The organism is Larkinella sp. VNQ87 (assembly GCF_049445795.1).
Taxonomy (GTDB): Bacteria; Bacteroidota; Bacteroidia; order Cytophagales; family Spirosomataceae; genus Larkinella.
This window is the reverse complement of the sequence record NZ_JBMSDT010000004.1, coordinates 57672-285023: the sequence shown is the minus strand read 5'-3', so window position 1 is coordinate 285023 and position 227352 is coordinate 57672. Positions and strand designations below refer to the sequence as shown.

General features: G+C 53.3%; 224 protein-coding genes, 2 tRNA genes and 1 pseudogene (2 of these 227 running past the window's edge). 124 read left to right on the top strand and 103 right to left on the bottom strand.

Annotated features, from left to right (window positions below; all coding sequences use genetic code 11):
- From ACO2Q8_RS08735 to ACO2Q8_RS08705, 7 genes are all read right to left on the bottom strand, one after another.
- A protein-coding gene (locus ACO2Q8_RS08735) for a TonB-dependent receptor (protein WP_423344411.1) crosses the window boundary here: on the bottom strand, window positions 1-295 show its 5' portion. The gene continues 2063 nt to the left of window position 1, outside the view; the window shows 295 of its 2358 coding nt (coding positions 1-295); its start codon is at window positions 293-295; its stop codon lies off the left edge, out of view.
- Between the two features lie 161 nt (window positions 296-456).
- Window positions 457-2433, bottom strand: coding sequence for an STN and carboxypeptidase regulatory-like domain-containing protein (locus ACO2Q8_RS08730; RefSeq protein WP_423344410.1), 1977 nt, complete (start codon window positions 2431-2433; stop codon window positions 457-459).
- Between the two features lie 104 nt (window positions 2434-2537).
- On the bottom strand, window positions 2538-3641 hold the full coding sequence (locus ACO2Q8_RS08725; protein WP_423344409.1) for a FecR domain-containing protein: 1104 nt from the start codon (window positions 3639-3641) through the stop codon (window positions 2538-2540).
- 79 nt (window positions 3642-3720) lie between these two features.
- The gene (locus ACO2Q8_RS08720; protein ID WP_423344408.1) at window positions 3721-4299 is read right to left on the bottom strand and encodes an RNA polymerase sigma-70 factor; all 579 of its coding nucleotides are present in this window, start codon (window positions 4297-4299) and stop codon (window positions 3721-3723) included.
- A gap of 142 nt (window positions 4300-4441) precedes the next feature.
- Window positions 4442-5089: a DUF3226 domain-containing protein gene (locus ACO2Q8_RS08715; RefSeq protein ID WP_423344407.1), complete on the bottom strand. Its 648-nt coding sequence runs from the start codon at window positions 5087-5089 to the stop codon at window positions 4442-4444.
- Window positions 5086-6189, bottom strand: coding sequence for an AAA family ATPase (locus ACO2Q8_RS08710; RefSeq protein ID WP_423344406.1), 1104 nt, complete (start codon window positions 6187-6189; stop codon window positions 5086-5088). The genes ACO2Q8_RS08715 and ACO2Q8_RS08710 overlap by 4 nt, the downstream gene beginning before the upstream one ends.
- 16 nt (window positions 6190-6205) lie before the next feature.
- A complete protein-coding gene (locus ACO2Q8_RS08705) occupies window positions 6206-7762 on the bottom strand; it encodes an acyl-CoA carboxylase subunit beta (RefSeq protein WP_423344405.1) in 1557 nt (518 codons plus the stop codon).
- A gap of 100 nt (window positions 7763-7862) precedes the next feature.
- On the opposite strand from ACO2Q8_RS08705, the gene ACO2Q8_RS08700 reads away from it, so the two are divergent.
- The 6 genes from ACO2Q8_RS08700 (at window position 7863) to ACO2Q8_RS08675 (ending at window position 14450) form a co-directional block, all read left to right on the top strand.
- On the top strand, window positions 7863-8411 hold the full coding sequence (locus ACO2Q8_RS08700) for a hypothetical protein (protein WP_423344404.1): 549 nt from the start codon (window positions 7863-7865) through the stop codon (window positions 8409-8411).
- A gap of 167 nt (window positions 8412-8578) precedes the next feature.
- The gene (locus tag ACO2Q8_RS08695) at window positions 8579-9340 is read left to right on the top strand and encodes a hypothetical protein (RefSeq protein ID WP_423344403.1); all 762 of its coding nucleotides are present in this window, start codon (window positions 8579-8581) and stop codon (window positions 9338-9340) included.
- 2 nt (window positions 9341-9342) lie between these two features.
- Window positions 9343-10068, top strand: a complete 726-nt coding sequence (locus tag ACO2Q8_RS08690; protein ID WP_423344402.1) for a hypothetical protein — start codon at window positions 9343-9345, stop codon at window positions 10066-10068.
- Window positions 10069-10223: 155 nt separating this feature from the next.
- Complete coding sequence (porQ, locus tag ACO2Q8_RS08685; RefSeq protein WP_423344401.1) at window positions 10224-11270, top strand: type IX secretion system protein PorQ; 1047 nt, start codon at window positions 10224-10226, stop codon at window positions 11268-11270.
- Window positions 11271-11404: 134 nt separating this feature from the next.
- Window positions 11405-12805 carry an ATP-dependent protease ATPase subunit HslU gene (hslU, locus tag ACO2Q8_RS08680; RefSeq protein ID WP_423344400.1) on the top strand — a complete coding sequence of 467 codons (1401 nt, stop codon included), beginning with the start codon at window positions 11405-11407 and terminating at the stop codon, window positions 12803-12805.
- Between the two features lie 82 nt (window positions 12806-12887).
- On the top strand, window positions 12888-14450 hold the full coding sequence (locus ACO2Q8_RS08675; protein ID WP_423344399.1) for a hypothetical protein: 1563 nt from the start codon (window positions 12888-12890) through the stop codon (window positions 14448-14450).
- A 3-nt stretch (window positions 14451-14453) separates the two neighbouring features.
- Here the strand turns inward: ACO2Q8_RS08675 and ACO2Q8_RS08670 are convergent, their stop codons facing one another.
- The gene (locus tag ACO2Q8_RS08670; RefSeq protein ID WP_423344398.1) at window positions 14454-16010 is read right to left on the bottom strand and encodes a DUF5723 family protein; all 1557 of its coding nucleotides are present in this window, start codon (window positions 16008-16010) and stop codon (window positions 14454-14456) included.
- A 217-nt stretch (window positions 16011-16227) separates the two neighbouring features.
- Here ACO2Q8_RS08670 and ACO2Q8_RS08665 point away from each other — a divergent pair, with 217 nt between their 5' ends.
- Window positions 16228-17712: a circularly permuted type 2 ATP-grasp protein gene (locus tag ACO2Q8_RS08665; RefSeq protein ID WP_423344397.1), complete on the top strand. Its 1485-nt coding sequence runs from the start codon at window positions 16228-16230 to the stop codon at window positions 17710-17712.
- Window positions 17713-17770: 58 nt separating this feature from the next.
- Here ACO2Q8_RS08665 and ACO2Q8_RS08660 read toward each other — a convergent pair whose 3' ends face one another.
- Together ACO2Q8_RS08660 and ACO2Q8_RS08655 are read right to left on the bottom strand one after the other, a co-directional pair.
- Window positions 17771-18100, bottom strand: coding sequence for a hypothetical protein (locus tag ACO2Q8_RS08660; protein WP_423344396.1), 330 nt, complete (start codon window positions 18098-18100; stop codon window positions 17771-17773).
- A gap of 420 nt (window positions 18101-18520) precedes the next feature.
- On the bottom strand, window positions 18521-18859 hold the full coding sequence (locus ACO2Q8_RS08655) for a winged helix-turn-helix transcriptional regulator (RefSeq protein ID WP_423344395.1): 339 nt from the start codon (window positions 18857-18859) through the stop codon (window positions 18521-18523).
- A gap of 91 nt (window positions 18860-18950) precedes the next feature.
- On the opposite strand from ACO2Q8_RS08655, the gene ACO2Q8_RS08650 reads away from it, so the two are divergent.
- Window positions 18951-19694: an SDR family NAD(P)-dependent oxidoreductase gene (locus tag ACO2Q8_RS08650; RefSeq protein WP_423344394.1), complete on the top strand. Its 744-nt coding sequence runs from the start codon at window positions 18951-18953 to the stop codon at window positions 19692-19694.
- Between the two features lie 274 nt (window positions 19695-19968).
- The gene (locus ACO2Q8_RS08645) at window positions 19969-20811 is read left to right on the top strand and encodes an SDR family oxidoreductase (protein WP_423344393.1); all 843 of its coding nucleotides are present in this window, start codon (window positions 19969-19971) and stop codon (window positions 20809-20811) included.
- Between the two features lie 103 nt (window positions 20812-20914).
- On the opposite strand, the gene ACO2Q8_RS08640 is transcribed toward ACO2Q8_RS08645, so the two are convergent.
- Both ACO2Q8_RS08640 and ACO2Q8_RS08635 read right to left on the bottom strand, forming a co-directional pair.
- Window positions 20915-20987 (bottom strand) — tRNA-Thr (locus ACO2Q8_RS08640).
- A gap of 99 nt (window positions 20988-21086) precedes the next feature.
- A complete protein-coding gene (locus ACO2Q8_RS08635) occupies window positions 21087-23303 on the bottom strand; it encodes a DUF349 domain-containing protein (protein WP_423344392.1) in 2217 nt (738 codons plus the stop codon).
- A gap of 91 nt (window positions 23304-23394) precedes the next feature.
- Here ACO2Q8_RS08635 and pdxH point away from each other — a divergent pair, with 91 nt between their 5' ends.
- A complete protein-coding gene (pdxH, locus tag ACO2Q8_RS08630; RefSeq protein WP_423344391.1) occupies window positions 23395-24036 on the top strand; it encodes a pyridoxamine 5'-phosphate oxidase in 642 nt (213 codons plus the stop codon).
- A 132-nt stretch (window positions 24037-24168) separates the two neighbouring features.
- Here pdxH and bshB1 read toward each other — a convergent pair whose 3' ends face one another.
- The 5 genes from bshB1 to ACO2Q8_RS08605 form a co-directional block, all read right to left on the bottom strand.
- A complete protein-coding gene (gene bshB1, locus ACO2Q8_RS08625; protein ID WP_423344390.1) occupies window positions 24169-24903 on the bottom strand; it encodes a bacillithiol biosynthesis deacetylase BshB1 in 735 nt (244 codons plus the stop codon).
- 73 nt (window positions 24904-24976) lie between these two features.
- Window positions 24977-26050, bottom strand: a complete 1074-nt coding sequence (locus ACO2Q8_RS08620; protein WP_423344389.1) for a peptidoglycan DD-metalloendopeptidase family protein — start codon at window positions 26048-26050, stop codon at window positions 24977-24979.
- 165 nt (window positions 26051-26215) lie between these two features.
- Complete coding sequence (trxB, locus tag ACO2Q8_RS08615; protein WP_423344388.1) at window positions 26216-27169, bottom strand: thioredoxin-disulfide reductase; 954 nt, start codon at window positions 27167-27169, stop codon at window positions 26216-26218.
- 202 nt (window positions 27170-27371) lie between these two features.
- The gene (locus ACO2Q8_RS08610) at window positions 27372-29237 is read right to left on the bottom strand and encodes an OmpA family protein (RefSeq protein WP_423344387.1); all 1866 of its coding nucleotides are present in this window, start codon (window positions 29235-29237) and stop codon (window positions 27372-27374) included.
- Between the two features lie 68 nt (window positions 29238-29305).
- A complete protein-coding gene (locus ACO2Q8_RS08605; protein WP_423344386.1) occupies window positions 29306-29938 on the bottom strand; it encodes a 7-carboxy-7-deazaguanine synthase QueE in 633 nt (210 codons plus the stop codon).
- A 131-nt stretch (window positions 29939-30069) separates the two neighbouring features.
- Here ACO2Q8_RS08605 and ACO2Q8_RS08600 point away from each other — a divergent pair, with 131 nt between their 5' ends.
- Together ACO2Q8_RS08600 and ACO2Q8_RS08595 are read left to right on the top strand one after the other, a co-directional pair.
- Window positions 30070-31380 (top strand): sulfatase-like hydrolase/transferase, encoded by a 1311-nt coding sequence (locus tag ACO2Q8_RS08600; protein ID WP_423344385.1) that lies wholly within the window; start codon window positions 30070-30072, stop codon window positions 31378-31380.
- A gap of 74 nt (window positions 31381-31454) precedes the next feature.
- On the top strand, window positions 31455-32165 hold the full coding sequence (locus tag ACO2Q8_RS08595) for a head GIN domain-containing protein (protein WP_423344384.1): 711 nt from the start codon (window positions 31455-31457) through the stop codon (window positions 32163-32165).
- Here the strand turns inward: ACO2Q8_RS08595 and ACO2Q8_RS08590 are convergent.
- From ACO2Q8_RS08590 to ligA, 8 genes are all read right to left on the bottom strand, one after another.
- Window positions 32162-33163 carry an ABC transporter ATP-binding protein gene (locus tag ACO2Q8_RS08590; protein ID WP_423344383.1) on the bottom strand — a complete coding sequence of 334 codons (1002 nt, stop codon included), beginning with the start codon at window positions 33161-33163 and terminating at the stop codon, window positions 32162-32164. The genes ACO2Q8_RS08595 and ACO2Q8_RS08590 overlap by 4 nt on opposite strands.
- 215 nt (window positions 33164-33378) lie before the next feature.
- Window positions 33379-34476 carry a hypothetical protein gene (locus ACO2Q8_RS08585; RefSeq protein ID WP_423344382.1) on the bottom strand — a complete coding sequence of 366 codons (1098 nt, stop codon included), beginning with the start codon at window positions 34474-34476 and terminating at the stop codon, window positions 33379-33381.
- A gap of 20 nt (window positions 34477-34496) precedes the next feature.
- The gene (locus ACO2Q8_RS08580) at window positions 34497-35477 is read right to left on the bottom strand and encodes an SPFH domain-containing protein (protein WP_423344381.1); all 981 of its coding nucleotides are present in this window, start codon (window positions 35475-35477) and stop codon (window positions 34497-34499) included.
- Window positions 35478-35626: 149 nt separating this feature from the next.
- Entirely contained in the window at window positions 35627-36031 is a 405-nt protein-coding gene (locus ACO2Q8_RS08575; protein ID WP_423344380.1) for a hypothetical protein, read from the bottom strand.
- A 13-nt stretch (window positions 36032-36044) separates the two neighbouring features.
- Window positions 36045-36398, bottom strand: a complete 354-nt coding sequence (locus tag ACO2Q8_RS08570; RefSeq protein WP_423344379.1) for a YciI family protein — start codon at window positions 36396-36398, stop codon at window positions 36045-36047.
- An 80-nt stretch (window positions 36399-36478) separates the two neighbouring features.
- The gene (locus ACO2Q8_RS08565; RefSeq protein ID WP_423344378.1) at window positions 36479-37048 is read right to left on the bottom strand and encodes a Crp/Fnr family transcriptional regulator; all 570 of its coding nucleotides are present in this window, start codon (window positions 37046-37048) and stop codon (window positions 36479-36481) included.
- Between the two features lie 38 nt (window positions 37049-37086).
- Window positions 37087-37581, bottom strand: a complete 495-nt coding sequence (locus tag ACO2Q8_RS08560; RefSeq protein WP_423344377.1) for a hypothetical protein — start codon at window positions 37579-37581, stop codon at window positions 37087-37089.
- A gap of 114 nt (window positions 37582-37695) precedes the next feature.
- Window positions 37696-39738: an NAD-dependent DNA ligase LigA gene (ligA, locus tag ACO2Q8_RS08555; RefSeq protein ID WP_423344376.1), complete on the bottom strand. Its 2043-nt coding sequence runs from the start codon at window positions 39736-39738 to the stop codon at window positions 37696-37698.
- Between the two features lie 165 nt (window positions 39739-39903).
- Here ligA and rpe point away from each other — a divergent pair, with 165 nt between their 5' ends.
- From rpe to ACO2Q8_RS08530, 5 genes are all read left to right on the top strand, one after another.
- Entirely contained in the window at window positions 39904-40596 is a 693-nt protein-coding gene (gene rpe / locus ACO2Q8_RS08550) for a ribulose-phosphate 3-epimerase (RefSeq protein ID WP_423344375.1), read from the top strand.
- A gap of 39 nt (window positions 40597-40635) precedes the next feature.
- Entirely contained in the window at window positions 40636-42051 is a 1416-nt protein-coding gene (locus ACO2Q8_RS08545) for an alpha-amylase family glycosyl hydrolase (RefSeq protein WP_423344374.1), read from the top strand.
- A gap of 20 nt (window positions 42052-42071) precedes the next feature.
- A complete protein-coding gene (locus ACO2Q8_RS08540; RefSeq protein ID WP_423344373.1) occupies window positions 42072-42962 on the top strand; it encodes a phosphotransferase family protein in 891 nt (296 codons plus the stop codon).
- 152 nt (window positions 42963-43114) lie between these two features.
- Window positions 43115-43324: a hypothetical protein gene (locus tag ACO2Q8_RS08535; protein WP_423344372.1), complete on the top strand. Its 210-nt coding sequence runs from the start codon at window positions 43115-43117 to the stop codon at window positions 43322-43324.
- Between the two features lie 10 nt (window positions 43325-43334).
- Complete coding sequence (locus tag ACO2Q8_RS08530; protein ID WP_423344371.1) at window positions 43335-44042, top strand: hypothetical protein; 708 nt, start codon at window positions 43335-43337, stop codon at window positions 44040-44042.
- Here ACO2Q8_RS08530 and uvsE read toward each other — a convergent pair.
- Window positions 44039-44971 carry a UV DNA damage repair endonuclease UvsE gene (gene uvsE / locus ACO2Q8_RS08525; protein ID WP_423344370.1) on the bottom strand — a complete coding sequence of 311 codons (933 nt, stop codon included), beginning with the start codon at window positions 44969-44971 and terminating at the stop codon, window positions 44039-44041. The genes ACO2Q8_RS08530 and uvsE overlap by 4 nt on opposite strands.
- A 117-nt stretch (window positions 44972-45088) precedes the next feature.
- Here uvsE and ACO2Q8_RS08520 point away from each other — a divergent pair, with 117 nt between their 5' ends.
- Window positions 45089-45592, top strand: a complete 504-nt coding sequence (locus ACO2Q8_RS08520; RefSeq protein ID WP_423344369.1) for a hypothetical protein — start codon at window positions 45089-45091, stop codon at window positions 45590-45592.
- 173 nt (window positions 45593-45765) lie between these two features.
- Window positions 45766-46665, top strand: a complete 900-nt coding sequence (locus ACO2Q8_RS08515) for a bestrophin family protein (RefSeq protein ID WP_423344368.1) — start codon at window positions 45766-45768, stop codon at window positions 46663-46665.
- Between the two features lie 43 nt (window positions 46666-46708).
- Here the strand turns inward: ACO2Q8_RS08515 and ACO2Q8_RS08510 are convergent, their stop codons facing one another.
- The 3 genes from ACO2Q8_RS08510 to ACO2Q8_RS08500 are packed head-to-tail and all read right to left on the bottom strand — an operon-like array spanning window position 46709 to window position 48628.
- The gene (locus ACO2Q8_RS08510) at window positions 46709-47521 is read right to left on the bottom strand and encodes an SDR family NAD(P)-dependent oxidoreductase (protein ID WP_423344367.1); all 813 of its coding nucleotides are present in this window, start codon (window positions 47519-47521) and stop codon (window positions 46709-46711) included.
- Window positions 47522-47538: 17 nt separating this feature from the next.
- Entirely contained in the window at window positions 47539-47961 is a 423-nt protein-coding gene (locus ACO2Q8_RS08505) for a DUF2147 domain-containing protein (RefSeq protein WP_423344366.1), read from the bottom strand.
- 49 nt (window positions 47962-48010) lie between these two features.
- Complete coding sequence (locus ACO2Q8_RS08500) at window positions 48011-48628, bottom strand: TetR/AcrR family transcriptional regulator (protein ID WP_423344365.1); 618 nt, start codon at window positions 48626-48628, stop codon at window positions 48011-48013.
- Between the two features lie 206 nt (window positions 48629-48834).
- Between ACO2Q8_RS08500 and ACO2Q8_RS08495 the strand changes: the two genes are divergently transcribed.
- The gene (locus tag ACO2Q8_RS08495) at window positions 48835-49665 is read left to right on the top strand and encodes a phosphatase PAP2 family protein (protein WP_423344364.1); all 831 of its coding nucleotides are present in this window, start codon (window positions 48835-48837) and stop codon (window positions 49663-49665) included.
- A gap of 134 nt (window positions 49666-49799) precedes the next feature.
- Here ACO2Q8_RS08495 and ACO2Q8_RS08490 read toward each other — a convergent pair whose 3' ends face one another.
- Together ACO2Q8_RS08490 and ACO2Q8_RS08485 are read right to left on the bottom strand one after the other, a co-directional pair.
- Entirely contained in the window at window positions 49800-51545 is a 1746-nt protein-coding gene (locus ACO2Q8_RS08490; protein ID WP_423344363.1) for a hypothetical protein, read from the bottom strand.
- 5 nt (window positions 51546-51550) lie between these two features.
- Complete coding sequence (locus ACO2Q8_RS08485) at window positions 51551-52537, bottom strand: alpha/beta fold hydrolase (protein WP_423344362.1); 987 nt, start codon at window positions 52535-52537, stop codon at window positions 51551-51553.
- Between the two features lie 607 nt (window positions 52538-53144).
- Between ACO2Q8_RS08485 and ACO2Q8_RS08480 the strand changes: the two genes are divergently transcribed.
- The 4 genes from ACO2Q8_RS08480 (at window position 53145) to ACO2Q8_RS08465 (ending at window position 59951) form a co-directional block, all read left to right on the top strand.
- Window positions 53145-56243: a histidine kinase gene (locus ACO2Q8_RS08480; protein WP_423344361.1), complete on the top strand. Its 3099-nt coding sequence runs from the start codon at window positions 53145-53147 to the stop codon at window positions 56241-56243.
- Window positions 56236-57057 carry a LytR/AlgR family response regulator transcription factor gene (locus tag ACO2Q8_RS08475; protein WP_423344360.1) on the top strand — a complete coding sequence of 274 codons (822 nt, stop codon included), beginning with the start codon at window positions 56236-56238 and terminating at the stop codon, window positions 57055-57057. The genes ACO2Q8_RS08480 and ACO2Q8_RS08475 overlap by 8 nt, the downstream gene beginning before the upstream one ends.
- 142 nt (window positions 57058-57199) lie before the next feature.
- Entirely contained in the window at window positions 57200-57784 is a 585-nt protein-coding gene (locus ACO2Q8_RS08470) for a hypothetical protein (protein WP_423344359.1), read from the top strand.
- Between the two features lie 211 nt (window positions 57785-57995).
- Window positions 57996-59951: a hypothetical protein gene (locus ACO2Q8_RS08465; protein WP_423344358.1), complete on the top strand. Its 1956-nt coding sequence runs from the start codon at window positions 57996-57998 to the stop codon at window positions 59949-59951.
- Here ACO2Q8_RS08465 and ACO2Q8_RS08460 read toward each other — a convergent pair.
- The 6 genes from ACO2Q8_RS08460 to ACO2Q8_RS08435 form a co-directional block, all read right to left on the bottom strand.
- The gene (locus tag ACO2Q8_RS08460) at window positions 59869-60117 is read right to left on the bottom strand and encodes a hypothetical protein (RefSeq protein WP_423344357.1); all 249 of its coding nucleotides are present in this window, start codon (window positions 60115-60117) and stop codon (window positions 59869-59871) included. The two genes, ACO2Q8_RS08465 and ACO2Q8_RS08460, sit on opposite strands and share 83 nt — an antisense overlap.
- Window positions 60118-60562: 445 nt before the next feature.
- Window positions 60563-61420 (bottom strand): hypothetical protein, encoded by an 858-nt coding sequence (locus ACO2Q8_RS08455; RefSeq protein WP_423344356.1) that lies wholly within the window; start codon window positions 61418-61420, stop codon window positions 60563-60565.
- A 24-nt stretch (window positions 61421-61444) separates the two neighbouring features.
- Window positions 61445-61681, bottom strand: a complete 237-nt coding sequence (locus tag ACO2Q8_RS08450; protein WP_423344355.1) for a type II toxin-antitoxin system HicA family toxin — start codon at window positions 61679-61681, stop codon at window positions 61445-61447.
- A 2-nt stretch (window positions 61682-61683) separates the two neighbouring features.
- A complete protein-coding gene (locus tag ACO2Q8_RS08445; protein ID WP_423344354.1) occupies window positions 61684-62088 on the bottom strand; it encodes a hypothetical protein in 405 nt (134 codons plus the stop codon).
- 202 nt (window positions 62089-62290) lie between these two features.
- Window positions 62291-63091 (bottom strand): hypothetical protein, encoded by an 801-nt coding sequence (locus ACO2Q8_RS08440; protein ID WP_423344353.1) that lies wholly within the window; start codon window positions 63089-63091, stop codon window positions 62291-62293.
- Between the two features lie 120 nt (window positions 63092-63211).
- A tRNA-Ser gene (locus tag ACO2Q8_RS08435) sits at window positions 63212-63296 on the bottom strand.
- Window positions 63297-63434: 138 nt separating this feature from the next.
- On the opposite strand from ACO2Q8_RS08435, the gene ACO2Q8_RS08430 reads away from it, so the two are divergent.
- The 7 genes from ACO2Q8_RS08430 to ACO2Q8_RS08400 all read left to right on the top strand — a co-directional run bounded on the left by ACO2Q8_RS08430 (window position 63435) and on the right by ACO2Q8_RS08400 (window position 68846).
- Complete coding sequence (locus ACO2Q8_RS08430; protein ID WP_423344352.1) at window positions 63435-63677, top strand: 4a-hydroxytetrahydrobiopterin dehydratase; 243 nt, start codon at window positions 63435-63437, stop codon at window positions 63675-63677.
- Between the two features lie 65 nt (window positions 63678-63742).
- Window positions 63743-64408 (top strand): 16S rRNA (cytidine(1402)-2'-O)-methyltransferase, encoded by a 666-nt coding sequence (rsmI, locus tag ACO2Q8_RS08425; protein WP_423344351.1) that lies wholly within the window; start codon window positions 63743-63745, stop codon window positions 64406-64408.
- Window positions 64377-65621: a DUF4105 domain-containing protein gene (locus tag ACO2Q8_RS08420; protein ID WP_423344350.1), complete on the top strand. Its 1245-nt coding sequence runs from the start codon at window positions 64377-64379 to the stop codon at window positions 65619-65621. The genes rsmI and ACO2Q8_RS08420 overlap by 32 nt, the downstream gene beginning before the upstream one ends.
- Window positions 65608-66450: an inositol monophosphatase family protein gene (locus ACO2Q8_RS08415; RefSeq protein ID WP_423344349.1), complete on the top strand. Its 843-nt coding sequence runs from the start codon at window positions 65608-65610 to the stop codon at window positions 66448-66450. Before ACO2Q8_RS08420 ends, ACO2Q8_RS08415 begins: the two co-directional genes overlap by 14 nt.
- A gap of 137 nt (window positions 66451-66587) precedes the next feature.
- The gene (locus ACO2Q8_RS08410) at window positions 66588-67124 is read left to right on the top strand and encodes a YfiT family bacillithiol transferase (RefSeq protein ID WP_423344348.1); all 537 of its coding nucleotides are present in this window, start codon (window positions 66588-66590) and stop codon (window positions 67122-67124) included.
- 99 nt (window positions 67125-67223) lie between these two features.
- Window positions 67224-67391 (top strand): FeoB-associated Cys-rich membrane protein, encoded by a 168-nt coding sequence (locus ACO2Q8_RS08405; protein ID WP_423344347.1) that lies wholly within the window; start codon window positions 67224-67226, stop codon window positions 67389-67391.
- Between the two features lie 30 nt (window positions 67392-67421).
- The gene (locus ACO2Q8_RS08400) at window positions 67422-68846 is read left to right on the top strand and encodes a DUF4403 family protein (RefSeq protein ID WP_423344346.1); all 1425 of its coding nucleotides are present in this window, start codon (window positions 67422-67424) and stop codon (window positions 68844-68846) included.
- A gap of 12 nt (window positions 68847-68858) precedes the next feature.
- Here the strand turns inward: ACO2Q8_RS08400 and ACO2Q8_RS08395 are convergent, their stop codons facing one another.
- The 4 genes from ACO2Q8_RS08395 to ACO2Q8_RS08380 all read right to left on the bottom strand — a co-directional run bounded on the left by ACO2Q8_RS08395 (window position 68859) and on the right by ACO2Q8_RS08380 (window position 73822).
- Complete coding sequence (locus ACO2Q8_RS08395; RefSeq protein WP_423344345.1) at window positions 68859-69629, bottom strand: oxygenase MpaB family protein; 771 nt, start codon at window positions 69627-69629, stop codon at window positions 68859-68861.
- 149 nt (window positions 69630-69778) lie between these two features.
- Window positions 69779-70504, bottom strand: coding sequence for an OmpA family protein (locus ACO2Q8_RS08390; protein WP_423344344.1), 726 nt, complete (start codon window positions 70502-70504; stop codon window positions 69779-69781).
- A 149-nt stretch (window positions 70505-70653) separates the two neighbouring features.
- Entirely contained in the window at window positions 70654-72441 is a 1788-nt protein-coding gene (gene lepA, locus ACO2Q8_RS08385; protein ID WP_423344343.1) for a translation elongation factor 4, read from the bottom strand.
- Window positions 72442-72595: 154 nt separating this feature from the next.
- Window positions 72596-73822 carry a DUF819 domain-containing protein gene (locus ACO2Q8_RS08380; protein ID WP_423344342.1) on the bottom strand — a complete coding sequence of 409 codons (1227 nt, stop codon included), beginning with the start codon at window positions 73820-73822 and terminating at the stop codon, window positions 72596-72598.
- Window positions 73823-74454: 632 nt separating this feature from the next.
- Here ACO2Q8_RS08380 and ACO2Q8_RS08375 point away from each other — a divergent pair.
- From ACO2Q8_RS08375 to ACO2Q8_RS08365, 3 genes are all read left to right on the top strand, one after another.
- On the top strand, window positions 74455-74943 hold the full coding sequence (locus tag ACO2Q8_RS08375) for an Lrp/AsnC ligand binding domain-containing protein (protein ID WP_423344341.1): 489 nt from the start codon (window positions 74455-74457) through the stop codon (window positions 74941-74943).
- Between the two features lie 137 nt (window positions 74944-75080).
- Complete coding sequence (gene sufB / locus ACO2Q8_RS08370) at window positions 75081-76526, top strand: Fe-S cluster assembly protein SufB (protein WP_423344340.1); 1446 nt, start codon at window positions 75081-75083, stop codon at window positions 76524-76526.
- Window positions 76527-76730: 204 nt separating this feature from the next.
- Window positions 76731-77267 carry a DUF1028 domain-containing protein gene (locus ACO2Q8_RS08365; protein WP_423344339.1) on the top strand — a complete coding sequence of 179 codons (537 nt, stop codon included), beginning with the start codon at window positions 76731-76733 and terminating at the stop codon, window positions 77265-77267.
- 247 nt (window positions 77268-77514) lie between these two features.
- Here ACO2Q8_RS08365 and ACO2Q8_RS08360 read toward each other — a convergent pair whose 3' ends face one another.
- On the bottom strand, window positions 77515-77811 hold the full coding sequence (locus ACO2Q8_RS08360) for an HPF/RaiA family ribosome-associated protein (protein ID WP_423344338.1): 297 nt from the start codon (window positions 77809-77811) through the stop codon (window positions 77515-77517).
- A 30-nt stretch (window positions 77812-77841) separates the two neighbouring features.
- The gene (locus ACO2Q8_RS08355) at window positions 77842-79008 is read right to left on the bottom strand and encodes a hypothetical protein (protein WP_423344337.1); all 1167 of its coding nucleotides are present in this window, start codon (window positions 79006-79008) and stop codon (window positions 77842-77844) included.
- Between the two features lie 287 nt (window positions 79009-79295).
- On the opposite strand from ACO2Q8_RS08355, the gene ACO2Q8_RS08350 reads away from it, so the two are divergent.
- From ACO2Q8_RS08350 to ACO2Q8_RS08340, 3 genes are all read left to right on the top strand, one after another.
- Entirely contained in the window at window positions 79296-79598 is a 303-nt protein-coding gene (locus tag ACO2Q8_RS08350; RefSeq protein WP_423344336.1) for a DUF3817 domain-containing protein, read from the top strand.
- A gap of 18 nt (window positions 79599-79616) precedes the next feature.
- The gene (locus ACO2Q8_RS08345; protein WP_423344335.1) at window positions 79617-80720 is read left to right on the top strand and encodes a lipase family protein; all 1104 of its coding nucleotides are present in this window, start codon (window positions 79617-79619) and stop codon (window positions 80718-80720) included.
- Window positions 80721-80869: 149 nt separating this feature from the next.
- On the top strand, window positions 80870-81799 hold the full coding sequence (locus tag ACO2Q8_RS08340) for a polysaccharide deacetylase family protein (protein WP_423344334.1): 930 nt from the start codon (window positions 80870-80872) through the stop codon (window positions 81797-81799).
- Window positions 81800-81857: 58 nt separating this feature from the next.
- Here the strand turns inward: ACO2Q8_RS08340 and ACO2Q8_RS08335 are convergent, their stop codons facing one another.
- A complete protein-coding gene (locus ACO2Q8_RS08335) occupies window positions 81858-82274 on the bottom strand; it encodes a GNAT family N-acetyltransferase (RefSeq protein WP_423344333.1) in 417 nt (138 codons plus the stop codon).
- 63 nt (window positions 82275-82337) lie between these two features.
- On the opposite strand from ACO2Q8_RS08335, the gene ACO2Q8_RS08330 reads away from it, so the two are divergent.
- From ACO2Q8_RS08330 to ACO2Q8_RS08310, 5 genes are all read left to right on the top strand, one after another.
- Window positions 82338-83702 (top strand): TrpB-like pyridoxal phosphate-dependent enzyme, encoded by a 1365-nt coding sequence (locus ACO2Q8_RS08330; protein WP_423344332.1) that lies wholly within the window; start codon window positions 82338-82340, stop codon window positions 83700-83702.
- A 156-nt stretch (window positions 83703-83858) separates the two neighbouring features.
- Complete coding sequence (locus ACO2Q8_RS08325; protein ID WP_423344331.1) at window positions 83859-84422, top strand: GNAT family N-acetyltransferase; 564 nt, start codon at window positions 83859-83861, stop codon at window positions 84420-84422.
- 151 nt (window positions 84423-84573) lie between these two features.
- The gene (locus ACO2Q8_RS08320) at window positions 84574-87147 is read left to right on the top strand and encodes a DUF5686 family protein (RefSeq protein ID WP_423344330.1); all 2574 of its coding nucleotides are present in this window, start codon (window positions 84574-84576) and stop codon (window positions 87145-87147) included.
- 25 nt (window positions 87148-87172) lie between these two features.
- Window positions 87173-87700: a YdeI/OmpD-associated family protein gene (locus ACO2Q8_RS08315; protein ID WP_423344329.1), complete on the top strand. Its 528-nt coding sequence runs from the start codon at window positions 87173-87175 to the stop codon at window positions 87698-87700.
- Window positions 87697-88611, top strand: coding sequence for a helix-turn-helix domain-containing protein (locus tag ACO2Q8_RS08310; protein ID WP_423344328.1), 915 nt, complete (start codon window positions 87697-87699; stop codon window positions 88609-88611). The genes ACO2Q8_RS08315 and ACO2Q8_RS08310 overlap by 4 nt, the downstream gene beginning before the upstream one ends.
- 69 nt (window positions 88612-88680) lie before the next feature.
- Here the strand turns inward: ACO2Q8_RS08310 and ACO2Q8_RS08305 are convergent, their stop codons facing one another.
- From ACO2Q8_RS08305 to ACO2Q8_RS08275, 7 genes are all read right to left on the bottom strand, one after another.
- Complete coding sequence (locus tag ACO2Q8_RS08305) at window positions 88681-89964, bottom strand: DUF6600 domain-containing protein (RefSeq protein ID WP_423344327.1); 1284 nt, start codon at window positions 89962-89964, stop codon at window positions 88681-88683.
- A gap of 167 nt (window positions 89965-90131) precedes the next feature.
- Window positions 90132-92363, bottom strand: a complete 2232-nt coding sequence (locus ACO2Q8_RS08300) for a xanthine dehydrogenase family protein molybdopterin-binding subunit (protein ID WP_423344326.1) — start codon at window positions 92361-92363, stop codon at window positions 90132-90134.
- Window positions 92360-93370 carry an FAD binding domain-containing protein gene (locus ACO2Q8_RS08295; RefSeq protein WP_423344325.1) on the bottom strand — a complete coding sequence of 337 codons (1011 nt, stop codon included), beginning with the start codon at window positions 93368-93370 and terminating at the stop codon, window positions 92360-92362. Before ACO2Q8_RS08295 ends, ACO2Q8_RS08300 begins: the two co-directional genes overlap by 4 nt.
- A gap of 4 nt (window positions 93371-93374) precedes the next feature.
- Entirely contained in the window at window positions 93375-93902 is a 528-nt protein-coding gene (locus tag ACO2Q8_RS08290) for a (2Fe-2S)-binding protein (protein WP_423344324.1), read from the bottom strand.
- A 71-nt stretch (window positions 93903-93973) separates the two neighbouring features.
- A complete protein-coding gene (locus ACO2Q8_RS08285) occupies window positions 93974-94567 on the bottom strand; it encodes a hypothetical protein (protein ID WP_423344323.1) in 594 nt (197 codons plus the stop codon).
- The gene (locus ACO2Q8_RS08280) at window positions 94564-94992 is read right to left on the bottom strand and encodes a hypothetical protein (RefSeq protein ID WP_423344322.1); all 429 of its coding nucleotides are present in this window, start codon (window positions 94990-94992) and stop codon (window positions 94564-94566) included. The genes ACO2Q8_RS08285 and ACO2Q8_RS08280 overlap by 4 nt, the downstream gene beginning before the upstream one ends.
- Window positions 94989-95621: an RNA polymerase sigma factor gene (locus tag ACO2Q8_RS08275; protein WP_423344321.1), complete on the bottom strand. Its 633-nt coding sequence runs from the start codon at window positions 95619-95621 to the stop codon at window positions 94989-94991. Before ACO2Q8_RS08275 ends, ACO2Q8_RS08280 begins: the two co-directional genes overlap by 4 nt.
- Before the next feature lie 51 nt (window positions 95622-95672).
- Here ACO2Q8_RS08275 and ACO2Q8_RS08270 point away from each other — a divergent pair, with 51 nt between their 5' ends.
- Together ACO2Q8_RS08270 and ACO2Q8_RS08265 are read left to right on the top strand one after the other, a co-directional pair.
- Window positions 95673-96014, top strand: coding sequence for a DUF6249 domain-containing protein (locus tag ACO2Q8_RS08270; protein WP_423344320.1), 342 nt, complete (start codon window positions 95673-95675; stop codon window positions 96012-96014).
- Entirely contained in the window at window positions 96011-96613 is a 603-nt protein-coding gene (locus tag ACO2Q8_RS08265; RefSeq protein WP_423344319.1) for a hypothetical protein, read from the top strand. Before ACO2Q8_RS08270 ends, ACO2Q8_RS08265 begins: the two co-directional genes overlap by 4 nt.
- Window positions 96614-96720: 107 nt before the next feature.
- Here ACO2Q8_RS08265 and corA read toward each other — a convergent pair whose 3' ends face one another.
- The gene (corA, locus tag ACO2Q8_RS08260) at window positions 96721-97671 is read right to left on the bottom strand and encodes a magnesium/cobalt transporter CorA (RefSeq protein ID WP_423344318.1); all 951 of its coding nucleotides are present in this window, start codon (window positions 97669-97671) and stop codon (window positions 96721-96723) included.
- A 161-nt stretch (window positions 97672-97832) separates the two neighbouring features.
- Between corA and ACO2Q8_RS08255 the strand changes: the two genes are divergently transcribed.
- A complete protein-coding gene (locus tag ACO2Q8_RS08255) occupies window positions 97833-97961 on the top strand; it encodes a hypothetical protein (protein WP_423344317.1) in 129 nt (42 codons plus the stop codon).
- Window positions 97962-98044: 83 nt separating this feature from the next.
- Here ACO2Q8_RS08255 and ACO2Q8_RS08250 read toward each other — a convergent pair whose 3' ends face one another.
- The 18 genes from ACO2Q8_RS08250 to ACO2Q8_RS08165 all read right to left on the bottom strand — a co-directional run bounded on the left by ACO2Q8_RS08250 (window position 98045) and on the right by ACO2Q8_RS08165 (window position 113196).
- Window positions 98045-98431 carry a hypothetical protein gene (locus ACO2Q8_RS08250; RefSeq protein ID WP_423344316.1) on the bottom strand — a complete coding sequence of 129 codons (387 nt, stop codon included), beginning with the start codon at window positions 98429-98431 and terminating at the stop codon, window positions 98045-98047.
- Between the two features lie 42 nt (window positions 98432-98473).
- Window positions 98474-99394, bottom strand: coding sequence for a helix-turn-helix domain-containing protein (locus ACO2Q8_RS08245; RefSeq protein ID WP_423344315.1), 921 nt, complete (start codon window positions 99392-99394; stop codon window positions 98474-98476).
- A gap of 11 nt (window positions 99395-99405) precedes the next feature.
- Window positions 99406-100227 (bottom strand): SDR family NAD(P)-dependent oxidoreductase, encoded by an 822-nt coding sequence (locus ACO2Q8_RS08240; RefSeq protein WP_423344314.1) that lies wholly within the window; start codon window positions 100225-100227, stop codon window positions 99406-99408.
- A 191-nt stretch (window positions 100228-100418) separates the two neighbouring features.
- Window positions 100419-100751: a potassium transporter KefB gene (locus tag ACO2Q8_RS08235; protein ID WP_423344313.1), complete on the bottom strand. Its 333-nt coding sequence runs from the start codon at window positions 100749-100751 to the stop codon at window positions 100419-100421.
- A gap of 159 nt (window positions 100752-100910) precedes the next feature.
- Entirely contained in the window at window positions 100911-101276 is a 366-nt protein-coding gene (locus tag ACO2Q8_RS08230; protein WP_423344312.1) for a DUF2200 domain-containing protein, read from the bottom strand.
- A 43-nt stretch (window positions 101277-101319) separates the two neighbouring features.
- Complete coding sequence (map, locus tag ACO2Q8_RS08225; RefSeq protein ID WP_423344311.1) at window positions 101320-102078, bottom strand: type I methionyl aminopeptidase; 759 nt, start codon at window positions 102076-102078, stop codon at window positions 101320-101322.
- 135 nt (window positions 102079-102213) lie between these two features.
- Window positions 102214-102729: a putative immunity protein gene (locus tag ACO2Q8_RS08220; protein ID WP_423344310.1), complete on the bottom strand. Its 516-nt coding sequence runs from the start codon at window positions 102727-102729 to the stop codon at window positions 102214-102216.
- Window positions 102730-102819: 90 nt separating this feature from the next.
- A complete protein-coding gene (locus ACO2Q8_RS08215) occupies window positions 102820-103140 on the bottom strand; it encodes a type II toxin-antitoxin system PemK/MazF family toxin (protein WP_423344309.1) in 321 nt (106 codons plus the stop codon).
- Entirely contained in the window at window positions 103133-103363 is a 231-nt protein-coding gene (locus ACO2Q8_RS08210; protein WP_423344308.1) for a hypothetical protein, read from the bottom strand. The genes ACO2Q8_RS08215 and ACO2Q8_RS08210 overlap by 8 nt, the downstream gene beginning before the upstream one ends.
- A gap of 333 nt (window positions 103364-103696) precedes the next feature.
- Window positions 103697-104209, bottom strand: coding sequence for a putative immunity protein (locus ACO2Q8_RS08205; protein WP_423344307.1), 513 nt, complete (start codon window positions 104207-104209; stop codon window positions 103697-103699).
- A 110-nt stretch (window positions 104210-104319) separates the two neighbouring features.
- Window positions 104320-104709 (bottom strand): VOC family protein, encoded by a 390-nt coding sequence (locus ACO2Q8_RS08200; RefSeq protein ID WP_423344306.1) that lies wholly within the window; start codon window positions 104707-104709, stop codon window positions 104320-104322.
- A gap of 16 nt (window positions 104710-104725) precedes the next feature.
- Window positions 104726-105283 (bottom strand): RNA 2'-phosphotransferase, encoded by a 558-nt coding sequence (locus ACO2Q8_RS08195; RefSeq protein WP_423344305.1) that lies wholly within the window; start codon window positions 105281-105283, stop codon window positions 104726-104728.
- A 290-nt stretch (window positions 105284-105573) separates the two neighbouring features.
- A complete protein-coding gene (locus ACO2Q8_RS08190; RefSeq protein WP_423344304.1) occupies window positions 105574-106347 on the bottom strand; it encodes a TIR domain-containing protein in 774 nt (257 codons plus the stop codon).
- 14 nt (window positions 106348-106361) lie between these two features.
- A complete protein-coding gene (locus tag ACO2Q8_RS08185; RefSeq protein ID WP_423344303.1) occupies window positions 106362-106949 on the bottom strand; it encodes a hypothetical protein in 588 nt (195 codons plus the stop codon).
- A gap of 246 nt (window positions 106950-107195) precedes the next feature.
- The gene (locus ACO2Q8_RS08180; protein ID WP_423344302.1) at window positions 107196-107969 is read right to left on the bottom strand and encodes an SDR family oxidoreductase; all 774 of its coding nucleotides are present in this window, start codon (window positions 107967-107969) and stop codon (window positions 107196-107198) included.
- A 76-nt stretch (window positions 107970-108045) separates the two neighbouring features.
- On the bottom strand, window positions 108046-108615 hold the full coding sequence (locus tag ACO2Q8_RS08175) for a Crp/Fnr family transcriptional regulator (RefSeq protein WP_423344301.1): 570 nt from the start codon (window positions 108613-108615) through the stop codon (window positions 108046-108048).
- A 143-nt stretch (window positions 108616-108758) separates the two neighbouring features.
- On the bottom strand, window positions 108759-110063 hold the full coding sequence (locus tag ACO2Q8_RS08170; protein WP_423344300.1) for an amidohydrolase family protein: 1305 nt from the start codon (window positions 110061-110063) through the stop codon (window positions 108759-108761).
- Window positions 110064-110157: 94 nt separating this feature from the next.
- A complete protein-coding gene (locus ACO2Q8_RS08165; RefSeq protein ID WP_423344299.1) occupies window positions 110158-113196 on the bottom strand; it encodes an amidohydrolase family protein in 3039 nt (1012 codons plus the stop codon).
- Window positions 113197-113367: 171 nt separating this feature from the next.
- On the opposite strand from ACO2Q8_RS08165, the gene ACO2Q8_RS08160 reads away from it, so the two are divergent.
- From ACO2Q8_RS08160 to ACO2Q8_RS08110, 11 genes are all read left to right on the top strand, one after another.
- Entirely contained in the window at window positions 113368-114126 is a 759-nt protein-coding gene (locus ACO2Q8_RS08160) for a hypothetical protein (protein ID WP_423344298.1), read from the top strand.
- 84 nt (window positions 114127-114210) lie between these two features.
- Window positions 114211-115251 (top strand): isoaspartyl peptidase/L-asparaginase family protein, encoded by a 1041-nt coding sequence (locus ACO2Q8_RS08155; protein WP_423344297.1) that lies wholly within the window; start codon window positions 114211-114213, stop codon window positions 115249-115251.
- Window positions 115252-115304: 53 nt separating this feature from the next.
- Window positions 115305-116165, top strand: coding sequence for an ATP phosphoribosyltransferase (gene hisG, locus ACO2Q8_RS08150; RefSeq protein WP_423344296.1), 861 nt, complete (start codon window positions 115305-115307; stop codon window positions 116163-116165).
- A gap of 171 nt (window positions 116166-116336) precedes the next feature.
- Window positions 116337-117620 carry a histidinol dehydrogenase gene (gene hisD / locus ACO2Q8_RS08145; RefSeq protein ID WP_423344295.1) on the top strand — a complete coding sequence of 428 codons (1284 nt, stop codon included), beginning with the start codon at window positions 116337-116339 and terminating at the stop codon, window positions 117618-117620.
- Between the two features lie 29 nt (window positions 117621-117649).
- Window positions 117650-117868 (top strand): hypothetical protein, encoded by a 219-nt coding sequence (locus ACO2Q8_RS08140; RefSeq protein ID WP_423344294.1) that lies wholly within the window; start codon window positions 117650-117652, stop codon window positions 117866-117868.
- A gap of 15 nt (window positions 117869-117883) precedes the next feature.
- Window positions 117884-118117: a hypothetical protein gene (locus ACO2Q8_RS08135; protein ID WP_423344293.1), complete on the top strand. Its 234-nt coding sequence runs from the start codon at window positions 117884-117886 to the stop codon at window positions 118115-118117.
- A gap of 47 nt (window positions 118118-118164) precedes the next feature.
- Window positions 118165-118488 carry a type II toxin-antitoxin system VapC family toxin gene (locus ACO2Q8_RS08130; RefSeq protein WP_423344292.1) on the top strand — a complete coding sequence of 108 codons (324 nt, stop codon included), beginning with the start codon at window positions 118165-118167 and terminating at the stop codon, window positions 118486-118488.
- An 11-nt stretch (window positions 118489-118499) separates the two neighbouring features.
- A complete protein-coding gene (hisC, locus tag ACO2Q8_RS08125; RefSeq protein WP_423344291.1) occupies window positions 118500-119597 on the top strand; it encodes a histidinol-phosphate transaminase in 1098 nt (365 codons plus the stop codon).
- 16 nt (window positions 119598-119613) lie between these two features.
- Entirely contained in the window at window positions 119614-120147 is a 534-nt protein-coding gene (locus tag ACO2Q8_RS08120) for a hypothetical protein (RefSeq protein WP_423344290.1), read from the top strand.
- Between the two features lie 142 nt (window positions 120148-120289).
- The gene (locus tag ACO2Q8_RS08115) at window positions 120290-123634 is read left to right on the top strand and encodes a UvrD-helicase domain-containing protein (protein WP_423344289.1); all 3345 of its coding nucleotides are present in this window, start codon (window positions 120290-120292) and stop codon (window positions 123632-123634) included.
- A 12-nt stretch (window positions 123635-123646) separates the two neighbouring features.
- On the top strand, window positions 123647-125605 hold the full coding sequence (locus ACO2Q8_RS08110; protein ID WP_423344288.1) for a glycoside hydrolase family 127 protein: 1959 nt from the start codon (window positions 123647-123649) through the stop codon (window positions 125603-125605).
- 356 nt (window positions 125606-125961) lie between these two features.
- Here the strand turns inward: ACO2Q8_RS08110 and ACO2Q8_RS08105 are convergent, their stop codons facing one another.
- The 3 genes from ACO2Q8_RS08105 to ACO2Q8_RS08095 all read right to left on the bottom strand — a co-directional run bounded on the left by ACO2Q8_RS08105 (window position 125962) and on the right by ACO2Q8_RS08095 (window position 129254).
- Window positions 125962-126636, bottom strand: coding sequence for an START domain-containing protein (locus ACO2Q8_RS08105; RefSeq protein ID WP_423344287.1), 675 nt, complete (start codon window positions 126634-126636; stop codon window positions 125962-125964).
- A 56-nt stretch (window positions 126637-126692) separates the two neighbouring features.
- Window positions 126693-127766 (bottom strand): AI-2E family transporter, encoded by a 1074-nt coding sequence (locus tag ACO2Q8_RS08100; RefSeq protein WP_423344286.1) that lies wholly within the window; start codon window positions 127764-127766, stop codon window positions 126693-126695.
- Window positions 127767-127877: 111 nt separating this feature from the next.
- Window positions 127878-129254 carry an L-serine ammonia-lyase gene (locus ACO2Q8_RS08095; protein ID WP_423344285.1) on the bottom strand — a complete coding sequence of 459 codons (1377 nt, stop codon included), beginning with the start codon at window positions 129252-129254 and terminating at the stop codon, window positions 127878-127880.
- Between the two features lie 100 nt (window positions 129255-129354).
- Here ACO2Q8_RS08095 and ACO2Q8_RS08090 point away from each other — a divergent pair, with 100 nt between their 5' ends.
- On the top strand, window positions 129355-131469 hold the full coding sequence (locus tag ACO2Q8_RS08090; protein ID WP_423344284.1) for a PQQ-binding-like beta-propeller repeat protein: 2115 nt from the start codon (window positions 129355-129357) through the stop codon (window positions 131467-131469).
- Window positions 131470-131578: 109 nt separating this feature from the next.
- Here the strand turns inward: ACO2Q8_RS08090 and ACO2Q8_RS08085 are convergent, their stop codons facing one another.
- Window positions 131579-132442, bottom strand: a complete 864-nt coding sequence (locus tag ACO2Q8_RS08085) for an AraC family transcriptional regulator (protein WP_423344283.1) — start codon at window positions 132440-132442, stop codon at window positions 131579-131581.
- 144 nt (window positions 132443-132586) lie between these two features.
- On the opposite strand from ACO2Q8_RS08085, the gene ACO2Q8_RS08080 reads away from it, so the two are divergent.
- A complete protein-coding gene (locus ACO2Q8_RS08080) occupies window positions 132587-133780 on the top strand; it encodes an MFS transporter (protein WP_423344282.1) in 1194 nt (397 codons plus the stop codon).
- A gap of 58 nt (window positions 133781-133838) precedes the next feature.
- Window positions 133839-134528: an HAD family hydrolase gene (locus ACO2Q8_RS08075; protein ID WP_423344281.1), complete on the top strand. Its 690-nt coding sequence runs from the start codon at window positions 133839-133841 to the stop codon at window positions 134526-134528.
- A 54-nt stretch (window positions 134529-134582) separates the two neighbouring features.
- On the opposite strand, the gene ACO2Q8_RS08070 is transcribed toward ACO2Q8_RS08075, so the two are convergent.
- Both ACO2Q8_RS08070 and ACO2Q8_RS08065 read right to left on the bottom strand, forming a co-directional pair.
- Window positions 134583-136031 (bottom strand): RNA polymerase sigma factor, encoded by a 1449-nt coding sequence (locus ACO2Q8_RS08070; RefSeq protein WP_423344280.1) that lies wholly within the window; start codon window positions 136029-136031, stop codon window positions 134583-134585.
- A 122-nt stretch (window positions 136032-136153) separates the two neighbouring features.
- Window positions 136154-136702 (bottom strand): MOSC domain-containing protein, encoded by a 549-nt coding sequence (locus tag ACO2Q8_RS08065; RefSeq protein ID WP_423344279.1) that lies wholly within the window; start codon window positions 136700-136702, stop codon window positions 136154-136156.
- Window positions 136703-137077: 375 nt separating this feature from the next.
- Here ACO2Q8_RS08065 and ACO2Q8_RS08060 point away from each other — a divergent pair, with 375 nt between their 5' ends.
- From ACO2Q8_RS08060 to ACO2Q8_RS08005, 12 genes are all read left to right on the top strand, one after another.
- A complete protein-coding gene (locus tag ACO2Q8_RS08060; protein WP_423344278.1) occupies window positions 137078-140287 on the top strand; it encodes a SusC/RagA family TonB-linked outer membrane protein in 3210 nt (1069 codons plus the stop codon).
- Between the two features lie 114 nt (window positions 140288-140401).
- Window positions 140402-141988 carry a SusD/RagB family nutrient-binding outer membrane lipoprotein gene (locus ACO2Q8_RS08055; protein WP_423344277.1) on the top strand — a complete coding sequence of 529 codons (1587 nt, stop codon included), beginning with the start codon at window positions 140402-140404 and terminating at the stop codon, window positions 141986-141988.
- A gap of 99 nt (window positions 141989-142087) precedes the next feature.
- The gene (locus ACO2Q8_RS08050) at window positions 142088-142702 is read left to right on the top strand and encodes a hypothetical protein (protein ID WP_423344276.1); all 615 of its coding nucleotides are present in this window, start codon (window positions 142088-142090) and stop codon (window positions 142700-142702) included.
- 175 nt (window positions 142703-142877) lie between these two features.
- The gene (locus tag ACO2Q8_RS08045) at window positions 142878-144338 is read left to right on the top strand and encodes a M20 family metallopeptidase (RefSeq protein ID WP_423344275.1); all 1461 of its coding nucleotides are present in this window, start codon (window positions 142878-142880) and stop codon (window positions 144336-144338) included.
- A 211-nt stretch (window positions 144339-144549) separates the two neighbouring features.
- Window positions 144550-145629, top strand: a complete 1080-nt coding sequence (gene fbaA / locus ACO2Q8_RS08040; RefSeq protein ID WP_423344274.1) for a class II fructose-bisphosphate aldolase — start codon at window positions 144550-144552, stop codon at window positions 145627-145629.
- 330 nt (window positions 145630-145959) lie between these two features.
- Window positions 145960-146127, top strand: coding sequence for a hypothetical protein (locus ACO2Q8_RS08035; RefSeq protein WP_423344273.1), 168 nt, complete (start codon window positions 145960-145962; stop codon window positions 146125-146127).
- 65 nt (window positions 146128-146192) lie between these two features.
- Complete coding sequence (locus ACO2Q8_RS08030) at window positions 146193-146345, top strand: class I lanthipeptide (protein ID WP_423344272.1); 153 nt, start codon at window positions 146193-146195, stop codon at window positions 146343-146345.
- A 72-nt stretch (window positions 146346-146417) separates the two neighbouring features.
- The gene (locus ACO2Q8_RS08025) at window positions 146418-146561 is read left to right on the top strand and encodes a class I lanthipeptide (protein ID WP_423344271.1); all 144 of its coding nucleotides are present in this window, start codon (window positions 146418-146420) and stop codon (window positions 146559-146561) included.
- 103 nt (window positions 146562-146664) lie between these two features.
- The gene (locus tag ACO2Q8_RS08020) at window positions 146665-147876 is read left to right on the top strand and encodes a lanthionine synthetase C family protein (RefSeq protein WP_423344270.1); all 1212 of its coding nucleotides are present in this window, start codon (window positions 146665-146667) and stop codon (window positions 147874-147876) included.
- A 229-nt stretch (window positions 147877-148105) separates the two neighbouring features.
- Window positions 148106-151294, top strand: coding sequence for a lantibiotic dehydratase (locus ACO2Q8_RS08015; protein ID WP_423344269.1), 3189 nt, complete (start codon window positions 148106-148108; stop codon window positions 151292-151294).
- A gap of 6 nt (window positions 151295-151300) precedes the next feature.
- Entirely contained in the window at window positions 151301-153535 is a 2235-nt protein-coding gene (locus ACO2Q8_RS08010) for a peptidase domain-containing ABC transporter (protein WP_423344268.1), read from the top strand.
- A gap of 11 nt (window positions 153536-153546) precedes the next feature.
- A complete protein-coding gene (locus ACO2Q8_RS08005) occupies window positions 153547-154818 on the top strand; it encodes an HlyD family secretion protein (RefSeq protein WP_423344267.1) in 1272 nt (423 codons plus the stop codon).
- A gap of 622 nt (window positions 154819-155440) precedes the next feature.
- Here the strand turns inward: ACO2Q8_RS08005 and ACO2Q8_RS08000 are convergent.
- A complete protein-coding gene (locus ACO2Q8_RS08000; RefSeq protein ID WP_423344266.1) occupies window positions 155441-156799 on the bottom strand; it encodes a M24 family metallopeptidase in 1359 nt (452 codons plus the stop codon).
- Between the two features lie 180 nt (window positions 156800-156979).
- Between ACO2Q8_RS08000 and ACO2Q8_RS07995 the strand changes: the two genes are divergently transcribed.
- From ACO2Q8_RS07995 to ACO2Q8_RS07970, 6 genes are all read left to right on the top strand, one after another.
- A complete protein-coding gene (locus ACO2Q8_RS07995) occupies window positions 156980-159682 on the top strand; it encodes a DUF5686 and carboxypeptidase regulatory-like domain-containing protein (protein ID WP_423344265.1) in 2703 nt (900 codons plus the stop codon).
- Window positions 159683-159905: 223 nt separating this feature from the next.
- Window positions 159906-160274: a hypothetical protein gene (locus tag ACO2Q8_RS07990; RefSeq protein WP_423344264.1), complete on the top strand. Its 369-nt coding sequence runs from the start codon at window positions 159906-159908 to the stop codon at window positions 160272-160274.
- A 75-nt stretch (window positions 160275-160349) separates the two neighbouring features.
- On the top strand, window positions 160350-161624 hold the full coding sequence (locus tag ACO2Q8_RS07985; RefSeq protein WP_423344263.1) for a TolC family protein: 1275 nt from the start codon (window positions 160350-160352) through the stop codon (window positions 161622-161624).
- Between the two features lie 24 nt (window positions 161625-161648).
- On the top strand, window positions 161649-162839 hold the full coding sequence (locus ACO2Q8_RS07980) for an efflux RND transporter periplasmic adaptor subunit (protein WP_423344262.1): 1191 nt from the start codon (window positions 161649-161651) through the stop codon (window positions 162837-162839).
- A 97-nt stretch (window positions 162840-162936) separates the two neighbouring features.
- Window positions 162937-166053, top strand: a complete 3117-nt coding sequence (locus ACO2Q8_RS07975; RefSeq protein ID WP_423344261.1) for an efflux RND transporter permease subunit — start codon at window positions 162937-162939, stop codon at window positions 166051-166053.
- A gap of 70 nt (window positions 166054-166123) precedes the next feature.
- Window positions 166124-166849, top strand: coding sequence for a hypothetical protein (locus ACO2Q8_RS07970; RefSeq protein ID WP_423344260.1), 726 nt, complete (start codon window positions 166124-166126; stop codon window positions 166847-166849).
- 1663 nt (window positions 166850-168512) lie between these two features.
- On the opposite strand, the gene ACO2Q8_RS07965 is transcribed toward ACO2Q8_RS07970, so the two are convergent.
- A complete protein-coding gene (locus ACO2Q8_RS07965; protein WP_423344259.1) occupies window positions 168513-169082 on the bottom strand; it encodes a hypothetical protein in 570 nt (189 codons plus the stop codon).
- A 384-nt stretch (window positions 169083-169466) separates the two neighbouring features.
- Complete coding sequence (locus ACO2Q8_RS07960) at window positions 169467-169868, bottom strand: hypothetical protein (RefSeq protein WP_423344258.1); 402 nt, start codon at window positions 169866-169868, stop codon at window positions 169467-169469.
- A 278-nt stretch (window positions 169869-170146) separates the two neighbouring features.
- Here ACO2Q8_RS07960 and ACO2Q8_RS07955 point away from each other — a divergent pair, with 278 nt between their 5' ends.
- The 18 genes from ACO2Q8_RS07955 (at window position 170147) to ACO2Q8_RS07870 (ending at window position 178825) form a co-directional block, all read left to right on the top strand.
- Window positions 170147-172261 (top strand): hypothetical protein, encoded by a 2115-nt coding sequence (locus ACO2Q8_RS07955; RefSeq protein WP_423344257.1) that lies wholly within the window; start codon window positions 170147-170149, stop codon window positions 172259-172261.
- 16 nt (window positions 172262-172277) lie between these two features.
- Complete coding sequence (locus tag ACO2Q8_RS07950; RefSeq protein ID WP_423344256.1) at window positions 172278-172544, top strand: hypothetical protein; 267 nt, start codon at window positions 172278-172280, stop codon at window positions 172542-172544.
- A 35-nt stretch (window positions 172545-172579) separates the two neighbouring features.
- Complete coding sequence (locus tag ACO2Q8_RS07945; protein ID WP_423344255.1) at window positions 172580-173545, top strand: AAA family ATPase; 966 nt, start codon at window positions 172580-172582, stop codon at window positions 173543-173545.
- Window positions 173542-173880: a hypothetical protein gene (locus ACO2Q8_RS07940; protein ID WP_423344254.1), complete on the top strand. Its 339-nt coding sequence runs from the start codon at window positions 173542-173544 to the stop codon at window positions 173878-173880. The genes ACO2Q8_RS07945 and ACO2Q8_RS07940 overlap by 4 nt, the downstream gene beginning before the upstream one ends.
- Window positions 173870-174220 carry a hypothetical protein gene (locus ACO2Q8_RS07935; RefSeq protein ID WP_423344253.1) on the top strand — a complete coding sequence of 117 codons (351 nt, stop codon included), beginning with the start codon at window positions 173870-173872 and terminating at the stop codon, window positions 174218-174220. The genes ACO2Q8_RS07940 and ACO2Q8_RS07935 overlap by 11 nt, the downstream gene beginning before the upstream one ends.
- Before the next feature lie 66 nt (window positions 174221-174286).
- Window positions 174287-174613 carry a hypothetical protein gene (locus ACO2Q8_RS07930; RefSeq protein WP_423344252.1) on the top strand — a complete coding sequence of 109 codons (327 nt, stop codon included), beginning with the start codon at window positions 174287-174289 and terminating at the stop codon, window positions 174611-174613.
- Between the two features lie 4 nt (window positions 174614-174617).
- Window positions 174618-175055, top strand: a complete 438-nt coding sequence (locus ACO2Q8_RS07925) for a hypothetical protein (protein WP_423344251.1) — start codon at window positions 174618-174620, stop codon at window positions 175053-175055.
- Window positions 175056-175254: 199 nt separating this feature from the next.
- Window positions 175255-175539 carry a hypothetical protein gene (locus ACO2Q8_RS07920; protein WP_423344250.1) on the top strand — a complete coding sequence of 95 codons (285 nt, stop codon included), beginning with the start codon at window positions 175255-175257 and terminating at the stop codon, window positions 175537-175539.
- A gap of 30 nt (window positions 175540-175569) precedes the next feature.
- Complete coding sequence (locus tag ACO2Q8_RS07915) at window positions 175570-175773, top strand: hypothetical protein (protein ID WP_423344249.1); 204 nt, start codon at window positions 175570-175572, stop codon at window positions 175771-175773.
- Entirely contained in the window at window positions 175757-176170 is a 414-nt protein-coding gene (locus ACO2Q8_RS07910; RefSeq protein WP_423344248.1) for a hypothetical protein, read from the top strand. Before ACO2Q8_RS07915 ends, ACO2Q8_RS07910 begins: the two co-directional genes overlap by 17 nt.
- Window positions 176171-176181: 11 nt before the next feature.
- The gene (locus tag ACO2Q8_RS07905) at window positions 176182-176331 is read left to right on the top strand and encodes a hypothetical protein (protein ID WP_423344247.1); all 150 of its coding nucleotides are present in this window, start codon (window positions 176182-176184) and stop codon (window positions 176329-176331) included.
- On the top strand, window positions 176321-176560 hold the full coding sequence (locus ACO2Q8_RS07900; RefSeq protein WP_423344246.1) for a hypothetical protein: 240 nt from the start codon (window positions 176321-176323) through the stop codon (window positions 176558-176560). The genes ACO2Q8_RS07905 and ACO2Q8_RS07900 overlap by 11 nt, the downstream gene beginning before the upstream one ends.
- A 21-nt stretch (window positions 176561-176581) precedes the next feature.
- The gene (locus tag ACO2Q8_RS07895; protein WP_423344245.1) at window positions 176582-176890 is read left to right on the top strand and encodes a hypothetical protein; all 309 of its coding nucleotides are present in this window, start codon (window positions 176582-176584) and stop codon (window positions 176888-176890) included.
- A 214-nt stretch (window positions 176891-177104) separates the two neighbouring features.
- Window positions 177105-177566 carry a DUF1643 domain-containing protein gene (locus ACO2Q8_RS07890; protein WP_423344244.1) on the top strand — a complete coding sequence of 154 codons (462 nt, stop codon included), beginning with the start codon at window positions 177105-177107 and terminating at the stop codon, window positions 177564-177566.
- Between the two features lie 14 nt (window positions 177567-177580).
- Complete coding sequence (locus ACO2Q8_RS07885; RefSeq protein WP_423344243.1) at window positions 177581-177949, top strand: hypothetical protein; 369 nt, start codon at window positions 177581-177583, stop codon at window positions 177947-177949.
- Between the two features lie 10 nt (window positions 177950-177959).
- A complete protein-coding gene (locus ACO2Q8_RS07880) occupies window positions 177960-178214 on the top strand; it encodes a hypothetical protein (protein ID WP_423344242.1) in 255 nt (84 codons plus the stop codon).
- Entirely contained in the window at window positions 178198-178377 is a 180-nt protein-coding gene (locus tag ACO2Q8_RS07875; protein WP_423344241.1) for a hypothetical protein, read from the top strand. Before ACO2Q8_RS07880 ends, ACO2Q8_RS07875 begins: the two co-directional genes overlap by 17 nt.
- A 148-nt stretch (window positions 178378-178525) precedes the next feature.
- Window positions 178526-178825 carry a hypothetical protein gene (locus ACO2Q8_RS07870; protein WP_423344240.1) on the top strand — a complete coding sequence of 100 codons (300 nt, stop codon included), beginning with the start codon at window positions 178526-178528 and terminating at the stop codon, window positions 178823-178825.
- A 77-nt stretch (window positions 178826-178902) separates the two neighbouring features.
- Here ACO2Q8_RS07870 and ACO2Q8_RS07865 read toward each other — a convergent pair whose 3' ends face one another.
- From ACO2Q8_RS07865 to ACO2Q8_RS07835, 7 genes are read right to left on the bottom strand one after another with little or no spacing between them, the layout of a single operon-like run.
- Window positions 178903-179097 (bottom strand): hypothetical protein, encoded by a 195-nt coding sequence (locus tag ACO2Q8_RS07865; protein ID WP_423344239.1) that lies wholly within the window; start codon window positions 179095-179097, stop codon window positions 178903-178905.
- A gap of 11 nt (window positions 179098-179108) precedes the next feature.
- On the bottom strand, window positions 179109-181568 hold the full coding sequence (locus tag ACO2Q8_RS07860) for a hypothetical protein (protein WP_423344238.1): 2460 nt from the start codon (window positions 181566-181568) through the stop codon (window positions 179109-179111).
- A 9-nt stretch (window positions 181569-181577) separates the two neighbouring features.
- Window positions 181578-181829 (bottom strand): hypothetical protein, encoded by a 252-nt coding sequence (locus ACO2Q8_RS07855; RefSeq protein ID WP_423344237.1) that lies wholly within the window; start codon window positions 181827-181829, stop codon window positions 181578-181580.
- Complete coding sequence (locus tag ACO2Q8_RS07850) at window positions 181826-182182, bottom strand: hypothetical protein (RefSeq protein WP_423344236.1); 357 nt, start codon at window positions 182180-182182, stop codon at window positions 181826-181828. The genes ACO2Q8_RS07855 and ACO2Q8_RS07850 overlap by 4 nt, the downstream gene beginning before the upstream one ends.
- The gene (locus tag ACO2Q8_RS07845; RefSeq protein ID WP_423344235.1) at window positions 182179-182628 is read right to left on the bottom strand and encodes a hypothetical protein; all 450 of its coding nucleotides are present in this window, start codon (window positions 182626-182628) and stop codon (window positions 182179-182181) included. The genes ACO2Q8_RS07850 and ACO2Q8_RS07845 overlap by 4 nt, the downstream gene beginning before the upstream one ends.
- Window positions 182625-183101 carry a hypothetical protein gene (locus tag ACO2Q8_RS07840; protein WP_423344234.1) on the bottom strand — a complete coding sequence of 159 codons (477 nt, stop codon included), beginning with the start codon at window positions 183099-183101 and terminating at the stop codon, window positions 182625-182627. The genes ACO2Q8_RS07845 and ACO2Q8_RS07840 overlap by 4 nt, the downstream gene beginning before the upstream one ends.
- A 14-nt stretch (window positions 183102-183115) precedes the next feature.
- Window positions 183116-183538 carry a phage virion morphogenesis protein gene (locus ACO2Q8_RS07835; protein ID WP_423344233.1) on the bottom strand — a complete coding sequence of 141 codons (423 nt, stop codon included), beginning with the start codon at window positions 183536-183538 and terminating at the stop codon, window positions 183116-183118.
- Between the two features lie 51 nt (window positions 183539-183589).
- Here ACO2Q8_RS07835 and ACO2Q8_RS07830 point away from each other — a divergent pair, with 51 nt between their 5' ends.
- Window positions 183590-183778, top strand: coding sequence for a hypothetical protein (locus ACO2Q8_RS07830; RefSeq protein WP_423344232.1), 189 nt, complete (start codon window positions 183590-183592; stop codon window positions 183776-183778).
- On the opposite strand, the gene ACO2Q8_RS07825 is transcribed toward ACO2Q8_RS07830, so the two are convergent.
- The 5 genes from ACO2Q8_RS07825 to ACO2Q8_RS07805 form a co-directional block, all read right to left on the bottom strand.
- Entirely contained in the window at window positions 183770-185071 is a 1302-nt protein-coding gene (locus ACO2Q8_RS07825; protein ID WP_423344231.1) for an ADP-ribosyltransferase, read from the bottom strand. The genes ACO2Q8_RS07830 and ACO2Q8_RS07825 overlap by 9 nt on opposite strands.
- Window positions 185072-185181: 110 nt before the next feature.
- The gene (locus ACO2Q8_RS07820; RefSeq protein ID WP_423344230.1) at window positions 185182-186495 is read right to left on the bottom strand and encodes a phage portal protein family protein; all 1314 of its coding nucleotides are present in this window, start codon (window positions 186493-186495) and stop codon (window positions 185182-185184) included.
- A gap of 78 nt (window positions 186496-186573) precedes the next feature.
- Complete coding sequence (locus tag ACO2Q8_RS07815) at window positions 186574-186990, bottom strand: phage protein Gp36 family protein (protein WP_423344229.1); 417 nt, start codon at window positions 186988-186990, stop codon at window positions 186574-186576.
- A gap of 2 nt (window positions 186991-186992) precedes the next feature.
- Window positions 186993-188558, bottom strand: coding sequence for a hypothetical protein (locus ACO2Q8_RS07810; protein WP_423344228.1), 1566 nt, complete (start codon window positions 188556-188558; stop codon window positions 186993-186995).
- On the bottom strand, window positions 188559-189026 hold the full coding sequence (locus ACO2Q8_RS07805; protein WP_423344227.1) for a terminase gpP N-terminus-related DNA-binding protein: 468 nt from the start codon (window positions 189024-189026) through the stop codon (window positions 188559-188561).
- A gap of 199 nt (window positions 189027-189225) precedes the next feature.
- On the opposite strand from ACO2Q8_RS07805, the gene ACO2Q8_RS07800 reads away from it, so the two are divergent.
- The 20 genes from ACO2Q8_RS07800 to ACO2Q8_RS07705 all read left to right on the top strand — a co-directional run bounded on the left by ACO2Q8_RS07800 (window position 189226) and on the right by ACO2Q8_RS07705 (window position 205719).
- Entirely contained in the window at window positions 189226-190200 is a 975-nt protein-coding gene (locus tag ACO2Q8_RS07800) for an HK97 family phage prohead protease (RefSeq protein ID WP_423344226.1), read from the top strand.
- Window positions 190201-190292: 92 nt separating this feature from the next.
- Window positions 190293-191204 (top strand): hypothetical protein, encoded by a 912-nt coding sequence (locus ACO2Q8_RS07795; RefSeq protein WP_423344225.1) that lies wholly within the window; start codon window positions 190293-190295, stop codon window positions 191202-191204.
- 55 nt (window positions 191205-191259) lie between these two features.
- Window positions 191260-192453 carry a DUF2586 family protein gene (locus ACO2Q8_RS07790; protein WP_423344224.1) on the top strand — a complete coding sequence of 398 codons (1194 nt, stop codon included), beginning with the start codon at window positions 191260-191262 and terminating at the stop codon, window positions 192451-192453.
- 1 nt (window position 192454) lies between these two features.
- On the top strand, window positions 192455-192886 hold the full coding sequence (locus ACO2Q8_RS07785; RefSeq protein WP_423344223.1) for a hypothetical protein: 432 nt from the start codon (window positions 192455-192457) through the stop codon (window positions 192884-192886).
- A gap of 2 nt (window positions 192887-192888) precedes the next feature.
- Window positions 192889-193071: a hypothetical protein gene (locus tag ACO2Q8_RS07780; protein WP_423344222.1), complete on the top strand. Its 183-nt coding sequence runs from the start codon at window positions 192889-192891 to the stop codon at window positions 193069-193071.
- Window positions 193040-193360, top strand: a complete 321-nt coding sequence (locus ACO2Q8_RS07775) for a hypothetical protein (RefSeq protein WP_423344221.1) — start codon at window positions 193040-193042, stop codon at window positions 193358-193360. The genes ACO2Q8_RS07780 and ACO2Q8_RS07775 overlap by 32 nt, the downstream gene beginning before the upstream one ends.
- Window positions 193344-193817 carry a hypothetical protein gene (locus ACO2Q8_RS07770; RefSeq protein WP_423344220.1) on the top strand — a complete coding sequence of 158 codons (474 nt, stop codon included), beginning with the start codon at window positions 193344-193346 and terminating at the stop codon, window positions 193815-193817. Before ACO2Q8_RS07775 ends, ACO2Q8_RS07770 begins: the two co-directional genes overlap by 17 nt.
- 34 nt (window positions 193818-193851) lie before the next feature.
- On the top strand, window positions 193852-194226 hold the full coding sequence (locus ACO2Q8_RS07765) for a hypothetical protein (RefSeq protein WP_423344219.1): 375 nt from the start codon (window positions 193852-193854) through the stop codon (window positions 194224-194226).
- Between the two features lie 44 nt (window positions 194227-194270).
- Window positions 194271-194405, top strand: coding sequence for a hypothetical protein (locus ACO2Q8_RS07760; protein WP_423344218.1), 135 nt, complete (start codon window positions 194271-194273; stop codon window positions 194403-194405).
- Complete coding sequence (locus ACO2Q8_RS07755) at window positions 194402-196321, top strand: tape measure protein (RefSeq protein ID WP_423344217.1); 1920 nt, start codon at window positions 194402-194404, stop codon at window positions 196319-196321. The genes ACO2Q8_RS07760 and ACO2Q8_RS07755 overlap by 4 nt, the downstream gene beginning before the upstream one ends.
- The gene (locus ACO2Q8_RS07750; protein ID WP_423344216.1) at window positions 196321-196821 is read left to right on the top strand and encodes a DUF6046 domain-containing protein; all 501 of its coding nucleotides are present in this window, start codon (window positions 196321-196323) and stop codon (window positions 196819-196821) included. Before ACO2Q8_RS07755 ends, ACO2Q8_RS07750 begins: the two co-directional genes overlap by 1 nt.
- Window positions 196822-196847: 26 nt before the next feature.
- The gene (locus ACO2Q8_RS07745) at window positions 196848-197888 is read left to right on the top strand and encodes a hypothetical protein (protein WP_423344215.1); all 1041 of its coding nucleotides are present in this window, start codon (window positions 196848-196850) and stop codon (window positions 197886-197888) included.
- 46 nt (window positions 197889-197934) lie between these two features.
- A complete protein-coding gene (locus ACO2Q8_RS07740) occupies window positions 197935-198579 on the top strand; it encodes a hypothetical protein (RefSeq protein WP_423344214.1) in 645 nt (214 codons plus the stop codon).
- Window positions 198576-198866, top strand: coding sequence for a hypothetical protein (locus tag ACO2Q8_RS07735; RefSeq protein WP_423344213.1), 291 nt, complete (start codon window positions 198576-198578; stop codon window positions 198864-198866). The genes ACO2Q8_RS07740 and ACO2Q8_RS07735 overlap by 4 nt, the downstream gene beginning before the upstream one ends.
- Window positions 198859-199143 carry a LysM peptidoglycan-binding domain-containing protein gene (locus ACO2Q8_RS07730; protein ID WP_423344212.1) on the top strand — a complete coding sequence of 95 codons (285 nt, stop codon included), beginning with the start codon at window positions 198859-198861 and terminating at the stop codon, window positions 199141-199143. The genes ACO2Q8_RS07735 and ACO2Q8_RS07730 overlap by 8 nt, the downstream gene beginning before the upstream one ends.
- 6 nt (window positions 199144-199149) lie before the next feature.
- Window positions 199150-199959 (top strand): hypothetical protein, encoded by an 810-nt coding sequence (locus ACO2Q8_RS07725; RefSeq protein WP_423344211.1) that lies wholly within the window; start codon window positions 199150-199152, stop codon window positions 199957-199959.
- Window positions 199949-201655, top strand: coding sequence for a hypothetical protein (locus ACO2Q8_RS07720; RefSeq protein WP_423344210.1), 1707 nt, complete (start codon window positions 199949-199951; stop codon window positions 201653-201655). The genes ACO2Q8_RS07725 and ACO2Q8_RS07720 overlap by 11 nt, the downstream gene beginning before the upstream one ends.
- Before the next feature lies 1 nt (window position 201656).
- Window positions 201657-204530 carry a hypothetical protein gene (locus ACO2Q8_RS07715; RefSeq protein ID WP_423344209.1) on the top strand — a complete coding sequence of 958 codons (2874 nt, stop codon included), beginning with the start codon at window positions 201657-201659 and terminating at the stop codon, window positions 204528-204530.
- Entirely contained in the window at window positions 204530-205093 is a 564-nt protein-coding gene (locus ACO2Q8_RS07710) for a hypothetical protein (protein WP_423344208.1), read from the top strand. Before ACO2Q8_RS07715 ends, ACO2Q8_RS07710 begins: the two co-directional genes overlap by 1 nt.
- A complete protein-coding gene (locus ACO2Q8_RS07705) occupies window positions 205090-205719 on the top strand; it encodes a hypothetical protein (RefSeq protein ID WP_423344207.1) in 630 nt (209 codons plus the stop codon). The genes ACO2Q8_RS07710 and ACO2Q8_RS07705 overlap by 4 nt, the downstream gene beginning before the upstream one ends.
- Window positions 205720-205757: 38 nt before the next feature.
- Here the strand turns inward: ACO2Q8_RS07705 and ACO2Q8_RS07700 are convergent, their stop codons facing one another.
- Window positions 205758-206090 (bottom strand): hypothetical protein, encoded by a 333-nt coding sequence (locus ACO2Q8_RS07700; RefSeq protein ID WP_423344206.1) that lies wholly within the window; start codon window positions 206088-206090, stop codon window positions 205758-205760.
- Window positions 206091-206361: 271 nt separating this feature from the next.
- Between ACO2Q8_RS07700 and ACO2Q8_RS07695 the strand changes: the two genes are divergently transcribed.
- The 4 genes from ACO2Q8_RS07695 (at window position 206362) to ACO2Q8_RS07680 (ending at window position 209240) form a co-directional block, all read left to right on the top strand.
- Window positions 206362-207195 carry an ATP-binding cassette domain-containing protein gene (locus ACO2Q8_RS07695; protein ID WP_423344205.1) on the top strand — a complete coding sequence of 278 codons (834 nt, stop codon included), beginning with the start codon at window positions 206362-206364 and terminating at the stop codon, window positions 207193-207195.
- Window positions 207196-207306: 111 nt separating this feature from the next.
- On the top strand, window positions 207307-208101 hold the full coding sequence (locus tag ACO2Q8_RS07690; protein ID WP_423344204.1) for a hypothetical protein: 795 nt from the start codon (window positions 207307-207309) through the stop codon (window positions 208099-208101).
- Window positions 208102-208103: 2 nt separating this feature from the next.
- Entirely contained in the window at window positions 208104-208475 is a 372-nt protein-coding gene (locus ACO2Q8_RS07685) for a GntR family transcriptional regulator (protein ID WP_423344203.1), read from the top strand.
- Window positions 208476-208559: 84 nt separating this feature from the next.
- A complete protein-coding gene (locus ACO2Q8_RS07680; protein ID WP_423344202.1) occupies window positions 208560-209240 on the top strand; it encodes a hypothetical protein in 681 nt (226 codons plus the stop codon).
- Window positions 209241-209440: 200 nt separating this feature from the next.
- Here ACO2Q8_RS07680 and ACO2Q8_RS07675 read toward each other — a convergent pair whose 3' ends face one another.
- On the bottom strand, window positions 209441-211888 hold the full coding sequence (locus tag ACO2Q8_RS07675; protein ID WP_423344201.1) for a penicillin acylase family protein: 2448 nt from the start codon (window positions 211886-211888) through the stop codon (window positions 209441-209443).
- A 149-nt stretch (window positions 211889-212037) separates the two neighbouring features.
- Between ACO2Q8_RS07675 and ACO2Q8_RS07670 the strand changes: the two genes are divergently transcribed.
- A complete protein-coding gene (locus ACO2Q8_RS07670) occupies window positions 212038-212352 on the top strand; it encodes a hypothetical protein (RefSeq protein ID WP_423344200.1) in 315 nt (104 codons plus the stop codon).
- Window positions 212353-212395: 43 nt separating this feature from the next.
- Here ACO2Q8_RS07670 and ACO2Q8_RS07665 read toward each other — a convergent pair whose 3' ends face one another.
- The gene (locus ACO2Q8_RS07665; protein ID WP_423344199.1) at window positions 212396-213187 is read right to left on the bottom strand and encodes an alpha/beta fold hydrolase; all 792 of its coding nucleotides are present in this window, start codon (window positions 213185-213187) and stop codon (window positions 212396-212398) included.
- 159 nt (window positions 213188-213346) lie between these two features.
- Here ACO2Q8_RS07665 and ACO2Q8_RS07660 point away from each other — a divergent pair, with 159 nt between their 5' ends.
- Together ACO2Q8_RS07660 and ACO2Q8_RS07655 are read left to right on the top strand one after the other, a co-directional pair.
- Complete coding sequence (locus ACO2Q8_RS07660) at window positions 213347-213604, top strand: hypothetical protein (RefSeq protein ID WP_423344198.1); 258 nt, start codon at window positions 213347-213349, stop codon at window positions 213602-213604.
- Between the two features lie 11 nt (window positions 213605-213615).
- Complete coding sequence (locus tag ACO2Q8_RS07655) at window positions 213616-213810, top strand: hypothetical protein (RefSeq protein WP_423344197.1); 195 nt, start codon at window positions 213616-213618, stop codon at window positions 213808-213810.
- A gap of 99 nt (window positions 213811-213909) precedes the next feature.
- Here ACO2Q8_RS07655 and guaA read toward each other — a convergent pair whose 3' ends face one another.
- The 4 genes from guaA to ACO2Q8_RS07635 all read right to left on the bottom strand — a co-directional run bounded on the left by guaA (window position 213910) and on the right by ACO2Q8_RS07635 (window position 219897).
- A complete protein-coding gene (guaA, locus tag ACO2Q8_RS07650; protein ID WP_423344196.1) occupies window positions 213910-215442 on the bottom strand; it encodes a glutamine-hydrolyzing GMP synthase in 1533 nt (510 codons plus the stop codon).
- Between the two features lie 115 nt (window positions 215443-215557).
- Window positions 215558-217591, bottom strand: coding sequence for a sialate O-acetylesterase (locus ACO2Q8_RS07645; RefSeq protein WP_423344195.1), 2034 nt, complete (start codon window positions 217589-217591; stop codon window positions 215558-215560).
- A 102-nt stretch (window positions 217592-217693) separates the two neighbouring features.
- On the bottom strand, window positions 217694-218923 hold the full coding sequence (locus tag ACO2Q8_RS07640; RefSeq protein ID WP_423344194.1) for an exo-beta-N-acetylmuramidase NamZ family protein: 1230 nt from the start codon (window positions 218921-218923) through the stop codon (window positions 217694-217696).
- Between the two features lie 266 nt (window positions 218924-219189).
- The gene (locus ACO2Q8_RS07635; RefSeq protein ID WP_423344193.1) at window positions 219190-219897 is read right to left on the bottom strand and encodes a GAF domain-containing protein; all 708 of its coding nucleotides are present in this window, start codon (window positions 219895-219897) and stop codon (window positions 219190-219192) included.
- A gap of 270 nt (window positions 219898-220167) precedes the next feature.
- Here ACO2Q8_RS07635 and ACO2Q8_RS07630 point away from each other — a divergent pair, with 270 nt between their 5' ends.
- Entirely contained in the window at window positions 220168-221406 is a 1239-nt protein-coding gene (locus tag ACO2Q8_RS07630) for an ABC transporter permease (RefSeq protein WP_423344192.1), read from the top strand.
- A gap of 20 nt (window positions 221407-221426) precedes the next feature.
- On the opposite strand, the gene ACO2Q8_RS07625 is transcribed toward ACO2Q8_RS07630, so the two are convergent.
- The 5 genes and pseudogenes from ACO2Q8_RS07625 to ACO2Q8_RS07605 form a co-directional block, all read right to left on the bottom strand.
- Window positions 221427-224903 (bottom strand): CotH kinase family protein, encoded by a 3477-nt coding sequence (locus ACO2Q8_RS07625; RefSeq protein ID WP_423344191.1) that lies wholly within the window; start codon window positions 224901-224903, stop codon window positions 221427-221429.
- A gap of 735 nt (window positions 224904-225638) precedes the next feature.
- Complete coding sequence (locus ACO2Q8_RS07620; RefSeq protein WP_423344190.1) at window positions 225639-226628, bottom strand: LiaI-LiaF-like domain-containing protein; 990 nt, start codon at window positions 226626-226628, stop codon at window positions 225639-225641.
- Between the two features lie 6 nt (window positions 226629-226634).
- Window positions 226635-226922 carry a LiaI-LiaF-like domain-containing protein gene (locus tag ACO2Q8_RS07615; RefSeq protein WP_423344560.1) on the bottom strand — a complete coding sequence of 96 codons (288 nt, stop codon included), beginning with the start codon at window positions 226920-226922 and terminating at the stop codon, window positions 226635-226637.
- A gap of 72 nt (window positions 226923-226994) precedes the next feature.
- Window positions 226995-227162 (bottom strand): annotated as a pseudogene (locus ACO2Q8_RS07610) (PspC domain-containing protein); the annotation flags it as partial.
- 144 nt (window positions 227163-227306) lie between these two features.
- Window positions 227307-227352: the end of an N-(5'-phosphoribosyl)anthranilate isomerase gene (locus ACO2Q8_RS07605; RefSeq protein ID WP_423344189.1), read on the bottom strand. Its footprint extends 581 nt past the window's final position; 46 of the gene's 627 nt are visible here — the last part of the coding sequence; its start codon lies beyond the right edge, outside the window; the stop codon is at window positions 227307-227309.

The window sequence follows — 227352 nt, the reverse complement described above, 5'->3', positions numbered from 1 at the left end:
CCTTACCCGCATCGACCTGGATGTTCGATAAAATTAATTCCTTGTAGCCCATGCTGGTGATTTTCAGGCTTTGGCGACCCACCGGGATCTGCGTCAATCGAAACGACCCGTCGGCTTCGGTGGTGGTCCCCTTCAACGGATTTGAATTCAGGACGACGACCGTAGCACCCGGCAGGGCGGTTTGCAGGCTTTGGTCGACAACGGTTCCGCGAATGGTCTGGGTGTACGTCTGGCCGTATACGTTTGTTAGGAACTGACAGACAATGAGAGTGAGAAATAGAGTGCGAATGAACATGAGTAGTTGTGTTGTAGTTTGCTTTAGGACAGCTACTCCACTCATTACCCCTATCTGTCTTCTGATTATTTTTTATGATAACATCTTATCTATCAACTCATTACGAATACAAAAGCCTCCTGAAACCAATCAGGAGGAGCAAACTTCCCCAAACAATCTTGCTAGGGATTGCAAATCCGGAAAGCAGCCTGAAACCCAACCCAACCGTTCGTATAGGTTTTCAGGACATTACCGCCATTGTTAAACAGCGGCACATCGAAGCGCGTCGGCGGTTTGGTGCTGACAAAATCGCTTAGGAACAAATTGGCCGTGGGCCCAATCGCCAGGGCCAGGTGCCGCGTTAGTTTTTTCTCAATCCCGATATTAAGGCGCACCAGGGTGTTGAGTTCGTCCCAGTAAAACTGGTCGTCGGCACTCAGGACATTCCCGGTCAGGTCAAAATTCAGCATCCAGCCCCGCTTCAGGTTCGCAGCCGTTCCGAACCCGTAACCCAGGCTCCAGAGCGGTTTGCCGGCTTCGCCGTAATTGGTTCCACCGGTGAAAATGTTATAGAAGCCCCGAACGCCGGTTTTAAACGTCAGGCTGGTGGTCATCAGCTCATCAGTCGAAATTTCGAGCCGCCGGTAGCCATTTTCATGCACATAACTAAAAAATCCGAAGGGCGTCGTTTCGGACGAAATGGCCACGTTGACCAGCGAAAGCTGGTGGCCCCGCACCACTTTTGTGGCATAGTTCATAAAACCGCTGATCTGCCAGCCCCGCAGTTCGCCCACCACAAGGTTGGTGAAACCCGCCAACTGGAAACCCGTTTGATTGCCGACGGTCAGGTTGCCGTACCCGGCCAGTTGAAACCCGTTCATCGAGCGAGCAGCCACGTTGGAAAAACCGGCCAATTGAAAGCCCGACACCTCGCCTACGGCAATATTACCAAAACCGGCCGCCTGAATGCTTTCGGGCATTGCGCCCAGCGTCATGTTGTAAAAACCGGCAGCCTGGATGCCGCGCACGTTGCCAATGACCGTGTTGCCAAAACCAGCCGCCTGGATGCCGGTTACGTCTTTTCGAACGCCATTAAAAAAACCGGCGACCTGAATCCCGTCCGTGTTTTCGCCTACGGCGTTGGCAAAACCGGCCACCTGAACCCCGCTGACATCCCCCCGCACCAGGTTCAGAAAACCGCCCACTTCCAGCTTCCGGACGCCTAACGAGTAACCACCCACGAGGTTCAACGAATAGTCGTTGATCACCCGCCCACTCAGCGTATGATTCGTCCCGATGAAGGGAAAGAGGGAGAATTGCAAATCCCGGTAGAGTGTATCCCCGGCCAGGTTGGCATCATGAATGGCTTGCCGGGTGGTTTTGAACCAGTCAGCAAAATCATCTTTGGTTTCGGCCAGCACCGACTTGCTGCGATCCCAGATGGTCGGGGCCGGGCTGCCCGTCCGGGGTGCCGGGGTCGAATCAATCGGAACCGCCACGGCAACCGGCTGGGGCACAATCACGGTGGGCCGGGTCGTATCGACCGAAATCCGGGCCGTCAGCGGTTGCAGCGTCGTTGGGGTCGGCAAAGGTGTCAGGCCGATATCAAGTTTGTGCGTCTGCCGGGCGTTGATCGACACGGTTTCGGAGAAATAGTATTTCCGCCGGACTTCAAGCCGCACCGACGGAATGGCCGTCGAAAGCTTGATGCGGTAATAACCGTACGGGTTCGTTACGGTCGATGCGAGGGTGGTTTTCTCGTAAATACTGACCTGACTTATTTTCTGGCCGGTTTGTCGGTCGGTGATGTACCCATCGAGGTAAAAACTCTTCGGTTCTTCGGCGGGAGGCTCGGCTTTTTGGAGAATGATGTGGTTCCCGCGTGATTTGTACGTGATGGTTCCGCGAAAGATCTGGTTCAGCAAAGCTCTGACGGTGTTGCTCGTCCGTAAGGTCAGTGTGCCGCTGGAATTAATGATGGTCGAGTTGTAGGCAAAGGAAAACTGGCCTTTGGTACCGATGATTTTCAGGGCATTGTCAAGGCGCTCATTCGTGAAGTCAACCGATACCACCCGTTCGAGCGGGGGTGTTGATTGCGCAAACGAGGAGCGCAGCAAAACACAGCCAATCAGACAAAGGTAGAATCGAGTCAGATACATAATATGGTGAACTAGTCGGGATGAAGACATCCAAGGCGGGACTTACCCCTATGCGGACCGTTAAACGAACAAAGAATTGCAATCGGGTTACGAATTTCCGGAGCTTACTGACAGGATGGTTTACCGTCGAGCACAAACCGGTTTCCGTCTTTCCGCCACTGAAGTTTCAAGCTTTCCGCCGTTACCGTCAACACCTCTTCCAGGTTTAGATTCTCCTTGAAATCGGACGTAAACGGACAGCCAGCGATTTGCTCATTGGCCAGGTAAATATCGGCGTGATACACTTCGGCCAGCTTTTTTACGACACTACTGAGGGGCTCTTTGTCAAACACCAGCAGACCGGTTTTGAACGTTAGCGCATCCGCAGACAGTTTAGGCATTGTGATGATCGTATCCTTCACGGCATTAAATGATGCCTGCTCGTTCTTTACCAGTGTGACTGCTTTTTTTCCAGATGAAAACTTCACTTTTCCACTACTGACGGCCACCCGCACATCGTTGGTATACGCCCGGATGCTAAACGACGTTCCCAGCACCTGCACGACCGTGTTCCGGACGTGAATCCGGAACGGTTTCGTCGGGTCAGGTTTTACATCAAAGAAGGCTTCCCCGCTGAGTTCGACCTCGCGGCTGTCGGCGGCAAACGCTTCCGGATACGTCAGTCGGCTGTTCTGATTCAGCAGGACTTTGGTACCATCCGGCAGAATTTTCTCCATTTTCTGGTTAGTTGTCACCGCAGCCAGTTGTTCAACGGGTTCCGGCTGGTTTGGGTTCAGGAAAAACCACAGCAGCCCCGACAGCAGCACGGCCATAGCCGCCACGGCCCAGACCGGCGACTGCCACCAATGGACAACCCGCCCGGTATGGGGCGGATCGACGGGCAACGGTTTGATCACGGGCTCCGGTGCTGGCGCCACGGGTTCCAGTTTGGGCGCGAGCACGTCCGTTTCAACCGCCGATGAACGCATTTTTGTGCGCATTTTGGCCCAGGCCGCATCAGTATCGACCGGATTCTGTTCCGGGTTGGGCTTTTGCTTTAAGGCTCCGGCGGTGTTCCAGATGCGTTCAAAACGCTCAAATTCCTGCCGTTCGGAGTTGTCCTGCGCCAGCCAGCGTCGAACCCGTTCCGACTCGGCAGCATCGGTCTCCCCGGCCAGGTACTTGCCCAGCAGGTCGTCGTCGATTCGGTTTTCGGGTTGATCAGGCATTTTCGTTATATCGACAATAGAAGTAAGACATTAGACTTGAGTGGATAATCTCTTGTCTCTGGCCTTTTGTCTCATTTCTTCATTCTAACCAAAAAAACAACCATAAAATTGGCAAATAATCGGCCAATTCGGTGCGTAAAATGCGCAGGGCCTTCCCGATCTGGTTTTCCACGGTTTTGATGGAAAGCCCGAGTTGATCGGCAATTTCCTGGTACTTCAGTTCGTCAAACCGGCTCATTGTAAAGATCAGCCGGCACTGTTCGGGCAACCGCTGGATGGCTTCCTGCACCCGGTCCGAGAGTTCGTCGGCAATCAGCGACTGCATCGGAGCCTCCGACGTCTGGTACAAATCCACCTCATAAGCCGCTTGTTCGCGGTGTTCGGCCTGCACCGACAAATGCCGGATGCGGTTCAGGCACCGGTTATGTACCGCCCGGTACAGGTACGACTTCAGCGAAACCGTGATTTCCAGGCCCTCGCGTTTTTCCCAGATCGTCATGTAAACCGCCTGGACGGTTTCTTCGGCATCGTCCCAATCGTGCAGAAACGTGCGGGCATACTGGCACAGCGGGGCGTAGTGCTGTCGAAAAACAGCTTCAAACGCCGACTCGTCGCCCAGTCGTATCGCATGAATCACTTCCTGATCGGTCAGTTGCACGTAGTTGGATTGGTTTTCCGGCAAATCTACGATACTTCTCGTAACCCTCCGCTACGTCAACTACCGGAAAGACACCTAAACGTTGAAATCCCCCCATGAATTGCGCAAAATATTTTCTGAACGGGGAAAAATGCCGGGTGAGTCAGGGGAAGAACGGGTCTAAAAAGGCTTTGAGGGGTTGCAGGACGGGGTTTGCGGGGTCGAGATTCCAGTGGTTTGGCTCCCTATAATTGCGTTTTCGCTCTTTAATTTTTTCTTTTTCCGAGTCCGATTCTCCCAGCAAGGCTTCTAAATAAGCGTAAATCTTGGTTTTTCGGGCTGGCGTTGTAAAGCTTCCGCTATCCGTCAGGGTTGTTTTGTGCGTCTTCAGACAAGATTCATAACTCTCCCAGCAATCAAAAATCACCCGGTTTACGGGATGAATTAGGGCTTCAAGCAACGTTTCCAAATCCCCATCGTGTTGGTTATTAGGAAACAGAAAGAATCGAAAGCCGTACGTCTGACTATGCACAAGCAAGTTCGCGTTGTTGGTTGCGAATTTGTCCGCATCAAAAATGACCAAAGCCGGTTTTCCTGTTATTGCCAAGGTTTGAAAAACTGGAGTTAATTTTTTTAACTTATCAGGAGTGTCGAAAGCATCTTTCCCTCCTAGTTCTAAAATATCAACCGGTTTCCCAACTTTATCATTAATTCCGCCAATCGATAATTCTATTCCGTACCAATCTAAAATTATATCCTGTAAAAACTTTTGATCGGCGACTCCTTCCACGAAAATCTGAACCGGGCTCATTGTTTTCCTCCGCGTGTGTTAAAACCGATGTTCAACGCATACTCGAACTGCTCGAAGTCATAAGTAACCGCCTTTACCTGTCCATCCTTGTCTTCCATCATCGTAATATTTCGGGCGTCTTGCTGAAACTGCTGCATATCTTCATCTTGAAGAGCTTCAATAAACGCTTGCTGGCATTCAAGGCTGTGAGTGGTAGCGAAGAGCTGGACTTGGCGGTTATGGCACATTAAAAATATTGCCTTCCAAAAAGCTTTTAATTTAGAGTAGTGGATACCAGCATCAATTTCATCAATCATAACCCTCTCACCATCTACTGAAAATATTCCAAGAAGAATACGCATAATTTTTACTACCCCGTCTCCAAAGCGTGCGATAGGGTAAATTTCCTGATCGTTTTTTAAAACTACTCCTAAAATCTCTCTATTAAATACTTTATGTGGCCGCACTTCCTCTAAGTTATTTATTATAAGCTTTAAATTATTTTCAAATTCTACTCTCTTTTTTTTTGAAGAGTTAATATTTTGAAAGTAGCTTGAAAGATGTATATCTAGATATCCAACATTAAAGCTAATATACTTACTTACAACGTAATTACTTTTTTTTCTAAATTCAATAGCTTCCTCATTATAGCGACCGAAAACGCCAGAATATTCATCCTGAAAATAGAATCTGAGCCAAAGTTCAGGGCTTTGATTTAACAAGACTTGTTGAGCTATAAAATTTTTATCTCTTTCAACGAGGTCCTTCCCTTCAATCAATTCTAGCTTGATTTTTTTAGCAAAATCTGAACTATCTTTAACCTCAATATTAAGAGGTTTTTGAAGTTCTCTAAAAATATACAACCAAATCTCTTTTAACGTACCGTATTGGCGAGTATCTTCTGGATACTTGTTTAAAAGCCCTCTTATATACAATGTGCTATATAGATTAAACAAATATTCAATACGATCTTCATCAAAAAGTAACGCTTCTAAAACCGACGTCTTCCCCACATTATTATCCCCGACAATCAAATTAAACTGCCCAAGGTTCGACATTTCAAACGAATCGAATCGCTTGAAATTCTCGATTTTAAAGTATGTCAAGTGCTGCTTTTCCATATTATAGAATACTCAATCACAACGGAATATTCCCGTGTTTTTTCTTCGGCAAGGTCGCCACTTTGTTCTCTAGCATCTGGAACGCCCGGATCAGTTTCCGGCGCGTCTGGTCGGGATAGATCACCTCGTCGATGTAGCCCCGGTGGGCGGCCCGGTACGGGTTGGCGAACTTTTCGGTGTAATCCTGCACTTTCTCCTGCAAGCGGGCCTGCGGGTCGGGCGCTTCGGCAATCTCGCGCTTGAAAATGATCTCGGCGGCCCCACTCGCACCCATGACGGCGATTTCGGCGGTTGGCCAGGCGTAGTTCAGGTCGGCCCCGATGTGCTTGGAGTTCATCACGTCATACGCACCCCCGTAGGCTTTCCGGGTGATAACCGTCACGCGCGGCACGGTCGCTTCGCAGAAAGCGTAGAGCAGCTTGGCGCCGTTTGTGATGATAGCGTTCCACTCCTGGTCGGTGCCGGGCAAAAAACCGGGGACATCTTCCAGCACCAGCAACGGAATGTTGAAGCAATCGCAAAACCGCACAAACCGGGCGGCTTTCGTACTGGAATCGATGTCAAGTACCCCGGCCAAAACCGCCGGTTGGTTGCCCACAACCCCGATGCTGCGCCCCGCAATCCGGGCAAATCCGACCACGATGTTCTCGGCAAACGCCTGATGAACCTCAAAAAAACTACCGGCATCGACCAGTTCTTCGATCACCTCCCGCATGTCGTAGGGCTGGTTCGGGTTTTCGGGGATCAGCGTATTCAGCTTCGGCCGGAGTTCGTCGGCCGGTTCGTACGGCACCCTTACCGGCTCGTCTTCGCAGTTCTGGGGGATGTAACTCAGCAGCTTTTTAATGTACTGAATACACTCCAGTTCGTTGGCGCAGGCAAAATGCGTCACGCCGGATTTGGTGCTGTGCGTACTGGCCCCTCCCAATTCCTCGGCCGTCACGGTTTCGTGCGTCACGGTTTTGACCACGTTCGGCCCCGTTACAAACATATACGAAGTGTTTTCGACCATCAGGATAAAATCCGTGATCGCCGGGGAATACACCGCACCACCCGCGCACGGCCCCATCACCGCCGAAATCTGCGGAATGACGCCGGATGCCAGCGTGTTGCGGTAAAAAATATCCGCGTAACCAGCCAGCGACAGCACACCCTCCTGAATCCGGGCCCCACCCGAATCGTTCAGGCCAATCACCGGCGCGCCGTTTTTCATCGCCAGATCCATGATCTTGCAAATCTTCTCGGCGTGCGTTTCGGACAAAGCGCCCCCGAAAACCGTAAAGTCTTGCGCAAAGACGTACACCAGCCGCCCGTTGACCGTGCCGTATCCCGTCACAACGCCATCGCCCAGGTAGTGTTCCTTGTCGAGTCCGAAATCCCGCGTGCGGTGCATGACGAACTTGCCTATTTCTTCAAACGAGCCTTCATCGACCAGCAAAGCAATACGCTCGCGGGCAGTCAGCTTTCCTTTTTTATGCTGGGCGTCGATGCGCTTCTGGCCTCCGCCCAACTCGGCTTCGGCGTTCTTTTGATCCAGGATTTCGGTTTTCGTTGACTTGATTTTGGCGTCCATGCACGGGTTCGGTTGAAATAGAATTCAACAAAAATATATTTTCCTGGGAATTCCAACGCTTTTCGGACAATTTGAATCATTGTTGCAAAACTGCGGCTTTATGAAATACCTTTCCTTTACACCTTGTTGGCAGCGATTAACCGCCCCGCTGCTGTTGCTGGCGATTTTCGGCTGCGAAACCAGCCCGGACGACGTGGGCAACCGGCAAGTCCAGGGTCTTCGGCCGGTTTATGCGTCCTACGAAGAGATCAGTACGATCAAAACGCTGGCCCCGCAACCGCTCCGGTTTCCCGGCAAAATTTACACGAAAGGTTCCTATCTGTTCATCAACGAGCAGGGAAAAGGTATTCACATTGTCGACAACCGCGATCCGGCTCACCCGCAAAAAATCTCGTTCATTTCGGTACCGGGCAATGCCGATATGGCCGTTAAGGACCAGGTATTGTATGCCGACAACTCGATGGATCTGGTAGCGCTCGACATCAGCGATCCGCAGCATGTCCGGATGCTGAAACGCGTCAAAGATGCGTATCCGTATCCCTCTTATCCACAGCCACGCGGGGTGCAGTTTGAGTGCGCCGATCCCGAGAAAGGCATCGTCGTTCGTTGGGAATCTGCTCTCCTGACTAATCCGAAATGTTATCGATAACTGGTTAAAATATAAGTTTCCCCGAATCTTGAAAAGTCAATAAGAGGCCGTTTAACCTTTTTCTTTCAATGGCTTTTGTGTGATCCCATGACAGAACGCACTCATGGAGACTCGAGTATGAAAAATTTAAACAGATTCAAAAACACGGACTGAAGTCCGTGGGTACTATGAAAAATCTTCTACTAGTCACCATACTGATCGGGCTGGCCGCGCTAGCGGGTTGTTCCGAATTAAGCAGCAGTGACAATGCAGCCGCGCCGAATCCCAACGGCGGGAGCGGAACCGGCGGGTCAATGGCCCGGTTTGCCGTGGCTGGCAATTATCTGTACGTGGTCAATCACAATAGCTTGCAGGTGTACGACGTGCAGGAAAGCGTCAATCCGACTCACCGAAAAAAGGTGTCGCTCGGTTTTGGGGTAGAAACCATCTTCCCGTACAACAACCACCTGTTCATCGGCACGCAGACAGGCATGTACATCATGAACCTCAACGACCCGGCCAGTCCCCGGCAAACCGCATTGTACCAGCACGTTTTCAGTTGCGATCCCGTGGTGGCGCAGGGCAATTACGCCTACGTGACGCTCCGCAGCGGCACGGCCTGCAACACCGGTCCCAACCGCCTGGAGGTGGTCGATATCAGCGATCTGTCGAACCCCGTCCGGGTTAATACGATTTCGATGATCAATCCGCACGGGCTGGGCATCGACGGCAACCTGCTGTTTGTCTGCGAAGGCGATGCCGGATTAAAAGTGTTTGACGCCACCGACCCGGTACAACTCCGGCTGATCAAGACCTTCGACAATGTACGCTCCTACGACGTAATTCCGAACCGTTCGGTGCTGATCGTAACCGGCAAAGATGGTATTTTCCAATACCGCTACGACGCGTCCCAACAACTGACGCTGCTCAGCAAACTGGCCATCGAATAGGGATGAAAAACCGGTTTTGGAAAAGTTTGCTGGCGGTTTTGCTGCCATTTAATGTCCTGGCGCAACTCGATTTACCCGATACCCTCACCCCGGTCATGCACCGCCCTCCGCGCTGGGTGATCAAGTTTGCACCCCTGGCGTTGGTCGACATCGACAACACCATCCAGTTCGGGGCCGAACGACTTTTCGGGACCCGCCACACGGTTCAGGGCGAATTCGGCTATGGCTGGCGGGGTATGAATATCCACGAGTACCGGCGCGACGACTTTGCGGATTTTGAAGTCTGGCGGGGCCGGGCCGAGTGGCGACGCTATTCCGGGCGGTACCGGGGCAACCGAAAACCGCATTTCGCGACGCCCCCCATCGGTCGGTATTTTGCCCTGGAAGCCTTCTTCAAGCAACTGTCGGTGACGGAAAACACCTCGATCGGCCGCGAATGTGCCGACGGCACCTGCGCCTATTTCGAGCGGGGCACGTTTCCGATGTACCGCACGGTCTGGGGACTTCACGCCAAATTCGGGCGGCAGTTTGTGCTATCCATGCCGAGCGACAACCGGTTTTTGCTCGATTTTTACGTCGGCTTCGGGTTTCGCCGTCTCACGCCCTTTCGCTTCAGCAACTCCAACGAAAATGTTTTCCAGTTTACCAACACCGGCGACTGGCGTGTCCGAAACAACGGGGTCTATCCGAGCGTCACGCTGGGAATCAAGCTGGGGTATGTGTTGTGAGTGGGGCGAAGGGCATGGGGTATTAGACGGTTTTCAGTATTCGTTATTCGTTATTCGTTATTCAGTGTTCATTATTTATTATTTATTCCTTGTTCATTCATTCGCTATTCCGTGTCCATTATTCGATATTTGGCCCGGAATAACCGACATCAGCCTTGAGAGTAAATCTAGCGGCTTTTTTCCTTCTGATTCCATTTTGGGCGGTCGGCCAGTTTCCGGGCGGGCAGAGCGGTTTTGCCTTTCTCGCGATTCCTACGAACGCCCGGGTAGCCGCGCTGGGTGGGCTGGCGGCTTCCAACACCCAACCGCAGGGGCAGTTTTTCCTGCAAAACCCGGCTTTACTGGATTCATCGGCCCGTAACCACCTCACGCTGAACTTTGTCCCGTATTTTGCCGACACCCGGTTTTACTGCCTGCAATACGGTTTGCCGGTAAAAAGCAGTGGCCCGTGGGCCGTGGGGTTGCAGTACTTAAGTTTCGGGACCTTCGAACAAACCGATTTGCAAGGCAACTCGGTCGGAACATTTACCGCCAACGACTACGCCCTGAGCCTCACCCACTCCCGCACGGAAGGCAATTTTACGCTTGGGGCTACCTTGAAAGCCGTCGGTTCGTCCATCGAAACGTATTCGGCCTTTGCGGTTTTGTTCGATCTGGGGGGCACCTGGCGGCATCCGAAAAAAGAGTTAATTTTCGGGCTCGTCGCCAAAAATGCCGGTTTTCGGCTGCAAAGTTACCTGCCTGGCGCAACGGGTAGCCTGCCCGATCTGCCGTTCGATTTGCAGGCCGGGGTCACGGTCAAACCCGAGCACCTGCCCATCCGGGCGACACTGACCGCCCACCACCTGCACCGGTTCGACATTGTCTACAACGATCCAGCGTTGAATGTCACCTACGACCTGAACGGAAATCCAGTTCCGAAGAATGTGGCCGTGCCGGAAAAAATCATGCGCCACCTGGCTGTTGGGCTAGAGTTTTTAATTCACCGAAATGTCAATTTGCTGGCGGGGTACAATCATTTACGTCGCCAGGAAGCTCGGCTGACGACCGGTACGGGAGCAGCCGGTTTCTCGTTCGGCGCGGCCATCCAGGCCAAAGGTTTTCAGCTAATTTACGCCCGGACGCTGGCCATTCCAGCCAGTGGTGGAAGCAGTCATTTGTCATTTCGTATAGATTTACACCGTATTGGGTCAAAAAAGTGATTCTTTCGGGCACAAAATACCGTTTCCTGCGTTTCTTTGTATGAGCAGAGGGCAAAGGGCCAGGGGCATAGGGTGTTTTCATTGCCCTATGCCCTTAGCCCCATGCCCTCTGCTCCCGAGCAATTATCCTGATTATGACCCAACAACACGAGCTGAAAGACCTAACCCCCCGGCAAATTGTCGCCGAATTGGATCAATACATCATCGGGCAGCACGATGCCAAACGCAACGTGGCCATCGCCCTTCGTAACCGCTGGCGACGCATGAACAGTGGCCCGGACATGCAGCGGGAAATTACCCCCAATAACATCCTGATGATCGGCGCTACGGGTGTCGGGAAAACCGAAATTGCCCGGCGGCTCGCCAAGATTGCCGATGCGCCCTTTACCAAAGTAGAAGCCTCAAAATTTACAGAAGTAGGTTACGTGGGCCGGGATGTCGAAAGCATGGTCCGGGATCTGGTCGAACAGTCGGTCAATATGGTCAAGGCCGCCAAGAAAGAGCAGGTAAAAAACCGGGCCCAACAGATTGTCGAGGATATGATTCTGGACATTCTGATTCCGCCCATCAAGCAGGCATCCGGTTTTGTTCTCGATGAAAAAAATAACTCGAACGACATGCCGGATACCGATGCCGAACTGAACGAACGGACCCGCGAGCGGTTTCGGGAAAAAATCCGGCGGGGTGAAATGGACGAGCGGAAAATTGAGATTGATGTTCAGCAGAATCAAGCACCCAACATCGGCATGATCGGCGGAACCGTCGATGAACTTTCCATGATGAATATTCAGGAGATGATTGGCGGGATGATGCCCCGGCGCGGCAAGAAACGCAAGGTGACCATTGCCGAAGCCAAGAAAATCCTGCTGGAAGAAGAAGCCGGGAAGCTCATCGACATGGACGAGGTGAAAGACGAAGCCATCCGGAAAGCCGAAAATACCGGCATCATTTTTATTGACGAGATCGACAAGATTGCGTCCAGCCGGAGCGGTGGCTCGGGTGGGCCGGATGTGAGCCGTGAAGGCGTCCAGCGCGATTTGCTGCCGATTGTCGAGGGCAGCACCGTCAACACCAAATACGGCAGCATCAATACCGACTATATCCTGTTCGTGGCCGCCGGAGCCTTCCACGTCTCCAAACCGTCGGACCTGATTCCGGAGTTGCAGGGGCGGTTTCCGATTCGGGTCGAACTCCAGAGTCTGTCGGAAGATGATTTCTTCCAGATTCTGAGCGCCCCGAAAAACGCCCTGACGAAGCAGTACGTGGCGATGCTGGAAGCCGAAAAAGTCGAGCTGACGTTTCAGGAGGAGTCGCTGCGCGAAATTGCCCGGATTGCCTTTCAGGTCAATTCAGAAGTCGAGAACATCGGCGCCCGGCGTTTGCAAACGGTCATGAGCCATTTGCTAAACGACTTCATGTTCGACATTCCGGATGTGATCGGCGCCAACGCCAAAGTGGTCATTACGAAAGAAATGGTGCAGGAACGGCTCAGCCTGCTCGTCAAAAACCGGGATCTCAGCCAGTTTATTCTCTGATGTACCCATGGACCGCTGGTCCGTGGTTTTCTTTGTTTGTTCAGAAAAATAAAACACGGACCAGCGATCCGTGGTACAGTTGATGAAAACCGACCGGTTTACGCTTGTCTCGTTGCTTTACCTGTACGTGCCGGTCGTGATTTTTCTGTGGTTCTGGATTGTCCCGTTCGTGGCAATTCCCCTTACGGTTTTGATCGCAGTCGGAATTGCTCAGGTTGTCCGACAAACTAGCCGAGCCGACTCTCCGATTTCCTTTTCCGGAAAAGAATGGCTGCTGCTGGCGCTGGGTTCGTTGTTCTGGACCTGGGTCAGTGGCATCGGAGCCTTTATACCCCAATACGGCGATTACGATAAGCATAACTTGGTTTTCTACGACCTGATCACCCGCCCGTGGCCGGTGCTGTATACCAGCGACCGTTTCGATGATCCGTTTCTGTGCTACTATTTTGCCTATTACCTCCCGACGGCCCTCGTGGTTAAAACCGCTCATTTGTCGCTTCGGTCGGCCGACTGGGTGTCGTTTTTCTGGGGATGGCTGGGCGTTGGGCTGGCCCTGGGCTGGGCGACCCGGCTGAGTCAGCTGTACCGGGTCTGGATTGCCGTTGGACTGCCGCTGCTGTCGGGCGTCGAAGTGGCGATTCGACTGTTCTGGTCGCTGTATGAAGATTTCCACTGGAACGTAACAATCTGGCTACCAGCGGTTTTTCAACACCAAATTCCGGGGTACACCCGCTACGAAACGCCCCGGTTGGCCTTCAGCAACCATAATTTCACGCAAAGTCTCGACCCGGCCCCGCTCGTGATGCAGTTGCAGGCGGTTCCGCAGCATGCCCTCGGCGGCTGGATCGCCATTGGGCTCATCGTTTGGTGGCAAAGCTGGAAGCGATCGCCCGCCGGGCTGGCTTTTATCGGTGCGGCTACCCTCTTGTGGTCACCATTTGTGAGTATCGGGCTGGGCCTTTGGGTGCTGTTTTCTCAACCGAATCTGTTTGTGGTTTCGTCCTGGCGGCAACCGGTTTGGCTGCTGAGCAGTCTGCTGCTGGCCGGATTGTTAGCCTGTTTTTACGAAGCTCATTACCCCATTCCGTACGCGGGTCTGCTAGTCGAAGCGTTTGAAAAACCGGCGGATGTGGCCCTGTACGTGCTATTCTGGGGTCTTCAACTTTGGCTGGGTTATTTCCTGTTTCGGTGGTACAACCGACAGGCCCGCCAAAATCAGGCCTGGGAAAAAATGGCCTTCCGGGCAGCTCTTTGTGTCCAGCTACTTAGTTTGGTTTACATGGGGCGTTGGAATGACTTTCAGAATCGCACGATGATTCCGGAGCAGTTTCTGTATTATCTGGCCCTGGCGAACGGTTTTGCTCACTGGCTGGGTTCGGCGAAACGCTCGCTGGCGGGCTGGGTTTTCGCGGGCTGGTTGGTAGTTGGTCTGTATGTACCACTGCGGGTGCTGGCCTACAAGCTCCGGTCGATTCCAATTCCGCAACCCATTGAACGCTCAATTGCCAACGCAACGACTAATTTTGGTGAATCGGATATGGCGCAGATGCGGCCGCATGAAGCCATCGACGCCGGAACCGACTATGCCGTTCAGTACATGGGCCGACGAGACTCGTTTTTTTACCGGCATTTGCTTCGAAAATAGAGCTTACCGTTTGCGGCCAAACCGCTTCCAGTACCCGCCTTCCTGCGGAGGGAAAAAGCAATCGTTCGGATTTTTCGGTCCCCGCCGGAACAAGGGGATTGCGGCACCGGCGTAGAAGTTGGCTCCCCGCGGATTCCCGATATTTGCCAAACCACCCAGGTGATCGGTTCCGGCAAAAACCGGCCCCAGCCGTAGCGCCAGCCCGACGGTCATCATCGTATAGTTGTCCTGCAACGCAATGGGCATCGACACCTCCGCCCAGCGACTTTCCCAGCGCGGCACCACGGCCAGCATGGAGGGCGTAATCATGCCGACGGAGTTCGGATTCACCAGGCTCTGGGTCCACAAGGCCCCCACGTAAACCTGCTCCTGGACCTTATAGTCGGCGCTGACATTCAGGGCAGTAGGCAAACCGGATCGGTAAGATGTAGTTCGTTGCGCGGGCAGCAGGTCCAGGACATCCACCACCCGGGCATTCAATTCGTCGGGGGTTTTGGCCCCCAGGAAGGTGGTGTTGGTAATAAATTTATTTTCCACTGAGACCTGGTACAGGTTGACGATTTCGGGATTGCGGAAACGAACTCCGCCAATGTCGACCAGAGAGGCCGAAATGCGATACAGGTATTTGTTGCGGGCTGGGTCCCGGCGCAATTCCCCTTTTTCACGGTAACTGTACTTGCGAAAATCCGGTCGGTATTCATACGTCATGCCCAGATCGAACCCCCATCCCCCCCCGGCCGATTGCTGTCCAAACAGCCAGCCCGGGGAAAAGCCCACCCGCTGATAAGCCAACTGGTTGGTATACCCGTAAGCCCCATCGAACTTCCGGATGCGAAGCGCCTGAAAGCCAATCTGATTGGGATCGCGCACAATTTGATGTGTGCCATCGTCGACTCGCAAATGGGCGTTATAAAAACCGATTTCCCGCTTAATGGTGATTCCAGCTTTCCAGAACCGGTCGTCGTTGTCGAGCAAAACCGCCCCGAACGTGATACCCAGTTCAGCAAAACCGTTGACGTTGGCCATCCCGTGCTGGCCTTCGTTGACGACCCGTTGTAATTCGGCAATCTGGGTGCCGTAAATCATCAACCGGGCGGTTTCTTCGGAGGTGTTGCGGTACGAAATGCCGGTTCGGGCCCGCGTGGTGAAAGCAAGGCCAAATCGATCGCTCAGGGTAATGAGGGCCGACGGCCCCCGAACTTCCCCACCGACGGTTAGGCGTTTGTCGCGGCCATTGAGTTGTTCTTCCAGGTAGCCACTGCGCCCCAGGCTGCGCCCGCGTTCACTCCGGTATTGGGCCGGAACCGTTCCAGTGATGTAGCGAAAAAAGGGAAACGGTGCCACCCACCGTACATGGTTGTTGGCTGCGTAAAAATCGGTGGTGACCAGATTGAGGTAAAACCGGTAGCGGGAGTCGGCCACCTCCGCCGGGTTGCGGTACAAAGCCTGAGTCCCGGCATAATTGCTGTTGACGATGCCGGTGAGGTACTGCCCCCAGACCGGAACTGCAACAGACAGCGATACCAGCGTTGCCACCCATCGACTATATCTTCCTCTCATTCAAGTGCTAATAGACGTGATTCAAACCATTTGGTACCCTTGTGCTTCTAAAGATACAGGTTGTAACGAAAAAATAATGCGTCTGGGGACTAACAGGTAATCAGAAAACACTAAGGTTAAATAAATAATAAACTGGGCCTCCCGGATTACAACCATATATAATTTTGCATATTATTGCAATTTTAAGGGTTTATTCGCTAAATATAACTACCCACCTATGCAATTACAATCACAATCCCAGGGAGGCCAAACGCAGTCTCAATCTCAGGGGAATTCTTTTTCATTTAGCGACTACCAGACCGACAACTTCTATGACGAGATGTTTACGGCTGATGGGCAAATCCGTTCGGGGTACGAACCGTTTAAACAGCGGGTTGAGCAGCTAAGCCGCGAGGATGTGATTGGTCGGCAGCATGCTGCGGAACGGTCGCTGATGTCGATGGGAATTACCTTTAACGTCTATTCCGAGGGCGAAGGTACCGAACGCATCATGCCCATCGACATCATTCCCCGGGTGATTCCCTCGGCCGAATGGAACCAGTTGGAACGCGGACTGATCCAGCGGATTCAGGCCATCAACCTTTTCATTCACGATGTCTACAACGAGCAACGGATTCTGAACGACAACGTGGTGCCGCGTGATCTGATCGAATCGAGCAAGTGTTTTCTGCCTGCCTGTATGGGTCTCAAACCCCCGAAAGACATCTGGTGCCACATTACCGGGACCGACCTGATCCGGGGCGAAGACGGCCAGTTTATGGTGCTGGAAGACAACCTACGGTGCCCGTCGGGTGTGTCGTACATGCTCGAAAACCGGGAGCTTTCAAAACAGACGTTCCCCGAGGTCCTGGCCCGCACAGGTGTTCGGCCGGTTTCGGATTACCCGACACGGTTGCTGCAACTGCTCCAGCACATCGCCGACCGGCCCGACCCAACGGTCGTGGTGCTGACGCCCGGGATTTACAACTCGGCCTATTTTGAACACTCGTACCTGGCCCAGCAGATGGGCGTCGAACTGGTCGATTCGCGGGATCTGGTTGTTTCGGGCGGCTACGTCAAGATGCGAACCACAAAAGGCTTTCAAACCGTCGACGTTATTTACCGCCGAATCGACGACACCTTTCTGGACCCGCACGTCTTCAACCCGGAATCGCTGATCGGTATTCCCGGTATTTTTGAAGTGTACAAAAAAGGCCGGGTGGCTCTGGCCAATGCGCCCGGGACCGGCGTGGCCGACGACAAGGTCATTTATGCCTACGTACCCCGCATCATCAAATACTACCTCGGCGAAGAAGCCATCATTCCGAACGTCCAGACCTACATCTGCCGGGAAGAAGAGGACTGCCGGTATGTGCTGGAAAACATCGAAAAGCTGGTGGTGAAAGAAGCCAACGAAGCGGGCGGCTACGGGATGCTGATCGGTCCGAAAGCCACCAAAGCCGAACACGAACAGTTCCGGAAGAAGATCAAAGCCAATCCCCGCAACTACATTGCTCAGCCGACGATCTCGCTTTCACGCGTTCCGACGATTGTGGGCGACCACACGGAAGGGCGTCACGTCGATTTTCGGCCCTACATTTTATACGGCGACGGCATCAACGTCATTCCCGGCGGTCTGACCCGGGTGGCGCTGCGGAAAGGTTCGCTGGTGGTCAACTCCTCCCAGGGCGGAGGTGGTAAGGACACCTGGGTGTTGTATTAAAATTCCGGTTGCCCCAGGCTTGAGCCGTTCCGGTTCTAAACCTGGGGCAATTAATTTACTATGCATTCAAGGATTGGGTCGGGTCAGCCTGATTCGCTAAATAACCGCACAGGGTTTCGTAAAACCAAACGTTGTAGGCTTTGGCCGTTCGGAAGTACAAATCAAAATCTCCTTTGTGGGTGAACAGGCTAAAACGGTCAAAGGGCATCTCAACCCCTTCCCGGAGCGCAAACCGTACCACATTTTCAACTACCCGCATAAACCGGGCCTTATCTTCTGTCGCAAAAGTTTCGTTCCAATAAACCATGTGGTTGCCCTGAACGACACCAAAATCCTTGAATGTCTTCCAGAATTCCTGTAATTCGAATTTGTGGCCCGTTGAGTTCATTTGCTGCACAAGCTGTTAAGGAGTCAGGGAAGTCTCTATAAAGTCGTTCTGACGGAAAACACCTCTATGAAACTACTTTTCGTACAACTGTAAACAAAATAAGTGCCAAAAAACCGGGCAAGTGATGAAGTTGTAAGTGTCCGTAGCATTTCCAAGTATACGGCTCAGTCGAAAACGTTGGGGGCCGGTTCGACTACTGGCTACAGGATGGATCTGAGAGCGTTTTTCAAGAGGGCACCTAACTTTTGCGCAAAAGTTGCGACAGCTCGTCAATCTGATTTGTAGTCTTTTCTCCAAGCGGAATGACTGTGAATCATTGACATGCTGATAAGTTAGTCTCTCCTAGAATTATCATATATATTGACACACAACGCAACACTTGTAGTTTAACTATTTCACCAAACCACCAGTTCTTAGCGGTCACCCCATGATGACCTTGCGATGGGTTGATCCCCATTTCGCTAAATCCTCAATGATGCCTTGCAAGGTCCAGCCATACTCGGTCAAACTATACTCGACGGTCACAGGCTGGGTAGCCAGGACGGTTCGTTCGATGAGCTTATTCTGTTCCAATTCCTTAAGCTCTTTGCTTAACTGCTTGTTGGAAATACCCGCCAAATCGGTCGATATGTCGGAAAACCTTCGCCTGTTATAATAACACATGGTGGATAGGATGGAAATCTTCCATTTCCCATTCAACACATCCATAGCGTCGTGGATCGCCCGGATGTCTGCTTTGTGACATACTTGTTCAGCCATTGGTTACTTGGTTACCGGAAATATACTGTTACTTCTGGTAACTAAGTTACTAAAGTAAATGTTCCTGGGACATACTTGAAAAAACAAAACAATGAATTTCGATAATAAAAATGTCGTCATAACTGGCGGAAGTCAGGGTATCGGCTTTGCGACCGCAAAAGCATTCATTCAGCATGGGGCTACTGTTTTGATTACGGGCAGAAATGCAGAAAGTCTGCGAAAAGCAGCCGATGAGATCAATAGCCCGAACTTACAAACGCTGGTCGCCGACACCTCAAACATGGCCGGAATTACGGCGTTGGAAAAAGTGGTAGCCCTAAGCGGCAAGTCCGTCGACGTACTCTACCTCAATGCCGCAATTGGGGTCTATAGCCCCATTCAATATGTGACAGAAGCGGATTTCGATGCGCAATTCAATACCAATGTCAAGGGGCACTTCTTTACGCTTCAAAAGCTCATCCCGCATTTAGCGGATGGGGCTTCGGTGATCTTCACCTCCTCTGGAGTGGTGAGTGCCGCGGGTGAAGCGAGCAGTGTGTACTCGGCCACCAAAGCGGCTTTGAATAAGATCGCCGACATTGCCGTCAATGAGTTGGCTCCACGAAAGATCCGAGTGAATATCGTTAGCCCTGGCCCGATTCAAACACCCGGTTTGCTTTCGCTAGCCACCCCCGAAACGCAAGCCTACCTGGCTTCCCGAAGCGCACTTCAACGACTAGGCAGTGCGGACGAAGTGGCCAACACCGTTTTGTTCCTGGCTTCAGAGGAGGCTGGGTATGTGAACGGGGCTACTATTGCGGTTGACGGTGGATCAATTCAGTATATGCTTAAATAATTTGGAGACTTCCAATGGCCGGACAGGTAAGGGGTCCGGCCATTGAAACTTTCAATTATTAGCCAAGCACTGGTTCACGATAAAGCAATTTTTCAAATCAGAAACCCTGAAAATGCATTCATCTCACGTAGGAGGGTTTTACAAGATATTTAAAACGCTTAATTAATATTTGGCCAACCTAATCAGTCATATATAGGTTTATAGTACAGAGCGACCTTTCTGCCGGGAAACCTTGCTGACAAATTTATTTCCATAATCACTTCGTTTTTAACTCATGCCTACTATTTTTATAACAGGTGCCTCATCGGGCTTAGGGAAAGCTACTGCCAAATTATTTGCTTCCAAAGGCTGGCACGTTATGGCTACCATGCGCCACCCCGAACAAGAAACGGAGCTGACCCAACTGCCCAATGTTCACCTGCTGCCGCTCGACGTAACGGATCCAGTATCCATTGAATCGACCGTGCAACGCGCCGTTGCTTTTTCTCCTGTGGATGTCGTTTTTAACAACGCAGGCTATGGCCTTATAGGTGCTCTGGAAGCAGTCACCGACGAGCAGATAACTCAATTGGTTAATACCAACCTGCTGGGCGTAATCCGGGTTACCAAAGCCTTTCTGCCTCACTTGCGAAAGAAAAGATCAGGCTGCATCATTAACACCACCTCCATTGGCGGGCTGATTGCTTTCCCGCTCTACTCCATTTACCACGCTACCAAGTGGGGTGTTGAAGGCTGGAGCGAGAGTATGTCATTTGAATTATCCCTGCATAACATCCAGATTAAAACGATTTCGCCAGGCGGTATAGCCACCGATTTTACCGGTCGCTCGCTGGTAGTTGTTGAACATGAGGCCTATAGTGATCTCTTGCAAAAGCTAATGAATGGTCAGGCAAATGTGCAGTTTTCGCCCCCGGAAGCTATTGCTGAAGTAGTATATCTAGCCGCCACAGATCAGAAAGACCAACTCCGCTACCCAGCCGGTCATGATGCCTTAACCAGCTACGAGTACCGGTTGGGGGTTGGCCCCGAAACCTTCCGTAAGGAGGTAGCCAGCCAGTTTGCATCGGATCAGGAAGCCAGTTTAAGCACGCTAAGTGGGAGTAAAAACGACGAGTAGAGGTAGTCGGAAATGGCGACCCGGGGCGTAGGTGATGCCAGAATTGTGTATCAAACAGAAAAGCCACTCCGTTCAAAGAGTGGCTAACCTTCTGATTTTCAAGAGCCCCCAGTCGGGATCGAACCAACGACCTACTGATTACAAGTCAGTTGCTCTACCAGCTGAGCTATGGAGGCAATCCGATTTACTATCTCGTAAATCTGGTGCAAAAATAGCGATTCTGCACTTTCGATCAAATAGTAGCCGGTTTATTTTCTACTACACCCCTATTTTTCCTACTGCGCTTCCCGAATCACTTTCAGCTGATGCTTCAAATCGTCGAGTTGTTTCTGCGCAAGCTGAATTTTCTTATCGATGTCAGCCCGCAGTTTCTCCGCCCCCTTCGACCGGGCGAAAAACTCGATGTTATTGTTATAAACCGCAATATCGTTTTCCAGCGTCGTCATTTTCCGGCGGATATCCCCCTCCTTTTTGTAGAGGTCGCGTGAACTGCCGCTTTCGCGAATCATTTCGGCCTCGTTTTCCAGCGTCAACCGCTCTTTCTCCTTGGGCGAAATCTTGCCGTTAGCGCCGACAAAAGAATTTACTGCATTGATGTACCGCTTCTGGATAGCCTGCATGTCTTTTTTAGGCACATAACCAATCTGCGACCATTCTTTTTTGAACGCGTTCAGTTCCGCCAGATCGGCATTTCCACCGGTAGCAGCGGCTTCGATCCGTTCACAAAGGGCGGTTTTCTTCGCCAGGTTTTCTTCAAACTCACGCTCCACTTCCTGATTCCGGGACCGTTTTTTGTTGAAAAAACCATCGCAGGCGGCTTTAAACCGGTCGAAGATAGAGTCTTTGAACTTTTCCGGAACCTGTCCGATAGTTTTCCACTGCCGTTGCAGTTCGATCACTTTTTGGGTGGCCTCTGCCGATTCATCACCGGACGCCAGAATCGCTTCAACGTCTTCGCATAACTGGACTTTTGCTTTCAGGTTTTGCTCCCGCTTGCCTTCCAGTTGTTTGAAGAATTCGCCTTTGTGGTGGAAGAACTGCTTGAGGGAAGCCCAGAATTTTTTACTCAATTCTTTTCCCTCTTCACGCGGCATCGGCCCCCGAATGTTGTTCCAGCGATCCTGAATCGCCATTACCTCGCGGGTTTTCTCGTTCCAGTCGTTGATGCTGTTTGAGCTGAAGGACGTGAATGGCACCAGTTCTTCGTATAGCTTCGACTTTTCTTCGTATAACTGCGCCCCTTCCCGACGAATTTCCTCGTTCTGGCCCCGACGGCGGTCATAAAGCGTATCCAGGGCCTTCTTAAACCGCTGCCAAAGCACTTCTTGCTCGGCTTTCGGGGCAGGTCCAATATGTTTGTACTCCTCGAACAGGGTGTTGGCTTCGTCAATGACGGTTTTAGTTACCGGCTTGCCTTCCTGATCCCGAACCAATGCTTCGACCTTTTCACAAAGCTCGGTTTTCAGCGTCTGGTTCTTCTTCCGATCGAGTTCTTTCAGTTCAAAATAGATGTTCCGGTTGCTGTAATACCGGTCAACCAGGGCGTGATACGTCGCCCAAAGTGTGGCATTATGGGGCGACGAGACGTTTCCGGCGGCCTTCCATTCATCCTGAATCTGCTTGAAACCGTTCCAGCTTGTCTTGGGGTCCCCGGCGTTGTTTTCATCGGCTTCGACCAATTCCCGCAACCGCCGAAGCAGATCGGTTTTTACGTTGAAGTTGGTATCCTTGGCTTTTTCAAGCTGCTGGAAATACTGATTTTTCTGGTCTTTGATCTGCTTGTACAGACTTTCGAACCGGCTAACCACCTCGTCGTATTTGTATTCAAACCCTTCGTCCGACCCGGTTTCTTGAATGTACCGCTGTAAGGCATCGGTGCGTTCAGCGGCTTTGGCCTGGTCGAACAAAGGACGTACTTCTTTCAGCATCTCGTCGGCCCGGCGGTAGTCGGCCGCCGAAACGCCTTCGGCTTTTAAAGCGGTGAAATTTTTATCGAGCAAAGCCACCATATCTGCTTTCGAAAGCTGGCTGTAATCAACGGCGGGAGCACTTTCCTCCAGGTCCTCTTCGGTCGTATCCTCATGTTCAGCCACAGCCACGGGAGCCTGGGCCGCTTCATCGGTAGCCTCCGGTTCCGCCGGTTGGGGTTCGGACACAGGTTCTTCAGCAGAGGTTTCTGCAACGACGGGTTCTGCGACTTGTGAATCAACATCAACAGTCGGTTCGGCCGGTGGCGTCGACACTTCATCCTCTGAGGCTTCCGGGGCTTCCGTTTCAGCAACATCTTCCCCAATCGTCTCGTCCGCCGGTGCTGGTGCCAATTCCGGTTCTGCCGAAACAGTCGGTTGTTCATCCGTGGCCGGTTCGGCCCGATTCGTAGGCTCCTCGTTTGCTTCTACCGCATCCGTCGGCTCAGTTTCCGTTTTTTTCCCTTGTTGAGGTTCCGGAAGCTGTCCGTTGCGTTCAGTTAATTCTTGCTCTTCGCTCGACATACGATTTTTAGGAATCGTTACATTTGCAAAAATACGAAAAAAAGCGGATTATCTTTCTTTGCCCCGCGCAACGGTTTGAAACCCTATTGCTATGTTGTCACCACTGGCTGAACTACGAAAAGAGTACACCCTTAACGGCCTGGACCCCTCGGATGTTTCTGCGGACCCATTCGCTCAATTTCAGCGGTGGTTTTCGGAAGCACTCAACGCGGGCGTGCCCGAACCGAACGCCATGCACCTGGCCACCGTCGGAGCCGACGGACGACCATCGGGGCGCATCGTTCTGTTAAAAGGTTTCGATCAACGTGGGTTTTCCTTTTTCACCAATTACCAAAGCCGCAAAGGCACGGAACTGGCGGCTCACCCCGTTGCTGCGCTGACTTTTTTTTATCCCGAGCTGGAACGGCAAATCCGGATTGAAGGCACGATTCAACAATTGCCTGCCGAAGAGTCCGACCGGTATTTTCAAAGTCGCCCCCGCGGAAGTCAGATCGGGGCCTGGGTTTCGCACCAAAGCGCGGTGGTCGAAAGCCGGAATGCGCTGGAGCAACGCCAGCAGAAACTCGAACAACGGTTTGCCGACAAGCCGGTTCCGCGCCCTCCACACTGGGGCGGATATTTGCTCCAGCCGGATTCTATTGAATTCTGGCAGGGCCGTCCCAGCCGCCTGCACGACCGGGTTTTGTACCGAAAAGAGGGAGGAGACTGGATTATTGAGCGGCTATCACCTTGATGGAATTAAGAGTTAAGAGTTAAGAGTTAAGAGTTAAGAGTTAAGAGTTAAGAGTTGGCTCCGCCACTTTACAGGAAACGGCGGAGCCAACTCTTAACCGCACGGGCGGCCCCGTCTTAACTCATCATTCCTTCACGTTAGCTCAAACAGGTTCTTCACCCCGATCGTGCGGTCGACGGTGAAGCCTTCGCCGTATTTGACGCCGATGACGTGGCCGTACTCTTCGGCGCGGGCTTTCAGGAATTCCATAAATTCCTTGCTGGCAATGTAGCTCATGGGCTCGGTGCTCTTGGGGTCGTAGAACTGGCTTTTGTAGGCCAGAATCGCTTCCTGTTTCTGCTCCCAGAAGTCGGTGATATCGACGATAAAATCCGGTTTGATGTAGCGGTCCTGAATGAAGTGGTACACCAGTTTCGGGCGCCAGGCGGGCTGGTCTTCTCCGGCGGTTTCCGAGTCGGATCTATCCAAGGTTTTGATCTGGCGCAGACCGGAATAAAAACAGGCATCCGCAATCAGCGCCGACGCCCGACCGTGGTCGGGGTGCCGGTCGTAGATGGCGTTGCCGATAACGATCTCGGGTTGGTACTGCCGAATGACTTCAATCAGCGCCAACTGGTGTTCTTCGTCGTTCCGGAAAAAACCGTCGCGGAAGCCCAGGTTGTCGCGGGCCGACAACCCCAGTACCCGGGCTGCTTCCTCCGCTTCCTGCAAACGGATTTCGGGGGTGCCGCGCGTCCCGAGTTCGCCCCGCGTCAAATCCACAATACCGACTTTTTTCCCTTGCGCAATCAGCGAGAGGATGGTGCCCGAACAGCCCAGTTCGGCATCGTCGGGGTGAACCGCGATAACCAGTACATCAAGTTTCATTCGACAGAATTAGAGGAGTCACGGGCAGTTGTAAAACCACCCCAAACAGTAAACTTCAAACCTTAAACGATCCTCAATGCACCCGCAATTTCTGCCCCGGGCGAATTCGCGAGCGGGTCGATATATGATTTTTTTTAGCGAGTGTCGAAGCCGTCAGTCCATACCGGCGGGCAATGCTGGTCAAAGTTTCGCCCGAACGGACGCGGTGTAAAACCGTCCGTTTGAACTTTGGCTTAAAGCCCGACATGCTGACGTTTTTACCCCGCAGATAATCCCAGACCGAAGCCGTTAGAATAAAGTGGTCGGAGATCAGGGAGTTGGTCGGAAAATCATAGAGATGAACCGGACTAAACGGATTGCCCTCGTAGCGGGTTTCAAAGTGCAGGTGGGAGCCAAAACTCCGGCCGGTATTCCCGCCGAGGCCAATCTGGTCGCCCGCTTTGATCAACTGCCCGGATTCAACCAACGCCTTCGACAAGTGGCCGTAAATGGTTTCAAGCCCATTATAGTGCCGCACGAGCAGGTAGCGGCCAAAACCGCCCCCGTCCCAGCCGACCACCCGGACAATGCCATCGAAGGCGGCAAAAACCGGGTCACCGGTTTCCAGATCCAGGTCCATGCCTTTGTGCCATCGGCCCCAACGCGGCCCGAAAATGGAAGTCACTTTGCCGTCCACAGTCGGAGCCGACCAAAACCGATTTTCAGCCGGATCGTACAACTTCAGGTCAATGACTTCGTCAAACTGGAGTGGATCAATGCCGTAGGGGTCAATGTTGTGCGGGTCCCAGATGGCGTAATAATCGGCTATTTTCACCCAATCGTCGCCCACCTGCACCGAATCGATGTATTCCACCACAGCGGGCTCCCCTTCGTCGATCGTCGAGGTATCTTCCGCAACAACCGGGTTGGTTTCTTTTCGGGGTTCAAATTGGTTATTGAAGCGTAAATTGGAGGTTTCCTGCTCGAACTCCTCTTCCGGTTCCTCTGCCGACTGTTGTGTAGTCGAATTGGGGGCTGCGTTCTCAGTTTTCTTGGGCTTGATACTCAGGTTCTTCTTAAATTTTCCTCGCTCCTGAGCCTCTACGGTCGTTACGCTTGCCAAACAGCAAACGCTGGCGAACAGCCACCAGACTGCCAGTTTTCTCATCCTAGGGGATCCAGTTTGCCAAAAAGAATTAAGAGTTAATAGTTAAGAGTTAAGAGTTGGCTCCGCCAGATTGCCAGGTAACGGCGGAGCCAACTCTTAATTCTTAACCGCACGGGCGGCCCCGGCTTAATTCTTAACTCCCTTTGCGGTGGTTATACATTTCGTTTACGCTTCCGCGTGCATTTCAACTTCTTTCATGGCCAGATACCGTTCGGCATCCAAAGCGGCCATACACCCCGTACCGGCGGCCGTGATAGCTTGCCGATAGATGTTATCCTGGGCATCACCACAGGCAAAAACACCGGATACACTCGTACGTGTGCTGCCTTTTTCAGTAATGATGTACCCCGTTTCATCCATCTCCAGATACGGTTTAAAAATATCGGTATTGGGTTTGTGACCAATGGCAACGAAGAAACCGGAAATGTCCAGCACCCGTTCTTCACCCGTCACCGTATTTTTGACCAGCGCCCCGGTTACCTCGTTTTCGCCAATCACCTCCTGTGTTTCGCTGTTCCACAAAATTTCAATATTCGGCAACGATTTCACCCGGTTTTGCATGAACTTCGACGCCCGCATTTCGCCCCGACGCACGATCATGTAGACTTTCCGGCAGAGATTCGCCAGGTAGCTGGCTTCTTCAGCCGCCGTGTCGCCTGCTCCCACAATAGCTACATCCTTGCCACGAAAGAAGAAACCGTCACAAACGGCACAGGCCGAAACGCCCAGGCCATTGAGCCGCATTTCCGAAGGCAAACCCAGCCACTTGGCCGAAGCGCCGGTCGAGATAATAACGACATTAGCACTGATTTCCTGTTGATCGTCAACGGTAGCTTTGTGAATCGGACCGGAAAAATCAACGGCCGTGACAATGCCGTAGCGGATATCGGTGCCAAACCGACGGGCCTGCTGCTCCAGATCCGCCATCATCTGCGGACCATTGACGCCCTCCGGATAGCCGGGGAAATTATCGACTTCGTTGGTAATCGTGAGCTGACCGCCTGGCTGCATTCCCTGGTAAAGAACGGGCTTCATCCCCGCGCGGGAAGCATAAATAGCGGCTGTATATCCGGCCGGGCCGGAACCAATAATGAGGCAATTGACGTGTTCGGTGGTCATTGGCTGACAAGAAATGGTTGTTTAAACCGGTCGGCTTTCTGAGTAGAAAGCGGTCCAGACACGGAAAAAACAAGCACAAAGGTGCAAAAAATTCCCGGCGAAACCAAGACGGTTTAAAATCAGAAATGAACAATGAATAAGGAATATGAGTTGGCCAACCCTGCTCTTTTCTCTCTGCTTTTACCAGCTTCATTATTCATTTTCAAAGAATCTTCCATTCAATCCGGCGGTTCAGCTTCCGGTTTTCCTCCGAGGTGTTGGGAGCTACGGGCCGGGTTTCGCCGTAACCGGCCGACTTGATGCGGGCCGGAGCAACCCCGGCTTTCGCCAGGTAATCGACCACGGCCTGCGCCCGCTTTTTCGACAAATCCAGGTTGTTGGCCACGCCACCCTGGTTGTCGGTATGGCCCGACACTTCAATTTTGACATCCGGATTCACTTCCAGGAATTTCACCAACCGGTCGAGTTCCGTTCGGGATTTGTCGGCCAGGTCATAGCGTCCGGTTTCGAAGAAAATGTTGTTCAGCGTTTCTTTGGCAGGCGCTCCGCCCTCGGTCGGTTTGATGGGTTCGAGCGGCACACTCATCGTCAGCCCTTCGCCCTCGTGTTTTTTGGTAAAATCAAAGGACAGACTCTTAAACAGGTAGCCAGGACCTACTACGTACAGGGCGTACTCCCCGCCCGTCGGCAAAACGGCGGTGTATTGCCCGGTTTGCGGATCCGATTGCACCCGGGTGACCAGTTTATTCGTGGCCAGATCGATCAGTTCAATGGTGGCATTGAGCGGTTTTTTCGTGCGGGCATCGGCCACCATTCCTTTCAGGTAGCTGACCGGCCGGACTTTCTGCCGCAGTGGTTCGGGCAACTCGAATACATAAAGTTTGGAGCGCTGCTTGCCGTCGCTGGCTGACTGTTCCTGTGAATAATACGCCCGGGCGCCGTTGGCCGACACAAACAAAGCCGCCTGATCGTCGGAGGTATTGATCGGGTAACCCAGGTTCTGCGGATTCGACCAGCCGGAAGATGTGCTGTCGGCTACGAACAAATCATACCCCCCCATGCCCATATGGCCTTCCGACGCAAAAAACAGGCTCAGGCCGTTGGCGTGAATAAACGGCGAAGCTTCATCGAAGGGCGTGTTGATGCTTTTCAGGTTGTAGGGCGTTTTCCACTCGCCATCGTCGCCCAATTCGCTGCACCAGATGTCGCGCCGACCCACCCCGCCGTTCCGGTCGGAGACGAAATACAACCGCCGTCCGTCGGCCGACAGGGCCGGTTGCGACTCCCACGAACGGGTGTTGATCGTCGGTCCGAGATTCTTGGGGTCCGACCAGGTATCGCCGGTTTTGTGGCTGATGTACAGATCACAACTGCCGTAGCCGGTGCGCCCCTGACAAGCCGTAAACACCAGCGTCCGGCCGTCGGCCGAGAGCGTGGGTGTCCCTTCGTTGTTTACGGTATTGATCTGGGGTGAAATCGAAACCGGTGGACTCCAGGTTTCCCCTTTCTGGGTCGATACCATCAGGTCTTCGTCACCCTCGGGCTTCAAAACCGTGTAGACCAGCGTCTGTTCGTCGGCGGTCAAGACCGGAAAATACTGGGACGGGAACGCCTGGACCGTGGCCGCCAGCGGCTGCGGTCTGACGGCCAGCGGATTCTGCACGGCCTGGGCGCCAAACCGGGCCGTTTGCAGCAACCGGTCTACCTTTTTCCATTGTAATGAATTAGGAGTAAACCGCTGCTGGTAGCGTTCGATGTACGGAATGGCCGATTGATAATTCCCTTTTTTGAGGAGGTACGCACTGACCGATTGATAGGCCAGGCTCGTCACAGGGTTGTCGGGCTGCTGCCCGATGGCCCGCTGGTAAATCTGAAATGCCTGATCGGGCTGACGCATGAATTCGTAAACCTGCCCAAGTTTCACGTAGGCTTCCGTGTAGCCCGTGTCGCGTTCAACAGCCTGATGAAACAAATCGAGCGCCTGGGGCATTTGCCGGTTCCCAAGTGCATCGACGGCTTTTTTGTACAACTCCACGGCTTTTTTGTTCTGACCAAAACCGGGGACCATCAAGAGTGAAAAACTTAGGAGGGCGAGTAGAAACAAGCGGTTTTTTCTAACCGGTTTTGGCTTCGCTCCTACGGGATATCCATGTATTTGTGTGTTTGCAACGAAACGTGCCATTGCGGATGCTGTTTTACATACTCAACGATGAAGGGCAGCATTTCTTTTGACCGACTCCATTCCGGTTGTAAAAACAATTGGCATGCCGGAGAAAGCTTTTCAACAAAGTACTCGGCGAATTCAAAATCGCTTTTGTTGTACACAATCACTTTCAGTTCGTCGGCGCGCCGGAAAATGTCCGGATGCGGTTCTTTGAACTTCTTGGGCGAGAAGCAGATCCAATCCCAGGTGCCGCTCACGGGATAAACGCCCGATGTCTCGATATTCGTCTGAAAACCGGCTCGTTGCAGGGCTACAGTCAGGTTGGTCAGGTCATGAATAAGGGGTTCCCCACCCGTAATAACCGCCATCCGTCCCGGATACTGCAAAGCCGCTTCGACGAGTTCACCGACAGTCCGTTTGGGGTGCAGATCGGCGTCCCAGGACTCCTTGACATCGCACCAGTGACAGCCCACGTCGCAGCCGCCGAGCCGGATGAAGTAAGCGGCCTTGCCGGTATGGGCTCCTTCGCCTTGCAGCGTGTAGAACGATTCCATCACGGGTAGCCGTTGCTGGGTGTCAGTTTGTTGTTCCAGAACTTGATTCATCCCGCAAAGTTACGGAATTTGCGGGCGAAGCTTCATCTCTACCCACGGGTTTCCGTAGCCGAATGCAATACCGCCCCCTGATTTTGCTGTTTATCGTTCTGGCAGGCCTCTGCCTTTCGTTAATAAACCCTGTGCCCCCCGCCCCATACGCCAAGCCCAACATTGTTTTCATCATCGCCGACGACCTCGGCTGGGGTGACTTGTCGGGGTACGGGGCTACGGACCTTCAAACGCCCCACATCGACAGCCTGCTGCGGGCTGGGATCCGGTTTACCAATTTCTACGCCAACAGCCCGGTTTGTTCGCCCAGCCGGGCCGCGCTGCTGTCGGGGCGCTGGCCCGAGCGCGTGGGTGTTCCGGGTGTCATCCGCGACGATTCGACCGACAGTTGGGGCTACCTGGCTCCCGGCTTGCTGATGCCGGACTACCTGCAAAAAGCTGGTTACCACACGGCGCTGGTGGGTAAATGGCACCTGGGACTGGAGTCGCCCAACACGCCCAACGAACGCGGTTTTCTGGAATTCGACGGTTTTCTGGGCGATATGATGGACGATTATTACACCAAACTTCGCAACAAACACAACTTTATGCGGCACAACCGGCAGGTCATCAACCCGACCGGCCATGCCACCGATGTATTCACCGATGGAGCCATTCGGTATCTAAATTCGCGTAAAGGGAAATCACGCCCTTTTTTTCTTTACCTGGCCTACAATGCTCCGCATAATCCCCTGCAACCACCCGCCGACTGGTTGGAACGGGTTCTGCAACGCGAACCGGCCATCGACCCGACGCGGGCCAAACTCGTCGCCCTGATCGAACACTTGGATGCAGGAGTCGGCCGGGTACTCGCTGCCCTGAAAGCCAATGGGCAACTAGAAAACACCCTGATCGTTTTTACGAGCGACAACGGCGGCTGGAAACCGGCGAAGGCCAACAACGGCCCCTATCGGGATTTCAAGGGTACCATGTACGAAGGCGGGATTCGCATTCCGGCGGGTGTTGCCTGGACAGGGCATATTCAGCCGGGCCGGGTGTCCGAAGAACGCCTGCTGCTGTCCGACTGGTTGCCTACGTTTCTGGAACTGACCGGCCAACGTGCCCGATCGTCCATCGATGGACTCTCCATGCTCAGCCTGTTGACCAGCGAAAAACCGGTTGATACGGTTTCGGGGGAAACCCGGCAACGACCGCTATTTTTCATTCGGCGCGAAGGAGCCGACACGCACAAGGGCCTGACCACGCAGGCGGTTCAGCAAGGTGGGTGGAAATTGCTGCAACCGAATCCGTTTTCACCGTATGAACTCTATAACCTGAACGACGATCCGAAGGAAACAACGAACCTGGCCAATCAGGAAAAGACCAAAACCGCCGAACTGACCCGGTTGTTGATGAACCATATCCGGCAAAGCGGCTCGGTGCCCTGGCAGAAAAGAAACTGAAAACCGGTGCAACCATCGACAAACCGCCCGCATCTTATACGCAGCAGATCATAACATCAACTCGACACCCCGTCATGCAAGTTAAATTAGCTTTATTCTGTGCATTCGTTGCTGCCGGTATTTTCGGTCAGACTCAGGCTCAATCTACCGTAACCGAACGACACAGCACAAAACAATTCAACATCAAATCGTTCGACCGCATCGATGTGGCCAACGCCATCGACGTAGAAGTCCGGAAAGGCCCCTTCGACGTGGTGGCGGATGTGGCGCCCGGCGAATCCGAATACCTGTCGATCAAAAGCGACAACGGCGTCCTGGTGGCCCGGTTTAACCGGCCATCGGGCTGGATGCCCGGTAAAAACCGCAAATCCCCCCGGCTGCTGATTACCATGCCGACCCTACGGGGTATTACGCTCGCCGGAGCCTCCGACGGCGATGTGAACGATGCGTTCAACAGTGAGGAACTCGACATTACGCTCTCGGGCGCGGCCGACCTCAAAATGACCGACATCACGGCAAACCGCATCCGGCTGAAAGCCTCCGGAGCGTCGGACACCCGCCTGAAAGGCCGCGTCCGGCTGCTGGATGTGGAAATTTCGGGGGCCTCGGATTTGCAGGCCTTTGACCTGACGGCCGAAGAAGCCATCATCCGGGCGTCGGGGGCCAGCGACGCGTCGGTAACTGTCACGAAGAAATTGGAAAAAAATACGCGGGGTGGAGCCGACGTCTCGCACCGGGGCAATCCACAGACGCTTATCTCAAATCAGAAAAAATCGGACGACTAAGCCGAACCGCGCATCCAGTGGACAGCGTCGGGGGTCATTTCCAACCCGACTAACTGACCAATTTTGATCTTTTCGGTGGAAGAAGCCAGAAAAATGAGGTTGACAAAACGGTTCATTTCGACTTCGACCTCGCAGAAAGCGCCTTTGAAGAAAATGTTCCGAACGGTACCGCCAAACCGCCCTCGCTCCACCAGCCGGATGTTTTCGGGCCGGACGCAGGCCAGGGCATTCGGCTGGTACGCGTGAATGATGCCCATCAACGGCAGGTGTTTGGCCCGAATCAGGTTGGCCGGGCCCGTCATCTGGGCCACGTAGGCGTTGTAGGGTCGCCGGTAGACCTCCACCGGAGCGCCCATCTGGATGAGCTGACCGTCCTGCAAAATCCCGATGCGGTTGGAAATCGACAAGGCATCCGTCGAGTCGTGGGTGACAAACAGGCAGGCGGTTTTCTCGTTCCGGACCAGATCCAGCAGCATCCCGCGAATCAACTCCCGGTTGGGCAGGTCGAGGTGGCTGAAGGGTTCGTCGAGCAGCAGGGCCGCCGGTTTTTCGGCAATGGCGCGGGCGATGGCCGCCCGCTGCTTCTCCCCGCCCGACACCTGCCGGGGAAGTCGGTGCTGAATGGCGTCCAGCCGACAGAGCTGAATCAACTGTTCGACGCGAAAATCCTGGTAGCGTTTTTCGTAAAACCGCAGGGCGTAGGCGATGTTTTCGCGGATGGAGACATTCGGCATCAGTTGGTATTCCTGATGCACCAGTTTGATGTGCGGATTGCCGGGTACCAATTGCTCGGCTGGTCCTTTAATGCGCTCGTTGTTGAGCCGAACGCTTCCCTCCGTCGGATCAAGCAACCCGGCCAGCAGGTTCAGCAGGGTACTTTTGCCGGAACCACTCGCGCCGATGAGGCCCACCACTTCACCCGGTTTGATCGCCAGCGATACGCCCCGAACGGCCGTAACGTCCCCGAATGATTTGACAAGTTGGATCGACTCAAGCAATGGAAATTGACCTTTTTCAGTGGGCGCAAGAAACTGACAGGCAATTGGTTATTAGTAAAAAACACCAAAACCGCCTTTTTCGACGGAGTAAAATTAACCATTTACACGAACAAGTCCCGGATTAGTTTTTCAGTTTTGTTAAAAATAGTTGCCCGTTCATGTCAACGATTGTAACATGAAAAACCGATCATAAAAATAAGTAAACAGCGCTTAGCTTACCGTTTTCCCAACCAGTAGAAGAACAGAACCAGCAGAATAAAGGCGAAAACGACCAGCGCAACTTTCCAGGCCGAGGTAGGCCGCTCACCCGCGACCTGCCCGGTTTCTCCGTTGACCAGAAACCGGTACGGTTTGCCGTTGTAGACGTATGAACAAATCCAGAGGGGCAGCAAAATATGCTTGAATGTCTGGTTGCTGAGCGCGGTGTCAACGCGCAGGTTGCGTTGCGTATCACCCCCCATCTGTGAGGCACAGGCATTTTCCTCCCGGTTTCGGATTTGCTCTTCCGCTTTGCGGGCACTTTCGGATAAATCAATGCTGTAAACCTCCGCTTCCCAGCCCAACAGAATGCGCGGGTCGTAGTCGACCAGTTCCTGCAAATTGTAGCGGCTGGCTTCCTGCACCTGGCTTTCCTGCTGCGAGAGTTTCCGCGACGCCATTTCGAGCATGTCGTCGTAAAACGCCTGGTGCGAACCGCTGCGGTATTCCCAACGCACCCGCTGCTGTTGCTGTGTGACCACCTTGCCATTGGCATCGCGAACCTGAACCGGTACATAGTAGTAAAAACCGGCTTCCCCCGAATACTCCGAAAAGGCCTGCGCATCGAAGGTCCAGAACGGAATGTACATGCCATGCAGGTTGTCGAGCATCGCGCCCGCTTTCAGGTCCGAGGGGGCAAACCAGCTATCGCCCACCCAGCTTTTGAACCGTTGCAGGGCCTGTTCTTTCGAGATCCGGAATGGCAACACGCCCGCCGGTTCGATGAGCCGGGTTTTCTGGGCATCCGGATTCACGTTTTTAGAGCCGCAAAACGCGCAGGTCAGCGTTGGCGCATCGAAGTTGACGGTCGTTTTGGCCCCGCAGTTCTGGCAGGTAAACAAGCGCTTTTCCTCGGTCGGTGCGTTGGGCAACTGCCGGTTTTCGACCCGGAACGTCATCGGATTTTCGTGTAAGTTGTTGCGGGTAAACTGAATTTCTTCGGTATTGCCGCAGTAATCGCAACTTAGTTTTTGCTTTTCGGCCGAAAATTTAAGCTGGGCACCGCAGGTTTTGCACGGCGCCCGGACCAGATCGGAAAGTTCGGAGGGTTGCATGGTGGGTTAAAACGGGCAACTCATAAACGGGCTAACAACTCGGCTTTTTTGGCCGCAAACTCCTCCTCGGTCAGAATTCCGGCGGTTTTTAACTCGCCCAGTTGCTTCAACAGGTTCATGACCTCGGTTTTGTCTTCTTTCGGTGCCTGGGGGGCATTGGCCGCGTTGGTGTTTTGCATGAAATTACCCAAACCGCCCATGAGCACGGCGGTTCCGGCTGCGCCCCCGTTTTCGGCGGCATCTTCGAGCGCCATCCCGGCCTGAAACTGCTGAAAACGAGCCATATCGCCTACCATATTCATCTGAGTAGTTTTGTCGAGAAAGGCTTCCACCTCGGGCGGCAGGCTGGTGTTTTCGACGTAAAACTTGGTCAGTTCGAGCCCGTAACCCGTGAAATCGTTCTGGAGCAAGGGCAGCAGTTTGTCGCCAATTTCCTTGTAATTGCGCGACAGATCGTACACCGAAATCCCGGCTTCGCCGATGGTATCGGTAAAATTGGTCACGATGGCCGACCGAAGTTGGTCTTCCACGTCGCTGATCCGGACGATGGGCGTGGTTCCGGCAAACTCCTTGATGAACTTTCCGGCGTCGATCACCCGCAGGGCAAACACCCCAAATGCCCGCACGCGGACCTGCTTCAGTTCGGGATCGCGCACGATAAACGGGTTTTGCGTGCCCCATTTCAGGTTGGTAAACTGCTTCGTCGAGACAAAGTAAATATCGACCTTGAACGGCGACTCGAAGCCCATTTTCCACGACCGCAGCGTGGTCATGATCGGCATGTTCTGCGTCGTCAGTTCGTAGCGGCCCGGCTGGTACACGTCGGCAATGCGGCCTTCATTGATAAAAACCGCCACCTGCGACTCGCGGACGGTCAGTTGCGCGCCATATTTAATGTTGTTGCCATTGTCCGGAAACTTCCAGATGACGGTATCCGTGGAGGTGTCGACCCAATCGATGACCTCGATAAACTCGTTGCGAATAAAATCAAACAGTCCCATGACGTGTGCGGTAGCTGGTTTAGTGACGCTTACACCGCTTCAAGTCTACGGAAAAAAATTGGTGATAGGAACACGGATCGGACGGATTTAACGGATTGGAACAGATTAAAAATCCGTTTTTATCCGTTAAATCCGTCCGATCCGTGTTCCTATCCGATAAAGCTGGGCTTCTTCCCGGCCTTGAGACTTACCAGCCGATCATCCTTGGCAACATACTTAGCATACACCAGCAACGCGCCGATGACCATCAGGTTCCGGAAGATATTCAGCATATCGTTTTCCGAGGTAGCCGCGCGCGGGATGTGAACCAGCAAAATCATTAACAGGACATAAACCGCCATCAAAACCGTCGCCAGTTTATCGTATTTCCCGATCAAACAACTGACAATGAAGAGGGTAATTAAGACACCTGTGAAATAATTCCAGAACAACGGGAACGGTATCCAGGCCGGAACCAGGCGCGCACCGGCCTCGGGCAAGCCAAAGTGCAGGCCCACGTAGAGCAGAAACGAAAGCGGGAAGAGCCAGCGGCCGAGATTCAGGATTTTTTCCATCGCGGTAGGCGGTTTAGTTGATTGGGAAAGGTAAAACCGGCCGGATTTCGACGCTGCCGTTGGGGTATTTCAAGATCGGACAGGTGCGGCACCACTCCTCCACTTCTTCCGGGCTCTCGGCTTTACAAATCAAATAGCCTGCAATCAGTTGACTAGCCTCGTCTTTGTATGGTCCGGTCATCGTCCCGGCGTTTCCAACAACCGTCCCCTGATACTCAATGGGTTGGGTATAAACCAGCTTGCCCTGCATGGCGATGCTGCCGATCCAGCCCTGCCAGGCAGGCATGTCCTCGGCCATGTCCTGAGCGGTGGTGATGTACGCATCCTGGCCGCTGATGTTGCGGAATAACAACAGATACTCTTTCATCGTGTAGCGATTTAGAAGGTGATTGATGAGCCAAAAGTCAGCAATCCCCAACCGCTGCGCATTGACTTTTGTCAACGTTTTCAGAGCTTGCCCTTCAACCGGCTGAAGGTTTCCTGCGAGATGCCCAGGTAGGAAGCAATGAGCTTGCTGGACAGCCGCGTCATGAGCTTCGGGCGGTATTCCATCAGCCATTTGATGCGTTCCAGGGCGTTGAGGGCGACGAAGGTGTTCAGCCGGTACACGGAGTTGGCGTAGGAAGCTTCCAGAATCTGCTTGTACACCTTGTCGAACTGCGGTACGGTTTCGACCATCTTCTGAAAACCGGCCCGGTCGATGGCCAGTAACTCGGTAGGTTCAACGGCTCGGATGTTTTCGGTCGCCGGTTTTTGGGTTCCAAAACTAATCAGTTCCGAACACCAGTTGTCTTCGGTCACGATGTCGCGGGTCGTTTCATTGCTTTCCGCGTCGTGGACATACACTTGCAGGCAGCCTTTGGCGATATAATACACATACCGGCAAACCTCACCCTGCCGAAGCAGCGGCTCATTCCGCTTGACCTTGAGGGGTTTGAATTGCGACAAAACCGCGTCGAGCTGATCAATATCCCGACCCAGCCGGTCGACCAGGTGCTGGCGAAGAACGGAAATCATGCAGGCGGTTTTCGGAGGAAGACGGTGTTGGCGTTAAGTTACGCCAATAAGGTCAGAAACACCTCATTGTCAGCCGTATTTTCGGCGGCAATGGGCGCAAACAGATACCACAACAGGGCGTCGAACAGGAAGTTGGTCAACGCGGGTGAGGCCGTTATTTTCGTGCCGGTTTTTCCGTCCTGATGCGTCAGGCCGTACGACAACAAAACCGTATCGCCTTCCAGAACCGCCCATTCCGCCATCGGATTATTCCGAACCACGAGCTTGTAAACGTGGGTGTTGTATTCGATGATCCAGGTGTTGGCATACCATTTTTCGTAAAATACGCGGGCCACCAGCGTCCGGTTTTGGTCGATCACCTCGATGTTGTTTTTCCAAAAACCGGTCCGCCGGATCATGTATTCGCGCTCGGCCAGTTTGATCATGGCCCGACTGTCGGAGGTGTTGGGCAGTTTCGCCAGGGTTCCGGCCTTGCTCCCATCGATCAGCAGTTCATACCGGCCTTCGTCCGTTTTTACCCAGTTTCGTATCATTGTCAATTTGCGTTACTCTCGCGTTTACGTTTCGAACGAAAGTTAGTGGAATCCGGATTTTTGGCAAATTTACTTGATTATCAAATTGTTAACAGAGTATTTTGATAGGAACGGTCAAAGAAGCATGGCCAGAAACTCGTCTTCCCCAATCATCGGAACGCCCATTTTCTGGGCTTTCTCGACCTTCGAGGGCCCGGGGTTTTCACCCACAATCAGGTAATTCAGTTTCTTGGAAACACCACTGAGGAGTTTTCCGCCGTGGGCTTCAATCTCATTTTCAAGCGCTTCCCGTGAGAAATTCGCAAACGTGCCGGTGTATAGGAACGTTTTCCCTTCCAGCGTATCCCCTTTTTTTTCTACGGCTACCTTATCGGTTTCCATCTGCAAACCGGCCAGCCGCAGCCGCTCGACAAAGACCCGGTTTTCGGAGTCTGCAAACCAGGCCAGCAGACTCTGCGCAATCCGTTCGCCGACTTCCGGCACACTCGTCAGCGTTTCGTGCGAAGCCGCCATCAAGGCATCCATATTGCCAAAATAGTCGGCCAGTTTTTCGGCCGTGGTGTTGCCCACATACCGGATGCCGAGCGCAAAAAGCACATTGGCAAACGGTTGCGCCTTCGACCGCTCGATGGCCGTCAGAATATTTTCCACGGATTTGGCCCGCAAACTAACCGTGCGGGTTTTGCCGGTTTCGGCATCGCTGTACGTTTTTTCAAGCCCCAACAGTTGCGATTCGTTCAATTCGTAGAGATCGGCCGGGCTGCGGACCAGCCCCCGGTCGATCAGCAGTTCAATCTTGCCTTCGCCCAGGCTTTCGATGTTCATCGCCCGCCGTTGGATGAAATGCTCGAAACGGGCCTGAAGTTGGGGGGGGCAGCCTTTTTCGTTCGGACAATAGAAATGCGCTTCGCCTTCCTTCCGAATCAGGGCAGTTTGACAGGCCGGGCATTGCGTCGGGTACACAATCGGCAGACTCGCTTCCGTCCGAAGGGTTAAATCGACACCGGTTATTTTGGGGATAATCTCGCCCCCTTTTTCGACAAAAACCGTATCGTTGATCATCACGCCCAGCCGCTGGATTTCGTTGGCATTGTGCAGCGACGCCCGTTTGACGACCGTTCCGGCCAGCAAGACCGGTTTCAGGTTGGCCACCGGCGTCACGGCTCCCGTCCGCCCGACCTGGTACGAAACGCTCAACAGCGTCGTGCTGGCCGCCATCGCCTTATATTTGAACGCAATGGCCCAGCGCGGGCTTTTGGCCGTGAAGCCCAGTTCGCGTTGCTGGTCGTAGCGATTGACCTTGATCACGATGCCGTCGGTAGCCAGTGGAAGCTCAAACCGCCGGGTTTCCCACTCGTTGATGAAGGCAAAAACGTCCTGAATCGTCGTGCATTTCCGCCAGGTCGGCGACACGTTGAAGCCCCACCCTTTCATCGCCATCAGGCTTTCTTCGTGGGTTTGAAACGCTTCGGGATCCGACAGAAACGAGTACAGGTAACAATCCAGCCGCCGTTTGGCCACCGCCCCCGAATCCTGCTGTTTGAACGTACCGGAAGCCGCATTGCGGGGGTTTGCCAGCAAGGGTTCGCCGATGTCTTCACGCTCGCGGTTGATGCGCTCAAATTCGGCCAGCGGCAAAAACCCTTCGCCCCGCACTTCGAACAAAGCTGGGACGGTCGGGTCATTAACTTTCAGCGGCAACGTCCGGATCGTGCGCACATTGGCCGTGATGTCGTCGCCCCGAACGCCGTCGCCCCGCGTCACGCCACGCGTCAGGATACCGTTTTCATAGGTCATGCTCAGGGCTACACCATCGAATTTCAGCTCACAGATGTATTCGTAGGAAGCTCCACTCAACCCTTTCTGCACCCGGTTGTCGAATTCGGTCAGTTCGGCTTCGGAATAGGTATTGCCAAGCGACAGCATCGGAAACCGGTGAACAACGGTCGCAAACTCTTTGCTGATCGTGCCGCCCACCCGGTGCGTGGGCGAGTCGGGTCGACTAAATTCGGGATGCTGTTTCTCGAGCGCCGAGAGTTCTTCCAGCAATTTGTCAAATGTAAAATCATCGACTTCGGAAACGCTGTTCTGGTAATACTGGAAATTATAATAATTGAGCCGATCGGTCAGTTCGGCAATTCGCTCCTGTGGATTCATTCGATATATTCGGTCGTAAAAGGGGTTGCTGCGGGTCTAACGCACTACAATCTTAACAAATCCGGCACGATCTCAGGTAACCGTTCCGAAATGTTCGGACAAAAGAATTAATTTTGGAGTCACCTTTGACAAATCAGACCGATAAATTCACCAGAACCTGTTTTCATGACGCCACCGCTCATCGCCCCGTCTATCCTGGCGGCTGATTTTGCCAACCTGCAACGCGATATTGAACTGCTGAACGACAGCGAAGCCGACTGGATTCATGTGGACGTCATGGACGGCGTTTTTGTACCCAACATCTCATTCGGTCTTCCAGTTTGCGAAGCTGTCAACCGGCACGCGACCAAACCGCTGGATGTACACCTGATGATTGTCCAACCCGAACGCTACATTGAGGCATTTGCCAAAGCCGGAGCCGCCCACCCCGACCGTCCGGGGGGCATCACGGTGCATCTGGAAGCTTGTCCGCACCTGCACCGAACCCTGGCCCAGATTCGCGAAACCGGTTGCCGGGCGGGTGTCGCCCTCAATCCGCACTCGCCGGTCGAGCTGCTGGCCGACGTGCTGGACAACATTGACCTAATTCTGATCATGTCCGTAAACCCCGGTTTTGGCGGACAAACGTTTATCCCGCATACCCTGCAAAAAATCCGGAAGTTGCGTAAGTTGCTGGCCGGTTCAGGACACGCGCCCCTGATCGAAGTCGACGGGGGCGTCGGAACCGATAATGCAGCGGCTTTGGTCGAAGCAGGAGCCGACGTTCTGGTGGCCGGTAGTTCGGTTTTTCGGGCAACGCATCCGAAAGAAGCGATTCATGCGTTGAAAGAGTTCAACCCATCGGCCCCACAGGCCTGACCATCTCGTTCGTCCACTTAGTGAGTACCTCTTTCTGGCATGTATACGAAGCACTTAGGTAGTTTTTTCGCAGGCGGTTTTCTTCTCTTCTCCGTACTTTGCTGTACAAAAACACCCTCCTCGGTCAATGACCCGACTGGTTTGGCGGATACCACCGTTGTTCAGCCGACCATTCCGACCGTCGACTGGGCCAAGAATGCGACTATTTACGAAATCAATGTTCGGCAGTTTTCGGCAGAAGGCACTTTCAAAGCCGTCGAGCAACAGCTTACCCGACTACGCGAACTGGGCGTCGATATTTTGTGGTTCATGCCCATTCACCCGATCAGCAAAGAAAACGTGCAGGGTTCGCTGGGTAATCCGTACGCCATTGAAGACTATAAGGCCGTCAATCCTGAATATGGTACGCTGGCCGACTTTAAGTCGCTCGTCAAGCAAGCCCATGACCTGGGAATGCACGTCATCATCGACTGGGTTCCGAATCACACGGGCCGCACGCACTCCTGGGTAAAGCTGCATCCCGACTGGTATACCAAAATAAACGGCAAGATGACCGCACCCATCAACGAGTTGGGTAAGGTGACCGACCGCCCGGATGTGGTCGAACTGAACTACGATAAGCCGGAACTCCGGGCCGCCATGATCGACGCCATGCAGTTCTGGGTGCGCGAGTGCGACATCGATGGCTACCGCTGCGAGGTGGCTGGGTATGTGCCGGATGATTTCTGGGCTGAACTACGCCCCAAACTCGACACCATCAAAACCGTCTTCATGCTGGCGGAATGGGAAGATAAACCCCAGCATTTCCGGGAGTGTTTCAACATGAATTATGGCTGGAGCATGCACCAGCTTCTGAAGCTCATCGCAAAGGGCAAACGCCCGGCCACCGCCATCGACTCCCTGCTGGCCCATAACCAGCAACGGTTTCCGCCCTGGTATTACCAGATGCATTTTGTGCAGAACCACGATGAAAACGCCTGGACCGGCACTGGCAGTGAGTTGTTCGGAAACGGCGTCGACGCCTTTACGGTGTTGCTCTCGACGTTCGATGGGATGCCGCTGGTGTACAACGGGATGGAGTCGAACCTCAGCAAACGGTTGAATTACTACGAAAAAGACCCGATTTACTGGGGGAACTACGGCAAAACCGACTTTTACAAAACCCTGCTGACGCTGAAACACCGGAACCGGGCGCTCTGGAACGGAACGGCGGGCGGGCAACTGATTAAGATTCCAACCGAAAAAGACGATAAAGTCTACGCCTTTTACCGCCAGCAGGAAAACGACCGGGTCGTGGTGATTGTCAACCTCAGCCCGACGCCCCAGACCATCCGGCTGAACGGCGACGGGTTCGAGGGCGTCTACACCGAAGTGTTCACCCGCGAACCAACCGAACTACGCAACTCGCTCACGTTTGCGCTCAAACCCTGGGAATATAAGGTGTACACCAACTAAACCCGCTCATTTTCTGGTTTATGAACTTGCTTCCGAACGAAGCGCAGGTGCTGGCCCTGCTCCTTCAGGTTTTCCCGGAACAGTCATTCAAAACCGCCCGGTTCATCGGCGAAGGGATGGATAGCCAAGCGTTTCGGGTGAACGATCACTACGTCTTCCGGTTTCCGAAACGAGCCGATGTGGCTGAAAATCTGCTGAAAGAAATTGCCTTACTGCCTCATTTGCACAACCTTCCGTTGGCGGTTCCTGCTTTTGAGTGGATCGGTGAGGACCCCGAAACCGGCTGGCCTTTCGTTGGGTATCCCTTTCTGGACGGCACCCCCTGGACTTTCGGCCGTTTTCAAATCCAGTCCGCTGATCAGCAGGAAATCGTCTTGCAGAGTTTGGGTAACTTCCTGACCAGCCTGCACACCTTCGATCTGAAAACTGCCCGGCAACTGGGAATATCCGAAGCTGATCCGTTCCAGGATTATCAGGCCGATTACCAGCTTTGGCAGGACACGGTTTATCCCTTGCTCCCGGTTGCGATTCAAAACCGCATCTCCCGGCGGTTCGAATCGTTTCTGGCCGACGCCCGTTATTTTCAGTACACGCCCAGCCTGATTCACGACGACTTCAGCTCGGACCACATTCTCTGCGATCCGGAAACCGGTTTTCCCCGGGCCGTTATTGACTTCGGGGACATTGCCCTTGGCGATCCGGACCTCGATCTCAAGTATTTATACGACGAAGCCGGCCAACCGTTCATCGAGCGGATGCTCACTGGGAGCCATTACCAAACCGCGACCGAACCCGTGGTTTTGTGGGAAAAACTGGCCTTTTTCAATTTTTGCGAAGCCATTCAGGATGCACTGGATGCGTACTCCGACCAGCCGGATAAACTGGTAGCCGCCCTCTCCCAACTCGTCTGATTTTTTAAAAACCGATTCCAGAAGTTTTTCGCCCGGGAAGAACGCTACCGGATCGATGCGCAGTCGGGTTCAGGGTTCGAAAGTCGTTCAGGTTCAGCCAACTTTTCACAAAATTCCGTATCTTGACCGGTGCATCCATCCGGATACCGATCATGAAAAGAACAGCCGGTTTCGCCCTGATTTTGCTTTCTTTCACCTTTGTCTACCTTTCGGTTCAGGTATACGCCAGCGACGAAGCCCGTCGAATGCTCGAGGCATACGGTTCGATGGCCGTGGTCGCCAAAATCGGCAGTGTTTTGCTGCTGACCTATCTGGCCTACCAATCGTTTATCCGGGGAATTTCAATGATTCGGGATGAATAGTTCAACCCCTATGAAAGCACCAGGTTATGGGATTATCGCCCTGCTTACGGTTGCGGCCAGTTTCTGCCACGGCCAATGCATTGTGTCGCAGGACCAGCAGCAACGCATTGTTACGATCTGCCAGTCGTATGTTCCGCCGAATGGCCTGTTGATCAACCGACCCGACCGCCAGCAGGCGAAAACACAGACGGTTTTTCTGGGCAGTGAATATTTGACCTACCCGGTTTGGCAGGACGGTACCCTCGAATTTGACGGCCAGACCAGATCCATTGCTTGCCGCCTGGCGTTCAACCTGATGACGAATCAGATTCTCTGCCAGTTTCCGGGGGATTCAGTGGTTCGTGAAATTTGGCCGGATGCCTTCACCATCAACGCCATGCCCTTTGTCAGCCAGATCGACAGGCAGGGGAAACGCAGCTATTTTCAGGTGGTTTATAACGGCAAGACCCGCTTACTGGCCCACTACAGTTGTCGGTTTCGGCGGGAGGAACGCGAACCGTACAGCCCCGAGCTGCTGTTCAGCGGTCGGTACGAACAAAGGCAGCGTTTTTTTATCCAACGCGACGACCGATCGCTTCAGCGGGTGACCTTGTCTCGAAAATCCCTCCTTCAGGTCCTGCCCGACCAGTCCGGAAAACTCCCCGGCTACCTGACGAAAAGCAAATTGGACCTTCAGGAATTGGTAGATGCACTGGCTTACTACGACGGTTTTCACTAATCACGTACGGTTTTTATCAGCTTCTGCACGGCAGGTGGGATCGCCGGATCCTCACCCCGCAACCGTAGAATGGCCAGCTCTTTCATTTTCGATTCGAAAACAATATCGACTTCTTTGCCATAGGTGTTGACCGAAGAATACAGCCAGTCGGCATGGGCTTCACGCCGGGCCAGCGGATCTTCGCGTTCCTGCCGGGAATCGGAATAATGAAAAACCGGGCGAATATCCCAGGTGCCATAAGCCGTCAGAAACGCTTCTTCTTCGGTTTGCTGGCCGGGATTGAGCGAGTGATGGAAGTAATCAAAGACGATGGGCGTACCGATGACTTCGTAAAGGGGCACCAGATCAGCCACGGTGTACAGGCTGGGCCGGTCGTCATTCTCGACGGTCAGCCGGGCGCGCAGGTTTTCCGACAGCAGGCCGAAATTCCGGGCAAACCGGGCCAGTGTGGCGATTTTGTCGCCGTAGGTTCCCCCAGCATGAATGTTGATCTTGTTCCAGTGCGACGGTTTCAGGCCCATCAGATCAAAAATTTCCGACTGGTATTCGAGGTCTTTGATGGTGTTAGTCAGGACCTTTCCTTCGCCCGCCAGGTGATTGAAGGGGCCCGGATGCATGGTCAGTCGGATGGGCTGCCGGCCAATGTCTTCCAGCGTCGCCCGGATTGCGGGAAAGTCGGGCAGATCGGCAATCCGGTATTCCGACGCCCACGGAAACAAATCCGACGAAATTCGAAAGAGGCCAAAACCGTGTTGCAGATTCCAGTCAATGATTTTACGCAAATCCAGCACATTTTTCATCGCCAGCTCCGATGCGTACGCCAGTCCTTTCTCGGCAAAGGTCCGTTTGACCATGCCCCGGTTCGTGGTGATCTTTTGTGCCTGGAGGCTCAGATTGATGCAGGCATAGCCCAGGTTAGTTGGCGTCATGACTGGTTAACCCGTTGTTCCCTCAAACGGTTTGATCCGGTCGCCAAATTTGCGGGATGATTTGACCGCCATTTCGTACCTTGTCGCCCGTAATTTCACCAATTACTTCCCCTCACCATGATGCGGTTTTTCGGCACCCTCCTTCTTTGTCTAACCGTCTGTTGCCACCTACGGGCACAAACTTCCTTTGGCGATGCGTGCGTGGGTAGCTGGAAAGGAGTAATGCACATTTACAACAAGGGTGTCCTGAAAGACAGTGTACCGGTGCGTCTAACGGTGACGCCTACGAACCAACCCCAAACCTGGACCTGGAAAACCGAATACCTTTCGCCCAAAACGCCGGTCGTCAAAGACTACATCCTTCGCCTGAAAGATGCGGCTAAGCAAGAATATGTAACGGATGAGGGAAACGGGATTATGCTGCTGGATTACCTCTTTGTCAACAAGTTATACAGTGTGTTTGAAACACAGGGTATCGTTCTAACCTCTACCTACGAATTGATTGGCGACACGTTAATTTTTGAAGTAACATCCGGTAAACAACAAACCGAAACCGGCCCGGCCGTAACAACGTATTCGGTTGACAACCTCCAGCGAGTCGTGTTCAAAAAAGCTAACTAGGGCTCCCTGCTGATCCGGTTTGACGAATCCTACGTTCCACGGCAGTGAAAAATACTTAAGGCAATACCAATTAGCGGGCTTTGCACTTTGTCGATATAAAACAATCTGATGCCATCCGGACTTTTAGGTATTGATTCGTCAGTTTTGAAGACCAATAGCCAATCATCAACCTCATGTTACTTTACAAACGCATTCCGCTTACCTTTCTGTTGCGGAATATTCGCCGGGAGGCCCTCCTGGTATTTCTGTTCGCCAATCTGGTCGTGTTTGCTAAAATGTTGTTTCACCTGCGCTATCTCACCATTCCGATTGCCATTCCGACCCTGTTGGGGACCTGCATTTCGTTGTTGCTGGCCTTTCGGACCAATCAGGCGTATGAGCGCTGGTGGGAAGCCCGCATCGTCTGGGGTGCCATCGTCAATGACAGCCGCAGCTTCATCCGACAGGTCCAGATGTTTTTGCCCGACGGCCCCAATCGCCAGCTTATGCTTCAGGCTTTTGTACAACGGCAGTGTGCCTGGTGTTTCGCGCTCGGCGATACCCTGCGAGGGCATCAGGTCGCCGAACGGCTGCGGCAATTTCTGCCCCCGGCTACGGTCGATGAACTCCTCACCAACGACAACATTCCGAATGCCCTGCTGGCCGACCACGGCATCGCCATTAGCCAACTTTACAAAAACGGCCAGATCTCGGATTTTCAGATGACGCACCTCAGTGCCACGCTCAACAACCTCACGGATTCGATGGGCCGCTGCGAGCGGATCAAAAACACGCCGTTTCCGCCTACCTATACCTTCAACATGCAGGTTTTTATTTACCTGTTTTCGGCCATTCTGCCCTTTTGTTTTGAGTCCGATCTGTATTACCTGGATGTACCGCTGGTGACGTTGATTTCCTGCGGATTCATGCTCATTGAAAAAAGCGCCATTCAGCTCCAGGACCCGTTTGAGAACAAACCGACCGACACACCGGTAACGACCATTGCCCGCACCATCGAAATCAACCTTAAAACAATGGCCGACTTTAAAGCAGTGCCCGAAAAAGTGCCGGCCTACGATTACTACGCAATGTAACCGATTAGAGCTTTTCGATTTTCCGGGGCAAGAACGCCATTCTTTAGCGGTGGGCCGCTGTCATGCCGCCCATCACCTGTTCCATGATCCGGATTTTGCCCCAGCGCGGCACTGTGCGCAGCGAATAGACCAGCATTTTGGTCAAAAAACCGGGCAGAACAGTTGTCTGACGCCCCAGTGCCCGTAGAATCGGCACCCCGACCTGCGACGGTTTCATGGCCATATTCATGGTCATCCCGGCGCGTTGTCCAAAACCGCTGGTCACCGGGCCAGGCGCGGCCGCCAGCACGTCCACCCCATTCGGCTTTAGTTCACGGGCGAGGGCTTCCGCCAGCGACTGTACGTAGGCTTTGGTGGCCGCATAATTGGCCGCGTAAGGCACCCCCTGAAAACCGACCATCGAACTGAGCAGGATAATCCCTCCCCGGCGGTTTTGCGCAAATCGACGGGCAAAATGATGGGTCAGGTGCAGAACGGCCCCGCAATTCACCCCGATCAGGTTTAGCTCGGTATCCAGATCCGACGTGACCAGCAGTCCAGAGGTTCCATACCCAGCGGAGGCCACCAGCAAGCCCACATCGACCTGATCGGTTGCTTCGAGCAAACGCTGCCGATCGGCCAGTTCGGCCATATCAGCCGGTACAGAGCGGACCTCAACGCCGTAATCAGCCCGCAAGCGTTGGGCAACCTGCTCAAGCCGGTCAGCCCGCCGGGCCGAAATCAGCAGATTTAAACCGGCATCGGCCAGTTGCTCGGCCAATTCCTGACCAATGCCGGAGGAGGCTCCGGTGACAACGGCCCATGAACCGTAGCGGTTTCGCAAACGGCTTTTCTCCCCTTCACGTAAAGTCATCATTTTCATGAATTTGCATTTTAATTGAATTTTGTCCAGACTTCGGTACGGCCAAAGAGCGAAACACCTACATAACCCCGGATGGAGAGATTTTTAGAATCTTTCAGGGTCAGTTTGCAGGAATAGGTTTTGCCTTCGCGCGGGTCATAGATGGTTCCATCCTCCCAACTGTTTTTTCCATTGAATACAAAATCGTTCAGAATCGTCAGCCCGATTAGCTCGCGGTTTCGTTTCGCCGGATCGGGGTTTTTCACATCCTTGTCCGGGCCGCCCGTTCCCCAGGTGATGCGTCCGAAATACGAGTTTCCCTGCCGGTAAATCCGGATCCGGCTGTCTTTCTGGGGTGCTACCCATTCCCCGATAATGGCATCCGACGGTGGCTGTGCTCCACCGCTTAAAACCGCCGTCAGCATCAGCAAAAGGACCAATACAAATCGTTTCATTGATCATTATTTTAAAATTGAACATTGTTCATAGTTATGGCAAAAAAAATTATAGTTTTTCCATTATTCTTAAAAATTCCTGGTAGGCATCCACGACCGCCGAAGTAGAGTAAGCGGGATCGACCCCTTTGATGCGCTGGCTGATTTCGAGACTACACAGGCCGTGCACCAGGCTCCAGATCATCAATGTCAGCGGCTCAAGCCGGTGTCCCGCAAAATGCCCTGCATTCATGCATTCCCGTACAGTTTGCCGTAAGCCGTTAAAAGTTGCTTCACCTTCCTTCCACTCCTCCTGATCCGTGTCCGCCAGAAACATCATCGGGGCTTTAATCGTAAACATCAGATCATACATATCCCGGTTTTCCAGGGCAAACTGGATGTAGACTCTTCCCATGGCCCGAAGCCGCTCCATTGGGTCGGAAACGTTAATCAGCACGGCAAATTTCTCGTTTAATTCCCCGAAGCCCTGCGAATGCAACGCGTGCAGAATTGCATTCTTGTCCTTAAAATATACATACACGGTTCCAACACTGTAATCGATAGAGTCGGCAATGTTCCGAATGGTGGTCTGTTCAATGCCTTTCTGTACAAAGAGCGTACGCGCTCCCTGTAAAATCAACGCCCGTAACTCTTCTTTTTCTCGTGCTTTTCGTTCGGCAATTCCCATGCTTTCAAATTATGCCACAATAATAATGAACTTTGTTCAAATAAAATACAAGCTAACAGTTTTTTTCTGGTCTTCTTCGTAGCTCCTGTGAAATCAACCGCACAGCCTTAGTCTTTAGGAAAGCTCCTCCTATACCATGTCGCCACATCTTGCCACACTATCGGCCAAAAAGCAGTATACTTGTTATCCGTTGCTTGTGCCGATCTATGAAGATTTCGTTTATTGCCCTTTTCTGGCTGCTCCCGGTTACGATCGGGTTCGGCCAATCCGACACCACCCGCCACTTCCCTTACCGGGTTCACAAAGCCTACGAACTGCCGGGCTCGGTTGCTATCCTGGGCGCTTCAACTTTCGGCTTCCGGGCCCTGGACCGCTATGCCCGTCTTGACGCCGATGAGGTGGGGAAACTCGACCCAACCCGTATCAACGCTTTCGACCGCCCGATCGCCTACCTGGACCCCGCCGGTTTTGAGCTGGCCCAAACCCGTTCCGACCGGTTTCTGAATCTGTCGATTGCTTCTCCCCTGCTTTTGTTACTGAGCAAAGACCTTCGCCGGAACGGCCTTGACCTGCTGACGCTGTACACTACGGCCCATGCCTTCAACAACTTGTTGTACTTTGGCACCACTTTCGCCGTTCGCCGGGCTCGCCCATTGGTTTACAATCCGGAAGTGCCCACCAGCGAGAAAACCGGAAACGCCCGAACGAACTCGTTTTATAGCGGGCACGTCTCCTTCAGTACCACGGCAACATTTTTTGGGGCCAAAATCCTGACCGATCACTACCGCATCCGGGGCTGGAAACGGGTGGCTATTTTCTCCGTGGCGGCCGTTCCTCCGGTCCTGGTGGGCATCAACCGGATGCAGGCAGGTAAACACTTTCGGACGGATGTGCTGACGGGATTTCTGGTTGGAGCGGCTTGTGGCATCGGAATCCCGGAGGTACACAAACGGCGGCAAAAACCGTCGTCCCTCAGTTTTCGACCCCTGATGGCTGTGAGCGGTCAGCGTGGCTTTTTAGTCACTTACACGTTCTGAAACCGGCTGGACCAACCGGCTGGGACGATTTCGGAGCCTTCTGGTATTGAAAAAAATCGCCGAACAATCACATAGGGTTTCTGAAAGAGAAAAAGGGACGGTAAAAAAACCGTCCCTAAAAACCTTACATCCTTTTACAAAACCGGGTTAAGCGCCGTTGCGAAAAGCTCTTTATCGGCCCAATGCCAGGCCAACTGGGTCCGTTGGCGGGTTTGGTTGGCTAAAGCGGTTTTACCCTGGGCCAACTGTGCTTTGTACAGCCCCGACAGCGCCCAGCCGTTGTTGGGTAATTCCTGCAAATCTTCCGCATAGATCCGCTCAGCTTCTGGCCACTGACGAGCTTTCAGCAGAACCGCCCCCAGATGATGCCGAACCGAGAAAAACCAGTCGGGCGGTTCGTTGTAATTCAATTGATCTTCGAGTGCCACGGCTTCTTTCAGCTGAGCGATGCTTCGGGATAGCTGGGATTCCTGCGCCAGGATTTCGGCATTCAATACCCGTCGGGCAATCTGAAGCAGCGAGGCCACGGAGTTCAACTCCCAGATCGTTACGGCTTCAAGCGCAGGATCTGCCGCCAGTCTTTCCAGGTATCTAAGCTCACTTTTTGCCTTTTCCAACTGGCTTTTTCCGACATAAGCCATCCCCCGGGCGTAGTGCCGCACGGCTGTCGGATAGGCCAGTCGGACGGTATCGGAGGCTGTCCAGGCCAGAATTTCGTCCCACTTCCGAAACTTCACGGCTACATAATAGGGTATCGTATAGTAGTGTTGCAGCGTACTCCAGCCGGATTCGTTCATTAGCTTCCACTTCGTATTTTCGGCCACTTTCCAGGCCGCTTTCAGCGCCCGCTCACTGTTGCCTTCCAGGGTAGCCGTTGCCGCCAGGAAATGAAAGTTATGCGGATACAGCGCCAGCGGATAAGAGCCCTGCGCGTGGCAGGCCGCCAGGTAGGCGGTGTCGACCATCACCGCCCGTTCATTGGCCAGAGAGCCTTCGTGGTAATGGCCCGTCCGAATGTAAATGTGCGACGGCATATGAACGAGGTGCCCCGCGTTGGGAGCCAGCTTTCCCAGCACTTCTGCGCTTTTCAGTGCGCGCTGCGGTGTTTTAGATGCCTCAACGACGTGAATGTAGAAATGATGCAGGCCTGGATGCGCCGGTTTCCGGGCCAGCCAGCTTTCCAGTAAACCCACAATTTCGGGCGTCCAGGCCTTTGGTTGACCATTTTTCTCCCAAAGATCCCAGGGATGCAGGTCCATCAGTGACTCGGCATACCACGCGGCAATATCCACATCATCGGGAAACCGGCTGGCCACGGTTTTCATTGCCTTCGAATAAGCGCTATCGAACGGTTTTCGATCCGCCACGGGCTGGGCCGGATACCGCTTAGCCATCGCGTTAATCAGCATCCGCTCTCTTTCCGTCGCGTTCCGGGTGTACTGCAAGGCTTTCTGAATGGCCTCGTAGGCCCGCTCGTAGTTATCCGGCTCCATCCCGGCATTGTAGTTCGGCCCCAGCACGTAGGCAAATCCCCAATAGGCCATCGCGCAGGTTGAATCCTGACGAATTGCTTCGAAAAACGAGCGGGCCGCTTCGGCATGGTTGAATCCGTAGGCCAACATCAGCCCCTGGTCGAAATACCGCTGCGTTTCCGGATTCTTGGTCGTAATGGCATAATGAATCGTGCCTAACCCTTCAAACAAAGGGGCTTTCTGCCCGGAACTATACCAGGCTTTGTCGGTCGGTTCGGCCCGGCAGATGAGGTGCGATGGCCCGTGTTGTTCGTACCCTTCCTCCGGCTTCTGCGAACCGGAGCGGTTGGACTGGCAGGCCACCAGCCAGCCGAGGGCCATAATTCCCAAAAAACCGTATGCTTTCATGCGTACTAATGTAAGCCTTGATGATGATAATTGTGTAAGGCCTGATGGTGATAGTTGTTATGAGAGGGTCTCTGGGTGCGGTTTTCCGCAGGTTTACGGCCCGGAATCGGATCGTCAAGCAAGGCCAGGAAGTCAAGCAGGTCCTTTGCAAACTGTTCGGGATCTTCCCAGTGGACAGAATGCCCGGTGCCTGTATACGTGAGCCGTTTCGAACCTGCAATCACCGCGTTCAGTTTCTGCTGATCCTGTTCCACCGCAAATTGATCTCTGTCCCCCCAGACCAGAAGCGTGGGAATACGAATATGTTTGAGAGATTCGGTATAATCCGACTTTTGTATCCCTTCCATCACCTGTCGCCAAACGTAAGCGGGCAGTTTCATACTTTCCTGAACGGCCATCGCAAAAAACGTTTTCGATACCGGCCGAACCAGTGTACTTTGTTGAAAGTCACGAACAAAGGCGCTGTCGACAGGATCTTTTAAGGTCGCCACCAGCTGGCTCAGTTCATCAATAACCGGTTTTCGGTAGTCGGCAAAACTACCGACAAGCACCAGAGCCCGGCTTTTCTTCGGATACCGGGTCGCAAAACTCTGCGCGATGGTACCCCCCAACGAATGACCGACTATCGTAGCCTCCCGGATGCCCAGTTTGTTCATAAAAGCCGCAACATCATCGGCAAAATCGTCGGGATGATAACCCGATGCAGGCCGGGACGAATTACCATGGCCGCGCTGCGACAACACATAGGCATGAACCGAGCGGGGCAGATGAGCCAACACCCCTTCGTAGGAGTGCCACGAGTCGGAATACCCGTGCAAAAACACGACCGGAATGCCCGCAGCGCTGCCTTGTTCGACGTAGTCCAGTGTCAACTCATCGGAGATTTTCAGGCGCTTTTCAACCCAGGGCAACCGTTCGCCGATGGGTTTGGAGATGGCGGCCTGAACCGCCGGAATAAACAGGCAGATGGATACAAGAAGTAACCTTTTCATAAAAAAGTGGATTGTTTAGAAAATGGTATGGATAAAAAAGTCCTCCCGGATCACAAACGGGAGTTAGTCGGAAAGGAGGAATGCTGGCCGACGGGGCTGGGTAACGACACAGCTAATTAGCCCGGCATCGGTGGTTCACCGAGGAATGATTCGAAGTAAGCATGGTTCACGTATGTTGTTGTTTCTGTAAAAAAACCGTTGTCACCCGTCAGGTACAAACGGAGTGTACTACGTTGCTCACGGCGCTTTTTGCTACCGTTCACGAAGCAAAAGTAACAGGTTGTAAAAATGTGGCAATCCTTCCATCCGGACGACGGTTTAAAAGGCCGGATACAGACGCCCAAATTCAGAAATCAGCGTTTGAATTCAGCCGACCAATTTTCTGCCACCAACGAATAATCAACTTAGGATTAACAGGTTAGTCACACCCTTAGCCGCGCTCAAACCGCTTTCCATCACGATCCGACTGGCCAGGCAATCCGCAATTTGAAGCGGTCAAAGGCGGGATTCGGACAATCAGCGCGGGGTTTCATTCATCCCTTCGGATGGCCTTGCGCCACCCACTGCTTTTTTTGTAATTTACAACCGGCTCACCTCTTCCCATTTCATGCGCTGGCTCGCTTTCATTCGCCGAATTCTCCTCACAAGCGGTTTTTTGACCGGCCTGACCCTGGCCTGCGCGCAACGGTTTGCCAACCAGTCTTACGGCATTGGCGAAGGACTCGATAACGTTCGTACCTATTTCTTACAAACCGACCTCTCCGGCCGCATCTGGGTGGCTACCGACTGGGGACTCGATTTTTTCGACCGGGAACATCAGCTAATTAATTCCCGTAAACTCCCGCGTCTGCCCCAGGGGCTGATCAACGACCTGGCCGTTGGTCCCGACGGTTCTGTTTGGGTCGCCGGCAACAAGCTGTACCGGCTTCAGGTGCTATCGAACCTCGACCTGCGGGTGGATACAACCGGGGTGGGATACGCTCCGCATTTCAACCGCATCGGCACCTCCTTCCTGACCGTCGATCACCAGAACCGGGCCTGGTTTACCGGATCAGCCGACAAACCTTTTGTCGATCAGGGGCTTTGTTACCTTGAAAATGGCCGGATTCACGACCTGACCGCCCGCCTGTTTCCCAAGCAGCCCCCTCGTATTCTGGACCTGCGCGCCGACTGGCACCATCGGCGGGTATTGATTGCCATGAAAGACGGCACCCTCTGGCAATACCGGAATGGAACCATCAGCCGGATTCCGCTCGACGAACCTGTTCTTCGCATCCTGCAACGCCCCTCCCGTCAGCTCTACGCGCTCACCCGTTCGAGCCTGTACCGGCTGACCGGCCACGGGACCGATAAAGTCTACAAAATCCCACCAGCCCTGCAACAAGCCGAAGTTTATGCCCTCAGCGACCGGGAGGAAGTGGCGTTTCTCAACCTGCAAAAACACCTTTGCTGGTTTGACGGCCAGCGCCTGACCGACTCGGGCGTAAAAACCGCCCCGGTCCGCAGCCTGCTTTTCGACCGACAGGGCGACCTCTGGGCGGGAACAATCAAAGGAATTACGCGGGTGATGCGCGCTGGCTGGCGATTTTTCGACGAAGCGGGCGGCTGGTCGGAAGAAACCGTTTCGGCTACCGAAGACCGCCGGGGTACGCTCTGGTTTGCCACCCGGGGCCAGGGGCTGACCCGGCTGGCGAGGGATCGGATCGTGCCGGACAGTGCCTATTATCGCTCCCTGCCGACGAAAGATTTCATTGCCGCCACCAACCGGGATGCGGACGGTAATCTGATCTTTTCGACCGTGGGCGGCAAGGGCCTGCTGTGGTTTGATGGAAACCAGTATCGAATGCTACCGGGAAGTGCGCAGGGGACCAATATTCGCGGTTTTTACGATGATGTAGCCCAAAACCGGTATCTCTTTGCCACCAGCAAAAAGCTGTTGATTTACGATCGCCGAACTCTGAAGCTTAAGCAAAGCCTCGCGCTGCCATCGACGGGATATTATGACATCGAAAAAGACCGCTTCGGGCAATTCTGGCTGGGTGGACAGGAAAGCGCCGTCATCTGGGATGGGCATTCCGACCGCTTCAAAACCCTACCCTACGCCGGAAATCTGTCGGCCTGGATGATTTTTGATCTGCACCGCGACCCGCGCGGCAATCTCTGGCTGGCTACCGATCAGGGGCTGTGGCTCTATGATTACAAGCGTTTTCGACGGGTCTTGCCGCAACAATTGCAGCGGGTAGTCAATTTCTGTCAGCCTCTCGAATCATCTTTTCTGATGCTAGGGGCGATTGAAGGGCTGTATGTGCTGGATGTAAGGCGGTTTTATGAGAAAGGCGAAGAATGGGTAGCCTGGTTCGACCAGAAGAACGGGTTCGGCGGACAATGTATCTCGCACGGCTGTTTTCGCGACCGCCAGCAACGGTGGTGGCTCCCAACCCACGACCGGATCATGATGATTCCTGAAGCCGATCTGAAAAAACTTCTGGTGTCCGTGCCCACCGGAATCCATTCCTTCCGGGATGCCCGGACGGGTCGGGTTTATAAGGATCATCTGGACGAACTACGCTTCAATTCGGACCAGAACCACCTGGAAATCAACTTCTGGGAGCCTAGTGGTCAGCACTTATTTGCCAACACTGTTTACCGCTACCGACTCGAACGGCTCGACGATCCGCAACCCGACGCCGACTGGTCAGACCCGGTTCAGAACAGTACGCTTTCGTTCAAAAACCTGTCGGACGGCACCTACCGGCTTACCTTGCAGATTCTGCGTGCGAACGGTCTCTGGCACGCCCGGCCTGTCGTCCAGGTGTTCCAGATTGCTCCGCCCTGGTGGGCTACGGGCTGGTTTCGGACGCTGGTTATTCTGGTCCTGGCCGGGGGAATTTTCGCGATCATTTTACGGCAGTTTCGCGCGCAGGCCCGCCGGGAACGCGAGATTCTGGAAGCCAAACAACGGGTTACCGAACTGGAACTGGAAGCGGCCTACCGCCAGAACCTGGAAGTTCGAATGAGTCAGGAACTGGCCGAAGCCAGCCGGGAACGGGCCCTGCTGGAGGTTCGGGCCATCACCAACCAGATCGACCCCCATTTCGTTTCCAATTTCCTGACAGCGGTTCAGTCGATGCTTTACAGGCAGGAGTCCGAATTGGTCGTGCGGTATCTTGCCAAATTCGGCAGCATTTTCCGGCATAAACTCCTGAGTCGCAGCCAGGTGTTCTGGTCGTTGGGCGAGGAACTGGATTTCGTCGGCAATTACCTGGAACTGGAAAAGGTACGATTCCGGCAACGCATTCAATCTACCACGGAGATTGAACCCGGCGTCCCGCTGGACACGATCATTCCGAAAATGTTGATTCAGGGGTATGTTTCCAATGCCATCAAGCACGGATTGGAGAATAAACCGGAAGGCGGGACGGTCCGGATTCGGATTGGGACCACCGAACGACACCTGCGCATTGTGGTCGAAGACGATGGGGTCGGCCTGGAAAAAGCCCGGCATTACCGCCGTCGCTCCACCGGTCGTGGATTAGCCATCAACCAGGCCCTGTTTGACCAACTGAACCAGTACAATAGCCTGAAAAGCCGTCAGTACTGTACCGATTTGAACGAAAACGGTCAAATTGGCGTACGGGTCGAGGCTTTTCTCCCTCTTTACCCCGCTCTGCCCCCGGAAGAATTAGTTACTGATGCAAATGCCTGATACCATGACCAAGAAAATGCTGAAGGCGAAAGCCGTCCTGATCGATGATGAATTTTTTGTCCGGGAAACCCTCCGCAGCATGCTCGAAACGCTGCCCTATTTGGAGGTGGTGGGCGAAGCCGACGATGTCCGAACGGGTCTGGACGTCATTGCTACCCGGGAACCTGACCTGATTTTGCTGGACATCAAGATGCCGGTGCTGAGTGGTTTCGACCTGCTGGACGAACTGACCCGCCAGCAGCAATCGTACGGGGTGATTTTTGTATCGGGCTACCCCGACGAAGCATTAATGGCGGTTCAGAAAGCTGCTCCTCACCTCCATTCCGATTTTGTGGTCAAGCCCATCGATCCGGTGGTCTTGAAAGAAAAAGTGGCGGTTTTTTACCAGAAATGGAGCATCCAGAAAGAACAGGAAGCTGAACTGATGGCCGGTCTGGAAACCGGTATGGGCCCACGGGGCGACGAGGCATCCGGTCTGCTGCTTTTTCAAAACTCCCAGGTGTTCCATTGCATCGACCGCAGCGACATCCTCTATTGCGAGTCGGCCAACCGGCAAATCAATGTCTATTGCTCCCAGTTTGATCACCTCAACATTCCCAACGTCACCCTAGACGGTCTGGAAAAAATGCTGCCCTCCCAGGAATTTATCCGCATTGGCAAGAGCCATATTCTTCATAAAGGTTCCATCCGTTTTCTCCAGAAAGGCAATCGCCCCCGCTGCATTCTGGCCCGAAATGGCCGGGTTATTGACGTGCAGCTCTACGCCAGCAATGTGGAAAAAGTGGAGCAGAGCTATTTGTCGCCCTCTGTGTAGATCAATAATAAGACTTTCTCAACGTACCCGGCACCTGAACTGGTCAACCGGACTGAAATTAACCTGTCAATACGGTTTTGTTGGCGACAACCGGTGGTCTTTCGTATCTTTTGGCCCGATTGTCAACCGTCCAAAACCGTTCATGCGGTACCTCCTGCCCGTTCTTCTCCTGCTGCTTTCCCCGGCGCTCTTTGCGCAACCGGGCGGGGCCGGGCTGGGGTCTTTCCGGCTGGGCACGACAACCCCGGATTCACTTCACACCCCGGACTTTCACGAATTGGAGACGCCCGTCGTAGCCGGAACACTGGCGTTGCCCTGTGACCAAATTCGGTTGTTCAAAGCCGACAGCCTCCGGGTGGAAGGCATCTGGCTGACCGATCTTTTCCTTGTTTTCCACGATTACCGGCTCTATCGAATAACCGCCACCTATTCCGACGCGCTCCGGACGCTCTTCGTCAGTCAGCACGGACTGGGGCAGCGCCTGCCCGAGCGTTCACTTTCCCCATGCAGCACCCGGCCCGATAACCGCCTGATTCTGACAACCAACCACTGGCAATTTGGCAAAGACCGGGCCCTAGCAGTTCAGGCCCGGGGAATCAGTGCCCGTTGTCAACCCGAAAAAACCGCCCGCCTGACGATTGTCCGGCTTCCGATTGCTGCCCTCACCTCGGAATGCGACCTGGATTTCCTCGACCCCTACCTGGACCGCGATGCGGTCAGACAATGATCGCGCTACTCCCCGCGCCGTTCACCTTTCCGATCAAAAATCGATATACGTCCGAAGAGCAGCTGGGCCGAGTGGCCTAAAAAGATCCATTTGCTACAGCCTGTTATTGCTGAAGTACCCGATCGGCCTGGATTCAGTTTTCGAGGCTTTTTTCTTCAACCCGTGACCAAATGCCTGACTTATCGTCTCAACAATCTGTCCCGTAAATCTCATGCTAGCATTTATTAACGATCATCTGTCTTTACCGCGTCCTGTCGGTCACCTTGTCACGGCCCGTATTGAGAGTCCGGTGGTCAAAACCGCCTTTGTCACCCTTCTCCTGATTCTGACATTTCCCTATTTCGATTTTGTTCACATTCCGTCGGCCGACATCGACAATTCCTGGCGCATCGCCCTGGAACTGATTCAGGAAAAGAACCTGCTCTGGGGTGAAGACATCGTTTTTACGTACGGTCCGCTGGGGCGCTGGCTACAACGTTACATCATTACGACCAGCCCGCTGGAGCTTTTCCTGGTCGATTCCTTTTTTGCCCTCAACCTGGGTTTCGTATTATACGGCTTTTTACCCAAACCACTTAAAATCTGGCACTTGCCCGTTTACTTTGCGTTCTGGGCGATCATTAACGGCATGCACGGCGAATGGATGCATTTTACCTGGTTCTACCTGGTTGTTTTCTGGGGCCTTCGGTTTTTGGCGCAACCTTCCCCCACTATTCGATTGCTTTGTTACCTAACTATTGTGTGTACCACCAATTTTTTTATGAAAGTTAATTTCGGACTGATTGCCGTTGTGTATGTTTTTTCGGTCCTGCTGGTGGCTTTTTTTATCCGACAAATGAATCTCCGTCAACTGCTGGCATCGATGGCCTTGCTGTGCCTGTTGCTGGTCACCGGCGCAAATTGGTTACAAACCGACCTGATCCAGTACGTCGTTTCCAGCTTACAGGTGATTCAGGGTTACAACGAATCACAGGCGCTGTATCCGCAGGACCAGATGAGACTGGTCCTGCTTTCCTATGGAACGTTTATACTGGTGTTGCTGGCACTGACGGTCTATTTCATCAAAGCCAGGCCCATTCAAAAACCGCTAAACCCCGATCAATGCCGGTCGCTTTTCCTCCTGGGCTGGACGACCGCCTTGTGCTTCATCCTGCTCAAATACGCTTTTACCCGCGCCGATGCCGGACACATTACCGCATTTGTCAAACAGACGTCGCTGCTCTTTCTGCTGACGGTCGTGTATGGCCGGGAAGCGTGGCTGCGGAATACTTTTCTGACCTTTCTGCTGTTGAATTGCACCGCTTACCTCGTGTTTTACAGACCGGTTTTTGGCTCCATTCCCGTCAATTACACCACAATGTTTTCTCAGAAACTGCAGTTGATTACGCATTACCTCCACGGAGCTGCCACCCAACAATACCCGGTTTTTGTGCCGACAATTCCGGCCCCGATCCGAAACCGCATCGGTCGGCAATCGGTGGATATGATCCCGAACGACATTGCCGAAGTGTACTTGAACGGACTCAACTACTCCCCCCGCCCGACCATTCAGTCGTACCAGGCTTACAATGCATATCTGGACGGGAAAAACCGGGCGCATTATCTCTCTTCCAATGCGCCCGAGTGGGTGATTTACCGCTACGAATCGATCGATGGCAAGTACCCGCTGGCCGACGAAACCCAAACCCTGCTGGCGGTTTTGCAACGCTATCAGGTGGCCTACCAGACGCCCCGGCAGCTTTACCTTCGGAAAACCGGTCGCACCCGGCCATTGAGGTTGGTACGGAAAAAAACCGTCTTCGTCCGGCTGGGCGAAACGCTACCGTTAGCAACTACCGACTCGCTGCTGCACATCGTCTACGCCAAACCGGCTTACTCCTTCTCCGGAAAATTGATAAACCTGTTATTTCAGCCTCCGCAGCTTTTCATCACGCTCCGGGCCGAAGACCATACGGGGGTGCGCTACCGGGCGGTGCCTTCGTTGCTGGAAAAAGGGTTGCTGGTCAATGGGCGGGTAGACAACCTGGCCGACGCCCGGAATTTTCTGAACACGCAGCAGGTACCTACCAAGCGTCTGACCGGGCTCAGCTTCGAGCCGTCGGACCGGTGGCCGGGCGGTTTTGAGCCCACCGTGGCGGTAACGATTCGGTCGTATCGGCTGGAGTAGGCAGGTTACTGGCGGGATCGTCGGCCAGGAATGCCCGGTTGCAGCAGCGCTGGAGACTGCCGTAAAAACCGTCTTCTGAATGCGCCAGCAACGCGTTCAGGGGCGTAGAAGCTTCTTTTTTCGGCGGAAAGCCGATCAGGCCAGAATGCACGAGGGTCGTTTTCATGGAACGTTCGATTCAGGTTGACCGCTGTCTCACGGTGTAAAAGGGTGACGTACAGCTTCGGCATCGGGGCGTTTCGGAGTTGGGTGTGACAAGTGTTGGGCGATCCGGTTTCTTCATTCTGAACGAAAACCAACCCGGCTTTCGGACGACCCAACGGGCGGGTGTCGAGAAAAAACCGGATTGTCGCGACATTCGAACAGAACCGGGACCTTCCGGCCCAAAGGTACGGCAAGGTTTGGAACCAAAATCCTAAAGTTTGTTAAGATGGGCGGTTTTCGAGGGAATGGTTTTTTTGGGGGGCTAGGGTGCTGGTGAGGATTGAAGCCAAACACAGGACGTTTCCAAGACCGATTGCAAAACCTATTTTAGGTTAATCAAATTTTCCAAGAGAGAGCCAAATCCGTTAGTAAGGCATTATCTTCGAAAAATACAACGCACTTACTTTTTAAACATTGTTTTTAAAGCTTTCTATTCTCTCTTTTAGTTGGCTGGAAAGAAGTATCACATTCAGTGATCCTGTTTTTACCATACGGTCAATTAAACTATATTGAAAAAAGTCGTAGTTTTCACTGTTTAAGTCTGCTTTGAATTTCAAAAACCTTTCATCATCCAGTTCTTCTAAAAGCTTTAGACTATCAAACATCAAAATTCCGCTTTCCAGTGCATCACTTAATTGAGTCAACAGACTCGATTTGTACTTTTCAAAATATGCACTATGAGTTTGAATTATCTCAAACAGATTTAAAAGGCTTGATATAGAATTAAAAAGCTCTTTTAAAGAACGATATAAATCATCATTTTTCCTGTGAATCGACGCTTTTGAAAGTCTATGTGAAGTAGCTTCGATCTGAACTAACACCTGTAGAGCGATCAATTCCTCTCTTCCTTCCTTTATTTTCTGGTCACTTTCCGTAATACTATTACTGAGGTCTATACTTAACCGACGAATCTCGTTTTGAAAAAGATTATTTAATTGAGTAAACCTGCGATTTATAAAAGCGTATGATATTAGGCCAGCTCCACCCACTATGAAGGCCAATAAAAATTCGTAGTGAGTAGCTTGCCGATCAAGTGCTGTAGCATAGAAATTCTCCTGAGCTACATATTTCAAAAGGTCCCCATTCAACTTTCGATTCTCACGGCTTAAGGAGTTATTCAGTTTCGTGCTCCCCTCCAACTTTTTTAAGGTCAACTCAAGCTGCTGAGCACTAATTTTTACCGAGTCAGTTTTTGCCTTGGGGAGAATTTGGGCTAAACCTAGGAAAGGAAATACAATCGAAAATATCAGTAATAATCTTTTCATAGAACGGTGGTACTAATCACGAAATCAATTATTGATGAGGCTAAAAAACTGCTCCCGGCTTATATCAAGTGCCCGTAAAGCGTTCTTTACGATAAATTCCGGAACCGGGTCGATGTGCGTTTGAAGGGTAATGGGCCGGGTCAGCCCCGGGCGGTGCCAGTATTCATGTCCCCCCCGGCTGCGCTGGCATTCACAGCCTGCTTTCTGAAGAAAATAACGGAATAGGGCCAGCGAGATGTTGCTGAGTTTTTGGGTGCTCATCCTTAAGCAGCCAATGCCCGGGAAGACCGGTTGTTCAAGATAAGATAAAGCGTCCGATCCACCTTCTGATAGGGTCGGCTCAGGATGGTTTCGGCAAAGTCCGGATACAGTTGTAGCAGTCGCTCCAGGCCAGGGGGTGTTAGACGCTGACGATCTTCATCCACCTGCCAACCATACCGGCGAAGGTCATCGGCCAAGGTTTGATTTTCAGCGGTATACGTCAAGTATTCTTCCAATGCCAACTCAAAGCTCTGCCAGGCTTCGGTCTCGGTATACCCATAACCGTATAAGTCCAGTGCCGGAGCGTAGATAGCCTGGGTGTTCTCGGTGATGTACGAATAGACGGCAATCCGAACCGAAATTCCTTCGGGCAGTTTGCCAATTTGTGAAGTGGTTTTAGAAGCCATATGAAACTTGTCCATTTAATATTAGCTATCCGAATATAAAATCTCAGTCTATCATTCAAAATTTTATAATAAGGTTAAATAAAAAATGCAGACAAAACTACCTTATGAATCCAGTACCTTTCAAACAAGCAAATCATTAGTTCCTTTACATAAAAAATCTTATACTAGACAATTATAAGCATTTAAAATAGTAAATATAAGTTTAAAGCTTGGGTTTATTTCCAATGAAAAATTCAATGGTATTTGTTGGAAAGGTTTGCCCCATTCCAACACCAATATTTGGATTTTGATCTATACTAAAATCAATATTTGCATTATGAAGAGCTCGGGCTAAAGCTACAGCGTGTGCAGGAGGATTGTTCTTATCTTTTACTGTGATTCTTATTCCGGCACTTCCGTAACCAGTAGTGTTTACAGCAAACATGTCTCTTTCATCTATTCTCCAACCAGCCGCTTTTATAGTGTTTAATATTTCATTAATATGGTTATACGTTTCATCATCTGTTGCACCTAACATATACTGAATAGGTCCTTGTGGTGAATTACGCAAAACATTTATTATCTTAGCCTTTTGTTCTTTTGTTAATACTCTCGGTTCCTGTCTTTTTTTTACTTCATCTACTTTTTGCTGTAATGCTAACTCTGCTTCAACCTGTTTTCGCTTTGCATCGGATAAATCTTTTTGGGTTTCTGCCAATGCTTTTTGAACTTCTTTAGATTCTATGCTTAGCTTCTTTTGTTCAAGTCTTGCTTCTTCAGCAATGGCCTGAGCAGTAGCTGTTCTTGTGTTTGCCTCTGCTATTTTTTGATCTGAAAGTTGTTTTTCTCGTATTGCAAGTTTGTCTTTAGCTTCATTTAAGCGAACACTTAAGCGATTAGCTATAAAACCTAGAAAAAAAGTTAAAGCTAATAGCACAACAGAAATTATATTAAGTATATTATTCCATTTATCTAGTTTTTGAACCTTAGAGGTAAGGGCTACAATTTCATCAGGGTCAAGCATTTTCTTTACAATTTCACAATTGCTATCTAATTTTTTGTTTGATAAATATACACCTTTTTAAAAGATCAAACCAAAAGACACAAAAACGCCCTGACAACTGGCGTCATCAGGGCGTTTCAGCAGAGGGAGAGGGATTCGAACCCCCGGACCTGTTACAGTCAACAGTTTTCAAGACTGCCGCGATCGACCACTCCGCCATCCCTCTATTGGTCACTAATGTGGCTGCAAAAGTAAGACGGTTTTTTAATTTTGTCAACCCTCCCGCAAAAAAACCGCTTTTTTTCTGCCAATCCCCTAACTTGCCTCCCGAAACAAACCGGGCCTTTGCCCGTTCGTACGGTATATGTGGCAGGAAGAAAATAACCAGCTTACCCGAACCTTCACGTTCCGGGATTTCAGCGAAGCCTTCGCGTTCATGACCCGCGTGGCCCTCATCGCCGAAAAAATGGACCACCACCCCGCGTGGACCAACGTCTACAACAAAGTCACCCTCCAACTCAGCACCCACGACGCGGGCGATACGGTGACGGAAAAAGACCGCAAGCTGGCGGAAGCAATCAACCAAATTATGAATGATGAATTATGAATGATGAATTATAGCGCTGCGTCAGCCTATTCATCGTTCATCATTCATAACTCATCATTCAAACCATGAAGCTCTACCTCGTCCCAACGCCCATCGGGAACTTAGATGACATTACGCTGCGGGCGGTGAATGTGCTCAAATCCGTGGACGGTATTCTGGCGGAAGATACCCGCACGTCGGGCATTCTGCTCAAACACCTCCAGATCAGCAAACCGCTCCACAGCTACCACATTTTCAATGAACACCAGACCGTGCAGCGCGTGGTGGCCCAACTGAAAGCGGGCAAAACGCTGGCGCTGGTGTCGGATGCCGGAACACCCGCCATCTCCGACCCCGGTTTCCTGCTCGTGCGCGAGTGCCTGAAAAACGACATTCCGGTGGAGTGTTTGCCGGGGGCCACGGCCTTTGTGCCCGCCCTGGTCAACTCCGGCCTGCCCGCCGACCGGTTTACGTTCGAGGGCTTTCTGCCCCATAAAAAAGGCCGCCAGACCCGACTAACCGAACTGGCCGACGAAAACCGTACGATGATTTTCTACGAATCGCCCCACCGGCTGCTGAAAACCCTGACGCAGTTTGCCGAAGTTTTCGGCCCCGACCGGCCCGCCAGCGTCTCGCGGGAACTCACCAAATTATTTGAAGAAACCGTCCGGGGTTCAATCCAGGAAATAATTGCGTATTTTGCCGAAAAAACGATCAAAGGTGAAATTGTCATTGTTGTTCAGGGCAAATAGCAAAGGACTCCTCCGAGCCCTCTTCGTTATTCAATATTCGTTATTCGTTATTCAGTTTTCCCCCGCCCAAACCCTCTCCCCCCAGGCCAAAATCAGCCTGATCACCGTCTCGCCGGGCGACGAACTCTATTCGTCTTTCGGTCACACGGCATTTTGGGTCAGCGACCCCCTGTACGGTGTCGACAAGGTGTATAACTACGGAACCTTCGACTTCCGGACGGGCAACTTCTACGTCAAGTTTCTGCGTGGCACACTGCCGTACTATGTTTCGGTGTATCCGATGCCGAACCAGCTATACGCAGCCCAACGCGAAAACCGTAGCGTCAAAGAGCAGGTGTTAAATCTGTCGGTGGCTCAGCGGCAACGGCTGTACGACCTGCTTGAAACCAACGCCCTTCCCCAAAACCGCGAATACCGCTATAAATTTTACTACGACAACTGCGCCACCCGGCCCCGCGACATGCTCGTGAAAGCCTGCGGTGACAGCCTGCGGTACGGCAATGTGGTCGACTCCACCCGTTCGTATCGCGACTGGATGAACGATTACCTGACCCGGCATCCCTGGTCGCGGATGGGCATGAACCTGGGCATTGGCTACCCGGCCGACGAAACCGCTTCGTCCTGGCAGGCCATGTACCTGCCCGAAAACCTGTTCATCGAGGCCGAACGGGCGCAGCTTCAAACGCCCGAAGGCCGCCCCACTCCGCTGGTTGCTAACACCTTGTTTCTGTTCCGGGCCGTGACGGCCGAGGAAACCAACGCCTTTCTGACGTACCTAGTGTCGCCGGATTTCCTCTTTGCGGTATTGCTGGTGGCGGTTTTCCTGATCACCCGGCGGCAACAACGGCGCGGACAGCGCGGTTTCTGGCTCGACCGTTGGCTGTTTGGCTTTTCAGGCTTCTGGGGTTGGTTTCTGGTCTTTCTCTGGTTCGGCACCGACCACGGCGTAACGGCCTGGAATCCGGCGCTGCTGTTTATGATGCCGCTGCACCTGCCGCTGATTTTCTGGATAACCCGGCAAACGAATTCACAAACCATCCGTACCTATTTCCTGTTGACGATGGTAGGCCTGATCGCCTTTTTTCTGTACGCGTTTTACCAGGACTACCTTTACGGTTTTATATTCTTTTTGTTAACCTTACTGTACCGCGCTTTTTACCAGTACCGGTTCGCAGCCAACCAAACCGCTCAGCCAACCCATGCCCGATCCTAATTTGGCCCAAATCAGCCAGCAAATCAGTGAAATCGCCCGGACCACCGGCGCCTTCATCCGCCAGGAAAGCCTGCTGTTTTCGCGCGAACGAATTGAATACAAGGATGTAAACAACCTGGTTTCGTACGTCGACAAGGAAGCCGAAAAGCAGATTGTAGATGCCTTGCAGCAACTGCTGCCCGAAGCCGGATTCATTACCGAAGAAGGAACCGTTGGTCAAACCGACAACCGTTCGGGCCTGAACTGGATCATCGATCCGCTCGATGGCACAGCCAACTTCATACACGGCCTGCCGGTTTTTTCGGTGAGCATTGGTCTGGTGGAAGGAAAAACACCGCTGGCGGGCGTGGTTTACGACATCAGCCGTGACGAGTGTTTCTCGGCCAGCGCGGGCGGTGGCGCCTGGTGTTCGCGCACCGGCGGACCGCCCGAACGCATCCGGGTATCGCCGGCCACCAGCCTCGGCGAAAGCATGGTGGCCACCGGCTTTCCGTACCGCATTCTGGACCGGCTTGATCGCTATCTGGCCATTTTTGCAACCCTGATTCAACGCACGCACGGTATTCGCCGGATGGGATCGGCTGCCATCGACCTGGCCTACGTAGCCTGCGGCCGGTTTGAAGCCTATTACGAATTCAACCTTAACTCCTGGGACATGGCCGCCGGGGTGCTGCTGGTGCAGGAAGCGGGCGGAACCGTCACGGACTTTACCGGGGGCGATGAGTTTCTGTTCCGGGGTGATATCCTGGCCGGATGCGCTATGCAGCCCGAGTTACTGGCCGTTATCGAAGAATACTGGAACAACGACGGCCCGCTGCCGGTTCGGTAGGCAACAAAATAGGTTTTTCGGGTTTCCAGTTCGCTATTCAGTGTTCTTTATTTGGTGTTCGTTATTCGATATTTGAATAGCGAATAACGAACACCGAATAACGAACACCGAATAATGACCCCTAACGCACTGTAGATATGACTGAACACGAAGATCTCCGCTACCCGATTGGCCGGTTTACCTACGGACAAACGTATACCTCCGAGCAATCGAAGGAACACATTGCTGCCATTGCCATCATGCCCCACAACCTGACGGAGTTGGTGGGCAAATGGGGCGACAGCCGACTCGACACGCCTTACCGCCCCGGTGGCTGGACCGTCCGGCAGGTGGTCCATCACGTTGTCGATAGCCACATCAATGCTTTCGTCCGGACAAAACTGGCGCTGACCGAAAACATTCCGACCATCAAACCGTACGACGAAGCCGCCTGGGCCGAACTACCCGACTATCAGCTTTCGATCGCGCCCTCACTGGTCATTCTGAGCAATCTGCACCAGCGCTGGGTAACCGTCCTGGATGCACTTACCGAAGACCAATTACAACGAACGTATTTCCACCCCGAAAGCCACAAAGAGTTCACGTTGGCCGAAGTAATCGCCAACTACGCCTGGCACGGCGAACACCACTACCAGCACGTGTATCAGCTAGCGTTACGGAACCAATGGATTTAGTTAGGAGTTAAGAGTTATGAATTAAGAGTTAAGAGTTGGCTGACGCATTCTACTACTGCGGAGCAACTCTTAACTCTTCACTCTTAATTCTTAACTCTAATGCAAGGCTTGGTGATTGGTTTGCTTTTTCTGGTGGCTTTGGGCTATTTGGGCTGGCGGGCGTGGAAAAGTTTTGCGGGGAAAAAGGCCGGGTGTGCCAAAGGATGCGGGTGCAGCACTGACCCCAAAATCACTTCTGCCAACAAATCAGGGCGGTTACCGGTTTAGTACTTCGTACAACCGTATCCTGGCCCAACCATGCAAACGAGTGACCCCGAGCCCAGTCGGCTCCCCTATTCTCTATTCATTACGACCATCCTGGCATTGTTACTGGCCGGACTGAGTTCCTGCAAAAAGGTCAAACCCGAACCACCAGCCGCCCGCAATTTCGACGACTCGCTCCGCGCCGACAGTTCCTATCTCAGTGCGCCCATCATCTTCGAACTCGATGAACTGGAAGAAAAAATCAACAAGGCCCTCGGCGTTGTGCTGGTCGATAACAAAACCCTTAAAAACGGAAAACTGCGTCCGTTAAACCTCCGAATTGAGCGAACGGGGCCGATTCGGCTGGCCTTCGACGGTAAAAAGCTAACGTTCAATGCTTCCCTTAAAATCTGGATCAACAGTCCGTTACGACTTCGTAAGAACCCCAGAGACACGACAAACCGGGTGTTCAGCGCCCTGGAAGTCCGGTTTAACAGCCCGCTCCGAGTTCGAGACGACTGGCGGGTCGAAACCCGGGTCGAACTCGAACATTACCGCTGGATTACTGAACCCGAAATTAGGGTGCTGGGTATAGACATCCCCGTTACCAAGCTCGCCGACCGGATTCTGACCAAACACGAGAACGGGATTGAGAAAGCCATCGACCGGGCGGTTTTTTCCGAACTGCGGCTCGACCTGGAAATGGCCAAAATCTGGCGCGATATTCAGAAACCGCTCCTGATTAACCGCGCCTATGAACAAGTCTGGCTGCACCCCCGACCAACGGCCGTACAGGTGGCCCCCATTCGCGGAAACCCAAGGTCTATTCTGGTACCCATGCGAATCCGGCTCAGCATCGAATCCTTGTTTGGCCCAAAACCGGACTACGTGCTGAACAATAACCTTCCGCGCCTGGAACGGGTTAGCGTCTTACCGATGCTGTCGTATCTTAATCTGCTAAGCCGAATTCCGTATACCCAAATGAGTGCGGTGTTGAATACGTACCTGACTGGAAGGAAGTTTGATGTAGTCAATAACCTCGTCGATATCAAGCAGGTGAAAGTATACGGTGGAGAACACGCGCTGATTGTACAGACCGACATCAAAGGGGCCATTGGCGGAACGCTTTATTTCCGGGGCCGCCCGGCTTTTGACACCATCCGTAATGAACTGACCATCAAGAACATCGACTACGACATTGACACCGAACAATCGCTGGCCCGGGTGGCCGACTGGCTGCTGCACGATACGCTGAAGGACACGCTGCAATCGGCCCTGAAAATACCGCTCCAGGAACACATTACCCTGTTGCCAAACAAAATAGAACGGGCCTTTGCCCGCGCGAAAGTGGGCCGGAAAGCCCGAATCGACATTCCCAAATTCCAGTTGAATCCCCGGGCCATTGCCATCCGACCCGACGGTTTGCACGTTCTGTTGCATGCCGAAGCTGCCATGATGCTGGAAGTGACAAACCTTTAAAACCCCTTCCAGTCAGCGTGTGACGGTTTTCTGATCCAACGCCCGGACTTGGTGGAGGTATTCCGGCGGCAACAAAATCCGTTGCGTCAGCGCCCGCAATTGCAGCCGTTCCAGCAGTTTATACACCCACATCATTGAGGCTAAAACCGGCCGGTCCGGCAAGGTCAGCCGCTGCCGAACAGCCTGGGGTACCAGCAGCGACTGGGCCTGAAGCAACAAACCGTAGCGCCAGTCTCCGAGCTCTTCCCGGTAACGCTGGAAGAGTTTGTCCGTAAATTCACTGTGGGCCAAATCCCGGTCCAGGTGAATCTGGCGGTCGGTTTGCCAGTCTGCGTAGGTTTGGGGCAAATCCGGGACACCCATTCCCTCGCCGACCCGCAGAAAGGTGTCGAACAATTCACCCCGTTCCGGGTCGGTCAGCGGCCGGTGCAGCAGTTGGAAGGCTCGTTCTGAGTAATCGATCAGCATGTACAATACGTCGCGATACGCCCAATCCGGAATTTGATATCCCCGGCTTTTTTCGACTCCGCCGTGAATCGCCCGCATCCGGTTGATGGCGGACGTTGCTTTCTCGTAGGGCATGAACACGATTTCCTGGGCGTATTTTACCGTTGAGAATAGTCGACCAATCGGATCGGCGGGCAGTTTTCCGGTGTAAAACAACCAGTCTACCGCGCGGTTGACGGCAAATTCGGCGGCCCCACCCGCGAAAATCAGCAGGATCACGTCGGCATCTCCCCAAATCGTTCGAACTATCGACTTTTCTTCTACAAAGTAAAACATCTCAAAATCGGGTTACCCGTTGTTTTTTCTCTCAATATAACGCATCAACCAGCTAATCCGGTACCAATTGTTGCCCTTTCTTGTTTCCATGTTGTCTGCAATCCTTCCGTATTTAACACCCTGTCAGGGTCTGCGACCGCTGAAGGGGTTTACAGTTTCAGCACGGTGAATTCGACCCGGCGGTTTTGCTTTTTATTGGCTTCGTTGTCGTTGGGCGCGGCCGGGCGGGTGTCGCCGTAGCCCCGGTATTGCAGCCGGTTTTCGGCGATTCCGCGTTGAATCATGTAGTTGGTAATGACACGTGCCCGGTTTTCGGAGAGCGCCTGATTCAGCCGCCGGTCGCCCACGTTATCGGTGTGTCCGGCGATTTCAATGACCAGTTTGGGGTAGCGGTTGAGCGTGTTCAGCAGTTTGTCGAGCTGCGAGTAGGATTCTTTGCGGAGAACGTAGCTGCTCTGGTCGAAATAGACATTGTCGAGCCGAATTTTATCGTTTACTTTCAAATCGCGGAAAATACTGTCGGGTTCTGCGCTTTTGGGAGGAGCCGTTTTTTTCGGGACCGCTTTTTCCATCAGAGCCAGGTGCTCGTAGTTGGCACAGGAATCGCAGGGTACAAGCAGCACTTCCTCCATCGCGTAGTACCCTTTGGCGGTTGTCTGAATAATGAGCGTATCGGATTTTCCCAGCATAAACGAAAACGCCCGGCCCGGCGCGCTTTTTCCGCTAAACGTCTTTCGGGACAAAATCGCTTTGACCTCAAAATTCGCCGGGATTTCGGCCCGGCTCTGTTCATCAAGGGCTTTGATGGCAAAATCTGTTACGTGCCGCTTCACCAGCCGGGGCGACTGAGCCCGGACAGCAATCGATGAAAACATGATTAGCCAAACAAGTATGGTTACATAATGCATGAGTCTGAAAGGAAAAAGTTTACGGTTTTCAGTATTCGGTTTACAGTGCGCTTCCTCGCCGAAACCGACGCCCACCCCTGTTCTATCAAACCGTATACCGAAAAACCGTAAACCAATTAGTTGATCTTCAGAACCGCCATGAAGGCTTCCTGCGGAATTTCGACGTTCCCGACCTGGCGCATCCGCTTCTTCCCTTTCTTCTGCTTTTCGAGCAGTTTGCGTTTCCGGCTGATGTCACCGCCGTAACACTTCGCTAAAACGTCTTTCCGGAGCGCCTTCACGGTTTCGCGGGCGATGATTTTTTGCCCGATGGCCGCCTGAATAGCAATTTCAAATTGTTGACGGGGCAGCAGTTCGCGTAGTTTTTCGCAGAGTTTTTTGCCCCATTCGTAGGCTTTATCGCGGTGCACAATAGCCGAAAGTGCATCGACGCCCTCGCCATTCAGCATGATATCAAGCTTGACCATCGTCGATTCGCGGTTGCCGATAAACTCGTAATCGAGCGAGGCATAGCCACGCGAAATGGTTTTGAGCTTGTCGAAAAAATCAAACACCACTTCGGCCAGTGGCATTTCAAACTGGAGTTCGACGCGGTCGGCGGTTAGATAAACCTGGTTTTTGAACAGACTCCGTTTGTCCATGCACAGCCCGATGATGGCACCCACGTACTCGGCTTTGGTGATGATCTGTGCTTTGATGAACGGTTCTTCGATCCAGTCGATGCTGCTGGGATCGGGCATATCGGCCGGGGCGCTGACCTGCAATGTTTGGCCTTTTGTGGTGATGACTTCAAACCGAACCGAAGGTACCGTGGTGATTACGGTCATGTCGAACTCGCGTTCCAACCGTTCTTGCACGATTTCCATGTGCAGCATTCCGAGGAAGCCACAGCGGAACCCGAATCCCAGAGCCGCCGAGGTTTCCGGTTCCCAGACCAGCGAAGCATCGTTCAGTTGCAGCTTTTCCATCGCTTCCCGGAGTTCTTCAAACTCGCTGGTATCGACTGGGTAAATCCCCGCAAACACCATCGGTTTTACTTCCTCGAACCCCTGAATGGCCGACGAAGCCGGGTTTGCCAGGTGCGTGATGGTGTCCCCTACTTTAACTTCCTTGGCTACTTTAATCCCGGAAATCAGGTAGCCTACGTCGCCACATTCGATGACCTCTTTCGGCTCCTGGCTCAGCCGGAGCGTTCCGATTTCGTCGGCAAAATATTCCTTGCCGGTTGCCATGAACTTCACCTTGTCGCCCTTGCGAATCCGGCCGTTTTTGACCCGGAAAATAACTTCGATCCCGCGATACGAATTGAACTGGGAGTCGAAAATCAGGGCTTGCAATTCGCCGTCCGGATCGCCGGTCGGGGGCGGAATCCGCTCGACAATCGCGTTTAGAATGTCCTCAATGCCAATGCCTTCTTTGCCGCTGGCGGGAATGATTTCGTCGCGCTCGCAGCCGATCAGGTCCACCATCTCATCCTTTACCTCCTCCGGCATTGCCCCAGGCAAGTCAATCTTGTTCAAAACCGGGATGATCACCAGGTCGTTGTTCATCGCCAGGTACAGGTTCGAAATCGTCTGCGCTTCCGTTCCCTGAGAGGCATCGACGAGCAGCAACGCACCTTCGCAGGCAGCAATAGAACGCGATACTTCGTAGGAAAAGTCGACGTGGCCCGGCGTATCGATGAGGTTAAGCGTGTAGCGTTCGCCTTTGTAGAGGTAGTTCATCTGAATGGCGTGGCTCTTGATGGTGATCCCGCGCTCGCGCTCCAGGTCCATATCATCGAGCAACTGCGCCTGCATGTCGCGCTCCCCTACGGTTTTGGTAAACTCCAGCAATCGGTCGGCCAGGGTGCTTTTGCCGTGGTCGATGTGGGCAATAATGCAAAAATTACGAATATGCTTCACGCTGTGAAAACGGTTTCTATCTCGGTGTACTGGCAAAATTACGCAAAAAAGCCCAAACCCTGTCAGCGGTCAGAGACCCTGACAGCGGTTTAACGGATAAAGTAGTAAAAACGCTTTCTGCAACCTGCATTTTCAACCGCCGACCGGCCTAAAACTACGGCGAGGCCAGTTGCATCAGAATGCCGCAGACGTAGCCCATGTAAGTGCCGACGGCATACCCCAAAATCGCCATCAGAACCCCAACGGGTGCCAACACCGGATGAAAAGCGGCCGCGATGATCGGAGCCGTAGCCGGTCCGCCAATGCAGGCCTGACTGCCAACAGCCAGAAAAAAGTACGGTGCACGGATTAACCGACTGAAACCGATCATGAGGAGCACGTGAAAGAGCATCCAGATCAGCCCCACCAGGATCAAACCGGGGTGATCGGCAATGGCTAAAATATTCATTTTTAGCCCAATGGTTGCAATCATCAGGTACAGAAAAACCGAGGCTACTTTCGACGCTCCGGCTCCCTCCAGATTCCGGGCCTTGGTAAACGACAGGCCAATACCGATGGCCGTCGCCAGTCCAACAATCCAGAAAAACGGCGCATTCAGGCTGAACTGGCTCAGCAAGGGCGAGTGAGCCTCGATGTAAGGCGCAATCTGATCGGCCAGCGCGTGAGCCACCGCCGTAGCCCCAAAACCGACCGCTAAAATCACGATTAAATCCGTTGAAGTTGGAATTCTCCGCATGGCTTCTACCCGGTGCCGGATGCGTTCTTTCACCTCCTCCACGGCGCTGGCGTCGGCCCGCAGCCAGCGGTCAATCCTGGCAGACTGACTCGCGCCGTACAGCAAAACGCCAAGCCAGAGGTTGGAAACAAACACATCGACGGTCACGATGGCCGAAAATAGATTGCTGCTCGGCTGAAACACTTCTTTGAGAGCGGTCTGGTTGGCCCCGCCCCCAATCCAGGTGCCCGCCAGCGTCGCCAGACCCCGCCAGACCGCATCTGGCCCCTCTCCGCCGACCAGTTCAGGCGCCACCAGACCGGTCAACCAGACGGCCAGCGGGCCGCCGAGCATGATGCTGATGGCCGAAGCCGCAAACATTAACACGGATTTGCGGCCCAGTCGCCGGAAGGCGTTGAAATCAACACTAAGCGTAAAAAGCACGAGCGAGGCCGGTAGCAAAATGCGGGAGACGACCGGATACAGTTCCGTATTTTCGGCATCGACCCAACCGAAGGTATTCAGTAAAGAAGGTAAAAAGTAGCAGAGCAGCGTGGCCGGAACATAGTGGTAAAACCGTTGCCAGAACGGGTGGGTGCTGTCGGCAGTGGTCAGCACCACGGCCAGAATGACAAAAAGCGCACCAAGCGTGAGGGTATCCGTCATAGACTAGGATTACGGTGATGATAGTGATTTGTATGATGAATAAATGGGCAGTGACTGGACAGCATCAAAATTACCCACACACTGCCTTACCTTATCACTTTCATCAATATAATCACTGCAATCATAGTACAAAAAATCACTGTAATCCCAGTAACAAACAACGCCGGCTTCAACCTGAGCCGGCGTGTTAAGATTACACTTCATCAACAAACTAAAAACCAATCGGAATGCAACCCCAGAAAAACGGGTTGCCGAAGCCATTCATTTTGTTGCGGCTGATTTTAAATCTAGCCAGAGCTGTAGGAGGGGGACTCGAACCACCCACGGTGCGGTTAGCTACAGTACAACTTCTGGTGGTCAACCCCAGTCGCTTTTGCAAGCGGCATTATGCTGCGTTTATCCCGTTACCACCACCCCCGAGACAGGAGGGCACGTCTGCCAATTTCGACATCCTACAGTGTGAGAGAACAATGTTCAACCGACTGAGTTGACTCGCCCGAATCGATTGAACGATGCAAAGGTAATACACATTGGCGCTTATTTACAAATTCTCTATAAAAATTTTGAAAAAATTTCAGTTTTCTCAAAATACCACTTAATTTGTTGAATAGTTTAAAAAATACCCGCGTGAAATGGAGAAAAATTTGGAGATTGATAATGTCGATCTCAAAATCCTGACCCTGTTAATGGAAGATGCCAACATGCCCTATACGGAAATTGGCAAACGTATCTTTGTTTCGGGCGGCACCGTGCACGTCCGGATGAAAAAAATGGAGCAGATGGGCATTGTTCGGGGCTCGCAACTGGTCATCGATCACACGAAACTCGGCTGGGACATCAGCGGTTTTCTGGGGATTTACCTCGACAAGAGTTCCCTCTACGAAACCGTGGCCACTGAGTTACTCAAAATCCCCGAAGTCGTCAATATCCATTATACAACCGGGATTTACAGCATTTTTGCCAAAATTGTCTGCCGGGATACCCAGCACCTGCGCGAGGTTTTGCACGACAAAATTCAGAAAGTCAGCGGTATTCAACGGACCGAAACCTTTATTTCCCTGGAAGAACGCATCTCCCGCCCGATCCCGTTTGGCGTGAACGTGCCGATGGACAAGGAATAATTCCGGATCGGGTTCCCATGCGCCGAGGCTACCAAATACGGCGAAACTTTCCGATATTTGCCTAATCGTTGCGGAACAGACCTCCCCTCCGTTTTGTTATCCTATAGACTTTTGCGTGTATTATCCCGCAACCCATCATGAGCAAAGACGTTGAAATTTTAGAGAGTATTACCAACTCCGAATACAAATACGGTTTCGAAACCCTGATCGAAGCGGATGAGGCACCGGCGGGTCTGAGCGAAGACATTGTCCGGTTTATCTCCGCCAAGAAAAACGAGCCGGACTGGATGCTGGAGTGGCGGCTGAAAGCCTACCGCTATTGGGAAACGCTGAAGGAACCGCACTGGCCGAATGTCAAATACCCCGCCATCGACTACCAGGCCATCAAATACTATTCGGCTCCGAAGCAGAAAAAAACCGTCAACAGCCTCGATGAGATCGATCCCGAACTGCGGGCGACTTTCGAGCGGCTGGGCATTTCGTTGCAGGAGCAGGAACGGCTGTCGGGCGTGGCCGTCGATGCCGTCATCGACTCGGTTTCCATTGCCACCACCTTCAAAGACAAACTCAAGGACCTCGGCATCATTTTCTGTTCGATGACCGAAGCCGTTCAGGAACACCCCGAACTGGTCAAAAAATACCTCGGCTCGGTCGTTCCGCCCCGTGATAACTACTTTGCGGCCCTCAACTCGGCGGTTTTCTCCGACGGCTCGTTCTGCTACATTCCGAAGGGCGTACGCTGTCCGATGGAGCTTTCGACCTATTTCCGGATCAACGCAGCCGGAACCGGGCAATTCGAACGCACGCTGATTGTGGCCGACGAAGGCTCGTACGTGAGCTACCTCGAAGGCTGTACGGCCCCGATGCGCGACGAAAACCAGTTGCACGCAGCCGTTGTGGAACTCGTAGCCGCCAAAGAAGCCGAAATCAAGTACTCGACGGTGCAGAACTGGTATCCGGGTGACAAAGAGGGACGGGGTGGTATTTACAACTTCGTGACCAAACGCGGTATTTGCGAAGGTGCTCACGCTAAAATCTCCTGGACGCAGGTTGAAACCGGCTCGGCCATCACCTGGAAATACCCGTCGGTCATTCTGAAAGGCGATTACTCCATCGGTGAATTTTACTCGGTGGCCGTCACGAACAACTACCAGCAGGCCGACACCGGCACGAAGATGATCCACGTCGGGAAGAACACCAAAAGCCGGATCGTGTCGAAAGGGATTTCGGCGGGCCGGAGCCAGAACTCCTACCGGGGGCTGGTGCAGGTGTTCAAGCGGGCCGAAAACGCCCGGAACTACTCGCAGTGCGATTCCCTGCTGCTCGGCGACCGCTGCGGAGCGCATACGTTCCCGTACCTCGAAGTCAACAACCAGAGCGCGACGGTCGAGCACGAAGCGACGACCTCCAAAATCGGGGAAGATCAGTTGTTCTATTGCAACCAGCGCGGCATTCCGACCGAACAGGCCGTCGCACTCATCATTAACGGCTACGCCAAAGAGGTCCTCAACCAGTTGCCGATGGAATTCGCCGTCGAGGCCCAGAAGTTGCTGGAAATCAGCCTGGAAGGTAGCGTTGGGTAATTAATACGGTTTTATGAAAAATGGGAAAGGCAGGCTTAGGCTTGCCTTTTTCAGTATACGGTTTTCGGTATAGGGTTACTCGGCGCTTTGTCTTGCGTCAGTCTCAGCCTGGGACCGTACTGTAAACTGAAAACCGTATACCGAAATCCATTTCCCCACATGCAACCTTAAAACCACGCGCAGCATCTTCAGAAAAAACGTTTGATGAAACGGCTAGCTGCTTTACTTCTTCTTTTCTCCCTTCCCTCCTACGCTACCTGGTCGATAATCCTCATTGACCCCAAAACCGGAGAAATCGGTATTGCCGGGGCGTCCTGCACACCCAATTGCTACGGCATTGGCCGGATCGTTCCGGGCAAGGGAGCGATCATTGTTCAGGCGATGAGCAACAGCGACGCCCGCAAAAAGGGTCTGGAGATGATCCGGGCCGGAGCTTCTCCCGAGCAAATCATCGCGGCCCTGCGCGATCCGCAGTTTGATCCCGAGCACCAGCAATACGCTGTCGTCACGCTGGCTCATCCCGATGCCTCTCGAACCTACACAGGCGATTCAACCCACGCTCACAAAGGCGCGTTGACCGCTTACGGGGTTTCGGTTCAGGGCAATACACTAGCCAATGAACAGGAATTGCAGGTGATCCTCGATGCGGTTTTACAGGGGCAAAAAGAGAATCTACGAATTGACGAAACCCTGATGCGGGCGCTGGTGGCCGGTTCCGAAGCCGGGGGCGACAGACGCTGAGGGGAACAACGCGCCACGAGCGCCTTTCTGCTGGTGGCCAAACCGGACGACAAGCATCCTTTCCTGAATCTACAGTTTTTTGGTCAAAAAAGAGGGGGAATGAATGCGGTTGTGCGACTGAATGGAAAGTATGAACGCTGGAAAAGCAAACGTCCACTTAATTGATCGACGGCTTGGCCTTTCAACGATGAACAAAAACCGCCGGATTAATCAACCCGGCGGTTTTGATCGAGTTGTGTCACTCGATTTAGTCAACGATTTGCCGTCGCAGTTTATCACTGGCGGCCCGTAACCCTTCCGCCCAGGAGCCACCGCTGCCTTCCGCAAACAAATCATTGCCTGGCACGCCCAGCCGCCACCGGACCACCTTGTTGGTGGTGGGGTTGCTACCCTCTTCCCGCAGGTAAAAATCAGCCGCCACTACGTCGGACCGAAAGCGTATAACTCGCCGGAGCTCTTTTTCGACCTGCGCCAACAGTTCTTCCGACTCATTAAAACCGACGGTTTGCAAATCTATTTTGATTGAATCGATCGTGTATTCCATGACACTTGGTTTTTGGTAAACAACTAAGAACTAAAACCGGAACAGAGCCGCAGCCAAGGCATCCGGCTGCTCATTGAGCCCCTCCATCTCTTCCAATACATACACATCACCGCCCTGCCGCAGCGTCAGCAAAGCCGCCGTGTCGATGAGCGACTCACTATCAGGCTCCCGGGTTTCCAGAACGGTTGTGTTAAGGGTTTCGGGATTAAACCGCCCCCAGCGTTCGGCGTCGGTCCGGAGAAAAAGAACCTCAATCCGGCCCATAACGGCGGCTTCCAGAATTTGAGGAAGATCGGAGGAGGTCAATCCACTGCCGACCGACTGCTGGTACTGACTCATGCGCCGGGAACGAGCCTGCACGAAACGGTCTTCCAGCAAGTCGTTCGCCATTTGGTGCATGTCGCCCGGCTGAACGTGGTCGAAATTGCCCGTGATCCCCTCTTCCAGCAAATGCGGGTACGAGTTGATCTGCCGGTAAATCGGCTGGTAATAAGCCACCGAAGCCAGCACCAGCGGCACATTTTTCGTTCCAATCTCGTCTTTGATGACTTCATCCACCTTCCGGAAATAATCGGCCAGCAAATGATCTTTCTCTTTGTTGTCCGAATCATCGCTGGTGTACAAGGCTGCCATACCGCCCGGTCCCCGGGTACGTCCCTGCAATTCTTCTTCAAAATCGTAATACTTCGTCACCGCTTCCAGGCCCGACGGCATGGAAATATGGGGTGCAACCGGCTGGATGGAAAACGGATTCGCTTGGTAGAGCGAAACATCTTTTTTCCCGATTTGCAGGAGATAATACTCCGGGAACGGCTGTACAAACGGCAACAGCGGATGCACGTGAAACCGCGCGTCAAGCCGGTAACTATCTTCCAGCGGCATCGGGCTGTGAAACACCGCAAAGTAGTCCGGATTACGGAATACGGCCAATCCTTCCTGCTGATGTCGCCAAAAACCGGGGTCTTCAAGCAACGCTTCCAGCGGTTCCATCAATGCGTCGATGTCCTGCTGCCTGAGTACCTTATCCTTCAATTTCTGCCGCACATTCTGAAGGTGATTCTTGAAGGCAATCTGATCTTGTCCTTCCAGGACTTGTTTTCCCCGGCGGTGTGTCGGAATAAAAAGGGACAACGAATGCTCGTGCGCCTGATCGGCCAGTTCGAGCACCGTTTCCTTTCCCGCATGAATCAAAACCATAGAATTCCAATGTTTTTCCGGTTTGTTCAGAAACCGGTACGTTCTACAATAGCAAGCAATCAACTTGTCATTCAATAACCAAAACACACCCGGGTTGTCCTGTCGCAAAGCCAATTCTAACGATATTCTAATAAAAAACCAGCTAAACAGCAAAGGCCCTTACTAGATTAAAACACTGACAATCAGATGAATAATAAAAACAATCTGATACAAGCGTATCCGTTGGACTGAAACACGCAAAATGCCCGTCCCTGACTACCTTTGTACTTCCATTCTGGTCATCGATTATGTCATTTTCTAAAACCGCCCTCGGTCGTTTTCGCTTTGTTGGTATCCTGGAAGGTATCTCCTACCTCGTGTTACTCGGGATCGCGATGCCGTTGAAATACTGGGCCGGATTGCCGCAGGCCGTTAAAGTCGTCGGCTGGGCGCATGGGGTGTTGTTTATTGCGTATCTTGTTACGCTAATTTCGGTCACCTTCGAACGTCGCTGGTCCTTCGGACGGGTGTGGGTTGCCTTCCTGGCATCGCTGGTACCTTTCGGAACGTTCTGGCTCGACGGTCGGCTGAAACAGGAAGAAACGCCTTAACCTACCCTATTACCGCGTATGAAAAACCGTTACCCACTTGCCCTGCTATTTTTGCTGGCTACCGCTTCCGTGCTTCCGGCCCAAAACCGGCTCAAGCCCGGCTTTCAGGTTCAGGAATACCTGGAAATGCTGGGTGTTGCGGCCATGCAATACGATACCATCGAACTGAAAGAACGGCCACCGCTCGGACCGGAGTATAAATTCGTGTACCGCTCGCCCGTGGGGGGGTTGTTCAATCGCTGGCAACTGTTCGTCCGTTCGGACAAGGTAGCGGTGATCGACATCCGGGGCACGACGACTGACATGCCGAGCTGGGCCGAAAACTTTTATGCCGCGATGGTTCCCGCCACCGGCTCGATCACCCTCAACGACAGCACGAATTTTGAGTATAAACTGGCCAATGACCCGAAAGCGATGGTCCACATCGGCTGGGTGATCGGGCTGGGCAGTCTGGCACCAACCATCCTGACCCAACTTCGGGCGCAGTACGCCAGCGGGGTGCGGGAGTTTCTGCTGATGGGCCACAGCCAGGGAGCCGCCATTAATTTCCTGCTGCGGTCGTACCTGCACTATTTGATGGAACGGGGCGACTTGCCCAAAGACCTCATTCTGAAGACGTATTGCAGCGCAGCCCCGAAACCGGGCAACCTGTTTTACACGTACGACTACGACTACATTACCCGCAATGGCTGGGGCCTGACGGTGGTCAATGCCGCCGACTGGGTGCCCGAAACGCCGTTTTCACTCCAGACCCTTGATGATTTCAACCCGACGAATCCATTCCGGGATGTGAAAACCGCTCTACGGAAGCAACCCCTCTTTGTTCGGCTGTACGCAGGCAATATTTACCGGAAGCTGAACAAACGATCCCAGAAATCGCAGCGGACCTTCGAGAAGTACCTCGGTGGGCTGGTATCGAAAGTGATTCGGAAATCGATGCCGCAGTTTCAGCCGCCCCGCTACGAACACAGCAGCAATTACATGCGGGCCGGGGTACCCATTGTCCTGCAACCCGACGAGACCTACCGGCGGGAATATCCGGAAGATCCGAAAAAAATCTTTCAGCACCATTTTTTTGCGCCGTATTATTCACTCGCTAAACGGATTTACGGTTCCAACTAAATCATCGAACTGATAATCAGCCGCTCCTGAGTCGGATCAAAAAATAGTAGTAAACGGTCGGCGTTGGGCTTGCCGGGAACAAAACCTTTTCCGTATCTTGCCCGAAGACAAACCACGTTTCACTATAAAGCTGTGCCGTTCGGACGAAGATGAGTTCTCCCAAAAGTACCCTATTCCCGCTTGCCCTTTCACTACTGACAGCCGCAACCGTATTCTCCTGCTCGCAAACCAAGGAAACCACCACCCAAACCGCCGACACCCAACCAGATACGGCAGCGGTGACTACAGCCCACCCCGCATCACTGACAACGACGGTTTCGGAAACCGCCCCCGATCCGGCCAGCATTCCGGCGGGTAGGATTGCCGATGCGGCCACTATCCTGAGCCGGAAGCAGGTGCCGGTTTTGTGTTACCACCAGGTGCGTGAATGGCGGGCCAAGGATACGAAAAGCGCCAAAGATTACATTTGCCCGACCTCGGTTTTTGAAGCCCACATGAAGATGCTGGCCGACAGCGGGTATCACGCCATTCTGCCCGACCAGTTGTATGCCTACTTGGCGACGGGCGCGCCCCTGCCGCCCAAACCGGTCATGATTACCTTCGACGACGGTGATCTGGACCAATACGAAACCGCTACGCCCATTCTGGAAAAGCACAAGTTCAAGGCGGCTTTTTTCATCATGACGGTTGCCATCGGACGCCGGGGTTACCAGCCGTACATGGACAAGCAGCAGATCAAGGATCTGGCCGACCGGGGCCACGCCATCGGTTGCCATACCTGGGACCACCACAACGTCAAGAAATACCAGGGACCCGATTGGGTGACGCAGATTGAAGAACCGACCAAAAAACTGGAAGCGATCACCGGAAAACCGGTTCGGCATTTCGCCTACCCGTTTGGCCTCTGGAATCACGAAGCTACCGTTGAGTTGAAAAAACGAGGGTATTTGGCGGCTTACCAGTTGGCGGAGAAAAAGCGCGACGACGAAAACCCGCTGCTTAGTGTGCGCCGGATCATCGCCAGCGGCTACTGGAGCCCCCGAACGCTGCACAACAGCATGGTTAATAGTTTTAAATGAAATTAATTCACCCCCAACCCCCTAAAGTGGCTGAAACATCCGGATTCAAAAGCCCCCTTTAGGGGGTTGGGGGTAGTTTCAGTACGTATTTCGAGTAGGGAATCTCGCCTTTGTAAAAAACCGCCCCGTCCGGCTTCATGCCGAACCGCTGGTAAAACCCGGCCGCCGACAGCCTGGCGTCGCACCAGAGCAGGTGGGCACCCAGCCGCCCGGCCTCCCGAATAACGTGCTCCAACAACCAGGTGCCAAGGCCCTGCCGCTGGCAATCGGGCCGGGTTGCAAACTTCCGGAATCGGGCCACGCCGTCCCGTTCAAACAGGGAAATGACCGCCAACAGTTCTCCATCCCGGAACGCACCGTAATGCCAGCCTTCAGCGTCTTCCGCCAGTTTCACATAGTCAAACGGTTTGTCGGGCCACAGCACCCGATGCCGAAGCTCGTAGGTTTCTTCCGGCTTAATTTGTTGAATTTCCATGACACATTACAGCGGGTAAATTGCTAAGTTAGGGCTTCCCAAGCGTTCAAAACCACGAAACCAATGCCACAGAAAAAATTTCTCCTAAACGAAACCGACATCCCCGAAAACTGGTACAACATCGTGGCCGATATGCCCAACAAACCGCTCCCTCCGCTGCACCCCGGCACGAAGGAGCCGATCGGCCCCGAAATGCTGGCTCCGCTGTTTCCGATGGAGCTGATCAAACAGGAAGTGACGAGCGATAAATGGGTAGCCATTCCCGACGAGGTACGCGAAATCTACAAAATCTGGCGTCCGACGCCGATGTACCGCGCCTACGGACTGGAAAAAATGCTGGACACACCCGCCAAGATTTATTACAAATACGAAGGGGTCAGCCCGGCGGGTTCGCATAAACCGAACACGGCGGTGCCACAGGCGTATTACAACAAACAGGCGGGCGTCAAGCGCATTACGACTGAAACCGGCGCGGGTCAGTGGGGCAGCGCCCTGAGCTTTGCCTGTCAGTTGTTCGGCATCGACTGCGAGGTGTACATGGTGCGGGCCAGCTACGACGGCAAACCGTACCGCAAACTGATGATGAACACCTGGGGAGCCAGCGTCTACCCCTCGCCTTCCGACCGCACCGAAGCCGGTAAGAAAATTCTGGCGGGCGACCCCAACTCCCCAGGCAGCCTGGGCATCGCCATCTCGGAAGCTGTCGAACTGGCGTTTCAGGACGAAAATACAAAATACGCCCTTGGCTCGGTGCTGAACCACGTGCTGATGCACCAGACCGTCATCGGCCTCGAAGCCATCAAACAACTCGAACAGGCCGGTGATTTTCCGGACATCATCGTGGCTCCCTTCGGCGGGGGTTCCAACTTTGCCGGGATCACGTTTCCCTTTTTACGGTATAACCTGGAAGAAGGCAAGAACATCCGTTGCATTGCCGCCGAACCGGCTTCCTGTCCCAAGCTGACGCGGGGCGTGTTCCGCTACGACCTGGGCGACACCGTCGGGATGACGCCCCTGCTGCCAATGTACACCCTCGGCCACAACTTCATTCCGGCACCGATTCACGCGGGCGGTTTGCGCTACCACGGCGCGGGGGCCATCGTGAGCCAGTTGCTGAAAGACAACCTCATCGAAGCCCAGGCCCTCAAGCAGTTGGAGTGTTTTGAAGCCGGGATTCAATTTGCGAAAGCCGAGGGCATCATTCCGGCCCCGGAAGCCACGCACGCCATTGCCATCGCCATCCGGGAAGCCGAGCGGGCGAAGGAAGAGGGCTCCAGTAAAACTATTCTGTTCAACCTCTGCGGTCATGGCCATTTCGATATGGGGGCCTACGAGCAGTATTTATCCGGCAAACTCGTCGAACATGAAGTCACGCAGGAAGAGATTCTGGCATCGCTGGCGGAACTGGATACGCCGTTGATTGCTTAATTTCTCATTTTCCCCTTTGTTATTTGACATTCGGTGTTCGTTATTCGCTATTAAGTTCTAAAAACCATTAAATAGCGAATAATGAATATCGTATGTCGAATAACGAACATCGAATAACGAACATCGAATAGCGAACACCGAATATCGAAATGCTCCATGCCAGCGGTTGATTTTACCCCCTTCCCCACCCTACAAACCAAACGGTTGATCTTGCGGGAAATGACGCTTTCGGATCAGGAGGCTCTGTATGTGTTGCGGTCGAATGCCGCCATCATGCGGTTTATTCCGCGACCACCAGCCCAAACGGTAACGGATGCAGCCGCCCTCATTGAAGACTTTCGGGCGGGAGTCGCTGCCAACGAACGCATCACCTGGGGAATCGCCCTGCCCCATTTGTCCCGCATCGTAGGCACCATTGGCTTCGTCAGAATGCAGCCCGAGCATGCGCGGGCCGAAGTTGGTTACCTGCTTCACCCGGATTATCGGGGACAGGGACTCGTCCAGGAAGCACTCAGGGCGGTACTGGCCTACGGTTTTGAAACCCTGAAACTGCATTCCATTGTTGCGGTGGTCGATCCGGCCAATACGCCATCCGCTCGGGTGCTGGAACGGGCTGGTTTTCGGAAGGAAGGGCACTTTAGAGAAAACATTCGCTTCGGCGCACGGTTTCTCGACTCGGTCTATTACGCTCGACTTGCCACCGATCCCGCCGTTGAATAGCCGGTTTTCTTCGCGATAACGGGATCAGTTCGGCGTTAAAAAGTAACGATTCAAACGGTCAATCACACCATTTGCACAAACTTACCGCTGAGGGCATAGGGGGAAAGCGGATCTTCGTGGTCATTACGGGGCAACTGTTACCGTAAACACCATGAAGCGCAGCTTTTTTCTAATGAACACGCAGTCAGCCGGGCAGCACCGGTTTTTTGGGCTTATCTTTGGTTTATTCTTTGCTCTCATTGTACCGCAAAGCTTGATTTTCGGACAATCGGCATCGGGTTCCCGAACGATTGTCGGCCGGATTACCGAAACACCGTCCGGAGCCGCCGTGCCGTTTGCTGCGGTAGCCGTCAAAGGCAACCCGATCGGGACGCAGGCGGATGAGAACGGCCAGTTCCGGCTTACCCTGCCCCTCCGGGCAGATTCGCTGCTCGTCTCGGCGATGGGCTACCAGACCAGTACGCTGGCCGTTCCAACGGCCCTTTTCGACCAACCGCTTCAGATTGCGCTGAAGCCGGTGGCGGCTTTGCTGAACGAGGTCGTCATTCGGGCGGGCGACAATCCGGCGCACCGCATTCTGCGCGAAATCCATGCCCACCGCCCTCAGAATGATTTCGGCCAACTGAACGGTTACGAATACGAAGCCTACAGCCGACTTTCCATCAGCATCCGCGACATGGCCGAACGCTTCCGTCGGCGAAAACCGGTACAATCCATGCTGCGGACGCTGGAGAAAAAACAGGGTGGACAGGCTCCTTCGAGCTTACCGGTTTTCCTGTCCGAAACCGTCTCGAAGTTCTACGCCCGTCGCCACCCACAACGCCAGAAAGAGCACATCCTGAAAACCAACATCAACAGCCTGGGCATCACCGACGACAGTTTTATTACGCTGTTCACCGGAGCCGGTTTTAATACGGTAAACTTTTACCAGAACACCGTCAGTCTGTTAAAAAAAGAATTTCTGTCGCCCCTGGCCGACGGCGGGCGAACGGCCTACACGTATTTTCTGGCTGATACCGCGCAGGTTGGGCTACATACCTGTTACGTGGTTGACTTCGACCCGAAAAACGAGCGCGACCTGGTGCTGAAAGGCAAAATGTGGATCGATACGGCCAGCTATGCCCTCGTCCAGATCGAAGCGAAAACCGACCCGACGGCCAACATCAACTTTATCAAGCAGATTGACATCGATCAGACCTACGAAACCGCGTCGGGCACCGCCTGGCTACCTGAGGTGACCCGGTTTACCGTTCAGGTTGACGAAGTGATTCCGAATACGTTCGGCGCGACGGTCGATTACCTCACCACCGTACGCCAGCCGCTGGTTAGCCAGCCCAAACCGGTCAGTTTCTTTAACAATCCCATTGAGATGGCCGAAAACCGGGCGGAAAGCACCCCCGATTACTGGCAGACTCAACGGCAGGATATCCCCTATGCGGAGGAACACCAGCAGAAACGAGCCCTGCTCGACACGCTGCGCAGCCTTCCGCTCATCCGGTTTGCCAGCCAGGCCGGGCAGTTTGTGCTCAACGGCGGTTATCTGCCCCTGACCAAAGGGTTGGAAGTCGGTTCGGCTTTCTCGCTTTGGGCGTACAACCCTATTGAAGGCCACCGGCTGCGGCTGGGCCTGCAAACCAACAACGACTTCAGCCGGACCTGGCAACTCGCGGCCTACGGAGCTTACGGAACCCGCGACCATCGCTGGAAAATGGGCGGAGAAATCAACTACATTCCGACACGCCATCCGCTGACACTCATCAGCCTGAAAAGCAGCTACGATCTGGAGCAACTCGGTTTCCGAACGGAAGACTTGGCCGATAATCCGTTTTTGCGCACCACCAGCCGGTTTGGCCGCTACCGGCACGCCTTTTACCAGGACGAAACGGTCTTATCCGTCCAGCGGGATTTGGGTACCGATTTCATCCAGACGGTGGGTATTCGGTACCGGCACATCGATCCGCTGTTTCCGTTTGCGTTCCGCCGACCCGATGCCGATTCCCAGCAACCCGTTGTCAACTCGGCTTTTGGGGGCACCGAAGCGTTTCTGGAGTTTCGCTACGCCCCGGGCCGGTTGCCGAGCCGCCGGATAACCAAACGCCGGATTCAGCGCCGACCGACCGAAACCGCCCCCACGATCGGCCTGCGGTACACCTACGGAGAGGCATCTTACGAAGGAGGTTCGTTCGGGGAGTATCACAAATGGCAACTTCAGCTCGACCACACGCTGCGGTGGGGTTTGTTCGGCCGGACACAGTACAGCGTTCGGGCTGGCTTTACGCCCTCGACCCTGCCCTATCCGCTGTTGCAGGTGCACGTAGGCAACCAGACGCCTTTTTACAACCGCAACGCCTACAACCTGATGAATTACACCGAGTTTGTCAGCGACCGGTATGCATCGGTTTCGCTGGAGCACAAATTTGAAGGGCTGCTAACCAACCGAATTCCGTTGATCCGGCGGCTGGGCTGGCGCAACTTCGTGACCGGCAAGATATTGTGGGGTAGCTTACGTGCATCGAACCGACACCTGATGGCCACCCACGATGCAGCAGGTCAACCCCTGACTCCGGTGTTTTCGCTCAGCCGCGAACCGTATCTGGAAGTCGGGTATGGCGTGGAGAATATGTTCAAACTGGTCCGTGTGGAAGCGATTCACCGGCTGACCTACCGGCAACACCCCAACGTGACGCCATTTGCGGTGAAGGTATCGTTTCAACTAGGTTTGTAAACCGGCCCGAAACCGGTAACTTGCCTTGGCCGGAACCGTTAGGCTGGTTCCGGCCCGCAGCCCGCATGCCATGACTGACCAGACTCCCCCGGCCGAAGCCGTCGGTTTTGATGCCGTCCTCGACCGGTTTGTCGACCGCGACAAAACCCATTACATCGCCGTGCCGGATGATGTTGCCCAACAATTTACCCGTACCAGCCCGGTTCGGATGATGTGTCTGCTAAACGGCACTATCGAGTTTCACTGCGCCCTCCGGCCCCGGGGCGACGGTACGTTTTTTATCAACATCGGCACCCCGCTCCGGCAACAGGGCAAGCTCCGGCTCGGCGACCGCGTGCGGGCCGTCATCTGGAAAGACGAGAGCGAATACGGCCGCAACATGCCGGAAGAACTGGTAGAACTGTTCGCCATCGACCCCGAGGGACACAATCGGTTTCACGCCCTCACACCCGGCAAACAACGCGGGATCATGTACTACATCAACAGCGCCAAAAATCCGCAGACCCGCGTTGACCGCGCCATCAAGATGATCGACCGGCTGAAAACGTCATGAGCGAAATCCGACTGTACGACACCCCGGCGTTCAAGGCGCGGTTTATGCCTTCCAACGAACTGGATGGGTTGCTAAAAGATGATTTTCGGCGTTTTTTCGTTCTTCGACTGGAAGATATGTACCGCCACGTGACCCGCCCGGTTCCGGCTTCCCGCTCCACAATTCACACTTGCCTGTACCTGACCGAAGGCGAAGCGAACATGACCATCGGCAGCGAACGCTTTACCATCCACGCCCATGAGTTACTGTTTGTTCCGGCCGGGCAGGTGTTTTCATTTCGGGAGAACGACGTGAACCGGGGCTACATCTGCGGTTTTCATCCTGACTTTCTGGTTGGCCGGATTGCCCGCAACGATCTGTTGAACGAGTTCACCTTCTTGCGGGTCTGGGGGAATCCGAAACTACAGCCTGAAGCCGAATCAGCCCGGTTTCTTCGTCGGTTACTGAACCGGCTCCTGACGGAGTATTCCCGGTACGGCCTACAGCATCTTGATTTGCTGCAAGCCTATTTCCTGGCGTTTCTCTGCGAGGTTGATCTGGCATACCAGCCGACGGTTACGGAAGAACCCGTGGCTGCTGTGACGATTACCAACCGGTTTCGGGAACTGCTTTTTGCCCACATTCGAACCAAACACCGCGTTACGGAATATGCGTCGTTGTTGCACATCACGCCCAATCACCTGAACAAAACCGTCAAAGCAGTTACCGGCAAATCGCCGACGCAATGGATTGACGAAACCGTACTTCTCGAAGCCAAGGTGTTGCTTTGCCAGAGTGAGCTGTCCGTCAGCGAAATTGCCGCCCAGGTTGGTCTGGAAGATCCTTCTTATTTTACGCGATTGTTCAGAAAGTACGAAGGTCAGACGCCCACCGAGTTTCGCCGAATGATTGAAAAGGCCTGGAAACAGTAGGTATAAAAAAGCCGGTGGGCTTGGGCGGAAGTTCCGCCCAAGCCCACCGGCTCCAAAAGTTCTTGTCGTTTACTGTGGACCCCGGCGCGAACCACCCCCTTCACCCCGGTTGGGAGCATTCTGAAACGGACGGGACCGCGGTTCGGCGGAGCGTTGCTGAATGCGTTCGACGCTCCGTTCGGGCCGTTGGAACGTCCGGTTGTTGCCGTCCGCTGGACCTTCCCGACGATTTTGCAACTCGGGTTGGCGGCTTTCCGACCGCCGTTCAAATGAAGGCCGGTTGGCATCCGGATTGAAGGTTCGATTTCCCCGGCTTTCAGAAGGCGTTTCAAACCGCTCAGGACGGCTGCGGTTCCAGTCATTGCGGTCCGAGCGTTCGATTCGGTTCGGCGCGTTGTTCACGTCCGGGCGGTTTTCGAAATGGTCCGGTCGGTTGTTGAGATCTGGTCGATTATTCATATCCGGACGGTTTTCAAACCGGTCCGGGCGGCTCAGGGCGTTGTCGCCCCGGCTGTTACGAAACCGGTCGTTTTCGTATCGGTTCGTTCGATTCGGGTTGCGGTCATTATCGGCCACATCGCCCCGACGGTTGCCCGTGTAATCACCCCGGTTATTGAACCGATCAGACGAATAGGAAGATCCATTTCCCCCACGAGCGCCCGTATTGCGTCGCACAACCACATCGTTGGCGCGGTAAACCGGCACGCTCCGACGGCTATACCGCTCGATTTCCTCCCGACGCGGCCCATAGCCGTAACTGCGGTTGTTGTACCGGTACACATTGTTGATGATCGTTGTATTGTGATAGACATTTACGACCCGCGTCCGGGGAATGCAGTAGTTGTAGACGCGCGGGCTTGTGAAATACACCTGCGGCACAAACGTCCAGTAGTTGAACGGCAGGTTAATATTGATGTTCACGTTGATGCCCATGCCCGGACCGAGGGGAGCCCAGCCGTAATAACCGCCCCCCGACCGCCAGGAAACCCAGGCCGGTCCCCATTCGCTGTCGGGCACCCAGATCCAGCGGCCATAATAGTCGTCGAACAGCCAGCGACCGTAGTGAAACGGTGCCCAGCCCCAGTCGTAATCCGACACCCAGGTATTGCCGTATTCGGTGATAGTCCAGTGACCGTTGGTGGCATACGGTTGAAAATCGCCGTCTACTTCCGGCATCCAGACCTGGCCGTAGGTTGGGTTACGGACCCACTGACCGTAGGGGGCCAGTTCGTCGTAGAACGATTCAATGGGTAAATCGACGCCAGGTTGGGCCACGGCTCGCTGAGGCCCAAAAAGCGTGGCAAGAACGAAGAAAAGAAGCCCAAAAGCCGGTAAGAAGTGTCGTGTTTTCATGGCCGTTGCCTGGTCAAAGTGGCGTTGCTGCTCTTTGACCAGGCAACGAACCAAAGGTTTAATCAGTGTGGAGTTTATTGTTTATAATTTATAGTTTCACCGCAAACCGCTCAATAGCTGACGATTTGCCTCAACGCCAAACCATAAACACTAAAATCATAAACTTCCTACAATAACTTATCGAGCGTGATCGGCAGGCTCCGCACCCGTTTTCCGGTGGCGTGAAAAACTGCATTGGCGACGGCTGCGGGCATGCCCACAATCCCGATTTCGCCCAAACCTTTTACGCCCAGCGGATTGACAATTGGATCGTTCTCTTCGACAAAAATCACGTCCATGTCCGGAATGTCGGCGTTCACGGCAATATGATACTCGGCCAGGTTGTGGTTCATAAACCGCCCGAACTGGTGATCCATCACACTTTCCTCTTCCAGCGCCTTGCTGATACCCCAGACCATCCCGCCGATAAGCTGGCTACGGGCGGTTTTGGGGTTCAGAATGCGCCCACCAGCCACGGCCGTCACGGCCCGCGTCACCCGCACGGTGCCGAAATCCTCATCCACCTCCACCTCCACAAAAACCGCCGAGTGTACCGCCCGGGCGTATTTCCGCTGCTCCAGCATGTTCGGCAGCGAGGTGGAAGTTTCGCTCACCGCCCGGCCACCATTTTGCCCGACAATTTCCAGCAATGATACCGCTTCGTACGGATTGTTTTTCAGCCGGATGTGGGCATCGACGAACACCACATCATCGAATCTGGCATTGGCAAATGGCGAGTTTACCATCTTCTGCGCCATTTTAAATAACTTTTTACCCAATGCTTCGCAGGCCACCTTCACCGCCGTGCCTACGGTTGCGGCCGTCCAGGAACCGCCTTCGATGGGGGCCAACGGCATGTCAGAGTCGCCCAGTCGGAAAAGAACGTCTTCGATGGGCATGCCGAGCGTATCGGCCGCTATCTGGGTCATGATGGTGTACGTACCGGTTCCGATGTCGGCCGTGGCGCTGGTGACGCGGAGTTTTCCGTTGACCGTCAGAACGGCTTCGGCCCGGGAAGGCCCCTGCGTGGCTTCCCAGATCCCGGTCGCCATGCCCCAGCCGATCAGCGTGTGGCCGTTCCGCATCGAACGGGGTGCGGGGTTGCGGTTCGCCCAGCCAAACCGCTCGGCCCCCTGCCGGAAACATTCCCGCAGTTCCTTGCTCGAATACGGCAGGTCCTGGTTCATATCCCGCTCGGTGTAGTTTTTCAGCCGCAGTTCCAGAGGGTCGATGCCCAGTTGGTGGGCCAGTTCGTCCACTTCCATTTCGAGGGCCGGGACGCCGGTGGCCCCGCCGGGTGCCCGCATATCGAGCGGGGTGAACGTATCGAGGGGCACCAGCTTGTAGGTAAACTTCACATTCGGAGCCGGATACAACATCCCCGCCCAGTTGACGACAATCTCGAAATAATCCTCAAACCGGGAGGTTTCGGCAATGGCATCGTGCCGGATGGCGTCGATGGTGCCGTCGGCCGTGGCCCCCAGCGACACCTGCTGCACCGTAGCCGGTCGGTGGCCGAACGTAAACATCTGCTGCCGCGTGAGCGACACCCGCACCGACCGTTTCAATTCGCGCGCGGCCAAAACCGCCAGAAACAACTGGTACTGCGGACGCAAGCCCGAACCAAAAGCCCCCCCCACGTAGGGCGAAATCACCCGCACATCTTTGAACGGCAGGTTAAACACCTGAGAAACGTACAACTGGCTATTGGGCGCGCCCTGGGTTTTGTCGTAGATCGTCAGTTTTCCGTTCTTTTCGTACACCACAGTAGAGGCAAACATCTCCATCGGATTGTGGTGTTCGACGGAATGCAGGTGCAGACCTGTAGTTTGAAACGGAGCGACTTCAAACGCTTTATCAAAATCTCCACGCGGTTTGGGCGGGGGTGATTTCAGCAAACTCGCTACGCCCGACTTCGGCTCCCGGGCGCGGTGCAGGTTATGTTCCAGGACGGTTTCGTGGTCTTCCTCCTCATAATCAACCCGAATCAGCGAAGAAGCATACCGGGCCAGTTCGAGCGTTTCGGCCACGACCAGGGCAATGGGCTGCCCGCTAAAGTGGATTTTTTCATCCCGCAACGGCCGGAACGGCGAACCGGGGGGCGCGTCCTGATCCTTGTAGCTGAGGTCAAAACAGGCAATGCCCGGGCGGTTTTCGTGCGTAAACACCTGCACAACACCCGGCAGGTTCAAAGCTTTCTCCGTATGAAACCGGGTAATTTTCCCTTTGGCAATCCCGCTGGAAATTACCCAGCCGTACAACAAATCCGGAGCAAAATATTCAGCGGCATATTTAGCCTTGCCCGTTACTTTGGCTCCGCCATCGACGCGGTTGACCGATTTTCCGATATAAGGTGTCATACTTCCGGTTCGAGTTTAGCGGCCCGTTGCAAGGCCCGTACAATGGCTCGGTGCGCCAGTTCGATTTTGAAGGTATTGTGCCCGTAGCCTACAGCTCCGGCCAACAGGGCTTGAGCCACCGCCCGAAAATCCGCGTCCGGAATGGTTTGCCCCACCAGCATCGCTTCTGCTTCGGGTTTCCGCCAGGGCTTATGCGCCACCCCACCGAGGGCAATCCGGGCATCGGCAATGCGGTCTTCCTGAATCTCCAGCCCCACGGCCACCGACACCAGGGCAAAGGCGTACGACTGCCGGTCGCGGATTTTGATGTAAGTGTGGTAGTCCGGAAAACCGTTGGCAGGCAGGTCGATGGCGGTCACCAGTTCGCCCGGCTGAAGGGTTGTATCACGCCAGGGTTCATCACCAGGCAGGCGGTGAAAGTCCGCGATCGGAATGGTCCGTTCGCCCAGCGGCCCCGTCACCCGAATGGTTGCATCGAGAGCCGCCAGTGCCACACATAGATCCGACGGATGGGTGGCAATGCAGCGTAATTCGGCGGGTTGCCCGCTCGTTCCCAGAATGGCATGGATGCGGTTGAACCCGTTGAGTGCCCCGCAACCCGAACCCGGTTCGCGCTTGTTGCAGGGCGTTTGGGTGTCGTAAAAATAGTAGCAACGGGTTCGCTGGAGCAGGTTGCCTCCATTGGTCGCCATGTTGCGCAGTTGCGCTGAAGCTCCCGCCAGAATGGCCTGGGACAACAGCGGATACCGGGTTTCAACCTTTTCGTGGTAGGCGGTTTCAGCATTGGTCACCAGGGCCCCCAACCGCAGGCCACCCTCGTCCGTATCCTCAATGGTATTGAGGGCCAGTCGGTTAATGTCGACCAACCGGTTGGCGCGCTCGACGTTCTCTTTCATCAAATCGAGCAGGTTGGTCCCACCCGCGATAAATTTGGCACCTTCGTGCGTCGCCAGTTCGCCCACGGCGGTGTCCACATCGCCGGGCCGGAAATACGAGAAACTGTTCATACTGTCAGGATTTGGAGGGAAGTTGCATCACTTCCTGAATGGCATCGACAATGTTTGAGTAGGCCCCGCAGCGGCAGAGGTTCCCGCTCATCAGTTCGCGAATGTCGTCGGTGGAATGGGCCTTCCCCTCGTTCATCAGCCCTACCGCCGAGCAGATTTGGCCCGGTGTGCAGTAGCCGCACTGGTAAGCATCGTGTTCGATGAAAGCGGTTTGCATTGGATGCAATCCATTTTCATCGGCTAGTCCTTCGATGGTGATGATATCGGCCCCGTCTTTCATGACCGCCAGGGTCAGACAGGAATTGATCCGCTTGCCATCGACCAGCACCGTACAGGCTCCGCACTGACCGTGGTCGCAGCCTTTTTTGGTGCCGGTCAGGTGCAGGTATTCGCGCAGGGCGTCGAGCAGGGTCGTCCAGGGAGCCAGTTCCAGATGATGAACGTAGCCATTGATCGTCAAGGTAACTCTTTGTTTCTCAGGCAAGACGGGTTTCACCTGGGTACCGGTTTTCGGAGCAAGGGTCGTTTGCATAGGGCATCGTTGATTTGCGATACTATGCAAAGCCGGATTGATGAATAAATGTTGAAAAAATGCAGCAATACTTACACTCCGGCCTTCACCCTCCGTTCGCTCAGCATCATTTTACCCGCCAGCCAGCAAAAAAGGCCGTATTCAAAAATGAGGGTAAACGGTATCACGGTCAGGTTTTTCAGGAAAAAGAAAACCGGCATTCCGGTCGCCGATGTGTGCATCAACCCGTTTTGTCTCAACAGGGCCTGAACCGCTTCGTGGTCGGCAATCAATCCGTTAAGTTTGTTGAAGCCAAAGGCAAGTAAACTGAAAGCGAGAAGGTTCCAGAGTAAAATCGGCCAATCCTGCCGCCCTATAGTCCAAATTGTCTGGCCAACTTCCCGCCAGTTGCTACTTTTATACCGAAGCAAGAGCACAAGCTTTTGAGCACCCCGGCGCAGGTTTCCATGACCAATGATCACCAACAAAGTGATGATCCGGGCCAGCTCGACAACCACCTCCAGGCCCGTGTAAACCGGCGAAGAAACCGGCCCAAAGATACGCATCTGGACCGCCCGGCCCAGTGCTGCCAAAAGCATCCAACCCGTAATCGGGCCAGCATACGCTCGCCAGAAACGAAACGTCCAGCTTACCAGGGCAAGGTGAGGGAACCGGTAGTGAGTCATGGGAACAAGGATTTCTTTTTCTTTACAAACCGGCGGTCAGCCCACTGGATGAGCCCCATCAACAGGAGTCCGAATAAAACCAGCCCTTTCACCGAATTCAGGGCCCGAAGGGTTTTGCTCAGGTCGTCAGGCCGGAAAACCGCCTGCATCGCCAGGGCCGCTAATGGCACCAACAGCAGGCACAAGGCAATCAGGCCGTAAGCCCTTCGCTCCCAGCAAATTACGTTCTGTCGTTGGATATGCCGAATTACTTTTGCCGAAAACCCGTACGGTAAGCCGCCCGGTAGTTCGTCCGACAGGGCTTCGAAAAGCTGGTGGTACAGCTTTTCGGTTTCGGCACCGGTTTGGGGCCGGGGCGGTCTTTTTCGTTGCCGAAACTGTTGTTCAAGCTGCTTTTGAATTTCGTAGTCCTGTTCCTCGTTCATGGCCGGAATTCGCTGTTCTGATACCGTAATAAAGCCTCTTTCAATAATTTCCGTGCCCGGAACAGGTAGTTTTTTACCGTCCCGTCGGGCAAGTTCGTAATCTGACCGATTTCCTCGTACGTGCGTTCGTCCAGGTGGTACAGGGTCAGGATGGTGCGGTAATGCACCGGCAATCGGGCAATCTGAGCATGCAGAAACGTTTTCCAGTCTTTCTGCACCAATTGCTCCTCGGGGTTTTCCGGCCCGCTTCCGTTCGGCCACGGGCACAGTTCCTCGTCCAGTTCGTGGCTCAGATGCCGACGGGTTTTCTTCAGGTAATTGATGGCCGTGCGGTAGGCAATCGACGCAATCCAGGTGGAGAGTCGGGAACCAAACTGGAATTCGGGCAAATGCCGATACACTTTGATGAATACCTCCTGGCACACATCCTCCACATCTTCCGGTTGATGAACGATTCGGCCCACCATGTGCCACACCAGTCGCTGGTAACGATCCACCAGCGTCTGGTAGGCGCGGATATTGCCCTGCCTGATCTGGCGAACCAAAAGCTCTTCGTCATTCATCGGTACATGAGACAGCGACAGGTTTCGAAATGTTGCAATGCATCGTCCTCCTTCCAGTTGCAACATCGGGCGGATCAGCGTTGTCTAATGGCAAAAATCGAAAAAATCGAATAGCATATGCAAGATGAATATGGCGTGCAGGGAGCCTATGTCATTCTGGCCATCTCGGCTGGGATTTACCTGATCCTGAAACCGCTCATCAGGTACCTGCTGCGTCGGCGGCTGATGGAACTGGGCCAATGGAATGAAGAAAGTCTGCGGCAACTGGACGACGACAATGACCGGCCAACGGACAATCTCAAATGGGGGCTGATCCTGTTGTTTTTCGGCCTGGGCCTAATTCTGGTGGCCTTCCTGCCCTACTCCTACGAGTCGAGCCTGCCATACGGGATTGTGGCGGTTTCTACGGCCCTCGGATTTCTACTTTACTACGCCATCGTTAGCCAGCAAAACTCATGAACACCTCCACATCAACCGAACAAACCATCTGGGGATTCTCCCTTCTGCTGGCCCCACTCTGCCTGTCGATTTCCTCTTTTTTCTGGACCGGGGGTGAATATGATCCCACCGGCAGCACGCTTCTGGTGTTAGCGACCGTCTTCTGGATTCCGGCTTTTATGGGCCTATTCCGGCTTTTTCAGGAAACCAGCCCCCGCTACGCCAGTTTGGGATTGCTCGTGATGATTTACGGCTGTATCAGCGGCAGCAATTTCGGAATGCGCGGGTTGTTTGCCACCACGTTCGGCTTATCCCACCAAACGGTGCTGACGCAATCAGCGTCCCATCCACTGGCCTTCAATCTGACCCTGTATTGGGCTGGTCCGTTGTTTCCGCTCAGCCTGATTGTTTTAGGAATCAATCTGATCCGGAATCGGCTGATACCGGTTTGGGTCGGCGTGCTGATTAGCCTTGGCGGACTGGCTTTTCCGGTTAGCCGGATTTCACGCATCGAAACCCTCGCCCACGTCGCTGATTTGCTGCTCTTGATTCCGTTTGGGTTTCTGGGCCTGAATGTTCTTTGGAATAAATCGGTAAATCGAGTTGTATCACGGAGTTGATCAGCGAAAATCAGAGTTAAGCGGAGAAACCCCTGATAAACTCTAATTTTCGCTGATCAACTCTGCGATACAACTCCTTTCTGGCTAGCTAACTTCCCAACTGTGGTTCAAAGCCAGTTTTTCCGGCGGAAAATAAACAGGGTGATCAGCGACGAAAGCACGATGGCCGCCAGCGCCAGCGGGTACCCAAACGGCCAGTTGAGTTCGGGCATGTTCGTGAAGTTCATGCCCCAGATGCTTGCCAGCAGAGTCGGCGGCAGGAAAACGAGCGACACGACCGTAAAGATTTTTACAATGCGGTTTTGCTCCAGATCGATCAAACCGAGGAAGGTATTTTGCAGAAATTCGAGTCGCTCGAAAATAAAATTCGTGTGGTCGATCAGCGAATTGATGTCCTTGATCAGCGTCCGGAGCCGCTGCTGCTCGTCGTTGGTAAACCAGCCGTCGCTGCGAATCATGGACGAAATCACCCGCTGTTTGTCGACGACGTTTTCCCGTATCGACATTGTCAGCTCCTGGTAGTCGTTGATTTTCAGCAGCATTTCCTTATCCAGCTTGGCGTCAAGATCCAGTTGGCGGTTGATGGCCTTGATTTCCTGCGACACCATTTCGATCAAATCGGCGTCGTGATCGATCCGTGATTCGAAAATAGTGATCAGAATCTGCGCCCCGTCGTTGAATACCGACCGCCGGGATTTGATCTTCTTGACGGTATCAGCAAACGACCGTAAGTCGGCGTTTCGGTACGTAAACAAGGTGTCGTCCTTGAGCATGAAACTGACCGGCACCGTCACGTACATCTGCTCTTTGTCGGGCACCAGAAAGTTGGAGTTGGCAATCAGAAAGTCGTCTTCTTCAATGTAACGGGAACTACTCTCGATCTCGGCCTGCTCCTGCTGCGTCTGGAAATTCACATCAAATTTATCTTCCACGCTCTTGGTTTCTTCCCGCGACGGATTTTGCAAATCGACCCAGAGGGTTCGCTCGGTATCCAGAAACGAATCAATGTCCCGGATTTTCCGAACGGCGGTTTCATCTTGTTGAAAAATACGAATCATGAATCAGAGGTTAGCTGACAAGTCAACGGGCAGTCCACCGCAAAGTTGGCAAAAAAAATCAGCTTGACCGCTGGTTAACAAAACTCTCTTGCCGGTCACACCTTCAACTGACCGGACGAAGTTCAGACACGGTTTTGCCCCGAATTGCTTATCTTTCGGCTATGCACGTTCAGAAAATCGACCGCGAAATTCCCCGTTACACCCTCGATTCATGCAGCAGGGACGACCAAACCCTGTTTTTTCTGCTGGAAGGCTCTGGCCAACTACCCCGCAAATGGATGCGTTGCTGATTCCCCACCGAAAGGACTATTACTTTCTGGCATACATCCGGGCGGGGCGCTCCCGGCACTGGATTGATATGACGCCGTATACCCTAAAACCGCAAGCCTTTTATTTTACGATTCCGCATCAGATCCATCTGAAGGAGGAAATTCTTCCCATTTATGGCATCTTGATTTCGTTCACGGAAGAGTTTCTCACGCTTGACGATAACCGGTTCCTGATGAAACTCCCCATTATCCAGAATCCACACAATGGCCACGAATTGCTCCTCAGTCAACAGGATGTTGCTTTTGTGGAAGACACGCTGGCGAAGATGACCGCGGAATACCGGCACCCGACCGACTGGCAAAACGAAATGGGATCGGCCCACCTGCGCGTGTTGCTGATTTACCTCAGCCGGTTGTCCAACGAGCAACTGGTGCAGACCACTTCCGCGAAATGTTCCATTGAAACCGCAACCCGTCCAGCGATGCTTCAACCGGGCGCCCGTAGGTTTGTGCCCTATAACCACACACGGTTTTCAATTGAACGATTGCCGGAATTCCAGGGGCGACAACTCGGTTTTGTTTCGGAACAGTTTGTTGAACGACTGCGGGTATTCAAAGCCCAACCGATAGGCGATTTCGCTGACCGACAGGTTGGTCGTGGTCAGAATCTGCTTGGCTTTTTCGATCAGCTTCTCGTGGATGTGCTGTTGGGTGCTCTGGCCGGTCAGGTTGCGCAGCAGATCGCTCAGGTATTTGGGCGACAGGTTCAGGCGATCCGCCAGGTGGGCAACGGTCGGCGGCCCGGATTCTGGCAATTGGTCGCTGTTGACGTACTCCGTCAGAATAGCATCGAACCGGGCCAGCAAATCGTGGTGAACCACCCGGCGGGTGATGAATTGCCGGGTATAAAACCGGTTGCAGTACTTGAGCAGCAGGTCGATCTGCGAAACGATGATCTCCTGGCTAAAGGCGTCGATGGGCAGGCGGGTTTCGCGGTCGAGTGTTTGGTAGAGATTTTCCAGGGCGGTTTCTTCCTCCTCCGACAAAATGAGCGCTTCGTTGATGGCGTAGTCGAAAAAACCGTATTCTCTGATTTTGGAGCCGAGCGGGCTATTCCGGATAAAATCCGCGTGGAAGGTCAACAGCCAGCCTGCCGAAGCCATCGTACTGCCTGCCTCCCAGGTAAACACCTGATGGGGGGCGGCAAACGACATGACGCCCTCGTCAAAATCGTAATACGTTTGTCCGTATTTGATCTTGCAATCGCAGTGTTTCTTGAGGGCAACGGCGTAAAAATCAGACGTCATTTTCACCGTTTCCTCGGTTCGGATCGGCCCGACCTCCTCAAATTTCAGCACGCTCACCAGCGGATTGACCGGTTTGGACACCCCCATCATCCGGTGCTGGTCGGTAAGGGATCTGATTCGCACCAGGCCGTCGGGATTCTTTTTCATGCGTATTCGTTTTAAATCGAACGGGTCGCCACACCTCCCTGGTCCTTTGCTTTCGGGCGCAGCCAGCCCGCCAGAATCGGCATGATGAAGGAGTTTGGAATAAAATGCCCCAGAAAAGCAGTGACCCGGTTCTGAAAACCCGAAACGGTGATTCGCTTTCCGGCGCGCAGCCCCCGCATGGCCGATTCCACGACCTGTTCGGGCGTCTCCGTCCTGTCTCCGCCCGAATACGCGCTTCTTTTTTCCCCGGTCAGGTTGGCCGCATCGAAAAAACCGGTTTCGGTCGCGCCGGGACACAGCAGCATAACGCGAATCTGAAACGGCTGGTTCTCAACCATCATGGCTTCGGTAAACGACCGCACAAACATTTTCGAAGCCGCATACACCGCCATGTACGGAATGGGCTGAAAACAGGCCATCGACGCCACATTGATGATCGTGCCGTGTTTCCGCGCCCGCATACCCGGCAAAAACCGGTACGTCAGCGCCACCAGCGCATTCATGTTCAACTGCATCATGGCCAGTTCGCTCGCCAGATCGAGTTCCAGCAAATCCCCGCCCGAACCGATGCCAGCGTTGTTGATCAGCCCGTCGACCGTCAGGTTTCGTTTTTCGGTTTCGTCAAAAAGAAGCTGGTCTGCACCCGGTTTGGTCAGATCCACGGCGACATACTGGGCCTGGATCCCAAATTGCTGCGTCAGTTCCCCGCATATGGTTCGGAGTTTGGGTTCCGAGCGGGCCACCAGCAGCAGGTTGTGTTTTTCGGCGGCCAATCGGCGGGCGAAGGCTTCACCAATGCCGCCCGACGCGCCGGTAATCAAAGTTACATTCATTTTCTGTTAGCAAATGGTCGGTCACAAAAGTCCGACCGTTCGCCGACAGAAAAGAAGCCAAATGGCGGCTTGTTGTATCCAAATGCGAAAACCGGGTTGGATAGGAACACGGATTGGACGGATGAAACGGATTAGAATTGATTTATCCGTTAACATCCGATTCATCCGTGTTCCTAACTGAACTCTCAATCTCAGTTCCAAAGCGTCCCGTCCAGCCCGAGCACAAAGCCCATCCAAAGCCCGACGATGTAGATCAGCAGGCTTGCCAGGGTGACCACCACCCGGTTCCAACCGGCCTGATACCGCATGTAATCCAGGAAATAGTACACACTGCCGCCCACGGCCCCGGCCAGCGGCACGATGAGCAACGGCCGCAGCCGCCAGTACGTCGGCCAGTTGGGGTTTTCTTTCACCCCGATCAGAAAAATACCGATCAGGACCAGGCCGATGACAGCCCCGACCAGCGCTCGTTTGCCCAGCGATCCCGGCTGGAGCGGTGATTGTAGTTGCGATTGCTTTTCCATCTTCTTGGCGTTTTACGGTTTAACAGGTTTTTCCTCCGATTGGCCCGATACCCAGAGGTACTGTTCTTTGCTAATCAAAAAAAGAACTTTGTATTTCAAAGTAAATAGCAAAAAGTGAGACTGGCAAGTCCTTTTCAAAAAAATTAAGTGGAGGGTTGGTTACGCCATGCGCAGAATCTTCTCCATTTTGCGCCCTTTCGCCAGTTCATCGACGAGTTTGTCCAGATACCGGACCTGCTGGGTCAACGAATTTTCGATGGCCTCCACCCGGTAGCCACAGATTGCCCCTGTAATCAGGTGGGCGTTCGGATTCAAAGTAGCCTGTTGGAAAAACTGCCGGAACGTGACCTTTTCCGCCAGAAGCTCGTTTAGCTTCGCTTCGTCGTAGCCCGTCAGCCATTCGATGACCTGATGCAATTCCTCTTTTGTCCGGCCCTTCTTCTCGACTTTGGTAACATAGTGCGGGTAGACCGAGGCCACGGTCAGTTTGGCCACGCGCTCATCGTGCTGGGTGGTGTTGTTCATCGCGTATCGGCTGGTATTACACGTTCAAATTGCTCCGTTTCTTCTACACGCCGTTCATCGCCGTCAGCACCAGCGGTTTTCCGTCGGTTACGACAATCGTGTGTTCGTGTTGGGCCATAAAACCGCCTTTGTTGCCCACCATCGTCCAGCCGTCTTGCAGCGTTTCGGCGTAGGTCGAGGTGGTAGCGATAAACGTTTCGATGGCCACGACCGCGTTTTTCCGGAACCGGGTCGGATTCGACCGGTCGGGGTAATTTGCGATTTCGGCGGGTTCTTCGTGCAGGCTTCTGCCGATGCCGTGTCCCGTCAGGTTTTTGATCACTTTATACCCCCGTTTTCGGGCTTCGGTTTCGATCAACTGCCCGATGTCGGCCAGGCGAACTCCGCCTTTGATGCGGGCGATGGCTTTGTGCAGAATCTGTTTGGAAGCGTCTACGAGTTTCTGGTGCCCGTTTACATCCTCTCCCAACACAAAAGAACCGCCGTTGTCCGACCAGAAACCGTTCAACTCGGCCGAAACATCGATGTTCACCAGATCGCCTTCCTGCATGGTGCGGTTGTCCGACGGAATACCGTGACAAAACTCGTGGTTGACACTAATGCAGGTCCAGCCCGGAAAATCGTAGGTTAAAAACGGGGCCGATTTGGCCCCAAAATCCGACAGGATGGCGGCTCCGTACTGGTCCAGTTGTTTGGTAGTCAGGCCCGGCCGGGCGTAGTTTCGCATTTCCTTCAACGTATACGCCACCGCTTCACTTGCTTTTTGCATCCCGATCAGTTCCGCTTCCCGTGTTATCGACATTGTCGTGTTCGTTGTTTATTTGTTTCTTTTCCTGTGTAGTCAACATAAGCTGACCGCCAACGGTTCGTTTCCTGGCATCGAAGCGGTTTTCTACTGACCGTCTACCCCGGATTCCATCGGACGATTTGCCGCCTTTCAACAACTGAACGTAAACCAGCAGATCGGATTTCTTATCCGCTGGTCGTCGAGCACAAGCTCACGAATGGCGTCAGGAAGCTTGTCGCGCTGCCACTGGCATTCGGCTCGGCCCCGCTCCTCCTGCTGCGATTCGTTCACCGACGCCCGAACCGCCCGGATGGCGTAGGCAGCGGCACCCAGTTCGTGAGCGGCTACGTGGGCGACGGCCACGGCCTGCCCGGCAGCCAGGGCGGCAAACCGGGCCGCATCGGGCAACCCTTTGCCAGCCGCATTGGCCGCAAAAGCCGCATTGTGGGCTTCTTTCATGGTGATTTCGCCCCGCACCCAGGCCCGCGTCAGTTCGATGGCCTGCCGGGGCCGGGGATCGTTCGGACTCACTTGCTCAAACAGGGGCAAAACGCGCTCGGCACAGGCAGCCGCCCACACCGCCAGCAACCGATGGTCGGCATCGGTCAAGGTGCCACCCCGCCGGATGGTGATGAATCGCGGATCGCGTTGTTTGGGTAGGATCATGGGCTGACCGAGTTCATTTATGACTGACTCCTAACGGATTGGCATACCACTTATCAAGTGCCCCTACAGTTAAAAAGTTGTTCACAACGCTCAGAGCAATTGAAACAAGATTTTAAGTTTACCGTTCAACTCGGTGAGTTCGGGAGGTGACAATCGGCCCAAAAGCCCTTTTGCTAAGGACCGGTCAAGGGTGGCAATCTTACTGAGCCGGATCAGGGACGGTTTTTTCAGGCCGTTGATTGCACTGGGCGTCAGGAAAACATCCGTCGGTTCCTGCCAGCCCAGTTGGGTTGTGATGAAGCAGACCGTCAGGTCGAGACTAGTATCGGTCAGCACCACGGCGGGCCGTAACTTACTGCCACTGAGATCGGTAAACGGAAAGGTAATGAGTACAATGTCGCCTTTAGCCATTGTACACTTGTTTCAGGTCTGCTTCGGTATACAGGTCTTCGTCCTCCGTTAAAAAGTCAAAAACCGAACCTTCCGCTGTCAGCTTCCGGATGCCTTGCAGTAACTGTTCTTCCTCATAGCGTTTCCTGACAAAATCGGCAAAGTCGGAAATCGCTTCGGCTTTATCGTCCGGAAGCTGGTTAATCGCTTCGATCGTCCGCTCGATGATGGCTTGTTTTGTCATGTTCTACCGGTTTTTTAGAAAGCTTTCAATGATGGAGCAGGGCTACCGTTGTTTCAAGAATGAGCCGCATTTTTTCTGACGGCTTTTACTTCTTCGGAAATTTCGTCCATCGTCAAAGTAGACAGCCCGTACCGTTCGGCCAACTCAATGGATTTGTTGAGATTTTGCCGGCTAATTTCCCGGCTTATCAAGTCCACAAACTCAGAGAACGAAAGTTGACCGCTCCTGATCCCAAACTTTTCGTACTCCAGATCCGATATTTCAATGCTCAGCGTTCGCATAGTTATCAATAATTAGCAGTTCGAAGGTAAAGAATTTATCGCGTCTTTCGGCTCAGTGGAAGACAAACCAGCAAAGGTGATTTCTCAATTTCTGGTCGTCGAGCACAAGGGCTCGGATGGCATCCGGAAGCTGCTCGCGCTGCCATTGGCATTCGGCCCGGCCCCGCTCCTCCTGCTGCGGTTCGTCCACCGACGCCCGAACGGCCCGGATGGCGTAGGCAGCGGCCCCCAGTTCGTGGGCGGCTACGTGGGCGACGGCCACGGCCTGCCCGGCAGCCAGGGCAGCAAACCGGGCCGCATCGGGCAACCCTTTGCCAGCCGCATTGGCCGCAAAAGCCACCTGATGACATACTTTCATCGGAATTTCGCCCCGTACCCAGGCCCGCGTCAGTTCGATGGCCTGCCGAGGCCGGGGATCGTTCGGACTCACTTGCTCAAACAGGGGCAGGACGTGCTCGGCACAGGCAGCCGCCCACACCGCCAGCAACTGATGATGGGCATCGGTTAAGGTGCCGCCCCGCCGGATGGTGATGAAGCGCAGATCGCGTTGTTTGGGTAAGATCATGGGTTGGCGGGGGTTGGTTATGAATTCCTGGTCGTTTTCTTTTTCTTTCCATCATCTTTCAACCCACGGAAAATGCCCCTAGCAGCGGAGGTTTGAAATGGGGAAAGCTCCTATAAAACGTATCCGATTTCCCAAACATGCCCGAATGGGTCTTTCAGTTTCCCAATTCTCCATTCGTCTTCCGTAGTCATGGGGCAAATCTCGGTTGCTCCATATTTTAATGCGTTAGCGAATAAATCGTCAGCATGGATAGTTTCTAAAATTATCCGGATCGAGTTCGCAACGTTTACGTCCGGGCTTATATTTCCGAATTCTGGTTCTTCATCCGCTACCCAGAACAAGGCGTTTTCAATGCTTATTTTTGAGGACAATCTGTCATTGGGCATAGCATTCCTAGACACTTCCTTTGCGTTGAAAGCAGATACGTAAAACTCGACGGCTTTTTTAGCATCGTTGACCGTCAGGAAAGGGGTGATGCGTGTTGTATTATCGTTTGTCATGAACCGTTCTTTATGCCTAATCTGGAATGTGTAGCGTCAAATACTTAACCGGAACGTGATCGGTTAGCCAGACGCCATTGTCGGATTGATAAAACTCAACGTTATCCCGGTGCATCTGTCCAGCTAAGATCTTGAGCACGACCGGTTTTCCGTGCCGTTGACCAACTTTGAGGGCGGTTTCAATATCACTGCTTAAATGAACATGGTGCCTGCTCCGTTTTTCAAGCCCGGTTTGCAAAATGGATGAAACCGCCTGTTCGCTGGTTCCGTGAAATAAAATCTCCGGCGGCTTTTGGCTGGAATAGCCCAATTCAATGTTAATCGAATGCCCCTGATTGGCCCGAATTCGATTTATTGTTTTATCAAGAGCAAACCGCTTTTTTGCGTTGGTATTTACGACATGCTCAAGGGTTTCTTTGTCCAGTTTCAACCCATAATTGTTTACCTTTTCTAACAAACTATCTACATCAGACCAGCCATTTTCATCTAATTGTATTCCAATAAGTTCCGGTTGGTGCCGGAGGACCAAACTTAAAAACTTGCTGATATGAGTCAGTTGCTTTTCGCTTAGCATTCTTTCTAAAATAAAATATACGATTTTTCAAACTGAGTTAGATAACGTGTATTATATAAGCAAATAATACTTAATATAATCTTTACAAAGCCTTTATTGTCTCGAAAAGACAATTTTTAAATGAAAGCATTTAACCAAGTATCTAAAAGTAATTTTTCAATTTAAGTACCCAGAGGCAAAAAATTCCTGTAATAAGAAAAAGACTACAGATATATACCAAATAAACTCAACAAGGTACAATAATTTCTGAATAGAAACAAATGCTTATCATTTAATTATATTTGCAATTTTCAATTTAATATTCCTGCTTTTTTCAATTTACGTTGTATTTCATAAAACGTCTGTTCAATGTTGTCTGAAGAAAACGGAATATATTGTAGGCCCGCAATATTAGAAAACTCTTCAATATTATTCTGTTTCAAAATAATTACTTTTTCAAATCCTAAACGGCCCTGAAAAAGACCGGCCTCGTGAATCACATTTTGTCTTGCCCTAATTTTTCCTTCTGCGGTTTCATCCTCGGCTGTCATTATTAATATAGCAAAAGATGCCTGATCTAAAAACTGCGCTAAAATATTCACTATTGTTTCTCCAGTTCTTGATTCATCCTCAAAAACTAGAGTTGGTAAACCTAAATCCTCTTTAATAAATAGTTGGACTCTTGCCCATAATTTACTTCTACCATGCCCGATGAAAATTTTTCCAGCACTTTTTGATTTAGATACTGATTTAACTTCTATACTCTCAAGCTCTTTTTTGAGATCCTCTTCACTTAATTTTCTTAATTTATAAATAAGTAATCTAATTTTAGCTACAGATTCATCATTATTTGATATCAAAGCTGGTGGAAAATATAAACTATCACTTGATGTACTTCTATACTTATCAAAGAATTCCTCTATTTTATCAACGTAAATAGTGGCTTCGTCAACATCAGAGGATTTTAAAAACGACAATTCAGATAGCCTCTTGACGAACAACTGAATAGGAGAGAAAAACTTTAAGTCTGTTTTTACACTTTCCCATAATCCCTCAGATAGGATTTTAACTTCTTTAATCATCATCCTATTACAACTATTTATAAAAAAGGATTTAACTTAGCTTCAGAATTACTTTTCAAATTACGTCTATCAATCTCAAGCCTTATCATTTCATCAATACGAGGCTTTAACCTTGAATTATGGAATTCATTAACTTCATTTTCACATTGAGCTAGTATATTATTTACGTTATCAGTAAATTGGATTACATGTTTTTTTATTTCGGCGATTAGTTCATCATTACCTGTTATTTGAGTATTTGAATACTCTCTATAGAATAAAGTTTTATTTTCAAAATAAGTCATTTGCCTATCGATATAAGGTTTTATATAAATCTCAAATAAGTCAACATCACCAAAAACTGGAATACTATAAATTGCGCATTCAACTATAGTATTACCACTTATCGAAAAACTTATACCAGGAGGAGCATTTCGAAAGGAGATTGACTCTTTTTTGATCTGGACTTTAGTTTGTTCTAAACTAAGCTTAGGGGACATTACCTTAAATCTATCAAACACTTTTTCATTATAATTTGGTAAAGATAGGTCTCTATCTGACGCTTGCTGAATAGCTTTTGCTGCTCCTGCGATCTTTTGATCAAAAATGTTAATCATTACATTCATATTAAGTTGATTTTTACAAACTACTATTTTAAGCTCTAAATTACATCAACCACAACAAAAAAGGAGCCCGATCGCTCGGGCTCCCAATATATGAGTAATTCCACTTATTTTCCAACATACGGCTGGCCGTATTTTTCGCGGTACCTCTGGTAGAGCCGCCTGTGCTTGTCGTCAAGGTTGAGGTGACGGCACTGGAAGCCTAACGGTTCACGGCCAGCCAGGCTAAGGCCAACGCAAGGGTATCGGTTAGATCGTGGCTAACGATCCCCCGTCGACCTGATAAACGGCTCCGGTGGTATAGGTTGCTTCGGACGAAACCAGAAAGGCCACCAGGTTGGCGATTTCTGCCGGTTCGGCCATTCGGGCCAACGGCACTCCGACTTTCGCCATGACGGATTGGTAGGCTTCGTCCACCGAAATAGCGGAAGACCGGGCGATGTTTTCAATGAATTCCTGCATCAACAGCGTTTTGACCACCCCCGGCGACACCACATTGACCCGGATGCCTTTTGCGCCTACCTCGCTGGCCAATGCTTTGCTGTAGGCATTCAAAGCCGCTTTGGCCGCCGAATACGACATGGTCATCTCCCAGATGGGTTGCTTGGCCACGCCCGACGAAATGTTGATAATCACCCCGCTTTGCTGGGCCAGCATGGCCGGTAGCAAGGCTTTGTTGACCCGAACCGCCGACAACAGATTCAATTGCCAGTCATTGATCCAGTGTTCGTCCGAAAGGGTGCTGAACCCCCCGCCCGGACTTAAATTAGCCCCGGCATTGTTGACAATGATGTCGATGCGGCCATACGTCTCTAAAATTTTAGCCGCAATGATGGCCGCACTGTCGGGTTGAACAAGGTCGGCGGCAATGAAATGATGCTCGCTTGCCTTGTCGTCGGGCGCATGACGGGCCGTTACCACGACCTGTGCTCCCGAACTACTTAATTTGTCGGCGATGGCCTTGCCGATGCCTTTGGTTCCGCCGGTTACCAGCGCAACCTGTCCTTTTAATGAATCGTTCATACTGCGTATCGTAACTATGAACGGCAAAGGTGGCCCGACAAAAAACCGGATCGGTTGCCATTTGGCAAAAACGGACTCAGCGACTATTTTTTCGGATCCGGCTCAACGAAAACCGGGTGATGCCCAGGTACGAAGCAATATAAGCTTGCGGAACTCGGTGGGCCAGCGTAGGAAATTTTTCGAGGAACGACAGGTAGCGGGTCGTGGCATCTTCCGAAACCAGGGCGGTTCGTCGTTCCAGGTGTAGCTCAAAGGCCTTCTGAACGGCTTTGGTGACCAGTTTATCCCAGTCCAGAATGGCCGTGTAAAACGCATCCCAATCCCGCTTTGAAAACACAAGGAGCTTGCAGTCGGTTACGGCCTGCAACGAATCCGAAGACGGCAGGCCGGCTTCAAAATTGGCATAATCGACCACCAACCGGTTTTCGTCAATGAAGTACGTCGTGATTTCTTCCCCCTTGTCGGTATCATGGCAAACGCGCAGCACCCCTTCCACCACAAAGCCGATTTGTTTCGGGATTTTTCCGGCTTCCGAAAAGTACGCGTCTTTCCGCAGTTCCAGGGCGGTTGCTTTGCTTAAAATGAGATCGAGTTGCGGTTGGGTCAACTGGCCGAACTGCAACAGATAGTCAATGAACGCTTTCATGGTCACTCGGTTCTAAATCGTTGCCGCTTTGGCATTACGCAATGCGCAAACCGTCTTATTGGTTCCAGGCACTACGGTTTCCGAGCCTCCCACAAAAAAAGGAGCCCGATCGCCCGGGCTCCCAATGCTACAAAACTTCCGATTTACTTGCCAAGATCCGGCTGGCCGTATTTTTCGCGGTACATGTGGTAGAGCCGCTTGTGCTTGTCGTCGAGGTTGATATGACGGCCCTGGATAAACGCGTGTTCGATCACGTTGGTCCGCATGTCCAGCAAATCGCCCTTCGAGACCAGCAGCGTCGCGTGTTTGCCCTTTTCGAGCGTGCCCACCACGTTGTCGATGCCCATGATCCGGGCGGTGTTCGAGGTGATCATCTTCAGGGCTTCCTCCTTGTCGAGACCGCCAAAACCGGCGGCTGTTCCGGCCTGAAACGGCAGGTTGCGGGTGCGCCACCATTCACCCTCGTAGCTAAGGCTCACCAGAATCCCGGCTTTCTGCAGCATGCCCGGCAGCTTGTAGGGCAAATACACATCCTCGTCCTGGAGGTTCGGCAGGCGGTGCATCGGCCCCAGAATCACCGGCACCTGGTTTTCCTTCAGAAAGTCGATCACCCGCGCGGCATCCTCGGCCCCGACAATCACCGGTTTACGCACGCCCATCTGCTTGGCAAACCGGATGGCTTCGATGATGTCCTTGCCGTAGTTGGCCCGGATGTAGAGAGCTTTCGAGCCGTCGAACAGGCCCTTCATGGCTTCCAGCTTCAGGTTCTTCGGGGCCGGATTTTTCAGGTCGGCGTAGGCCCGGGCGTCCGCAAAGGTCGCCGTCAGGGCGTTGATGCCGTCCTGCCGCTGCTCGTTTTTCTTCAGGCTGACCGCAAACGTCTCGAAGTCGAAGCTGCGGGCGAAGTAACCCGGCCAGCTCAGCCACAGACCATCGTCGGCTTTCAGGACCGCGTCTTCCCAGTTCCAGGCATCGGTTTGCATCACCGACGAGCTGCCTGCCATCACGCCCCCATCGGGCACGGCCTGCGTCATGAGCAAACCGTTGTTGCGGATGGTCGGAATCACCTCGGAGTCGGTGTTGTAGGCAATCAGCGACCGCACGTTGGGGTTCAGCGAGCCGGTTTCCTGATAATCGAGCGTGGCCCGCACCGAGGCCACTTCCTGCAAACCGACCGTGGCCGCCGGGGAAATGACGCCCGGATAGACGTGTTTCCCGGCCACGTTGATCACCTCCGCGCCAGTAGTCGGGGTGTCGCCGTTGCCCACGGCCGTAATGACGCCCTTGTCGAAGACGATGGTGCCGTTGGGGATCACCTGACCATTCCCAACGTGAATCGTTGCGCCGGTCAGGGCCACGGGCCGCACCTGCGGCCGCGCCGGAGCCGGGTTCTGCGCCACGCCCTTCAGCGCAGCCAGGAGGAGTATGGAGAGTGTTAGTTTTTTCATGATTTTAAGGTTTAAACCCCTAAATCCCCTAAAGGGGACTTTTGCATCCGGCAGGGCCGCGTCCAAGTCCCTTTTAGGGGATTTAGGGATAAAATTATTTTTGTTCCTCCCCTTCCGCCATCACACCTTCGACGTCTTCGCAGTGGAACATCCGTTGCCGCCGGAAGGTGGGGCGTTGGGTCGAGGCTCCACCGGCTTTGGCAGTCAGCATCTTCTGAATCAGCCGGGCGCGTTCTTTCTGCACCTCGTCACGCTTGCGGTCGTCTTCCTGGGCGTCGAAATACACTGCACCTTCGATGATGGTTTTGTCGGGCCGGGCGTAGATCGCCAGCGGGTTGTTGTTCCAGAGCACGAGGTCGGCGTCCTTGCCCGCCCGGATGCTGCCCAGCTTGTTATCCAGGTGCAGCAGTTTGGCCGGGTTGAGCGTCACCATTTTCCAGGCGTCTTCCTCCGAAATCCCGCCGTACTCGACGGCTTTGGCGGCTTCCTGATTCAGTCGGCGAGCCATTTCGGCGTCGTCGGAGTTGATCGACACCACCACCCCGGCCCGCGCCATCAGGGCGGCATTGTACGGAATGGCGTCTTTCACCTCCATTTTGTAGGCCCACCAGTCGGCAAAAGTCGAGCCGCCGACGCCGTGTTTCGCCATTTTATCGGCCACTTTGTAGCCTTCCAGAATGTGCGTGAAGGTGTTCACCTTGAAACCCAGCGAATCGGCCACTTTCATCAGCATGTTGATTTCCGACTGCACGTAGCTGTGGCAGGTGATAAACCGCTTTTTGTTCAGGATTTCGGCCAGGGCGTCGAGTTCGATGTCGCGCCGGGGCGGCACGGCTTTGGCTTTTTCCTTCGCATTCAGGCTATTATAAGCTTTCCAGGCGTTGTCATACTCTCGGGCACGGGTGAAGTGGTCGAAGTAGACCTGCTCGACGCCCATCCGGGTTTGCGGAAACCGGATTCGGACAGCATCGCCCCAGTTGGCTTGCTTCACGTTCTCGCCCAGCGCAAACTTGATAAAACCGTCGGCACCCGGAATAAGCAGATTCTGGGGTGCTTCCCCCCATTTCAGTTTTACGAGAGCCGATTGCCCGCCGATGGAGTTGGCCGATCCGTGCAGCAGTTGCGAGGTCGTCACGCCCCCGGCCAGTTGGCGGTAGATGTTGATGTCTTCCGAATTGACCACATCGCCCATCCGCACCTCGGCCGAGCTGGACTGCCCGCCCTCGTTGATCGAGTAGAGCGCAATGTGCGAGTGTTCGTCGATGATGCCGTTGGTCAGGTGTTTGCCGGTGCCGTCGATCACCTGTGCACCCGCCGGAGCCGCCAGCCCCTTGCCGACCTGCGCAATTTTGCCGTTCTGCACCAGCACGTCGGCGTTTTGCATGACGCCCTCTTTCTCGTTCGTCCAGACCGTCGCGTTCCGAATCAGCATCGGCTGAGCTTTGGGTTTGGCCGGATTGCCCATGCCGACAAACGGATACAGCAAGCCGCCGATTTCCGGGACGGTTTTCTTCACTGTGTCGGGTTTTGCAGCTGCGGCCTGGAACGGCTGCGCCAGCGTCGCCGACCATTTGACGGTTTTGCCGTCCGGCAACTCGCCTTCGCCTTTCAGCGTAGAACCCTCGCGATAACCGGTTAGCCGCGTGGTGCCGGACTGCTTTTTATCCAGTTGCACCTGCATCGAAAGCAGGTCGTTGGTGATAGCCACTTTCGGCGTAATTTTCACGGTATCGGCCTGAATCTGGTACTCCGGTTTGCCCGGTTTTCCGCTGATGGTCAGTTTCAGGTTCGAGCGGTCGCCGATGGTCAGGTTGTAGGTGCCGCGCAGATCGGCCGCGTTTTTGTCCGAATACACGTACTGTTTGCCCCGAATCCAGTTTTCCAGAATCACGTTGTCGGCGCTGAACAGGTTGTCGGACGTGATCAGGAAGTTCGCCAGCAAACCCGGTTTCAGGCTCCCGACTTCGTTGTCGATTTTCAGCAGTTGGGCGGGTGTGGTCGTCAGGGCCGTGAGCGCCTGTTGTTCGGTCAGGCCGTAGTCGATGGCTTTGCGGAGATTCGCCCAGAAGTCGGTTTTATTGCGCAGGTTCGCCGTGGTCAGCGCAAACGAAATTCCGGCTTTGGCGAGCATCGCCGGGTTGGCCGGGGCCATTTCCCAGTGCTTCATCTCGGCCAGCGTCACGTTGTCGGCATCCCAGGCGTCTTCCACGTCGTAAGCCTGCGGGAAGTTGAGCGGCACGATCAGCGACGCGCCGGTTGCCTTCACTTCGTCGAGCCGCTGATATTCGTCACCGGCGGTTTTGATAATGTACGGAATGCCGAATTCTTCGCCGATCTTTTTGGCCCGCAGCACGCCCAGTTTGTCCGGCACTTCGAACACCGACGGAAAGCTTTGCAACTGGTTGAAGGCATCGAGGGAGAGGTTGGCTTCGACGGTTTTTCCGGCTTTTTTGTACCAGTCGGCGTCGTAATAGGTTTGCCGCAGCAGGGCCACCGCGCCCATCGGCGAGTTCGGGTAGGTTTGGGTCGAGGTGCCTTTGCTGAACGAATAGTGTCCGGCCACGCGGTCGCGGATGACGACGTTGTTTTCGCGGTCGTCGGCCAGCGTCACCAGCGCCGAGCTGCCCCGGGCGATGCCGTCGTGCTGGTGGGTAACCACGGCTCCGAAGCCCAGTTTCCGGAGTTCATTGGCCTGGGCGACGTTGGCTTTAAAAATCGTTCCGGCGTCGGTTTCGGGCTGAATGGCCTGGTTCCAGTTGTAAGCCCCTTTTTTGTTGGAATCGTACTGGGGCACCCCGCGTCCACCGCCGGGCGGGGTTCGTTGCAGGGCGGGCATGCCATAGTCTGATTCGATATCGACCAGTCCCGGATAAATCCGCTTGCCTTTCAAATCGGCGACCACGGCCCCCGCCGGAATCGCGACGGTTTTGCCGACGGCTTCAATCCGGCCGTTCCGGATCAGCAGCGTAGCCGATTCGAGGGTGGTTTTGGGGTCAACGATGATGGTTGCATTGGTGAACGCATACAGCCCCGGTCGCTCGTCGTAGACGCCATTCCGGGGAAACGTCACCTGCGACCAACCGAGTTGCGCCAGCCCCCAGGCCAGCATTCCCGTTAGGAAAAGTTTCCGCATCAGTGGGTGTTAGTTAGGTGATGAAAAAGAAGACAATTTTTACAAATCTACTAAAGGAGTAACTTCCTTGCCCTAACAACCAAATTCTATTTTGCGCTCAGCGGTTTTTTCCAGGAACATCTTTTAATTTTACCATTATTTTCCATTGAATTCGATTGCATCCTGTGAGCTATGAAAATTCGTTCCTTTACCTGCGTCCTGTTTATTTTGGCCTTGACGTTCCGGATAGGCGCTCAGGCCCAGAACACCCTGCCTAACGTCACCCGCGACCTGTTGAACCAGGGACCGTATTTCCGGGCTTCCAACTACGACATCACCCCGATTTACACCATGCCCGGCCCGGAAGGCCGCATCCTCGGGTATCCGTACCTGGATACGGCATTCGCCAAAACCACCGTGACGTTTTACCAGAACATGGCAAAACCGGGCAATCAACCCATTCTGGAAATCACGGACGTTCCCGTGCGGTATAATTTGCAGGCCAATGACCTCGAATTCCGGGTCGATGCCAAAACCGTCAAGGCCATCAGCGGAGAGCGCGTGAAGCAGTTTAGCCTGGAACGCAACGGCCAGACCACCCGGTTTGTCAATGCCACCGAAGTCGGCGCGCCCGTCGATGTCCGGGGTTTCTTCGAACAGGTGGGCGACGGCAAACTGAAGCTGCTCATCCGGCACCAGATCTACGTCAAGAAACCGACGTACAACGCGGCCCTGAGCACGGGTTCCAAAGACACCGAACTGATTCGGGAAGCCATCTGGTACACCAGCGACGGCAAAACATTAACGAAGCTTTCACCCAGCCGGAAAAGCCTGCTCAGCGTCATGCAGGACAAAGAAGACCGCATCAGCGCGTACCTGAAAGACCGAAAACCGGATTTGAAAAACCGGGAAGCGCTGACCGAACTATTTGCCTATTATAATTCGCTTTGAGTGGCGGCCAATCCGGTTTTAATCCAACTTTGCGCGTAACTTGCGGCCGATTCTCACGTTACTAACCTAACATAGCTTTCTCCCATGAAAAGTCGGCGTTCGTTTCTCCGCCTGAGTGCGCTTCCTCTCCTGAACCTGGGCCTTGACCGGTTTTCGTTGTTTTCATCAAACCGGGTTGCCGGTCAACCGATTGTGGTGTCGACCTGGGACAGCGGAAAAATTGCCAACGGCGCAGCCTGGCCCTTGCTGCAAGGCGGAGGCAAAGCCATCGACGCCGTCGAACAGGCCGGTATCGCCATCGAAAACGACATCAATTGCTGCGTCGGCCTGGGCGGCAACCCCGACCGCGACGGACGCGTGACGCTGGACTCCTGCATCATGGACGACCGGTTCAACTGCGGATCGGTGGCCTTTCTGGAGCGGATCAAACACCCGGTTTCGGTGGCTCGGAAAGTGATGGACACCACGCCCCACGTCATGCTCGTCGGCGAAGGTGCCCAGCAGTTTGCCGTTGCCAACGGCTTCCCGCTCGAATCCGGCAAACTCTCGGCCGATGCTGATAAAAGCTACAAACAATGGCTCAAAAAATCGGAGTATAAACCGGTGATCAACATCGAGAACCAGAAACCGGCCGGTTCGAAGGACAAAAAAGCGGTTGCGCCCAACAAGCTCGACAACGGCGACCCGAATCACGACACGATGGGCACCGTCGCCCTCGATGCCGCCGGAAACCTCTCAGGCATGTGTACAACCAGCGGCATGGGCTTCAAGATGCGCGGCCGCGTTGGCGATTCGCCCATCATCGGCGCGGGGCTATACGTGGATAATGAGGTCGGCGCGGTTACCTGCTCGGGCCAGGGCGAAGAGGTGATCCGGATGTGCGGGTCGCATCTGGTTGTGGAATTCATGCGGCAGGGTCTGAACCCAAAAGAAGCCTGTCGCCGGGCCGTTGAGCGCATCGTCAAACGCGACCCCGTGCGGGCCAAAGAGTTTCAGGTCGGTTTTATCGCCCTCAACCGCCAGGGCGAAGTCGGGGCGTTTGCGGTACAGAAAGGATTCAGCTACACGGTTACATCGGCCACGATTTCGGGAACGGTTTATCAGGCCGAAAGCTATTTTAGCTAATCGAAGGGCTTTTTTCCCTACCTTTGTGCCTTCAAATTCTGACCCGATCCAACGTGTCTTCTATTCTTCGAATTGCATTACAAAAGTCCGGGCGACTGAGCGAGGATTCGTACCAGTTGTTCAAAGAGTGCGGGATCCGGTTCGACTACGGCACCGGCAAACTGAAATCCGTTTCGTCGAATTTCCCCGCCGAGTTTCTTTTTCTGCGCGACGATGATATTCCGGGTTACGTCGAAGACGGCGTGGCCGATCTGGGGATTGTCGGGGAAAACGTGGCTGTGGAGTCCACGCATCAGGTCGAAACTGTCCATCGGCTCGGTTTTTCGAAATGCCGGTTGTCGCTGGCCATTCCGCGCGGCACCGAATGGCATGGCATTCAGGACTTGCAGGGCAAAAGCATTGCGACCTCCTACCCGCGCATTTTGGGTAATTACCTCCAGGAACAGCAGGTGACGGCCGACATCCACGAAATCAGCGGGTCGGTGGAAATTGCCCCCGGCATCGGCCTGGCCGAAGCCATTTGCGACATCGTCAGTTCGGGCAGCACGCTACTAAGCAACGGCCTGAAGGAAGTCGAAGTCATTTTCCGCTCCGAAGCCATCCTGATTGCCCGGCCTACTCTGGAAGCCGACAAGCAAACGCTTCTCGACAAATTGTTGTTTCGGATTAAAGCCGTCCAGGCGGCCAAGAATAACAAGTACATCGTCCTGAATGCCCCGAACGCTGCCCTCGACCAGATCAAATCGTTGCTACCGGGCATGAAAAGCCCGACCGTGACGCCCCTGGCGACGGAAGGCTGGAGTTCGGTCCATTCGGTCATTAACGAGAACGATTTCTGGGAAAACATCGAAGCCATCCGTTCTGCCGGTGCGCAGGGTATTCTGGTTATCCCGATTGAAAAAATGATTTATTGATTGGGGACGGGGTTAGAGTTTACAGTTTTTCGGTATACTGTTTTCAGTTTATAGTTTACGGTTTATAGTTTATGGTCTAACATTAATGCAACTTATTGAAAATTAACTAGTTACCAGTAAACTAAAAACTATAAATCGTAAACTACGAATTATTCTCTTTCGTCTAAAAAAATGCAACTCATTTCTTTTCCGCCCCGCCACGAATGGCCCGATTTGCTGGCTCGGCCCGTGCAGTCGACGGAAGCGATTGAACAGGCCGTCGCACCCATTCTGGCACAGGTCCGCCGGGACGGTGACCAGGCGTTGGCTGACTTGTCGGCGAAGTTCGATAAAATCACGTACACCGGCCAGCCCGTTCCGGCATCGGCGTTTGCTGAAGCGGAAACCCTCTTGTCGGCTGAGCTAAAAACCGCCATTCAGCTGGCTTATCGGAATATCCGGATATTTCACGAAGCCCAGCGTCAGCCCGTCGAGAAAATTGAAACCATGCCAGGCGTGACCTGCTGGCGTCGGAGTGTGGGCATCGAGAAGGTCGGTTTGTACATACCGGGCGGCACAGCGCCCCTGTTCAGCACGGTTCTGATGCTGGGCATTCCGGCCCAACTGGCGGGTTGCCGGGAGGTGATTCTCTGCACGCCCAGCGACCACCCGGCCATTCTGTACGCGGCTCAGTTGGTGGGCGTTACGAAGGTGTTTCGGGTTGGAGGGGCGCAGGCCATTGCGGCTATGGCGTACGGAACGCGATCCATTCCGAAAGTGTACAAAATTTTCGGACCGGGAAATCAGTACGTGACGGCGGCCAAGATGCTGATTGCCAAGGAAGGCATGGCCATCGACATGCCTGCGGGTCCGTCGGAAGTCGCCATTTACGCCGACCATACCGCCATCCCGGCGTTTGTAGCCGCCGATCTGCTCTCCCAGGCCGAACACGGTGCCGACAGCCAGGTGCTGCTGGTCACGACCGACAAACACGTATTGACAGCAGTTCATATTGCCCTGATCAGCCAACTGGAGCGCCTGCCCCGGCACGAGCTGGCGTCGAAGGCCATTCACAACAGCAAGGCCATCCTGGTGGAAACCAAGGACGACGCCATCGACCTACTGAATGCCTATGCCGCCGAACACCTGATTCTGAGCGTGGAAAATGCCGAAACCGTGGCTGAACGGATCACGAATGCCGGGTCGATTTTCCTGGGCAACTACACCCCCGAATCGGCGGGCGATTATGCTTCCGGCACCAACCACACCCTGCCGACCAACGGATTTGCCCGGGCCTACAGTGGCGTTTCGCTGGATAGTTTCGTTAAGAAAATCACCGTGCAATCCATTTCTGCCGAGGGGATTCGGGCGCTGGGGCCGACGATTGAAGCGATGGCCGAAGCCGAATCGTTGGAAGCCCACAAACACGCGGTCAGTCTGCGGCTGGCGAGTTTGCACGAAAACCATTCGGCGTAATTTTGTTAACTTGCTGGAAAGATACGGTTATGGAAAAGCTCACCATCGAAATTGCGCCCCCCGAAGACAAGGCTTTGCTGCTTGCACTGTTGCCGAAGTTCAATGCCCGGGTGATTGATCAAAAGCCGCAGGAAGAGCTTAAATCGGCTTTTCTTGAAATCGCTGAGCAAATTGCCGCGCAGGGTGGTATTACGTCCATTGAAGACCCATCGGAGTGGCAACGTGAAATTAGGAACTTAACTTGCTGAAAAAGCGTGTGCACCATGAGCCAGTTGTTGATTGAGATCGATTCACCCGAGGATGAGGCCCTTTTGCTTTCGCTGGTTTCCAGACTGAATGGACGGATTCTTGAGAAAAAAGAAAACCCTCATCCCTCTTTAAAGGCGGTTTTGGAAGAACTAGCAAAGAGCGGTATTGCCGAAAAATATGGCAATGACCCGTCTGCCTGGCAACGTGAAATTCGTAAAGACCGGCCCCTGCCGGGACGAGAAGAATGATTGTCGATACGAACGTAGTGATTTATTCCATCAGACCGGAATTTGAGATGCTTCGCGATTACCTGGACGCCAACAGATCCAGACTGCGGGTTTCTCAGATCATAAAGATTGAAACGTTAGGCTATCATAAGTTGACCACCGAGGACAGGATCAAATTTGAAGTCTTTTTTCAAATCGTTCCGTCTTTTTCACTTTCTGAACAGATCATTAACGAGGCCATCCGTCTCCGGCAACAACGCAAACGGTCACTGGGCGATGCCATCATTGCCGCCACCGCCTTGCTGCACCAGCTACCGCTGCTGACCAACAACACCGCCGATTTTGCCGACATGGACGGTTTGCAGCTCATTTCCTTACAATCGATTCGTTAAGTTTTGTTTTTATGTTCAATCTCAATACCCTCCTCCGCCCCCACATCCTGACGCTAACCCCCTACTCCTCGGCCCGTGACGAGTACACCGGCAAACAGGGCGTGTTTCTGGATGCCAACGAAAACCCGTTTGGTTCAACACTGGACGAAGCCACCCTGGACGGGACGGTTTTGGAGGACAATTTTAACCGCTACCCCGACCCGCACCAGCAGGCCATCAAACAACGGCTGGCCCCGATCAAGGGCGTGCGTCCGACGCAGATTTTCATCGGCAACGGCTCCGACGAACCCATCGATCTGCTCGTTCGGGCCACCTGCGTACCGGGTCAGGATTCGATTTTGATTGTGCCGCCCACCTACGGGATGTACGAGGTGAGCGCGGCCATCAACGACGTGGCGCTGATTAAAGTCCCGCTCACGCCGGATTTTCAACTGGACGTTCCGGCGGTTTTGGCGGCCATTCAGCCCCGGACGAAACTGCTGTTCGTCTGCTCCCCCAACAACCCAACGGGCAATCTGATCAACCAAAATGACATTCTAACGCTGCTAGATCGCTTCCCGGGACTTGTCGTGGTCGATGAAGCTTACATCGATTTCGCCAAAACGCAATCGTTCACGGCTTTGCTGGATCAGTACCCGAATCTGGTCGTGCTGCAAACGTTCTCGAAAGCCTGGGGCCTGGCGGCTTTACGTTCGGGCATGTGCTTTGCCTCCGAAGCGCTCATTCAGGTGCTCGACAAAATAAAACCGCCCTACAACATCAGCGGCCCGACGCAGCAATTGTTGGTACAAGCCCTGAAAAACGTCGCCGGGAAAGACCAGATGGTGGCCCACATTTTGGCCCAGCGCGAACAATTAATCCGAAATCTGCTCAATTTACCGCTGGTTCGGCACGTTTACCCATCAGACGCCAACTTCGTTCTGGTCCGGTTCGACGATCCGAAAGCAGTTTTCGACTACCTGATCGGCCAGCAAATTATCGTGCGCGACCGGCATCGGGTGAAACTCTGCGAAGGTTGCCTGCGCATCACGGTGGGAACCGAATCGGAGAATGAACAGTTGTTGGCGATATTAACTGCGTACGCAAACCAGGTACCCACAACCGTTTAAATCTCCTTTCAGCTCTATGAAACGTTTATCGTTGCTCTTCTTTTTTTTATTGATTGGCTTGACAATTACCGAAAAAGCCCAGGCACAAACCAACAACTGGGCCGTCGGCTTTCGCATCGGCGAACCAGCAGGCATTAATGTCCGGAAATATTTTGGGGATAATCACGCCTTCGATCTGAACATCGGCACTTACGGCGGGATTTACGGCAACCGGCGCAGTTACCGGAAAGGTATTTACAAAAACGTCGGCCTGAGCGTCCAGGGGCATTACCTGTGGCACGGGGGCATCGGAAAGTCTGAATCGCTGCACTACTACTACGGTTTTGGCGGTCAATTGAACAGCCGCCGGTATTACTCCGACCGGTTTAGCACCGTGAACGCCTACGACAACACCATTTCGGTCGGTGGTTCGGGCGTGGCCGGTCTGGAATACTTTCTGCCCAACAAACCGTTTTCGATCTTCCTGGAAACCGGTGCTTACGTTGAAGTCATTCCCGCGCCGTTCTTCCTCGGTTTTCAATCCGGGCTGGGCGTGCGGTTGAATTTATAAGTTAAGGCTGTATCGCAGAATTAAGCGGAGAAGAAAAGAGTTAAGCGGAGATTTTTTTAAAATTACTCCGCTTAACTCTGATAACCTCCGCTCAACCGCCGGGCGGCCCCGTCCGCGAAACAGCTTTCACCTTCTTCCCAGTATGTTCAAAATCTTCAGTTCATCCGCCGGATCGGGGAAAACGTACACCCTGACGAAAGAGTACCTCAAACTGGCCCTGTGCGACCGGACTGAACTGGGTAAAGCCTTTGAAGCCCACCAGTTCCGGAACATTCTGGCGGTGACGTTTACGAATGCGGCAGCCCGCGACATGAAGGACCGGATTCTGGACCAGCTTCAGAAAATTGCGGCCGGTAATCTCAACTCCCAGCTTACCGAACTCGCCCGCGAACTCGGCATCGAATCCACCGAGCTTCAGGGCCGGGCCCGGGCGACGTTCCACGCCATTCTGCACGATTATTCGTCGTTTTCGGTGCTGACCATCGACAGCTTCGTGCAGCGCGTCGTAACGGCCTTTACCGACGACCTGGAATTGCCGTACAGCTTTGAGGTAGAAATGGACACGGCGGTGGTGCTGCAAACGGCCATCGACCGGTTGCTCGAAAAAGTCGGGCAGGAAGATCACCCCTACCTGTCGGAAGCCCTGGAAGAATTTTACCTCGAAAATGCCTCGGACGGCAAAAGCTGGTACAGCCTGGCCGAAACCCTGGCGGAGTTTTCGCAGGGACAGTTGGGCGACCGGAATTACGATTTTGTCCAGAAACTGAATGAACTTAACCCGGAGCACTTCCGGACCATCCGGCGAAACCTGCGCGAGAAAAACCGGCAAATCGAAGAACAAATCCGGCAGCTAGCCCTGGAAGGCCACCAACTGATTCAACAAGCCGGTTTGCCCGACAATGCCTTCTACCAGGGCCGCAGCGGGGTGGCGGTTTATTTCCGAAAACGGGCTACCGACCTGAATTTCCAGGACGACCCCAACTCCTACGTTCGGAAAGCCATCGAGGAGGATGTCTGGTATACGGGTGGCAAAAAACGACTCCCCGAGCACGACTACATCGACGGTATCAAGGACACGTTGCGCGAGTACATCGGGCAAATCGAGGAAATCCGGCAACAAAACCGGCAACGCTACCAGACCTTCGGAGCCATCGAGCAGCATCTGCAGAAAGTAGCGCTGCTAAAACAGATCCAGCAGGAATGCGACGAACTGCTGCGTGAACAAAACCGCATTCACATTTCGGAATTCAACCGACTGATTGTGAAGGTAGTGACGAGCGAACCGGTACCGTTTATCTACGAACGGCTGGGCGAAAAGTTTCACCACATCCTGATCGACGAATTCCAGGATACATCAAAGCTTCAGTTTGTCAACCTTTTACCCTTATTAGACAACAACTTAGCCTATCAGCGGTTCAACCTGGCCGTAGGCGATGCCAAACAGGCGATCTACCGGTTTCGGGGGGGCGACATGGACCAGATCGTGGCCTTGCACAGCGGCAAACTCGATCCTCTGCTGGCAGCCCATGATGCGGCCGACATGACGTTTGAGCGATTATCGGGTTTGCAATCCCACCTCCAGCCCGACCGGCTGGCGACCAACTGGCGGAGCGCCGAGTCCATCGTGGAGTTCAACAACAGCTTTTTTCATTTTCTGGCCGGTTTTTACGCCGACACCGAATTTCAGAAGGTGACCGAAGTCTTCGACGAAGAATTTCGGCAAAATTCCGCCAAGGCGGGCATTCAGGGGCATGTTCAACTTGATTTCATCGAAAAACCGGACCGGTTTGCGAAACCGGCCGATGAGGATGGGCCGGATTTTACGACCCAGATGGTCGAACGGACGCTCGAACTGATTCAGAAATCCGTGGCCGACGGGTATGCCTACAGCGATATTGCGGTGTTGTGCCGGTTCAAGAAAAACGCCCGACGGATTGCCGATTACCTTGAAGCCAACGACATCCCGCTGACTTCCGAAGACTCGTTGACGCTGCAATCCTCGGAGCGGGTGCGGTTTCTGGTGTCGCTCCTGCAACTGCTGCACCAGCCCGAAAACCGCATGGTGCGCTACGACATGCTGTTTCTGTACACCCGGCTCATCAACCCCGACCGGCCCAACGCCGAGTTGATGGAGTTCATGGACGAGATGGCGAAGGCCGAGGACATCGAACGAATTTTTAGCCTGATTTCGAAGATCGACAAAGCACCCCTCGACCCGGACCTGCTGCAACAACTGAGTTTATACGAACTGGCCGAAAAGCTGGCGGATTATTTCGATTTGTACGATCATGAGCGGGATAGTGCCTACCTGTTCCGGTTTATGGACGAGGTGCTCAGTTACACCAGCCGGTACAGCAGCCATTTGTCCGACTTTCTGACCTACTGGCAAACCGCTCAGGAAAAAGTCTCCGTCAGCGCCCCGCCCGACCAGGACGCCGTGACCATTCAGACAATTCACAAGTCAAAAGGGCTGGAATACCCCGTCGTGATTATCCCCTTCGCCGACTGGTCGTTCAAACCACGCAACAACGAGACGATGTGGGCCGATCTGGGCTCGCTCGGCGAACTGGAGGAACTGACGGTTCCGGGAAGTACCCGTACGGAAAGCCGCCGGTTGCAAACCGCCACGATCACCCTGCGGAAAGACCTGGACGATACGCCCCTGTCGGCCCAGTACCGGGACGAACTCTACCGCACCTTCGTCGAGTGTATGAATCTGGTGTATGTGGCCTTCACTCGCCCGACCGACCGGCTCTACATCATCGCGGCCAAACAGGACTATTCACCCAACAAAGAGGAAGGGTTTAAAAACGCGGGCGGCATCGATTTCTGGCTATACACCTACCTCAACGACCTGCGCGGCAATTGCTGTTGGGACGACGAAAAACGGAGCTACAGCCTGTACGATTATCTCACCAAACCGGCCGGAAACCACGAAACCGCAAACAACAGCATCCCTTTTTCGGTATTCATGAATAACCGGGAAGGCTCCCGCCCGCTCCGGCTCCGGCGCATCGAGCGGACGTTCGACCCGGTGGTTTTCGAGAAAAACCGGGCCTGGTGGCAGAAAGTCTGCACGGCCCTGACGATGATTCAAACGCCGGATGATGTGGAGAAAACCGTACTTCGGCTCGTGGCCGAAGGGCAGCTCCGGGCGTCGGAGCAAGACGCCTTGCGCTCAGCCCTGGGTACGTTGCTGAGCCATCCGGACCTCCGCCCGTTGTTCGAACCCGCTCACCGGGCCGACCAAAACCGCCGGATTCTGGTCAATAAGGGGCCGGACTCCAACCCACAGCGCAGCGGCCCGAATCGCGTGGTGTATTTTCCGGAGAAAATCGTTCTGGTCAGTTACCTGACCGAAGCACCGGACGAATCACAACGGGCCAAAATGCAGTCGTTTCTAAAATTGTACCGCCAGATGGGCCATTCGGAAACTGAAGGCTGGCTGGTAACGGTACCGGATGCCGGTATTTTGAAAATCAACTAATTGACTCAACGCATGACGAAGTATTCTTTGTGGTTAATTTGCCTGTTTGTCTCGGTCCGGATCGGACTGGCGCAGGAGTACCCGATTACGGCCGTTCCGCTCTCGAACGTCAGGGTTCAATCCGGTTTCTGGTACGACTGGATGGAAAAAGCCCGCACTGTGACGATTCCGCATGCATTTCAGAAGTTTACCGAATATGGCAAGTTCGACAATTTTGCCGTAGCCGGGGGCTTGAAAAAAGGCACCTTCAACGGCATTCGCTTCGACGAATCGGATGTGTACAAGGTGATGGAAGGAGCTGCCTATTCGCTCCAAAACCGCTACGACCCTAAACTGGACCGCTACCTCGACAGCCTGATTACGCTCATCGGAGCTGCCCAGGAACCCGACGGTTATCTGTACACAATCCGCACGATTTTCAAGGACAGCACCGGTTTAAAAGACTGGATTGCCGGGCCTTACCGCTATTCGTTCGAAAACGGGAGTCACGAACTTTATAACGTTGGCCATCTCTACGAAGCCGCCATTGCGCACTTTCAGGCGACCGGTAAGCGGGCATTTCTGGATATCGCCATCAAAAACGCCAACCACCTGGTCAAGACCATCGGTCCGAAACCGGGCCAGTTGGTGGTGGTGCCGGGCCATGAAGAAATCGAAATTGCCCTGGTCAAATTGTACCGGGTGACAGGCAACAAACGCTACGTGGACCTAGCCCGGTTTATGGTCGATATGCGTGGGCGGTCCGACAAACGCCCCTTGTTTCTGGATGCCCACAACCTCGGTCCGGCTTATTTTCAGGATCATAAACCGGTCGTCCAGCAAACCGAAGCCGTGGGGCACGCGGTCCGGGCGCAATACCTCTACGCCGGGTTGACCGACCTGGCGGCTCTGCAAAACGATCAGGCCATCCGGGAGGCCGTGATGAAAATATGGCAGGATGCCACCACCCGCAAACAATACGTCACGGGGGGCGTGGGCGCGCGCGAAAACGGTGAAGCTTTCGATGATCCGTACGTGCTGCCCAACGATGCGGCTTATGCCGAAACCTGCGCGGCCGTCGCCAACCTGCTCTGGAACCACCGGCTGTTTTTGCTAACCGGCGATGCAAAGTACATGGACGTTTTTGAACGGGTGTTGTACAACGGTTTTCTGGGCGGGGTCTCGCTGGAAGGCAACAAATTTTTCTACGTCAACCCGATGTCGTCGAACGGCAAGCGGGACTTTGGCAACGGCGAACCGGCCAAGCGGTCACCCTGGTTTGGAGTCAATTGCTGCCCGAGCAACGTCGCCCGGCTTTTGCCGTCGTTGCCTGGTTATATTTACGCCCTTCGCAACAACGAACTGTTTGTCAACCTGTTCACCGACAGCCAGACCGAGGTGACGATGAACGGAACGGCGGTGACGATTCAGCAGCAGACCCAATACCCCTGGGAGGGCGCCATCAAACTGGGCGTTTCGCCGAAGAAAGCCATCGCCTTTCCGGTCCTGATCCGGATTCCGGGCTGGGCCCGCAACCACCCCATGCCGGGTGATTTATACCGATACGCAACTGCCCGGCCGACGGGTGTCAAGCTGACCGTCAATGGCCAGACCGTTCCGGTGGTGCTCGAAAATGGCTACGCGAAACTGTTCCGGACCTGGAAACCGGGCGATGTTGTCACTCTGACCCTTGATATGCCTATTCGGGAGGTACTAGCCAACGAAAAAGTAAAGGCCGATCAGGGAAAAGTTTCCATTGAACGCGGGCCGGTGGTCTACTGCGCCGAGGGGGTTGACAATGACGGTAAAGCCCTGAGTCTCACCCACGCTACTAATCAATCCTATAGCCCAGAGTACCGCAAAGAATTGCTGGGGGGGGTCATGATCTTGAAAACCGCCGGATCCAAACCGATGACCCTGATTCCGTACTATGCCTGGAATAATCGGGGGGCTACGGAGATGACGGTCTGGTTCGGGCAACTTGCCAAATAAATCGGTCATGAAAAATAGACGCGCTATTTTTCAAACATGACCGAATAATAATAGGAATTTCGCTTAGACGTAAGGCTCGTTGAAAAGTAACGCTCCGGACGTTACTTTTTTTGTAAGTAGTTGCAGAGGACTACCGACCGAGTGGAAAGCTCGAAACTTCCTGCGTTTTTATCGCGTTCAGAACAGGAATCTTTTCGCCTATGAAGGTCATTGTCCGGGAGCCGCCCGAATCGCTCCGTCTGTTCGTGGATAAATTCTGGTACACTTCGGCCGATCAATTCGATCAGCAGACAAGCGCACGAACGCGGATTGGTGGAGTTGCAGTATTTCCGGGCCTAAGCGACCCGATTCTGCCATTACGGTTTCAAAAAGCTGAAGGAACGGTTTTGGTAGTAGGGCAATTCCAGTTGTTGTTCCATCTTCGCGAACGACTGATAGGGCGCGTTGGCAATCAGGGCATTCGTGAGCCAAACCGGAATTCCCCCACCCGGATCGACCTGAAAGGTATACGCAATCCGTAAGCGATTGAGGCCCACTTCCTGCACCACCCACTTCGAACGCCAGAGCGGCACCCGCACCCGGCCGGGTTGATCGGCAACGCGGCCGGGTACATTGTTGGCAGAAATGACCAGTTGCCGGGCATTGTCATCCCATTCCGCCTTCATGTGCATCACCACCTCGCGGTCGGAAGCGGGCCAGGGGATGTCCAGGGCGTGGTAATAGTACAATTCCCGATCGTTTAGACGCTGAATAATGTAGGCTTCGGCCACGCGGTCCATGATTTCCGGATAGTGCTCGATCCCGGTCACAAAGGCCACCACTTGTGCCAGTGTCCCTCGGATTTCGCAGGTTACCCTGACTTCTTTTACTTTCGAGTCCGCTACCTGACGCGAATATACCTGAATGCCCTTCTTATCTTTTTCCAGCTTCCACGGAGTCGGGGCACGGTCTGACTCCTGCCCCAATCCGATACCGGGCAGCACTAGCCACCAGACCAACGCCAGTACAGGCTTTTTTTGCCACTTCATCATATAAAAAACCGGTGGGTAAGCAATTTTTCAGACTGACTAAGCAACACGCCAGACCCTTACGGTCGTAGCGACTTCTCGGCTTTTTCGGCAACTTTCTGGTTCTCTTTCTCGGCTTCGAGCTTTAAGCGCCGGTTTTGCTGTTCAAAGACCCGGAACAGCACGATGAAATACGCCAGCAGCAACGGCCCAATCACTAACCCCAAAATCCCAAAAACCGGCACGCCAAGTACAATACCGGTCAGGGTGATGAACGGATGGACATCGCCCATGCGCTTGGCTAACATCACCCGCAACAGGTTATCGACGTTGATGATGACCACCGCTCCCACGGCCAGAATACCGATGCCGCTTCCGGTTTCGCCCTGCGAAATCATAATAAGACCAGCCGGCCCCCAAACGATGGGCGTTCCGAGAATCGGAATGAAGGCGAAGAAAAAGGCCACCGTACCCCAGAAAGCCGCGTCGGGCACGCCAAAAATCCAGAGCGTCAGCCCCGTCAGAACGGCCTGAACCAATGACACCAGCGCCTGCCCCAGGATGTTGGCGTTGACCATGTTTTTCAGATCCTCGCCGAGTTCCTTCAACGTGCCGTTTTCGAAGGGCAAATACTTGTTCAGGCCTTTCAGGAATTTTTCTTCTTCCATGAAAATAAAGTACAAACCCACGTACAGCAAGCCCAGCGAAATGACCACATCCAGCGTGCCGCTCAGCACCGACGGAAATTGCCGACTGGCAAAACCGGCGCCCTGCTGCACCAGGTTTTTGATGTTGGCCTGATCGGTCAATTGTATCCCGGTGGCTTTTTCCAGTTTCTCGATCAATTGCAGAATCTGGCCGGTGTTCTGGCTGTAGTATTGTATCCGGTTGATTAGCAACAGACTCAGTGCCATAAATGGCATGATAATCACGACAATGGAAAACAGAATCAGCAGAATGGTAACTAGCAGTCGGTTCCACTTGCGCTTGTGAACCAGGTTGTTAAACCAGGGGCGAAAAATCACGTAAACAATTCCGGAGCCGAGCAACGCGATGGTGTATTGCCTGAGCCCGACCAGGATAAAACCGGCGATGATAATCAGACTGACAATCAGGAGAACGCGTTGCTGTTTGGGGGTGTAGATGGTAGCCATATAACGTTTGATAAGACAAGCTACGGTATAAACTCGATTTGCCGCGCGTATTGTTTACACAAGTCCGAAATGAGGCTTTTTTTCGACCGAAAAAGCATCTTTTCTGCTCGGTCAGCACTCGGTGGCGCTCAGAGCCAGTCCCGCTTCGGAGGTCTCCTTGTATTTGGTCGACATGTCGCGCCCGGTGGCTTTCATGACCTTGATGACGGCGTCCAGCGAGATTTTCTGGTTGGCGGGCGTTCCGGCCGTCGCTAGCAGAAACGCATTGTAGGCTTTGACAGCCCCCATCGCGTTCCGTTCGATGCACGGAATCTGGACATAGCCTCCGATGGGGTCGCAGGTCATACCCAGGTGATGTTCGATGCCGATTTCGGCGGCAGCTTCCACGGCTTCGATCGGTTTCCCGGCACAATAGGTCAGAAAAGCCGCTCCCATCGCCGAAGCCGTGCCGATTTCGCCCATACAACCCATCTCCGCCCCCGAAATACTGGCGTTGTGTTTGACCAGAAAACCGACGGCGGCTGCCGCCCACATGCCTTTCCGCAGTGTGGCTTTGTCGTAATGAAAATGATGCCGGGCCAGGTAGGTTAGCCCCGGAATGACGCCGGATGCGCCCGAAGTTGGGGCTGTCACGACAATGCCGCCAGCCGCGTTTTCTTCCGATGCCGCCAGGCAATACGCATTCAGGAAAATTAAAAAACTATCCGACGACTGCACCAGGCCCCGCGCCTGCTGGTACAAAACCGGCGCTTTCCGGCGCAGTTTGATCGATCCGGGCAAGGTGCCGGTATGCCGCAGTCCGCGCCGGACGGCTTTGTGCATAAAGTCCATAATCAGGTCGATGCGTTGGTTAATTTCCTTCGCCGGGCGGCCCGTCAGGGCCATTTCGTTCGCCAGCATCAATTGCTCCAGCGTCAGGGCGTGAACGGTCAGCTGGTTTTTCAATTCCTTCATGGTCTGGTACGGATACGGAAGGTTGGCCGACGACGGTTCGGCGGTCTCCTCCCCTTTCCGGACGATAAAGCCCCCGCCAATCGAGTAGTATTCTTCGGAAAAAACCGGCTTTCCGCCCGAAGTCAGTTCGAAAACCACCGTGTTGGCAAACGGCGAATCGTATTTTTTTCGCTCAAAATGAATATGTTCCGGTTTGAGCGCAACGGTTTTTTCGCCAATCTGTACCGGATAAGAAGTCGTCGGATCTTTCAGTAAGGCCAGCAAAGCCACCGGATCGGTCGATTCGGGTTGCCAGCCGAGCAAGCCCGCTACCACGGCCCGGTCGGTGCCGTGGCCCTTGCCCGTGGCGCTTAGCGAACCGTATAGATGCACCTGAATGGCATTGGCTTCCTGGCGAATCGATTCGGGCAATTGCCGAATCCGCTGCAAAAAGTCAAAAGCCGCTTTCATCGGGCCGATCGTATGCGAACTCGACGGCCCCGGCCCGACTTTGAACAAATCAAAAATTGAGGTGGTAATGGGCGAATTATTCATAAACTGTATAAAGCAATGCTGATGAAGTTGTATCTTTCTGATCCGTTTCCGGACCCTGTTCCCGAATTCCGACTGACGGTTGAACCATTTCCTGAACCAAATGAGACGATTGGTACTGCCAGCTCTGGTGCTGTCGGCTGCGCTGTTTACGGCGACGCAATTCACCTCCCCTAACCCACCTGAAATTACTACTTCCCGCGAGTGGTCCGAATACCTCGGTGGCCCCGACCGCAACCATTACTCTCCGCTCGATCAGATCAACGCTTCGAACGTCAGCAAATTACAAATTGCCTGGGAATATCACTCGAAAGATTCCGGCCAGGTCCAGTGCAACCCCATCATCGTCGAGGGCACGCTGTACGGCGTCACGGCATCGAATCAGATTTTTGCGCTCGATGCCGCGACGGGACAGGAGAAATGGCGGTTTGCCGAATCCAGCCGGGGCGGGGTCAACACGCTCCGGGGAGTGACCTACTGGCGCGATAAAGAGGATCAACGAATTTTGTTTGCCTCCGGCCCCTCGCTCTGCGCTGTCGATGCCCGCACGGGCGTGCTGATTCCCGGTTTTGGCACCAACGGAAAAGCCAGCCTGAAAGCCGGGTTGGGTCCGATGGCCGTGGATAAATTCGTGATTTCCAACACACCCGGCACGGTTTTCGGCGATCTGATCATTATGCCGCTGCGGCTTTCGGAAGCATCGGATGCTGCCCCGGGCTACATCCAGGCGTTCAACGTCCGGACGGGGCAAATTGCCTGGGTGTTCCGGACCATCCCCAATCCCGGCGAATACGGCTACGACACCTGGCCGAAGGATACCTATAAAAACACCAACGTGGGCGGGGCCAACAACTGGTCGGGCATGTCGATCGACCGGAAGCGCGGCATTGTGTACGTGCCGACCGGTTCGGCGGCTTTCGACTTTTACGGGGGAAACCGCAAAGGGCAGAACCTGTTTGCCAACTGCCTGCTGGCGCTGGATGCCAAAACCGGCAAACGGCTCTGGCACTTCCAGTTTGTTCACCACGACATCTGGGACCGCGACCTTCCCGCACCACCCAATCTTGTGACACTTCGGATGAACGGCAAAACCGTCGACGCCGTGGCCCAGGTGACCAAATCGGGCCATGTGTTTGTGTTTGACCGCGTCACCGGCAAACCGTTGTTCCCGATTCGGGAAGTGCCTTACCCCAAATCCGATTTGCCCGACGAACCGACCTGGCCCACGCAACCCGTGCCGACCAAACCGGCTCCCTTTGCCCGCCAGACCATCACCGAAGCCGATTTGAACCCGTATGCCGAAAACCGGGATTCGCTCGTTGCCACCTTCCGGCGTTCGAAAACCGGCCCGTTTCAGCCGTTGGGCAAAACGCCGACGCTCGTTTATCCCGGCCTGGATGGCGGTGCTGAATGGGGTGGAGCCGCCGTCGATCCGGACGGGATTATGTACGTGAATGCCAACGAAATGGCCTGGCTGCTGAGCCTGCGGGATACGCCCAAAGACGAAGAACTGGCGCACCTAAGCCCCGGCGAACGGCTGTATACGGTGAACTGCTCGGTTTGCCACCGCCCCGATCGCAAAGGCAATCCGACCAGCGGCTACCCTTCACTCGTGGGCATCGGCCAACGTCGGGATCGTGACTACGTTCACAAGCTCATTGGCAGCGGTAAAGGCATGATGCCCGGCTTTACGCGCCTGTCGGAAATGGAAAAACAGACGCTGACCGCCTTTTTGTTCGGCGACGAAAAAGTGGAAGCAACCTCCACCAAGCCCGGCAAAAAAGAACCCTACGTCCCCTACAAATTCAATGGCTACACGAAATTTCTGGACAACAAGGGGTACCCTGGCATTCGTCCGCCCTGGGGTACACTGACGGCCATCGACCTCAATACCGGCGAACACCTGTGGCAAAAACCGTTCGGCGAATTGAAAGAACTGACGGCCAAAGGCATTCCACCCACCGGGGCTGAGAGCTACGGTGGCCCCGTCGTGACGGCCAGCGGACTGCTGTTTATTGCCGCCAGCAAAGACGGCATGTTCCGGGTGATCGACAAGAAAACCGGCAACGTCCTCTGGCAAACCGAACTCCCGGCCGCCGGGTATGCCACGCCCAGCACCTACGAAGTCAACGGCAAACAGTACATCGTCATCGCCTGCGGAGGAACCAAATTAGGGACGAAGAAGGGCGATAGTTACGTAGCGTTTGCGCTGCCGTGAAAAGTTTCGGAACCTGGATTACGCAGATTCAAGGATTAACCAGGATATAAAAGACTGCGGTAGCCATCCCAGTTAATCTTTTAATCCGTGTAATCCAAGTTCAGGACGGTTAATCCTTGAATCTGCGTAATCCCAGTTCAAGACGATATTCCCCCGGCGTTTGTCCGGTTCGTTGCTTGAAAACCTTGTTGAAGTGCGAGAGGTTGTTAAAACCGCTCTCGAAACAGACCTCGCCAATGCTACGGTCGCCCGTCAGGAGCTTGCGGGCCTGCGTAATCCGGAATTCGTTGACGAAATCGGTGAAGGTCATCTGCGTCATTTTTTTGAAATACCGGCAAAACGCCGGAACCGTCAGGTTGGCCAGCGAAGCCACCTGCCCAATCGCAATGGGCTGGGCAAAATGGCCTTCGACAAACCTATAAATCCGGTTGATGCGCTCCTGTTCGCGTCCGTTCAGGTCAAGCCCAATCTCCTGTGTGTTCAGTACCTGGTATTCCGTTGAAACGGCGAGTTGCTGAAAAATTGCCAATAGGTTCAGCATCCGTTCGAACGGCGGTAGGCTCACCAGTGCGGCCACCTGCGGTCCTACCCGGCGCTTAGTCTCACCGTAAAATGAAAGCCCGCCGTGTGCCCGGGTAAACAGCCGCCGAATGGCTGCCAATTCCGGTTTTTGCAGAAAAACCTTTCCCAAAAAATCCTCCCGCAACTGCACGACAATTTCCTCAAACTCCCCGACAATACCATGACTGAAATTTAGATGCGGCAGGTTCGGCCCCAAAAACACCAGTTCACCGTCTTCGTACGTCGACACATGGTGGCCGATGTGCCGTTTGCCCCGGCCACGCGGCACATAGACGATCTCATGCTCGGGATGATAATGCCAGTAAACCCAGCAACTGTTCGGTTCGGTATGGTGCATCAGGCGGAACGAACTTCCGAACTCTGGGTCTATTTTTTCAAATTGAGGCTTCATTTTCTTTAAAATCAGTCCCCAATTAACACAAACGACCCTAATCATTCAAAGATTAGATCAATATAGCATCGAAATCAGGCAATGAGACTAAAAATTTACTCAAAAAACCGCCTTACTTTTGCTCTACCTTAGTCATTGCACATCATGAACATCAGTATCGACGAAAAATCGTCTTCCACACCGTCCATTTTCCGAACTCTATTCGTTTTTTTTACCAACCGGCAGGCCCGGGCCGTCGGGCTGGTCTTCACGACCGAGAGCCTGCTCCTGGGCGGTTGGGTGGCGCACATTCCTTATGTGAAGGAGAAACTAGCCCTGACCGATGCGGGGTTGGGCCTGGTTTTGTTTGGCATGCCCGCCGGATTACTGCTCATGAATCCGTTTACGGGCTGGATAATCGCCCGGCTGGGAGCCGCCCGCACCTGTTTCGTGAGTGCGCTGTTTCTGTGCCTGAGCGCTCTGATTCCGATCAATGCTCCGACGGTTCTGCTGATGGCCCTGGGGCTTTTTCTGGTCGGGCTGAGTGCCGCTTTGCTCAACGTGGCCATGAATACGAGCGCAGCCGATGTCGAGCGTGAGCACAACATCCTGATCATGTCGTCGTGCCACGGCATGTGGAGCCTGGGCGGGATGATCGGTTCGCTGCTGGCCGGAACGCTGATTGCGCTGCACGTCAGCCCATCGGTGCACATGCTGGGTGTTTCGCTGGCCTTGCTGGGGCTAACGTTTGTCCTGCGGCCCATCCTGGCTTCCATTCCCGCCCAACCGGCCACCGAATCGTCGGCGGCATTTGTTCGCCCGAACATGATGTTGCTGCTGATGATCATCATCGGCGTAAGTCTGGCCCTCGGCGAAGGGGCCGCCCTCGACTGGAGCGCCGTCTACCTCCACGAATCCACGGGGGCCTCGGGGCAACTGGCGGCTTTGGGCTTTGGCGCTTTTTCGCTGGCCATGACGCTCGGCCGCTTTATGGGCGATGCCATTATTCCCCGGCTGGGGGCTCGCCGGATTTTGGGTTACGGCAGTCTGGTGGCGTCGGCTGGTTTATTGCTGGCGCTGCTGGTTCCGGCTCCCCTGGTGGCGCTGGCCGGTTTTGCACTGCTCGGGGCAGGTTGTTCACTGGGTGCCCCAATTCTGTACAAGGCTTCGATGGGCGTACCGGGCATTCCGGCGGCTACGGGTCTGGCTACCTTTGCCACGTTCAGTTTTGTCGGTTTCTTGGCCGGACCACCCATCATCGGTTTTGTAGCGGAAGCGTACGGACTCACCTACGGTCTGGGTCTGGTTGTGGTCGTGCTGCTGCTGTCGGCGGTTTTAACGCGCAAATTAACCCTATGATTGCTCACCTGGCTATCTGGACCTGCGACCCGGAGAATAATCGAATTGAAATCACGATATGAATACAATACGTATGAAAGCCGCTATTTTTGACATGGATGGTGTGATTGTCGACACCAATCCGCACCACCGCCTGGCCTGGCGTCAGTACTTCGAGCGCTACGGAAAACCGCTCTCCGACGAGGATTTTGTTCAGTACGTGTCGGGCAAACACAACGACGATATCATCCGCCATCTGTTTCCCGACCGGGTGCTGTCCCCGGCAGAATCGAAACAGCTTGCTGCTGAAAAAGAAGCCTTGTTCCGCGCGTTGTATTTGCCCGAGATCAAGCCGGTCGACGGACTGCCCGAATTTCTGCAACTGCTGCGGAAAACCGGCATCCTGACGGCGGTCGGCACTTCGGCCCCGGCCGAGAACCTGGATTTTGTGATGGATGCGCTGCAGTTGCGGCCTTATTTTGACGTCTTGCTCGATGAAAGCAAGGTCAGCCGCCCCAAACCGGACCCCGAAATCTACCGGAAAGCGATGGAACTACTCGGCGTCGAACCGCAGCAGAGCATCATTTTCGAAGATTCGACAACCGGCATCCGGGCCGCCAAAGCCGCCGGAGCCTACGTGGTCGGGCTGGCAACAACGGAATCAGCAGCCGGACTGCTCAGCGTCGGAGCTGACGAAGTGATCCGGGACTTTACCGAACTGACACCGTCCCGGTTTCAGACGTTGCGTTCCCGCTCGATTTCTGCCTGATCGCCCGACAGATTATCACCGGTCCACGCCCTCGTGGACCGGTAATGGATTAAACTATTCAGCCAACGTTATTTCTACCACGCCCAGGTTCGCTTTTTCGCCGTATTTATTGATGGCCTCTGCCTGCGGTAATTTAACCAGGCTGTATTTTTTATTGGTAAGCCGGACGGTTTGATTCAACGCGACCGGTGCTCCGTCAACCACCACATAGCTTACTTTATTCAGGAAGGAAAAAGTACCGCTTCCTTTAAAGTTTTGCGTGTTGAGGTTCACTTTTACATCATTTCCCTTCATGTACAGCTCATTATTTTCCGCCGACCAGAATAATTCCGAGGCATAGAACGTACCAACGATTTTTTTAGAATCCCATTTGGGGATTGTCTGGTTCGATTCAATGGGCCTCATCATTTCCCTGATCCTGTTCCCGGCGACAACCTGGTTAATCTGGCTGTTGAACGGAGTCAGTACGTGGGGTTTTGCCAACAGGCTGGTGGAGTCAAATGCCAGTGCCGAGCCAGTCAGCAGCAAGGCACCTACCGTGTTTACCTTTTTCATCGTATCGCTATGCGTTGTTTGTTTACTCACTATGATGCGATTCGTTGAAAAGGTGGCAGGGACAGGTGCGGTATTTGTCCTTTTTTTTGCCGGATTCTGGTGGTGGGGTAGCTCACGCTCCAACAGCACAGCCGGACGCTCAGCCGCCACCGGAGCCCGCCTGGACTGATTAGCCGTCAACTGTACGACGGGAACAAGGGCCAGATTGAGAACCAGAGCCAGGCCGGCCAGGTCAGTCTTCAGGAAAAATTCAGGAACGGCGAAAACCGGTTTGGCGAATGGGATATGCTTAAACCCGACGGTGTCCATCACCAATGATTGCCGGGGTTGTATCTCAAAATCGTGTAACCGTTTGCGGAACAGCTGATCGATACGCCCAAATCGGTCAGGAAGCAGAAACAGCAGCAGAAAGCGCTTCCATCTACTTTTTTCGTGTACGTTGTTTTGAAGGATTTCCCGAATTTTCTTTCGGGCTCTGGCCAGATGCGACTTGGAAGTACCTTCGCTAATGCCAAGTTCGGCCCCAATTTGAGCATGCGTGAAGCCATCAACGACGTATAGATTAAACACGAGTCGATGGTGCTCCGGCAACAGGTTAATTGCCTCTACCAGTTCAGCTTCTGAGAATGGACGTTCCTGCGGGCCATCGAGTTCCCCGGGAAACTCAACGGAGGGCATCTCATATGCAATCCGGTCCTGGTGGTCCTTTTGTCTTTTTTGCTCCCGGAAGTATTGAAGAGCCCGGTTGACGACAATACGCCGTAACCAGGCTTCAAAGGCACCTTTGTTTTCAAAACTCGCCGATTTATCGATCGCAACCAGAAAAGCATCGTGCGCCAGGTCCTCGGCAACTTGCCGATCGTAGGTATATCGATAGCAAACGCCAATCATTTTGGCAATGCTCTGCCGGTACGTAACCTCCCAAAATTGCTTCATTACATCATTCATCGTGCTAATGATGCTTTTTTGTCAAAGGGTGGCAGTTCGCTAGGTATAAATTGCTTCCGTACCAACAAATTTTCCGCCAGCGCGTGTCAATCACGACTTCCCCGGACAGATTTGTAGCCGTCTTAAACAACCTGGCTGTTTGAAGTGTCATCAGGCTTTTTCACCACCGGGTCGCCGACCGGGTCGCCGGGCAGTACCAAAACCGCATCGCCCAGCCGAATCCAGCCGCCCCGGACAACACGGGCCGTCATGCCGCCGTGGCCGCGCATGGCGTTGTAGCCCCCCGGTCCCAAATTGGTCTCCATCCGGGAGCAGGGATGACATTGGCCGGTAATTTCGAGGATGACCGATTCGCCAATCTGAATGGTCTGCTCTTTCAGCGCCAGCAAATTCAGCCCCGAAACCACCATATTTCTCCGCAGCAAACCGGGATCGAGAACGTCGTGACCGGTCATGGCAGCTACCCCCGGCAGGTGCTCGGCCTGAATCAACGTCACGTGCCGGTTGCCACTCCGACCGCTGTAATGATCGCCGACCAAACCGTTTTTTTCCGATACCTCTACCTCCGTTACGGTTTTCACCGGCTCATTCCGAACCGGTCGGATGCTGATCCACTCGATACGCCCTGGTCTGGGAAAATTTCCCAATAACTGCTTGAATTGTCCTTCCACCTTTTCCTGAATTTGCCCAGGCCGAAGATAAAGCTTTCGTTGGAATACCCCAACCGCCTTGCAGGCCCGAACATCCGGCGTCCGGAATTAAAACCCGGTTTTCCGGCAGTAGCTCCCAATTCGCTTCACCAACTCCTGCTGATCGACAGGCCACCAATTTAAATATTTCAAGACTAGCCCAACAATCACACCCTTTTTCAATATTTCAAAAATCTATTATTTGATTTGATTTTAAAGTGATTTTTTTTAAAAATGTAAAGAATAATCAAAAATTAGTATATTATCAAACCTATTTTATAATAATCTTTATTTATTTAGAGGAATTTACTTCAAAAGTAAACCTAACCTATTTTTCAATTTCACCATTTCTATTTTATGATTAAACATGTACACTTCAATCTTCTTTTACTCCTTCTTCCCTTCCTGAGTTTGGCTCAGCAGAAGCTCGTTCGGGGTAAGGTCATTACCGCTGAAGAACGCACGGCACTGCCCGGCGTGACGGTTTCGGTCAAAGGCAACAACCAGGTGGGTGCCGTGACCGGCGCAGAAGGTGAGTATCAAATCAACGTACCGGCGGGCGCTACCACACTCGTTTTCTCCTCCATCGGTTTCCAGACCCAGGAAATCACCATCGGTGCTCAATCGACCATCGACATTTCGCTAGCCACCGACACCAAACAGCTCTCCGAAGTAGTCGTGACCGCAGTCGGGATTGCCCGTGAAAAAAAGGCGCTCGGCTACTCGGTCAGCACGATCAACAGCAGCAAACTGGCCCAGATTTCGGAACCGGACCCGCTGCGTTCGCTGTCGGGAAAAGTCGCCGGGGTCAACATCCAGGGTTCGGGCGGGGCCGCCGGGGGGGCGACCAACATCACGATTCGCGGCAACTCCTCGCTTTCGAACAACAACCAGCCGCTGTTTGTGGTGGATGGCGTGCCGTTCGACAACTCTTCGTTCCTGACCGACGGCGGAAACCAGGGCGGAGCCAGCTTCACGAACCGGGCCTTTGACCTCGATCCGAACAACATCGAGTCGATGACGGTTCTGAAGGGGGCCGCAGCCGCAGCCCTCTACGGCTCACGGGCAGCCAACGGGGCAATCATCATTACGACGAAAAACAACAAGAAGAAGTCGAAGAAGGGGCTGGAGATTGCCTACAACACCTCGTATTCGTACGAAAAACTCGCCAAAGCGCCGGAATACCAGACCACCTACGGACAGGGTACCGAGTGGGACACGCGCTACGGGGTCTTTGGAACCTGGGGAGCGCCTTATTCCAAAATCGACTCCATCCAGCACCCGCTCGGCGTTCGGCTACCGACGATTTTTCCGGATTTGGCGAATAAAAAAGTCAAATACGAACCCTTCGGTCAGCAGAATTACGAGAATTTTTACGAACCGGGCTACGTGTATGAAAATGCCCTGAGCGTGTCGGGTGGCAGCGAGAAAGCCAGCATCACGGCCGGTTTTTCGCGCACAGCCAACAAGGGGATTGTGCCGGAAAATAAGATCAATCGAACCAGCTTCAACATCGGCGGGAACGCCCAGCTCGATAACGGTTTTTACCTGAATGGCTCGCTGAGCTACGTCAACATCGACCAGCGCTCCCCGCAGTTGACCTCCAGCATCGGGAACGGCCCCTCGGCCATCGAAATTCTGCCCTGGACGCCCAACAGCTACGACCTGACCAATTACCCGTATACCAACCCGCAAACCGGGGGCAGCATATATGACCGCGTCGGGATCGACAACCCATACTGGTCGGTGTTCAACAGTCCGTTCACGAGCAAGGTCGACCGGTACTTTGGAAAATTCACCATCGGCGTCGACGCGCTTCCGTGGCTGAACATTCAGTATACCGCCGGTTTTAACGCCTACACCGACCGTCGGCGGAGTGTCAACGGGAAGAACGGCGAGATCTACCCGAATGGGAACATCACCGATGACAATATTTACCGGCAGGAACTCGACGGCAACCTGCTGATCACGGCCACCCGGGATTTCGGCCCGGATTTCAGCCTGCGGGCCATTGTGGGCAACAACCTCAACCAGCGGATGACCGACCGGCAGGTGGTGTTCGGCGACGGCATCATTGTGCCGGGCATCAACGACCTCGACAACACCCGGATTCAGCAAACGTTCGGCGGCAACCTGATCAAGCAGCGGTTTGTGGCCTTCTTTGGTGACTTCCAGTTGTCGTACCGCAACTACGCCTTCCTGAACGTGGTGGCCCGCAACGACATTTCGTCGACGCTGCCCAAAGGCAACCGAAGCTACTTCTATCCGGGCGTCAACGGCTCGCTGGTGTTCACGGAATTGTTCAAAACCAATCCAGCCATTCTGTCCTTCGGGAAAATCCGGCTGGGTTACGCCGTCGTTGGCAACGAGGCCAGTCCGTACCAGACACAGACGATCTTCAACATCAACCCGCAGTTTACCAGCCCGGCCCCGGTCAACACGACGACGCCCTTCAACGGCATCAACCTGATGACCTACAGCGACCGGCTGGGTAGTGCGACGCTGAAGCCGGAGTTTATTCGCGAGTTTGAAGCCGGCACGGAGCTGCGGTTTTTTAAAGACCGCATCGGCATCGACCTAACGTATTACCGCAAAATCAGTACGTCTCAGATCTTCACGGTCGATGTGGCCCCCTCCTCTGGGTACCTAACGCGGGTGGTTAACCTCGGAAAAGTAAAAAACGAAGGGATCGAGCTGGGTCTGGACATCACACCGGTTCAGTTGTCGAACGGTTTCAAATGGAACATTTACACGGCATTCACCAGAAACCGGAACCTGGTGCTTGACCTTGGCGGGGCGACTGAACTCTTCTACAGCCAGGCCAATGCCACCAACACGATTGGCAGTATGCACATTGTGGGCCAGCCTTACGGTCTGATTCGCGGCAGCTATTACCTCCGCGACGATGAAGGCAACCTGCTGATTAACCCGGCCACCGGCAAAGCCATTCTGGCCGACCGGCAGGGACCGGTGGGAAATCCGAACCCGAAATTCACGATGGGCATCACCAATACCCTGACGTTCAAAGGCTTTACGCTGGGTGCCTTGTTCGACTGGAAGCAGGGTGGTGATCTGCTCTCGGTTTCGGTGGCCGAAATGCTCAGCCGGGGCAACACCCGCGATACCGAAGACCGCAACAAGGTACTGGTGCCGAAGGGAGTTCTGGGCGATCCCAACACCCGGCAACCCATCCTGACGGCCGATGGGCAGAAACAACCGAATAACATCCCGATTTCGGTCAATGAGTTCTTTTTCGGAACGGGCGCATTCAGCGGCAGTCAGGGTACGGCCGATGAGTTCCGGGTGTACGACGCCACGGTTTTCCGGCTGCGCGAAGTGTCGCTGGCCTACCAGATTCCGACCAACTGGATCGCGAAAACGCCCTTTGGCTCGGCTACCATTTCGCTCAGCGGCCGTAACCTGTGGTATAAAGCCCCCAACTTCCCCAAGTACATGAACTTCGACCCCGAAGTGAACTCATTGGGTGCAGGCAATGCCCAGGGCTTTGAGCTGGTAGCGGTTCCGACCACCAAACGCTACGGCGTCAACCTGCGCTTCACGTTCTGATCCGGCGACGCTGATGCGGTTTTCACCATTACGCTTAACGCTTGTGGAAAACCAGGTCAGCCCAGTCGTCAATCATTCGAACCTTTTTCAGTCATTGTTTACCGAAAATTTACCATGAAAAATATACTTAAACTGTTCATCGGGGCCTTTCTGGTGCTCACGTTCAGCAGTTGCAACGAATTCCTGGATATTAATGTCGATCCGAATTCGCCCTCACAACCGTCGCTGGATTTGTTGCTCCCGGCTACACAGGTGTCCATCGGTGTCCACATCGGCGGGGGCGCCACCAACCGCATCGCGACCGTCATCATGCAGCACGCGACCCAGAACGGCCCCAGCCGGTTTGACCTGACCGGGTCGACTTTCCAGACGCCCTGGAACGGCATTTATTCGGAAGCCCTGACCGACCTGGAGATCATCATCCGGGAGGGAACTGCCAAAAATCAGTGGTCGTATGTCGGGATTGCCAAATTGGAAAAAGCCTACATTTACAGTGTGCTGGTCGATCTCTGGGGCGATGTGCCGTTTTCGGAAGCTTCGAAAGGCGACGGCAACCTCAACCCGAAGTTTGAGAAAGGCGAAGACATTTACAAATCCCTGTTCACGATGATCGACGAAGCGGTTGCCGATCTGAACAAAACGCCGTACGTCTCACCGGGCAACGTCGATTTGTTTTACCGGGGCGACCGGCTGAGCTGGATTCGCATGGCGAACAGCCTGAAGCTGAAACTCCTGAATCAGATCCGGCTCGTTCCGGCCGAGCAGGCCCGCGTGAAGCAGGAGATCAACGCCCTGATTGCGGGGGGGCAGTTGATTCTGACCAACACTCAGGATTTTACATTTAAATTCGGCGCGACCGAAACACCCCAAAACCGGCATCCGATCCACATCAGCGATTACCGGGCCACCAAGGATTTCTGGATGGATCAGGGCTTTATGGAACGGCTTTATAACAACGACGACCCGCGTTTGCGGTTTTACGTCTACCGCCAGACCAACAACGCGGGCGTGAACTTTACCCGGACCAGCAACGGCTACGGCGGTCGATATACAGGCGACCCCACCGGCGCACCCGCCGACAACGCCGTTCGGGCGACGTTCGGGATTTATCCGTACGGCGGTTTGTACGACAACAACCCGATCAGCGGTCTGCCGACCACAAACGTTTTCTTAACAAACATGGGCGTCAACAGCCCGGCTAACTTCCGGGTCGTGACGACCTCCGACGGCTCCGGTGCCGGGATTTTCCCGATCATCACGGCTTCGATGGTCAACTTCATTCTGGCCGAAGCTGCCCTTACGCTCGGTACCACAGGTGATCCGAAAGAATACTATAAGAACGCCATTACGCTGAATCTCAACGCGATCAATAGCTTTGTACAGGCGCCTGGCAACTCGGGCACCGTCATGTCGACCACCACGATCACCACCTTCGTCAACGACCGACTGGCGAAATATGACGCGGCCCCGGCCAACGCGAAACTGCGGGAAGTCATGACCGAGAAATACATTTCGCTCTTCGGCAACGGCATCGAATCGTACATCGATTACCGCCGAACCGGCATCCCGACGCTGATGGCCCCAATTTCTCCATTGAATCCGTTCCCGTTGCGGTTTACGTATTCCCAACGCGAACTGAACACCAACACGGCGGCCCCGGCGCAGAACAATTTTACCACCCCGGTTTTCTGGGATTTGTAGGCCGGTGTATAGTTTATAGTCCATAGTTTATGGTTGCTGACGCACTATAAACTAAAGACTATAAACCATAAACTTAGTATCACTAACTACTGAAACGACATGAAATCTTTTGCATACCTCTCTTTACTCCTGGCGGCTTTTGTCATTTCGGACGCCTGCCAAACCAAAGACCCCATTCCGGAGGCTCCGGCTGGCGCAGTAGCTGTTGCGACGGTCAACGCCAACAAAGCGTATTTTGATGTGACCAACCTCGCCAATACGGAATTTGAATTTCAGTTGAGCGGGGAAGATTTCGGCCAGGGCGTCGGCGTCAAAGCCATCGAGGTCTGGGTGGGACTAAACAGCCCGAAAGTTACGCTGACCGCTTCAATGACGGCCTGTGGCAACGGCGTCGGTTGTTTTTATCCATCGGGCTCACTCGCTCCCCTGCCCAGCCGCCTGACGGCCAATGATAAACTGTGGAAGACGTTCTCGACCTTACCGACGACGGTGACGATCAAAGCTTCCGAAGCCGCAGCCGCCGTGGGTGTTGCGCCGACCAGCCTGGTGCTGAACGATACGTTCCAACTGAAATTTGTGGTGCAGACCAACGACGGTCGGCGGTTTGACGCCTTCCACGACGGGATTTGTGACGAAACCCGGGGGCAGGTCGGCGATTGTCGGCTCGTGATCCGGGTCGATAACAAAAAGGCGCTGTATCAGCCGTTGAAATAAATGCAGGATGGGCTGGATACAAGTTACTGGATACTAGATTTTCCACTATCAAGCATCCAGCATCAAGTATCCAGCATCCAGTATTTTCTCACCAAAAAACTGTATCTTCATCAGCAAACAGAGTGTCGTACCGGGCTTGTACCGGTACGGCTTTTTCTGCTTTCTTACCTAAACTATGAATACTCACGCAACCCGGTTGACCACCCTCGCTCTCAGCTTTTTCGCACTCAGCCTCCAGGCCCAATCCACCCTGACCAAGGAACAACAGGCGGTTTTGGCTGGTCTGGAAACTAAATCGGCCCACTACGGCACCCTGTCGAAACAGATCTGGGAGTGGGCTGAAGTCGGTTATCAGGAGCAGAAAAGCTCGGCTTTGTTGCAGGACGAACTGACGAAAGAAGGATTCTCGGTCAAAGCCGGAGTAGCAGGGATTCCGACGGCATTTGTCGCCACGTTCGGCAGCGGAAAGCCGGTCATCGGCATCCTGGCTGAATACGACGCCCTTCCGGGCATTACGCAGGATGCTGTTCCGGAACGAAAACCGCTGGAGACGAAAAAAGCCGGTCATGCCTGTGGGCATAACCTGTTCGGACCCGGTTCGGTGGCAGCCGCCATTGCGGTTAAAAACTGGATGCAGAAAACCGGCCAGAGCGGGACCATCCGGCTGTACGGCACCCCAGCCGAAGAAGGCGGCTCGGGCAAGGTGTACATGGTTCGGGAAGGACTTTTCAGCGATACCGACGTAGTGCTGCACTGGCATCCCGGCGATCGTAACGGCGCGGACCCGTCGACTTCGCTCGCCAACATTACTGCCAAATTCCGGTTTCGGGGCATTTCGGCCCACGCGGCTGCCGCACCGGATCGCGGGCGGTCGGCCCTCGACGGCGTGGAGTCGATGAACTTCATGATCAACATGATGCGGGAACACATTCCGTCGGACACCCGAATTCATTACGTCATTACAAAAGGCGGGGAAGCGCCCAACGTCGTACCGGATTTTGCGGAAGTCTATTATTACGTCCGGCACCGCAACCGGGCGGTGTTGCAGGATGTCTGGAAGCGCATGGTCAAAGCCGCCGAAGGAGCCGGTTTGGGCACCGAAACCAAGATGGAATACGAGATCATCGGGGGCGTCTACAACCTGCTGCCGGTGGCTTCCCTGGCCAAAGTGATGCACAAAAACCTCAGTATGGTCGGTGGAGTGACCTACACACCGGAAGAGACAAAATTTGCCGAAAAGCTGGCCGAAACCTTCGGAACCTCGTTTGGCTCGATCCGGAAACCGGGGGAAGCCGCTGCGGTTTCGCCGTTCTCGAACAACGATTTGCTCGGCAGTGCGTCGACGGACGTAGGCGACGTCAGTTGGGTGGTGCCCACCGTCGGCCTGTCGACGGCAACCTGGGTGCCCGGAACAGCGGCCCATAGTTGGCAGGCCGTGGCGTCGAGCGGAACGAGCATCGGCGTGAAGGGCATGATGGTGGCGGCTAAAACCCTGTCACTGACGGCTATCGACCTCTTCAAAAACCCGGCGCTGATTCAGCAGGCCCGCACCGACTGGGAGCAGGCCCGGGGCACCAATTTCACCTACGAAGCCCTGCTCGGCAACCGAAAACCGGCGCTGGACTACCGGAAGTGACGGGTTGTTACACAGAGTTTATCAGCGGAAATCAGGGTTAATCAGAGAAGCCTTTGATAACCCCTGATTTCCGCTGATAAACTCTGTGTAACAACCCTAAACACTCTTTAGAAAATAAATCGTACTTTGCAGGCTGAATTCGACCCACGGCTAACCGTCTCGGATTCAGCTAATTTTTTCTTGAGCAAATCTATTTTTATTCCTATTGACTATGAGCGAAGTAGCCACCCGATTTAAGCCCGGCGTCGTAACGGGCGAAGGCGTCTCCGAAATTTTCCGTCATGCTAACGAAAACGACTACGCCCTTCCGGCGGTGAACGTTGTCGGGACCAATTCCGTCAATGCTGTCCTGGAAACGGCCAAAGCCGTGAACTCGCCGGTGATCATCCAGTTCTCGAATGGGGGTGGTATTTTTTACGCGGGCAAGAGTCTTTCCAACGCCAACCAGCAAGCGGCCATTGCGGGCTCGATTTCGGGAGCGCTGCACATTCATAATATCGCCGAACTCTACGGCGTTCCGGTCATTCTGCACACTGATCATTGCGCCAAAAAACTGCTGCCCTGGATCGATGGGTTGCTGGAAGCCGGGGAGCGCCATTTCGACCAGACCGGCAAACCGCTGTTCAGCTCACACATGCTCGATCTGTCGGAAGAACCTATTGAGGAAAACATCGAAATCAGCGCCAAATACTTCGAGCGGATGGCGAAAATCGGCATGACGCTCGAAATCGAACTCGGCGTGACCGGTGGCGAAGAAGATGGCGTGGACAACTCCGACGTGGATGACTCCAAACTCTATACGCAGCCCTCAGAAGTGGCTTACGCTTACGAAGAACTGTTGAAAATCTCCCCGAACTTCACGATCGCGGCTGCGTTTGGAAACGTACACGGTGTTTACAAACCGGGGAACGTGAAGCTGTCGCCGATCATCCTGAAAAACTCACAAGATTTTATCCAGGAGAAATTCGGAACAGGTCCGCTGCCCGTGAACTTCGTGTTCCACGGCGGTTCGGGATCGAGCCGGGAAGAAATCCGGGAAGCCATCAAATACGGGGCCATCAAAATGAACATCGACACCGATATTCAGTGGGCCACCTGGGACGGCATCAAAAATTACTACGAAGCCAACCGCGACTACCTGCAAGGCCAGCTTGGCAACCCGACGGGCGCCGATGCCCCGAACAAAAAATACTACGATCCGCGCGTCTGGCTCCGGAAAGCTGAAGAAAGTGTCGTAGAACGCCTGAAAGTGGCTTTCGAAGACCTGAACTGCGTCAATCGCCTGGCGTAATCGTATCCACGGACTTTAGTCCGTATGAGCTAGTACAACCTTTGAGTTAATCCTCACACGGACTTAAGTCCGTGGGTACGACGGAAGCGCTGCCTCATTCGAGAGCAGCGCTTTTTTTTGTGCTTTCCGGTTCCAACCTGACCGTTCCCTCATTCGTCGGTTAAGCCATTTCTTTCGCCCGGCCAGCTTACCTTTTCATCTTTTGGAAAATCGTTTCTTACAAAACCGCCAGTTTCCGAGTGCAACTTTGAATCGTCAACCGACTAACGGGAAAGCCGAAAACCGTTCACAGAGTAGGCATGTTCAATTTTATCAATCACAAATCACACCATGAAAAAGGTAAAAAACACAGCCGCCGGGGCCATGACAGCCCTGACGAAAACCCAGGCTCAGAGCGTTCTCGGGGGCGTCGATTGTCCGGACCTGCGGGTCAACACGGGCGCCATGAAAATCAATGACGTGCTGATGAAAATCCACGCTGGTTCGATGAAAATCTGAGCACCGGACCACCCCAGGTCTCTTTTTTTATTTTCAATTCATTCCTTTCTAATTTACACACTAATATGAAAAAGCAAGTTTCAAAACTGACGTTCAAGACCGACAAAATTGTCCCGCTGTCAAAATCACAGGCCCAAAACGTAGCCGGGGGACGGCCGCAGCTCATTTCTCGCGATATCTGCGGCAGCAATACGCCCGGTTGTCCGGTAAAAATTTAAGGTAACAGGCGGATCATCGGGGATGTTCGACCGTGAACCGATGACCTCCTTCACTTTTATTGATCAGAAATCATGAAAAAGCAACTGTCAAAACTGACGCTCAAAACCGACAAAATCGTCGCCTTATCGAAAGCACAGGCCCAGCAGGTGGCCGGGGGACGGCCCGCTGCGGCTACCAAATACGCCAACGGCCAGTACTGCCCGACCAGCCTCTGAGGGTCCGGTTAAAATCTAATCGGCCCGGTCGATTCTTCAGGCAGCATCTTAATCAGGTGCTGCCTGATTTCAATAGCCTTGAATACCAGCCAACAACAACGCCATGAATACACTTCTCCCCCATCCGACTTCCGAAATAACCGGCTTATTTGACCGGGTATATCGGCACATCCGGCAACTACCCACCGACGGTAACGTGTCGCTCCTCGGCGGTCAGATGGGCTACGCGTTGCTGGAAGCGTACGCACAACAGCAGTTGGGTGAAACCGACAACACCCGGCTTTGGGAACGCATCTCGACCAGCCTGGCAGCCATTCAACAGGGCGAACTGATGCACTCTTTTGCCAATGGCATGGCCGGAGTAGCCTGGGGTTTTCTGCACCTGGACAACCAGGGATTACTGCAAGACGACGAACTGGATGCCCAGGACATTGTGGCCGATCTTGACGAACCCTTGTTTGACCTGTCGATGGAGCTGATCCTGGAAAACGAATACGACTACCTGCACGGCGGTTTGGGGGCGGTTTTGTATTTTTTGGAACGCCAGCCCTCAACCACGCGGACCTATTACCTCGAACACCTGGTGAAAGCCTTGTCTGATACCGCGATCCGATTTCCGAACGGTGATATCACCTGGCCGTTTGATGATTTCGGTCGCCGGACTGCCAACCAGCCGCCCCTCTACAATCCGGGTTTGTCACACGGCACGGCCAGTATTGTCTGCCTGCTTTGCCTGCTGTATGAACAAGGTCTGGCGCGCCCGCAATGCGATGAATTGATTCGTGGGACACTGCAATGGATGTGGAACAACCGCAACCGGTCGGGGCAAACGGTTTTTCCGACGGTGGTGCAGGAACCGCGCCAGGATCAGGACAGCCGACTCGGCTGGTGTTACGGCGACCTGGGCATTGCGCAGGCTTTCTGGCAGGCCGGGCGAACCCTCGGAAACGCCTGGTGGCAACTTATTGCCCAGGAGACGATGCTGCGGGCCGCCGACCGCCGGGATCTTCGCGACTGTCATATCTACGACGCTGGCATTTGCCACGGAGCCGCCGGGATCACGCACCTGTTCCGCCGGTTTGCCCAACGAATGCCCCACCCCGTTCTGACCGAAACCGCCGATTACTGGATGCGACAGACGCTTCGGTACGCGACTCCAGCACCGAACGAAGATGTTTTTCAGGTATACAGCCTTGAAAGTGGTCAATTCGAATCGAACCTCGGTTTGCTCGAAGGCGAGTGCAGCGTCGGACTGGTGTTGCTGGCCGAACTGGGCGTGCCTAGTCACTGGGACCGGTTTTTACTGCTCTCCTGACGCAACTTGTCGCTGGATAAAAGCCCCGCCGAACTGCCAGCTATTTACCCGAAACCGCCCGTTATGGGTTAGCACTGGCCGAACCGGGTCGCTCCGCATTACCTTTAATGCAAATCCATTACGACCGAATATCACACCATCCTGAACGTAGGGCTACTTGCGTCTTGGCCTGCTTACACGCTGTCGTTTAAGCGGAATGCTCCGATAACAACAACCCGATGAACAACTCATGGCAACGTCTTCTTTCCCAACGGCTTTTGTCCGTGTTCCGCTGGCCGGACACGCCCTCCTGGATCAGCTCGATTGGTCGACCATCGCGCAATTGATTCAGGCACCCCGGTTTCTGGAAGCTTTGTACATTGCCTCGCCCGCCCTGTACGACGAAGCTCGAAAACTCGACCTGAACCCAGACCTCGAACCGAATGAGAAAACCAGGCGAGTGCTCTATTCGCTGATCAAATATTTGTCGCGTTACGCAAGTCGCTGCACGCCATTTGGCCTGTTTAGCGGTTTTTCGACCCTGCCTATCAGCGCGGCCCCGACACAGGTCCGGATTGAGCCGGCGAAAACCCTCCGGAAAGTAACCCGGCTTGACATGAATTACCTCTGCGCACTGGCGCAGGACCTGGAGAAACACCCGGCTATTCAGCCTTATCTCCGTTTTTTTCCCAATAGCAGCCTGTACACGGTTAACGGCCAATACCGCTACGTGGCCTACCGCTACGAAGAAAATCGCCGGGTTCACCACCTGACGGGCGCGGAGCAAAATGAATACCTCGACGGAATCCTAACGCTGGCCCGCACGGGCGCGACAATCGATCAGTTGGCCGTTTCGCTTTGTACCGACGAGATTTCGGAGGAAGACGCCCGGGCGTATATTGGGCAGATTCTGGACGCTCAGTTGCTGGTCAGTGAACTCGAACCGGCGCTCACCGGCGACGATTTTCTGGCGCAGATCATCACCACCCTGCAAACAATTTATCAGCCGCATCCGGATGCCGAACTGGCTGAACTTCTTGCGTTGTTGACAGAGATCCAAACCGATCTGAAAGCCCTGGAGCAGACGGGCAGCGATTATTCGACGGAGAAATACCAGGCTATTGAACAGAAAATCAGTCGGTTATCAACTCCCTACGACCGCAAAGTTTTGTTTCAGGTCGACGCCTATTTGCCCCAAACCGAAGGCCAGTTGAACAAAGGCCTTCTGAACAAACTGATTTCAAAAATTCCAACCCTGCTGAAGCTGGTCCCACCCGGTCAGCCGACGCTCGACACGTTTCGGAATCAGTTTCTGGAAAAATACGAGGAAGAAGAAGTGCCGCTAGTGGTGGTGCTGGATCCCGAAATGGGCCTTGGCTATCCGGCGGGGCAGGCCGGAGCCGATATTTCACCCCTGATCGAAGGCATCGGGACTGGCTCCTCCGATGACAGTGAGCAGGTTAGTATTCCGTCCGAACACCGTTACCTGTTTCAGAAAATCGCCGAAGCCCAGGTGACAGGCGCGTACGAAATTGAGATTCAGGAAGATGAGTTACGGAATAGCGAAGCCAGACAAACCGCCCTGCCGCTGACCAACTCAGCGATGTTTTCCGTAATTCGGGAAGCCGGTCGGGAAAAGCTGGTGTTGAACAATTTCGACGGCATGACCGGTACCTACCTGTTGGGGCGTTTCGGCCATACCGACCCCTCAGTTCTGGAGTTGATGCGTGACATCAGCCGGGCCGAAGACGAAGCCCGGCCCGATCTGATTTTTGCCGACATTGTTCACCTGCCCGAAGCCCGAACGGGAAACATCATCATTCGCCCGCAACTGAAAACGTACCAGATCCCGTTCCTGGGAAAAGCCTCCGCCGATCCCGAACACACCCTTCCGGTGACGGATTTGATGGTACGGATGGAAGGCCAGACCATCCGGTTGCGGTCCAAATCCCTGAATAAAACCATCATTCCGCGCCTGTCGAACGCTCACTATTACGGACATCCGGACTCGCTGGACCTCTACCATTTTCTGTGTGACGTTCAGACGCAGCACCAGCGGACGACGCTCTCCTATTTCATCGGCAGCGCCAGCAAGGTTTTTCTGTTTGTGCCACGCCTGGTGCTCGATACGCTGATTTTGTCGGAAGCGCAGTGGCATTTCCGCGATTCGCACGTAAGGATGCTGGTAGCGGCTTTCAAAAAAGGCAACAACCCGGAACTCATGGGTGAACTGGGCCGCTGGCGGACGCAGTACCGGATTCCCCGGTTTATCAGTCTGGTCGACTTTGACAACGACCTGTATGTCGATCTCGAAAACCCGTGTCTGGCTGAGACGTTTGTCAACGAAATCAAATCCCGACCTTCGTTCACAATCAAGGAGTTTCTGTATCGCGCCGACTCGGCCGTAGTCGAATCGGATCAGGGGTGGCACACGAATCAGTTCGTCGTAGCTTTCCACCACCAGCTGGAAAAACCGGTAAACACACGGATTACTTCTAGGAAACCGACTCAGGATCAAGCCGTTCTGCGCAAATTCATCACCGGATCGGAATGGCTGTATTACAAGATTTACACGGGAATCAAAACCGCCGAAAAGCTGCTGACCGAGGTAATGCTGCCGCTGACCGAGCGCATCAAAACCGCCGGTTGGATCGACGGATTTTTCTTCATCCGGTATGCCGACCCCCATCACCACATCCGGTTCAGGTTTCATTTAACCGACACTCGGTTTACGGGCGAGGTCATCCGCGAACTGCACGACGCGCTGGCCCCTTACCTGGCAAACCGGAGCATCACGTCGGTGGTGACCGATACCTATAACCGCGAACTGGAGCGATACGGTTCTAATTCGATTCAAGCCGCCGAAGCGTTTTTTCACGTCGACAGCCACGCAATTCTGCAATTCCTGAGTCAGATCGAAGGCGAGGGGGGCGAAGAATGCCGCTGGCGGTTTGGCCTGAAAATGACCCACGAGCTGCTCGACTCATTCGGTTTCGACTGGCCACAACGGATCGGCTTTACCGAACAACGCGCGGCCTGGTTTGGCAAGGAATTTGGCTACAACCCGGCGCAGAAAAAGCAGTTGGATGGTCGCTACAAAGCCATTGAAACCGCCCTGCTGGAAACGCTGGACGAAACCAACGACGAGCACCGGTTTTTCTACGACCTCTGCCACGAACGCACGGAATGGCTGCACCCGATGATCAGCCATTTCCGGTCGTTACACGAGCAGGGCGCGTTGACAATGCCCCTCGATGATTTGCTTAGCAGCCTGATTCACATGACGATCAACCGACTGTTCCGGAGTCGGCAGCGGCTGGTGGAGTACGCCATTTACTTCCAATTACATAAGTATTACCGGATTACCTACGGTCGGATGAAGCACGCCCGCCCGGCTTTACTTGATCCGTCTGTTTCCGTCACCTCTTTGCTCGTTTAACCCGTTATGAGCGCATTTCTGAAAACCGTATTTGGTGGCAAAATGAGTCCTTACAGCCTAGTCGACCGGTTTCCGTACGTTCAGCAGGGCGCGATGATGGATTGCGGGCCGACCTGTCTGGCGATGGTTTTCCAGCACTACGGTGTCTCGGATGCCAAGCATGTGCTGACCAAATTGTCGGACATATCGCAGGAAGGTTCAAGCCTGTACACACTGATGGAGGTGGCCGAAAGTTTTGGTTGCAAAGCCGAAGGTTACGAACTGGATTATCCGTACCTGCAACAGATTCAATTGCCCTGCATTGCCCATTACGAAGGCCAGCATTTTGTGGTCGTCTACGAAGCTACCGATACCTTCGTTCGGGTAGCCGACCCGGCTTTCGGCAAGGTGAAATATTCCCGGGAAGAATTTCAGAACAAGTGGAGCGGCATTGTGCTGGAGCTGAAACCGACCGAGGAATTTTACAAAAACGAGGAGTTGACGGAAGCCATTCAGCAGCAGAAAACTGAGAAAAAATCCATTTTCCAACAGTTGTATTTACCGATTTTGCGGGAAAACAAGAAGGTGCTGGGCGAGATTTTTCTTTTCTCCCTCCTGCTCGAACTCGTCGGGCTGGTGTTGCCGCTGTTTACGCAAACGATGCTCGACAATGTGCTGGTGAATCAGAACAGAAAGCTCCTGATCGGGATTCTGGCGGGGTTAATGCTGGTGTTTGTCGTGCAGGTGGTACTGACATACACCCGCAGCATGTTGATGGTGCATTACCGGTTTCGGTTCGAGATGGACTTCATGACGAAGTTTTTCGACCGGATGATTTCGCTGAAACAAAAGTACTACGACAACCGCAAGCGCGAGGAGTTCATGGCGCGGTTTCAGGAAGGCATCGGCATCCGGCAGTTTACCAATCCGGTCATCATCCAGCAGTTCCTGGATGTGTTCTTCATGCTGATTTACTTCCCAATTCTGTTCTGGTTCAGCCGCTTACTCGGAACCATCGCCCTGAGTTGTTTTGTGGCTTACGGCCTCACGACGACGTATTTCATTCCGATCATCAAGAATCTGCGCTCGAAAGTTTACCACAAAAACCAGGCGTCGCTGGGCGGTTTTCTGGATGCCTTGCTCGGGATCAAAACCGTGAAGTTGTTGTCACTGGAAAAATATAAACTGGTTCGCTGGAAGCACCTGCACCGCGAGTCCATCAACTCGGTGATGCAGGACGAACAACGGCAGATTCTGATCAATTCGCTGCAAAAACTTATCTTCATTTTTAGCCAGGTGGCGGTTTTCTGGGTGGGCGCGTACGAAGTCTTTACCGGACAACTCAGCATCGGGCAATACATGGCCTTCACGTCCATTTTCATGACCGTCATGAACGCTGTCAACAGCGTTAGTGCGCTCTGGATGATGGTCACGCAGGTGAGCGTTAGTTTCGAAAAGATCAATGAGATTTTCCTGGAAGAACGCGAAGAGACAAATTACCAGGCAACAAACAACAGCTTTTCCGCCGGTCGCATCCGGCTCGAAAATGTCTCGTTCCGGTATAACCAGCGCGATGAGAAATACATTCTAAAGGACTTGAACTGCGAAATCCGGAAAGGCGAACGGATTGGCATTGTCGGACGTAACGGGGCCGGGAAATCGACCTTCGTAAAGCTGCTCGTCAACCTCTACCCGGATTACGAAGGCAAGATCTGGTGCGACAACCAGGAGATGCGGACCATTCACCCGAAAGTGCTGCGCAACCACGTTTACCTCTTCCCGCAGGACACCTACGTGTTCAACGACACCATCAAGGAAAACATCCGCTGCGCCAACCTCTCGGCCACAACCGAGCAGGTGGTGGAAGCCGCCCGACTGGCCGATCTGCACCCGTTTGTCAAGAGCACCCACCTGGGTTACAACCAGATGGTCGGCAACTTCGGCAGCAACCTGTCGGGCGGTCAGGTGCTGAAAATCGGGTTTGCCCGACTTTTTGTCACCAATTCCGACCCCGACATCATCATCCTGGACGAAGCCAGCAGTGCCCTGGACGTGGAAACCGAACGACGGATTCTGAACAACATCTACGAACGCTACGCGGGTAAAACCATCATTTCGATTGCCCACCGGCTGCATACGCTCAAAGCCGTCGACCGGATTCTGGTGTTCGATCAGGGCACCATTACCGAACAGGGAAGCCATTCGGAACTGCTCGACAAAGGCGGTATTTACTACGAATTTATGAAAACCTACGTGGAGTAACTTAGTAATCCATGAACACGATTCTGCACGATCTGAACGAAACGCAGTACGAAGACCTGTATCACGTCGACGACGCTCCGCTGGCCGATTTGCGGGTTAAAGCCCTGCGCCGGATGGGCTGGTGGGCGGTTATGTTGGTGGCCGCCGGGATTACGCTCGGCTTTGTGCTGGTCCTGCCCGATACAATACCGACCTCCTTCATCCTCAAGTCGGAACGAGCGGAAGAGATATATCGATTTCCCTCCACGGTGTACATCGAACGGCTGTTTGTCAAGCCGGGCCAGAAAGTGAAAACCGGGGATGTGCTGCTCGAACTGAGCGCTCCGGACATTGCCGCTTTGACGCAGGAACTGGCTTCGGCCCGGGCGAATGTTGCCACGTTCAAACGCTTCCGGACGGCTTCGGCCACCCACGAACGATCCGTGATCGACGTCAACATCCGGCGGTTGCGCGAAGACATCGCCCTCAAGGAGTCACAAGTACTGATGAACGAGCAGAAGTGGGCCGCCGAATCGGTCCGGCTGGCGTACGACGTGCAGGAAACCGCCCGGCTTCTAACCATCAACCGGCAGTTTTACAAGGACGGTGATATCAGCAAAAACGACCTGAACGCCATCGAAGCCAACCAGGTACGGGCCAAAAGCGCCTATGACGTCGCTTACCAGAACTACCTCGACACGCGCAGCACGCTCAAGCGCCAGATGACGGCCCAGCAACTGGAAATCAAGGCCCTGGAAAACCAACTGGCGAAAAGTACGGTCGATCTGCAACTGGAAGATGCCCAATTAAACACCGCGCTGGCGACCACCCGCAGACGCATTGAAGGCGCTTATGGCACCTTCGAAATGACCGAAAACAACCATTTGCGACTCAAAGCGACCCGCAACGGCACGGTTTCGTTCGTCTTCGAGGGCGACAAGGAAGCCCTGGCCGGATCGATTTTGCTCAAGCTAATTTACGAAGATGCCCCCCTCTATGCCCACACGCAGGTCAACTCCTCCCAAATCGGCAAAATCCGGGAGAGTCAGTCGGTCGTGCTGAAAGTGGACGCTTACCCGGTTTACGAATGGGGCCCGGCTTACGGAACCGTCAGCAATGTGTCGTTTACGCCCGACGAAAAGGGCCAGTTCAACGTCCAGATTCGGGTGACCGATGAAGCGCATCTGAAACGGATGCTCCGGATCGGGATGCGGGGGAAAGCCGACGTGATCACCGACGAACGGACGGTTTTTGGGCACCTGTTCCGCAAGTTTCGAAAAACCGTGAGTACAATGGTAGACTAGCAAAGCCAGCTATCAGATTGACAACAGGCTAAGACTATTTCGCAGCTTGTTTCCTCAAACATCCTGGTCAGAATGCATTTATTTTTGCCTGTTTATTCTCAACTTGAACAGAATCGCGAATCTCTAAAAACTAACCAAGATTTTGCCGTTAACTTACTAGATGGTGTAGCACTCCAACACGTTTATTGCGTATCTTAAGCAGACTACTCGAAGCGTGTTATGAAAACTTTATCGTTATTATCCGGGACGCTCAATTTAGTGTCTCTCTCCCGCCGGTTTACTACCACAAAAACGTGTCCTTATTGCGGACGTGATCAATCAGCGGCCGAACGCATTCCCCGTTCGATGCTAACCCGCATCTTACTTTTTTTCACGACCAACCGTTCTTATCGCTGTCAGGGCTGCCGGAAAACCTTTATAAAAATAGGCAGTGACTGATCTTAACCAAACTCGGTAAGCCAGTTTGGTTATTGCCTTTTATTAATCATACCGTGACCGTTTCAACAACTGGTTATTTAGAAAAAAGGCGTATATAGCCAGACAATTTATTTCTGATAATACCACAAAAGCCTGATTTTATCTCAGGCTTTTGTAATGAATTTGTGCCTTTTCAAACCCGGAGTTATTTTACATAAGGTAACTTCCGTGGAATGGTGTAGACATCCGTTTGCCGCCCATCGATGTACCGAAAACGTTGCCCGTCGAAAAAACCGTCTTCTTCAAGCATGATCCGAACGGTTTTCTTCCATTCGGAAATCTCGACGGCGGCATTCAATTCAATTGAGTAGGCTGTATTCGGTAGCAACGGATAATCGCCTGAGCCCGGAACGCCCTGCTGCTGGTCCCACAGCCCGATGGTCGGGCCAGCCGCGTGGCCGTGAACGCCAATCGGGTGTGTGTAGATAGTTCCTTTAATGCCTTCTTTCTTCGCCTGTTCCAACGCTTCCAGCAACAACTGGTTACCGGTTTTTCCGGCTTTGTAGCGCTCGGTCAGAATATCCTGCAAGCGGTTGCCCTGCTGAAAGGCCTTGCGGATGGCCTCTGGTACCTCAGTTTCGCCGGGCCGCAGGACGTAGGCGTGTTGCTGCTGGTCAGTATTCAGCCGCAAATACGTAATGCCGAAGTCGACGTGCAGCAGATCGCCGGGCATGATCACCTGGCCGGTGGGTCGTTTGGAGAACGTACGCAGGTGCTCAAACTCCTGTTTATCCGCCCGTTGCACATCGACGGTCGGGTGAAACCAGGTCTCCAGGCCCAGGTCGGTAATCCGCTGCCGGAACCACCAGACCACATCGTCGGTGGTCGTCACGCCCGGCTGGATCACCTGCTCCGAAAAGCCTTCCTGAATAATTTGGTGCGACAGTCGGCAAATCAATGGGTAAACCGCCATCTCCTTCTCAGTCCGGGTTTCAAGCCAGCCGACTGCCAGCCGTTCGGCCGGAACGACCCGCTTTTGGTACTCGACCGGGAGTTTTTCCAGAAATTCGCTGTGTTCGGTAAAGGTCAGCCCGTCGGCGTGGGCGTAGTTTTTGGAAAAGTTCAGGCCAATCTTCTTCGGTTTCCGGTCCTGAATGATTTTGACCAGCGCTTCCCACTGATTGGGCCGCACGTCAATGTCCCAGGCACCTTTGAGCAGATTGCCCACATCGTAGCGGGCGATGGCCAGTTTTTCCAGTTCTTTTCCCTCGCCCGAGTCGTAAAAAACGAGGATCGTCCGGCGTCGGGCCGAGAGCCAGGTGCTGGGCAGCATGGTTTTCAACACCGGGTCTTCGTTGTATTCCCGCGAGATCAGCACCCAAAGGTCGATGCCTTCCCGGCGCATCAACTGCGGCAACAGATTGGTAAACCGGTCTTCGAGAATTTCATCCACGACCCGCGCCCGCTCGCGTTCGGTCAGAATGGCGGAGGGCGAAAGCGGCTGGGCGGTAGCGCCCGTCAGGATCAGCAAAAGTAAAAACAGCAGGCAGTAACGGTGGAGCATAGTTGATGAAAAATGTTATAATTTCTTAAAAATACGGTTTTTTCAACCTGAGCGGGCAACCGGAAGCCTTATTTCCGCATCTTGCCCATAAAACCGGCCAATCTCGCCGTTCGTCCGGTTGCCAGTAGCGCAAACCGGCAAAATTTGCTAGCTTTCTTCCTGACTATACAACCTGCCACCATGAACCGTCTGTTTACGCTCCTGATCGCGCTTAGTTGTCTGCAAACGGGCCTGGCCCAGGGCATCCGGGGAACGATCAAAACCGCCCAGGGCGAGGTCCTCCCCTACGCAGCCATCGTTGTTAAAGGCACTTCCAACGGGACCATTACCAATGCCGAAGGACGTTATGAAGTCGCCCTAAAACCGGGCAAACACACCATTGTGTTTCAATACCTTGGTTTTCAGGCGCAGGAAAAAACCGTCGAAATCGGCAGCGGCTGGGAGACCATCGACGTAACGATGCAGGAGCAGGCATATCGTCTGGAAGAAGTGCAGGCCCGGCAAGGGAAGGAAGACCCCGCCTACAGCATCATGCGCCGGGCCATTGCCAAAGCCCGGTACCACGAGTTGCAGGTGATGAGCTACACGGCCCGCGCCTACACCAAAACCTCCTTTACAGTGACCGACCTGCCGATGCAGTTTATGTACCGGAAACAGCTGAAGGAAGCGGAAAAAGAAGGCTTTAAGATCGGCGTGCCAATGCTGTACGAGTCGGTTTCGGAAGTGACGTTCAAACAGCCCAACACCTACCGGCACCGGATTATGGCGACCCGGAATTCGTTGGGTGATAACGTGTCGGTCAGCGATTATTTCCTGACCAGTTTCTACCGCCCGGAGGTCAACAACGCGGTGTCGCCCCTGTCACCGAAAGCCTTTGCTTATTATAAATTTGAATACCAGGGCACGTTCAGTGAACGCGGCATTGACGTGAGCAAAATCCGCGTGACCCCGAGAGCCTACGGCGAGGGCGTTTTCCGGGGTACCATTTTTATCATCGAAAACAGTTGGGCGATCCACAGCCTGCAACTCGAAACTCGCAACCCGCTGGGCTTCGACATCAAAATCCGGCAGGTCTACAGCCCCGTACAAAACGTCTGGTTACCCGTCAACCAGCGGTATGATCTGGAAGGCCGCATCATGGGAGCCGCCGGGGAAGCGCATTTTGTGATCAATCAGACATTCAGCAAGTTGCAGGTCAACCCGGCGTTTGTGGAAGAGGTTAAAATTATTGATGAGAAGCTGGAAAAACCGACGGTCAAATTGTCCAACAAAGACATCAAAGGCCAGAAGTTGGAAGACCGGATTGCCCAACAGAAGGAATACTCGGCCAAAGATTTCCGGAAGCTGCTGAAAGAATACGAAAAACAGGAGTACCAGGAGAAGAAGGAGCGCAAGGAAGAAGTCGAGGTGTCGCGCAACGATTCGACGATCATCGACTCGCTGGCCAAAAAGCGCAGCAATGCCTACTGGGATTCGCTGCGAGCGGTTCCGCTGACGACGGCTGAGATGAAGAGCTACGTGAAGCGGGATAGTTTGCAGATTGTTCGGAAAATCGAGGTGCAGAAAGACAGCACCAAAGCCGCCAAAGACTCGACGCGAAAAAACCGGGCCAGCAAGACCTTCCAGCCGGGTCAGTTGATCGGGGGTAATACCTGGAATTTCAGCAAACGAACGGCCCTGACCTGGGACAGCCCACTCGAAAAAATTTACTACAACACCGTCGAGGGCTACACTTTCGATCTGGGGCTCCGGCTGCGGTATCACCTCCGAAAACCGCAACGCGACTCGACCCGCCGACGGGAAGCCTACAAGCCCACGCCCAACCTGACGCTGGGCGGAGCCGGGCGCTACGAATTTGGGCTGAAACGCTTCATCGGTACGGGCGGTCTTGCGTATACGTACAAAGGCACCCATATTGGCCTGACGGGCGGGCGCTGGGTGAACCAGTTGAACCCGAACGAACCGATCAGTCCGTTTTTGAACTCGCTGACAACGCTGCTGTTTGAACGGAACTTTGCCAAATTCTACCAGCGCGATTTCCTGCGGCTTCAGGTGGGTGCCAAACCGTTCCAAAACCGCTTCAACGTATCGGGCAGCCTGGAATACGCCGAACGCACCGAACTGATGAATTATAGGGAAAATCTGAAACCGTGGTTCGACTGGAACCAGTATAGCTACACGCCCAACCGGCCGACGAATGCGGAACGGGGTTCGGGCGGTTTTCCGCTGCATCAGGCGCTGGTGCTGAACCTGGCGGTTTCGGGCAAACTGGCCGCCACCCAGTACCGCATCCGGAACGGTCGGCGCGTGGCCAGCCGGAACACCAGCCCCGAGCTGATGCTGAACTACCGCAAAGGCATTCCGTTTACGTCAGGCTCGGTAGAAGCCAGCGACGTGGATTATGATTTTGTGCAGGCTGGACTTAGCCATTCGTTCGAAACCGGGATTCGCAGCCGCTTGAGTTACAACGTATCGGCGGGCGGTTTTCTGAACGACAAGGCAGTCTTTTTCCCGGATTTCAAGCATTTTCAGGGCAATGAATTTTTCCTCCAGCAAGGCGACCCGACGGCCATTTTCCGGATGTTGCCTTATTACCAGTATAGCACTGGCAAGCGGTTTGTGGAAGGTCACGTTCTGATGGAATACCGCAAGTTTCTGATCACGCAACTGACGCTGGTGCGGCTGACGGGCCTGAAAGAAAACCTGTTCGTTCACTACCTCGGCACACCCAACTCCCGCAACTATACCGAGGTGGGCTACGCGCTCGACGGCCTGATTCCCGGCATTTTCCCCTTCTTCCGGGTCGAGGTCATTTCGCAGTGGCAGGACTGGCAGTACCAAAAGCTCGGTTTCCGGATCGGCACGACGCTGAAATTCCGGTAAGCCCCCACCTATTCCGTCGTCCCGCCCCTCCAACCCCGCCAGGGGTTGACTGTGGATAACCCCGGACTGTGTCCGGGGCATCCCAACCGCAACACAACCCGCCCCCCAACCCCGCAGGAGTTGGGCGGTTGGGGTGTATGTCTATATCTTTAATCGTCTTTTAACGACAATTTTAGACGGTTTAAATCCCGGCACGTTTGGTTTGTGTCAACAAACACGAGCCATGCGTCTTCTTCTTCGGAATATACTGCTGATGGTCGGGCTGCTCTGGGCGGTTCTGTTCCGGGTTACTCCGGCCCTGGCCGGGATGCTGGCTCCGATCCAGGCTGTTCAGAAGGCAACCGTTAAACCGGATACCAAAACGACGGCGGTTTCCACCGAGTCGGCCTACGGTTGGGTCCAGGACGAAGAAGAGCAATCCCATTCAGTCATCGATTCGGAGTTGCTGCCCGTTGGGGCAACTACCTGGCTACTGGGCCTCCTGGCGGTGGTGCTGTCCTTACCCCTTCTGTTAATTTTTCCGCGAAACCCAACTTCGGTTTCACGTCCGTATTACCTGCTTTACTGCTCACTGCGCATCCCGGAGGCCTAACCATCCGGCGATCTATGCTGTCCTTTGCTCCGCCAATCGGCAAACTCTTCTCTTAAAACAGACAAACCATACACCATGAAAAGGATACTTCTTTTCGTGCTTGGATGCTTCGTAGGCAATCCGTTGGTATCGCTGGCCCAAAGCGATACGCTCCGGCTCACCCTGGCCCAGGCCGATGCCCAGTTCCATCAGAACAACCTGCAACTGATGGCAACCAAACTGGGCGTTGATGAAAACAAAGCCTATGAGTATCAGGCTAAGCTCTGGAATAACCCGAGCCTTTACGTCGAACAAATGCCGTATAACGCGCAGACGATGGAGGTAATGCCCCTGCGCCAACGGAATTCGGAACAGGTGGTGCAGGTACAGCAACTGCTGCTGTTGGCCGACAAACGGAACAAACAACTGGCGATGGCACGCACCGGCACTGAACTCGCCAACGACCGATTTTATGACCTGCTCCGGACCCTCAATTACCAGCTCCGAACGACGTTTTACGACCTCTATTATGCGCAACAGGCGCTCTCGGTCTACGAACAGGAAATCGGCACGCTTCAGCAAACCGTTACGCTCTTTCAGCAGCAGTACGACAAAGGCAACATTGCGCTCAAAGACCTGACCCGGCTGAAAGCGTACCTGTTCAACCTGACCACCGAACGCCAGCAATTGCTCCGGAAACTGACCGACGACCAGGCCGATCTGGCCGTATTACTGAATGCCAGCCCTTCTGTGACCTTCCAACCCGTGCTGGAAAATATCTCGGCCCTTCAGCCTGCCGTCGGTCAACTCAACCTGAACGATCTCTACAAACTGGCGGAAGAAAACCGCTACGACCTGAAAGCCTTTCGCGATCAGGCCATCCAGGAAAAACAGAACCTGAGCTTGCAGAAAGCGATGGCCGTTCCGGACTTGTCGCTCCAGGCCACGTACGACCGCAATGCGGGCTACATTCCGAATTACGTGGGGGTGGGCGTCGGGATCAACCTGCCGGTTTTCAACAAAAACCAGGGCAACATCCGGGCCGCTGCCGTGCGGGTTCAAAGCAGCCAGCAGGCTACCGATGCCTACACGATTCAGGTGGAAAGTGACGTTCGGCGGGCGTTCCAGAAGGTGCAGCAAACCGATCAGCTCTACCGCACCTTCGATCAGCAGTTCAACGGCGACTTTGGCCGGCTTATCCAGGGCGTCACGACCAATTACCGCAAGCAAAACATCGATGTGGTTGAATTTCTGGACTTTTTCGACTCCTACAAATCCAGCCAGATTCAATACAACCAACTGCAAAACGACCGAATGCAGAGTCTGGAAGAACTCAATTTCGCCGTCGGCACCAACCTGTTCACCAAGTAATTCACGGTTTTAAACCGTACCATCATGAAAACGAATCATCTCTTAAAACCATTGAAACCGTTGCGGATCGGGATTGCAAATCCCAATCCTAACTGCCGCGAATCTGTGATTCGCAATCTCCTTTCGACGTTCACTTTCCCAATCCTTCTGCTGGCTGGCCTATCCGGCTGCCAATCCTCAGCAACGCCCGGAAATACCGGTGACGACGTGACGCAGCAAAAAGTGAACCTGCTGGCAACGGCTAAAATTGATACCGCCCGCCTATTGCCGGTGAACAACGAGTTGAATCTCACCGGAAAAATCACCTTCAACCAGGACAAGGTCGTGAAGGTGTTTCCGCTGGTGGGTGGCCATATCGAAGAAGTCAAAACCGACCTCGGCGACTACGTCAAACGCGGCCAAACGCTGGCCGTGATTCGCTCCGGCGACATGGCCGACCTCGAACAACAGGCGATTTCGGCCAAAGGGCAACTGGCCGTGGCCCGCAAAAACGTGCAGGTGACGGAAGACATGTCGCAGGCCGGTCTGGCCGCGCAGAAAGACCTGATTGCTGCCCGTGAACAAATGCAGGCGGCTCAGGGCGAAGTGAACCGGGTGGCCGAACGGAAAAGCATCCTGGGCGGTTCCGGTTCGATCTACGTTGTGAAGGCACCGGTAGACGGTTTTGTGGTCGAAAAGAACGCATCACAAGGCATGGAACTCCGCTCGGACGATCCCGAAAACCTGTTTACGATCTCCAACCTCGACCAGGTTTGGGTACTCGCCAATGTCTACGAATCGGACCTGGCGAACATCAAAGAAGGCTACGACGCCAGCATCACGACACTTTCGTACCCCGACCGGGTGTTCAAAGGCCGGATCGACAAGATTTTCAACGTGCTCGATCCCGAAAGCAAAACCATGAAGGTGCGGGTCACGCTTCTGAACCGAAACGTCGGACCGGCGGATTTTCTCCTGAAACCGGAAATGTTTGCCAACGTGCGGGTCGAGTACGCGGGTCATGACCAGCGCGTGGGCATTCCGGCCAAAGCCATCGTGTTCGACAAAAGCCGGAATTTCGTCGTGGCCGTCAATTCGCGCAACCAGCCGGTCGTCCGCGAGGTCGATCTCTTCAAAACCATCGGCGACATCGCCTACCTCAACAGCGGCCTCAAACCCGGTGACCGCGTGGTGAAGCAGAATCAGTTGCTGATTTACAATGCGTTGGGAAACTAATTTTGAATGAGTGAATGATAGAATGACTGAATTCAGGAACAATTAGCGGAGCTTATTCACTCATTCAAAATTCGCTCATTCACTCATTGAACAGGCCATGAACAAGTTCATCAAAAATATCATCTCGTTCTCGCTGAAGAATCGGTTTTTTATCTTCTTCCTGACGGCCCTGGCCGTGGTAGCGGGTTTGATCAGCTACCAGAACACCCCGATTGAAGCCTTTCCGGACGTCACCAACACGCAGATTACGATCATCACGCAATGGCCGGGCCGGAGTGCCGAAGAAATCGAAAAGTTTGTCACGATTCCGATTGAAATCGGATTGAATTCCGTCCAGAAAAAAACCGACATCCGGTCCACCACGCTGTTTGGTTTATCGGTGGTCAAAGTGATGTTTGAAGATGGCGTCGATGATGCGTTCGCCCGCCAGCAGGTCAATAATTTGCTCGGCAACGTCGATATTCCGGACGGCATCAAACCGGACGTGCAACCGCCCTACGGCCCGACTGGCGAGATTTTCCGCTACACCCTCAAAAGCACAACCCGCACCAGCCGTGAACTGAAAACCTTGCAGGACTGGGTGATCGAACGCCAACTGAAAAGCGTGCCGGGCGTCGCCGACGTGGTCAGTTTCGGGGGTGAAGCCAAAACGTACGAGATTTCGGTCGATCCGCGCCGGTTGCTGGATTACGGCATTACCCCGCTCCAACTCTATCAGGCTGTCGCTAATTCTAACGTCAACGTGGGCGGGGATGTGATTGAGAAAAACGCGGAAGCGTACGTGGTGCGTGGCATTGGTTTGCTCAAAAACAGCCAGGACATCGGCAACATCATCATCAAAAACGCCAACGGAACGCCCATCATGGTCCGCAACGTCGCCCAGGTGTCGGAATCAGCGTTGCCAAGGCTAGGTCAGGCCGGCCTGACGCGGCCCGGACGCGACAACCAGAACGATGTGGTAGAATGCATCGTGGTGATGCGGAAAGGCGAAAACCCGAGCGAAGTCATTGAAAATGTGAAGGCGAAGATCAGCGAACTGAATACCCGCATCCTGCCGTCCGATGTGCAGATCGACACGTTCTACAACCGCGAGACGCTGATCCATTTCGCCACGCATACGGTTACCCACAACCTGATTGAAGGGCTGGTGTTTGTGACGGTTATCGTTTTCCTGTTCATGGCCGACTGGCGGACCACGGTGACGGTTTCGATTATCATTCCGCTGGCCCTGTTATTTGCCTTCATCTGCCTGCGACTGAAAGGAATGTCGGCCAACCTGCTCTCGATGGGTGCCATCGACTTCGGGATCATCGTGGACGGCGCGGTGGTGATGGTGGAAGGGATTTTCGTCACGCTGGACGACTTGGCGATCCAGAACGGGATGTCGAAATTCAACAAACTCGCCAAACTCGGCGTCCTGCGGAAAACCGGCACGGAGATGGGCAAGGCCATTTTTTTCTCCAAACTGATCATTATCACCTGCTTGATTCCGATTTTCTCGTTCCAGAAAGTGGAAGGAAAAATGTTTTCCCCGCTGGCCTGGACACTGGGTTTCGCGCTACTGGGCGCCTTGCTGTTCACGCTGACGCTGGTGCCGGTGTTGGCGAGTTTTCTGCTGAAAACGAACGTTCGCGAAAAACACAATCCGGTCGTTGAATTCATCACCCGCAACGCAACGAAAGCGTTCGGCTTCACGTTTGCCCACAAAAAACTGAGTCTGCTGGTCGCGGCCGGTTTGGTGATTGTCGGAGTGTCCGGTTTCAAACTGTTAGGCACGGAGTTTCTGCCCGAACTGGATGAAGGCTCAATTTACGTTCGGGCCAGCATGCCGATGAGCATTTCTCTGCCCGAATCCGTCAAGCTGACCACGCAGATGCGGCACGTTTTTGAACAGTTTCCCGAAGTGAAAGGCGTGATTTCGCAAACCGGTCGCCCGAACGACGGCACCGACCCTACCGGTTTTTACAACATTGAGTTTCTGGTCAGCATCTTTCCGAAAGAAGACTGGAAGAGTGGAATTTCAAAAGCGCAGTTGATCAGCCAGATGCAGAAAAAGCTGGCGGTCTTTCCGGGCGTCGATTTCGGGTTTTCGCAACCCATCATGGACAACGTGGCCGAAGCGGTTTCGGGCGTCAAAGGCTCGATTGCGGTCAAAGTCTACGGACCGGATCTGTACACGCTCGAACGCAAATCCACCGAAATTCAGAAGCAACTAGCGACGGTTCGAGGCATTACCGACCTGGGCGTAATCCGCAACATTGGCCAGCCGGAATTACGGATCGAGCTGGACGAACGGAAGTTAGCGCTCTACGGCGTCGATAAAGCCAACGCCCAGACCGTGGTCGAAATGGCGATCGGTGGCAAAGCCGCCACCCAGATTTACGAGGGTGAACGGAAATTTGACCTGCGGATTCGGTACGACGAACCGTTCCGGTCCAACGAAGCCGAAATTGGGAACCTGATGGTGCCGACGAACAACGGTTCGCAGATTCCGATCAAGGAAATTGCCAAAATTTATACCCAAACCGGCCCCATTCTGATTTACCGCGAAGGCAACCAACGCTATGGGGCCGTGAAATTCTCGGTTCGGGGCCGCGACATGGGCGGGGCCGTCGCCGAGGCCCAACAGAAAGTGACCGCCAACGTGAAACTGCCGCAGGGTTACACCCTCAAATGGGCCGGTGATTTTGAAAACCAGCAACGGGCCACCGCCCGGCTGGAACAGGTGGTTCCGCTGAGTTTGCTCGGTATTTTCTTCATCCTGTTTGTCCTGTTTGGCAACGTGAAAGACGCCGGGCTGGTGTTGTTCAATGTGCCGTTTGCGATCATCGGCGGCATTGCGGCCCTGCTCGTCACGCACGTCAATTTCAGCATTTCGGCGGGGATCGGCTTCATTGCCCTGTTCGGAATTTGTATCCAAAATGGGGTCATTCTGATCTCGGTTTTCAAGAAAAACCTGCACAACCAGCTCAGTCTGAACGAATCCATCCGCCTAGGCGTGATTTCGCGGGTGCGACCGGTAGTGATGACAGCTCTGATGGCAGCCATTGGGTTGATCCCGGCGGCCGTTTCCACCGGAATTGGTTCGGAAACCTCCAAACCGCTCGCTATTGTCGTGATTGGCGGATTGATTACGGCCACCTTCCTGACACTTTTCATCTTTCCGCTGGTGTTTTACGTCTTTTACCGGCCGAAAACGCTGGCGTCCGTTTAAAAAGATTATGATAATGTTTTAAGAGAATCGGTACAGGCCCGCCAACTTTGGCGGGTTTTGTCTTGCTGGTATGAAAGCACTCCTGATCCTTTGCGGGCTGATTTGGATGAAAACCGAACTGGTCTGGTCGCAGGCCATCGCGACGCAACTGCCGACGGATTCCGTTTCAGCCCCTTCTCGAAAGGCGGTTCGCTGGACCGTTAATCTCGATTTTCGGAATTCATTCATCAACCGACAGCCGGTCAACGTCTGGGGCGTCAACACCGGTATTGTGCTTGGCCCCAAACGACACCAGATCACGCTGGGCTATTATTGGCTGTCGTATAGCTCCTACCTGCGGCTGATCAACTGGCACCGCAACGCGGCCCGACGGTTGAATCTGGAGTATTACACGAAAACCGACATGGCCTACGGCAGTCTGCTCTTTTGGCCGAACGTGATCAACAACCGGCGGTGGATGGTCAGCTTTCCAGTTGAAATGGGCGCGGGAAAAGCCTCGGCAGCCCGGACTGATCTCCAAACGGATACACTACGGGGTTGGGCGCACTGGGATTTTTTCATGCCGGTTCAGATTGGCGCTTACGGACAATGGAAAGCGACCCGCTGGCTGGGCTTGAGTGCCCAGATTGGTTACCGCCATTCGATATTCCAAACTAACGTCAACGAGCACTACGACGGAACGTATTACAGCTTCGGAACGGTCATTTACCCGGAGTTCTTCAAAGATCTATGGAACTATGTCCGGCACAAAAAATGGCCGGATGCCTCGTTGTTGAGCCCTCCGGCAACGCCTTGAATAGATAGGGTGAGGTTACCAAGACAAATCCCCGACGAAGGCCGGGGATTGTACGAAATAAAACCAATTATTACAAAACACATAAGCACACCGTGCTTATATTCTTACAAAAGTACTCTCGGATGAAATACTCCCCTACTTAAAATCGCCGAATGCCTGTATTATATCGATGAATGACCGTATGTGGCTGCTGAATTCGCCACAATAACTTCCCAACAAGCGTTTCTATCTCGTCAGATCAGGTTCAAAATCAATTTAGCGAACTAATACTTCCTGACGCTACCTACTCTTTTCAGTGTGTTATTCACAGGAAAATCATGGAGTGCCCCCCCGGCAAAACCAATTGGACTATAGGTTGTCCAACACCTTGATGAACTAGCAACTTGGCTTCAACCGAAGGACGCTACCCGGTAATAATCTGTTACCGTTCCATACTCAATGGTTCATCTTAAAATTGATTACCCTCCTTTATTGCCTTTGTCTGACGGCTCTGCTGGCCTTGGTATGGTACTGGCTGGCCGGAAAGTCGCCAATCATCCCAAAGTTTCGCATAAAAAAGGGCTGATCATTATGGTCTCATTGCCCCTAGAGCCCCTCTTTCCAGTCTGCTTTCTGTCAGATACGCGCTGTTTTTAAACTCAACCCCGAACCATTCGATACATCGTGGGCACTTTCTACCCTAATGCGGGCTGACGGTTTTTCTACCTTTTTCAACTGGGAAAAACCTGTATTTTAAATTATACTTTTTTAGCAAAAAGGTGTGATATGTTAGCAATCACCATTGAATTGTAAACCATATTTATAATTTGCCAAAAATTGAGTAAAAATACTGAAACGTGTACATCCAATGCTGACTACCCTGTTCCCCTTCCTACGAAAAAACCGCCTAAAAAAAGCGCTTTCTGAAGCCCAAAAACGACAGTTTACAAGTTTATTAGATGCAACTCGTGCTTGTAATCGACTATTTTCCAGTGGTAAAGATTACTCAGTCATCAAACATCAACATGACGACATATTCTGGGTCGTACGAACGAAATATGTCCAGGTGCTTGTTGAGGCTGGCCATCTTGAACTAAATCCCTATAAAAAGACGCCAGTTCCGCGTATGAATTCCTGAGTTGCCGAAAGTGCAGCCCAGTTGGGTATAGCTACGATCGTCGCCTTGCCTCCGTTCATTTTTTCAAATTTATTGTCTGATAATTTTTGAATAAATAAAACCATTTTGTCCCGGTAACCGTAAATACTTTTGATGGAGAGATATTTCGATATTGCTCCGTTATCAAGTACATACACACAAACTGGACAATCCCGGCAAATTTTGCCGGGATTGTTTTATTTCGCCGGTTTAGTACTGCTCCTATAAGGCGTAGTTCCAAACGTAAAGAATAGTGTATGTATTTTTTGCCTTACACATTGATAATCAATTAGTTAGTTTTTTGCCCGAAAATGTTCCAAACGTAAAGTTTAAGGGCTGGTTAAATCCCATTTAAAAACTGGCGGTTGGCACCAGGCACCAGACAGGCAAAAAATGAAGAGATATTGAAGAATATGAGGGAGTGGGGGCGATTAACCCGGCGTTTAAACCTACCTTAGCGGCTGATCAAGTACAAGTTACGGTGGGTACGGAATCCCTGCTCCATATCGAGAGCAGGGATTTTTTGAGTCAATCCATGCCCCATTTGAGCAGGGCACCAGTTTCAGGATCAATATCAGCCCAGGCACGGTTGGTTATAACTCCACCAAAGGCATTTTTACCCCGGTAGGTCATCTTGGCACGAATAGTCTTTTTCATGTCCCAAACGTTAGTCGAGACGTGTTCAAAGCTGTCAGGGTCATTCATTTTCGATTTGATGGCATCAACAAATCCACTGTGAGACCCATCAAAAACCGAAAAGTGGCTTTCTACCACCTCTTTCCGGTTTTTTGGCGCATTTGAGCTTGAATTTGGACTTTCAGGCAATTTAGAGTTTGGCATCAAGATTCCGGCCACTAGGAAGGCCAAAAGTGCCCCTACCACTCTCACGGATTTTCGTTTTTCTGGAGCCAAATTCACTTTGTCGAGTAGCTGATTGGCTGTCGGAGGGAAAACAAGCAGCGTGGCAAGCAGAAAACATAATCCCGCACCTGGATTGACCAAAAATAGGCCCGCCGTGGGAAAAATTAATAAAATCCCCAAAATGTAGCCCCAAATCGAATGCTTTCGGGGCTTTAAGGCAATATCTTCAGATTTCATAATTGCTATTTACGCTAGGTTGATCAGAGATTACTGCGATTTAAGCGGCTTCATCGCCACGTATGATAGATAGTGTGGGTTGCGGTTCCTTCAGAAGCGCAATTTCTCTCCTTAGCTCCCTAAGAGCCTTTGTGTTACGGTTGATAGCAAGTAGTAGCTTCCTCGCGTGAGGGTCAGTTTGCTCTTGTTGTTGGTGTACATTTACATGAAGATGAATGGGTAAATCTTGGCTCATACACATTTCAGGTGTTGTCTATATACTGCATAAACAAACCTAAGAAAAATACCCATATACGCATAAGAAATGTGCTCCTAATTTTTACGTTTGGAAATAGGCGGACATTTGGGCGGACAATTAGGCGGACATGTGTGATTGGAAAAGTTCTATTTATTATTGATCAGCTTTTCGTACAATTCAATGGTTTTTCGCAGTGCAACAATGGTTTCTTCTTTTGCCTGAAGTAGCTTGTCACATTCTTCAGTAGATACTAAATTATTTTGGCCGCTACCTACAGAAACTAACTGACGCTGGTTGTGTCCCCTGGCAATTTGCTTTGTATTTACCCCAAAATCACTAGGGTCACCGGTGCCCCGAAACAGATATTCGGCATTAACTGAAGGGTACTTTTGAAGTATCCATTCAATTAATTGAGTGTTGGGCTTCGTTTTTCCCTGGCGAATATTTGTTATAGTTCCTTCCGAAACTCCCGATTCTTTGGCAAGCTGGTAGCCACTCACCCCGATTGTGTCCAACACTTTTAGGAACCTTTGATTCAAATTCTCCATAAAAAAACACCAAAAAATTTTAGTACTTTAAAAAATTGTAGTATACTTGCTGTGTCACTGTATTATGACAAATAAAATGACAACAGCACAGGAAGTCAAACGGCATCTACGTAACGGCGACATCGCAAAGGTTGCAACCCTGCTAAAGATGAAGCCCAATACCGTGTCTCAGATCATGCGTAGACCTACTTCGGGGAAACATAAAGAGGTGCTTAGGATAGCCAGAAAAGTGGCAAAATCCAATATACGGCTAGGTTTAAGCGTCTAACAACTCCATTGTGAAGCAGGTATCTGACATTTGGTACATTGAGTTTGAAGAACTCACTATGGCTTGCGGAATCAACGCTGAAACCGTCGAAAAAGGCTATAGAAGGGGTTCTACTCAGTGGCAAGCGATTTCTGACCCTGACGACCGTCGCCGTCGGTTAATTCGCTATGACTCGATGGCGGAAAAATACAAAGCAATCGTTCGGCGGGTGATTTGCGCCGGTTTGGAACCTGAGGAATATCATACGCAAAAAAAAGTTACCCTTTTGAGCGAACGGTATTCGCTGGAGGAACTGTTGAAGGAAGCTTGTGAGTCGGGATACCTCCGGTATACGGGCCTGTATCGGGTGAAAAGTGGCAGTGATCGGGAGCAGAAACGCACGATCAAAGCCCTTGCCAGGGCTGCGGCTGTGGTCGAAACCATCGGGAGTTATTATGAGGGGTTAGACTGGCGGGATTATGGTCCGATTGAAAAGGCGCTGGCCTGGTTGGAGGGCGAATACGATTACTATTTTCCGAAAGGATGCCAATACCTACCGAAGTCCGGTATACGCTTGAAAGAAGCGGTTTTACAGCGGTTTGTCGGGCCGAAAGAGCCAGGCAAGCCCCGCGAAAACAACCCGCTACCAATTTCCGAGGTAATCAGGCTCCCGCGCGCGGGTAATGATAACCGTGATAAGTTCAGCAACGACCGCGAATTGCTGTCCTGGGTGGTTCAGGCCCGGATGGATAACCGGAATTGGACGGCGCGGGACATCGCCCGGAAGGTGCAGGAGGTGTGCCGGATCACTGGCAAGAAAGCACCGTCTGAATCCTGGGTGGCTCAACTGCTTTGTGAGCCGAAAATACAGCAACTCACAACCGGGCGTTGGGGTCACGAGGGCGGAAAAGCGGCCATGTACCAGCATTACATTGCGGTAAATAGGGCCATGTACGCGGGGGATTGCTGGCAGATCGACGCTACCCGCATCAATTTCATCGAACACAAGGCGTTCGACCGGAACGCCGGACCGGGCAAAGGGTCACAATTCCTGTTTATCGTCGCTATTCGGGACGTTTACAGCGGGCATGTCGTTGGGGTTGATTTCGGGGTGACGGAAAACCGGTGGACGTATATCAACGCGCTCCGGATGGCCGCACGGACGACGGGCTATTTGCCCCATACGCTCGTTCATGACCGTTTTCCGGGCCATTTGGCAGACGAAATGCAAATCGTCCTGGGCAAAATGGAGAGCAAAGGCGTGAAGCTGGTTTGCACCCACAAGGCCACCGGCAAAGCATCGCTGGAGCGTTGGTTCGACACCCTGCAAACGGTGTTTTTAAGCCAATCCCGGTACTACTACGGTCAGGGCATCCGCTCGACCCGCGATTTTGCGCACCGGGCACCGGAGTATTTAGACCGGCTCCGGAAGGAAGCGAAACAGGAAGGTTTCAATTTTGACCAGGCATGGCAAGAAGCCTGGCGGTGTGTGCAGTCGTATTGCCAAACGCCGGTCGGGTACTACTCGAAAAAGCATCCCGATCTCCAGGTGTCACCGGAGCAGCTTCATGAGCAGTCCGAGAAGCCGCACGTATATCAGTTAGCGTTATGGGACGAAGCCGCCTTGTTCTGGCTGGAAAAACAAGTTACGATTTCGCGCAACCAGGTCATGATTACGGTCCACAAACAGGACCATATCTATCAGATTTTCGACACGCAAATCCTGTACAGCTACTCGAAAAAGAAGGTTTCGGTACGCTACGACGAAACCGACCTGAGCAAAGTCATGCTGTTTGTGCCTGGCTCTGATTTCTTCATTGCGGAACTGAAAGAAACCAAGGCGGTAACGCTCTACGGACCTGACGGCAATCACGATCATTTGGCGGCTCGAACAGCCAAAATCAAGCGGTTTGAGCAGGAAAAACAGAGCGATTTGCAGGTGATTTTGGAGGATACGCGGGACATTACCCTGTTGTTGGGTCGTCATGCGTCGAAGGCTGACCAGATTGACGCGGAGAGCCAGGCTACCAAGATTTTGTACGGCCAAATGGGTACGAAAGAGGTGGTCAAAACCGTAAAATCGCCCCCCACAAAACCGGTCGATTTCGACATTGACCCCTCGGATTTTGCCCGTAACCAATACTGAACACCCACTATACGCCATGAATGTAAACTACGGATTCACACTTCAGGAGGTTTTCTCCCATTTCAACCGGGGCACCCTCCGGTATCTCGAAACGGATCGACTCCGGGACATGCAAGACCTGCTACTCTGGCAGATCGACGCGGTAGAGGAATACATCTATCAGACTGAAGGCGAAAAAGTGTGCCTGGTCGATGTCGCTGAAAGTCTCCGGTTATTCCGGCGCATTTCAGACGAAATCGCTACGATCCTGACGGCGGAATTCTACGCTTTAAAAGCCGCTTAAACGCCCTATAAACGCTAACTAACCAAATAAGCTATATGATTACCAATACGCACAAAAAGGACATTGCCGACCTGCTCTTGGCCGATTACGGGCTGTTGGGCGGCTGGCAACGGGTTGCCACGAAAGTGGGGGCCAATGTGGCGACGGTTAGCCACAACATGCTCAAGCCGGAAAACTGGCACCAGGTCAGTGATACGATGTGGGCTAAGGTAGCCGGGAAACTGGGTTACAAAATTACCCAAAGTGAGTGGGTGTACGTCGAGACGACGAACAGCCGGATTATTAAGCAGGTTCTCAGTGACGCTCAAAATGATTGCCTGTTTATCGCCATCAGCGAAAAGGCCGGATCGGGCAAATCGTCCAGCATCCGGGCATACAAAGCCCAGGACGCCAACAATTCGGTGATCGTTTTCGAGTGCCGGGACTGGAGTCGCCATGTTTTTTACCTGAAACTGGCCGAAGCAATGGGGGTTCATATGCCCAAATTCGGAATGCACCACATCAAAACGGATCAGCTTTTCGACCTGATTGTGAAGTTCCTAAAAACGATGGTGGCGACGAAACGTCCCCTATTGATCCTGGACGAAGCCGACAAGCTGCATGCCAACGCCCTGACCTTTTTGGTGCCTTTGTACAATGAACTGAAGGGTGAAATCGGAGTAGTGATTGCCGGTACCGAGAACCTGGAAAAGCAAATCAAACGCGGTGTTCGCCTGGCGAAAAAAGGGTATGACGAAGTGGATTCGCGGTTGGGGCGGTCGTTCGTTCACCTGGTTGGTACCACCCAGTCGGACGTGATCAACATCTGCCGGGCCAATGGGATCGACCGGGACCAGGCTCTAACGATTTGGCAGGAACTGGAAACCGAGCAACGGCAGGTAAATGGCCGGTTTATGGAGGTGGTTGTCGATTTACGTCGGCTGGAGCGCATCATCAAGCGGGTACAGAAGCGGCAGGGAGCAGAAATACAACTACCGGTTGAGGAGGCCGTTGCCGCATGAAAAAGAGCCAATATTCCAAAGAAGTCCTGGACAAAGTAGCGGAAATCTACTCGCTGTGTCTCCAGATCAACGCCCTGGGCAAATTCACTACTTTCTACTCATACCTGGGTCATGCGAATTGCCTGGATGTCACTGTGCAGCTTACAGCGGGGGTAGATGATGAGTCTGATGCTGTGACAGTGTACGACACCATGACTGGCCCTAACCCTAACAACTATCTGGCACTTGACATGCCGTATTCAGTCGCTCGACTCAATAAGTGTATCGAACGCTTGAAAGAACTCCGCAACCTGAGCATCCCGGAAGCCCAAATCAACCTGACCTATGATTACTGAGCAAGACATCCGGGACGCCGGTTTCGTCCCCTACCAGTACGTGCAGGTAAGCAACCGGATCAACCGTGAAACCGGGCGGTATGACCGGAAGGTGGTCGTCCTGGATAACGTTTTCGTTCATCCCAACACCTCTCTGACGTCGGATATGACCATGCCGCAAGGCCCATTCATTCAGGCGTACAAGTCCTATCAGCTTGAAATGAAGAAAGGACGCATCGAAACCGGCGACTCCGGGAAGGTCACGTTTGAAGGCCGCCACGGGGCGCTGGGCTTCCCGATCAAGACGGTAGACCAGCTTGCAAAATTCAAAGCCTACATCGAAACACCCACAATTATCTAACCATGAAACTGATTTTTCATACCCCCGACAAGTACAAGGAAATCAAGAAAATTACCCCCCCTGTTTGTGGTTTCGGCAGGTTCCGCCCTGAAGCTCAACAAGGTAGCCGCCGAAGCTCTGGGCGCGAAGGAGGGGCATCGGGTAATTCTAGTCCAAGATGCCGACCGCCCCAACGACTGGTACCTGCAATTCTCGCCTGTCGGTTTTCTGCTGGCCGAAAACAAGAAACATGGCGGTTGTCAATTCTTGTGCAAGGGGCTGGCGCAAACGCTCCGGGATCAGTTCCCGAAACTCACGCCACCGATCCGGATTCCGGTGGCTACTCAACCCACTGAACTGGACAAGAGCCAGGAATACTTTGCTCTGCTCACTAAAGCCATATCAACTAAATAACTCCATGAAAACAGCAACCCCCAAAGTGTCCCGAAAGCTGACGCAAAACATCGTCAGTTACCTATCCATCAAAGCGCAGATTAACCGGTTGACCGAGCAAGCCCAGTCGCTTAAAACGGCCATTGATGCCGAATGCGATGTGCTTGCCCAGGCTAACCAGTTCGACAACGGTCAGTTGTTGGTCCCAACTGCCGGGCTGGTCAAGGTGGTTATGAACCCGCCCAAACTCATCTACGCGGCCAATAATAAGCCGTTGCTGCCGGTCGAGCGCGCGGGGCTGGCAAAGGTGTTAGGCGATGAGTTTTCAGTGACTGATGTCAACCTGACCAAGATCAAGAACCACGTCGAGCGGCTGGATGCCCTGGTGTTGGCTGCTCTGGCTGGTCAGGGTGTCAAGTGCGTGCAGGAGGGCCGGTTCGATGTGAAGCCGCTGACGGATTAAGTACCTGGCGGGTTGGCGTATGGACGCATCGATCTGGGCGCCCACATCGGTACCAGACGGGTAAGACGCACCCCTGACCGAGACGAAGCGCATAAGTAAGACGCGGATAAGCTCAGGGAATGCCACACTGCCAGTCTCAACCGGTTCGAATCCGGTCCCGCTACAATGGCAATGGTGCCAGAATTAAACCACTTTCCACATGGCAAAGGTAAACAGTGAGCAGCCTGTTCAGGCAACAAGTGAACCGATCCTGACGGCCCGGTTTCAGGTATCGCACATTTCCAACTATCCGGGCGGTCAACTCGTGCGGCTTAATGCTTACGATGATCTGGATAACGTAAACAAGGCGTTTGCAACCGGTTCTCCAGTCGGACACCTTGAACTCGACATAACGAACGAGGAAGCGTTCGGAAAATTCGAGTCAGGAAAATCCTACACGCTGACGTTCACGCCAGATGAACTGAAGGTAACACCCTTAACGTAACCGGAGCCGGGAAACCGGCTCCCCAAAACGATGGCTAACTACCTACTACGAGACGTGAAGTATCATAAAGTCATGGTTCCGATCTGGCTGAAAATGGTACGACACGACGGCATCCCAGTGATGACCGATGAACCGGCCAAAGCGCAACGGTTTGCGACGGCGGACGATGCGGAAGCCTTCCGGCAAAAACACTTATCCGGCCACTGGTTCAGAAGCGATGTTGCGAACGGCTAACCAGAACAGCGTTTTTCACCGTCTGATTCAACTCCGTGGGATCGACCGGGAGGAAAAGCAGGAACTTGTCAAAGAGTTCACCAACGGGCGCGAAACGTCCAGCGCGCGCATGAGCAGTGACGAAATGGATGCGCTCATCAAGCACCTGGAGGGCGAAAATCAGACCAGTATCAAGCGGATGCGGTCCAAGATCATCAACATAGCGAAGGATATTTTCGCCGTGTCGGACATGGATCAGCGCCATTGGGATGCCCTGAACAAGTTTCTGGTTGGCAAGTACAAGGCTCAACTTCACAAGCTGAATAATGAGCAGCTACGAAACGCCGTCACCTCCCTGGAGAAGTGGCGGGAAAGTGAAACCAAAAAGATGGTCAATGACCTGTTAAACAACTTCTAAATCACACTGCTATGTACACACTTTTAGGATTCATTATTGGTCTGGCTGGCGTATGGGTCGGCTATTACCAGGGTTACAAAGACGGCGTTGAACAACGCAATTGGCTGATTGGCCGCAAGCCCGAAAAACCGTTTAAACTGCCTTTAAACTATGAAGATTGAACTGCAAAATGTAGTCAGTGTCCTGACGGAAAAGGGCATGGAGAATGTCGAGCCGGTCGAGTCGGCTGGTATGGAGTACGTCGCCTTTCAGTACCAGGGGGATGATTATTGTGTGACCCACGGCCCTGCCGGGTTGATGCTGCACCATTATCACCTGCCATTTGAAGCGAAAAAGGCGTATGAACTTGTCAGTTCGCCGGAAAAACTGGTAGCCATTCTCACCGTCTAATCACTGTACTTGGTACCAACTATGCCGCTCAAACTCTCGAAAACGGAAGCGTTGATTCTTGCCAGGGCACTGGAAAGGGTGAAGTATGACTACTGCAATCTTGCTGGCGGTGGCAAAGTAGCCCAGCTTCAGTTCATGCGGAAAATTAACGACCTGCAAGAGCGGCTCGAAAAGCACTCCGACGACCAGCGTATGAATGGTCGTCGGATGCTTTGGGGTTTCGGGGATCGGCTCCGGTGGTGGGTGTTCGGTACGCCCAGGGAGGACAAGTTGCCGAAAGACCCGGAGCCGGAAAAGGGTGTTACTGTTCAATCTAACCTGTTTGAATGACTATGAACTGGATCAAATTTACGGATCGGCTCCCGCCTGAAGGGAAGTTGGTCTACATTCGGAACAGCGATGGCGAAATATCGGCTCATACTCGATACGGCGACGGCTTAAACACCTTGCTTTCGCCGGAAAATGACGTACAAGTTGAATGGCTCGATAGTAGCGAGCCGGAAAGTCTAGTTCCGCTCCGTATTTGTTTAAACTAACTGTACTCATGAAATCTCACGCGATAATCAGCGACTGCCAGAAGTACCGCTATTCACTTTCCCGGATATGGAATGGAGATAGGCCGCTTCTGATGTTCATAATGCTGAATCCGTCCACGGCTGATGCAAACGTCGATGACCCGACAATCCGGCGATGTATCAACTTTGCGGCTCGTTTAGGCTATGGCGGAATATACGTCTGCAACCTGTTTGCCTTCCGAGCCACCGATCCGGCCCAAATGATCAAATCGGATGACCCTATAGGCCCAATGAACGATTGGCACATTCAGGAAACCCGGAAACTTTGCAAGGATGTGGTATTTGCCTGGGGTGTTAATGGAACATTGTTCGCGCGTGATTGGGATGTAATTAAGAAGATACAACCGGCCTACTGCTTTGGAAAAACGAAAGGCGGCAACCCGAAACATCCGCTGTACTTACCGTCCAATAGTCAACTTATCCGTTTTTAACAACCGTCCGTTTAATGAAACTGAAGCTTAAAATAACCGCCCCGGAATGTACTGTGCTGGCAAACGCCCTGCACGTCTCCATCATGGCGCGGTCGAACGATCCGGAGCACCGGTTCGAGATCGGCGAGTACTGCATTTCGTCGGTTCTTTACGACCTGTACAACAAGGTATCCAAAAAGAACAACGATCTGCTATACTTTGGCCGTCCCGCCAACCGACAAACGACGCTCACCATGACGCGCTCGGAAGCCCTGGCATTCTATTACCTGTTTGTTGTGGTTCCCGAAAATCAACATGCAGTTGTCCTCTATGCTTCCCAAAGCTATGAGTATGCCGTGCTGGATAACATCATCATGCAGATTCACCAGGCGTATTTAGTGTAATCTGTAATCTATGGCCGAAATTTCCGTATCACTCACCGTATCAATGGAGGAAAAGACCAATCGTCAATCGCGCAAGGAAGCCCGTAACAAGGCCATTCGTGACGAGTTTACAAACTTGTACGACAAAAAAAGCTTACGGCTGGAGGTGGTCATTACGCGCCTGTCTGAGCGGTTTTTCCTGTCGGAAGGGACGATTCTTGCCATTGTGTTCGAGTGGGGTCACTACAAAAAAAACGACGAGTCCCAACATGGAACAACTCTATAACCTCGTTTCGTCTCCCTACGGGCGCATGATCGTCTGGTGTGTCCTGGTCTTGCTGCTGGCGGTGGGCGGTGGGGTCATGATCGGCTACATCCTGGGGGATCGTGAGCGCCGTCAGCGAAACGCTTTTCAGCACCGCCCCGATGAATACCATTCCAAAATCTAGCCCATTTATGACCCACCGTTATTCCATTACATCCAGTCGCTTTGAAGGGGAACTTTTGTTTGACTTTAACGACGGGGTTATCGCCGCCTTCTTCAATAATGCAACGCTAAACGACGATCAATTGAAGTTCCTGGTGACCCATTTCCCCATGACCGTCTCGACACTGGAGTACATCGCCGGGACAACCACCACCATGAAAATACAGCTGGTCACCCAGGAGGTGACGTTCGACCAGTTTTGGGATGCCTATGGCCTGAAGGTGAATCGAAAAGAAGCCGAGAAAGCCTGGGAAAAACTGACGCTGGAGCAACGTCACCGGGCGTTCGAGTCGATTCCTTCCTATAACTATTTCCTGATGACCCGAACTAATCAAAACCGCATGTATCCGGACACCTGGCTTCGGGGCAAGTTTGAGAACGATTACAAGCAGATGGCAAAGAGTAAGTAGGGTACCTGGTTTATACATCAAAAAGCCGCCTGGAGATTCCGGGCGGCTTTTTCGTTTAAATCCTGTTTAAACGCTCCTTACGGCGTCTGTTTTTGGGGGTCTTTCGCCCCGAGTAGCCCGATCCCGGCCCCTACCAATAGCGTTGCCAGTGTGGTTTTTAGGGCCGTTTCGACATCTTCCTGGAGGGCAATAAAGATACCGACACCCAGCAGCAACAAGCCCAGGAGGGTGGTTTTCGTCTCCCGGTAGGCATTACGAAAGAATCTTTTCATGGGAAAAAATTTTAGGGAGCTTGGAAAAATGCGACCACTGTTGATGGATCGCCATAGCATGCCGCCGTAAGGTGATCTTCACCCGTAAACGTTTGTGTGACAACGGTTCCTCCCGCATTCTGATAAGCGGTCGCGAAGTTGGTCATCTGCGAAATCGGGATGGTCGCATCCGCGCTACCGTGGTGCATCCGAATTCCCTTCAGGTTGAGAAGTCGTGAAACGGCTAATACCGGGTCACGATCCGCGAAGTTGCTGGCAGCACCCGTATTTGAGATAGCCACAATATCATTTACGACATAGGCCGTTGCGTTCGCATAGCTGCCGGTTCTCCAGGTGTACGATCCGCCGTAAAAGTTGATTGGTGGAGCCGTCTTAGGCCGGTTAATCTGCACCCAATAAGCGGACGTATCAAACTTCGCGCTTGAGTTAATCGTACCTGTTGTTGCAGACACAGTGATTGATGTTGCGCCTGCCGCTGCCGCTGCCGTGACGGTGATAGAGGTAACTCCTGATACCGTTCCTGAGAGGAAATTTAGAACCGTGCCAGCCGGTATAGCAGCCGAAAGGGCGGTAACCGGTAATGTGGTCACTCCGGCGGCCTGGTTAGACGTTACGTTCACGACCGTGCCGGGGGTTATTCCGGTAGCCGCCTGAATGTTAACCCAAAAATCCGAATACCCAGCTTTGATTAGGTTCGCAAACGTGGTTGAAAGTCCATAACTAGCTGTCAGATCAACCGCACCCGACACCGTGAAAATTTTATTTGAGTGACCGGGATAGGTGATTTCGTAATCCAGTGCATTCAGACCTCCCATGCTGACGCCGAAGTGATTTAGTTTCCGGGTTCTTGGCATAAGAGCACGCACCCGATCTACCATTGCCTTCCGGTACACCAGACCAGCCGGTGCGCCCCAATTAGACGCGGTAACACCCGCAAAATCCGTAAACGTCTGCGTTCCCGACAATCCACAAACCACGAACCCGGCTTCCCAAAGAGCATGAATCATCGAATGCGACGACGGCTGATTTCCCATATCACCCGGATTCCCGTTAGGGTGATGATATTGGATAATATCGACCGCGCTTCGGCCATAATTGCTCGGAATAAGTATCCAGGGCGTGATGGAACCGGTTGAAACCTCATTAAGTACCTTCGTTTGCACGACAGCGGGTACGCTAAATCCGGCATCAATAGGGCCGTCCCAATTCCCTTGCTGAATATACACACCTAATACCTTGTTCTGCGTGGAAGCGTTTTGGATGTAAATACGGCTTAACTGGCTAGTCGCTTGCGTTGCCCCCCATACTTCAACACCGCTCGCACTAGCAGTAATTAATGACGGTTGCGTTATCATTACCTTACGTAATGCAGATTGAAAGCCACCGCCCCCCAAACCGCTATAACTTGGCAAAATTAAACAGGTTGTAACACGCTCACCATCACCAACTATATTCAGCCAAACCTTTGTGCCTGCCGGTATTGTTTCGGCCCCTCCTACGCCGTTGTGCGTTGTTGAGTTCCCTACATCGACACCAATGCCACTGTTTGCAGGATAAGACATACGAACGCCAACGGCGGTATTATTAGTATCGTTTGTCAGTTGGACACGCATTGTACGAGTGTCATTACCGATTTCGCAGAGTACACTTGCCCGGAACGGTTTGGTGACATCAATAGCCTGTCCAAGTGAGATATACCCGGTTCCGTTTACGTTGTCGGCCGAAGCAACTATCCCCCCTGACGCGTGAACCGAAAGCCCTGACGGTGATGCCAGCGCTAAGGATTTGAAAAGCGGAATGGAAACGCCGTTTCGGGTAGCTTTTTGCGCAAACTGAAATTCTTCGTCCGCTTGCTCGTAAGCTTGGGAAAAACGAAGCGGAGACATGTATTTTGAGTTTTCTGTCCCGGCCAGAGCTTCAGTCTGTGAGGCAACAGTAGGAGCGCCCGCAGCAACCAAGCCGCTTACCGTCGAGGAAAGCGAGTCAAGGGCGTCTTTCAGCACCTTTCCTTGGCGAGCATCCAGTACCTTCCCGGCTGATGTTTCGGTTAATGCGTTCAACACATCAGAGGTATTTACCTTCCCATTCAAGGTCGTCAATACATTGACGCCTTCCGGGTAGGTAGCCATTACCGCCAGAATCTCCGTAACGGTATTGACAACCGAATCTCCGTCAGGAGCGGTGCCCCCTACAATCGCTTGGAGTCCCTGGATCAGCGTGTACAGTTTTGCCAGGGTGTCTCCCGGTGTAGCCACCCCGCCTTTCACGCCATCGATGGCGGTTGTGATGTTTTGACTAATGCCGCTTGCGGTCGGCAAGGCAGTCAGTTTGTCCTTTTCTGCCTGAGTGAAGGTTACCCCGCCCGGACTGCCAGGGTTCTGTTGCAGGTTGGCAATATCTTCTTCAGCGTTGGTGATCCGCTCCAAAATGGGCGTTAAAGCCTCCGGTTTTACTACGGTTATTTGTGACATGGCTTTGGGTTAAAATGTTAATGTTACGGTGTTGTCGTTGTTTTCAACGACCTGTACCCCTGACGATAAGCCCAGGGTGACGGTGGTGGAGGTTTCGGAGACGATCACTAAATCGCCACCACCAGGACCGCCTATGCCGGGTAGAGGAACCCACTGGGCATCGGTTTGGCCGACATACCGCCATTGCAGTACGCCCCCATTGGAGCGAAATTCGGGTGGCCTGCCGTCGCGTCCGGGTCTGGGTGTTATTTCAAGACTCATACAGTTACAGTGGGTTTTACGATGAAAAAGCCTTTAAGGGTGGTATCCAGACGCCCTAGCTGGTTTTCAACCAGTTCGTAGCGGTGAAACCCGGTAGGAAGCGTAATCTGTGCGCCGATCCGGAACAGCTTCAGTCGGTCCATGTCGGTATCTTTAAATAGTTCGATGCTACCGTCTGCGCTGGCGAACTCCAGGAGTAGCGCGTCCGCATCGTCCCGCACCTGGAGCCGGAAGGTGGACAGCGATAAGTCCTTTTCCGGGAAACCGATTTCCAGGTCGAAATCACGACCGCGAAGGCAGGTGAGATTCACTTCGATGTCTTCGCCGGTTTGAACAAGTTGGGTGGTCGTCATTTGCGCGTTACGGTAAAATGGAAGTTCTTAAGCAGGAGCCAGCCACCAATAGCCAGTACATTCAATAGTGCCAGGCTGATGGCTCCGATCCGCCAAACCTTCGCCTGGCTCCGGTATTTGGGGTCAACTCCCCAGGTGACTTTCTTGGTCACTACCCTGGCCTTGCCGGTGATGGTCTTGATGATCGAGTCGCAATTCGCCTGAACAATGGTGTTGGTGTGATCCCGGATGATCCGGACGGTTGCCCGGCCCTGGCGAACCTCCCGGATCACACGGGTGGTATCGGTTTTCAGGACCAGCATGGCGCTATCTTTCGGGATGTTCACCGTTACCGGGATTTGCACCAAAGTGGTGTCATTGCCCATGTGGCCGAACTTGCGGAATGCCTTGTTGAAGGTGGTGCAGCCGGTCACGGCCAGCACGAGTAGGATTAAAATCGGTTTCATATAGGTACGGTTACGGTTGCGGTGATTTGGGGAGCCGGTAGCGGTGCGGTCGGAATGCACGGGTCGAACGTGTATCGAAATTCATAGGTCTGCTCGATGACAAAAAAGGTGCTGACCCAATAGGGCCGGGCGTTGCCGGTTCGCCGGATGATGCCCGGCGTCTTAATCAGGGTGCCATGAAGCTTATCAGCCATTTCCTGCGCTTTCGCGTTCTCGCTCACGGTCGGGTCGAGTGCGTAGGTTTGGGCCGGTAGCATTGTCACCAGCTTCACCGTCAGGGGACCGAATCCAAGCTGGTGGCTTTTGCCCAGTTCCTCCCATTCGATAGCGGATGGATCGACCAGGACGCCCGGCGTCACGATGCTGTTAAACCGTTCCGGTTCGTCTAGCTGCCCCTTCTCCCAATCAAGCCAGTTGGCCCATTTGCAGCCGGATCGAATAGCGTCGATCACCTTTAAATACGTCTCAACCATTGTTTAAACGGGTTTTAAGCCGGGAAAATCTTCTTTAATTCGCGCTCGATTTTGGCAATAATCTTCTGGTCGAGTGCCTTACTTGGTCCCATGAACTGACGCTTTGGGGTGCCGTTGGTGCCTTCGTTGTGCCGCTTTGCATAGGGCACGTCCGAACCGAATACCACCTGGCCGGGCTGGATGTCGGCATCGATGCTGTCGCCCAGGTTGCCCGTGTCCGTCAGGATTGGGGGTAATGAGCCGTTTTTTCGACGCTTGCGGTCCTTCGCCTTTTCGGAGATGTCCGGCCATTTCTCCAGCGTCACATCCGTAAACCCTTCGTTGTGGAATGACTGCTTAAAGTGTTTCTTGCCTTCCACCTGCACGATCCGGGGCACATCATTCTGAATGAATGCCTGTGCTTGTTTTGCCGCTTGCTTAAAATCCTCGGGACTCATAATTATTTCGCCGAAAAAAATGTTATACTTGTGCCCAACTCTCTCAAACTCATGGCAACGAAAAACCCCTATGCGGCCAAAAACGGCGGACCTAAACCGGGTCAGGGCTTTGCGTTTTTTGCCTGGGAAGCCGAGCAGGCCGAAAAGCGCCGGGAAAAACTCACTCCGGAGCAGCGCCAGCAGGAAGAGGACAACCGCCGGGCGGTGCAACGCCGGTGGGATGCTGAAGCTTCATTGTGATTCCTCCAGGTAAATAATTGTCTTTCCGTCCTTTTCTTCGATGCCCGTCACTTTGAAGGCCGTTCCGGCATCAAACAGTATCTCCTGCTCATCCTTGAACCGGCTCAACTTTTCAATCTGACGCCCGTTTTTGCTGGTGATCACCATTTTGACGTTGCCGTGGAACTCCCCGCCCGGCTTCCGGGTGGTCGAGGTGTAGGCCAGGTGCTTGACCGGCTCCCCTTTTTGATACGCCTTTTTATACTCGCCAACCAGATCAGCCGGTAACTCGCCCCCGCGATACACGACGCCCTTAAACCGCTTCATATCCCGAAGTGCCGCCGATAATACCCTCTTGAAAGCCGACAGGAATTTGTCGTTGTCCTTCATGCCCGACCGGAGCCAGCGGTTTAGCTCCCAGTATTCGGAACTGGTGTAATGGTTGATCGAAGCCAGTTCCTCATGATCGACCTTTTTGAAGGTGGAGCGCATGGGCTTCGTGTTCTCCATCGACTGCCGGAACTCATCGTTGGCGTTCAGCGTGTCGTAATCAAGCTGTTTCGCCAGGCGTTCGGCTTCGGCCTTCAACTCCTTTTTCGTTTTGGCGTCGATGCCCTCCTTGTAAGGGCTGGTATCGATATTGAACAGTTCGCCCGTGATGGCCGGGTTGTTATCCAGGCCGGGCGCGGGCGCGGGGCCGTCGTCCGGTACCGGCGTAACGTCTTCATCCGTTGGCTCAACCCCGCACAGACAGTTGTAAGCCGATGGCGGCAAGTGCTTCACCCAAAAGTCGTCATCGATGGGCCGCACAACGCCGTAATACGGTTTGTGTTCTTCCCTGGGCGTGGCGGCTCGTGAGGGCAAATACTTCAGGTTCGGGTACAGGTCCGAATTGGCTTGCCACTCGGACCACTGGCTGACAACCCTTGCGCTCCGGATGGCAGTGTTGTACTCGGTTTTCAGCCACCGGCTGTTGTAATTCTCGATCACACCCTGGGCGGCCTGCTCAAACTCTTTCCAGGGGCGTTTCGTCTTGCCGTCGCTGCTCACCAACAGGGCCGCTAAATCCTTCTGTTGCTGGTAGGTCTTCTGGCCGGCGAACCAGGCTCCGGATTGCTTGAGTTGTTCGATGAACGCCTGGTTGGGTTTGCCGTAGCGCAACTTTCCGAAACCGACATCCACCGCACTACTTAGGGCCAGGTACGTGATCGAAAACAGGTTTGTTTCGATCAGACCGTCGAAGCCATCGAACACGTTTTTTAGTGCCTTTTTGGTCAGGGCGTTGATGTTGATGAAGCTGGGCAGTTGCTCCAACTCGTCCCCGCCATCGGTAAGGCGTATGTGGATCGGATCACCGTGCGACGGCCCGGCACACGAGCAATCAGTATACAGGTTCCGGACGCTGGCCCCGACAGCGGATAGTTTTATGGGGCTTCGTCGAAAAAACCCTGCTCCCGCAACACCTGAGCGTATTCCACGAACCGTGCAAATTCATCCGCTGCTGATTGCTTCACCTTTTTAGGTGGTTGCTTACCGGGCTTCGCGGGTTGAGCCGGGGGCTGGTTAGCCTGCCGTTCGGCTTGTTCCTGGCGAACCTTTAACGCTTCTTCGTCAATCGGCACGTTGTATTCCTCGGCGAAGTAATCCAGCTTGATCGGAGCGACGTTCTTATGGATTTGGATGTCCATCGACAACCGGTCTTTCTTGCTAAGCTGTTCTTCTTCATCCACGAAGCTGAATAGTTCCCCTTCGGCAATGCTGTATCCCTGGGCGATCAGGGCCGGTTTGATCCGGCTGTTCAGGATACGCAAGGCAAAACGCCGGTCGGACTGGGCAATTTTTCCCGCCGTTCGTTCGTGAACCTCCGACTGGCTCAAGCTGCTACCGTCTTCCGTGGTCATGGTCTGGCCGACGATCAGCTTTGAAATGGCTTTGTCCATCCGCTCCGCAAACCGTTCGTAGGTGTCGGCGGCTGCGGTCTGGTAGGTGGTCGGAAATTCGACTTTCGCGCCATCCGGCAAGATCATATACGCCATTGTGCCCATTTCGGCCATGCCCTTCTCCAGCAGCGGCTTTTGGGTGGGGTCCATTGGGTTGTAATAGGCGATCCGGAGCGGCTGGCCGAACACCTCATTAAACGTTGCCCAGTCGCTCACGTCCCCCCGCTTCAGCAGCACCAACGGAGCCGCCCGGAGCAGCAAGCCCAGGTCACCACCCCGACCCGCTGGCGTGTACAGAATGTCGTAGGGCGGTTGGGTGTAGTCGATCCCTTCCGTGTCGCCGGGGTTGGCGACGACAATCCCGAAGGTGGGTTTTACGTGCGCGCGCGGCACCAGCTTGATTTGCGGCTGCTCGTTGATAATTGTCGCAAAATCATTCTGAATTAAGCTGAACCCAAAAAACCGGCTATCCACGATATGCTCCAGCAGTTGTTCAAACGCTTCCGTGTCGATCAGCCGGGTGATGGCTTTATTCTCCTTGCCGTCCTGCCCAAACGTTAGCGTCGTGTTGGTCAGGTTCATCCGGCGTTGATCCATCACACTGGTCAGGTGTTCGTCCAGAATGATGTCTTCATACAGATTGTACAGTTGTTGCCGGTTAGGGTTAAGGATCGACTCCGCCGACAGCAAGGCCGTCTTCCAGGTGTCGAGTGTCTTTCGGCTCCGGTCAACCGTCCGTATCTGGATGGAGTTATCGACAATCTGAACGTTTGCGTTTTTTCTGTTCTGCTTCGCCATTTCAGGGGTGGGTAATGTGATTTCCGGATTTGCTCCTATCGCTTCTTGTCGGGCTTTTAAGTGACACTTAAAAGCCGGTTAATTCAACGTCGGGCGTCGGGGATTGTAGCCAAAGGCAATTTGGCCGGGTGCGGGGCCGTCTTCCGGTACCGGAGCCAGCGGCACGCCGGGTAAGATCATTTTCCCGGCTGCGATCCATTCGAGCATCCGGATGGCCTGGTCGTAGCGGTTTTTCCGTTTATCCGGAACGGTTTCGAGCGGGGTGTACAGGTGGTACACGGATAGGTCTTTGGCGATGCTCAACAGCAGCTTGTGCCGGTTGTCGCCGGTCTTGGCGAGTTCCGGATCAATGTCGTACCGGGCACCCAAATATGTTTGGATTTCTCCTTCCGCCCGGACCAGGTGAGCGTAAAGGGCGGTGTCGCTGTAGCGGGTGATCAGTTCCCGAAGTTCGGGATACAGGTCACTGGAAAGGTCGGCTTTCGTGAGAAACATAATCAATAACGGTTGTTACGGCGGTGCCTTCCGGAGAAATCCGGGACGGCGGTGCGCACCTTCTGATTGATGATAAAAACGGCTCCTTCCGTGGCATCGGGCGCATCATCGTGTCCGGTCGGGAAGGCTAATAGCTGCTCTTTCCAGTTGACGAAATGCTTGTTGCCTTTCAACTCCTGGTTGATCCGAAATACGCCGTGCTCAAAAAGCGCCTGGAGGGTGGATTCGATCCGTCCGGCCTTGTCGGGTTTCTGGCGTTCATCAGCCCGGATCGGGAGCATATAGTTGCGGATGGCACTCTCGTTCACGTATTCCTCCAGGTGGGTGTCCTGCATCAACCCGCCCTCGATGAAATGGAAGATCACTTTCGCGCCCAACTCCAGCAACCGTTCGTGCATGTCGTAATGCGCCTTCACCATCGCTGATTTAGTACCCTGAGTAACCCAACAGTCCAGCAGATCACGAAACTTGCCCAGGGCACCCACGGCCACAATGGCCTTGTAGTCGTTTTTCTTCGAGTCCTTCCAACTGGGGTCGTTGTAGGTGACAATGAACGGATAGTGAGCCAGCGGGGGCGTCTTGATGTAGGTCAGCCACTCCGCTTTGAAGATTTTACCCGATACGATGAACTTGTGGAAGTACTCGCGCTGAACCATCGAATAGCGGATTTTACTCCACTTGTCGAGCAGCATGGGGCGGGTGTAGCGTTCTTTCCAGGCCGGGACGCCGGTTTCGCTCTGGTCCTCCTTGTGGGTTTTCGGATTCTCCAGGGCGAACACCTTGCAGTGAAAAATACTTTCCTTCACCGGGTCGTCTTCTTCGACATCGCCCACCAGGTTAGCCAGGACGGATTTCCGATGTATCCGGTTACCGGCCACGACGAAACGCGCGCCCAGGATCGAGAAACAGGGAAACAAAGCGCCTTCGACCCACCGGACGACCTTTTCAACTCGTTCTTCGTTTTCGACCAGTTCGTCGTCATCGATGTCATCGACCACGCCGTAATTCGGGCGTTTTTCGGCCTTTCTTAAACCGCGCGGGGATTGGCCGCGTCCGAGTGCCCAAAAGCCTACGCCGTCTTGCGTGGAAAACGAGCCTTCCTCCCAGTCGCCAAAGCTGTATTGCTCCCCAAAGTCATTAATGTACCGCTGGTTGAACTGAAGTTCCACCTGCACGTCGATGAGCAGGCCAACCGCCTTAGACTGGTTGGCGCTGGTGATCACCATGCCGGTAAGCTGGTCTTTCGCCTTCAGGTACAGCGGCATGAGTACATCGGCAAAAACCGATTTCGCGTGTTCGCGCGGCCACTCCAGGACGGCAAAGACGTTCGGATCGGCTTCAATTTCTTTGGCGGCTTTCTTGTGAAACCAGCCGAAGGGAGCCGACGCGTAGTGCGGAAAATAGTATTCGCAAAACCGTTCGAAGGTTTCCTTCAGCCGGGTGATCCGGGCGGCTTTTACGGCGGCTGGCTCATTCAGGGGGATGTCGGACGTTTTGGCCGAAACAATCTCTTTCCGACTATCTAAATAGTCCTGAAACGCCCGTTTGTCTTTTGCGGTCAGTGCCATTTAGTTCGTCATTAAATCGCGTTTCAACTGGAGAAAATCGTCCGAATACGGAACCAGGGCTTTTGCCAGGTCGGCATCTTTGCGGTGGACGTGCTCCGCAAACTCCCGGACAATATCTACCACGGTGGCCCACTGCAATTCACGGCCTTTGATCACCGCGAACATTTTGGAGAGTGCGTCGATTTCGCCTTTGTCCAGGAGGGGCAATTCGTCCGGGTTCGCGGTGCGATACCCCAAAACGCGCTCATTCAGGGCTTCAAGCTGGTAGTCGATCAGGTCCAGGATACGATCCTGAATCGTCCGCTTTTGCGATAGTTTGGCGGCACGTTCTTCCCGCCACCCCTCCTTGCTTGTCCAGGTGGATACCGTCGTAGCGGACACGCCTAAGATGCGTGCGATGTCCTGCGATTGCAGGCCCATCATGTAGAGTTCCTTTCCGCTCTGCTTGATTCTATCGCGTTGGTTCATGGGGGTACGGTGGGCGTTTGCCTAAACCAAAATTGGGCATCCGACGTGTCTGGCCCAAAAGCATTGCGTACCGTTTTCGGAATATCCGAACAGCGTTTGTCCTGGCCGAAAACGGTAGGTAATCAGGTTGCCTAAGCCGTCCCCACTGCCCAATTTCACTGCTGAAACAGGCGCAAGCCACCACCGTACACTTGTTGATATGCCTAAGAAAACGTTCCGCGTTTCCGACGAAACGATTACCTGCTACGGGGTTCGGATACTCAATTCCGGCCTTCAGGTTGAGTCGTTTTTAGCCAATCCGGTCATGCTCTACATGCACAAGCGTGGGCAGGTGATTGGCAAGTGGAATAATCTCCGCCTGGAGAATAACGAGTGGCTGGCCGAGCCGGAATTTGATACCGACATCGAGTTAGGGGATCAGGTGGCGGGTCAGGTTGACCGGGGCTTTCTCAATGCCGCCAGCATCGTGGCCGAAATTCAGGAGATTGTTTACAATGACGAACTGAAATGCTACGACGCCACCAAAAGCGTCCTTCAGGAAATCAGCATTGTAGACGTGGGCGGCAACCGCAATGCCCTGAAGCTGGTCGATTCGCGAGGGGAATACCTGACCGACGACCAGGCCAAAGACTTCCTTCTCAAGCTTTCCAATCAATCACAACCTTTCAAACCCAACGAGCAAATGAGCTTAGTAGCCATTGCCCTGGCGTGCGGTCTTGCAGAGACGGCCACCCAGGAACAGATTACCGCGAAGGTGATCGAACTGAAGGCCGCTGCTGCTTCGGCAGATGGTACCAACTACAAAGAGAAGTACGAGCAGCTTCTGAAGAAGCAGAAGGAAGACCAGGAAGCGAAAGCGGTTAAACTGGTTGATACGGCTATTTCTGAAAAACGCATCACGGCGGATCAGAAAGATACGTACATCAAACTGTTTGCGGCAGATTTTGCGCTGGCTGAAACCGTGCTGGCAAGCATCAAAGCGCCGGTTGATCTGGTTCAGCTTGCTACCGGGGGTGCCCAGCAAGCGGCCATTGCCCTGGCTGATGACGACCTGGTGAAGAAGTACGACGAGTTGGACCGGAATGGCAAGCTCGTGAAGCTGATGGCCGAAAACCGCCCCCTGTTCGATCAAATTTACAAGGCCAAGTGGGGGAAGACCTACAGCGGCAAATAGCATACCCGTAGAAGAGCGCCCACCCGGAGGCTAAAGGCTGAAGGGTGGGCCAGACAAGTTTTCCCGTACCCACGTAACTTATTTCAAATCAAATGGCCTTAGAGAAAGAAATTTGGCAGACCGACATCGTTGGCAACCTGTACAAAGGCAACGACTTTCTGACCCGTTCCACCAATGTCGATCAGTACGTATTGGCCGGTAAAGTAGTTCACATCCCGAATGCCGGGGCTGGCAGTGGGGTTGTCCGAAACCGGTCATCCTTACCGGCTACGGTAACCAAGCGTACCGACACAGACATCGTGTATGCGCTGGACGAATACACCTCCAACCCGATCACGATCCCGAACATTGACACGATCCAGTTGTCCTATGACAAACGGGCGTCGGTTATTGGGGAGGACATGGCTTCCATCCGGGAACTGGTGGCTGACTGGATGCTCCGGAACTGGGCACCCACGGCTGCGGCTCAGTTTTTGCGTACCACCGGGGCGGCTGTTCTCAGTGCGTCGCCCGGCGCAACCGGCAACCGGAAGGGACTCACGAAAGAAGACCTGAAGAAAGCACGGCTGGCGATGAACAAGCAGAACATTCCGCAAGAAGGCCGCGTAGCCCTGATTCCGTCCGACATGATGGATTTCCTGCTGTCCGACGCGGATTTGCTGAAGCGGGATAAATCACTCGAACTGGACGTGAAAGGCGGGGTGATTGCCAAATTGTACGGCTTTGAGTTGATGGAACGGTCGGCAACGCTGGTGTACACCAATGCGGCCACCCCTGTCGTGAAAGATCCCGGCCAGGCCACGGCGGCCACGGACAACCAGGCGGCTATCCTGTGGCATCCGAGCATCGTTGAACGCGCCCTGGGCACGGTCGATATGTTCGAGCGGCTGGGTGATCCGACCTACTACGGGGACATTTACTCCTTCCTGGTGATGGCCGGTGGCCGGATTCGTCGGGGCGACGGCAAAGGCATTTTTGCCATCATCGAAGACGCTGCTGCTTAATTGTGAGTGCCAGGCGCTGGCCTGGCTCTTAATACACCTCACTTAACTACTCACAATGGCACAACCGAAAGTAGACATACAGATACAGTCCGGTGGCTTGGGTCGTTCAACCCAAGTCGCCGATGGCGTAGCCGGTTTGGTCGTTACCGGTGTTGCGGCCACGGGCCTGGCGCTTGGTGTCGCCAAGCGGCTCTTTAGCTTGGCCGATGCAGAAGATGTGGGCATCAAATCCGATGTGCCCAACCTGTTGCACGCCTGGACGCAAATCAATGACTTCTTTGCCTTTGCAGGCGATGGCGCGGAACTCTGGATTATCCTGATTGCCAACACCACCACGCTGGTGTCGGCGGTCGGCAATTCGGCGGACGATAGTACTCCCCTGGAAAAGCTGTTGGTGGCGGCTGAGGGGCGCGTGAACGTCGCTGGCGTTTCAATGGGCCGGGCGGCTGGCTACACGCCCAGTTTGAACCAGGGCTTTGATGGAAACGTGCAAGCTGCCGTGGGGGCGGCTCAAATGGTGGCCGAAAAGTTTTATGGCCGTTACAGTCCCGTTCACATCATTCTGGATGGTTCGTACATGGACCCCGCTGGTGGGTACATCAATTGGCGGCAAGGGGGCACGGCAAACCGGGTGTCGTGTTTCGTCGGAACCGACGTGGCCGGGGCGCGGGTATCCTGCATGGGTAAATTGTTGGGACGCCTGGCGTCGATTCCGGTTCAGCGCAACATTGGCCGCGTCAAAGATGGTTCCTTTATGGCGGATGCCTACCTCACCAGTGGGGTTTCCGTTCGTTCCCTGACCCTGGGCGCACTGAATGCGATCCACGACGCGGGGTACATTTTGCCCCGGATTCACCAGGGCATTCCGGGCGTCTTCCTGTCGGATGATCCGTCGCTGGTTGACAATAACGACGATTTTTCCAGCATTTCCCGAAACCGGGTGATCGGCAAGGCCGTTCGGCTGACCTACCAGACGTATGTGCTGGAGCTATTGGACGAGGTTGAGGTCCAGGCCAATGGCCGGATTTCACCCACCAAAATCGGCTACCTGGAGGGGCGCATCGAAAACGCCATCAATCAGCAGATGGTCGTCAATGGCAATTGCTCCAGTGTCGATTGCACCATCGATCCCCGCCAAAACATCCTCTCAACGGATCGGCTGGAAATTCAGTTGAAGCTTATCCCGGTTGGGCAACTGAAGGAGATTGTCATCAAACTGGGCTTCACCAATCCCGCTTTAGCGACGTAACATGGCAAATTTTCAAATGGATACCAGGCTCTACGCCTGGTCTGAAACCGAAATCCGCGTGGCCGGTAACATGGTGGTTGGGGTGGTTAACTGTCAATGGAAAGCCGACCAGGAGAAGGAGGAAATTTACGGCAAAGGCACCGAGCCGCTGGCGATCAAATCGGGTAATTCCAAGTACTCCGGAACGCTCACGCTCCTGCAAAACGAACTGGAAAAACTCCTGGATCAATTCTCGGATGCCAACGGCAACGTGAATTTCATTCCGCCGTTCGAGGTGCAGATCAGTTTTGCCAATGACCGGGATCAGATCGTGACCTATAAGCTGGCCGGTTGCCAGTTCAACAGCCAGGAAATGAACGCCGAGCAGAACATGAAGAAAATGGAAGTTCCACTCCCCTTCATGTACCTGACCCAAACCCGCGTTGCCGCGTAACCATGACTGAACCGGTCCAAATCTTCCAAATGTACCCCGCCGTTCGGATGCTCTACCGAACGTCGGACGGTTGGGTACATTTGACCAAGACCGATGCCCAGGCGCAGGCCCGGCATCTGCAAGACCCCACCGTTACCCCGATCCGCCGTACCCATGCACAGCCTGCTGACCCAAATCAACAGTAATACCGAAATCCGTTTAAGCCTGGCGGAAGCCTGGGGGATCGTTTCGGCATTGGTTGTGGGTATTCCGTCGCTGATTGCCGTCGTTCGGCAATATGAGCGAACCCGCATCAAATTCAATTCTCACGAATCCCAGCTTTCCCAGCTTACCAAGCTGTCCGAAAAGCAGGAGCAAAAAATTGCGCTGCTCACCACGGAGGTGGAAACGCTGACCCGGTTGGTCCGGGATATGATTCGAGGGAAAACCAGCAAACCGCGTGTAACCAAATCCGGCAATGCCCAGCACCCGTAACATCAAAGATGCCGTCGTCCGGCTGCAAAAAGCCTGGGCGTACCTGGAACAGCAGTATCCGATTCTGTTCCCCAACGATCCCAAACCGTTCCTGATTGAAGTGTTTCGGCCCGCTGCCGTGCAACGCGCTTACTACGCTCAGGGCCGGGAAAAGCTTGCCATTGTCAACAGCTTGCGCCGGGGCGCGGAATTGGCGGCAATTTCGGAAGCTGAGAACCGGCGCATCATTACCAAGTCCAAGCCCGGCACCAGCAAGCATGAGCGGTGGCCGAGTCAGGCGTTTGACATTGCGTTTCTCACGCCGGATAAAAAGAGCCTGGACTACACGCCCCGCCTGTTCAATCAGGCCGCTGTGATCCTTCGGGCCGAGTTTCCGGATGTTCGTTGGGGTGGAGACTTCAACGGCAACGGCAAGGCCGATGATTCATTCGTGGACCGGCCCCATTTCGAGGTTTAAAACCCACTTAAAGACACTTTAAACGCAAATAACAATGGAAACGAAAAGTTTTTCAGCGCCGTCCAATGCGGTCGATGTGGAGGCTCTAAAGGCGAAGTACGGTGAGGTTTATCAAATCGCGGTGCAGGAGATTTTCGTGAAGCACGATCCGTATCTGGTACCAACTAATGAGGATGAGGATGAGATCGAAGGGGCGGTTTTTGCTTACATCCGCAAGCCCACGGCCAAAGAAATCAATTTCGCCATGTCGAAGGTGCCGAACCTGATTGAAGCCGGAAAGGTCATCGCCAAGAACTGCTTTGTGGCCGGGGATCGGCGCGTGATCGACGAACCGTCGATGTTCACCAGTGCCGCGCTCCAGTGTATTGAGTTGCTGGAAATTCGGCAAGCCAGCCTAAAAAAGCTTTAGAGGAGGACTACCCGGAGATTGAGGAAACCGATACGTTCCGGGTGATGTCCTCCTGGATTCGCTTCTTCTTCCCGGCCATCGAGCCGTATGACCTGGAGCCGGACGATTTTGCCCGTATCTGGCGGGAAGCCCAATTTCTGCTGACGCAAACCAAACCCATCAAGTCCAACCAGCGATGAACTACTCCTGGGCATTTCGATTGCAAGACCTGGTATCGCCTACCCTGATGCAGATCAGTCAGCGATATGGCAGTACGGTTTCAACGATGCAGCGACTAACGGAGCGGCTTCAGTCGGGCTTTAGCCGGGCGGCTCAGACGGTCGATCAGCTTAAGCGGAAAATGGGATTTGCCAAAGAAGGGCATTCTATCGACTCGCTCCGACAGAAACTCGACGCTTTGACTCGCCAACGTGATTTGTCGTTAGACCTGGGCGAAGTGCGCCGGGCTAATCGGGAGATCGACGCCCTGGAGCGCAAACTTAACAAGCTGGAAAGTTCCGGGAAGAAAAGCGGGGGCTTGTTGGGTGGTCTGTTGGGTGGTGGGCTGATGGGTTCGGTTACGGGCCTGGTGGTGGGTGGTGGTTTGTTGGCCGGTGCGGGGCAACTGCTGCAATCCGGAATGAACCGGGAACAGACGAAAGTAGCTTACGAGCAATTCGTGGGCAAAGAGGGCGTCGATCAGTTGATGGGCAAACTCAACAACTTTGCCAATGTGACGCCCTACTCGAATGAGCAGGTATACGGCGCGGGCCGGGCGCTATTGGCCGCCAAGGTGTCCGCCAATGAACTGGAGTCCAAGATGACCAACATCGGCAACATGGCCGCTGTGAGCCAGAAGGATTTTGAGGAAATGTCGGCTGCTTACGCCAAAATTAAGGCCAAAGGGTTTATCGACTCCGGGGAATTGCACCAGGAATTTGGCGGGACGCTGCTCATGGATCAGCTTAAAAAAGACCTGGGCGTGACCGGTGAAGAGTTGTTCAAATTGGCCGAGGATCGAAAAATCCGGTTTGAGGATGTAGACCGGGCCATTGCCAATCTGTCCGCCAATGGAGGTGCTTATCAGGGAGGGTTAGATAAGCTCAGCCAAACCGCTGGTGGTAAGTGGTCTACGTTCACCGGTACCCTGCAAGATAAACTCGCTACCTGGGCGGAGAAACTGAACCCCTTCCTGGGTAAAATCTTTGATTTTGGCACGGCGTTGATCGGGCAGATTGATCCGTTCCTGGCGAAGCTGGCCCCGCTGGGCGAAGGCTTTATGAAGGTGTGGGACGCTTTGCAGCCGGTGCGGGATCTGCTGGCCGACCTGTTTACGGTCGTTACCAACCTGCTTTCACCCTTTAGTTCGATGGAATCGAATGTTTCCGGGCTGAACGTGGTCCTGGAGATTTTTGCCGATGTCGTTTGGGTGATCAGTACCGCCGTCAAATGGGTAGGCGAATTGATTCTTTGGCTGGCCGATAGTGCCATCGTGAAAGCTATTTTGGTGGTCGGGTTGCTGGTGAAGGGTTGGTGGGCACTGAATGCCGCCATGTACGCCAACCCGGTCGGGGCGGTGATTGCCGCCATCGTCGCCCTAGTGGCTATGATCAAATACGCCTGGGATAACGTCGAATGGTTCCGCAACTCCTTAATCAAACTCTGGGAGGTGGGTAAGGCGGTCTTCAGTAGTCTGGGTAAAGCCTGGGAAGCTTTCAAGAATGGTGACTTTGCCGGAGTGGGTAAAGCGTTTGCCGATGGCTGGAAAGAGGGGTTAGCCAATGCCGACCGGGCCATCAATACCGACAAGATGAGTCGGAGAATGGCGGCTGAGCAGGCCAAAATGAAAAAGGTTTCGACCCCTGCAATGGCCGCGAACGGCCTGGCTCCTGGTAGCGGTACTCCTTCCGGCAAGGAACTCGATAAAGCGGCTGGCGTGTCGGCTACGGTGGGCGGCTCCAAATCCACGACCATCACCATTAACGTGAACAAGCTGATTGAGAAAAGCGAAATCCACGTCAACCATTTTAAAGAAGGCGTCAACGAAATGGAAGAAATGATCCAGGATGCCGTTTTACGTGCTCTCAATAGTGCCAACGCTGTCGCAACTCCCTAATGGCAACCATCAGACTACCCGACCCGCTCGCTATTCCGACTACAAGTCAGTTGCCTGACGAGCAGGCTATCAAGCGGACCGGTGCGACCATGAAAATGCCGTTTCGGATCGGCCTTACTCGCGATAATTCTGATTTTTGGACCTTGCCGATTGAGCCACTAGTAAGTGTGCGCGGTCGGAATATGATCGTCCGGAGGAACATCAGCAAAAAGAATGGTATCGGGTCGGTTAAGGAGTTGTGGTCGCAGGACGATTACAGCATCAGTGTTCGCGGGATTTTTGTGTCGGAGAAATTGGGCGAGTTTCCGGAAGAAAACCTATCGAAGCTCAAAAAGCTGCTGGAAGCTAAGCGGAGCCTGGTAATCTCCTGTAGGCTAACCGACATCCTGGGTATTACGCTGATGGCCGTCGAGGAGTGGGAACTACCGGAAACTTCGGGCCTGGAGAACCAGTACTTCCGGATTTCGGGCTACTCCGACCAGGATTTTGAATTGATTTAAGTAGCGTTTAAACCCCCTGTATTTATATGAAATCGCTTTTTTCTTCCGTGGCCTTCCTGCTGGCCCTAACCGCTGCAACCGCATCGCCTATGTTTCGGATGGATTATGAAATCGAGATTGGAAACGTCGCCCTGAAGGGTGTCGAGTCGGTAACTGTCGAGTCCAGTACGGAATCATTGTTGGACCGCTGCACGATCACGGTGCCGGGCATGGTTCGCAACAAGCCGTACCAGATCGAGGGCAAGATCAAACGGGGCGACGCCGTGACGGTCAAACTGGGGTATGATGGTAAGCTGAATACCGAATTTGTAGGCTACCTCCGGGCCATCTATCCGAATAGCCCGATGAAACTGGAGGTCGAAGACGCCATCTACCTGACACGCCGGGACATCAAGGATAAAGCCTTTCAGAAAACCACGGCGGTGGATGTGCTGAAGTATGTTGTTTCCGAACTCAACCGGCAATTGCCCGGCAATCAGCAATTCAAGGTCGTGACGGATGTGGATGGCTTGCAGTTTGATAAGTTCACTATTGTTCGCTCGAACGGGTTTGAAGTGCTGGAGAAGCTGCGTTCAGAAACCGGTTTAGCCATCTACGCACGGGGTAATGAGTTACACTGCCATCTGAAGTACACCGAAAAAACCGGCCAGGTCACCTACGATTTCAGCAAGAATATTGAGGAATCCACGGACCTCCAGTACGTCAGAAAGGAGGATACAAAGGTTCTGGTGAAAGTGGTCGGGCGGACCAAAAAGGGGGCTAATGTAGAAGTGGAGGTTGGCGAAAAGGGGGGCGATGTCCGCACGTTCCAGCGTCCAACGATTTCGGACAAAGCGACCCTGGAGACTATCGCCAAAGAGGAACTAAAGAAGCTTTCATTCGATGGCTACAAAGGATCGCTTCGGGGCTGGCTCCTGCCGATCTGCTCAACCGGCTACACGGCCAAAATTCTTGATCCGGACTACAAAGAGCGTGAGGGTAGCTACTACGTGAACAGCGTCAAGACGGAATTTTCGTCCAGCGGGGGCCGTCGAACGGTGACCCTGGGCATTAAGCTTTCCGTATAATCTTTGGTAAACGAGCGGCCGGCGAAGATCCGTAGCCAAATATTCGATGGACAAGAACGCGCAAATCGTAGCAGGCATTCGGCAGGTGGTGGGCAAGTCGCCGGTGCAGGTGTGGCCCGCCCTGGTGAAATCCGTCCAGGGGACGACCTGCACGGTGGACATCGTTGGGACGGGCCTGGTCGATGTGCCGGGCGTGAACCTTCGGGCCGATGATGACGCTTCTGAAGGCGTGTTGCTGGTTCCGCGCGTTGGCTCCTACATTTTCATCGGAACCATTGAGAATGAATTGAGCAACCTGTTTGTGTGCCAGGTGTCGGAAGTGGATCGGGTCGAAGTCGTCATCGAGGGTGTGACGGTGCAGGTTTCCAAAGACGGTGCGACGTTTAAGCGGGATGATCTGGAAATGAGCCTGGCCGATAAAGCGACCATCAAAAAGGGGGGCGTCGAAATGACCCTGAGCGACGGCGCAACGATCAAGCAGGACCAAGCCGAATTAACGCTGAAATCCGGTAAGGTGACCGTGAAGAACGCCGGGGTTAACCTGAAGGAACTGTTTACTAGCCTGACCACGCTCCTGAAAACCTTCCAGGTGGTTTGTGCGGCTCCCGGTTCTCCGTCTGCATCGGTTTTTCCGACCACCATCACCAGCATTGTCCAGCTTGAAACGAAGGCAAACCAACTACTCCAGTGAACGATTTTTTGCACGATCCGGATACGGGCGATTTGGTGATTAAAAACGGTGATCTGGTCGTGGGCGATGCCACCGATCAGCACCATACCGACATTGTGATCTGGCATAAGGGCTGGAATCATTTTGATCCGACCATCGGCGTGGGGTTGTCTCGCTTCCTGTTGGACGAAGGCGGTGCGCCGGGGCTGACCCGGACGATCCGGGCGGAACTGGAGCGGGACGGCAACACGGTCGATAGCGTGTCAATTGAACCCGATGCCATAACCATCATTGCACGCTATGAATGAGTACAGGGTGATAAGCGGCCAAAGCTTGCTCGACATTGCCATCGAAGCGTATGGTGATGTCGAGGGGTTACACTGGCTGCTGGAGGACAATCCGACCTTAAGTGGGCCATCGGATCGGCTCCGGGCGGGGCAAGTGCTGTTGATCCGGACGGAGGTGGTGAATGTGCGCTTTAAAGCCTATTTAAATGACTTCGCGCCGTTTGCTACCGTCACTGGAGACGACCAACCGGAGGGCGTTGGCTACTGGTTTTTGAATGAATACACCGTACAACCATAACTATGTATGAGAACGACCGACGAGATTTTGGCGGAAATGGACACGGTTCAGGCTACCATGCCCGAACTGGCTAACTTAAATTCAGCAAGCCAGGTGGCGTTTTACCGGCTCCTGAAACGAATGTGGGCGCTGCTGGTGCAACTGGTCGAAAAAGCCTTTGACGACTTTCGTGTCGAGCAAACGGCGCTGTTGGCCGCTAAGGAGATCGGGACGCTGGAGTGGTATGCCGCTAAGGTAAAGGCGTTCCAGTTTGGGGACGCCGTGATTGTGCGCGGCTCGACGGCCACGTACACCACCATCGATCCCGCCAAACAAATTATCAAGCAGTGTGCCGTCACAGAAAACACATCGAACGGACGGCTGACGGTGAAGGCGGTGAAGGGGGCGACAAACCTGGTGCCCCTGTCGGGCGATGAGTTGACAGCCTTGAAAGAGTATGTCCGGGCCATTAAATACGCGGGGGTGGCCGTCGATGTGGTCAGCCTGGCCGCTGACGAATTGCGCCTGAACGTGACGATCAAAATCGACCCGCAAGTAGTGTCGAATGCCGGGGCAAGCCTGAGTGATCCGGCCAAATTCCCGATTCGGGATGCCCTGCAAGGCTACCTGAAAACCATTCCGTTTGATTCGGTTTTAAGCTGGACCCTGCTTACGGATTATATGCAGACAGTGCCCGGCGTGAAAGACTTCGTGGTGAGTCAATCGTTCTACCGGCAAGCGGGGTCGCCCACCTGGCTTACGTTTTCCCGCGAACTGGTTTCCCCTGCCGGTCACATGGTTTTGCACACTGATTCCGTCCTGACCTATGCTGTTTGATCTGCCGAGTTTTATCCGTCAATCGTTGCCGCCTTCGTCCCGGACGCCGATTAAGATTGCGCTGGCCCGGATGCTCTTTGCTCCGATCCTGTACACCATCCAGGCGTTCAACACGTTTCGCACGGAAATGCTGCTGAAGGGATCGAGCAACGGCCAGGTGATCGTCCTGGAGTCGCTGCTGAACGCGGCCATCGGGCGTTCGTACCTGATTTATATCCTGGATGGCAACTTCAAAGATGTAGATTTTCAGGTGGTCGTGCCCTCCGATCTTCCCGGAAGCCAGCGAAACCGGGTAATCGCCGTATTGAACGATCAGCACCTCCGTTCGAAAAGATGGTCAATTCGAACGACTGACGAGGTTTCCTGGCGGGTTGATGGCAATCCGTCTACCATCCCGTTTGCGATGATCGGGTTGCTGGAGTCGGTTAACGCTACCGAAATTTTAGGCTGGGCGGCTGATGCCAATCGCTTTGATACCGGTGTTTGGGTGCTGATTTATATTGATGATGTGCTGGTTGAGGAACACTACGCCGGTCGTTGGCGACCGGAAATCGGCGAGATGTTGGGTGATTACGGATTTCATGGGATCAGCTATAAAATACCGGATCAATACAAAACCGTTGGTACGCACACCGTCGATGTCAAATTTATGGACACGATGGCGTCATTGCCGGGTTCGCCGAAAACCTACGTGGTTACCCAGGTCAACCAGCCCGATCCGCTGGCCGACTTCCGAATCTTTGCGCACTGGGATGGTTTTTCGCAAGGGCTTAACATTCTGGCGCTGGTCATGGATAATGAAGTGTACTCCGGGCGGATTGTTCCCGAACCGGGTCAACAGGGCACCTGGCCTTCGTCTGTCGATCTGAAGCCTGAGCAATTCATTATCCAGACTGCCAACGGGGCGGTGACTGCCAACCGGCGTTACCTGTTTCATGGGATTGAGAAGGTGCCCGCTGGCACCTGGCGGGTCGAGGTTTGGCGGAAACTGTACCCGAACGTCAAACGTGTCCGAAGCATTACCCTGAGCGGGATCAAGTTTGAGGATGAAATAACGCCGGTCGATACGGGAGGGGGTGGCGGCACGGTCCTGGCTTTTTCCAGTGGGTATCCCAAGTTGAATGGATCAGCCTTGCTTTGGGCGGTTACCATTGCCGGAACCTATCTGACCCGCGTGAAGCGGAACGACACAACGATTTTTGAGCAAAATCTGGCCTATGTCGTTGGTGAGGAAAAGCAGATTGCAACGGAAGTAGGCTACATCTACCGCGTCGAGGTTGTTTCAGGTGGACAAACCATTTCCGGGGAAGTTGTGACGGCGGTTGATCCGAATGTAGCGGAGACGGCGTTCAACATTCCCCGCGTCAACGGGCTGGATACAAACGTGGCCACGGTAACCCGGTCGGTTGTGGGTGGTGAAATCCGCTATTCGATCACGCCCCAAAATGTTCAGTCTGGCTATGTGGGGTACATCATCGTCAATAACATTGCCTACACCAGTTACCAGAATGTCGCCGTAGGTGCCCAGCGTTTCCTAGACGTGCTGATTGTTCAGGCGAGCGACATTCCGTCAAACTGGTGGCAATACAAGTTTTACGATGGCGTGACAAATCCGTCTGCTGAGTATACCCGGCGCTCGAACATGGTTAAGCCAGGTCATCAATTCTCCATCGAAACCGGACTTCCCACCAACTAATATGGCAATTGCAGGAACCAAGTTACTGACACGTCCGGGCTATCTGAAATATGATGAGATAGACCGGACGACTGAATTCCCGGTGCGGACCAAGCCGACCGGCAAACGCTACGCGGGGTATCTCAAGACGAACCGCCCCGTTACCGATTACCTCAAATACATGACCCATGTCTTTGCGGTCAGCCATACCGAAGCTGCCGATGGCGTTCGGGCAACCATTCCGGGTAGTTCCATTTTGGCCCAGTTTGGGGGCGTCGGCCAATGTACCAACATGTCGCTGGATCAATGCTTTAACGCCGGAAAAGCGTTCCCTCGTTTGGGGCATCTTTGGAGTCAGGAGGGTGAAGGTGATCCCGTTCTGGTCCCTGACGCTAGCCTGGCTGCAAACGGCATCAACAATGAGCAGCGGCACAAGCGGTACTACGAAGGGATCATGGATGGCCTGCCCTCTGACTACTGGTTTTTCGGTAACTACGGGGCGCTCCGCTTCAGCTACTCGAACGAAACTTTCAGCGTCGATGGTGGGGCACCCAACGGGGTGCAGTCGAAGTTTACCAACATGTACGCCAGTCAGACGGCGGCACGCCAGGCGTTTAAGCAGTACTACCCGACGTATTTCGACATGGGGATGCACTGGCACGCCCACTTGTATCTCCGCTATTTGCCTGCCTTTGGCGTCGAACACAGCGTGCTGCACATGCTGCTTATTGGTAAGAAGGCTTTTCCGGAACGCAAAGGAAGCCTGTTTTTTTGGCCTCCCGTAGAGTCAGTAACCGGTGGTTCGTTTTCTGTGAACCACAAACACGGCTCCACGACCACCAGTCCAGCCGGAAGCATCTGGATGTACGAACACGCCGTTATGTCGGCGGATTCGTGCCGAAACGTTGCGTTCATTGGGTACATGGAAGTTGAAGCGGTAACCACTTTTGAAGATGGATACCGGCACGGGGAGGATCGAAATGTTCGGGGAAATGCGGACGGCCAGTTTCGATTTATTTTGGATGAGTTTCGCCCCGCTGGTGGCGGGAATGGCACATTTCCGTATCAGCCGAACGCCCCTTACAAGTTTCCGCGCCAATCGTGGACCTGCCAGACAGCAACCATGCTGGGTATCGATCTTGCCATGCAGGCGGTCAATTTCCTGGGCGGGTCGCACACCTCGTACACGTCGGAGTTCTGTAAGTACCGGTTGGATGGCGGTGCCTGGGTAGAGGTCCGGAGTGATGGAGCCGACGTTTTGTATGCGCGGGGTTCGGATACGGTTTCCGGTGGCGTGACAATCAGCGGGGCCAAGCCGATCTGTCGCCTGAGCCGGGGAGCCAGCGGCAAACGGGTGGTTTGGTTCGTTGATCCGGACGGCCCGATGTCGGGTAAACGCAAGCTTGAAGTGATGGTAGATGGTACCATCTACGACCTGGGCATGTATGATGCCCGTGACCTGCATGTCCAGTGTTTTAGCGTTGGATCGGTTGGTGGGGGCGATACGGGCGGTGGCAATACGGGTGGAGGGAATACCGGTGGTGGCAATAATGGCGGGGGAACCGCGCCATCCATCAACCAAACGTTGACCTACCTCACGAATCACTATCCACCTGGTGACCCTACCGAGTTTAGTCAGTTTTTAGGGGTTGTCAATACCGGGTTGAACGAGGGTGGTAATTCAGTTCGGATGACCATTCGGATCGGCGAATGGATTAAGGCGAACGGGAATTATGCCCGGTGGGATCAGTGGGCTGCACTGGCGACGGCGAACAACCGAAACGCGCCCTTGCTCATTCATATCCTGATTGGCTTCCTGGATAACGAATTTCCATCCTGGTTGACAACGGATATGTGTCAACGTTACCATGATGGCACCCAGCCGCCGTGCAAAACGCCTAGCCTGGAGTTTTGGAATGCTTGGAAAGATGGTGTTGGCTACGATGAGTCGAACCCGGTGTTCCGAATTGAAGGCATCGCCCGTCAAATCATTCTTCGCTACTCTCCTGCCGAAGTGTCGTGGGGGCTGTCGGAGTCAGCCGAGTTTCAGTACAGCCACCGCAATGGGTCCGGAGGTATTGAAACCTATTCAGGCTGTGAGCCACGGGCGGATACGGGTTTCGCGGCTTACACCAACAACTTGTACACGTTTATTCCTAATCCGGCATCCTTTGACATCAACGATTCGTTTGGAACCAACGATGATCGGGGGCGTCGGGCCGTCCGGTATCGTACCACCAAGCTGGCGACGGTAAAGGAATGGGGCCAATGGATCACTGGCTCGTCAATCAATGATATGATTGATTGCGGAGCTTATACCAATTCGCAGTCTGTGTTGGTGGGTACGGCTGAAGTAAAGCGGTTGACAACCGGCATTCCCATTGTGAAAGTCAACGCGATGGCCCAGGACGACTGGCGCTTCATTACCGATTACCTGGCACAGTTGGCCGCTCAGGGCATGGTCGCCATCGACATTGAGGGTGATTTTAGCTTGTTCAATCGAAACCTTTCCACGGTTACGCCGAATGTTGTAGGTCGGTGGGTAAAGTCTTATTCGGACAATACGGAAATACCCCGTACCACGACCAATATCAACAATGTATCTGTCTACGACAACTTCACCAGGGCGCTGGGTCGTGGACGAGTTCGCGCAATCAGTCTCTTTGGAGTAGGTACCCATGAGCACCAGGTAGCTGAGTATGTCCGCTGCATACACGCTCTCGATGGACTTATCGGCGTTCCCATCGCAACCCGTGGAACGGCGACGAACACGATCACGGCTAGTATCCGAAAACTCCGAAAAGCTGGAAACGAGGGCGCTTGGTTGTCGGCTGACTGGAACTCAATTGGCAAGGCGAATCTGGTCGATTTTGAAACTATTGAAGAAACGTTCTGATGGCACAACAAAGTAGAGAATACCTCAAAGGCCGGTTTGCCCAGGGAGCAAAGCCAAGTGTACAGGATTACGCTGACCTAATCGATTCGTTTCTGCTAATTCCGGAGCAAACAGCCGTCGATCAGCAGGTGGTTAACCAAAAGTTGGCTACCTATGATAGCGACCTGAAGGCGGTCACCCCTGGACTGAATGTCAATACCCTGGGCGATTTGTTTCAGATTTTCCAGGGCTACACAAAGGATTCGGGTGTTGCACAGCAGATCGACGGATTGAAGCAGATCACAAAGTGGACCACCCTGCCGGGCAAACCGACGAACGTCAACGTGATTTGGGACACCCAAACGATCAGCACGTCCGCCCACAATGCCCAGTCCGCCAATAATCCAAAGTGGATCGTTTCGGAGATTTTCGGGGCAAATAGCACCAACCGGTACATGGTGGTTGACATCCAGATTAGCCGGTATTACCTACCTGATACGTCCATCCCGCCTGAATCGTGGAAAATGATTGATAAGATCGTTGCCATCAAAGTAGGCGTTAACCCAACCGCTTTCCTCCAATGATGTACTGTGTTTTGCTCGTCAATAAGGCGGATTCTCGCCTGAGCGCCCTGCCTACTGCCGACACGTTTAATCAGAGCAACTTTTTGACGAATCCTGATTTTATCTATAAGGGGTTGGCGCTGGTCTCTCCGGAAGACTATGAGAGCATTTTCGTAGCCCGCGATTCTGTGTACATCCTGGCTCCTGGGTTGCCCCTGTCGGATGTTGCCCAGATCAGCGACCCAAACCGCATCTACTACCAGTACGATCCGGTTGAAATGACGCTGACGAACGTGCCGGTCAGCATGGAGGTGTACGTGGCGGATGCCCGTCAGCGAAAGGCGGTCGAGTTGCAGGCCGAATTGGAAGTGGCGAAAAAGGGGCGCTTTGAAAGTGGTGGCCGCTGGTATGATAAATCGACGTTCCTCACGTTCGCGGTGGGTTTTCAGAACCTGGGCGTCGATGGGTTGTTTAGCAGCGCGGTGAGCGAGACGGCACCGTTCGTGCCGGTCATGCACACGGTTTCCGAGGTCAATACGGCGGTCAGTGATTACTACGCCTGGTTCTACGGATTGCAAACCGATTATGCCGACAAGCTTCAGGCGCTGGCTGAAGCGGATACCCTGGAGGAAATCGAAGCGATTTAATTAGCGTTTAAAGGTGGTTTAAAAAGGCTGGCCGTTGGTCAGCCTTTTTTTGTATTGACATAATCAGGGTCCATGCTCCACTGTGCCGAAGGTATATTGATAAAGTCGGCCCTTGTGATTGTGTTTATATCAACCGTGGCATCCGCTATAGGCCCGTTGCTGTACAAAAGCTCCTTTGAGCCTCTGGGTCCATAAATTATGCTTTCCACTCTTTTCAAAAGACTTTTGGCTGCCAGTTGCTCAAGAGATTGAACATTGAAGTCGTTTGCTTCAAAACAAGTGATACAACAAGGTGATGGCAACCCGCCATAGGCGGCAAATTGTGAAACTTCTTCGTTGGAAATCTCAGTAAGGCAGACGCTGCATTTCACGGCGAAAAGGGGTTTTATGGCCTAATATTCTGCAAGATAGGCTATTGATTTCATTTTACAGGTGCCATGCTGCAAAAGTGAAAGGGTTTTGGGCGTCGAAAATGGAATAAATACAAAATGGGCTGTACACCTATTTTTACGTTTGGAATTGTGAAAGTTTACGTTTCGTTTTGTGCCTTATACTCCCGAAATTTTATTAGCGACGTCCCTTGACAATTTCAAAAGAATTCTGGTGCTTTACAGTGTATTAGTTAAATAGCACACTATAACTATGATAGAACTCGCAAACCTAACCTTTGGCTACTCACCGAAGAAAATCCTGTACCGGGACCTTAGCCTGTTGCTTCAACCGGGCAGCATCTACGGCCTGCTTGGGAAAAACGGCGCCGGTAAATCAAGCCTGCTGCGGCTGATGGCGGGCCTGCTCTACCCAACGGCCGGCACCGTACGGGTTGCCGGTTTTACGCCGGCCCGACGCGAACCGGCTTTTTTGCAAGAACTGTATTTCATTCCGGAGGAGATCTACCTGCCATCGATTTCACTCAACCGCTACATCGACACGATGGGGCCGTTTTACCCGAAATTCAGCGAGTCGCAGTTCCGGAAACACCTCGCCGAGTTCGACGTGCCACCCGACCAGAAACTGACGGCGATGTCGTATGGCCAGAAAAAGAAAGTCATCATCAGCTTCGGACTGGCCACCAACACCCGCATCCTGATCATGGACGAACCGACCAACGGGCTGGATATTCCGTCGAAAAGCCAGTTTCGGAAAGTAGTCTCCTCGGCCCTGGCCGACGACCGGCTGATGCTCATCTCAACCCACCAGGTCCGCGACCTCGACCACCTCATCGATGGCATCATCATTGTCGACGAAAGCGAGATTCTGCTCAACCATAGCCTGGCCTACATCAGCGAGCGGTTGCTGTTCAGCACGCTCAGCACCGTGGCCGAAACCGAGGGGGTACTCTACGCCGAACCTTCGCTGCGCGGGTATTCGGTTGTGATGGAAAACCGGGAACAGGAAGATAGCAAAGTCGACCTGGAACGGCTCTTTAACGCCATCGTCACCAATCGTAGTGGCGTCAAAAACCTATTCCGCTAATGGGTATGCGCACGGTTCCACTCGTTCTTATTTTGCTGACCGCCCTCCTGTTGGGCCAACCCGCTCCGCTGTTGTCGCTTGCCTCCTGTCTATCGTCTTTCCGCTAACCCCATGAGCCAACTCTTTAGTTTTCACCGCTTTAGTCTCTTATTGAAACTACACCTCTCCGAGCACCTGAAGCCTTATCTGCTGGGTGCGGGCGTACTGATGGGCATCTGGTTAGTGATGCTTTTACCGGCAGCCATCAAAGTCTCCACGTTCAGCGAATCCATCTATCGGAACCACGGAACGATGTTCACCTTTATTTTTTGCGGAGCCGGGGCCTGGTTTGCCAGTGAACTGTTCCGGGTGGTCAGTACACCGGTTCGCGGTATTCCGTACCTGACCCTTCCGGCCTCGCAGGTTGAAAAATTTTTAGTCGCTTTTCTGATGCTGGTCCTGTTCGTACCGGTTTTTATTGGGGTTTTCTACTGCATCGAAGGCATTTGTTTTTCGATGATCAACCAGCGCCTGCCGACGGGTAGCCCCCGGTATGAATTGCTGGATTTGTGCAGTGATTACATCAACATGGAGTTCCGGTACTTCTGTTTCATTACGCCGTCATTTTTCCTGGTCGGGTCCATTTACTTCGCGAAGCTGCCATTTGTCAAAACCGCCGTTTTGGCCTTTGTGCTTTTTTTCATCACGCAAATATTCCTGAATGACCTCATCATTCGTCTGTTGTTTCCGGAAAGGCCTCATTACGGTTTTGACTTATTTCAGGCAATTCATTTTGTCGAAAACCGCAGGTCTTACACGGTCAGACTGGCGGGCAGCGCCCAACTCCTGGTCAATACCATCCTGCTGCTTATCTTACCGGCCTTGTGGTACATTGCCTACGTGCGTTTTAAAGAAAAAGAATTGTAAGCATGGATTTTCTGGATCAAAAAGCCATTTACCTCCAAATCGCCGATTTTGTCTGCGAGAAAATCCTGCTCGACCAGTGGCCGCCGGGCGGGCGGATTCCGTCGGTGCGGGACTTGGGCGTGGAACTCGAGGTAAACCCCAATACCGTCGTGCGGACCTACGATTTTTTGCAGCAGAAAAGCATCATTTACAACAAACGCGGCATCGGGTATTTTGCGTCCGACGATGCCCCGGAGCGCATTAAATCACACCGAAGGGAGCAGTTTCTGGAAACCGAGTTACCGCAGTTTTTCCGCAACCTGTACCTGCTCAACATCAGCCTGGACGAAATCGAACAACGCTACAAAGCCTTTTTGGAGGTCGAGTTTAAATAACGGTAGACTGACGCATTCATTTCCAGGTAATTAATTGGCAATAAACCGAAAACAGTATACCGTATACCGAAAAACCGCAAACTCATGAAAACCAGCAATAAACTCCTGATTGCGCTCTTTACCGTCGGGCTGCTGACGCTCATCGGCGCGAACCTGGCCCTGAAGGCCGAACACGACAAAATCGATTTCAATGATCCGTTCTACGGTCTTTCCGTCCGAAACATAAAACCGTTCCGGGTGCTGAAACTGGAGGGAAACAATGCCGGGCTGCTCAGCGTACAAACCGGCCCATCCTCCGAAATCAGACTATCCGATAAGGAAAAAGACCTGTTTACGTTCCGCTCGCAGGGCGACACCCTGCTGGTAAGTTACAAACCGAAAGAAGTTCACTGGCACCCCTATGCCAACATGTATTTCGATGCCCAGCCCGCAGCCATCATCCTGACCCCCACCCTAACCGCCCTTTATACCGATCAGGTAAGCTGTAACCTGAAACGGTTTCAGGCCGACAACCTGACCATCTGGCAGCAACATGGGGGCGTTCTGATCTCAAACAGCGCCATCGGAAATCTAACCGTAACGGATTCCCGGGGTAGCGAACTCCATACCAAACCCGACAACCGCATCGGCCGGGCCACGATTACCTCCCGCGACAGTTCGCTTTTCATCGTCGAACGCGATGTCTTCGGCGCACTCTCTCTGCAAACCGACAGCCTTGCAACGGTAAAAATGCCCGGTAGTTTGTTGGGTAAAATCAAGCCCTGATGAGTGCTTTTTGTCATCCCGATGCCAGGAGGGATCTACAAGCGCCGGGGGAATGTTAGTCTCACCCGAAGATCCTCCTGGCATCGGGATGACAAAAGCCTCTTAAATAAAAGTTTAAACAGCCTTGGTATACGGTTTTCGGTACTCCGCCTTTGAATGCGTCAGCCCACTGAAAACAGAAAACTGTATACCGCATACTGTCACGGCTCCAAAACCGTCCGGCTTTCCGTGACGGTTTTGATTTTTTCTTCCGTGAAGTAGACCGGGAAATACGCGTTCCGGGCCCAGATCGGGAAGAGATCGCGGTAGTGTGGACTGGCCGGGTTGCCGGACTGGCCGGGATTGTTGATCCCCAGCGTTTTATCCCAATCCTGGGTATCGACCAGGATCCGAAAACTGGCCCCGTAGTCCTGGTTCAGGTTATTGCCCGTGCTGTTAACGGTTTCAGCGTAACCACCGCGTGCAAGCGGGCCAATCGAATATTCGGCAGCTTGTTGGGGCGTCATGAGATTGCTCAGCGGATGCACCATCCGGACATGCTTGTAACCGGGTTGCCCATACTGCCACCGTGAACGATCCTCCCCCAGCCGCTCGGTCAGGTCGGCCACGGCATTTGCCAGACTGCTTGACACAACTTCCGACCGTTCAGCAGCGTTCAGTGGGCCTCTCGAACCGGGCTGCAACCACTGAATCAACCGCTCGGTTGCGATTGCATTCATGTATTTCCACGCTTTTTCGGGCACGACCCGCTCGTAGACTTCCGTACGCAACCGGTTTTCCCAGGCCACATACACTGCGGCCGGAACCGAACCCGGCTCAAGGCGATAATCCCAGTGTAGCAATTGCTGCCGTGCCCACTCGACCGATTCGTCCGGTGTCGGCAACTCCTTCAGCAAGGGTACCAGCCGCCGGGCCGGAACCGAAAGATAATCAGCCTGCAACTTTTTAAAATCGCTCAGGGAGTGCCTCGGTTTTTGGGTCAGCACCTCCGCAATGCGGTCGGCACGCGACGGTGAAGCCCATTCCCAGCCAACGGCGTCCCGGTGCAAAAAACCACTCGGAATCAGGTTGTTATTGGCCGTCACCAGAAAGCCTTGCGGTGGATTGGTCCGGTTGGGCAATTGCTCAATGGGCAAAAAACTTTCCCACTCAAACCGTCCATCGCCCGGCACCGGCACGAGCCCCGACCAGTTCCGGCGAATGGGCGAAATCCCGGCTGCCTGCCAGCCAATCGTGCCTGCTAGCCGCCCCGCCCAGACCATATTTTCGCCCGGAATTCGGCTAAACGTACAGGCTTGCCGAAATTCAGACCAGGTTCGGGCCTGATTCATGCGCAAACTAGCCAGATACGGCGCACAGCCGGTTTCGAGCCAGGCCGCCCGCACCGCATAGAGGGTATGATTTTTTCCGTCTTCAAATACCACCGGGCCGTGTCGTGTATACTTCAAAGAAACCGCAACCGGTTTTTGGCCTTTGACTTGGATGGTGTCCGCCAGCGTTCGCAAATTTTCCCAGCGTCCTTTATACCGATATTGATTCGGGTTGGCCGGGTTGGTTTCGTACACGTACAAGTCCTCGGTATCGGTTTCAAAAATGGTCAGGCCCCAAGCCCCGAACGCGTTATGCCCCACGGAAATCCCCGGCAAGGCCGGTTCTCCTGCCCCTACAACATCCCATCCCGGCGTGGATTCGCCCGGCGTGGATTCGCCCCGCGTGGATTCGCCCGGCGCATGAAGATGCACCCAATACCGCAGCGAAGGAACGCTTTGTGCCCGGTGCGGATCATTCGCCAGCATCGGAAAACCGCTCGCAGACCGCTTGCCACTGACCACCCAGTTATTGGAACCCTCCAACGTTTTTTCGCTCATGAACCAGCGGGTAGCTTCCTCTTCGGTGGGACCCAAACCCAGGTCTTTGTCGGAAAACCGGATTGGTAGCCGGAAGGCTTCGTACAAGGCCAGGATGGGCTGAAAAAGTTCGGCTCCGTTGACAGCCAACGTCAAATCAGGTTCGCCGGTTTTTAATGCGGGATGAAACCAGGCTAATTCCCGGACTTTATCCGGACCCATCAAATGAACCAGTCGACCGTAATTTAACTCTTCACGTACGTTTTCCAATAAGCCCTGGTGGCGGCTGACCACTACATCGGGCGTCCAGAAACCGGGCTTTATGTTCAACACCTGAAACTCCACCGGCAGCCGTTCGGGGGTTTGGTTGATGTGTCGAATGTAGGCATTGATGCCGTCCACAAACGCCTGAACGATCTGCGGGCCGTGCGGGTGGTAGTGCTTAAGCTCCTGCTCCAGATTGCCCCGAAACCGGAACAACCGCGTGCCGTGATCGCGTTTGATTTCCCGCGGACCCAGCAGTTCGGCGACAGTACCGGTAGCCTGCCGACGCCAGATTTCAAGTTGAAACAACCGGTCGGAAGCCGCGTTGTAGCCCTGCGCAAAAAACAGATCGTGTTCGTTATGGGCGTAAATATGCGAAACTCCCCAGCGATCCCGCAGGATTTCGACGGACTGTTCCAGGCCGGGAAGTTGAAGCGTTTCGGATGATTGGGTGCAACCCGTCGGGCTCGCTAAGAGCCATCCCAGCAAACATAGATAAGCGGGAAAGCTCCATTTCGTAACATCTATGAATTTCATACGTGGTTTTGCGCAGTGGAAATCACGCACATTCTGCTACAAGTACGCATCCGGTAAATTCCGTACATCCACTCTAAAAAATGAGTCTTCAATCGACCACCTTTGGGGCAGTACCTGATTATTCTGTTCACCCTTAACCAATTACAAGTATGGCAGTTGATTTCAGAACCCGGCGTGTCAATTTCGTGCCGACTACCGGCAGCACCAACACACAAACCAACCAGAAGGTTGTGTTCGACCGTTCCATTCGTCGAGCGGAAGCCGCGTTGAAAAGCTTTAACCTCGGTTACACCGGCGAAGACCACCACGTTTGGCGTCAGGAAATCGAAATCCGAAATGTACGGATTGAAGCAGGCAATGCCGTCTGTTTTGACGTCGATTTCCTGATTCGCGACAGTTCCGGCAACATCGATGATCGGTACAACGGCTGGGTCGACGTACTGGTGATGGCCGAAACAGCCTGATCATTTTCACAAACCGCCGGGTCGGTCCGGCGGTTTGTACTTCTTATTGCTTCAAAAACGCCAGTACCTCCCGCGCAAAGCCTTCCGAACCCGACGTGTTGTTGTGGTTACCCGGTACGGTTTTCAATATCGCTTTGGGCAGCATTTTTGCCAGATCAGCCGCCCGGCCATTGTCTTCATCCTGATCACCGGAAATAATCAACACCGGAATTTTGACCCGGCCGAGTTCTTTCGGGCTGGTTGAGGGCTGGGTCTGCTGCTGAAAACCGAGCGCCAGCGTATCCAGTCCCCGGTTTTTGGCCGAATTTAACGCTCCCTCAAACTCCGGATGCAGGTGCGCCTTCCCACTGAACAACTCTGCAAACGCCCTCCGACGCGCCCAGTTCGGATCGGTAAAATCAGCTCCCATTCTGCCCAAAACTGCCGAATGCAGGTTTTTGTCGAGGACCAGCAACCGAGCCGTAATGATCGATCCGCGCGAATACCCGACAGCGTCGTAGTTTTTCAATCCGAGGTACATCATCAACGCCATGATGTCGCGGGCTTCGGCATCGTTCTGGTAAGCCGCCAGGGAATGTGGTTTGTCGGATAGCCCGTTACCCCGTAAATCGAGCAGCACCACTTGGTAACCTGCATCCAGCAGTGCTTGCCGCAACACCGTCTTCTGCCACGATTGCGTGCTGCCCATAAAACCGTGCACGAGCACAACGGGCTTGCCTATTCCGGCTACCTCGTAATGTATTTTAGTTCCATCGAAGGAGGTAAACAGCGGTTCACGGGTGGTTTGGGCCAACGCAGTACCTGCCAGGATTAGAAACGCAAGAATTGCTTTCACGAGTTCGGGATGATTACGGTAGGTAAAGTACGAAAAAAACCTTTCGACCTGGCGGAGGTTATATACGTACCCACGGACTTCAGTCCGTGTGAGTTGGTATTAACACTGGGCTAGTGTAAACTCATAAACACGGACTAAGGTCCGTGGGTACGTACAGCTATGAAAAACGTGTTATGGGCAGAAGACCCCGACCTGATGGGTTCGCGGGTGCTGCGGATGGACCCCGTCATCTTTACGAACCAGAGCGGTGCCGCAATGGAAGATGGCGATGATGAATTGGAAGAAACAGCGGACCGGAACGAACTCTACGATGAACCGCTGGACGAAGACGGCGACCCGACCGGGGAGCATGATCACCATTACGACGATAATTACGCCCTCGGTGGCAAAGTAGCCCGGGGTGGTAGTGGAACCTAAACGAAGAAACGATGGAATCGTATAATCCGGCCAAAGACGAAAATCAGGGCGTGGCTTCAACTTTTGCCCGCAACAGTGAAGACCTTGGTGAAGAACGGGAACCAGAACTGAGTTCCTCCGGAACCCTCCCCGACCCGGACCCAGACCCCATGCAATCGACGCTTTACCGGGAGCCGGAAAACGACACCGAAACCGAATTAGACTGAGTTAAGAATTAAGAGTTAAGAATTAAGAGTTGCTCTGCCTCAATGGAATAGAATGCGTCAGCCAACTCTTAACTCTTAACTCTTAACTCTTAACTCCTCCTATTCCCACTCGATGGTGGCGGGGGGCTTGGAGGAAATGTCGTAGACGACGCGATTAACGCCTTTGACACGGTTGATGATTTCGTTGGAAATATCGGCCAGGAACTCATACGGCAGATGTGCCCAGTCGGCAGTCATACCATCAACGCTCGTCACGGCGCGTAGGGCAACAACCCGTTCGTAGGTCCGTTCGTCGCCCATCACCCCTACCGACTGAATCGGCAGCAGAATGGCTCCGGCCTGCCAGACCTGATCGTACAACCCGTATTTTTTCAGGCCGTTGATGTACAACGCATCCACTTCCTGGAGAATATGCACTTTTTCGGGGGTAATATCGCCCAGGATCCGGATCGCCAGACCGGGGCCGGGGAACGGGTGACGTTTCAGAATGGCATCCGGTAAACCAAGCGTTTTGCCCACCGCCCGAACTTCGTCTTTGAAGAGCGTATTCAGCGGTTCTACCACTTTTAGCTTCATGAAATCGGGTAAACCGCCCACGTTGTGGTGCGATTTGATGGTCGCCGACGGTCCTTTCACCGATACCGACTCGATCACGTCCGGGTAAATCGTTCCCTGACCCAGCCAGTCTACATCTTCAATCAGGTGTGATTCCTGGTCGAAAACATCAATAAATGTCTTGCCGATGGCTTTGCGTTTCGCTTCCGGATCGGTCAGACCGGCCAGCGCGGTGTAGAACTGCTCTTTGGCATCGACACCTTTGATATTTAATCCGAGATGCTGGTAGGATTCGAGCACATTTTCGAACTCATCTTTCCGCAGCAAACCGTTGTCTACGAAAATGCAGTACAAATTCTGGCCAATGGCCCGGTGAACCAGCGTAGCCGCTACCGACGAATCGACCCCGCCCGACAACGCCATCACCACCTTATCGTTGCCCAGTTTCTGTTTCAGATCGGCGATCGTGGATTCGACAAACGACTCGGCGGTCCAGTCCTGTGAGCAGCCGCAAATATCGACCACGAAGTTTCTCAGGAGTGTTTTGCCCTGGGTCGAGTGAGTCACTTCCGGGTGAAACTGGATTCCGTACGTCGGTTCGTTTTCCACCTGAAAAGCCGCTACGCGCACGCTTTCGGTCGAGGCAATGATCTGAAAATTATCGGGTACGGAGGTGATGGTATCCGCGTGCGACATCCAGACCTGCGTATTGACATCCAGCCCTTTCAGCAGTTCGTTATCGGTGTTGAGGGTACTTAGTTTCGCGCGCCCGTATTCGCGAATGGCCGATGGTTTGACTTCGCCCCCACTGGTGTGCGCCATCAGTTGAGCGCCGTAACAAACGCCCAGGATTGGTAACTTATGCCGAAAAGCGGCCAGGTGCACCATCGGCGCGTCCTCGTCCCGAACCGAGCACGGACTGCCGGACAGAATGACACCTTTTACGTCGTGGTTGATGGTTGGAAGATGGTTGTAAGGATGAATCTCGCAGTAGACATTGAGTTCGCGTACCCGGCGGGCGATGAGTTGGGTGTATTGCGAACCGAAATCGAGGATCAGTATTTGTTCGGTTGTCATGGTACGTTTCTAAAACACAAAATTAGGGTGTTTTTACCAACCGGACAACTGATCGGATACAATCCCCACCGGTATTCTCCATTTTCACATCAAAACCGTCTGATCGCACCAGGATTTACCGGCTCAACAACACTTTTCGAACGGCCCTCCGCTCCCCGACCTGGACCGAAACCAGAATCGCCTGCGTGCTCGTTACCGGAATGTCGATCAGTTCTTCGTGCAGTTTGCCGGTTCCTGGGACGGTTTTGTGCCAGATCAGCCGCCCGGTCTGGTCGACGAGCTGGAAGGTGGCGGCCTGCAGGACCGGAATGAGTACCCGGACGAAGAGCCGTCCCTGCGATGGATTGGGATACACGGTCACCGACAGCGTTTCCAGCGGAGGAGTCGACAGAATGGGGGGTTCGGGTTTGGCGCAGGTCAGGTTTTTCGGACTGCCCGGCAAGACATAGTCCGTTCCCTTGACCTGCACCGCAATAACCTGATTCTGACCGTTTTTCAGAGAAGCCGGGAAGGCAAAGTTGAAGCCCCGGTTTCCGGCACCCTCGCGGGGGTCATCGGCTTTCAGGGAATCTATGACCAGATTGTTCGCCAGCAGTTCCACCGTCACCGGCTTGTCGGGATAGCCTTTGTTATACGCCCAGCCCTGAATGGATGCACAACTGACGCTTTCGAGGTTGCCCTCGTAGACGTTCAGGGGCGGTTCCGGGTCGGTAGGAGCTGCGCCAATGGCTACGTTATGAAACGTGAATGCCCGCATTCCCCGCCGGTTTTTCAGGAATGGCCCGCCGAACGGTTTTTCCGACCGGTCGGGCAGATACGTGATGGTTTTGGCCGCAATCGGTTTGCTCAGTTTCAGAATAACCCGGTTTCCGTCGGCCTGGCCGCTCGCAATCACCCGTTCCTGTTGAACGTGGGCGTAGTCAAAGTAAATATAGTCCCGGATGTCGCGCGTTTGCCCATCGACCACTGTATCCTGTTTCCAGACCATGCGAGCACCCGGTTCAAATTCCAGCACAACCTCATCCTGCGCCTTGGTACGGTAGTACACTTTCTGAATGGCTGGCGAAGAAACTCCCTCGGTATCTTTTTCCTGGTAGAAATCACGGGCAACCATTCGGAATAATTCGTAGGCAAACTGGACCTGCCCGGGCGGGCCGTAATGAACGCCATCGTATGAAGGCAGCCCAACAGTGGCGATGGCGTCGGTTTTCGGGAAAATCTGGGGCGTCCGGCGCTGAAAATCCCGCAGTTCGGCGGCCCGTTGATTGACATCGGGTAGCAGGTTTACCTGGGCGATGTAGTACTTCTGAATAGTCGGAAAATCAGTTTGCCAGTTGGTGTACAACAGCCTAATGTCTTCTTCGTAGCCCACGGCCGAACCGCCCCCGGCTTCGTTTTCGCCCTGCCGCCAGACGAAGGCTTTCACCTGATCGACCACCCCAGCCTTGCGGGCCCAATACAGTAGCCTTCCGTATAACGTGCCGGGATCGGCCGGATTGGCCAGATTCCGGAAAATATGGCTTTTGATTGAGGTACCCCCAACGGCTCCGTTAATCACGCAGGTGGGCATACCATAATTTTCGAGAATCAGGCGCTGAAACTCGGTTGCGATCCGGCCCACCTGCCCTTCCTGCACATTGGAGATGTGCCAGGCCGAATCGAGCTGATCGGATGCACTATTGCCAAACGTCCGCAGAAAATCATTCCGGTAGAAATAGTCCGTGGGGTAATAACCGGTCAGGTTGGATTGCCCATTGAACAGAAAAACATCCCCACAAACAATGTTGTCTCGCGAATCGACCAGCACCGAATCCGTATTGTTGATGGCATAAACCGCAAACTTGTAGGTATTCAACCCGGCTTCGATGGAAGTATTGAACGCAAACCGGGATTGATTTCCAGTTTTTTCAACTGCTGTCCGCTGGTATTTCCAGCGTACTCCATTTTTGAACACAAGCACCGATGCGTGCGAATAAGCAGTGGATTGCAGAAGACCGGCAATGGGCACTTCAGCCTTGTTCTGGTCGTCGCGGGGATAGAGCTGCAAAGCAGAAGGCCACTTTTGCCACTGAACCGTAACCTGAGTTCGCCCGAGCAAGGGGCACAGCGTGAGTAATACCCACCCTAAAAGCGTATAGCATTTAATCATACACACGTTTCCAACGGATGCGTCTTTATTTCGTCAACAAGTTAAGGAAAAATGTGCCTATGAAAACCGGGTAAATCGCATGATAATCGGCAAAACAGCGCATTAATCCGGGTAAATCAGGTACTTTTTTCGTTTCGTCTTATACTCGCTCAGTCCAGGCTCCCAGGTTTTGCGGATAGCGGCTTCGTTCAGACCGGCTTTGAGTTGCAGCGGCAATTGGTCGTTTCCGTACAATTTGTAGATGTAGTTGGTCGCCAGAAAAAACTTGTCCTTGTCAACGGCTTTGTTGTAGAAATCAATCAGGTATTTCAACGATAGTCCCTGCCTGCTTGCATCAATGCCTGACAAATCCAGCCCATAGCATACCTTACCTTCCTGGGGAGGGTTCATTGCGCCCGGTTTATCGACCGGCGTGAATTGATAGGATCCGAACTTGGGATTATCCGGCCCACCGATCACCTGAAACTGCTTATCGGTACCACGCCCGACGCTGACGATAGTCCCTTCGAACAGGCAGAGCGTTGGATACAGCAGAATAGCCTGCTGGTTAGGTAGGTTGGGTGAGGGCGCCACCGGTAACGTATAAGGCAATTGGTGGGTGTAATTTTTCACCGGCACAACCGTCAGCGGGCAGAGCAGTTCTGTCGTTGTGTTTGCCGGCTTTTCGAGCCACTTTTCGCCGTTGATCATCCGGGCCAGTTCGCCCACGGTCAGGCCATGCAGAATCGGGACCGGGTGCATTCCGACAAACGACCGGAATTTCGGATTCAGAACCGGACCGTCGACGTAGCGACCGTTGGGATTGGGCCGATCCAGCACAATAAACGGTTTTTTGTATTCGGCACAGGCCTCCATCGCGTAGTGCATGGTACTGATGTAGGTATAAAACCGGGTTCCAACATCCTGGATATCGAACACCAGCACATCCAACGAATCCAGTTGTGCCTTCGTCGGTTTGCGGTTGGCGCCGTATAAGGATATGATCGGCACCCCGCTGCGCGGATCGCGGCCATTGGCGATCGTTTCGCCATCGGTGGCCTGGCCTCGAAAACCGTGTTCGGGTGCGAAGATGGTTTTGATCTTCACGCCTTTTGACAGCAGCGTGTCAACCAGGTGCGTTTTGCCAATCACGGAGGTATGATTCACAATCATTCCAACTCGTTTGCCAAGCAGTTCAGGCAGGTAAAGATGCATCTGCTCGGCCCCGGTCCGGATGCTTTCGGACGATGCCGCTGCATCGGTTTTCTGGTCGGTTTGTCCTGAGCAGCTTAGGGGCAACCCCAATACCGTCAGCAGGGCAGTCAGGATGAGCAATTTCCCGGTTGGGAGCATAGTTACGATTCGTTTATGCTGGAAGCTGATTTTCAAAACAAAAACATCAGTCGCTTGAAGGGCTTACACAACTGCTTGGCTAAAAATATCCCCAAAGGTAATATTCTCCCTTAAATCCTGCGTATGAGGAGTGTATATAAGCGGTTAAATAGTGCCAGTTTCCAGGTTGTTACACAGGGTTAATCAGAGGGAATCAAAGAAACTTTGATGAACTCTGATTAACCCTGTGTAACAACCTTATAAACACTTTATGCTGAGCCCCCCGCTTAACTACTCACATTTCGTAGCGAAAAACCGGTTTGCAGGATTGCATTCAGCCCGCTGACCTGGTCGGCCCGGGGGGCGTTATCCAGGAGGGCTTCGCTGGTCTGGATGAGGGACTGGGCCATTGGATATATGTCGCCCAGCAGGATTTGTTTCGCCTTGTTCCGCTCCTGCCGAACGGTTTTCAGATTGGTTTGTGTGGATTCCAGCGCTTTTCTGGTTTTTCTCAATTCAAATTCCGTAGACACCCACCTGCCCAGAGCCTTCAACGACATCAACTGATTTTCGGTCAGGGTGCGGGGGCGCTTGTCGATGACGCACAACGAGCCCAGCGCATTTCCATCCGGTGTGACTAAGGGAACACCCGCGTAAAAAACGACATACGGATCGCCGGTGGTTAGCGGATTATCATGAAACCGTTCATCCTGCCGGGCATCAGGTACCACAAAAATCTCTTCGGGTTTCAGAATTGCATGGGCACAAAACGAGTATTCCCGGGGTGTTTGGTCTGCCTTCAGCCCCTGTTTGGCCTTGAACCACTGTCGGTCTTTATCCACCAGACTGACGAGTGAAATAGGTGTCCGACAGATTTCTGACGCCAGCCGGGTAATATCGTCGAAGACCGGTTCAGGTAGGGTATCGAGTAAATTGTATGCTTCAAGGGCCTGCAAGCGGGTAGCTTCATTGGAAGGTAAGGGAGCCTGTTTCATGAACTTTTGTAATCAATAAAACCTGATGATTGCTTCTCGTGTGAGTTTGGTCCGTCCGTTATTCCGAACCAGTAACAAGTTACACAAAATTTATGCCTGCAATATCTAAACATTTCACGCGGTACACGGACGAGTAATTAGGCAGTCCCGCACCCATCTGTTACTTTTATACGGTTTTTTATCGAAAACCGTCACCGCTTTCGCTTGTTTTCCGTTTATAAGGGTGAACCGGTTTTCTAAAAACGGCCCGACCGCAAACCATTTTTTCCCTTGAACGTTCCGTTTTTCATTGCCCGGCGCATTCGCCACACGACTTCCACGAGTTTTTCGGCCACCGTCACCAAAGTCGGGATTGCCAGCATTGCCATCGGCCTGGCCAGCATCATCATTGCCTTTGCGGTTTTATTCGGGTACAAAGACGGTATTGAGCAGAAAATATTCGTGTTCGGTTCGCACATAACCGTGTCGAAATTCTCGCTGAATAATTCGTACGAGGAAACGCCCTTGTCAGTTAAAACACCCCTTTACCAGAAAGCCAAATCGATCGATGGTCTTCGGCATATCCAGAGCGTAGCGACCAAAGCCGGGATGCTCAAAACCACCGACGAGCTTTCGGGCGCGATTTTGAAGGGCGTTGGGCGGGAATATGACTGGAGTTTGTTTCAAAGCGCGCTGGTTGCGGGCCGTATACCCTCGTTTTTTTCGGACACGGTCCAATGCAACCCGAACTATTCGTGCCAGGTGCTGATCAGCAAACGAATATCCGACCGGATGCAACTCGGCGTCGGTCAGGACGTGATCATGTATTTTATCGGAAATACGCTTCGTCCCCGCAAACTTCAGGTGACGGGTATTTACGATACGGGGCTGGAAGAAGGCGATAACGTTATGGTGATCGGCGATTTGCGGCTCATTCAGCAACTCAACAACTGGGGATCCGATTCGGTGGGAAGCTATGAGATTTTTGTCAGCAACTTCGACCAGGTAGATGCTGTCTACCGGCAAGTTCGGGACGTGGCCTCGCCCGATATGCGCCCCATGCGGGTGACGGATACCTACAAACCGCTGTTCGACTGGATGATGCTGCTCGACCAGAACACCGGTATTTTTCTGGTCCTGATTCTGTTTGTAGCCGGATTCAACATGGTCGCCATCTTACTTGTGCTGATGCTCGAACGGACGCCGATGATCGGTTTGTTGAAAGCGTTTGGTAGTCCGAATACCTTGATCAGGCGCGTTTTTCTTTACGTTGGCCTGAACATGGTGATCAAAGGGCTGCTGCTCGGCAATTTGCTGGGCCTGGGTTTATGTGCCATTCAATACTATTTCAAACTCATTCCGCTCGACCCCAAAAACTATTACATGGATACCGTTCCGATTGCCTGGAATTTTCCGGTTATAGCGCTGGTAAATCTGGCTACCATCCTACTGATTGCGCTGGTCATGTGGCTCCCGACACTGGTAGCAACCCGCATTCAGCCTGTGAAAGCCCTGGTCTTCAAAAAATAGAGGGCTTTCGCCCTCTTATTTCACCGTCCGATAATTATCTTTTTGGTTTTAAGGGTATTTCCCCGTCGCATCTGGACGACAAACACCCCCTGTGCACCCGTTAACGATACCACTTGCCGCTGGACACCTACCCCCTCCACGTTCTTACAATACCAGATCCTCCCCTCACCATCCACCACCGACAACTCCGACCCCTGATCTGCCTCCAGCCGGTAGCTGACCTCAAAACGACCACTCGTCGGATTGGGCCACACCACCAGTTCCTCAGTCCCTTCTGCTTCCTCGGCCGACTCCCGACTCCCCGACGGACAGGTGAGCGACTTGGGCGACCAACTCAGCGTAAAGTTACTATTCTGCACTTTGGCACTAATCTGATATGGGGTACCGGTTTTGACGCTGGACGGAGTCGGGAAGTTGTACACGTGTGCTCCATTGCCCTTGCCCGCATTTTTCAGATCCTGGCGGTAGATGTCAGCCAGCGCCGTACCGATCGACACGTTGTTGGCAAAGAACTCCACCATCAGGGGCGTGTTGGGTTTGTTGCGATCCCAGACCCAACCCCGAATCGAGCCACATTCAACCTTGTCGAGATAGCCCTCGAAATTGCCCGTCACCGTCGCAGGCGTGGTGATGGCCGGGCTCACTGTCAGACTGATACTGAGCGTACTGCGGGCCTGTTGGGGATCGGTAGCCGTGTAAGTCAAACTGAAGGCACCACTCGCTGTCGGCGTGCCAGTGATCTGGCGGGTGGCGGAATTAAAGGCTAATCCATTGGGCAAGCCATCCAGAGAATACGTCAGCGGGTCGGTATCGGTAAAAGCCGGTAAGGTAGTCGAAAACCCGGCATTGACCGTAGCCGACAGCGGGTTGACGACCGGAGCCTGGGGCGGCTGATTGATAACCGTACTTCCGGATTCTTTCACAACGAGATTAACCGTTTGGGTAGTCGTCACCTGCCCGTCGTTGGCAGAATACGTCAGCGGAAAGGTTCCAGAAACCGTCGGCGTACCGGTAATTTCCCGCTCAATGGGCGAAAAGCTCAGTCCGTTGGGCAACCCGCTCAGGCTGTAAAACATCGCACCGTAATCACCGTCGAAGAACATGGGTAAGGTTCGGGAGTACGCCGTGTTGAGGGTAGCCGATAAGGGCGCAATGGCAGGAGCCACCGGTACTGCGTTGGTCGGCGGACACGTCAGTGACTTCGGTGTTAGCTTCAGAGCCACCGTGCTTCCTTTTACGCGGGCCGACAACGTGTGCGGTTTATTGTCTTTTAATGATGCCGGTGTGTCAAACGCATACGCATGTTGTCCATTTCCTTTTCCCGCCGATTTCAGGTCCGGGCGGAAAATATCGGCCACGGCATAGGCAACCACCGTTTGGCCCTCCAGAATTTCAACCGAGACGGGTGAGTTGGGCTTTTTGCCATCCCAGGCCCAACCCGAAATTACCGTACAGCTAGCCGTCGTCAGATAGCCTTCATACGCCGTTGGGATGGTAACACTGACAGAAACCGGTGCGGATAAAGCGCTCTCACAACCCGCAGCCTGACGACAAAGAGCCTGGTAAACCGTTGTCGATCCCGGCGTTACGGTAATCTGACTTCCGGTTTGTCCGGTATTCCATAAAACCGTATTCGCGCAACCGGTAGCCTTCAAAACCGTGCTTTGTCCGGCATTGATGGCTGTCAGGCTGGCACTAACCGAGGGAGCAGCGGGCGGAGAAGCACAGCCACCGATGACCACCACCGGGCTGTAGGTAAACAACTCGTATTGGTTAATCAGCTTTAACCGATAATATGCCACGGGCGAAACATCCGGGTGCGTGAACGAGTACGTCTTCGTACTGCCACTGTTGCCCGCAGCCGCTACCTGACCTACTTTTGAATAAGTCAGACCGTCGGTGCTAAATTCAATTTCAAACCGGCTGGATTCCTTCTCAATGCTCGTCGACCACTGCAATAGCTTGCCTCCGTCGGTAGCATGGCCTACAAACGTTTGCAATCCGATGTCAACGGCGGAAGGGTCCTGTTCAGGAAAATCGGAAAAGTATTTATCCAGAAAAACCATTCGGTTGTCGATCCAGGTCAGGATGGCGGTTTGTTCGGAGAGCCGCAGGGACGATGGCCAGCGCAATTCCTCCCGTTTATAGGCTCCTTCGCTGGTTAACTGGCTAATCGTGTCGGTTAATCTTTTTTTGAACGTTGCCGTTGCCAATTCTCCCTGCCTCAATGCAAACCAGCGTTTGCGCATTCGGCTTTTAAATCCGCTGGGGTTCAGCGTTAAAAGACGATGGAAAAAACCGTTGCTCCGAATGTTTTCCGTAGATGCATCCATTTTGTTGTTAATGTTTCCGAACGAAACGTCAAAATCCCAGGGTAGCAGCAGATACGGCTCATTTTCCTTGTAGCGGGCAAAAAACTGGTTATTCCCAAAATTATCTTCCGTCGCCCCGATTGCATTTAAGAACAGGAATACATCGATCAGATTGTCCAGTTTAAACTTAGCCCCCACCTGGCTTTTAAAATCGCCATCGGAGGATTTGGCAATAAAATTGACTAGCCCGGACAGATTATTCCAGTACGGTGCTTTCGGATAATCCATTTCGTAGCCTGCCCAGGTTGAGGAGTTGTTATAAAAAGGCGGCAACAGATTGTTGTTAAAAACCGGCAGAAACGCCGTCGCATCGGTTTTTGCGCCCGATTTGTACAGTTCCCCCCTGATCTCTCCCGAATCGCGGGTCTTCTTCAGCTTCAATTGTTTGCGGTCCAGGTCTTCGCTAATTGCGTAAACGCCGTGGTACGAATTGTTGATGAACACGTCGCAATACCGCATCCGGATTCCGGCCAACGCTCCGGGTTCCTGGGACAGAAAATACAGTTGGTGTATCCTGAGCCAGCTTGCCCAGGCAGCCGCATTATTGACGCGCAACGGTTCGTTGTAGAGCGCCAGAAAAAGCCATTTACTGTCTTCCCGCATCCCAAGCAACGAAGTTTCCAGTTCTTCGTTTCCGTTCGAATCCTTCCACAACTCCATGTTAAACGATTTTTTAGGATAGAGTCTGGAGGTGTTTCCCCTCACCCGGATGCCCATGCTGGCAGTAAAAACCGGGTTTATCCCATCGCCAACAGCCACCATTCCCGGCGTTCGGTTATCGTCTTCGCTCACGGGCTGACCGTTGGTATTGAACGAAATTAGGGGAAAGGTGGTAAAGTAAAGCTTGTAACTCCCGGAGGCACTGCTCAAAACATACTCTTTTCCAACCTCGAATCCTGACCCATTCGATGCATAGCTGTAGGTCTTGTCAAAAATCAGGTTTAGTGTTTGGGGAGAAGATGGAATCGAGGGGATTTTGTTGCAAATAATCAGCCTTAGACCGTTGTCAACCTGGTAGTCGCCCACCGGGATGGTAATGGATTGGGCAAACACAGTTGAAATGGACAGGAACAGGCAGACCAGGCCACTGATGAGCGGCAGGCGGGTACTCGCAAAAACCTTCATACAGAACAGAGAAGTAAAAATTGCTACATACAAAAACTGACGATAAGCCGAACCTAACTAACGAGCACTATTACTTAGTTTAATCAATCATTAGGGGCACACTGATTTGTATCAAAATGTCCCTTGCAAGGAAAATGCATAAATTACTTAACCGACCCTTTCTTTACCTTGCAAACTACCCGCAACCCTAATCGAATTATCTAACTTTTTGAGTCGATTAGTCAATATTGTAAATACATACAAATTTTTTCTCTTTTTTTATAAGATTTTTTTTGAAATTGGCCTGATTCGGCCCCATATGCAACTTAAATTTGCTTAACTTATTTTACGGAAGCAGAAATAATTTACCTATTCAAGATTTTTTTCTCCTTCTTACGAAAGAAAAAGTACGATCAAAACCGGGGTATAATTATTCGCGGAAAGAATTAGATAACCCTAGTAAATTTTGCTTTTCACAGCCTCTTCTACAGGTTCAAATCATTGACCTTACTTCCCTAAATCTACTTAACTATACGTCAGCATCGTTGCAAAACTCGTCTGATAAAAGCCCTTGTATTCAGCCGAAGCCCGTCTACTTCGTTCATCCGTATTGGCGTCCCAATCACAACAACCGGACACCACCCCGTCAAACAAAAAAGACGTCAGACAAAAGCGCTGGCTTCCATCTGACGTCTTTTTTGTTTTCAACTCCCTTCTTTCCCGGGCGACCTTTCAACTTAGTTATCAGCCATCCCCTCAGTATCGCTCGACCGCAAACCGGGAGACACCTCCTTCGTACCGGACGGTGATTTTCTTCGGACTTGCGGCATAGCCCGGTGTCTGATAAACTCCTCCCCCAATCTCATCGAAGCCATCTAGTTTTTTAACGGTCAACGCCCCTTGCGTTTCGACCTGGCAACCAACGGTTTTCGGTACTTTCAGGGTAACAGATGTAACGCCGGATTCAATCTTCACCATCGACTGCGGAGCTCGATCGCCCAGTTTCAAATCGATGTCGGCAGCTCCCGCACCCAGTTTTACCGACCGGACATCGTAGGCACTCAGGTCAAAATTGGCCTGTCCGGCCCCAATCCCAAAATCAAATGACCAGGCCGGTTTCGCATTCAGCCGAAGATCAACCACGTTGACCAATTCGCCCGACTTGAGTTTGATGTTTTCGTCGTCCAGTTGCAGGTCGATGTCGGCCGAACGGGTTTCGTCGCTACGACTCACCGACATGCTGTACTTACTGACACTCATCCGCGTATCCGCTTCGATCAGGCTGTCGGAAGGGGAACCGATGTAAAACCGACCCGCTCCGCTTTCAAACCGCAGCTTAGCCTGCTGAATCGTCGCATCCATGGGTTCGGCAATATGACTGGTCTGAACTTTTGGACGGTCTTCATCCCGGTTCTCCTCTTCCTCCTTCCCATCGTGTTGTTGCTGACTTTGATCATCGTCATCAGAATCATAATGGTATTCATACCGGTCGTTATGCCAGCGATTTCCGTGAAAAGCCCCCACAATGGCGAGCGGGACCGAAACCGCCAGCAAGACTGTGGTGACCAGTGCCGCCCCGGGATTCCGACGCTGAAAAATTAAGTTTAAACCGGCCAGAATGATCAGCACCGGCCAGAACTGGGAAAAGAAACTCCAGTCGACGTAAAACCACCCGTAGTTGTGAGCCAGGAAGACTACGCCCAGCGTAATCAGCGCGATGCCCCAGAATAAGCCTGTTCGGTTCATAGCAGATCAAAGAGGTTGTTGGGTCGGATTGCTGGGGGCATTAGGGTCATTCGTACCGGTGGTATACGGGTCCGACCCGCTCGTGTACCGGTCATTCGGGGGCGGTGTTCCACCGTTGGAATCGTTGTGGCGGTTCCGGTCTTTGGCAATCAGCCAGGCCCCAATACCAATCAGGATCAGCGGCCACATATCCCCGAAGTCAATGTCAAACCAGCGGTCGAGCAGAAACAGAAAGCCGATACCGACCAGAATGGCTCCTCCGACGAGGTTCCCATTGCGTTCATTCGTATTCATAGTTGTGTACTGATTAGTTAAAGGTTCAGTTTGATAAGTGGTATAAAGACCGGAAACACGTTCCGGCAGCACGATCCACAAGATAACATAAATTATCAGGGACGGGACATGGGGTAGGAAAAAGCCTGCCACAAACAGACAGCGGATCAGCGTCCGGTCAATATTGAAATAGTGGGCCAAACCGGCGGCTACCCCGCCTAACATGGCCTCGTCGCGATAACGTTCCAAGCGTCTAGTCATGAGCGTATTCATTAAAATACACTGTAAACGTAGAGCGGTTTTCAGTAGCTTAAAAGAAAGAAAGGAAGAATGGACGCCGGTACGGATGGAAGTACGCTAAACATGATAATAGGTAATACATACTACCGGGTAAAACCTAATATTTCAGTCGTCGGTTTCCAGGGCTTCCAGAATGTCCATTAAGTCACCA

Coding starts and splice junctions, on each gene's coding strand:
- ACO2Q8_RS08035 (WP_423344273.1), top strand. CDS start 145,960: ATGAAAAAGGTAAAAAACACAGCCGCCGGGGCCATGACAGCCCTGACG.
- ACO2Q8_RS07770 (WP_423344220.1), top strand. CDS start 193,344: ATGCCCAGCACCCGTAACATCAAAGATGCCGTCGTCCGGCTGCAAAAA.
- ACO2Q8_RS07670 (WP_423344200.1), top strand. CDS start 212,038: ATGGCAGTTGATTTCAGAACCCGGCGTGTCAATTTCGTGCCGACTACC.
- ACO2Q8_RS08400 (WP_423344346.1), top strand. CDS start 67,422: ATGCAAACGAGTGACCCCGAGCCCAGTCGGCTCCCCTATTCTCTATTC.
- ACO2Q8_RS08665 (WP_423344397.1), top strand. CDS start 16,228: ATGCAATTACAATCACAATCCCAGGGAGGCCAAACGCAGTCTCAATCT.
- ACO2Q8_RS08265 (WP_423344319.1), top strand. CDS start 96,011: ATGAACACCTCCACATCAACCGAACAAACCATCTGGGGATTCTCCCTT.
- ACO2Q8_RS07715 (WP_423344209.1), top strand. CDS start 201,657: ATGGCAATTGCAGGAACCAAGTTACTGACACGTCCGGGCTATCTGAAA.
- ACO2Q8_RS08655 (WP_423344395.1), bottom strand. CDS start 18,859: ATGGCTGAACAAGTATGTCACAAAGCAGACATCCGGGCGATCCACGAC.
- ACO2Q8_RS07865 (WP_423344239.1), bottom strand. CDS start 179,097: ATGAAAAGATTCTTTCGTAATGCCTACCGGGAGACGAAAACCACCCTC.
- ACO2Q8_RS08140 (WP_423344294.1), top strand. CDS start 117,650: ATGGAAAAGCTCACCATCGAAATTGCGCCCCCCGAAGACAAGGCTTTG.
- ACO2Q8_RS07940 (WP_423344254.1), top strand. CDS start 173,542: ATGAAAAAGAGCCAATATTCCAAAGAAGTCCTGGACAAAGTAGCGGAA.
- rpe (WP_423344375.1), top strand. CDS start 39,904: ATGACGCCACCGCTCATCGCCCCGTCTATCCTGGCGGCTGATTTTGCC.
- ACO2Q8_RS07805 (WP_423344227.1), bottom strand. CDS start 189,026: ATGAACCAACGCGATAGAATCAAGCAGAGCGGAAAGGAACTCTACATG.
- ACO2Q8_RS08635 (WP_423344392.1), bottom strand. CDS start 23,303: ATGTCGAGCGAAGAGCAAGAATTAACTGAACGCAACGGACAGCTTCCG.
- ACO2Q8_RS08015 (WP_423344269.1), top strand. CDS start 148,106: ATGGCAACGTCTTCTTTCCCAACGGCTTTTGTCCGTGTTCCGCTGGCC.
- ACO2Q8_RS07710 (WP_423344208.1), top strand. CDS start 204,530: ATGGCACAACAAAGTAGAGAATACCTCAAAGGCCGGTTTGCCCAGGGA.
- ACO2Q8_RS07975 (WP_423344261.1), top strand. CDS start 162,937: ATGAACAAGTTCATCAAAAATATCATCTCGTTCTCGCTGAAGAATCGG.
- ACO2Q8_RS07820 (WP_423344230.1), bottom strand. CDS start 186,495: ATGGCGAAGCAGAACAGAAAAAACGCAAACGTTCAGATTGTCGATAAC.
- ACO2Q8_RS07685 (WP_423344203.1), top strand. CDS start 208,104: ATGGATTTTCTGGATCAAAAAGCCATTTACCTCCAAATCGCCGATTTT.
- ACO2Q8_RS08500 (WP_423344365.1), bottom strand. CDS start 48,628: ATGGGAATTGCCGAACGAAAAGCACGAGAAAAAGAAGAGTTACGGGCG.
- ACO2Q8_RS07640 (WP_423344194.1), bottom strand. CDS start 218,923: ATGCTCCCAACCGGGAAATTGCTCATCCTGACTGCCCTGCTGACGGTA.
- ACO2Q8_RS08465 (WP_423344358.1), top strand. CDS start 57,996: ATGCTAGCATTTATTAACGATCATCTGTCTTTACCGCGTCCTGTCGGT.
- ACO2Q8_RS08055 (WP_423344277.1), top strand. CDS start 140,402: ATGAAAAATATACTTAAACTGTTCATCGGGGCCTTTCTGGTGCTCACG.
- ACO2Q8_RS07795 (WP_423344225.1), top strand. CDS start 190,293: ATGGCCTTAGAGAAAGAAATTTGGCAGACCGACATCGTTGGCAACCTG.
- ACO2Q8_RS08050 (WP_423344276.1), top strand. CDS start 142,088: ATGAAATCTTTTGCATACCTCTCTTTACTCCTGGCGGCTTTTGTCATT.
- ACO2Q8_RS08030 (WP_423344272.1), top strand. CDS start 146,193: ATGAAAAAGCAAGTTTCAAAACTGACGTTCAAGACCGACAAAATTGTC.
- ACO2Q8_RS08515 (WP_423344368.1), top strand. CDS start 45,766: ATGTTACTTTACAAACGCATTCCGCTTACCTTTCTGTTGCGGAATATT.
- ACO2Q8_RS07850 (WP_423344236.1), bottom strand. CDS start 182,182: ATGACGACCACCCAACTTGTTCAAACCGGCGAAGACATCGAAGTGAAT.
- ACO2Q8_RS08165 (WP_423344299.1), bottom strand. CDS start 113,196: ATGCGGAAACTTTTCCTAACGGGAATGCTGGCCTGGGGGCTGGCGCAA.
- ACO2Q8_RS08060 (WP_423344278.1), top strand. CDS start 137,078: ATGATTAAACATGTACACTTCAATCTTCTTTTACTCCTTCTTCCCTTC.
- ACO2Q8_RS08605 (WP_423344386.1), bottom strand. CDS start 29,938: ATGAATCAAGTTCTGGAACAACAAACTGACACCCAGCAACGGCTACCC.
- hisD (WP_423344295.1), top strand. CDS start 116,337: ATGCAACTCATTTCTTTTCCGCCCCGCCACGAATGGCCCGATTTGCTG.
- ACO2Q8_RS07720 (WP_423344210.1), top strand. CDS start 199,949: ATGCTGTTTGATCTGCCGAGTTTTATCCGTCAATCGTTGCCGCCTTCG.
- ACO2Q8_RS07935 (WP_423344253.1), top strand. CDS start 173,870: ATGATTACTGAGCAAGACATCCGGGACGCCGGTTTCGTCCCCTACCAG.
- ACO2Q8_RS07780 (WP_423344222.1), top strand. CDS start 192,889: ATGACTGAACCGGTCCAAATCTTCCAAATGTACCCCGCCGTTCGGATG.
- ACO2Q8_RS08695 (WP_423344403.1), top strand. CDS start 8,579: ATGAAAAATCTTCTACTAGTCACCATACTGATCGGGCTGGCCGCGCTA.
- sufB (WP_423344340.1), top strand. CDS start 75,081: ATGAGCAAAGACGTTGAAATTTTAGAGAGTATTACCAACTCCGAATAC.
- ACO2Q8_RS07925 (WP_423344251.1), top strand. CDS start 174,618: ATGAAAACAGCAACCCCCAAAGTGTCCCGAAAGCTGACGCAAAACATC.
- rsmI (WP_423344351.1), top strand. CDS start 63,743: ATGAAGCTCTACCTCGTCCCAACGCCCATCGGGAACTTAGATGACATT.
- ACO2Q8_RS07745 (WP_423344215.1), top strand. CDS start 196,848: ATGAAATCGCTTTTTTCTTCCGTGGCCTTCCTGCTGGCCCTAACCGCT.
- ACO2Q8_RS08575 (WP_423344380.1), bottom strand. CDS start 36,031: ATGGAAAAAATCCTGAATCTCGGCCGCTGGCTCTTCCCGCTTTCGTTT.
- ACO2Q8_RS07815 (WP_423344229.1), bottom strand. CDS start 186,990: ATGTTTCTCACGAAAGCCGACCTTTCCAGTGACCTGTATCCCGAACTT.
- ACO2Q8_RS08130 (WP_423344292.1), top strand. CDS start 118,165: ATGCTTCGCGATTACCTGGACGCCAACAGATCCAGACTGCGGGTTTCT.
- ACO2Q8_RS08470 (WP_423344359.1), top strand. CDS start 57,200: ATGCGGTACCTCCTGCCCGTTCTTCTCCTGCTGCTTTCCCCGGCGCTC.
- ACO2Q8_RS08460 (WP_423344357.1), bottom strand. CDS start 60,117: ATGAAAACGACCCTCGTGCATTCTGGCCTGATCGGCTTTCCGCCGAAA.
- ACO2Q8_RS08475 (WP_423344360.1), top strand. CDS start 56,236: ATGCCTGATACCATGACCAAGAAAATGCTGAAGGCGAAAGCCGTCCTG.
- ACO2Q8_RS08485 (WP_423344362.1), bottom strand. CDS start 52,537: ATGAAAAGGTTACTTCTTGTATCCATCTGCCTGTTTATTCCGGCGGTT.
- ACO2Q8_RS08100 (WP_423344286.1), bottom strand. CDS start 127,766: ATGGCTACCATCTACACCCCCAAACAGCAACGCGTTCTCCTGATTGTC.
- ACO2Q8_RS08725 (WP_423344409.1), bottom strand. CDS start 3,641: ATGCCTGATCAACCCGAAAACCGAATCGACGACGACCTGCTGGGCAAG.
- ACO2Q8_RS08545 (WP_423344374.1), top strand. CDS start 40,636: ATGTATACGAAGCACTTAGGTAGTTTTTTCGCAGGCGGTTTTCTTCTC.
- ACO2Q8_RS08350 (WP_423344336.1), top strand. CDS start 79,296: ATGTCATTTTCTAAAACCGCCCTCGGTCGTTTTCGCTTTGTTGGTATC.
- ACO2Q8_RS08520 (WP_423344369.1), top strand. CDS start 45,089: ATGATGCGGTTTTTCGGCACCCTCCTTCTTTGTCTAACCGTCTGTTGC.
- ACO2Q8_RS07740 (WP_423344214.1), top strand. CDS start 197,935: ATGGACAAGAACGCGCAAATCGTAGCAGGCATTCGGCAGGTGGTGGGC.
- ACO2Q8_RS07655 (WP_423344197.1), top strand. CDS start 213,616: ATGGAATCGTATAATCCGGCCAAAGACGAAAATCAGGGCGTGGCTTCA.
- ACO2Q8_RS07620 (WP_423344190.1), bottom strand. CDS start 226,628: ATGAACCGAACAGGCTTATTCTGGGGCATCGCGCTGATTACGCTGGGC.
- ACO2Q8_RS08620 (WP_423344389.1), bottom strand. CDS start 26,050: ATGAGAAAACTGGCAGTCTGGTGGCTGTTCGCCAGCGTTTGCTGTTTG.
- ACO2Q8_RS08010 (WP_423344268.1), top strand. CDS start 151,301: ATGAGCGCATTTCTGAAAACCGTATTTGGTGGCAAAATGAGTCCTTAC.
- fbaA (WP_423344274.1), top strand. CDS start 144,550: ATGAGCGAAGTAGCCACCCGATTTAAGCCCGGCGTCGTAACGGGCGAA.
- ACO2Q8_RS08295 (WP_423344325.1), bottom strand. CDS start 93,370: ATGAACAGTTTCTCGTATTTCCGGCCCGGCGATGTGGACACCGCCGTG.
- ACO2Q8_RS08335 (WP_423344333.1), bottom strand. CDS start 82,274: ATGGAAATTCAACAAATTAAGCCGGAAGAAACCTACGAGCTTCGGCAT.
- ACO2Q8_RS08280 (WP_423344322.1), bottom strand. CDS start 94,992: ATGAACGAGGAACAGGACTACGAAATTCAAAAGCAGCTTGAACAACAG.
- ACO2Q8_RS08170 (WP_423344300.1), bottom strand. CDS start 110,063: ATGAAAAAACTAACACTCTCCATACTCCTCCTGGCTGCGCTGAAGGGC.
- ACO2Q8_RS07885 (WP_423344243.1), top strand. CDS start 177,581: ATGAAACTGAAGCTTAAAATAACCGCCCCGGAATGTACTGTGCTGGCA.
- ACO2Q8_RS08090 (WP_423344284.1), top strand. CDS start 129,355: ATGAGACGATTGGTACTGCCAGCTCTGGTGCTGTCGGCTGCGCTGTTT.
- ACO2Q8_RS07890 (WP_423344244.1), top strand. CDS start 177,105: ATGAAATCTCACGCGATAATCAGCGACTGCCAGAAGTACCGCTATTCA.
- ACO2Q8_RS07910 (WP_423344248.1), top strand. CDS start 175,757: ATGTTGCGAACGGCTAACCAGAACAGCGTTTTTCACCGTCTGATTCAA.
- ACO2Q8_RS07855 (WP_423344237.1), bottom strand. CDS start 181,829: ATGAGTCTTGAAATAACACCCAGACCCGGACGCGACGGCAGGCCACCC.
- ACO2Q8_RS08360 (WP_423344338.1), bottom strand. CDS start 77,811: ATGGAATACACGATCGATTCAATCAAAATAGATTTGCAAACCGTCGGT.
- ACO2Q8_RS07965 (WP_423344259.1), bottom strand. CDS start 169,082: ATGAAATCTGAAGATATTGCCTTAAAGCCCCGAAAGCATTCGATTTGG.
- ACO2Q8_RS08275 (WP_423344321.1), bottom strand. CDS start 95,621: ATGTTGCAACTGGAAGGAGGACGATGCATTGCAACATTTCGAAACCTG.
- ACO2Q8_RS08405 (WP_423344347.1), top strand. CDS start 67,224: ATGCAAGGCTTGGTGATTGGTTTGCTTTTTCTGGTGGCTTTGGGCTAT.
- ACO2Q8_RS08105 (WP_423344287.1), bottom strand. CDS start 126,636: ATGATGAAGTGGCAAAAAAAGCCTGTACTGGCGTTGGTCTGGTGGCTA.
- ACO2Q8_RS08255 (WP_423344317.1), top strand. CDS start 97,833: ATGCACGTTCAGAAAATCGACCGCGAAATTCCCCGTTACACCCTCGAT.
- ACO2Q8_RS08210 (WP_423344308.1), bottom strand. CDS start 103,363: ATGACAAAACAAGCCATCATCGAGCGGACGATCGAAGCGATTAACCAG.
- ACO2Q8_RS07615 (WP_423344560.1), bottom strand. CDS start 226,922: ATGAATACGAATGAACGCAATGGGAACCTCGTCGGAGGAGCCATTCTG.
- ACO2Q8_RS08200 (WP_423344306.1), bottom strand. CDS start 104,709: ATGACAAACGATAATACAACACGCATCACCCCTTTCCTGACGGTCAAC.
- ACO2Q8_RS08045 (WP_423344275.1), top strand. CDS start 142,878: ATGAATACTCACGCAACCCGGTTGACCACCCTCGCTCTCAGCTTTTTC.
- map (WP_423344311.1), bottom strand. CDS start 102,078: ATGTCGATAACACGGGAAGCGGAACTGATCGGGATGCAAAAAGCAAGT.
- hslU (WP_423344400.1), top strand. CDS start 11,405: ATGACCCAACAACACGAGCTGAAAGACCTAACCCCCCGGCAAATTGTC.
- guaA (WP_423344196.1), bottom strand. CDS start 215,442: ATGACAACCGAACAAATACTGATCCTCGATTTCGGTTCGCAATACACC.
- ACO2Q8_RS07785 (WP_423344223.1), top strand. CDS start 192,455: ATGGCAAATTTTCAAATGGATACCAGGCTCTACGCCTGGTCTGAAACC.
- ACO2Q8_RS08450 (WP_423344355.1), bottom strand. CDS start 61,681: ATGAGCACCCAAAAACTCAGCAACATCTCGCTGGCCCTATTCCGTTAT.
- ACO2Q8_RS08490 (WP_423344363.1), bottom strand. CDS start 51,545: ATGAAAGCATACGGTTTTTTGGGAATTATGGCCCTCGGCTGGCTGGTG.
- ACO2Q8_RS08675 (WP_423344399.1), top strand. CDS start 12,888: ATGAAAACCGACCGGTTTACGCTTGTCTCGTTGCTTTACCTGTACGTG.
- ACO2Q8_RS08075 (WP_423344281.1), top strand. CDS start 133,839: ATGAATACAATACGTATGAAAGCCGCTATTTTTGACATGGATGGTGTG.
- ACO2Q8_RS08240 (WP_423344314.1), bottom strand. CDS start 100,227: ATGAATGTAACTTTGATTACCGGCGCGTCGGGCGGCATTGGTGAAGCC.
- ACO2Q8_RS07680 (WP_423344202.1), top strand. CDS start 208,560: ATGAAAACCAGCAATAAACTCCTGATTGCGCTCTTTACCGTCGGGCTG.
- uvsE (WP_423344370.1), bottom strand. CDS start 44,971: ATGACGCCAACTAACCTGGGCTATGCCTGCATCAATCTGAGCCTCCAG.
- ACO2Q8_RS08390 (WP_423344344.1), bottom strand. CDS start 70,504: ATGTTTTCATCGATTGCTGTCCGGGCTCAGTCGCCCCGGCTGGTGAAG.
- ACO2Q8_RS08300 (WP_423344326.1), bottom strand. CDS start 92,363: ATGACACCTTATATCGGAAAATCGGTCAACCGCGTCGATGGCGGAGCC.
- ACO2Q8_RS07970 (WP_423344260.1), top strand. CDS start 166,124: ATGAAAGCACTCCTGATCCTTTGCGGGCTGATTTGGATGAAAACCGAA.
- ACO2Q8_RS08440 (WP_423344353.1), bottom strand. CDS start 63,091: ATGCTTGACCCTGATGAAATTGTAGCCCTTACCTCTAAGGTTCAAAAA.
- ACO2Q8_RS07845 (WP_423344235.1), bottom strand. CDS start 182,628: ATGAAACCGATTTTAATCCTACTCGTGCTGGCCGTGACCGGCTGCACC.
- ACO2Q8_RS08175 (WP_423344301.1), bottom strand. CDS start 108,615: ATGAAAGCGTTCATTGACTATCTGTTGCAGTTCGGCCAGTTGACCCAA.
- ACO2Q8_RS07675 (WP_423344201.1), bottom strand. CDS start 211,888: ATGAAATTCATAGATGTTACGAAATGGAGCTTTCCCGCTTATCTATGT.
- ACO2Q8_RS08375 (WP_423344341.1), top strand. CDS start 74,455: ATGGAGAAAAATTTGGAGATTGATAATGTCGATCTCAAAATCCTGACC.
- ACO2Q8_RS08020 (WP_423344270.1), top strand. CDS start 146,665: ATGAATACACTTCTCCCCCATCCGACTTCCGAAATAACCGGCTTATTT.
- ACO2Q8_RS08355 (WP_423344337.1), bottom strand. CDS start 79,008: ATGGTTTTGATTCATGCGGGAAAGGAAACGGTGCTCGAACTGGCCGAT.
- ACO2Q8_RS07830 (WP_423344232.1), top strand. CDS start 183,590: ATGGCAACGAAAAACCCCTATGCGGCCAAAAACGGCGGACCTAAACCG.
- ACO2Q8_RS07860 (WP_423344238.1), bottom strand. CDS start 181,568: ATGTCACAAATAACCGTAGTAAAACCGGAGGCTTTAACGCCCATTTTG.
- ACO2Q8_RS07990 (WP_423344264.1), top strand. CDS start 159,906: ATGCGTCTTCTTCTTCGGAATATACTGCTGATGGTCGGGCTGCTCTGG.
- ACO2Q8_RS08230 (WP_423344312.1), bottom strand. CDS start 101,276: ATGAACAACACCACCCAGCACGATGAGCGCGTGGCCAAACTGACCGTG.
- ACO2Q8_RS07760 (WP_423344218.1), top strand. CDS start 194,271: ATGTCCTCCTGGATTCGCTTCTTCTTCCCGGCCATCGAGCCGTATGAC.
- ACO2Q8_RS08190 (WP_423344304.1), bottom strand. CDS start 106,347: ATGATGATTAAAGAAGTTAAAATCCTATCTGAGGGATTATGGGAAAGT.
- ACO2Q8_RS08660 (WP_423344396.1), bottom strand. CDS start 18,100: ATGAACTCAACGGGCCACAAATTCGAATTACAGGAATTCTGGAAGACA.
- corA (WP_423344318.1), bottom strand. CDS start 97,671: ATGATTCGTATTTTTCAACAAGATGAAACCGCCGTTCGGAAAATCCGG.
- ACO2Q8_RS08650 (WP_423344394.1), top strand. CDS start 18,951: ATGAATTTCGATAATAAAAATGTCGTCATAACTGGCGGAAGTCAGGGT.
- ACO2Q8_RS08330 (WP_423344332.1), top strand. CDS start 82,338: ATGCCACAGAAAAAATTTCTCCTAAACGAAACCGACATCCCCGAAAAC.
- ACO2Q8_RS07730 (WP_423344212.1), top strand. CDS start 198,859: ATGAATGAGTACAGGGTGATAAGCGGCCAAAGCTTGCTCGACATTGCC.
- ACO2Q8_RS08730 (WP_423344410.1), bottom strand. CDS start 2,433: ATGTATCTGACTCGATTCTACCTTTGTCTGATTGGCTGTGTTTTGCTG.
- ACO2Q8_RS08690 (WP_423344402.1), top strand. CDS start 9,343: ATGAAAAACCGGTTTTGGAAAAGTTTGCTGGCGGTTTTGCTGCCATTT.
- ACO2Q8_RS07960 (WP_423344258.1), bottom strand. CDS start 169,868: ATGGAGAATTTGAATCAAAGGTTCCTAAAAGTGTTGGACACAATCGGG.
- ACO2Q8_RS07915 (WP_423344249.1), top strand. CDS start 175,570: ATGGCTAACTACCTACTACGAGACGTGAAGTATCATAAAGTCATGGTT.
- ACO2Q8_RS08185 (WP_423344303.1), bottom strand. CDS start 106,949: ATGAATGTAATGATTAACATTTTTGATCAAAAGATCGCAGGAGCAGCA.
- ACO2Q8_RS08410 (WP_423344348.1), top strand. CDS start 66,588: ATGACTGAACACGAAGATCTCCGCTACCCGATTGGCCGGTTTACCTAC.
- ACO2Q8_RS08715 (WP_423344407.1), bottom strand. CDS start 5,089: ATGAGCCCGGTTCAGATTTTCGTGGAAGGAGTCGCCGATCAAAAGTTT.
- ACO2Q8_RS07905 (WP_423344247.1), top strand. CDS start 176,182: ATGTACACACTTTTAGGATTCATTATTGGTCTGGCTGGCGTATGGGTC.
- ACO2Q8_RS08025 (WP_423344271.1), top strand. CDS start 146,418: ATGAAAAAGCAACTGTCAAAACTGACGCTCAAAACCGACAAAATCGTC.
- ACO2Q8_RS08495 (WP_423344364.1), top strand. CDS start 48,835: ATGAAGATTTCGTTTATTGCCCTTTTCTGGCTGCTCCCGGTTACGATC.
- ACO2Q8_RS08710 (WP_423344406.1), bottom strand. CDS start 6,189: ATGGAAAAGCAGCACTTGACATACTTTAAAATCGAGAATTTCAAGCGA.
- ACO2Q8_RS08430 (WP_423344352.1), top strand. CDS start 63,435: ATGTGGCAGGAAGAAAATAACCAGCTTACCCGAACCTTCACGTTCCGG.
- ACO2Q8_RS08380 (WP_423344342.1), bottom strand. CDS start 73,822: ATGACGGATACCCTCACGCTTGGTGCGCTTTTTGTCATTCTGGCCGTG.
- ACO2Q8_RS08570 (WP_423344379.1), bottom strand. CDS start 36,398: ATGAAAGAGTATCTGTTGTTATTCCGCAACATCAGCGGCCAGGATGCG.
- ACO2Q8_RS08585 (WP_423344382.1), bottom strand. CDS start 34,476: ATGCAACCCTCCGAACTTTCCGATCTGGTCCGGGCGCCGTGCAAAACC.
- ACO2Q8_RS08455 (WP_423344356.1), bottom strand. CDS start 61,420: ATGAAAAGATTATTACTGATATTTTCGATTGTATTTCCTTTCCTAGGT.
- ACO2Q8_RS08195 (WP_423344305.1), bottom strand. CDS start 105,283: ATGCTAAGCGAAAAGCAACTGACTCATATCAGCAAGTTTTTAAGTTTG.
- ACO2Q8_RS08005 (WP_423344267.1), top strand. CDS start 153,547: ATGAACACGATTCTGCACGATCTGAACGAAACGCAGTACGAAGACCTG.
- ACO2Q8_RS08215 (WP_423344309.1), bottom strand. CDS start 103,140: ATGGCTAAAGGCGACATTGTACTCATTACCTTTCCGTTTACCGATCTC.
- ACO2Q8_RS08700 (WP_423344404.1), top strand. CDS start 7,863: ATGAAATACCTTTCCTTTACACCTTGTTGGCAGCGATTAACCGCCCCG.
- ACO2Q8_RS08510 (WP_423344367.1), bottom strand. CDS start 47,521: ATGATGACTTTACGTGAAGGGGAGAAAAGCCGTTTGCGAAACCGCTAC.
- ACO2Q8_RS07690 (WP_423344204.1), top strand. CDS start 207,307: ATGAGCCAACTCTTTAGTTTTCACCGCTTTAGTCTCTTATTGAAACTA.
- ACO2Q8_RS08445 (WP_423344354.1), bottom strand. CDS start 62,088: ATGGCTTCTAAAACCACTTCACAAATTGGCAAACTGCCCGAAGGAATT.
- ACO2Q8_RS07790 (WP_423344224.1), top strand. CDS start 191,260: ATGGCACAACCGAAAGTAGACATACAGATACAGTCCGGTGGCTTGGGT.
- bshB1 (WP_423344390.1), bottom strand. CDS start 24,903: ATGAAACTTGATGTACTGGTTATCGCGGTTCACCCCGACGATGCCGAA.
- ACO2Q8_RS08415 (WP_423344349.1), top strand. CDS start 65,608: ATGCCCGATCCTAATTTGGCCCAAATCAGCCAGCAAATCAGTGAAATC.
- trxB (WP_423344388.1), bottom strand. CDS start 27,169: ATGACCACCGAACACGTCAATTGCCTCATTATTGGTTCCGGCCCGGCC.
- ACO2Q8_RS07750 (WP_423344216.1), top strand. CDS start 196,321: ATGGCAACCATCAGACTACCCGACCCGCTCGCTATTCCGACTACAAGT.
- ACO2Q8_RS07945 (WP_423344255.1), top strand. CDS start 172,580: ATGATTACCAATACGCACAAAAAGGACATTGCCGACCTGCTCTTGGCC.
- ACO2Q8_RS08080 (WP_423344282.1), top strand. CDS start 132,587: ATGAACATCAGTATCGACGAAAAATCGTCTTCCACACCGTCCATTTTC.
- ACO2Q8_RS08560 (WP_423344377.1), bottom strand. CDS start 37,581: ATGATACGAAACTGGGTAAAAACGGACGAAGGCCGGTATGAACTGCTG.
- ligA (WP_423344376.1), bottom strand. CDS start 39,738: ATGAATCCACAGGAGCGAATTGCCGAACTGACCGATCGGCTCAATTAT.
- ACO2Q8_RS08595 (WP_423344384.1), top strand. CDS start 31,455: ATGCAAGTTAAATTAGCTTTATTCTGTGCATTCGTTGCTGCCGGTATT.
- ACO2Q8_RS08480 (WP_423344361.1), top strand. CDS start 53,145: ATGCGCTGGCTCGCTTTCATTCGCCGAATTCTCCTCACAAGCGGTTTT.
- ACO2Q8_RS08345 (WP_423344335.1), top strand. CDS start 79,617: ATGAAAAACCGTTACCCACTTGCCCTGCTATTTTTGCTGGCTACCGCT.
- ACO2Q8_RS08245 (WP_423344315.1), bottom strand. CDS start 99,394: ATGAAAAAGAATCCCGACGGCCTGGTGCGAATCAGATCCCTTACCGAC.
- ACO2Q8_RS08305 (WP_423344327.1), bottom strand. CDS start 89,964: ATGAAAACACGACACTTCTTACCGGCTTTTGGGCTTCTTTTCTTCGTT.
- ACO2Q8_RS07725 (WP_423344211.1), top strand. CDS start 199,150: ATGAGAACGACCGACGAGATTTTGGCGGAAATGGACACGGTTCAGGCT.
- ACO2Q8_RS07875 (WP_423344241.1), top strand. CDS start 178,198: ATGGAACAACTCTATAACCTCGTTTCGTCTCCCTACGGGCGCATGATC.
- ACO2Q8_RS07800 (WP_423344226.1), top strand. CDS start 189,226: ATGCCTAAGAAAACGTTCCGCGTTTCCGACGAAACGATTACCTGCTAC.
- ACO2Q8_RS08670 (WP_423344398.1), bottom strand. CDS start 16,010: ATGAGAGGAAGATATAGTCGATGGGTGGCAACGCTGGTATCGCTGTCT.
- ACO2Q8_RS08115 (WP_423344289.1), top strand. CDS start 120,290: ATGTTCAAAATCTTCAGTTCATCCGCCGGATCGGGGAAAACGTACACC.
- ACO2Q8_RS07645 (WP_423344195.1), bottom strand. CDS start 217,591: ATGATTAAATGCTATACGCTTTTAGGGTGGGTATTACTCACGCTGTGC.
- ACO2Q8_RS07705 (WP_423344207.1), top strand. CDS start 205,090: ATGATGTACTGTGTTTTGCTCGTCAATAAGGCGGATTCTCGCCTGAGC.
- ACO2Q8_RS08220 (WP_423344310.1), bottom strand. CDS start 102,729: ATGATCCTACCCAAACAACGCGATCCGCGATTCATCACCATCCGGCGG.
- ACO2Q8_RS08155 (WP_423344297.1), top strand. CDS start 114,211: ATGAAAAGTCGGCGTTCGTTTCTCCGCCTGAGTGCGCTTCCTCTCCTG.
- ACO2Q8_RS08290 (WP_423344324.1), bottom strand. CDS start 93,902: ATGCAAACGACCCTTGCTCCGAAAACCGGTACCCAGGTGAAACCCGTC.
- ACO2Q8_RS08580 (WP_423344381.1), bottom strand. CDS start 35,477: ATGGGACTGTTTGATTTTATTCGCAACGAGTTTATCGAGGTCATCGAT.
- ACO2Q8_RS07835 (WP_423344233.1), bottom strand. CDS start 183,538: ATGAGTCCCGAGGATTTTAAGCAAGCGGCAAAACAAGCACAGGCATTC.
- ACO2Q8_RS07660 (WP_423344198.1), top strand. CDS start 213,347: ATGAAAAACGTGTTATGGGCAGAAGACCCCGACCTGATGGGTTCGCGG.
- ACO2Q8_RS07950 (WP_423344256.1), top strand. CDS start 172,278: ATGAATGTAAACTACGGATTCACACTTCAGGAGGTTTTCTCCCATTTC.
- ACO2Q8_RS07765 (WP_423344219.1), top strand. CDS start 193,852: ATGGAAACGAAAAGTTTTTCAGCGCCGTCCAATGCGGTCGATGTGGAG.
- ACO2Q8_RS08565 (WP_423344378.1), bottom strand. CDS start 37,048: ATGATTTCCGTTCTTCGCCAGCACCTGGTCGACCGGCTGGGTCGGGAT.
- ACO2Q8_RS08235 (WP_423344313.1), bottom strand. CDS start 100,751: ATGGAAAAGCAATCGCAACTACAATCACCGCTCCAGCCGGGATCGCTG.
- ACO2Q8_RS08505 (WP_423344366.1), bottom strand. CDS start 47,961: ATGAAACGATTTGTATTGGTCCTTTTGCTGATGCTGACGGCGGTTTTA.
- ACO2Q8_RS08070 (WP_423344280.1), bottom strand. CDS start 136,031: ATGAATGATGTAATGAAGCAATTTTGGGAGGTTACGTACCGGCAGAGC.
- ACO2Q8_RS07995 (WP_423344265.1), top strand. CDS start 156,980: ATGAACCGTCTGTTTACGCTCCTGATCGCGCTTAGTTGTCTGCAAACG.
- ACO2Q8_RS08095 (WP_423344285.1), bottom strand. CDS start 129,254: ATGAATAATTCGCCCATTACCACCTCAATTTTTGATTTGTTCAAAGTC.
- ACO2Q8_RS08705 (WP_423344405.1), bottom strand. CDS start 7,762: ATGGACGCCAAAATCAAGTCAACGAAAACCGAAATCCTGGATCAAAAG.
- ACO2Q8_RS07985 (WP_423344263.1), top strand. CDS start 160,350: ATGAAAAGGATACTTCTTTTCGTGCTTGGATGCTTCGTAGGCAATCCG.
- ACO2Q8_RS08085 (WP_423344283.1), bottom strand. CDS start 132,442: ATGAAGCCTCAATTTGAAAAAATAGACCCAGAGTTCGGAAGTTCGTTC.
- ACO2Q8_RS07635 (WP_423344193.1), bottom strand. CDS start 219,897: ATGAAACAGGCTCCCTTACCTTCCAATGAAGCTACCCGCTTGCAGGCC.
- ACO2Q8_RS08535 (WP_423344372.1), top strand. CDS start 43,115: ATGAAAAGAACAGCCGGTTTCGCCCTGATTTTGCTTTCTTTCACCTTT.
- ACO2Q8_RS08610 (WP_423344387.1), bottom strand. CDS start 29,237: ATGGTCCCCGGTTTTGGTCAGAACAAAAAAGCCGTGGAGTTGTACAAA.
- ACO2Q8_RS07695 (WP_423344205.1), top strand. CDS start 206,362: ATGATAGAACTCGCAAACCTAACCTTTGGCTACTCACCGAAGAAAATC.
- ACO2Q8_RS08530 (WP_423344371.1), top strand. CDS start 43,335: ATGAAAGCACCAGGTTATGGGATTATCGCCCTGCTTACGGTTGCGGCC.
- ACO2Q8_RS07880 (WP_423344242.1), top strand. CDS start 177,960: ATGGCCGAAATTTCCGTATCACTCACCGTATCAATGGAGGAAAAGACC.
- ACO2Q8_RS07840 (WP_423344234.1), bottom strand. CDS start 183,101: ATGGTTGAGACGTATTTAAAGGTGATCGACGCTATTCGATCCGGCTGC.
- ACO2Q8_RS07900 (WP_423344246.1), top strand. CDS start 176,321: ATGAAGATTGAACTGCAAAATGTAGTCAGTGTCCTGACGGAAAAGGGC.
- ACO2Q8_RS08270 (WP_423344320.1), top strand. CDS start 95,673: ATGCAAGATGAATATGGCGTGCAGGGAGCCTATGTCATTCTGGCCATC.
- ACO2Q8_RS08180 (WP_423344302.1), bottom strand. CDS start 107,969: ATGAACGATTCATTAAAAGGACAGGTTGCGCTGGTAACCGGCGGAACC.
- ACO2Q8_RS08310 (WP_423344328.1), top strand. CDS start 87,697: ATGAGCGAAATCCGACTGTACGACACCCCGGCGTTCAAGGCGCGGTTT.
- ACO2Q8_RS08110 (WP_423344288.1), top strand. CDS start 123,647: ATGACGAAGTATTCTTTGTGGTTAATTTGCCTGTTTGTCTCGGTCCGG.
- ACO2Q8_RS07895 (WP_423344245.1), top strand. CDS start 176,582: ATGCCGCTCAAACTCTCGAAAACGGAAGCGTTGATTCTTGCCAGGGCA.
- ACO2Q8_RS07920 (WP_423344250.1), top strand. CDS start 175,255: ATGGCAAAGGTAAACAGTGAGCAGCCTGTTCAGGCAACAAGTGAACCG.
- ACO2Q8_RS07775 (WP_423344221.1), top strand. CDS start 193,040: ATGCACAGCCTGCTGACCCAAATCAACAGTAATACCGAAATCCGTTTA.
- ACO2Q8_RS08340 (WP_423344334.1), top strand. CDS start 80,870: ATGAGTTCTCCCAAAAGTACCCTATTCCCGCTTGCCCTTTCACTACTG.
- ACO2Q8_RS07625 (WP_423344191.1), bottom strand. CDS start 224,903: ATGAAGGTTTTTGCGAGTACCCGCCTGCCGCTCATCAGTGGCCTGGTC.
- ACO2Q8_RS08645 (WP_423344393.1), top strand. CDS start 19,969: ATGCCTACTATTTTTATAACAGGTGCCTCATCGGGCTTAGGGAAAGCT.
- ACO2Q8_RS08205 (WP_423344307.1), bottom strand. CDS start 104,209: ATGATCTTACCCAAACAACGCGATCTGCGCTTCATCACCATCCGGCGG.
- ACO2Q8_RS08160 (WP_423344298.1), top strand. CDS start 113,368: ATGAAAATTCGTTCCTTTACCTGCGTCCTGTTTATTTTGGCCTTGACG.
- pdxH (WP_423344391.1), top strand. CDS start 23,395: ATGTTGTCACCACTGGCTGAACTACGAAAAGAGTACACCCTTAACGGC.
- ACO2Q8_RS08395 (WP_423344345.1), bottom strand. CDS start 69,629: ATGTTTTACTTTGTAGAAGAAAAGTCGATAGTTCGAACGATTTGGGGA.
- ACO2Q8_RS08000 (WP_423344266.1), bottom strand. CDS start 156,799: ATGCTCCACCGTTACTGCCTGCTGTTTTTACTTTTGCTGATCCTGACG.
- ACO2Q8_RS07810 (WP_423344228.1), bottom strand. CDS start 188,558: ATGGCACTGACCGCAAAAGACAAACGGGCGTTTCAGGACTATTTAGAT.
- ACO2Q8_RS07980 (WP_423344262.1), top strand. CDS start 161,649: ATGAAAACGAATCATCTCTTAAAACCATTGAAACCGTTGCGGATCGGG.
- ACO2Q8_RS08365 (WP_423344339.1), top strand. CDS start 76,731: ATGAAACGGCTAGCTGCTTTACTTCTTCTTTTCTCCCTTCCCTCCTAC.
- ACO2Q8_RS08540 (WP_423344373.1), top strand. CDS start 42,072: ATGAACTTGCTTCCGAACGAAGCGCAGGTGCTGGCCCTGCTCCTTCAG.
- ACO2Q8_RS08120 (WP_423344290.1), top strand. CDS start 119,614: ATGAAACGTTTATCGTTGCTCTTCTTTTTTTTATTGATTGGCTTGACA.
- ACO2Q8_RS07870 (WP_423344240.1), top strand. CDS start 178,526: ATGACCGTCTCGACACTGGAGTACATCGCCGGGACAACCACCACCATG.
- ACO2Q8_RS07755 (WP_423344217.1), top strand. CDS start 194,402: ATGAACTACTCCTGGGCATTTCGATTGCAAGACCTGGTATCGCCTACC.
- ACO2Q8_RS08325 (WP_423344331.1), top strand. CDS start 83,859: ATGCCAGCGGTTGATTTTACCCCCTTCCCCACCCTACAAACCAAACGG.
- hisC (WP_423344291.1), top strand. CDS start 118,500: ATGTTCAATCTCAATACCCTCCTCCGCCCCCACATCCTGACGCTAACC.
- ACO2Q8_RS08135 (WP_423344293.1), top strand. CDS start 117,884: ATGAGCCAGTTGTTGATTGAGATCGATTCACCCGAGGATGAGGCCCTT.
- ACO2Q8_RS08285 (WP_423344323.1), bottom strand. CDS start 94,567: ATGACTCACTACCGGTTCCCTCACCTTGCCCTGGTAAGCTGGACGTTT.
- ACO2Q8_RS08320 (WP_423344330.1), top strand. CDS start 84,574: ATGAAGCGCAGCTTTTTTCTAATGAACACGCAGTCAGCCGGGCAGCAC.